Here is a 230,686-nt window from a genome sequence, read left to right on the forward strand (position 1 = left end):
GCAACAGCGATCTCTTCGAGGTTGATAACGGAAACGGCGCCGTCCGCGAGATCACCTATCCCAATCCCACCCTTGCCTTCGGCAGTGTAGTGGTCGGCCAAAGCTCCTTCGTTATTCAGCAAACCCTGAGCAACTTTGGCTCGGCTCCTTTCACCCTCAATGGTGCCATTACATCCTCCGACCCGCACTTCACCATCGATTCCGGAACGACCACCTGCGGTACCACTATCATCGCGGGTTCCACCTGTGACCTGGGCTTCGTCTTTACCCCTACAGTCATGGGCTCGCTGACCGCCTCCGTCAGTATTATTTCCAACGCCTACAACAGCCCGCTCACTCTTACTCTCACCGGTACCGGAAAGGTAATAGCGCCGCTTCAGTTCACATTGCCTGCCGAAACGGAGATCTACGGCCAGTCCTTTTCTCAGACCGTCAACGTAACCAACGGCAGTCCCTCTCCAAGCGGCACCATCACCTTTAGTCTCGGCGCGCGAGTCCTGTGCACCGTCACCGCGACATTGGGAGTCGGTTCCACGTGCAACGCACTCAATACCGGCCTTGCAGTCGGCACCTACTCGCTCACCTTCACCTACTCCGGGGATACCAACTACTTGCCAGCCACTGGCAACACAACTCTGACGGTCACCCCCGCCCCACTCACCGTCACAGTCAATAGCGTCAGTCGTCTTTACGGAGCGTCGAACCCCACTTTCACCGGCTCCATCACCGGAGTTGCCTCTGGCGACACCGTCCTCGTCGCCTACTCCAGCGTCGCCACTGCCACTTCTGCGGTCGGCACCTACCCCATCATTGCTACCCTTACCACGGCCGGGACCACAAGCCTCTCCAACTACATCGTCATCAACACGCCCGGAACCCTGACCGTCACTCCGATTCTCATCACCGTCACAGTTCTCAACGTAAGCCGTCAGTACGGCCAGGCCAATCCTCCATTCAACAGCACAACCCTCGGCGTCCTGAACGGCAATACCGTCAGTGGCGGCACCATCAACGGCGACATTCTGACCATCGCCTACTCCTCGCCAGCCACGGTCACCTCATCAGCCGGAACCTATCCCATCAACGCGACCATCGCCGGAGCAAACGCCGGCAACTACGCCGTCACCGTCACTCCCGGAACGCTCACTGTCACGCAGGCGATACTCACCATCACTGTCAGCAACGCAAGTCGAACCTACGGCACAGCCAATCCCGTCTTTACCAGCACCGTCAGTGGCGCTCTCAACGGCGACACCTTCACGAACTCTTACTCGACCACAGCCACCGTTGCATCGCCAGTCGGTTCCTATCCTATTAGCGACACCATCGGCGGCCCCGCAGCCTCCAATTACACCGTTCAGGTCACCCCCGGAACTCTCGCGATCACTCAAGCTTCCGTCACTGTGAACGTAGCGGCTAACAATGCGACACGCACCTACGGCGCAGCCGATCCCACCTTTACCAGCACAGTCACTGGCGCACTCAACGGCGACACCTTCATCATTACCTATGCAACCGTCGACACTCCGACCTCGCCGGTTGGCACTTACACTATCATCCCCACAGTCTCCGGCCCCGCCGCCGCCAACTACAGCACTATCACAACAACCAACGGAACCCTCACCATCAGCCCGGCCACACTTACGGTAACCGCGAACAACGCCACCCGCGTCTACGACACAACGAACCCAGTCTTTACCGGCACGACGACCGGCCTCCTCAAGGGCGACGCGGTCGCCACAACCTACAGCAGCCCCGCAGTCCTCAACTCCCCTGTCGGCACCTACCCGATCATTCCCTCGGTCTCCGGGGCCGCCCTTTCCAACTACTCCGTGAACCTCGTCAACGGCTCACTCGCCATCACGCAGAATCAGGCCGCTCTCGTCATCAACGTCAACAGCGCCAGCCGTCTTTACGGAGCACCAAACCCTGCCTTCTCCGGAACAGTCACCGGCGTTGTCCCCGGAGACGATGTAGTCGTCAGCTACACCACCACGGCCACTCCCGCTTCGCCTGCCGGCCAATACTCCATCGGCGCCAACGTCTCGGGAACCTCCGCCGGCAACTACATCGCGACCATCCACCCGGGCACGCTCGACGTCAGCCCCATCAATACCGTCACCACGGTCACGAGCTCCGGCTCGCCCGCAGCCGCTGGCGCCAACGTCACCTTCACCGCGACCGTTACCAGCACAACCGGTGCGCCCACCGGCACCGTCAACTTCTCTGATGGCGGCAACCTCCTGGGTACCGGGATCATAAACAGCAGCGGTGTCGCCACCTTCTCCACCAGCGCGCTGACCTCAGGCAGTCACACCATTACTGCCAGCTTCCAGGCCAACACCAACTTCGCCACCAGTTCGGCTACCCTCACCCAGATCATCAATGCTCCCGTCGGCAGCTTCACGATCTCCGCCACCCCTCCCACTCAGCTCATTCGCGGTCCCGGTACGACGACCTATCAAGTCCTCCTCACCTCAGTCGGAGGCTTCGCTGGTCAGATCAATCTCTCCTGCTCTGGTCTTCCTGCTGACGCCACCTGTAACTTCGCCAGCAATCCGACACTCACCGCCGGAGGCACTGCCACCGTTGCGCTGACCATCAACACCACCGCAGCCGATGCCAGACTTCGCGATCCATCCATCCCCAGCCTCAATCCAGGGGATCTCGCGCCGATCACCGCTGCCGCAGTCTTCCCAGTCGAGCTCACCGGCCTTGGCATCTTCTTCGCTGGCCTCCGACGCCGCAGGAAGCCAGGTACTCAAGAGATTCGTCTTCTCGCAGTGATCCTCCTCTCCTTCGGTATCCTCGGCCTGGCAGGTTGCTGCTTCAACACCACATTCCAGACCTATACCGTCAGTATCACCGGCACCAGCGCCAGCTCCACGACCCTGGCTCAATCCACCTCGGTCTTTCTGTCCGTCGGAAATTAGCAGCAGTGTCCCGTAATGTCCTGCCAATCTCACAGGGTATACGGAAGAGAAAAATCAGGAAGCACCGCAGTTGGAGGTTTCATCCTTATGCATCTCCGCCCCGTGAGCCCCGATAGATTGAGCTCCCACGCCGTGCGACTCGCCGGCGGCGCCCTTCTCCATTCCGGGATCAGGCTCCTCGTCGCCCTTTGCATCGCAGCTACGCCATTGCCCGCACTAGCGCAGGCTGTCAAAACCGCCTCCACACCGCCTCCCGATTTTTCCCGCTTCGACCTCTACGGCGGCTACGCCTACTTCCATCCCTTCAATAGCGAAATCACCCCTTTTGTCTATCAGCCCATCAACCCCGGCGCCGTTGCAAGCGCCACCGCCTACTTCAATCGCTATCTAGGCCTTCAGGCCGAGGGCAGCTTCTTCCCCGAAGGCCCTAACGATTGCTATTACACCGCCCAGGCCGGCCCTGTACTCCGTTACCAAAAAGGACGCCTGATTCCTTTCGTCCACGCCCTCGGCGGCGGTGCCAGAGCGGGCGGCCCCGCCTTCCAACCCTGCACTTGGGGCTGGGGAGTCACCGCCGGCGGAGGTCTCGATCTCGTCCTGCCAGTCTTCAACAATCACGTAGCCCTTCGCGTAGTCCAGGCTGACTTCAACTACTCCCACGTCGACTACGGTCCAGTCGATCCTGCCCAGGTCACCGGAGGCATTGGCGACATCACCGCTTACCGACTCTCCGCTGGCGTAGTTTTGCGGCTTGGCCAGCAGGCGCCGCCCCCACCCGTCCAGCTCGGTTGCACCGTTCAACCAACGAATGTCTTCCCTGGCGACCCGGTGACCGCCACCGCTACCGCAACAAATCTGGAGCCGAAGAAGAAGCTCTCCTACACCTGGACCGCCAGCGGTGGTGAACTCACCAACAACGAAGCCACCGCCAGCATCAACACCGCGGGCCTCGCTCCCGGCGACTACACTGTCTCCGGTCATGTCAGCGAAGGCAAGCGCCCAGGCGAGAGCGCCAACTGCACGGCCGGCTTCCGCATCCACAATCCCGCACCACCCACCATCGCCTGCTCCGCCAATCCCAGCACTGTCATGCCGGGCGATCCTTCGACCATCACAGCCGTTGCCAGCAGTCTCGAAGGCCTGACACTGAGCTACTCCTACTCTTCAACCGCCGGACAAATCTCCGGAACCACTCCCACCGCCACACTCGTTACAAGCGGTGCTCCTTCAGGCGTCGTCACCGTCACCTGCAACGTCGTCGACGATCTCGGCAAACATGCCTCCGCCGACACCACCGTCACCATTGTCACTCCTCCGCCTCCTCCAGTCCCGAAGGTACGCCCCCTGTGCAGCATCTCGTTTGAGCGCGACCTAAAGCGTCCCGTACGCGTCGACAACGAAGGCAAAGCCTGCCTCGACGACATCGCTCTAACCCTCAACCGCGACACTACCTCCAAGCTTGTAATCGTTGGCAGACACTCCGACGACGAGACACCTGATGCCGCAGCCCAGCGCGACCTCAACGTAGAGCAGTACCTCACCGACGAGAAAGGAATCGACCCGGCACGCATCTCGATGCGCACAAGCGGCCAGCCTGGCCGTATCCTCGACAGCACCCTGGTTCCCGACGGAGCCTCATTCACCCCCGGCGACACCGCGACCTTCGATGCGAGTTCCGTGAAGCGGCAGGGCCAGCCTTACGCTAAGCCAAAGAACACTACGAACCACTAACCAGACGCGATTCGATCGACGTCCTCTCACAAATAAAGGGGAGTTCCAAGGGCTCCCCTTTTCCCTCCCTGAACACGAAACATCCGAGGACAGTCGAACATCATCCTCTCGACCGAAGTAGATCGATACATATCGCGCAACCGTACAGTCGCCGCCCCGCAAGTCGTCTCTCTCCCTCCGGCATTCCAAATTTATTCCGCACGTCAAAGCTGCGGCGAACCCGGTAAGCCAAATCCCCCCGCTTCCCCACTACCTTCGCCAACCGCCACGAGATCTGCTAAACTACCTGAGTCGATACAGCGATCCACCAAGCCCACCCGCGCGCTTGAGCCTTACGGAACGCACTCCTCATCGGCACTCATCGCAGCACATTCGGGGCGTAGCGCAGTCTGGTAGCGCACCTGGTTCGGGACCAGGGGGTCGGAGGTTCGAATCCTCTCGCCCCGACCATTTAAATCAATTACTTAGCTCGCAAATCATTGTGCCAGGTGGCCAAATGACTAGAGCCTTCGTAAAGGGATTCAAATCAATCATCTGCGGATCGATCTTCTCGCCTGGGGGGACACCAATTGGAACTCCAGTTTATTCGACCGAAGGCTTTGAGCCTTCTCGCTTCACGTCAGCATAAATCCTCATAGACGGGTGTGTATTAGATACGTCTATACTCCATTGGCTGTTGTTTATTCTCAAGAATCCACCCGTACGACGAATCGCTGAAACCACTCATCTGTTGCCTTGGATCGCTCGCGTGCACGACGCACTCCGAAACAAATGCGCAGTATCCCGTCCGCGAAGCGAATGTCGAGGCCGGTCTTGTCTTCGCCTTCGCGCTCCAAGCCGTGATCTTCATCTTCGTGATCGTAGAGAGGGGTGCGAGTTGCCGACGAGCACTAGCTTGATACCGAGAGTGTCTTTTAGTTTTTGCAGACTGTTCAAGGCAAGGCAGTGCACTCTTCTCTACGCGGGCTGGCCGTTGGAGTCCTTGTTGAAGTCGATCGAGCAGAAATAGGGAGGTTGCGAAACCGGCACCGCTTAGAAAACATCCGGCATGGACTTAGTCTAAGTATGCCATAAACTATCAACCATAGTTAACTATCTATTCGCTTGCTTTTAGGGTGCAGCATCGAGCAAACCGCCTGTGGTGAATCCGCAATCATATGATGACCATCCGCAAGTTCACCTCGCATGATTTCACGGATGCAAGACCTGATCCTCAGAATACTCTCTGCGGAGCAAGGCGCAACGGCTCACAGAAGCAATTTGCCGCGTGACAATCTGTTGATCTCTGGCGGAACTGGAACAAGCAAGACAACACCACCGACGTCATCGCGGAATTCATTCCCGATTCAGAGCGCATCCTGATCCTCGAATCGCATTATTGTCGGCGAGATTCGTGGTCCGGAAGCGCGCGTCGTCCTTAACAAGCTCAACACCGGCTATCGAAAAGTGCCAGAGCGCCCAAACGTCTTTGTTGTTCACTTCGAGGCCTGATGGGGACAACCCTCTTATCGTTTACTCCCAATTTTTGGGAGTGTCATCATTTATGTTTAGTTTCGATTTGGATTCAACATGCAGTCATTAACGCTATAAAGGAAGCCGGTGATATCGCTCCAAGTCTTGCCGATTGCCTGAAGGGGGGTTGGGTCGGACTGAAACTTCCTCACAGGGTAGCCCCGCGAGCCAACCGACAGTAAATTCAATAATATTACGTTGAATTTCTTTTAATCTTGACATCCTCGTCATATCTGTTACTGTTCCTCTCTATAAACCACAAATCGTAACAAAATGGAATATAAGAAAATACCGACCTGCGGTAACAATCAAGTCCAGCCTATCCCAGGTATATGCAGTACCTAAATGGAGGAACTATCCAATGAAAGCCGAATTCGCGGAGCGGAATGCTAGTAGCGTCAGCCATCATGGTCTATGTCGGCGACTGTGGCAATCGTCGTGCCTCGTTACGATTGCCATCCTTCTGCTTTGTTCGCCGTTGCTGGGCCAGGGAACGGAAGGGACTATTACCGGAACCATAACTACGGCGGACGGAGCCACCTTGCCCGATGCTCGGGTGACGGTCACGAACGACGGCACCAATATAAGTCGAAGCGTTATTGCAAATTCGAAGGGGGACTACGTTGTTGCGGGCTTGAATCCCGGCAACTACACCGTCAAGGTTGAATCTCCCGGTTTTGCTGAGATCAGAAATGCAGGAGTCGTCCTGGCCTCCCAGCAAACCCTGCGGGTTGATGTGGCCATGAAGGTGGGTAGCACCAGTTCGACCGTAACGGTAACTGCCGGAGAGTCTGTCATCGAGACAGAGATGCCTTCGATTTCAAGCACCGTGTCGGCTCAGACGCTAACGAACTCCTCGTCAAATCTGCTGAGCACTTCGGATGCGACGGGTGACAGCGGCTTACTCTTCTACACCTCACTCTTACCTGGCGGATCCCAGGCTGGAGGTTCCTTTGACTGGTCTATGTATGGATCGCGCGGCAGCGAGGCCTATTACAACGTCGATGGAATCAGTTCAAATTCGGCCCTCTACGGGAATATGGTTGGACCGTCGCTCCCTCCCTTTGGAATGATCCAGGAGGTTGAGTACACTGCGGTCAACAACAAGGCTGAACTCGGACAACTCCTAAACATAAGCGTCATCACAAAATCCGGCACAAATACGATCCATGGAGACCTCTTCGACAACTACGCAAGTAACGTCCTTCAGGCGAGGAACTATTTTGCGAACAGCGTAGGCCGCCTTGTCCAGAACGATTTTGGCGCCAATATCGGCGGCCCGATTATTAAGGACAAGCTATTTCTCTTCGCCTCGGGCGAATTCCTAAGAGAGGCGCAACCGAAATCGATCAACCCAAGTGTGCCCACTCTCGCGATGCGCCGCGGCGACTTTAGTTCATTGCTTCTGGGGGCAAATCCGATTGTCATCAACAATCCGTATACCGAAACTCCATTTCAGAACAACACAATTCCCACATCTATGCTCAATACAGGGGCGCTGACATGGCAAAATCTGTTCTATCCGTTGCCAAACTATGGAGTGGCAACGAACTATATCTCTAACTTCAGAGGGACATATCCTCAGCATATCTACACTAATCGGTACTACGTGAGAAGCGACTATTCGCTCTCACAACACAACACACTCTTTGCCCGTGTCGGATACGTCAGGTCTTCCCCCGAGGTCCTCGATAGTGGACTTCCTCCTTCGCTAACTGGATATCGCGTTCAAAAGCGACACACATGGCAAGGTGTACTCTCTGACACCTGGATTCTCACTCCCCATATGATCAACGTCGCCAAGTTTGGTCTGACGCACACGGCAAATGATTTTGGTGGAGACATTCAGGGGCAACCGCTGGTAGATGCCCTTGGAATCAAAGGTCTGCAGGTCGCACCAGATGACAAAACCGGTATTCCTTCTGTTTACCTAAATAATTTCACGTCCCCCTACCAGTTGCCAGAAAGTCAGCCAACAGAGCAGACTGTTCAGTTTGTGGATCAAATGACGTACGAACGCGGCTCTCATACATTCAAAGCCGGAGCAGAATACAGGCCAATGCAGGCCGAGCAGTACTTCAATCCGACCTTTGGAAGCTATAGCTTCACCGGATCTTTTTCGAACTTCGATTATGCCGATTTTCTGCTCGGTTTACCTCAAACAACTGGTTACACCTATCCGCGCACTGCTCAATACTCACGGCTCTGGTATCTCAACGCCTTTGTCCAGGACGATTGGAAGATCAAGCGAAATCTGACTCTATTTCTCGGGGTTCGTTACGAGTACAACAGCCCGGCAGTTGATAAGTACAACGTAATTGCGTCATTCGATCCCAACACCGGAGCAATCGTCGTACCCAATCTCACCATCGCACAACAAAACATCAACCCCGTCTTTCCTTCTCAGATTCCGATCGAAACTGCTCAGACAGCAGGATTTCCTGACCGCAGTATGAGGAACTCGTTCAAACTGGCCGCCTATCCAAGAGTTGGCTTCGCCTATCGGCCATTCAAGGATGAAAACACTGTTATCCGTGGCGGTTACGGAATCTTCAATGATGAGATCAGCGCTTCCCTATTCTCTTATCTCTACGGGGGGCCGTATGGAGTCAGCGTTGGCTACACTAACGGTATTGTAGACGGCGCCGCGCTCGTCGACTTTCAGCATCCTATCAACAGCGCTGCGGGAGGTATTGGAGCAGGTGCGGTTAGCATTCAGACCTTCGACCACAACTACCGAAACCCTTACGTGCAGCAGTTCAACCTAACGCTCGAACAGAATCTCGGCTTCAATACCGGCCTGCGCTTGTCATACATCGGTACCAGAGGTGTAAAGCTGGGATATGCGACTAATATCAACCAGGTTCCCGCCAGCACGACGCCATTCTCCCAGAGTGCGACTCCTTATCCTCTCTTCTACTCTACGTATCTCTTCCGAAACGGCGGATACGAAAACTATAACGCGTTCTCGGCAGAGGTGAACCGGGGTTTCCGACATGGTCTCAGCTATGAGGCTGGCTTCACCTGGGCAAAAAATCTTACCGACGATGACGACACTCTGGGAAATGGCATTGATGGCGGCGTCACGGCTGAGAACAGTTATAACCTCTCGCGTCAAAAGGGAAATGCAAAATACACACCTCGACTAAGCTTCGTATCCAACCTGATATGGGAACTCCCCATCGGTAGAGGTGAGCGACTGCTGAATGGCGACAACTACGCATCGAGTTTGATTGGCGGCTGGCGGGTAAGCGCAGCATACTTGTCGCAAAGCGGTGATTTCCTTTCTCCCGGCTTTAGTGGCCCCGATCCTTCAAACACGAATCAGTTCTCCGGCGCGGCTCAGCGTGTGGGTGGCTCTCTCGCTCCCCAAGGTAAGCGATCTATCACCAACTGGTTTAATGCGGCAGCTTTCGCTGTCCCTCAAAACGGAACGTTCGGCAGCGGATCTTTCGGTACGGTCGAGGGGCCAAATCTGAATGCGCTCAATGCTGCTCTGTTCAAGACCTTCCGAGGATTCAGGGAGACTAGCTTCGAATTGAAAGGCAGCTTCACTAACGTACTCAATCACACAAACTACGGGGATCCAAACGTAACGATCACTGATAGCAGTGTCGGACAGATCACCAGCACTACCAGCAAGAGCTTTGGTGGTCCCAGATCTGGGTTGGTAAGCGGAAGATTTGTCTTCTAATAGTGAAATACTCGGCTGACTATGGTGAAACCACAACCCTGCCCAGACGACGATGGGCAGGGTTGTATTTAGGTTCGCAAGAGCGTGTATATCTCGACCGTGAGCGGCAGGGCAAATGAGACTAATGAGCAGAAGTCCTACTGGCCTCCTCCAATTCTGCCTAAACCAATTCCGATCACATAGGTCACGACGCCCTCAACCGCTCCTACGATTGTCATCTCAAGTCCACTGCTCCACCATGAGCGAATTGTGATGAACGACTTTGCAGCCCCGACGGCGAAGTGCGCAATCAGAGACACAATGGCTGCTGCAATTACCGCTCTAATCCCATTCATAAAGAAGAACGGAATAATCGGAATGAGTGCTCCCACTGCAGTCGAAAGAGCTCCAGATACAGCAGAGACGAGAGGTTTGCGCAGTGCTTCCTCAGACGTGTTCAGGCGCTCACGAGCAAGCGCCTTGACCAGTTGCTCCTTGTCTCTGGCTATGTGCTCGACGAAGTGTTCTGCATCTTCTTCTGGCAACCCCCGGATCTGATAGCTGAGGGAGAGCACCTCACGGGCTTCAGCTTCGTTGTCCTCGACGGCCTCCCGCTCCCTCGCAAACTCTGCTTCGAAGATCTCCCGCTCGCTCTTCGAGGCAAGATAGGCGCCAGATCCCATGGAGAGCGCACTGGCCGCCATGCCGGCCAAACCAGCAATAAGAACAAAGTGGCTGTTGCCCAGAGTCGCCCCAGAGACGCCAGAGACAATGCCGAAGATAGAGCCAAGCCCATCGTTGATGCCGTAGATGGCGTCGCCCACCCAGCCTGCCGCTTGCGGATGGCCTTCCTTGCGTGCGTTCAGCAGACTATCAAGTGCTTCCTGCGACTGCTCAGGAGTCATTGCAGGTAGTGGACGTCGCGAGCGGATGAGATTTCCCAGGGTTTGATAGTGCTCTCGTTCATCGGCGATCACTTCTTTGAGAATCGCGATGCTTGGTTTGTCTCCGAGCGCCTTCAACTGCTTCCCATACTTGGCAATGTCGCGTCCCTCGTCGATCTCCAGTCGGCGCAGGCCAAGGTCCGCTCCTCCTATCTGCGTTGCCAGGGAGTCGGCCTGTCCTGATTCACTACCCGTGTACCGGGGCGCTTGTCCACCGAGTTCCAAAATGCGTCCAGCCCAGAGGTCTGCATGGTGCTTTTCCGCCGCAGCCAGACCACGTAAAGCGTTTCGCCGTTGTGGATCATCCTCTCTTTTGGCCAGCGCCGAGTAGGTGTAGTGGCCGTCCATCTCTGCCTGCCAGTTGGCCGCGAGCGCTGCGAGTAGTCTCTTATTGTCCGATTCTGTCATCGAATCTCCTTATTGATTGAGCAAACATCAGCGAGCAACAGCCTACTCAACCGCAGACTTTCTTCCCCAGTCGAAGCGTCTGCCGAGGATTCCCTTTACGATCAAGTGGTCGGTTCCTGCGGTGGGTCCTACACCGACGCCGATGTTGATCTCCCACTTCGGCGAGACGTTGAGGTCAGTAACCGCAAAGATCTGTTGCTGTTGATTATGCAGCGTATCGAAGGCTCCAATGCGTCCGTAATCCGCGTAGTATTCGAGGCCGCCGCTGATCTGACGAGTGAAGTCGTAACTAACCTTGACGCCAGGCGAGAAGCCGAGTCCCTGTTTTACATCAGGCCCGTGCAAGGTACGTTCAAGAGCCGGGTTGAAGGCGAGGTACCAGCGCCCCAAGGTTTTATCGATGATCGGGCGGATCTCCCATGTCCAGGTGTCTGGAGAATAGACGGCTCTTTGATAGCCGACCTCGGTCGAAAGACTGAGTCCCACCGGGAGATGCCAGCTATCCGGCGCCCTCACGCGCGGCCGGATGTGATCTCCGACCCATTGGACTCCGTGCCCATCCTGCTCACTGGTGAAGACGTAGAAACCGACCTCCGACCAGTTGTTAATCCCCTTGGTCAGCTCGAGGGTCTCGTGCTCCTGGTGGTTGGTGGGGTACACGCCATTGATCGTTTTGGTCTGGCCGGAAACAGTGTAGTTTGAGTGCAACTCCACCATAAGGCTCTTTGCCGGGACTGTGTCCGCACCGTAGACCTGAATCTCGTAGTTTCCCTGGCCGTGTGCAACTCCTGCATCTGAGAACAAGCAGACAGCCAGAATCAACAAGAGGCTGAACGTGTGAGACATCTTCTGAACGCCCCGCGAATAGCTAGGCATATCGAAACACCATCATGAAACCTCGATCCATGTGATCCTGCTGGTGACAATGGAAGAGTGTCCTTCCGGGATTGTCTGCGACAAACTCAACCTCTGCTGTGGTCTTCGAGGGGACGAGCACGACATCCTTTCTCAAGCCGTGCATCTCGGAGGCCCCGTCTAACTTGCGCACCTCGAAGGTGTGGCGGTGCAGATGCATCGGATGATCGTCTGCGCTCAAGTTCTTCAGCACAAGTCGATAGCGTTGACCCGTTTTTAGGATCGGCTCGTCGGTCTGCGGATAGGATTTTCCATTGATCCGCCAGAGCTCCTCCTTGCCGTGTCCCTGGAACTTTGAATCGAAGGCGAGATCTATGCGAACGACCTCGTCTCCGCTTGGGTTTGTCTCGCCCGAAGCCGCGAACTGGCGATAGTCCCAGACAAGATCGTTCGGCTGTGTCCAGACTGGCTCGTCGGCAGCACCTGCGTACTCGATCACAACTCCCATACCTGCTGCCTGAACATGCTTGCGCACCTCCCCAAGCACCCAAACACCCGGAGCATTCATCTCAACCACCGTAGTCACTCTTTCGGCGGGCGCGAGACGCAGCATTGGAACGGTCCGAGGTTGCGGTACGAGATTGCCATCCAAAGCGATGACGTGGAAGCTGTGTCCCGCGAGCGCAATCCAGTGAACCTCGGTGGGACTTGAGTTAAGAACGTGCATAAGGACCCGTTCGCCCTGCTTGACGCGCACCGGATCACCAGCCCCCAGCATCTTGCCATTGATAGTCGAGATGTCATACACGGGATTCATAGAGCCATCATCCCCGCCGAACATATGACCGCCCCAATCATGGAGTCCGAGAAACACCTCGCGGTCGTAGTGTCCCGCGTTCTCGCGTGGCTCGATCATGAGAAAGCCATGCTGGCCGCCGTACTGCGCTTTGCCCAGGTCCTTTCCCGCGAAGGTGTGGGTATGGAACCAACGAAATCCAGGCGGATCGGGCTTGAAGGTGTATCGGGCCGTCGTTCCTGGAGCAATCATCGGGGTGCCCTCTTCCATCGCTCCATCGATCTCTGACGGAAGAAACAGACCGTGCCAGTGGACCACCTCGGGATCGGAGGTGAGGTTGCGCACCTCGACTGTTTGTTCCCGCCCCTGGCGCATGCGAAGAAGCGGACCAGGGACCTGGCCGTTGTAGGCGACCGTGCGAATGTGGTGTTTAGGGGAGGCCTCGAGCGTGTACGGAGCGATCTCCAGCGCGACGTCCGGAGGGGTGGCCGCTCCAGACGCTGCGCCCAAAAGAGCCGATCCCGCAGCCATGCCTGAAAGCTGCGTGAAGCGCCGGCGAGTCAACAACGTCGAATATCCTTGGTTGGTCATAACGTCAATATCTGGATGCGAACGGAGTGGAAAAAGACTCGGCCCGGAAGGGCAGAAGATCGCCTTCGTGTGCCTGCGCAAGACAACAAACAGGGACAAGAGATACTTGTCACGCCGACTTCGTTAGAGGTATTTCATCCACTGAAAATCTCGCTATTTTCCAGTGTAGGTTACGCGCCAGATGCTACGAGAACCATCGTCCGTAACGTAGAGAGCGCCATCGTGACCTACGGCTACTCCTACCGGTCGACCCCAGACCTGTCCATCTGGGGTAACAAATCCGGTAAGAAAATCTTCGTATTCGCCGGTGGCTTTGCCGTTCTTCATTGGAATCCGGATAACCTCATAGCCCCCGCGATTCGCACGGTTCCAGGACCCATGTTCCGCTGCGAATCCGTCACCGTCATATTGGGATGGGAAAGCAGATTTGCTAGCCAGGTAAAAGGTCATTCCGAGCGAAGCCATATGGGGTTGAACCAGGACGTCGGGGGTAATGACCTTGGATTTGAGTTCTGGATGTGTGCCCATGAGTCGCGGGTCCTGATGCCCCCCCATATAGAACCAGGGCCAACCATAGAAGCCACCTTCCTTAACTGACGTCACATAATCAGGAACGAGATTGTTCCCCAGGGCGTCGCGCTCGTTGGTGGAGCACCACAGCTGTCCCGTAACCGAGTTGATAGCCTCGCCGACGCAGTTACGAATACCGTAAGCGTATACCTCAACGAACTTACCCTCCGGGGTGTACTCCAGCACATCCGCCCGATGGAACTCTCGGGGATGGGTGTCAGGATCGTCAGCATTCGATCCACTTCCAACCGACACGAGCATATGCTTGCCATCGGCAGAGAAGACCACATCCCGCGTCCAGTGACCGCCGCCACGAAGTTGAGCATAGCCGGGGAGATCGGGCACGATTGTCTCGGGCGCGCCTGCAGCTTTTAGGTCCCCGGACTTGTAGGCGAATCTAACGACGGTCGTGGCGTTTCCGACATAGACCCATTGAGGATTTGCGCCAGCAGGATAAAATGCGATACCAAAGGGATGATCGAGGCCAGTAGCGTAGTTGGTGATGGTGGCTGCCTTCCCGGCAGCGGTGACGCCACGCAGCACAAATATAGAGCCAGCCTGCGAGTCTGCTACAAAGAGATCGCCATTGGGTGCGGTGTGGATGATGCGAGGCATCACGAAGGTTCCAGAGGTAGGCGCGTGTATCTCTTTCTTGTTTTCGGAGCGCTGCATAGGAGTGGCTGCATCCCCGCCCGCATAGAGCTGGACCTTAAAGCCGGCGGGCGCCATGGGCCACGCGCTTTCAGGCCTTGGGATCACAGTGGGACCATTGTCTACCGATTCAGACGGGTTCGGCTCCGGCAAATCTGCCACCGCTATCTTTCGCCGAACGCCCGGCTTCTGCTGCGCATAACCGGCGAACGCGGCCTCACCGGTGATGGTCTGCTGGGCGTAGAGCCCCGAAGGAAGAAACGTGGCAACAATCAGAGCGGCTAATATCTCGAACTTTGCAGAGGGTAAAAGTCTCATAGTTCTAATCTCCCGATCCATAATTTGGCAGAACCGTTGATCATGCCTGGTTACGTAAGAATCAATGACGCGAAGCTTGGCACCAGCTTAACCACGCAGACTTGCAGGAGGATGGCTTACAGCCGATAGCCGGTCGTACGCAGCCTGAGGAAGTTCAAGGCCGGCAGCAGCGATATTCTCCTCCAGGTGCTTGACCGAAGATGTTCCTGGGATAGGCAGGATTACTTTGGAACGCTCAAGCAGCCAGGCCAAGGCGACCTGCAAAGGAGTTGCATCAAGATCGTTTGCGACTTTCTTAATAGCATCATGTGCCTCCTTCGCTTGACCGAGCGGAGCCCACGGAAGGAAAGCAATATTATTCTGCTCGCAATAATCGACGATGAAGTCCGATTCCCGGTCGGCGAAGCTGTAGCGGTTCTGCACAGAGACAATCGGCACGATCGTGCGTGCCCTCTCAACGTGTTCGCGAGTCACATTCGAGAGCGCGACATGACGAATCTTACCCTGCTCGCGCAGTCTTGCCAGTGCTTCTATCGAAGCCTCGAACGACACAGCGTTATCTGGAGCGTGCAGCTGATAGACGTCGATGCGGCCCAGTCGCAGACGCTTCAGACTTCCCTCGAGTGCTTCGGTTAGATGTTTTGGGCTGGCATTATGCGTCCATTGACCGGGGCCGGGACGCTCCCATCCACCCTTCGTTGCGATCACTAATCCGACTGGATATGGGTACAGTCCTTCTGCGATCAACTCTTCAGAGGTGCTAGGGCCGTAGGAATCGGCAGTGTCGATCAGATTCACTCCGAGTTCAATTGCCCGCCGCAGGGTTACAAGTGCAGCAGTTTTGTCCGCGGGAGGTCCCCACACGCCTGGGCCAGTAATGCGCATCGCTCCATAACCCATCCGATTGACCGTAAGATCGCCACCGATGGTAAACGTCCCGGCAGCTGCGGCTGAAAGAATCTGTTCCTGATTCATAAGATTGCTCCTTTTCGTGTTGGGGATTTTGGAAATGCGAGCTGGGTTTCGCTGCTCAGTTCAGCGGGATGCACGACGCTGATTGTTGAATTCGATCCCGGTTGAGATACCGTCCGAAGGGCTGAAAGAGCGAATTTTTGGGTTTGCTTTCCCATGTGATCTCCAAGTGGTTCGTGATTGCCAAGTGAACCAATTGTACTGTACAGTACATTACATTAAAATGCACTGCATCTCATTAAGTTGCAATCGACGGCAAATTCCAGGCATTGGCAATCCAGGATGGCCCGAAGAGTGGGACGCATAAAATGCTGTTAATACAAGGAGATTCAAGCGGTGAATACCTTTTGAATATTTCTTTGCTGCACTCGGGACGGGAGAGAGGAATGTCTAACAAGCGGTCGCGAGGAGAGGTTCGAAACGGCAAGCTCCAAAAGGTCGCAGCAGACTTGTTTTTGAAGCGCGGCTATGAGGGCGTTACCATCGACAAGATCGTCGAACTGGCTGGCGGTTCGAAGAGTACGGTCTACAGCAAATTTGGCGGGAAGTGTGGGCTGTTCATCAGCAGTATTGAGAACCTGTGCCGCGAGTCGAACGAACCGCTTACGAAGATCGATTACACAGGATTGAACCTTGAAGAGAGTCTCAAGAAGCTCTCTTTTCACATCCTGAAGCTCATCACCGCAAAACGGTCCGTGGAGCTTCACCGTCTCGCCATCGGCGAGGCCGTGAACTGCCCCGAAGTAGGCGAGGCATGGTACACGCACGGTCCCGCCAGAACGGCTTCGATCATACGATCTCTGTTGGAAAGTCGTCGAGACGAGCTGCGAAAGACAACGATACCAATTGAACGGATGGCGGTGGTTCTCCACGACTCATTGACGGGAGACGTCCTCTACCGTCTGTTGGCAGGAGTCGGGAAGCATAAGAATGACGCCGAACTCGAGCGATTGGCTTGCGCTGCCGTCGATCTCATTCTCGGGAATGTTTGCAATGATGTGCGCCCTAAGAAGGCTTACCTCGCTCACTCCATCGAGTCAATGTAGATCGGCCGTCTCCAAGGTTCGGATTCTCGATCATAAAGGTCGCCACTTCACTCCAATGCAATCCGATGTGATTGGTCTCCATAAACGCTCTTATGGTCCGCTCCCCTAAACTACCCAAATGAGGAAAATAGTCATCATCGGACCGCCTCCCGTTCAGATACTCGACGTAACTGGCCCGTTAGAGGTGTTTCCTATGCGCCCGATTATGAGATTCAACTTGCAAACCCGGGCCTTGAACAAACTCTTCAGACCAATCGCGGCGTCGTGCTCGCCGACGCAACTCCCATCGCCGACGTACGCGGTCCCATCGACACCCTTGTAATCGTCGGAGGTCCCGGCGCAGAGAGTGGCAGTTACGATCCTAACTTCATCGCCTGGATCGCGAAAGCCGCAAGGCAGTCACGTCGCGTCGCATCCATCTGTACCGGCGCATTCCTTCTCGCAGAAGCCCCTCAGTACATGCATCCGGTCGTTGCCCTCGTGACAGCAGGCGTCGAAATGGATGTGCTCGGAATCGACTACGCCAGCTTCACAGAGTCCGACCGCAACGCGGTTGTGCAAGCGTTCCCGCGTCCAGCCCACTTCAAAGAGGATATTTTGCAGGCCTTCTACGACGGCATCAAACATAAGTTTGAGACTACCTTCGGAAACGTTAAAGCGGACGTTCTCGCGGCCAAAGATCCCGACTTTCACCATGGCAACTTCTGCAGTGTGATCCGTAACTCTCCCTGGTTCGGCTGATTAAGCGAAAGGCCCGTCTTCCAAAAGACAGGTTTGACCCACATCTCTCCTGCAGAGATGTGGGTTCACGCAACTCGTGCAGTACTAATGGTTGCCATGAAGAGATTAGCGCCGATAAACGCGCCCAATCTGGGTCCATTGGTACCCCCATCCCCCGCCGAAAATGCGCCAAAGTATTCAAGATAGGAGGCTTAAGCTTGGACTTTGATGTGACCTTGTGAGGGTTAGAGTGGTCCAGGGCATTGTAACCATATTTCTCCACCCTCTTTCGCGGGGGCAATTTGTCAAGCAACCAGATGCTGGCTGAACCGTACGAAACGGCCCAGCCAGCATGGATTGCCTTGCTGATTAGAAGACAAATTTTCCAGCGAATTGGAGGATGCGCGCGTTGTGCGCTGCGGTCGCCGTCAGGAAGGGATCGGTCGAACAGCCCCCTGGAACGGTGTAGCAACTTGTGGACGAATTGATCGTCATCCACTGGGTATGGTTGAAGACGTTGAACGCCTCCGTGCGGAACTCGAAGTGCATCCCTTCGCGAATGGCGAAGTTCTTGAAGAGACCCATATCGAAGTTCGTGCGCGCAGGAAGGTTGAGAACGTTGCGGCCGGCGTTGCCATAGGTGAGCCCTTGAGGAGCGGCAAAGGCATCGCTGTTATAGAGCCGCGGCCCCGGCCCAGAGGGATACTTGGTCGCGACTTTGCCGTGTATCTTCCCAACGATATCCGGATAGGATTGCACTTGACCGTTCGGAGTCGAGGCGAAGGCATTTCCTGTTCCGGCATTATCCGCGTTGGCCTGGTTGGTCAGGCTGAAGGGCGTGCCGGTCTGAAAGATGGTGAGGTCTGAGACCTGCCATCCCCCAAGAACCGAGTGCAAAAGTCCGGGTTGGGTGAAGAGGGGAATGTCATAGACCAGACTGACTGCAAGGCTGTGCCGTTCGTCGAAGTTTGAGCTTGCCCTGCTCTGGCTGAGCTTGTAGCTGTTGATTACTTCGGTATTCCCATACGCGCCGTTCGAACCTTCGTCGATGGAGTGACCGTAGGTGTACGCCAGGCTGCCGTTCAAGCCACCAAAGTATCGGCTGACTCCGATCTGCAGCGCGTTGTAGGTCGAATTCACAGAGTTGGTTGAGTTATTGATTCCACTGATGCCTGTAAAAGGCCGGAACAAATCAGCAGAGGTACCGCAAGCAACTTCCAAGCGGATCAATGGATCTCCGGTTAGCGGCTGCCCATTTACAGTGTTTGTGAGGCAGTCGTTAGTAGAGATTGCCTGACCTGGGCCGTAAGGGTTTTCCGTTGCGGTCAGTGGCCTGAGCTGGTTCAAGTCAGACCAAGTGGGTAGATGCCTGCCTACGCTGCCAACGTAAGCGACCTGCAGTACGGTATGGCTTGGCAACTCACCCTGGACCGCCAAGTTATATTGCTGGACGTACGGCCAGACAGCGTGGGTTGGGATTGCGAAAAACGCCAGTGGAAACTGCAGGCCGGCTCCGCCTGCGTTGGTGTAGCCGGTGAAGTTGTACTTATTCGGGGTCTGTACGATTGGAGCGGAACCCTCCAGAGACTCGGAGTTGCTCTCGTTGCCATTGGTGTGTTCGAAGAAGATGCCATAGCCGCCGCGCACCGCAAGCTTCCCGTTGCCGAAGACGTCGTAAGCAAACCCTACTCGCGGCGCAGGATTGAAGAGGTGCCCGCTCATACAGCCGGAATACACGCCATTCTTGCCACAGGAGACCACGCCGTTGAAGACATTTCCGGTACCGGGCACAAGGGCTCCTGCCTGACCTGTGATCGACCCGTCTGCGTCAATCGTTGGTGCACTCGTAGCCTTCCATGCCGAAGGCTCAAAGTTGCCGGACTGGTTGCTGATGTCGTGATAGGTACCGAAGAGGCTCAACCGAAGGCCGAGGTTAAGGGTCAGTTTCGGAGTTACGCGCCAGTTGTCCTGGAAGTAGGGCTCAACAATCTTGTACCGGTTGTAGTACTTCGGCTGGGCGGAGGTTTGTGAGAACTTGTAGACCTGCCCTGTCAGTAAATCGGCGAAGGAATTTCCCGTGGTTACCAACGACGATGTGCTGAAGTTAAAGGTCCCCTGGTTGTTTCCCGTAGAGGGCTCGTTCTTTTGCCCAGCAATCAGGCTGACGCCGAAGATGAGAGTATGGCGGTTGAGGGTTTTGGTGAGGTCGTCGCGGTAGCTATAGGTGGGATTTGAGTTCTGCCAGGGGAAGTAACCAGTATTGACAGTAAAGCCACCGGCATATGCCGAGTTACCAGTAAGGATGATCGAAGGGAGGACCCCGCCGTAGCCGTTATTGAAGAACCCGTTGCCGGAGAAGCCGCTACGATCGATACCCTTGCTGGTATTGGTGAGGGTAATGTGATCCGTTGTGTAGTCGGCCACAAACTCGTTGACCAGCGACGGAGAGGCAGCGTAAGTGAGGTTGGCCACCATATCGATGCCGGGGCCGGCGAAGCTGTTTTGGACGGTGGGAAAGGCGTTCGTCTGAAAGGTCGGAGAGGAGCTCACCGTGGACCAGGAGTCGTAGATGAAACGATAGAAACCGCGTAGTTTTTCGCTAAAGACCTGATCGATGCGGAAGAGCTCTTCGCGGTTAGTGGTCAATTGCGAAGGAGACGCGACATAATACGGAGTTCCCTGGACTGATGTGTTTGCCGCGGGAATGAGCGCGAGCAACGCCTGTCCATTGGGATCGACGGGGACCTGATTATTCGTGAAGTACGAGCCGGTGGAGGGATTGACCGGGCAATCAGGAAAATTCGCCGTATCTACAGGGCTGCCTGCGGCTGGACAGAGGTCAGAGAAGTTTCCAGTGCGCTGCGCATCAGAAGGTACCGGCTGATTGTAGTTGGTGCCAGGCACATTCTCGTGGCGCCACTCCTGCGAGTAGAAGAAGAAGGTCTTCCTCACGCCTGGAGTGTAGAGGTGCGGTATATAGACCGGGCCGCCGATGGTAAAGCCATAGTCGTGCTTTTTATAGGTTGGAACCGTCGTTGCAAAGTAGTTTCGCGCATTGAAGGCATCGTTGCGGAGAAACTCGAATAGCTCGCCATGGAGACGGTCGGTGCCCGACTTTGTCTGGGACTGCACAGTGCCGGATGCGTTGCGACCGTACTGAGCGCCGTAGTTTGAGGTGAGCACCTGCGTCTCCGCGATGGCGTCGACGTTGGGGTAGACGTTGAGGGTGCCGTTGCTGCCGTTGTCCATGACGCTCGCGCCGTCGATCTCCCAGTTGTTGTACTGGGGGCGCCCGCCATTGACGGCGTATTCGACGCTGCCGGCAACGCCGGTCTCGCCCTCGTCCTGGTTGGTCTGGCTGACGACACCGGGGGACAGGGTGACGAGCTGTGCGAAGTTACGGCCGTTCAAGACGAGCTGCGTAATCTGCTTGCCCGTGATGGTGAAGGAGATCTCAGGCGACTCCGTCTGGACGGCACCCAAATCGCTGCCGCTTACCTGCACCTCAGCGGTGACGGCTCCAACTGTAAGTTCGGCGTCCACCCGCTCCTTACGTGCAACGCGGACGATGATGCCGTTGGCGGAAAACTTCTCGAACCCCGGAGAGGTGACTTGCAGATTATAGGTACCGGCCACAAGACCGGGCAGAGAGTACTCGCCAGCCGCGTTGGTGGTGGCATCGATGGCAGTATTTTGGGCCACATTGATGAGTGTCACCTTGGCATTCTGGATGGCCCCACCGCTCTTGTCCGTGACGGTTCCGTCGATGGAACTTGATTGCTGCGCAATCAGTGAGGCCGGCAAGAGAAGACAAAACGCGAAGAGCACATAGCAAAAGACTTTCCAGGAAGAAGTCTTCCCCCACTTCCCGGCGGCGTCGAACGGAGCGTGAGAAAGAGCGGATTGCGCGGTTGGATCAGAGGAAAGAGAACATCGGGACCACATGACTTAATGCCTCCGTGAGCACTCAGGAAATGAAAAACAATAGCAGTTCTAAAAATAGGTTCCCTTTGCGATGCGTTGGCAGAAGTGGAATGTGCCTATATTAGAACGATTGAATATCTTGTCAAGAAAAAGTTTTCTGTTTATTTATCTGCGCCTGGATTTGCATGTGCTCCTAAGCAGGTTTTCAGTACACTGCCCCCAGAAGGCTGAAACCACTTGAATCACTACAAAGGATTTCGATCTCTACTGTTACTCGGCTTACTCTATGCAGCTCAGGCCCTTGCTCGCACAGAACAGGCCACCTTCTCGGCAACACCAGAAGCTGTGTCGGCCTCCATACAAAACTCCGCCGGCACCACTGCAGATCCTGCATCGCTCTTCCGCCAGGGCATGCAGGCCATGCAAAACGGCCAACTTGGCGCCGCTGAAGAGGACTTTCGACGAGTTATTGCTCTGGACCCTCAATCGAGTGCGGCCCACGTCAATCTAGGCGTCGCCTATATGCGGGAGCGGCGGTGGGATGATGCTCTGGTCGAACTACATCAAGCGGAATTGCTCGCACCTAATGTGCCCGGTATTCCACTGAACATCGGCCTTGCCCACTATCGCAAGAACGACTTCGACGGGGCCATCGAACCGTTTTCCGAAGCCTTGCAGCGTGCGCCCGATTCGCTTCAGGCACGGTATTTGCTGGGGCTCTGCTATTTCTTTACGAATAAGTACAAGGAAGCCAGCGATACCCTCACGCCGTTGTGGGAGCAAGAGTCCACGAATCTGAACTACCTCTATGTTCTGAGCATAGCGGCCAGTAAATCGTCCAACCCTCTGCTTCAAAAGAAAGCCTTCGATCAGATGCTGGCGATTGGCCAGAACACGCCGGAGTTCCATTTATATGTTGGGAAGGCATGGTTGGCCGAAGACAATACCGAAAAAGCCCTGGAAGAGTTCCGCGCCGCTGCAGCCGCGCGCTCCGACCTTCCTCTGGTGCACTATTTTTTGGGGCGCACCTACCTGGAGCAGCATGCTTATCCTCAAGCTGAGACGGAATTACAAAAAGACGCAGCCCTCGAACCGGACTTCGCCTATGACTACGAAGACCTCGGCATTTTGTACGCCCAACTCCATCAGCCCGAAAAAGCTGAACGCAGTTTCCGCCAAGCTATCGAACATAACAGCACGCTCGTAAACTCTTACTTCGGTCTCGCCAAGTTATACCGGGATGCCGCCCGCTACCCAGAAGCATTGGAGATGCTGGATCATGCCGAAGCCCTGGCCCCGCAAAGCGCAAGCGTGCATTACGCCCGAGGCAAAGTTTTGACCCGCCTAGGCCAGTCCGCGAAGGCCCATCAGGAATTCGACACGGCTGCGCAGTTGCTGAAATCGTTCAACGATCGCCTGCAACAAGACCCCTCTGGTGACCGGTCCGCTGACGCGCAGGATGCTGCGCAACAGTAGCTGCTGTAGAGTATGCATCGCAGAAGGATTTCTATCGTGTCACGAAGATCGACTCGCCAATCAACAAGTAGCAAAACGGTGCGCCGATTCTTCCATACGCAACTTCTACAGAGCGCGCTCCAACAACTTGCTTTACACTCGGCAACAGCTATCGCAGATTTTATAATCGTAAGGGGTCGCGTCGTTTGCTCACTCAAAACCACTACACGAAGCGCATCACCCTCGCCGATATTGCACGCGTCAGCGGCTTCTCTATCTCCACCGTTTCCCTCGTGCTCAACGAAGCGCCGCTCTCCCGTTATGTTGCCGCCAGCACCAAAGAGCATATCCGCGCTGTCGCCAGCAAACTTGGCTACCGTCCAGACGCGGCTGCCCGCTCACTGCGCAGCCGCCGAAGCCACACCATCGGCATCATGGTCTCCGACATCTCCGATCCGTTCTGCACGCTCATCCTGCAAGGCATCGAGAAGGCGCTCCATCCGACGACCTACCTGCCAATCATCATGATCGCCCACAACCAGCGCAAGCAGTTTGGGCGCCATCTTGAGATGTTAATGGAGCGCCGGGTCGAGGGGCTGATCCTTGTCGCCAACTGGCTCTTCGGCGAATTCGACCAGCTCGCCGACTTTCGGAAGAGCCAAATCCCCATGGTAGGTGTGGGCCGCGACCTCACCGCAAGCCGTGTCCGCTCCCTACAGGTAGACAACGAGGCTGGAGGATACGCCGCTGCGCAGCATCTTTATGATCTTGGCCATCGTAAGATCGCTGTTCTCATTGGCCCTTCCGAACTAGCCGACAGTGATCGCCGCTGGAACGGAATCCTGCGCTTCGCGGCTGAAGTCGGGCTACCGATCGCGCCTGAACTCGTCGGACGACTTTCGGCAGCCGACGATCCAACCTCCGAGTTCGAGGAAGGTTATCGTCTCATCTCGGCGATGATTGAACAGGGATTCGAGTTCACTGCCGTCATCGCCTTCGACGATCTCACGGGCCTGGGCGCAATTCGTGCGCTGCGCCAGGCGGGACGGTACATACCCGAGGACTGTTCCGTCATCGGGTTCGACGATATTCCCCACGCCGCCGTGAATACACCTGGCCTCACCACGATCCGCCAACCGATGGAGCAAATGGGAAGCATGGCCGCCAAGTGGGTGCTCGACTCGCTCGCTGATACAAAGCCGTCCCATACCGCGGTGGGGCCTTCTTCCCTCTCCGGCACTCTCCACTTGTTGCCTCCAGAGCTGGTCATCCGCCAATCGACGGCGAGACGCCCTGTGGATATGCGGGCTGCTCCAGTTCCGCGCTTGTCTGTTGCGGCTCAAGGGCGTACACGAAGAAAAAAGTGATAACGCAGCTTTCTGTTTCGACGTCTGGTCGAGATAATTTATCTGATTGCAATTTATATTCAAACGTTCTAATATTCGTTCGTCGTCCATATCAATAGCTGAAAATGCGACTTCCCCAGTCGTCCATTTGCATTCGATATCTTGCTCGTACCTCGCCGAATTGAATCGCAAATGCAGACACAGGAAAGATCTCTGGAGGTACTGAAGAGCATGACTCTGCGAACGCGCACAACGAACTGCCTTATCCATCGGAGCCGTCTAATCATTCTGGGTGTCTGGCTTGCCGCATCCCATGGGCCAGCACGCGCCGCGGCAAGCAATCCGCTCTCTGAGGTCCTGCTCAAATCGGGTTGGGCGGTTCAGTCAGATTGCAAGGTCCACGGCGTGGGTGCAGAGCTCTCCATGCCGAATGCGCGAACCGAGGGTTGGTATCCCGCAAGCGTTCCTGCAACGGTGCTCGCCGTACAGGTTGCGGCAGGCGAATTCAGAGATCCTTTTGTAGGTACAAATCTGCGTTCGATTCCGGGAACGTCTTACCCTCTGGGAGAAAACTTCTCGAACCTTGACATGCCAGCAGACAGCCCCTACCGCTGTGGCTGGTGGTATCGCAAGACTTTCCACGTTGCTGCCACCGAACGAGGAAAGACGATCTGGCTGCACTTCGGCGGCATCAACTACCGTGCCGACATCTGGCTGAACGGCCGGAAGATCGCAGACTCCGATCAGGTGCAAGGGGCCTATCGTACGTACGAGTTCGACGTCACCAAAGCCATAAAGCCAGGTGAAGAAAATGTGCTGGCCGTGGAGACATTTGCACCCACTCCGACCGATCTGGGCATCAACTGGGTCGACTGGAATCCGTGCCCTCCCGATAAAGACATGGGTCTCTGGGGGGCCCTCTCTCTGAGGACAAGCGGTCCTGTTGCGGTACGTTCCCCAATGGCAACGACCCACTTCAAGGATGCCTCCTTGCAGACGGCGGAGCTTACCGTCCGCGCCGAAGTTAACAACGCGACGGACCATCCGGTTGAAGGTCGTCTCGAAGGAACGGTCGCTGGCATACCCATCTCGCAGCCCGTGCGTCTGGCTGCGGGAGAAGAGAGGACGATCTCGTTTGCCCCTAGCGACTTTCCACAACTACGAATCGAACACCCTCAGGTATGGTGGCCCGTCGACCAGGGGGCGCATCCGCTCCAGACCCTGACCCTCCGCTTCGTTCTGAATGGCTCGGTTTCCGATGAGCAGACTAGCCGCTTCGGCATCCGCGAGGTTAACTCCGAGCTGACTGCAAAGGGGTACCGCTTGTTTCGCGTCAACCAGCGGCCCATTCTCATTCGTGGTGCAGGCTGGTCGCAGGATATGTTGCTGCGTCAACAGCCCGAGCGTCTGGCCGAAGAGTTTCGCATGGTGCATGACATGCACCTGAATACGATCCGACTGGAAGGCAAGATGGAGACCGACGAGTTCTTTCACCTGGCCGATGAGCAAGGTTTTCTGGTGATCGCGGGCTGGTGTTGCTGCGATCATTGGGAGCACTGGGACAAGTGGACCCCCGATACCTTGAACGTCGCTACGGCTTCGCTGACGTCTCAGATCCTGCGCATCCGCAGCCATCCCAGCTTGATTGCGTGGTTCAACGGAAGCGACAATCCCCCGCCCGCGAACGTCGAGACAGCCTACCTGAAAGTTCTCGAGCAGACGAATTGGCCAAATGCCATCGTGTCGTCGGCCAGCGCAGCACCAACTACCGTGAGCGGACCGAGTGGCGTCAAGATGACTGGCCCGTACGATTTTGTCGCGCCTTCCTACTGGCTCGTCGATACCAAGTATGGCGGGGCCTATGGGTTCAACACCGAGACCAGCCCCGGACCGGCAATTCCCTCCCTGCAGAGTCTGAAGAAGATGTTGCCGCCTGATCATCAGTGGCCGCAGGACGCAGTGTGGGGGTATCACGCGGGCGGCGAAGGCTTCCAGGATATTCACGTCTTCAACGACGCCATGTCCGCAACTTATGGCGAAGCAAAGACTGCCGCGCGCTATAACCAGGTTGCCCAGTCGATGGCCTTCGATGGCGAGCGCGCCATGTTCGAGGCCTATGGCCGCAACAAGTACAACGCAACCGGCGTTATTCAATGGATGCTCAACAATGCATGGCCTTCAAGCATCTGGCATCTCTATGACTACTACCTCGATGCTGCGGGGGGATACTACGGGACGAAGAAGGCATGCGAGTTTTTGCATGTGCAGTACTCCTATGATGATCACAGCGTCTATGTCGTCAACAGCATTTATAAGGCTGCGCCAGGTCTAACCGCGGTTGCTCATGTGTATGACATCAACTTGAAGGAGCTATTCAACAAATCCACCCCTCTGGATGTCGGCCCCGATAGCTCGACCAAAGCATTCGACATCCCGCAGGAGGTCTTCCAGACTTCCTCCACCGTGTACTTTGTTCAACTCGAGTTGAAGAACGCGAAGGATATGGTTGAGAGCAGAAACTTCTACTGGGTGCCGGCTAAGTTGACGGAGTTCGACTGGGCAAAGACTACCTACACGCACACCCCGGCGAAGATATCGGAAGACATGACAGCTCTGCAGAGCCTGGCTCCTTCGCGCATCATAGCGACCGCTCGAAGCGCAGGGACGATGGTTCATCTGCACGTCTCGAATCCGTCGAAGGCGCTGGCCTTTCAAGTCGCGGCTGAGCTTGATGATGCTCAAGGGGCGAAGCTGCCACGTATTACCTGGAGCGATAACTACATCGAACTGATGCCCGGCGAAGAGCGTGACTTGACTGCACTGTTGCCGTCCGACATCCTCTCCCGTGTCGAGTCAGGATTGAAGGTGAAGATAGAAGGGTGGAATGTGGAGCCGGTAACCATCAGCTCTAAGGTTACTCCCGAGAAGTCCGGATCGCCTTTGTTGGTCACAAAGGCGACGCAAGATCAATAAAGGGTAAAGAGCATGATGCCAACGGAGCTGCACCATGATGGACAGACGGTCACCTTGAAGCGGAGTCTGCGCTATCGCGACCTCATCCTCTACGGCATCATCCTGATTCAACCGACGGCGCCGATGCCGGTCTTTGGTGTCATCTATCAGGAGTCGCGCGGTCACGTTGTGATGGCAATTCTGTTCGCGCTGATTGCCATGCTGTTCACAGCGTACAGCTACGGCCGCATGGCGCGCGCCTATCCCAAGGGCGGTTCTGCGTTCACCTACGTAGGCGAAGAGTTGCATCCGGCTCTCGGCTATATGACCGGCTGGTGCATGGCCATGGACTACATCCTCAACCCATTGATCTGCACGATCTGGAGCAGTAAAGCCGCAATCAACTTCATCCCAGAAGTTCCTTACATCCTCTGGGTGCTTTTCTTCGCTGGACTTTTCACCATCCTCAACCTACGAGGCGTCGAAACCTCGGCGCGCATCAACTCTGCTGTTGCAGCGGGGTTAGGCGTTGTGATCATTCTCTTCGTGGTCGCTGCCGTGCGATACATCTTCCATCTGCATACGTCGTCAGTCGCGTTTTATACAAACCCTGTCTACGATAGAAGCACCTTCTCTGCTCACGCTGTCTTTCGTGGCACCTCGATCGCAGTGCTCACTTACATTGGCTTCGACGGCATCTCTACCCTGAGCGATGAGGCGCACGATCCAGGCCGGACTATTCCGCGCGCCATCATTCTCACCTGCCTCATCACCGGTGTTCTGGCCTCCATCGAGGTCTATCTGGCACAACTGGTGTGGCCACGCGGCGTCGCCTTCCCTGATCTTGACACCGCCTATGTAGCGATCGCGCAGCGCGCCGGAGGCCCTTTTCTATTCGCGTTGATGAACGGTGCGCTACTGATCGCTACCATCGGTTCCGGCATGGCGTCACAATTAGGAGCGGCACGGCTCTTGTTCGCAATGGGGCAAGACGGAGCTTTGCCGCGCAGATTCTTCGGAGCGCTCAACCCGGTCCGTCGCATCCCGCAGAACAATGTCCTGCTGATCGGCGCGATCGTCTTGGTAGGCGCGCTCGCTATGAGCTACCAACTAGGGACCGAGCTGCTGAACTACGGCGCTCTCCTGGCCTTCATGGGGGTGAACGTCGCATCTGCGGTACTAGCCTATCGCGCCTATCGTGCCGATGGTACGAACCCATTGTTCCCCATTGTGCTTTCTCTCTCCGGTTTCGTAGTGTGCTTCTTTTTGTGGCTTAATCTCGGCGCAACGGCGCGATGGGCAGGAACCGTCTGGGCTACGCTGGGTGTCGCTTTATGGCTACTTCGCAGACAGCAGATGACCGGAGGCACGCAGCTCCGCACGCGCTCATGAGCGATCGGATCTCAAAATCGGCAGGACGAAATAGCCTGGGAGGCAAGTTGGCACAGTTCGATATAACCTTGGCCGGCGAGATCACAATGGACTTGCTGATGTACGGTTTGCCTGAAGAGCTTTCCGTCGAGCGAGAGTTTCTAGCCACCAGCATGGCTCTGACATTAGGCGGTTCCTCCGCCATCACCGCACACAATCTCGCTATCCTGGGCAGTCGCATCGGCTTCATCCCACAGCTTGGTGCCGATCCCTTCACGGATCTTTGTCTGCAACCTCTTCTCCGTGCAGGCGTAGACCTGTCGCGTGCCGTCGCTCCGAAAGCAGAGATCGGCACCGGCCTGACCGTGCTGCTACAACATGAACACAGCCGCCGCGCCCTTACCTACTCGGGCACAATCTCCGGTCTCCGCTATGAGGATCTCGACCTCGCCTATCTTGCCTCTGGCAGACACTTTCACCTGTCCTCGTTCTTCCTCCAACGCGGACTACGCGACGATGTGCCAAAGCTTCTGGCCACAATGCGCCAGGCTGGCCTGACTACCTCGCTCGATACCAATGACGATCCGGAGAACTCCTGGGAGGGTCCGATCGCAGAGACCCTCGCCCATCTCGATATCCTGATGCCCAACGAACGAGAGGCGTGCCGACTGGCAAATGAGTCCAATCTGGAAGACGCGATTGACAAGCTGTCCGAGATGATTCCTATGCTGGTCATTAAACGTGGAGCCGCAGGTGCATTGGTTAGCCATCGAGGACTACGTTATGAAGCCCCCGGGCATATCACAGGGGTCGTCGATGTCATAGGCGCCGGCGACAGTTTTAACGCCGGGTTTCTACACGCGTTCGTCCACGGCGCCGGGGTAAGGGACTGCCTAGCGCTGGGCAATGCGTGCGGGGCCTACTCCACAACAGCAATCGGAGGGACCCAGGCGTTTTCCGTGCCACATCGCATGCAACGATTTCTTGAAGGCCTCGGCGTTGCGACCGAGATCGTTTCACGATGAAAGACGGACGATCGCAATAGCAGATGAATATTGAAGTGTCTTAGGCGACGGCCGGATGCACAAAATAGCGCCAGCTATTGTCGCGATTCTGCAAGCAATACAGTCTCCTTGTCTCGTCAGATGAGATCATTCTTTTCACCTCGCCTGACGCTTCCGTTACGCGCTCCATTCGCTGAAAATCAGGCTGCCGCTGCGCAAGTTGGACGACGGAAGAGGGTGAGTGTAATCTTTTGCCAGCAGAAGGAGATCCCATGTTGCGTCGTGAATTCGTGCGCGCTGTCGTCTCGGTAGGACTTCTACCGAAGGCACTGCTTGCTCAGCAGACAGCGAATCCTGAACCGCCACCCCCCGCTCCCGTACCGTGGTCACTGGGGCTGAATCCCAAGACGCCACTGCCTGTCACTGAAACTGCCGAAGGGATTGCGGAGATTGAGGCGAACTTTTTTACTCCTGCTCAACTTGCGACATTTACACGGCTATGTGACTTCCTGCTGCCGCCGCTCGGCGATAAGCCGGGCGCGCTCCAGGCAGGGACACCCCTGTTCCTCGACTTCCTGATCGGTAGCTCCCCCGAAGCCCGCAAGCAGGTATACAGCGGCGGCCTGAACTGGCTCGACGCAGAGGCAAAGACCAGGTACAAGCTTCCTTTCGCGCAGTTGAACGCGACTCAGGCGGATGCTCTCATCAAGCCCTGGCTGCGTACCTGGATGACGGACCATCCACCGACTGAACTGCACGCGGACTTCATCAACATCGCACACGAAGACATCCGGACTGCGACGATGAACTCGAAGGCCTGGGACGACGTCAGCGCGGCAGCCGGGCAAGACTGGGTGACGGGTGGACTCTACTGGTCTCCTGTCGAGCCGGATATGGCCGGCCTAGGCGCAACTTCCACGCACCTGCCTCCACACGTGATGGCTGTCCCCAAAGCCGCACACACGATGCCTTCCTATCCGCGTTAGTAGTGAGTAACTCAAAGACAATGACAGACACAACCTTCGATGTACTAATTATCGGGTCGGGGCACTCTGGCGGCATGGCGGCCAAGATCCTTACCGAAAAGGGCATCCGATGCCTGATGCTGAACGCGGGCCCGGTGGCCGACGTAGCCAGAGATGCACAGCGCAAGCCCGCGTACGATCTTCCGTATCGCGGCTTCAAACCACCGGGGCGGCTGGAGCATGTCTTCCAGGCGAACGAGTTCAACGCAAATGTCTGGGTGGACGAAGAGGAGGTTCCATACACATTCGATCCCGCGAATCCGTACAACTGGGTGCGGGTGCGGCTATTCGGCGGACGGTCGCTCTTCTGGTCGCGCCAGTCGTTCCGATTGAGCGACTACGAGTTCAAGGGCAAGTCGCATGATGGCTTTGGCGAAGATTGGCCTATCAGCCTCGCCGACCTGTCACCGTACTATTCGCGCGTGGAAGAGATCTTCCAGGTGGCGGGTGCGCAGGATGGTCCGCCGCAGATGCCAAATGGCAACTTTATTCCTGTCGACGACACATGGTCAGGGTCGATGCAGAGATTTATCAAGGCTTCGCAGGCGTACAACATGCCGGTCTGCAAGCAACGCAGGGCGCAAGGCCGCGATGGCCTGGCGAGCTCGGTGAATCTTCTGCTGCCGGATGCGGAGCGAACCGGCAAGCTGACCTCAATCGCCAATGCGGTAGTGAGGCAGATTACGGTCGATAAGAATACCGGCCAACCGAATGGGTGCTACTTTGTTGATCGACTCTCGCGCCGGGAGATGCATGTGAAGGCCCGCGTGATTGTGTTGGCCACGGGGACGCTTGAGAGCACGCGCCTGCTGTTGACCTCAAATCTCGGCAACTCGAGCGGCGTTATGGGGCACTACCTGATGGACCAGATCTACGGACCAGGAGTGACCTGCTCGGTACCTGAAGCGCGCAATGGTAATGCAACGCAACAACTGATGAGTGGCTCAGCAATCGTGCCGCGCTTCCGCAACATTACAACGAAGTATGACAAGTTCTTACGCGGCTACGCGTTGAATCTAACCAGCCACATGGGTGGGGTCGACCCGCGCAACTTCGCGGCGTATGGCGCGGAGCTGCAGCAGAAGCTGCACGAATACAACGGCAGTGCCTTCTATATCACCGTCATGGGAGAGGTGCTCGGACGTTATGAGAACCACGTCCGCATCGATAAGGAGAAGGTGGACGCGTGGGGTATTCCCGTGCTTCGTATCGAGACCAAGTACACCGACAACGAGTTCAACATGGCGAAGGATGCGGTCGAAGTTAGCTGCTCGGTGGCAGATGCGGCTGGATTCGAAGTGCTCTCGAAGAATATCGTTCCCAACCCGCCGGGGTATAGTATCCATGAAGTCGGTACCTGTCGCATGGGCGACGATCCGAAGAAGAGCGTGCTGAACAAGTGGTGCCAGAGCCACGAGCATAAGAATCTATTCGTTGTCGATGGAGCGAGCTTTGTGAGTGCCGGTTGGCAGAACCCGACGATGACTATCCTGGCGCTCTCGATGCGCGCCTCAGAGTATCTCGCCGGCGAGATGAACACGCGAAATATTTAGAAGGAGACACATCGCGCTTTTCGCGAATGCAGTCGCGGCGGTTTCCGTCGGACTTAACACGTTTCTGCCATCTTCGAAGTGAGCCTCTGGATCAACAGGTCAACACAAGCGCATCTGTGTGTGCTAATCCGACCTTCCATTCGCGGGCTGTAGAGGTTGAGGCCAGGATCAAAATAAATCCTGGCCTCAACCTCTACGCCCTACTTCCACTCCCAGACTTTGGAGGTTGTGTTGCCGGAGGCATCGACATCGTATTCAAAGGCCCCGCAGCTATTGTTGATCTGCGCGAGCTTCTGTGATGTCGTCTGGAAGAACAACATACCGCGGTAGCTGACGGAGCCACCTGGCCCAAATTTTCCCAGGCCCGTTCCTGTCCAGGTGATAGCCTCACCATCCTGCGTCATGCTGAGCCCTTGGCCATGACCATAGATGGAGCCGTCAGCACGGACGATCGACGTATAGCTTCCCATGCCGGTGGTGGGAACACCGAGCATCTGGCCGCTATCTTCGAATGACACTTCTGCGGTTGGCGGGTCGATGGAAAGCACTCGTCTGACAAGTCTCTTGCCCTTTGTTTCGCCTATTTGTTGTCCAATCATGATAGATCTCCTCTTTACTTGACTTTGAATTGCCTGTCGCTGGGGAGGGCGCAATTGTAGTCCCCGAAACAGCTAACCGCCGAAAGAGTATGCCGATGATCGGATACCGCTGCTCAGTTATGGTCACCTTACCCGTCTCCTCTTTGCACTAGACTGATCGGGGAGCCTGAACGAAAGTTGATTGAGCAAATACAAGTACAGTTAGCTTCGGCGCATCGTAAGGTGTTTCTCTATCTTGCGATTGCAAGCGTGGGCGCATCCTTATCCTCAGCTGCCGTGTCGGCACAGGAAGTCTCGAGCGTCGCCGTAACTCGCATGCAGCATCTAAGCCACGGCATCAACACCAGTCGGTGGTTCGCGCAGTCGCCCGACAACTACACGGTCGAACGTCTACGGAGCTTTACGACGACCGACGACATCGTTCTGATCAGGAAGCTGGGGTTTGACCACATCCGAATTAGCATCGATGCAGAGCCCCTGCTCGACTGGCAGCACAACCTTCCCCAGGCTACGCCGTTCATGGCGGAGCTGGACCATGTCGTGCAGGTGGCACTTGAACAGAAGTTGGCGGTCATCATCGATCTACATCCGGAGAGCCACTACAAACAGCAACTTCTCCAAGCAACCGAACCAGTAGAGCGCTTCGGCATGCTCTGGCAGAACGTTGCAAAGCACTTCAGCTCCATGGATCCGAACCTTGTCTTCTTTGAGATCATGAACGAGCCCGAGCAGTCCGATCCGTATCGGTGGCAGGGGATCGAGAGCTTCGTCGCCGGCCAGATCCGCACAGTTGCACCGCAGCATACGATCATCGCAAGCGGAGCGAGATGGTCGGGACTGGAAGATTTGATGATGCTCGAGCCAATTCCGTATGACAACGTCATCTATACCTTCCACGACTACGAGCCATTTGCCTTCACCCACCAGGGCGCGACCTGGACCGATCCTGCCGTGCAACCGTTGCGCAGGGTTCCGTACCCTTCCACGCCGGAAAACGTAGAAAAAAACGTGCAGCAGGAGCCCACATTGGCGGGCCAGCTCTTTGTAAAGCAATATGGCCTGGCGCGATGGGGCGCGCAGCGTGTGGATGCCACGATCGACTTCGCCGAGCGTTGGTCGAAGCTGCACCATGCTCCCGTGTACTGTGGCGAGTTCGGCGTGCATCGTCCATTCGCTGATGAAGCCATGCGCGCGCACTGGCTACGTGACATGCGTACCGCACTCGAAAAGCATCACATCGGCTGGGCCATGTGGGACTATCAGGACAACTTCGGCGTCGTGACGAAAAAGAACGGAACCACCATACCCGACCCTCTAATCCTCGACGCGCTCGGCCTCAGCCCTGCAAAGTAAACTCCCCCTAACCCTTCTGCAACGACCTCGCCGGCATGATTCGCGCAGTAGAGTTCCGTGACATCGATGCCGGACTCACCTGTATCGCCGCTTTCGGATCGGATGCCTGGGATCGCTTCTCCCAGAGCCTACGGTATCACCGGCAGCCTAGTGGAAAGGAGCGTATTGTTGCGTAACTCTCAGGCTCCGGCTTCACGGTGAGGACAAGAAAGAACCAGCCAAGGACGCCGCCAGAAAGATCGCCTTCGCCGAAGACCGCGCCATCTTTAGTGGCTATCGCGAAGCGAACATCCAGGGCGTTCGCGAAGGCACCAGCAATCCAGTCATGACTCTTCCTGCCGACGTCCGAAACTACCCTGATGCCGTTGCTCAGGCACTGAGCCAACTACGTCTGGTAGGTGTAAACGGTCCCTACTCCATTCTGCTTGGAGCCAACGCCTATACAGAACTCGCGGAGACCCGCGATCAAGGGCATCCCGTTCTCGAACACGTCAAACGCCTCGTCGACGGCAATATTATCTGGGCGCCAGCCATAGAGGGCGCCTTTGTGTTGACCACACGCGGCGGCGACTTCGAGCTCAACATCGGACAGGATGTCTCTATTGGCTATCTCAGTCACACCACGCTGCCGTTCGGCTCTACCTCCAGGAGACCTTTACGTTCCGTCTCCTGAACGAGCGAGGCATCGGTCGTCCTCGCACCTTCCGAGAAGCCTTAGGCAAGCGCCTGTGGCACTGCCTCTTCCCATCTTCCCTGCGCCTTCAAGATAAGCTCCACCACTTCACGCGCGGTGCCACGTCCTGCATGTCGGCGCGTCGTGAAGTGACAGATCGCCCTCAACTCAGGCGCTCCATCGGCCACGCACACAGCCAACCCGGCTCGCTGCGCCAGCGGAATGTCCGGCAGATCGTCGCCCATATAGGCAACTTCCTCTTCGGTCACGCCCGCCTTTCGCATGCACTCCTCAAACGCCTCGGTCTTCTTCGCCTGTCCCAGATAGACAAAAGTGACCTTCAATTCTTTGGCGCGCCGGGCAACGGCAGGTGAAGACCGACCGGTGATGAACCCTGTCTGAATCCCCATCGTGTGCGCGAGCGACAGGCCTTGCCCGTCTTGCGCATTGAACACCTTCATCTCAGAGACGACAGGATCTCCTGACCCATCAGAGGCAGTCGTCGAGATCAGACAGACGCCGCCATCGGTCAGAGTACCATCAACATCCATCAGAAACAGTTTGATCTTACGGGCACGGGCCAGCACGTCTGGAGAAGCAAGGAAAGCCAGGGCGGTGTCAGACATAAAATGATTCTAATGCAGTCCCCAAAGCCAAACTGAGTCCCTAATGGACTCTCTACGAGAGTGTTCCGTACTGAAGCCGCCTGTAACACCCGATCAACAGAGAGCTTGGTAATCTGTCACAATGACAACCCGACACCATGCTGCTCACTTCCTGGCAGTGGCACTCATTCTGAAAACCGCTTCTATGACGGCACAATCTGGCTCGACAAGTGTTGATCTTCCCACGAGCAAGGAGATGCTACAGCCGGTCCCGGGCAATCCGCAGAGGCTCAATGGACTTCCGCTCTCGATGGCTATCTCGCCGGATCGACGATTTGTCATCACAGTCAACGCGGGATATGGAACCTTCGAGTCCGGGTACAAACAGTCGCTCGCGGTAATGGATACTCAGACCGGAGTGGTGGAAGACTTTCCAGACGATAGAACCCCGATAAAGGCCAGACAGACGCTCTATTCAGGTCTGGCCTTCAGCCGAGATGGCAGACACGTGTACGCGAGCATGGGGTCCGAAACCGATCCCCTCGGCACCGGGAAAGATGACACCGGTAGCGGCATCGCAGTCTATGGTTTCAACGCAGGAAAAATCTCACAGGAACGAATGATCAAGATCCCTCTGCAGCAACTGGCCGCGGGCCGGAGGACGCTGCTGACCGGCAGCACCGCCGCGGATAAAGGCATACCGTTTCCTGCCGCAATCGCGGTAATAGGTCCCTCTGGCTCAGAAAAACTTTTAGTGGCGGATAATCTGTCAGACGACGTACTACTGATGGACCCAGCTTCGGGTACTATCCTTACTCGGTTCGATCTCGCGGAAAATGATGCAGTCCCTTCGACCTACCCTGTCGCACTCAGCGTCTCAAAAGATGAAACCCGAGCGTTTGTGGCACTGTGGAATGCAAGCGAGATTGTAGAACTGGATTTGAAGAATGGGACCGTTGGCCGAAAGCTTGCGCTGCTAAAGCCAGACGGTACGACCGCAGCCGGAACTCATCCCTGTGCGCTCGAGATGTCCGCCGATGGCCGAACCATGTACGTTGCGTTAGCGAACCGCGATGCAGTTGCCGCAGTCAATATAGATGGCCGCCAATTCTCGATAAAAGGTTACTTCGACACTCGACTGCCGCACCAGACCTACTTCGGGGCAGAGCCCGAGGCGCTGGCTTTGTCTTCCGATGGTTCAAGGCTCTACGTAGCGAACGCGATCACCGACGCCATCGCAGTGTTTGACACCAGAAAACTGTCGGCCAAGGCAGCGAAGGTTGGGATGGTCGAACCTTTAGGCTTTGTACCAACGGAGTGGATGCCGATGTCAATCGGGCTCATCGACGAAAAGCTCTACGTTGCAACTGCCAAAGGCAAAGGAACGGGACCAAACAACTTCCCGCAGCGACAACTCGACGGGACACAAACAAAGGCGGCATCTTCCAGCTACATCGCAACGCTCCTTTATGGATCTCTTGCAGTGTTGGACACGCAGTCCATGGAGAGAGAACTTCCTAAGTGGACGGCCAAAGTAGTTGAGTCGAATCGGATGAAGGCGGCCGAAGAAAAGATCCAGTTTGCAGGCAGCCGGCAGGATCGCATCAAACATGTCATTTACATCATTAAAGAAAATCGCACCTACGATCAGATCTTTGGAGATCTCAGACAAAACGGGAAGGCCGTCGGCAACGGGGACTCAAGACTGACGATGTACGGCTCAGAGATCACGCCGAATCAGCACAAACTCGCTCTACAGTTTGGAGTGCTGGATAACTTCTACGACTCCGGCGAAGTGTCGGGCGACGGCCACGTGTGGTCAACCGCCGGCATCGGCACAGACTATCTCGAGAAGACATGGCAGCAGAGCTACCGAGGAGATGAGCGGACCTACGACTTTGAAGGCGTAGTTGCCGAGGGTTATCCTCTCCTGCAAAAAATTCCCGATATCAATGAACCCAAAAGCGGATATCTGTGGGGAAACCTCGCGCGTCAAAACAAAACTTACTACCACTTTGGCGAATACATCTCGTCCACATTCTGTGATGCCAAAAAAACAGTAAGCCCTCAGGAAGGACCGCAACTGGAGGGAGCGAAGTGCCAAAAGCCCTCGGTTATGTCTGGAGAGACGCTGCCGGCTGAGTGGGGTGGCTGCGTGAATAAGTGGCCATGGCCCATCCCGCTCCTGGCGACAAACATCGCAACCAAGCCGGAGTTAGTCGGGCACTTTGCGGTCGAGCAACCAGATTTCAATCTAAGGATCCCAGATCAGATCCGGGTTAATGTCTTCATGAAGCATTTTGAAAGATGGGTCGCCGACCGCGAAGCAGGCAACGACGACATGCCGAACTTCATCCTGCTTCGACTTGGAAATGACCACACAGCAGGAACAACGCCCGGTGGACCCACCCCTAAGTCTTCGATCGCCGATAACGATCTGGCCGTAGGCCGCGCAGTCGACGCGGTATCCCATTCTGCCTATTGGGACGACACGGCATTTTTCATTCTGGAAGACGACGCGCAGGCCGGTGCGGATCATGTGGATGCGCACCGCAGTCTGGCTCTGGTTGTCAGCAAATACTCCCCGAAGGCGGCGAATGGACAAGCCTTCGTTGACAGTCGCTTCTACTCGACGGTCAGCGTTCTGCGTACAATGGAGATCCTCCTGGGCCTTCCGCCGATGAACAACAACGATGCGTTCAGCTCCATGATGGGGTCATTGTTCACCGGAGATGGGAGTCAGCCGCCATTCTCCGCCGATTACAGAAATCGCGATAATGCCCTCATCTACACCGCAAATACGAAGACCGCACCAGGAGCGAAGGCGTCTCAGAGAATGGACTTCCGTCACGCAGATCATGCAGATACACAAAAGCTAAATGTGATCCTCTGGAAGGACGCCATGGGAGACGCCCCGATACCGGCACTCCTGAACGCCCGCCCCAAGAAGCAGAAGAATGACGATGACGACTAATAGCAAGTTATTTGGCCTGATCACGAAGGTGCAAGTATCCTTCTCGAGCACAAAGAACAGTGAAATTCCGAAGTTGTGATCACTTTCAAATTCGTTTTTGGAAGCTCCTAAGCTTGTCGCGAGCCATCTATTTACTTCTTGCAGTTCGTCGCGCAGCCTTTGATTTAGCCGCTCTCGTCTGCCGCTCTCCGTCGGCCAACTGAACCTTATGCGCCGTAACAATGGCTCCAATCAACCCTGGAAAGCGCTTGTCAATCTCCGCGCAACGAGACGTGTTGTGCATCTCAACCCCTTGGCGCTCCCCCCGAATCAACCCAGCTTCGCGAAGTATCTTGAAGTGCTGTGAAAGCGTCGACTTCGGTATTGGTTTCTCGCTGATATTCGAAAACGCCACGCAATTATGCGAGCAATTCTGTCCAACAATATCGGCATAGATCGCCACACGCACAGGGTCAGACAAAGCATGAAGGATCGCTTCAACCGTCACGTCCTGGACCGAGGGGTGGAATAAAGGCCTCATGTACACCACCATAGTCCCTTAAAAGGAATTGTTCAATAGTACATAAATCCCGAACTAATGAATCCTTCAGCTACCGAACCCCATCTACTCACCAGCAGTCGGAACCTGCGACCGCAGGCAGTGCAAATCTCAAGTTTCTAAAGCAACTCAAAGAGGAACCAGTCATGAGCAAGCTAAAGGGTAAAGTCGCAGTCGTCACCGGCGCATCCAAGGGTATCGGAGCCGCCATCGCCAAGTCGCTCGCCTCCGAAGGTGCATCCGTGGTCGTCAACTACGCCTCCAGCAAGTCTGGTGCAGACACCGTCGTATCCGCCATCACCGCAGCCGGAGGCAAAGCCGTCGCCGTCGGTGGTGATGTCTCCAAGGCCACAGAAGCGCAGGGCATCATCGACGCAGCCGTCAAGAACTACGGACGCCTCGACATCCTCGTCAATAACTCCGGTGTCTACGAGTTCTCCCCCCTCGAAGCAGTAACCGAAGAGCAGTTCCACAAGATCTTCAACATCAACGTACTCGGCGTTCTACTCACCACGCAAGCAGCGGTCAAGCATCTCGGCGAAGGGGCCAGCATCATCAACATCGGCTCTGGCGTCAGCAGCATCACCCCTCCCAACAGCGCCGTCTACACGGGCACCAAGGGCGCTCTCGACGCCATCACCGGCGTCCTCGCAAAGGAACTTGGCCCACGTAAGATCCGCGTCAACTCCGTCAACCCCGGCATCGTCGATACCGAAGGCACGCAATCCGCAGGCTTCATCGGATCCGACTTCGAGAAAGCACTCGTCGCGCAAACTCCCCTCGGTCGCGCGGGCCGCGTCGACGACATCGCCTCCGTCGTAACCTTCTTTGCATCCGACGACGCAAAGTGGATCACCGGCGAGCGCGTCATCACCGGCGGCGGCCTCCGCTAACCTCACACAAAGCCCACTCAACGCTAGCGTCATCATGAGTTTTGAGTGGGCTCGCATCCCGACTTTAGCGAACGCCAGCAGCAAAAATGCGAAAGGAAGAATTTACATGGGCAAACTCGATGGAAAAGTAGCAGTCATCACCGCCGCAACGTCAGGCATGGCACTCGCCACCGCTAAGCTGTTCGTAAAAGAAGGCGCATATGTCTTCATCACCGGCCGTCGCCAGGACAAACTCGATGAAGCCGTCAAGGCAATCGGCAAGAATGTGACAGGCGTGCAGGGCGACGCCGCAAACCTCGCTGACCTCGATCGCTTGTACGAAACCGTAAAAAAAGAAAAAGGAAAGATCGATGTCCTCTTCGCGAGTGCGGGCCAGGGCGAGTTCGCCAAGATCGGCGAGGTCACCGAAGAACACTTTGACAAAACATTCAACCTCAATGTACGCGGCACGCTCTTCACCGTGCAGAAGGCACTCCCGCTCTTCAACGACGGCGGCTCCATCTTCATGAACGGTTCCATCGCCAGCATTAAGGGCTTCCCTGCCTTCGGCGTCTACAGCGCCAGCAAAGCCGCGGTACGATCCTTTGCGCGCACGTGGCTCAACGACCTCAAGGACCGCAAGATCCGCGTCAACGTCCTCAGCCCAGGAACCATCGACACTCCCATTCTCGATCCGCTCGGTCCTGACGCGAAGGAATACTTCAAGACCCTCATCCCGCGTGGTGAGATCGGTCGCCCCGAAGAGATCGCAACCGTTGCGCTCTTTCTCGCCTCTGACGATTCCAGTTTCGTCAATGGCATCGAGCTATTCGTAGATGGCGGAACTGCACAGATCTAACGCAACAACACATAGCTGAAGACGAACTGAGTTCGCCACGCTGCCGACGCATAAAGCGGCGTGGCACCCTCGGTTCAGGCACAGAAGTAGAGATCATCCATGATTGAATGCATCGTTATTTTGGCTTTTTCCATAAGAGAGGTACTACAGCATGAACACAGAAGCTTCGCTCATCGACTCGGCCCTCCGCGGGTGGAAGGCAAACGTTGACCGTACAACGAAACTTTTCAGCGCTCTAACAGAGATGCAGCTTCTCGATCAGGTGGCTCCCGGAAAGAACAGGCATATCTATCTCTGGGGTCATCTGACGGCCAGCAGCGACGCGCTCTTTCCTCTGTTGGGGTTAGGCGAGAGACTGCATCCGGAACTCGATTCGATCTTTATCTTCAATCCCGACGGGCACTCCCAGAATCTTCCCTCGGGAGCAGACCTGAAGCGAATCTGGAATGAAGTCAACGATGCCCTATGGACAGCGTTCTCGAACTTGTCAGCCTCAGACTGGGCACAAAGACACACCGCCATCTCCGAAGAAGACTTCAAGCTCGAACCTCATCGCAACCGCTTCACCATCCTGCTCGGCAGAACAGCACATCTCGCATATCACTTCGGCCAGGCAAAGCTAGCGCAGCAAGATAACTCCAAACGATAGGCCCAAACGAACACTCAATGCGCAGCGAAACTACCTTCATCCATGGTGAAGCGGAGACGTCCAGCGTTGACGCTCACCCGCAGATGACGATACTTCGCTAGGTAGTAGACGCCGACAATTGCTGCAGCAAACCCTGAAGCATCGCCAATGCCAAGCGCCCAACGCGGCCCAAATCTATCAGCGACCCAGCCGACCATCGGCGCGCCGATGGGTGTGCCCCCGAAGACCACAGCGAGAAAGATGGCCAACACACGTCCACGCATCGCGGGCTCGGTTGAGAGTTGCACCAAGCTGTTCGTCGAGGTAGTGAAAGTTTGCGCAGACACCCCGATAACGATAAGGGCGGGGCCAAAGAGCCAGAAGTTAGGCATGATCGCCGCCAGTGCCAAGCCGACCCCGAAGACCGCCGCACCTGCTAGCAATGGAGTCATGTTAGGTCTTTCTCGTCTCGCGGCGAGAAGCGCGCCGGCAACCGATCCAATCGCCATAGTCGACGTCAAGAGCCCGTACAGGCTCGCTTCAGCATGGAAGACGGTGACGGCATGGTTGAGATAAAGATCGGGAAGTTGATTCCGAACGTACCAATCAAAAAGAGCATAAGAAAAATAGCCTTTAGATCGGGCCGCTTCCAAACGTAACGAAACCCTTCGATGAGGCTCCCACGTTTGCGGACGGCTCTCGCCTCGCGATGAAGTTCCCCCACGCGAAGAAGGCTCAGCGAGCAAAGCACGGCGACAAAAGAAGCCGCATTGATAAGGAACACCCACCCGGAGCCCACGGCTGCGATAAGAATGCCTGCGATGGCAGGACCGATCGTCCGCGCAGCATTAAATGAGGTCGAATTTAGCCCCACTGCATTCGGCAAATCAGCCTCTCCCACCAACTCCGAGACGAAGCTCTGGCGCGTCGGCGAATCGAACGCAGTCACCCAACCCAGCAGAAACGCAAATACATATACATGCCACAACTGAATGATCCCAGCAACAGTGAGAATCCCCAGTCCCAGGGCCAGCGTTCCCATCGTCGCCTGAGTCGCGATCAGGAGCTTTCGCCGGTCGAGATGATCCGCGGCAAAACCAGTCAGCGGCAATAAGAGCACCTGCGGTCCGAACTGGAGCGCCATGACCACACCGACAGCGGTCGCATAGTGGTGGGTCAACTGCGTGAGGACGATCCAATCCTGCGCGGTGCGCTGCATCCACGTTCCCACGTTAGAGATCAGCGCCCCGCCAGCCCACACTCGATAGTTGAAGCTATCCAGCGAACGGAAGGTGCCTTTCACCGGACTGCTCATGAGTTCCCAGGAGAGTTGCCGCCGTGGAACCGTCCGAAGCTGCGCGCCATGATCATGCTCATCAGAAGAACGCCCGATCCCAACGAAACAACATGATCAGTAGATCGCAAACTGAAGCTGCCGACACGGCATATCAGAACATAACTAACCACCAGGTTTAAAAACCCCCAAAGCACGTTCACGGTAGAAGAAGAAAGCCCTTGACCAGGCGGTTTAGCAAATGGGCTCTGAAAGGGACGCCCCATCACACCGCTCACAAAATGCGGAATAGCGTTTGTGAGAAAAACACCACCAAACATGTACGCTGCTGGGTGACTCCATTCCATCCGTCAAGCCCTCCTCTTTCGTTAAAAACCCACGGTCACGCGCGGATGCTGTCGAGGCATCCAAGAAGCTCCTGAGTCGTGCCCGTTTCGCCAAGACGTGGGAAGATTCGCATGATGCTGTTGGTATGAGCATCGAGGTTCATATCTGTCATAGCGTCAACGGCGACGGTGACATTAAAGCCGCACTCGTGCGCCTGGCGAGCAGTTGACTCAACACCAGAGCTGGTTGCGATGCCGACGATGACAACCTGCGGACGCCCTGCTTCTTCAGGTGTTCCTCAAGGCCAGTACCCGTAAACGCTTCCCACGTTGGCTTCGTTACGGCATGTTCCTCAGGCTGCTGATCCAACTCAGGAACCAGATCGGTCCATACGGCAGGAAACTCACGAACCCTCGGAGCCTGTTCCGTGCGACGAGGTGCTCCGGCAGAGACGTTGACGAGCACTACCGGCAGATCATACCGACGGAAGGCGCCTGCTAACGCGCTGGCTTGCTTCACGACCTCTCCCACCGGATGCGCGGTAGGCATCGCAACGATGCCGTTCTGCAGGTCGATGATAACTGGAGCAGTCTTCGGGTCAAGCGACGTTATTGCCATCTTGTTCTCCTTCTGTTGATTCAGATTACCGTTAGGATCAACCAGCATGAGTGCTCGATCGAGGACTGAGAGGAGATCGATATATACCTAAAACATGAGGATACCCTCAATTTCTTCTCAGAGTTAGAATATGAGCATGTCCTCAACAATGTCAAGCCCAAGGCGGGCTCCCCAGCAGGAGCGGGGCGAACGGCGCGTCGCACAATTGCTCGATGCCGCTGCGTCTTTGTTGGCTGAAGTTGGCTACGACGCCGCCACCATGACAGAGATCGCCGACCGAGCCAATGCATCCATCGGAACGGTCTATCAGTACTTTCCCAACCTGCCTGCCATAGTCCTGGCACTTCGGAGCCAATACGTCGCAGAGATGGAAGAGCGCTGGGCGCACCTCAATGAGGAGACTGTGGCGGAGATGTCGGCCGAGCAAATAGCCCATCGGTTTGTTGAGCTGACGACAGGTTTCGTAGAGGACCACCCGGCCTACTTCGCAATCCTCGACGCTCCTGTGAAATACAAACGTAGCCAGGAGGCAAGAAACCGGTTACGGGAGCGAATCGCTAAGGTATTCCGAAGCAAAAAACCTGCCATTTCGCAGGAAGTGGCATTCCGAATGGCGAACGTCGCTCTAGGCATCATCAAGAGCATGAACAAGCTCTATGCAGAAACCAACTCGAAAGAGCGAGAAGAATTGGTCAAGGAATACAAGGTCGCTCTCGCAGCCTATTTAAATTCGCGCCTGGCCCCATCTCATAAAGATCGAATGCGGAAGTGAATTCCCAGGAAGTGAATCCCGAGACTCAACCAGCTATTGCATCTTCGCGGCTCGATGACGAGTTTGAGTGACCCACGCCCCTCAAATTAGGCCCCATACTCGTAATCAGGTGGAACCTCCCGTTTATTCGACGTGCGCTTGGAGCCCTAGCTGAATCGCGTCCGCCGCCAAAGACTCAATCCCCCAACAAGAAGACTAACCAGCAGCACCGCGCTCAGAATCACAACCCAGCCAAGGTTCATCCTCAGCGGTGGAACCATCGCGCGAACCCCCAGCGTGACAAAAACTGCAGTGGCCGTCAGCACGATGAGGTAATCCCACCACCGACGCCGCCCGCCTCTCCCGCCAAACTCATCTCCCGCCTGCGCCATCATCGTTCGCTGATAGTCCAAGCCGTATCGATTGCACTCTCGCAGAACCGCCTCATTCGTTGAGCTTTGCTCCTTCGCTGAAGCAACCGCCGTGCTGATCGCAAGTGCACCAAGGATCATAAGGACGGACCCTCCAATGACCATCCACCGTGTGTGCCGATCAACCTTCGCCAACTCGCCAAACACCAGCGCACCCCACGCAAGTCCCCAAAGCTGATTCGTATTCGAGAGCGGGATCCCGCGCCCAATCCCCAGATACTTCGCCGCAAACTGCTGGAACAGATCGCCCACCACCCAGACGAACCCTCCCAGAAAAAGCCAGAACAAAACCCCCGGCATATGGAACAGTTGAAACGCAGACGAGTGCACCCCGCCGTCCAGAGCCAGCGTCAACGCCAACACCGTCCCCAGTTCTCCTACCGTAAACACCGTCACAAACGACAGCGGATTCATCCCACTCAGATAAGCCTTGCGATACGGAACATACATCGTCCCCCACATCAAACTCGCGCCCAACGCCGCAACAATTCCGCGAAGAGCATGACTCCCCACTGCCCCGCCGTGGATCGTGCTGAAGCCCAGCATCACTGCAGCAATCACGATCGCAATCGCGCCCAGCACCACCTTTGTAGTATTCCTGCCGCTCGCCCCCTCCAACTCACGAAACAGAACTCGTCCCCAGAACAATCCAATCAGCGAGTTCGCATTCCACATCGGAAACGCCACTGCCAACCCAACATCCCGAATCGCAAAGACGGTCAGAGTATTGGCAACCGCCCACAGCGCGCCTGCCAGCAGCGCCCAGACAATCAGATGCTTCCTCTCCGAAAGATCCTCGAAGACATAGCCCGTCCCCTTCAGCAGCGTAGGAAAGGTCCACCGCGCCGTGAACACCCCAGCGACCATACACAGCGAGATGGCAAACGGCGAGAACCCTGCATTCACAAGCTTCGTGGGAGCCTCCGCGGCCCCCAGCCAAACACCCGCCGTCAATCCGCAGACGACGCCCAAACCATGCAGAGACAATCCCTTTCGTCTTACCCCCTCTAAAGCAAGTGCCATTCCACTCCCTCGATACTTTCTTTCAACCCTGCCGCGCTTGCCGTCTAGTGCAACGCCGCCAGCAAAGCAATCCCCAGCACAAGCACACAGAGCGGCACCAGGAAGTGGCTATCCGTAGCAATCATCCTTATCCTTTTTCCGAAATCCAAATCACCCTCCACGATCTTGTCCATACTAAGTGGTTTCGTCCTCCATTAAACTTCGCTACATTGGAGTGCATGCTTCTGAGGCAGATCCTCGCAATCCCGCTACTCCCCGTCGCTCTCATCCTCGCCGGTTTCACGATGCCGCCCGCATTCGCATCTGTCGAATCCTCCACAGCACCCGCCGAAGGTGTGCTTCAGCGTCTCATGCCTCACCTCGCGCCACAGCTTCAACTGGCTCTCGTCCCGAAACCCGATCACAAAGACTACTTCCGCATCACCGGCACACGAGGCCACATTCGCGTCGAAGCCGCCACGCAACCAACCCTGCTCTACGGCGTCAACTGGTATCTGAAGTATGTGGCCCACCTGCAGATTTCGCCAAACGGCTCTCAACTCGGCTCTCCCAACCTCACTCTCCCCGCACCCGACGCACCCATCGAGAGACCCGCACTCTACCCCTGGCGCTACGCCCTGAACGAAAACGTCGACGGCTACTCCGCTCCCTACTGGGACCAGCAGCGTTGGCAACATGAGATCGACCTCCTCGCCCTCAGCGGCACCAACGCCATCCTCATCGAGCGCGGCATGGATCTCGTCCTCTACCAGACCTTCCGCGACGCCGGCTACTCCGACGAGGCCATCCGCAATTGGATCGTCCAGCCAGCCCACCAGAACTGGCAGCTCATGGGCAACATGTGCTGTTTCCAGGGCCCGATCTCAAAGGAGCTTCTCGAGAAGCGATCGCATTCCGCACAACAACTTATCGCAACCCTCCGCAGCCTCGACATCACGCCCGTCCTGCCCGGCTACTACGGCATCGTCCCCGCAGACTTCGCCACACTTCACCCCGGCGCACACGTCATCACGCAAGGCGACTGGAACGGATTCACTCGTCCCGGCTGGCTCGATCCCCGCGATCCAAACTTCGACAAACTAGCGACATCTTTCTACCGCCATCAGCACGCCCTCTATGGCGATTCAGCGATCTACGACATGGAGATATTCCAGGAGGGTGGAGCAGCCGGCGACGTCCCTATCCCCGCAGCCGCAAAAAAAGTACAGCAAGCCCTGCTGCGCGACCACCCCGACGCACTGTGGATGCTGCTTGGATGGCAGCAGAACCCAACCCAGGAGCTCCTCTCCTCCCTCGACACCAGCCACGTCCTCATAGCCGAGATCGAGCAGGGCCGCATCCCCCGAGACGACCGTGACCGCGAGTTTCGCAGCGCATCCTGGCTCTACGGCGGCCTGTGGGAGTTCGGCGGACGCACCACCATGGGAGCGCCCGTCTACGACTACGCAGTTCGCCTCCCGAAGATGGCCGCGCTCCCCGGCAGCCGCATCGTCGGCACCGCCGTCTTCACCGAAGGCATGGACACCAACCCCTTCGCCTTCGACCTCTACACCGAGATGGCCTGGCACGCTGATCCAGTCGATTTGACCCAATGGACCAACGCCTACGCCACCCGTCGATACGGCGCAGATGACCCACACGCTCGTCAAGCCTGGCAGATCCTCTTGAAAACGGCCTACGGCTATCGAGCCGACGGCAATACACAGCACGGAGAACGCGACGCCTCACAAGACTCCGTCTTCAACTCTCAACCATCCCTGACCGCAACCCGCGCCGCAACCTGGTCCCCCGACGTCCTGCGCTACAACCCAGCCGACTTCGCGCCCACCCTCACCGAACTTCTCGAAGTCGACCCCGCACTACGCTCCACCGAAACCTACCGCTACGACCTGGTCGACGTGGCCCGGCAGACCATGGCCAACGAAAGCCGCCGTCTTTTGCCGTTGATAAAACAGGCCTACGACTCCAAAGACAAAATCGCCTTCGCCACTCTCACGAAGGAGTGGCTTCGCGACATGGAGCTACAAGACCAGCTCCTCCAGACCAGCCCATTCTTCCTCCTCGGCAGATGGCTCTCCTACGTCCCAGCCTGGGCCTCCTCACCCACAGAGCTCAACCGTCTCAACTACGACGCCCGCTCCATCCTCACCACCTGGGGCGACCGCAAAGCCAGCGAGTACGGCCTTCACGAGTACGGCAACCGCGACTGGGCCGGCCTAACCCGCGACTACTACATGGTCCGCTGGCAGATGTACTTCGACTCGATCTCCACCGCGCTCGACACCGGCGAAGCTCCAAAAGCCATCGATTGGTATGCCTTTGGCGACCAGTGGAATCACAGCCAGAAAGCTTACGACGCCACACCGCACGGCGACTCATACGATGCTGCCCTGGCCATCGCACATACACTTCACCTAGCTCCCAATCAACAATCCGAGGCACACCAGTAAACTATGACCGGTAAACTATGACAACGATGAGCGCACCCTCCCAAACCCCCTGGCCCTCTCTCACCGGCACCCGCCCAGCACGCCTCCTCTCGCTCGACTTCCTGCGAGGTCTCACCATCGCCTTTATGATCCTCGTCAACAACAACGGCGATGAACAGCTGGCCTACTGGCCACTCAAGCACGCGGCCTGGAATGGCTTCACCCCAACCGACCTCGTATTTCCCACCTTTCTCTTCCTCGTCGGCATCTCGACCGTCTTCTCCACTGCTTCGAGGCTCGCACAAGGCGCCACAAAACAGACACTCTTCCTACACGTCCTGCGCCGCTCCATCACGCTGTACTTAGTCGGCCTCGTGATCCACAGCTTTCCCTTCTTCAACCCCCACACGATGCGCTTTTACGGTGTGCTTCCCCGCATCGCCATCTGTTACTTCGTCATCGCCTCGCTCTACATCCTCAGTCCCGGCTGGCGCAGCAAAGCAGTTCTAGCCGTCTCCGCACTCGCCATCTATTGGATCCTCATGCGCTTCGTTCCTGTCCCTGGATACGGCGTCCCCACCCACGACATTCCCCTACTCGATCGCGACGCGAACCTCACCGCATGGCTCGACCGCCAGTTATTTTCAGCTTCTCATCTTTACGAGCACACCCGCGACCCCGAAGGTCTTCTCAGTACGATCCCTGCGCTAGCTACCGCTCTCTTCGGCGTTCTCACCGGCATCTGGCTGCGCACCCAGCGCACGCTCAACCAGAAGATAACCGGCATCGCCATCGCTGGCCTCAGCGGCATTCTCCTGGGCGGCCTCTGGAACCTCTCCTTCCCCATCAACAAAAAACTCTGGACCAGCTCCTTCGTCCTCTTCGCCGGCGGTCTCAGCCTCTCACTCCTCGCCCTCAGCCTCTTCCTCGTCGATCTCCCCGGGAAAAAACCCGCCAAACAAGATCACTCCGGCGTCCTCAAACCCTTCTTCATCTTTGGAACCAACGCCATCGTCGCCTACGCCTTCTCGGAGCTGTTCGCAGCCGCCATCGCCAGCATTCATGTGCATTCCGGCGTCAACCTGCAGCAATCCATCTTTCGCACGATCCTCCAAGCCGTTCCGAATATACCCTTCGCCTCTCTGCTCTACGGCCTCGCGTTCGTGGCCGTCTGCTGGCTCTTCGTAGCAGTCCTCTACCGCCGCAAAATCTTCATCAAAATCTAAATCCCTTCAACCATCGTGCGTCCAGCCGATATCGCAGGACGCACGATTCCATTACATTTAAATGATGACGAAACTGTCGAAGGTCGATCTGGTCGGCGTCGGGCTCAACGCCACAGACACCGTCATCCCACTGGTCACTTACCCACCACGCGGCTCCAAGGTCGAGTATCAAACCGCCACCGTGCTACCAGGAGGACAAGTCGCATCGACCGTCGTAGCCTGCCAGCGCTGGGGAATTAAAACGCGCTACGTCGGCAAGCTGGGCGACGACGCAGCCGCCGCTCTTCATCGCGAAGCCTTCGCGCACGCAGGTGTCGAGACGCAGATCATCACAGCCGCAGGCGCCGCCAGCCCACAATCTTTAATCCTCGTCGACGCCGGCGGCGAACGAACCGTCCTCTGCCGCCGAGACGAGCGGCTCATCCTCCAGCCCACCGACCTCAATCGCGAATGGATTGTCAACGCCCGAGCCCTTCACGTCGACGGCCACGACACCGCCGCAGCAACCCTCGCAGCCATCTGGGCCCGCGCCGCCGGCATACCGGTCATCGCCGATCTCGACGAGCTCTATCCCGGCGTAGAAGAGCTCATCGAAAACATCGACTACCTCATCGTGAGCCGAGACTTCCCCCCCTGTCTCACCTCGGAGCCCAACCTAGAAAAAGCGTTACAGCAAATCCAACGCCGCTACGGATGCACTCTCGTAGCCGCAACGCTAGGCGAAGAAGGCGTAGTCGCCTGGGATGGCAAACAGCTCCATCACACTCCCGCCTACTGCGTCTCCGTAGTCGACACCACCGGCGCCGGCGATATCTTCCACGCAGGATTCATCTACGGCCTGCTGCAAGACTGGCCCCTGTCGCGCCAACTCAACTTCGCGTGTGCCGCCGCTGCTCTAAACTGCACCGCAGTCGGAGCCAGAGGCGGAATCCAACCCCTCGAAACCATCGAAGATCTAATAAAAACCGGCTCACGGCATCACGCACCTCACTACGTCTAAGCCCGTTCCCTAATCCACCGCCAGGTCTTCCGAAGGACTCACACGCTCATGAAGAGCTCCCATCCCACTCAGAATCCCCGAACGAATGCAGAGCTGAGCCGAGCCACCCACACCGTCTCCATCGAAAAAATTCTCGGCCTCAGCTCGCATCACGCCCAGGACGCCCTCGCCGTCGAGGAACCCCTCGAGATTCAACTAGCCCACGGCCCTCTCGACGCAAGATCCGTAAAGTCCATCTCCATCACCATGCGCACACCCGGCCACGACTTCGATCTTGCCGCTGGCTTCCTCATGACCGAAGGAGTCGTGCGCGACCCCAACGACATCGACCAGATCGTCTACCTCGCCAACAGAGCCGAACTCCCGGCAACAGATCTCCAAACCGAAACCGCGCTCCCCTATCGTCCAGAAAAAAACGTCGTCCGTGTAGACCTCGTACCCAAAGTAGCCGTAAGCCTCGCCAACCTCGAGCGCAACTTCTACACCACCTCCAGCTGCGGCATCTGCGGCAAAGCCTCTCTGCTCGCACTCCAAACCGTCTGTCCCCCGCGCAGAAAAAACGTCTTCCAAATCGAAGCCGAAGTTCTCTACCAGCTGCCGAATCGTCTGCGCCAGGCCCAAACCCTCTTCAATCAAACTGGCGGAATCCACGGCGCAGCTCTCTTCAACGCCGCAGGCGAACTCCTCTCCGTCCGCGAAGACGTAGGCCGTCACAACGCAGTCGACAAGCTCCTCGGCGCAGAGTTTCTCGCCGATCGCACTCCCCTCCGCGACACTCTGCTCCTACTCTCCGGCCGCGCCAGCTTCGAGCTCCTGCAGAAAGCCCTCATGGGTGGAGTCTCCATGGTCGCCTCTGTCGGCGCTCCCTCCAGCCTCGCCGTACAAGTCGCAAAGGACTTCGACATCGCCCTCGTCGGTTTCCTTCGCGAAGGCCACTTCAACATCTACCACGGCGCAGAGCACATCCTAGGCCACACCTCCGACTAGGCACCACGCCAAAAAAGAAAGGCCGCCGCGATCTCCCGCAGCGGCCCAAGGTACATCAGCTCTTACATCCCGCTCTGGTTCCCTGCATCAGGATGAACCACTCGATAGCTCGCTCCACCCTGCGACCACACCAGCAGCAACAGATCCTTCCCTGCCGCATTCGCGTGCGCCGCATTTACAAACTGCTCCGCCGAAGTCACCGGATGCCGATCCACTTCAAGAATCACATCCCCGGGAGCAAGGCTCGCATCATCAGCCGGGCTTCCCGGACGAACGCTCTGAATCGCAACGCCCTGCACCTGCGAAGGAATATGCAACTGCTGCCGCACCTCAGCCGTCAGCTCAGCGACAGCCAATCCCAGCTTGCCCTTCTGCGGACCAGCGCTGTCACCATTGCTCGCCACCTCAGCATCCTTGTGGTACTCGCCGACCTTTACATTCACAGTCTGCGAAGAGCCATTGCGAATGATGCCCAAAGCAATCTGCGTCCCCGGAGAATCTTCGCTCACCGCAACCTGAAGCGCGCCTCCGTTGATCACCTTCTGCCCATTCAGCTCATCGATCACGTCGCCGTTCTTCAGCCCTGCCTGCGCAGCCGGAGAATCCGGCGTCACCTGCGTCACAATCGCTCCCGTCGCCTCCTTCAGGTTGAAGAAGCTCGCATTCTCAGGCGTCACATCGTTCATGCTGATCCCGAGATAGCCATGATGCACCGCACCCGTCTTGATCAGCTGCTCCGCCGTCGCCCGCACCATCTGCGAAGGAATTGCAAACCCTGCGCCCGCAAACGACCCACCATTCGAGATGATGAACGTACTGATCCCAACCAGCTCTCCACGCGCATTCACCAGCGGCCCACCCGAATTTCCCGGATTGATCGCCGCATCGGTCTGAATATAGCCACCAGGCTTCCGCGCATCATCACGATAAGGATTCTGCCGATCCACCGCACTCACAATGCCCCGCGTCACAGAAAACTGAAAATATCCAAACGGGCTACCGAACGCCAGCACCGTCTGTCCCGGCTTCAGCTTCGTCGAATCACCCCACGCAATGCTCGGCAGATCATGCGCCTCCACCTTAATCACCGCAATGTCAGTCAGCGGATCACGCCCCACCAGCTTCGCCTTCAGCACACGCCGGTCATGCAGCGTTACCCGCATCTCCACCGCACCATCGACCACGTGATTATTCGTAACGATATATCCATCCGGCGAGATGATGATTCCGCTGCCAATCCCATGCTCCAGCTGAGGCTGCTGCGGCCTCTGCTGCATCATCCCCGGCGGCAGTTGTCCAAAGAACTGCTGAAGCCCCGGCGGCAGACTCTGTCCCTGCTGTGAACCATCTTCCTGATCGTTGCCGGTCTCATGTTCCGATTCCGCCGATCCACGCGACGTAACCGCCACATTCACCACCGCAGGCGTAACCCGCGCCGCAACCGCCTCTACAGCGTTGTCCAGCGCCACCAGCGACGAGACACTGTTGTCATCCATCGGCGCAGGCGACGCGATCGGCGAAGAGATCACCGCCGCATGCACCCCATTGTGATGAACGAACATTCCAGCTGCCAGCACCAGAGCCGCGGCAGCACCTGCAGGAACGGCAACCCGCCCCGCTTTACCTACTAATTTATTAGTTTCAAACGACATGATCGATCCTCACAACGGTTCGTACAGCTTTGTTTAAAGTTGAATGACCAGCCAGCCGCCCGCGGTAGGCACAGCTGCAAACGAAGAAGAAAACACCCGCTCACTCGACACCGTGAGCACCATCCTTGGCTGCGAAGACTCCTCCCACGAGGTCATCACCACCCATCCCTGCATCCGCTGCGCCCGCTGCATCGCTCGATCCTGCTTCGCTCGCAGCAACGCAGCCGAATGCACAGCATGGCGACGCTTGGCAGCCACAACACTCTGCTGGGGCGAAACCTGCCGGACCGAATTCATCGGCATAGAAGCCTTCAGCAGCGTCTCATGCGCGGCTCCCATCGCAGCGCTTGTCCTCGAAACAGGAAATGAAGCATGAAACCCAACCGCCTGATATTCCACGCCAGCCGCAGCAAAACTCCGCGCGTCCGCATGCAAAGGAGCCGCACCACCGGAGAACGAAACCACCTCCGGACAGCGCGCAAGCTCAGCCGCTCCTCCAACAAGTCCGAGCACCAGCACACTCATCATCACGCGAGCCTGCGTCCTGCCCATCCCTTCGCTGCGCCGCAGAATACTATGCACCCTCTGTGCCAGCTCCGACCGCCCCTCCCACGCACCCAGCGAGAGCGTGGCCGCTCGCCGCCCCAGCCGCTGCTCCGCCAGCCCAGTCAGGCAAGCCGCATACGCCTTCGGAGCCTTCGTCAATCGCAGCACTGCGTCGTCACATGCCAGCTCCCGCTCGAAGCACAGCCTCCGCTCGATCCACAGCAAAACCGGATTCAGTGGCACCAGCACCAACCCGATCTTCTGCACCAGATTCATCCAGTCATCGGCCCGCCGCAGATGCCCCATCTCATGCAGCACAATCTGCTCCAGCTCCACCGGACTAAGCCGCTCAAACACCTCAAGCGGAATCAAGATCCGCGGCGAAAAAAATCCAATCACACTCGGCCGGTCCACATCCATCGACGTACAAAGCGTCACCCCGCGCCATCCCGCCGCCGCCAGCGAAGAACCCCAACCTGCGCCCATCTTCACCGGAGTCGCGCGCTTCCATATCCCATGCAGTTGCACCGCACTGATCGCCAGCCTCACTCCGCGCACCAACGAAACCGCAAGCCACAGCCCAGCAATCGCAAAGCTCCATCGCACATCCACATGCACCAATGCGCCAGACGCCTCACCCCCAGCGCGCATTCCATACGCATGCAGCAGCGGCAGCAACGCCAGAACCGCAAACACCGCCGTCCACACTGCAAACCGGATCGCCGCAGTCATCTTCGGCATCAGCCGCAAACAGATCCCCACACAAGCCGCCAGCACCACACCCTGCCACAACCCCGACACGACCGACCCAGCCGCCACTCGCGACAGCCCCTCGACACCATGCAGAAAGTTGACCATCACAGCTCGTCTCCCGCGCGGTCATCCGCAGCCGCCGCAATCGCCTCTTTCAGCCGCTGCAACTCCTCCGCCGTCACCTCGTCATCGCCCAGCAGCGAGAGCAGCAACTTCTCTCTCGAGTTGCCAAAGAACCGCTGCATCATATGACGAACCTCCGACCGGCTGGCCTCCTGTTCCGCAACGCACGGACTATACAGAAATGCCCTGCCCTCCTGCCGATGCCGCACATACCCCTTCTGCTCCAGGATCCGAATCGTCGTCAGCACCGAGTTATAAGCCAGCGCCTCCCCCTCAGGCATCGCAGCCACCAGCTCCCCCACAGCCGACTCGCCACGCGCCCACAAAATCTTCATGAGCCGTAACTCAGCCTCTGTCAACGTGATGGATTTCTTAGGCGGCATACTCTCTCAACTTCCAAACCCCTTCAAACCAGAAGAAGTAAGAACTTACTCAGAGGAGAGACGACCAACTAATCCATTAGTTAGCACAACTAAAAAATAATCTCCTCTCCTACGCGCTCCATTCGAAAGCAGCGTCACATTTACTCTTGCTGGAGAGGGAAACCCCAACGATGTTCAACATCAAGGAGATCACAACCATTGCAGCCCCCATCGAGCGCTGCTTCGATCTCTCCCGCAGCGTCGAGGTCCATCTCCTCCGCAACATCCACGGCGGCGAGCAAGCCCTCGCAGTAGGCGGCCTGACCTCCGGCCTCACCAACCTCTCCGACCAGGTCACCTGGCGCGCCAAACACTTTGGCACCTGGCAAAACCTCACCAACGAAGTCACGGCCTTCGAACCACCAACCTACTTCCAGGTCACCATGACGAAGGGAATCTTCCGTTTCATGCAGGCCGATCACATCTTCCACACCCTTCCCTCCGGCGCAACCGAGATGCAGGATCTCCTCCGCATCTCCGCTCCCCTTCCCATCCTCGGGCCTCTTGCCGAAGTGCTCTTTCTTCGCAACTACATGCTGTCACTCGTCCGCGAACGAAACGCAGTCATCAAGCAGCTCGCCGAATCCTCCGACTGGCAGCGTTATCTGCCACCCCAGACCGAGCCGCTAACCCAGACCACGACCGCAGCGACGAACCAGCCAGCCCAGAGGCAAACGCGCTCATGAAGATAGTCATCCCCGGCGGCACCGGCCAGGTAGGCCACATCCTCGCCCGTCATTTTCACAATCAAGGCCACACAGTCATCGTCTTTAGCCGCACTCCACACACCGCTCCCTGGCGCATCGTCCCATGGAACGGCCTCACCACCGGCCCATGGGTCGCCGAACTCGAACGGAGCGACGTCTGCATCAACCTCGCCGGCCGCAGCGTCAACTGCCGTTACACTCCCGCCAACCGCCGCGCCATCTTCGACTCCCGCGTCCTCTCCACAAAGATCCTCGACGAAGCAATCGCCTCCCTCGAGCACCCACCCGCCCTCTGGCTCAACGCAAGCACCGCCACCATCTATCGCCACTCCCTCGATCGCCCCATGGACGAGGCCTCCGGAGAACTCGGCGGCAACGAGCCCGGCGCACCCGACACATGGAACTTCTCCATCGAAGTTGCCAAAGCCTGGGAGTCCGCCTTCTTCTCGACCCCGCTCCCACGCACCCGCAAAGTCGCCTTACGCAGCGCCATGACCTTCAGCCCAGACCCCGGAGGAGTGTTCGACGTCTTTCTCAGTCTCGTCCGCCACGGCCTCGGCGGCACCAACGCACCCGGCACTCAATTCGTCTCCTGGATTCACGAGACCGACTTCCTCCGTGCCGTCGAGTTCCTCATCGCCACCCCAGCCATCACCGGCCCAATCAACCTCGCGTCGCCAAATCCCCTCCCAAATCGCGACTTCCTCCGCATCCTCCGCCAAGCCTGGGGCACTCGCATCGGCCTACCCACTGCGCCGTGGATGCTCGAGATCGGCACCTTCCTCCTGCGCACCGAATCCGAGCTCATCCTCAAAAGCCGCCAGGTCATTCCCGGCCGACTCCTCACCGCCGGCTTCCAGTTCACCTACCCCGACTGGCCCTCCGCCGCCCGTGATCTCGTCGCTCAATGGCGATCTCGAAAATTCCCTGTATAACTTGCATCCGGGCCGTAGTATCGTCGTTGCCATGGCTGCGGAAGACGCGAACGATCTGCGTAGAGCGCTTGAGAAGAACGAAATCATTCCGTACTTTCAACCGCTCGTTGAGCTGCGCACGGGCCTGCTCAGCGGATTCGAAGTCCTCGCGCGCTGGCAGCATCCCAACCGCGGCCTCATCACTCCCAACGAATTCATCCCCCTCGCCGAAGACGCCGGCCTCAACGGTCTACTCACCGGCACTCTCCTCCGAGCCGTCTTCGCCGCCGCCAAAGACATCCCCGGACACCTCACCCTCTCGGTCAACATCTCTCTCACCCAGCTCACCGACTTCTCCCTCCCCAAACACATCCGCACCGCCGCCGAGCAAGCCAGCTTCCCCCTCAACCGCCTCATCCTCGAGATCACCGAGAGCGCCCTCGTCGCCAACACCGAGCAAGCCTACCGCATCGCCACCGAACTCAAAGAGCAAGGCTCCCGTCTCGCCCTCGACGACTTCGGCACCGGTTACTCCAGCCTCCGCCACCTCCAGTCCCTCCCCTTCGACGAGCTCAAAATCGACGCCAGCTTCGTCCGCTCCATGGGCCACACCCGCGAGAGCCGCAAGATCGCCGCCGCCATCGTCGGCCTCGGAAACAGTCTCAGTCTCACCACCGTAGCCGAAGGCGTCGAAAGCCAAACCACAGCCGATATGCTCCTCTGGCTCGGCTGCGACCTCGGCCAGGGCTGGCTCTACGGTCGCCCCGTCCCACCCGAGCAACTCCCCGAAGTCCTCGCCGCCAGGCTCGACCCCGTCCCTCCAGTCCCCGAGCCGCGCTCCCCCGCAGCCGACTCCACCCTTCCCCTCCGTCTCGAAGCTCTTCCCACCCAACGCCTCGCCCAGCTCAACGCCATCTACGACGGCGTCCCCGTCGGCCTCTGCTTCATCGATCGCAACTTGCGCTACGTCAGCGTCAACAAGCGCCTCGCCGAGATGCATCACCTCCCCGTAGCCGCCCACCTCGGCCGCTACATCTCCGAGGTCATGCCCTCCGTCTACCCCCTCTGCGAACCCTACCTCATGCGCGCCCTCAACGGCGAAGCCAGCAGCAACCTCGAAATCTGCTACCCCGACCCCAACCCCCTCAACGAAAAACGCACCCACCTCATCTCCTTCCACCCCGCCTGCGACGAGGCCAGCGAGGTCATCGGCATCTCCGTCTCGGTCGTCGATATCACCCACCGCAAGCAGGCCGAGCAAGCCCTCGCCGAAAGCGAAGACCACTTCCGTCACACAGTCGAACTCAACCCCCAGGTCCCCTGGACCGCCGACCCCAACGGCATGATCCTCGACGCCAGCCAGCGATGGGAGAGCCTCACCGGCCTCTCCATCCCCGAGTCCCTCGGTACCGGTTGGATTCGCGCCCTCCATCCCGAAGACGTCAGACCAACATCCCGCACCTGGTCTGAATCCCTCCGCACCGGCCGCCCGCTCGACGTTCAGTACCGCATCCGCCGCATCGATGGCAGCTGGCGCTGGATGCGCGCCCGCGCCACCGCACGCCGCAAGAACGGAGAGATCATCCGCTGGTATGGCACCGTCGAGGACATCAACGCCCAGAGGAGTGCCGAAGAGGCTCTCCGTCGCAGCGAAGCCCGTCTCCAGGCAATCTTCGACGCCGTCCCCGTAGGCCTTGTCATCGCCGAAGCACCCGACGGCCGCGTCGTAAAGAGCAACCCGCGCGCCGAGGAGATCCTTCGCAGCTCCGCCACCCTTCCCACTGTCATCGACGACTACTGCAGGGAGTCCATCTCCTTCTCCCCCGACGCACCCTCCACGCCGGGTGCCACCGACAATCGGGACCACCCGCTCGCCAACGCCATCCTGGGCGGACAGTCCATCGGCCCAACCGAGTACCTGCGCTTCCACAGCGACGGGTCCAGCGCCTGGATCAGCCTCACCGCAGCTCCCGTCCGTGACCCCGACGGAAAGGTCTCCGGCGGCGTAGTCGCCATCCGGGATATCGACGAAGAGAAGCGCGAGATGCAACGCCTCGCCGACCTCAATACCGTCCTAAAAGTAAAACTAGAAACCCACCACTAAGCCAAGCAAGCTCCACCGCATCGCATCGTGCCATCCCAATAAAATCGTCATCTCGACCGGAGTCGCGCAGTCACATCGCGCGACTCCGTGGAGAGACCCCCGCATTTGCCGTTGCCTGTTCTTAGCCACTCAGCCGCAATCCATCGGGTGCCCCATCCATCGCGCACTTTGCGATAGGTGGGAATGTAAACTCTTCCCCCTGCATCTTTGCACATGCACTTGCTCTTATCTCTGTCGTTGCTTGTTCTTTGTTTGTCATCCCTCAGGCATCTGCTCTTGCCTTTGCGTTTTGCTCGTTCGTTCCCCCAAAAAAATCGTCATCTCGACCGGGGTCGCGCAGTCTCATCGCGCGGCGCAGTGGAGAGACCCCCGCATTTATCCTTTGTATTTGTCTTTGCAGTTGTAGCAGCAAAACAAACGCAACATCCGCTCTAACACCACCGCCAACCTGCTAGCGTAGTACCCAATGGCCCACGCCCACACCATAGCGAGCGTCCGCTACACCTTCGAGTCCCTAGCCGACCTCCTCGCCAAAGCCACCCCCGCCCGCTCCGGCGACGAGCTCGCAAGCCTCGCCGCCACCTCCGCCCAGCAACGCGTAGCCGCACAGCACGCCCTCGCCGATCTCCCCCTCACCCACCTCCTCAACGAAGCCATCATCCCCTACGAGACCGACGAAGTCACCCGCCTCATCCTCGACACCAGCCGCACCCCCGCCGCCACCACCGCCTTCGCCACAATCTCCAGCCTCACCGTAGGCGAACTCCGCGACCATCTCCTCTCCGACGCCGCAACCCCCGTCAGCCTCGCCGCCCTCGCTCCTGGCCTCACCCCGGAGATGGCCGCCGCCGTCTCCAAACTCATGCGCCTGCAGGACCTCATCCTCGTCGCCCGCAAAATCTCCGTAGTAACAAAGTTCCGCACCACCGTAGGCCTCCCCGGCCGCCTCTCCACCCGCCTCCAACCCAACCACCCCACCGACGACCCAGCCGGAATCGCCGCCTCCATCCTCGACGGCCTCCTCCTCGGCTCAGGCGACGCTGTCATCGGCATCAACCCCGTCTCCGACAACGTCGCCACCCTCACCAATCTCCTCCATCTCATCGACCACATTCGCCGCCGCTACGAGATCCCCACCCAATCCTGCGTCCTTGCCCACCTCACCACGCAGATGCAGGCCATGCAGCAGGGCGCCCCACTCGACCTCCTCTTCCAATCCATCGGTGGCACCGAAGCCACCAATACCAGCTTCGGCATCAACCTCGCCCTCCTCGAAGAGGCCCACCAGCAGGCCCGCAGCCTCAACCGCGCGCCGGAAAATCCCAACCCCAACATCATGTACTTCGAAACCGGCCAGGGCAGCAGCCTGAGCGCGGGCGCGCATCATAATGTAGACCAGCAGACCCTCGAAGCCCGAGCCTACGCCGTAGCCCGCCATTTCAACCCCATGCTCGTCAACACCGTCGTAGGCTTCATCGGCCCCGAGTACCTCTACGACGGCAAGCAGATCCTCCGCGCCGGCCTCGAAGACCACCTCTGCGGCAAACTCCTCGGCCTCCCCATGGGCTGCGACATCTGCTACACCAACCACGCCGAAGCCGACCAGGACGACATGGACGCCCTCCTCACCATGCTCGGCGCCGCAGGCGTCAGCTACATCATGGGCGTTCCCGGAGCCGACGACATCATGCTCAACTACCAGAGCACCTCCTTCCACGACGCCCTCTACCTCCGCCGCCTCCTCAACCTCCGCCCAGCCCCCGAGTTCGAAGCCTGGCTCAACACCACCGCCCCCCACCGCCTTACGCTACCCGCCATGCTCCCCTAGACACACTCCATACGCTTGTCACTGTCACTAGCTGAAGCTATGGCAACTCAGACGGAACGCGCTCCCAAACTAAACTCCGCTCGTGAACTTCTCCCATCTCATGAATCCCTTTTGCGACTAATATCAGCCGACTACCATCCAGAGAAAAGTTCCGGACACCCTCCGTGCCCCGCTCGGCTGGATATAGCGATTGTTTGATGTGGTGGGTCACTGTGGAGTTTGACTTGTCTATAGTCCAGGTACCGCAATACGCATAGTAGCCGTCAACCAGACTAGCCTTTTCAGACGGCGTCGCCGCCAGCAGGCCCTCTCGAGAGCTACTGCTCGACGAAGTTGGTTTCGGGTCCGAAACAATCTGCACGCTCATCCAACCGCTGCGGTCGTAGATCAACACTCCTTCCGGATGTCGGCCGTAGAACGGATAGATGACTTCACCGTTCGCGCGAATCGTCTCCACGCTGACGAGCCGCCACGTGCCAACTAATTTGTCCGTTACGGCGGTGACGCCTTGCTCCTCTGTGGCCCGATGGGTCGATTGGGCGTAACTCGTTAGACTGGCGGCCAGCGCGAAACAGCAACCGATTGAGGCAAGAAACGATCGCATAAGTTTCCTCCGTTGAAGAGTACTGCGGAACCCCAACATCTGCATTTGATGTTGCGGTTGCCTGTTCTTTTATTTGTCATTCCGCAGCGCAGCGAAGGAATCTGCTCTTGTTCTTTCCTTTGCGTGCACCTGCCTCGACCGCCCTGCGCAGAGCCATCCTCTCAAGCGAACCAAGGGCCAGCCTCACGTCAGAAGCGTCTTAAACACGGCACATTCAACACTTCTTCCCACCCTTGTGCGTCTCCAGCCCCAGATCCTCCGCAACATTCGGATCGTACTGCTCCAGCTCCGCCAGAAGCCCCTCATCGCTCAAATCCAACTTCTTCGAGTTCTCCCAGTCATACCGGACGGTCTTGAGTAAACGATCAAGGATGTGATCGTCTCTCACCTCGATCGCCAGCTCCCGACGGCTGTCGAAACTCCCCGGAGCAAGATTGATCGACCCAATAATCGCCCGCGCATCATCGGCCAGCAGCAGCTTCGCATGCAGCTTGATGTGCTTCAGCTTGTGAATCTTCACGCCAATATCTTCGAGCACCCTCAGCCCGCTCACGCCCTCAATTAACTTGTCTTTCTTCAGCTTATGCGGAGGCCGCGCCATAATATGAATCTTCACCCCCCGCTGATTCGCCCTCACCAGATGCTCAATGATCGTCGGATCCTGATATCGCTCATTCTGCAGCCACAGCGACTCCCTCGCCTCATCGATCAGCTGCCCCAACCGCTGCCGCCCATTGCCGATACACCAGATCAGATGCGAGTGATCCCCCGCCTTGAACTCCTCCCGCTTCCAGTCCGCGTCGAAGCACTCCATCACCTCTTCGACCTCGTGCTTGTGCGTCGTCACAATCGCATAGTCCCGCGTCACGGTAAGATTCTTCGTCTCCCAGTTCAGCGACTCGACAAACGCCATCCTGTCATCGATCACCATCGACTTCTCATGCGTCAAATCAAAGCACGGATTGCTATCCAGCACCTCGATCCCCGCGTCCGTCAACGCAATCCGCGACTCGCCATTCTCCTTCTCCCCATCCCGCCGCTCCGGGTTCAGCATCACCCGCACGTTCACCCCACGCTGATGCGCGGCAGTCACAGCCTGCAGCAAAGTCGGATCCGAAAAGACAAACATCTTTACCCGGATGGACTCCTTCGCCCCATGAATAGCGTCCAGAATCGGCTGAGCAGAATCATCAGGTAAAACAATCACTGAGCGCGACATAGTCTCTTCCCTCAACTGCTGATTTCAGGAACCGGCTCTGAAGAACCGGCATTGACCTTTTTCTACAGCCTTTCCCTACCAAGCACAACTGTCCGCCTAAGCCATCACCTTGTCCAGCCCGGCGTCGAACTGCGTCCGATGCAGCGCTGCATAGATTCCATTCCGCGCCATCAACTCTTCATGCGTTCCATTCTCCGCCACCACGCCCCCGTCGATCACAATAATCTGATTCGCATCCCGAATCGTACTCAACCGATGAGCGATCGCAATCACCGTCCGCCCCTCCATCAACTTTTCCAGCGCATCGATCACCAGCTTCTCCGACTCGCTATCGAGCGCAGCCGTCGGCTCATCCAGCAGCAGAATCGGGCTGTTCCGAACCATCACCCGCGCAATCCCGATCCTCTGCCTCTGCCCACCCGACAGCGTCGATCCCCGCTCCCCCACCATCGTCTCGTACCCCAGCGGCATCTTCGAAATGAACTCATCCGCATTCGCCAGCTTGGCCGCCGCAATCACCTCTTCTTTCGTGGCCGAAGGCCGTCCAAACGCAATATTCTCCAAAATCGTTCCGCGAAACAGCACCGTATCCTGCAGCACATATCCAATCTTCTCGCGCAGCGACTTCAGCTTGTACCCCCGCACATCTTCGCCATCGATCTTCACCGTCCCCAACTGCACATCGTAAAACCGCGGAATCAAACTCACCACCGTCGACTTCCCGCTCCCCGTCGGCCCCACAATCCCTACAAACTGCCCAGCCTGAACTTTAAAACTCACATCCGTCAAAATCGGAGTCGCCGGATCATACCCAAACGCCGCATGCTCAAACTCGATCGCCCCAGCAACCGTCTCCGGCGCAAGCCCATCCGCGCTCTCCGGCATAATCGTATCCGTCTCCAGAATCTCGCGAACCCGCTCCGCCCCCACCGCCGCCTGCGCCACCGCATTGGTCGTCGTCGCCAGATCCTTCACCGGCTTGAAGAACTTCGCCAGGTAAGCCAGATACACCGTCAGCTCTCCCACCGTCATCGTCTTCGCCAGAATCAGCCCCGCCCCGCGCCACAGCACCACCGCCGTACACAGCGCCACCGTAATCGTCACCACCGGAGACAACAGCGCCTTCACGCTCCTCGCCTTCAATGCCGCACTCACCGTCGCCTCACTCACCAGCTGCAACTGCGCCTGCTCCGTCTCCTCCTGCCCAAACGCCTTCACCGCCTGGATCGACTCCAGCCCCTGCTGCACCACCGCAACAATCTCGCTCTGCTCCTTCCGGACCTCGCGCGTCGCCTTCTTCACTGCCTTCTTGAACCGCGAAACAAACAGCAGAAGAAACGGCGTCACCCCTACCGCGATCAACGTAAAGTCCCAGTTCAACCAGAACATCAACCCCAGCATGCAGACAATCGTCAGCAGATCCACCAGAATGTTCAACGTCGAAGACGAAGCAAATCCTTCGATCGTCTGAATATCCGCCGTAATCGTGCTCAGAATTGTCCCCGTAGCATGCGTGTTGTAATACCCCAGCGAAAGCCGCTGCAGATGCTCGTACATCTTCATCCGCAGGTCGTGCGCCACCCACTGCCCCACGCTCTCTGTGTAGTAGTTATCAATATAAGAAGCCACCGCACCCAGCAGTGAGATCATCACAAACGCCAACGCCGCCAACGCCGCCACATGCAGCCGCGATCCGCTCTCGAGCAATGGCCCAATCAACCGATGCAGCCACGGAGCCATCCTGTGATCGCCCACCACATTATCCAGAATGATCTTCAACGGCCACGGCGTCGCAAGGCTCATCACCGTCTCCACCAGCATCGCCAGAAAGATCCCCACCAGCGTGCCGCGATAAGGCCGGATTAGACTGCCAATAAACCGCAACATAAGGAGGCCCTGTTTCAATCAAAATCAATAAAGATTTCGTACCGCCATCCGTCACTCGATCCTTCCAGTAGAAATCAACCGCATCTCTCCAACAAGCTTTGTTTAGCAGCGATCGAGGCCGACCAACATCCTACCCGAACAACAACCTGAACGACTCCCTTCACTCCGTACACGGTCTATCATCGATCCTTAGACCATTGGCCCCTAGCCCTTAGCCCCTTGGCAACGACACCAACCATGACCAGCGACGAAACGACCAACGACGAAACGAAGCTAGAGCATCCTGAAATCCCGGCCACCACCCCAGCCGCGTCTCTACGCAACTACACCCCCGCCCGAGTCGCCCTCCACCGCACCGGCGTAAGCCTCACCACTCCAGAGATCCTCGACTTCCAGCTAGCCCACGCCCAGGCCCGCGACGCCGTCCACGCCGCACTCGACCCCGAACACCTCGCCCACCGCCTGCGCACCGAACTCCCCTCCCTGACCACTCCAATCCTCACCCTGGCCAGCGCCGCCCCCAACCGCGTCTCCTACCTCCGCCGCCCCGACCTCGGCCGCACTCTCGCCCCCGCCTCCGCCGCCCTCCTCCACCCCTCCCCCTGCGACATCGTCATCGTCCTCGCCGACGGCCTCTCCGCCACCGCAGTCGAGCACCACGCCATCCCCCTCCTCGCCGCGCTCCTCCCCGCCCTTCCGCAAAACCAACCCCTCGGCCCCCTCTGCATCGCCACGCAGGCCCGCGTAGCCATCGCCGACCACATCGGCTCCCTCCTCCAGGCCCGTCTCTCCGTCATCCTCATCGGCGAGCGCCCCGGCCTCAGCTCCCCCGACTCCCTCGGCGTCTACCTCACCTGGAACCCCGTCCCCGGCCGCACCGACGCCGATCGCAACTGCATCTCCAACATCCGCACCGCCGGCCTCGACTACGCCACCGCCGCCACCCGCATCGCCTTCTACTGCGCCGAAGCCCATCGCCTGCAACTCACCGGCACCACCCTAAAAGAGAGCACCCAACCCATGCAGCTATCCTCCCATCATCCCGACCAACGGGAGGACCGAAGCAGCTAGCCTCGCCCAAACAAGGTATACAAGTCACGAAGTGACCGCCCCACGCGAAGTGGGCCCGTCCGGCAGGACATCTCTTCGCAAACCCAAAGTCAGAACAAAAACCGCAACGCCATCTGTATCTGTCGCGGACTCCCGATCGTATGAGTCACCGTACCAAGCCCAGCAGGACAGTTATAAAAGCCCGTGTTGGACGCATCACAAGAGGTAGGCAGCACCTGCGTAGGAGCCTGCGGAGTCGAACCGATCGCCGCTGGAAACCCGTTGTAGTTCTGATTCTGCGCTACCTCGTTCCCAGGCACATCGAAGCTGCTCGTATTCGTCAGGTTATACACATCGAACGAGTAAACCAGACTGTATCGCTCAGTAAACTTCGTCGTCTTCATCAGCGAGGCGTCCGCACGCTTCTGGAACGCCTGGCGGAAGATGTTGCGCTGGCCCGTCGTGAAGCTGTTCTCAAAGGGATCAGACGTAGGAACCGCACCGCCCAGCCCACCAGCCTGCAGCAAAGGAATCGTGAAGCACGACGCCTTCAGCGCATTCAGATTCGGGTCGCCGTTCGGATTGAATGCCCCCGAGTGGCCCGTCTTTGCGTTCTTCGCATTGCAGCCCGCGGCCAGGGGAACAATCGGATTCGTAATACCGTTGCTGACCCCGTAGTAGATGCTTCCCACCGAACCACTGAAGTCGATCACGCTATAGGGCTGACCACTCTGCAGAATCGTAAGCCCCACCAGCGACCAGCCATTCGTAAAGTAGCTCTCGACATTGTGGTTGTGAACGAAGTCAGGCAGCCTGTAAACATAGTTGAAGTTGATGACATGCGTGCGGTCGAAGTCGGACGAAGCATACCCATCGCGCAGGTTCAGCGGATTGTTGCCGTTATAAAACAAACCCAGCCCGCTCTGCTCATCAAGCGCATGCGAGTACGTATACGAGGCCGCAATCTGCACCCCGTGGCTCATGCGCTTTTCAATATGTGCCGTCAGCGCGTTGTAGGCATCCACCCCGGCAGCCTTGAAGTCAATCGACTCGGCAGCATAGCCGATATAAGGTACCCGATGATCGATGTTGCCGCCCTCGTAATCAAAGTCATAGCCGGACCCGTCCGGCAAACTCGCCCCCCCAACGTTATAGCCATACGAGTAATGCTCCCCATGAATCGGCGCAGCAGGAGAAGCAATTCCAGGCTGGTTGAACGGAACCGGAATCACCTGATGCCGCCCCAGATTCCCCACATACCCAAGCTCAATCGCCAGGTCGTTGCGCGGCTGCCACTGAATATCCAGAGTGTAGTTGAACGTGTAAGGAAGCTTGTTCGTCCGGTCGTAGACGCCCAGCGAGATCGGCTGCCCGCCGTTATTGATGCTCGTAATATTCGGCAAATAGTTGCTCAGGTCCGAAGACTTCGGATTCGTAGGCGGAGCATTTTGAATGTTTGTATAAGGATTAGCAAGATTGCCGGTTGCAGCCGTCGGTGCTGTGATCGGCGGAGCAAAACCGCCCCCGCCGCCACACGTCGGAATGTAGTAGTTGTACAGACTCTGTACTGGGCAGGTCTGCGCCGTCACAAACGGAAGTTGCTGATTCACGCCGAAAGGACCGCCGGTGACTGTACCGATCGCATAACCCGGCGATAGGTAGCTGAACAGTTCGCCGCGGTCGTAGTACATCCCAAAGCCCGAACGCACCACCACCTTGCCCCCAAACTTCTGCGGCTGCCACGCCGCCCCCAACCGCGGCCCAATGCCCCACTGACGCCCCGTCAAAGTCGTAGGGCTCACACCGCCAGTCCCATTCTTGTTGTTCCCCGCAATAATGAAACCCGGATTGACGATCGTGTCCGAAGCCGTGCTGTAACTATAAAGAGTCGGATCGAAGTTGAAGATGCGCCCGTTCTTCTCCGTCAGGCCGCCGTCCCAGTCATAGCGCACTCCGGCCGTAAGCGAAAGTGTCGGCGTAATTTGAAACTTATCCTGCACATAACTCCCCACCTGGTTCGCCCGATAGTATCGGTTCGCATCGCCCTGAAGGAACGAACTGACATAGAACGCAGTCGAAGAGCTGCCCGGCGTCACATAGCCCTGCGCATAGGCGCTCAGATCGTCCGTGGCAACCGTACCCGCGTTCGTGCGATGGTCGATCGTGTTCAGTTGCGTATAGCTGTAGCTGGTCCCGAAGGTGACCGTGTGCCTGCCCAGCGTCCAGATGGCGTTGCCCGAAGGCTGCCAGCGATTCTGGAACGCCCCGGTGTTCGGAGCCTGTCCCTCCGCGTTCGGGCCGATGTTCAGAATCCCCGTGCTCACCAGGCCCGCACCCGCACTCCCCAGCACATTCACAATCGACACACCCGGAAAATAGTTTGACCCAAACTCATTGATCGACACCGTGCCCAGCGAACCACCCGGAATCGCGTTCGGCCCGAACGGCTGCTCGTTATCCACCCACGTCTTCTCGCGAATAAAACCCATCGTCTGCGTCGTGCTCAGATTCGGCTTCACCAGGTACGTATTGCTGATCGCGAAGACCTGCGCTCCCGAGTCCAGATGCTCAGTAAACCCCGGAACGCTGGAGTAAGCATACGGCGCCAACGTGGGATCGTGCTGGTAGTAGTACTTCAACGAGAGCGTGTCCTTCGAGTTGATGTTGTAATCAAGATCGGCCACCGCCATGTCCGCCTTGAACTTGCCGGTCCCAGGAATAAACGCATTGAAAGGATGAGAAGTGGTAGGCGCAAACCCGCTATCGTTGGGAACAAGCCACTTTCCCGGCTGGCCCGGAAGCGATGGCGAGTTAAACAGAGCCAGCGCCGTATTGTCGATAGCCGCAGCAGTCAGCTGCGTGCAGTCTCCCTTCGCCGCCTGCGGGGCAGTACAAAAGTCATTGTTCACAATCCCGGCAAATCCCGCCGCCGTTCGCGTACTGTCAGACAACCCCACCGGCACATCCAGAAACGAATCCCCAATCTCCTGGTCAGACACCTGCAGATGCTGATAAGACACAAACCCAAACAGCTTGTTCTTGATAATCGGTCCGCCGAACGTACCCCCAGCCACATAACGATGCAATTCAGGATTCACCAGCTTCGGGTCACTGGCAATGATCGGATCGTTCTTGAAGAAGAACGGCGCCGCGTTGATCCAGTTGGTCCCGCGCCGCCCATACGCCGTACCGTGATACTGATTCGTCCCCGACGTAGTGCTCAAATCAATATGCGCGCCCGACGTAGAACCCTGCTGCGCGTCGTACAGCGACGCATTCACGCGAAGCTCCTCAACCGTCTCCGGAGCCGGAGTAGGAATCGCATTGCCGATCGACAGATAAACCGAAGCCACCGACTGAATCACACCGCCACCGCCGTTGCTCGTCGAAGCGCCGGTGCTATTAATCACACGCGCCGACCCCACCTGGCTCGTGCTCTTGCCGTTGAACAAGTTACTCGCGTCCACGCCGTTCAACGAGAAGCTGTTGCTCGTATCCCGCTGCCCATTCGCCCATATCGGCGGATTCCCCAACCCCGACAGCGCGCCCGTCCCCCCTGACAACTCCGCGCTCACCCCAGGCGACAGCACCGCCGCCGCATACGGGCTCCCCGTAGGCAGCGGAATCGACTGAATCTGCGCATTGTCCAACACATATCCATTCGTCGTATCCACCGCGTTCATCAGCGGAGCCGCATCCACGCTCACCACCGTATTCACCGCGCCCACGCTCAACTGCGCATTCACCGTCCCCGTCCGGTCGCCCTGCACCGGAATCGTGTTCATCTTCTGCGTCTGAAAGCCGTCCTTGGTAAACGTCAGCGTATATGTCCCCACCGGCAGATTCGCAAAGTCATAAAAACCATTGCTCCCCGCCGTCTGGGTCCGCGTCAACCCCGTCTGATCGCCCACCGCGGTCACCACCGTGCCCTGCAGGATCCCACCCTGGGAGTCGGTCACCACACCCGTCAGGCCGCCAAGCGTCTGCTGCCCAAACACAGGACCAACCAGAAGCACACACATCATCTGGCAAACAAGGACGAGGAAGGAAAGACGCAACCGCTTAGTCATAATCTGGCTCCTGAAGTAGTGCAGCTTGAACCGAAACAAGTTTCTTTTGTCTGAAAAGTAGCCAATCCGAAAGACACGAATGCAGCGATGCAGCACGGCGGACCCGTGGTGACGACGCCCAGGCAACTGTGTGAACTTAAACTTCGCGACAGGTGAAATTCAGTTTGCTATGTGAACTTGGAATGAAAACGAGCATATCTGAAGTTGTCAAATTTGCGAAGAAAAATCGTCGCATGGCCTTCCCATGGCCGGCGAAAGAATATCTCCTCGCGACCAACGGGAGCGCCAACCGAAGGGGTATACCCGTCACGAAGTGACCGTCGCCCGCGCAGGGCGCCCGTCCGGCAGGACAGTTTCTAAGTCATCAAAAAGTTTTTACTTCACCGCCGCCTTCTCCAACCCGCGATACTTCAGCATCGGCTCCACCTTCGGCGCGCTCCCCAGCCACGCCTCATACATCTTCGCCAGATCCTCGGTATTCCCCCGCGACAGCACCATCTTCCGGAACCGGTCCCCATTCGCCCGCGTCAATCCGCCATGATCCTGAAACCACTGGAACGCATCATCATCCAGCATCTCGCTCCACAGATACGCGTAGTACCCCGCCGCATATCCCCCGCCCCAGATGTGCGAAAAATAGCTCGACCGATAACGCGGCGGCACATAGCCCAGCGTGAACCCCTTCTTCGCGAGCGCAGCCCTCTCAAACGCATCCGGATCCTGCAACCCCTCGCCCACCGGCAGCGAGTGCCACTGCATATCCAGCTCCGCCGCCGCCACCAGCTCCGTCAGCAGATACCCCTGGTTGAAGTCCACGGCCTTCTTGATCTTCCCCGCCAGCTCCTCCGGCATCGCCGCGCCCGTCTTGTAGTGCTTCGCATAGTGCGCAAACACCGCCGGATACGTCGCCCAATGCTCATTGAACTGCGACGGAAACTCCACAAAATCCCGCGCCACCGACGTCCCCGACAAGCTCGGATACTCACTATCCGCCAGCATCCCGTGCAGCGCATGCCCAAACTCATGGAACATCGTCACCACATCGCTGAAGCTGATCAGCGCCGGCTCTCCCGTCGCAGGTTTCGGCAGATTCGCAACGTTATAGACCACCGGCAACCTGCCCAGCAGCTTCGACTGATCGACGAAGTTCGACATCCACGCCCCGCCGTTCTTGTTATCCCGCTTGTAGTAGTCGCAGTAAAACAACGCCAGCGGCTTCGCATCCGCGTCGAACACCTCGAACACGCGCACATCCGCGTTCCAAACCGGAATATCCTTCCGCTCCTTGAAGCTCAACCCATACAGCTGTCCCGCCGCATAGAACACGCCATTCTCCAGCACATTATTCAGCTCGAAGTAAGGCCGCACCTGCGCCTCATCAATATCGAACTTCGCCTTCCTAACCTGCTCCGAATAAAACTCCCAATCCCAGGGCTCAACCGAAAAGCCACCCTTCTGCGTATCAATCACCCCCTGAATATCCTTCGCCTCCTCCGCCGCATTCGCCACAGACGGAGCCACCAGCGCATCCATAAACTTCAACGCGTTCTCCGGCGTCTTCGCCATCTGGTCTTCCAGCTTCCATCCCGCATAGCTGTCATGCCCCAGCAGCTTGCCCTTCTCCGCGCGCAACTGCGCCAGCCGCGCAATCGTCGCCCGCGTATCGTTCGCATCGCCCCGCTCGGTCCGCGTCCACGAGGCATCAAACACCGCCTGCCGCGTCGCCCGCACACTCAGCGACGAGAGCACCGGCTGCTGCGTCGTATTCTGCAGCGGAAGCACATAGCCCTCCTTCTTCCGCTCCTTCGCCGCCGCCTCCGCGCCGCTCAAATCCGCCGCCGTCAAACCCGCAAGCGCTGCCTTGTCCGTCGTCGCATAAGCCGCATCTTTAGTGGCCGCCAGCACCTTGCTCCGAAACCCATTCGAAAGCGTCGACTCCTCTTCATTCAGCTTCTTCAGCTTCTCCTTATCCGCGTCAGACAGGTTCGCCCCCGCATGCACAAAGTCCCTGTACCTCACCTCCACCAGCCGCAATCCCTCCGGGCTCAGCTTCAGCGCCGCCCTCTGCTCATACACCACCGCCACGCGATGAAACAACTTCTCATTCAAATAAATCGCATCCCTGTGCGCCGCCAGCTTAGGAGCCAGCTCCTTCTGCACCCTCTCCAGCTCAGGATTCGTATTCGCCCCCGTCACTCCGTCGAACGCAGCCATCGCCCGTTGAAACAGCGCACCCGTCTTCTCCATCGCAACAACCGTGTTCTCAAACGTAGGCGCAGCAGAGTTATCCGCAATCGCGTCGATCTCCTTCAGCTCCTCCGCCATGCCAGCCTCAATCGCCGGCTCATAGTCTCCATCCTTAATCTTGTCGAACGGCGGAGCCTCAAACGGCAGAGCACTCTTCGCATAAAACGGGTTCGACGGCCCAAACGCCGCACTCTTCTCCTCGACCACAGCACCCGACGCACGACTCACACTCACCCCCGCAAACACTCCCAACACCATCACCAAACTCGCACGCCGTACCGAAGCCAGCGCAGTCACCAACATCTCTCTATCTCTCAATGGCATCTCCCAATCCCGAATTGTAGAAGATACCCAAGCACTTTGCCGTCACAACTGGGAGAGCCCCGCATTTGCCGTTGCCACCCGCCCAGCCACAAAGAATCGGTTGCCCGTTCTCAACCACCCAGCCACAACCAACAGGGTGCCCCATCCATCGCGCACTTTGCGATGGGTGGGAATGTAAACTTTTCACCCGGTTGCATTTGCCTTTGCGGTTGCCTTTGCTCTCCGCTCCCAGCCGAGTTCACCGCTTGTCCCTCAACCCAACCCTCAAGCGCAAAGCAAAAACTAATTCCCCACCCGCCACGGCGAAGTAGTCCCCCAACCCCTCAACTCCTTCGTAGCCCAGGCCGTCGACTTATCCGTATGACAAGAAGTACAAGGATTAGGAATCCCCGACAACTCCGTCTCCTTCGACGTAATAAACCGAAACGTATGCGCACTCACATAGTTGTCCTTGATCGTCTGCTCAATCTTCGGCATATGGCAAGCCACGCACTCACTCCCCTTACTCCGCGCCGCATGATGCGTATGCTCACTCACCGTCCCCTTCAGCCCCGCAGGGTTGTCCTTCGTATGGCACGTCAGGCAAACCGCATTCCCTTTCGCAATCAGGTCCGATTCGTTCTCATTACTGTGCACCTGATGGCAGTCAAAGCATCTGATCTGCCGGTGATACATATTGCTCTGCACAAAATCATTCCCCTGCATCCTGTTCTTATGCGCCGTCAGGTCCGCATACTGGAAAAAGTTCGTCACCCCCGGCTTCAGCTCCTCCAGCGTCCAGAAGTCCGCCAGCCGCTCCCCCGGCACAAAACCCACCGGCCAGTCGAAGTACTTCCCTTCAATCGGATTCCCAAGCGGCCGCCCCTGACTGTGGCACTGAATGCAGGTGTCATTGCCCCGCACATAATCAAGAGCGCCCGGATTCACAATGTTCTGCTTCGTCGGATGCGCCACATGCAGACTCCCCGGCCCATGGCACTTCTCGCACCCCACATTCCACTCCGTCACCTGCTTCGTCTCCACGTTATAGTTCACCGAGTGGCACCCATCGCACGTCGGCCCCGTCGGACGATCGAAGTTACTCGGCCCATAGAACGGAAGCCACCAGTCCGTCCCCGTCTCCGCGTGATACGGCAGCCATCGCCCCTTCTTCACATCCCACTGCGCCGGCTCCGGATAGTAGTCGTCCCCGCGTTTGGTAAAAAACCTCTGCTTCCATCTGCTCCCGTACACAAACGCCACATCGTCAAGCCCAAACGTCACCAACGGATTCGGATGCGTAAAGTCCGCGAGCACCGCCTCCGGATGAATCTTCGGATCCCTCACCACATTCGCCATGCGCGTCTGCTTCCACCCCTTGTACGCCGCAGCATGACACGTCTTGCAACTCTCCGAGCCGACAAACTCAGCCCTGACCGTACCCAGGCCCGTACCCGCCCGCGCCCACCCCGTGATCAAACCCAGGAACACCAGTACGAAGAAGACCTGCCACCAATTGGCCTCCCGCTTTCGCCCCATCCATCCCCCATGCCCCATCATGGTCTCCGACTATAAGCGAACGCCGTCACAGAATTGTCAGCGCAGTGTCAACACGTCCTAAGCGTTGTCAGCCACCAAAGCGTTGTGCGCGTCCCGAGCATTGTGCGCGTACAGACTGTTGTGCTCGTACAGACCGCTGTCAGCCCATCCAGAGGCAAGAAACCTCCCTGCCAACCGAGCTTCGACCACCGCGTACTCAGTCCCTCCCAACGCAAACCTCGTCATCTCGACCGAAGTCGCGCGGTCTCATCGCGCGACGCAGTGGAGAAACCCCCGTATTTGCATTTGCATTTGTCGTTGCATTCGCCTTTGCCGTTCTTGTTGTCATCCCCGAAGGGGATCTGCGGTTGCGGTTGCGGTTGCGGTTGCGGTTGCGTCATCCCGAACGAAGTGAAGGATCCCGACACCTTCCACCCGCCCATACCGTCCGAACCTTCCAACCCAAACGCTCCAACTATGGCCTTCATGTCCGCGGATGAGGCGATTGGGACGACACCAGCTACGGTCAATCTGACCGTGGGCTACCTCGACGATAAAATCAGCGGATTGTCAGCGTACGGTCTTCAGCGCAGCTTTGTCTCTTTCTCCAGCATTGACAGAATTTGGGCCATGCGTTTCGCCCGCGTTTCCGGTTTTTTGGCAGAGTGAAGCCGGTAATAAATCGAGAACAGATTTTGCCTGTTCAGGGTGGCAAAGAATTTCTTTGCCCTTGGAAGCTTGTTCAAAGCCGTTAGGAAATCTTCGGGAATTTCCATATCTGCGGAGCCGGCATAAGCCTTCTCCCAGCGCCCATCTTTTTGGGCCGCTTCAACATGCGCCAGTCCCGCTGGGGCCATACGCCCCTCTTGAATCAGCTTCTTAGCATGTTCGCGGTTCTTGCTAGACCAGTTGGATCCGGGCTTGCGTGGCGATAACCTCTGCAAAAATGAGCTGTCGTCCAGTGGTTTCTTCTGGCCATCGATCCACCCGTAGCGGATTGCTTCGACAACACAATCGGCCCAGGTCACTGAGGGCTTGCCTGAAGCAGATTTATAAACTCTAACCCAAAGCTCCTTTGCGCTGGCGTGATTGTCAGCCATCCACTCGCCAAGCGCCTGCGAATTTGGAAAAGACTTGGGAGAAACTGGCTTCATAAAGAATGGAGCAGCTGCAAAATAGGACAGTCCATCGATTCACCTTCCCGGTAATATAACCCGTCCCCCTCCTTGCCGACATACATCCTTGTGCGCGGCCTTCCGGTTTCATCTGCCGCGAGACTAGATCATCCCCTCGAGGCGCACATAGCTCGCCTCCATCCCATGCTCCATGCCTGTCGCCAGCATCATCGCTCGCGTCTTCTCATCAGGCAGTGTCATCCGGATCTTCATCAAGCTTCCTTCCCCGTCTCGCTCGAAGGTGGTTTCAACGTGGTTGTCTGGCGTTCGATCCGGCAGGAACATCCGTTCGACGTGCACGATTCTGCTGAAAGGGCTCACTTCAAGATACTCACCAGTTATGTGAAATCCGGCGCCTTTGCCGTTGGTCCACTCGTAGCGGAACTTCCCTCCGGGTTTTGCGTCGTTGATGCAGACAGGCATGGTCCAGCCTTCAGGGCCGAGCAGCCACTTCTGTATCAACTCCGGATCGGTATGCGCTCGATACAGCGCCTCTGGCGGCGCAGCAAAGCGCCTTGTCACAATCACATGCGTATCGCCTTCGATCTTCAACGTCATCTTGCTCATCGCATCTCTCCTTTCTTCTGTGTGTCGATATTGGCCAGAACTCCATCCAGCCGGTCGTAGTTCTTCTCAAGTGCAGTGCGGAGCATTCCAAGCCACTGATCCATCGCTTCGATACCCTCCTTTGCCAGGCGACGGGGTCGCTTTGTGCCCTCCACCCGGCGCAGGATCAGCCCAGCATCTTCAAGCACCTTCAGATGTTGCGAGATCGCCGGTTGCGACATCTCGAAGGGACGTGCCAGCTCATTGACCGTGGCCTCGCCCAGTGAGAGCCGCGCCAGAATCGCCCGACGCGTGGGATCAGCTAGGGCCGAGAACTTTGTATCTAAACCATCCATAGGTGATAACTTATATAATAAATTACTTATCGTCAAGTAATTTATTGTTCCCTTCCCACGGCCTGCGACAACGCCGCAAAGACCACCAGAAACATCCACAAACCCACCATAAAGCCACCACGATCCGCATCTTGAAACACCCGCGGAGACCACGCCGGTCCGGAGCCTTACAATCCCACCATGCCAACTCTGCAGCCCCCGCCCGCCGAGCAGGACCCCCGCGTCTACTTCGCCGCCGAGCGAACCTTCCTCGCCTGGATCCGCACCGGCCTCGGCCTTATGGGCATCGGCTTTGCCGTAAGCCGCTTCGGCCTCTTCCTCCGCCAGATCACCGCCGCTCAGTCTCATCTGCCCGCTAACACCACAGGTTTCTCCCTCTGGTCCGGAGTCGCCCTGGTAGCCCTCGGAGTCATCGTCAATCTCAGCTCCGTCTACCGCCACTTCCAGCTGGTTCACGAGCTAAGCTCCGGCAGTTGGCGCCCCGGCCACGTCTCCCGCGACGCCGTTATCCTCGGCCTCCTCCTGGCCGCCGCAGGAGTAGCCATGACCATCTACCTGATCCTCGTCCACTAATCAGAAAAATCAGGGGGTACTTGACAAAAACAACCACCCAAACAACGCCCAGAGATGGTAACCCTTCAACCACCAGACATAACCCATGTATTTTCTATATTTTGCAAGCAACCCATTTAGTTGGAATACTTTACAGCCACACACCCCCTGCAGGTAAAACAAAATAAAAGACTTACTCCAAAATATCCATAGGGGGGGGAGGGGACAACCATCATGCCCATAGCCAAACTCACCATCGAACTCGAAATCCCCCACGCCCAGTCCCTCAAAGACCGCCGCCAGGTCCTCCGCTCAATGAAAGATAAACTCCGCCACAGCTTCAACTTAGCCATAGCCGAGCTCGACGACGGCATGGTCTGGAACCGCGCCACCCTCGGCATCGCCGCCATCTCCTCCTCCACCAGCTACCTCACCGGCCAGCTCCGCCACATCGACCAGGCAGCCCACCGCATCGCCGCCAACCTCAGCGCCGAAATCACCGACTCCTACGCCGAAATCCTGCCCGAATGACCCAAAAAGACCCCGCAATCCACAGGAAATCCGCCGGTATCGCTCCCGGGCACTAGGTGGAATGGCCCAACTTTGATATCCTCAACCGTTCTACCTAGTCAAAACTCTATGCCCGAGCAGCGCGCCAGAACCTACCACCGCAACCGTGTCGCCAACACCTTCTCCGAGGAGATTGGAGCCATGCTCGAAGGCGAGCTCTCCGATCCCCGCATCGCGCCCAGCTACGTCACCGAGGTCGTCCTCGCCCCCGGCGGCAAATCCGCCCGCATCTTCGTAGCCGTCCACGGCAACGAGGAGGAGGAAGCCTCTACCCTCGAAGGCCTCACCACCGCCCGCGCCTACATCCGCTCCCAGCTCCGCGATCGCATGGGTGTACGCCACGTCCCCGAGCTCACCTTCGCCATCGACCGCTCTGAGAGGATGACCGGCCGCATGGACGAGCTTCTCGCCCGCACCCGCAAGCGCGAGCAGAGGCGCACCGCAGCCGAACCGACCCCAGGGGCCCCCTGCAAACCATGACCCCCCAAGCCCTTCTCCTCGAGACCAAGCCTCACGCAACTCAGATTGACGACCTATTGGCGGCCTTCCGGTCCCATCCCAGCTTTCTCCTCGCCTCCCACACCCGTCCCGACGGCGACGCCATCGGCTCCGTCCTCGCTCTCGCCGAAGTGCTCGACCAGCTCGGTTGCCAGGCCGACGTCGTCTTCGCCGACCCCATCCCCTCCTCCTACAGCACCCTCCCCAACATCGGCCGCATCCACCACACCCCATCCGCCAACGACGTAGACCCCACCGGCACCACCCCGGCCATCCTCCTCGAATGCGACGGCATCGTCCGCACCGGCCTCCTCGGTCTCGAGGGCCGCACCCTCATCAACATCGACCACCACGCTAGCGGCCGCCCCTTCGCCTCGGTCAATTGGATCGACGAGCACGCCTGCGCCGTCGCCGCCATGGTCTATCACATCGCTCTCGCTGCGAACGTCGAGATCACACCCTCCATGGCCACCTGCCTCTACGCCGGCATCCTCTCCGACACCGGCACCTTTACCTACTCCAGCACCACCGCCGATACCTTCGCGATGGTCCACCACCTCGCCGCCTGCGGAGCCAATCCCAGCCGGATAGCACGCGACATCTACCTCTCCAACCCGGCCAGCAAGATCCGCCTGCTCGGCATCGCTCTCTCTAACCTCCAGTGCGACGACGATCTTGCCTGGACCTGGGTCACCAGCGAAGATATGGACCGCATCGGCGCCATCGCCGAGGACTGCGAAGGAGTCGTCAACTACCTCATCAGCATCGCCGGCGTCGAATCAGCCGTCTTTCTCCGCGAGGTCGCCAACGCCGACCAGTTTCGCCTCAGCATTCGCAGCAAAGGCGTGACCGACGTGGCCCGGATCGCCGAACGCTTCGGCGGGGGCGGCCATCGCAACGCCAGCGGATGCACCCTCGATGGCCCCCTCCCGGTCGCTCTCGAGCGCATCCTCACCCAGCTACGGACAGGACTCTGATAGCCTTGTCTCGCTCCACTTAGAAAAATGAACGATATTCAACATCCCGCCGTCACCGGCGCACGGAATGGCAGCGCACCCGTGATGTGGCTCCAGCAGTATCTAAAGCCGCCCTCCATCACAACCATCCGCGAGTTTGTCATCCTCTTCGTGGTCACCATCTTTCTTCTGCTCTATGGCCTGGTCCCGGTCTTCGGCGGCGATCAGCTCGGCCTGGTCGGTGCCGACGAGCCGCGCTACGCCCAGATCGCCCGCGAGATGCTCACCGCGCACTCCCAGGCTTGCCACGATGTCGATGCCAAGATGATTCCGCGCAGCCCGCGCCCGGAAGACATCCGCAACTCCTTCCACTGCATCGCCAGCGGCACCGTCACCCCTATCCTCTACGGTAAGCCCTGGCTCGAAAAGCCCGCCCTCTACTACTGGCGCGCCATGAGTTTCTTCAAGGAGTTCGGCGTCTCCGACTGGACCGCCCGTCTCCCGTCCTCGTCTGCAACCCTGGCCCTCGTCGTCCTGATCTTCCTCCACATGCGGCGTTTCCGCCCTGGCGGCCACCTCGACGCAGCCTTGATCACCGTCTCCTGCGTGGCCATTGTCAGCTTCGCCCGCGGCGCCTCCACCGACATGCAGCTCGCCGCGCCCTTCTGCATCGGGATGCTCGGCTGGTACGCCTGGTACGAGACCGGAAAAAAGTTCTGGCTCTTCGATCTCTACTTCTTCGGAGCAGCCGCCACGCTCGCAAAGGGTCCCGTGGCTCCCTTCCTCGCGCTGGCCATCATCCTCCTCTTCGCTGGCCTCCGTCGCGAGTGGTCCCTTCTCCGCCGCACCATCTGGATTCCCGGAGTCATCCTCTATCTGATCATGGTGCTGCCCTGGTACATCGCCGTTCAAAAGCGCAACCCAACCTTCTACCGCCTCTTCTTTCTCGAACACAATCTCGAGCGCTTCGCCACCAACCGCTACCAACACCATCAACCCTTCTGGTACTACCTCGCCGTCCTCCTAATCGGCCTCATGCCCTGGACCGTCATAGCCATCCGCGCCCTGGTCGACTCCATCGAAGTCTCCATCGCCGAGTGGAAGGTCCGTCACAATCCACAGCGTTACCTCGGCCACACCCGCGCCGGCGATGCCTTCCCCGAGTTCCTCGTCCTCTGGGCACTCTTCCCCATCGTCTTCTTCTCCTTCTCCGGCTCCAAGCTCCCCGGCTACATTCTTCCCTCCATTCCTCCGCTGACCATCCTCACCGCCGACTATCTCAACCGCAGCCGCCGCCAGGGCCTTCCACAATGGCTCATCTGGGCGCACGCCGCCACCTGCGGCCTCCTTGTCTTCGTCCTCGCTCTAGCCCCTCAGCACATGAAGTACGAGACCTTCGTACCCTCCGCGCAATGGCTGCTGGTCGCAGGCGCCGCCGCACTCGCCTTCGGAGCCGTCGTCTTCCTCACTATCCGTCGTTGGGGCATCTCGCAGATCTGCAACGTAACCCTGCTGCCAGTCCTCGCAACTCTCGTCTTCCTCCTCGGCTTCTACGGCAAAGAGCTCGACATGAACTACTCTGCCCGCCCCCTCGCCCACGAGATCCAGCAACAGGCACCCGACGTGAAGCTTGTAGCCACCGACATCAAGCGCGACATGGACTACGGCCTCGCCTTCTATCGCAACGAGCCCATGATCCATTACGGCACCGACGGCGTCCCCGACGCAGAGCACATCCTCGTCATCCGTGCCAGCGATGCCGGCGATCTCGACCGCTGGCTCGCCGGGCGCGTCTACAAACCCCTATTCCTCTACGAATCGCAAGGGATCGAAGTCTACCGTGTCTACGCTCGCCCACCGGCCTCCCCTGACATCACCCCTCCCAATCAGCCGGAGAACCATCCCCACCATCCAGCCAAGCCCCGGAGACACATCACCGGCTAACCACACTCCGCACAGAGGGTTGATCCGGCATAACACCCGGGTGCCCGCACTAACACTCACCCATCCCACCAAAATTCCTATAAGCTCGACGAAAGACCTCCCAAAGGTATGGCCGTCGCGACCCAACTCGAGATACTGGACCTTCGCCACTTTTCGGCGCGCCAGCTTCGTCCTCTGCTCGAAACCGAGTCGCGCGTCTGGGAGCAACGTCTTCGCTGGAACTATCAAAGCTCAACCGAACTCCTCCTCCAGTACCTCGACTCCCGCATCCTACCCGGCTTCGTCGCTCTCGACCGGGGACGCATCTGTGGCTTCACCTTCTGCGTCTACGAGGGCCAGAAAGCAGTCGTCGGAGACGCCTTCGCCATCGCCAACGACACGGCGCAGATGCTTCAAACCACACACACCCTGCTCCACCAGCTGCTGCAGCTCCTGCAAAACTCCCCCGGCATTCAACGCATCGAGTCTCAGCTCCTGCTCTACGACGCTGGCTCCATCAACGAGGTCTTCCTGGCATCCGGCTTCACCATGTATCCCCGCCTCTTCATGGAGTGCGACCTCAGCGTCCCGGCAGACGTCCCCCACGCTCCCCCCCAGCTGAATCTTCCCCCCACCGTTGAGCTGGTGCGCTGGTCCAGCGATCATTATCAGGCTGCCGCCGAGCTGATCCACGAGTGCTACCTGGGCCACATCGACGCCCGCATCAACGATCAGTACTGCTCCCTCCACGGCTCCCTTCGCTTCCTCCACAACATCGTCCGCTTCCCCGGCTGCGGCGTCTTTGAGCCCAACGCCTCCTGGGTCCTTCGCGACCGCCACAACGGCTCCATCGTCGGAATGTTGCTATGTTCCCGCGTAGCCAGTGACGTCGCCCATATCACCCAGCTCTGCATCGCCCCCGCCTGGAGAGGCCACGGCCTAGGACGAGCTCTCCTCAACCATTGCATCGATCATCTGACCCACGCCAGCTTCGCGGCCATCACCCTGACCGTCACCGAAGCCAACCAGCAGGCCGTCAAGCTCTATGAGAACCACGGCTTCTTCACCCGCCATCGCTTCGACGCCATGGTTCTAGACCGCACGAATCAGGCATCCTGAAGAGAACAGAGTCTTATTCCCGACCAACGGGAGGGAGCGACAATGACGGCGCCCCCCCAAACAAGGTATGCAAGTCACGAAGTGACCGCCCTCCGCGCAGGAGGCCCGTCCGGCAGGACACCTCCCCAAGATCAAACCGCAAATCTCTCCGCCGACCGAGCCTTCTTCTTCGCAGCCTCTTCCTCTCGATCCTTAGGGGGCGCATTGGTCTCAAGTGACGCCAGCAGGCGACCGGAGATCAGCGATATCTCCCCCACCGCAGACTGAAAAGCATCTTCGTTAGCCTTCGATGGCTTCGTAAAACCGCTGATCTTCCTCACAAACTGAAGCGACGCATCTCGAATCTCATCGTCCGTGACGGGAGGATCGAAGTTGAACAGAGTTTTGATATTCCTGCACATTGCTTCACCTCAACGCATAGGCAAATTCACGACAGAATTCTATTCCACGTGATAGTTAGGTGCCTCACGCGTAATGATCACGTCATGAACGTGGCTCTCTCGCAGCCCGGCGTTCGAGATCCGAATAAACCGAGCATTCGCCTGCAACTCCGCGATCGTCCCGCATCCCAAATATCCCATCCCCGAACGCAGACCGCCGACCAGCTGATACACCATGCCCTCAAGCGGCCCACGATGCGGCACACGCCCTTCAATCCCTTCCGGCACAAACTTCGCCAGCCGGTTCGAGCCGCCGTTCTCCCTTGCCGTCAGCGACGGCCTCTCGGTGCTTGCAGCGTCTTCCATATCGCTCTTGCCCTGGAAGTAACGCTCGCCCGAACCCTGCGCCATAGCCGACAGCGAACCCATCCCGCGATAAGCCTTGAACGAGCGCCCCTGATACAAAATCGTCTCCCCAGGACTCTCATCCACGCCAGCGAATAGCGACCCCATCATCACCACGCTCGCCCCAGCCGCAATCGCCTTGGTCACATCGCCCGAGTATTTGATCCCACCATCCGCAATAATCGGAATCCCCCGCTCCTGCCCCGCGCGATAGGCCTCTGAGATAGCCGTGATCTGCGGCATGCCCGCACCGGTCACCATGCGCGTCGTACAGATCGAACCCGGCCCGATCCCCACCTTCACCGCATCGGCTCCCGCATCCATCAGTGCAATCGCACCTTCATAGGTAGCGATATTTCCCGCCAGCAAATCAATCTGCGGAAACCGCTTCTTCACCTCACGCACCGCCTCCAGCACTCGCGACGAGTGTCCATGCGCCGAATCAATCGCCAACGCATCCACCCGAGCCGCAACCAGAGCCTCCGCCCGTTCCAGAAAATCCCCCGTAGCGCCAATCGCACCCGCCACCCGCAACCGCCCCTGCGAATCCTTCGAAGCATTCGGATACTTCAACTTCTTCTGAATGTCCTTGACCGTAATCAGTCCCTTCAGCTCATAGTCGTCATTGACCACCAGCAGCTTCTCCACGCGATGCTGATGCAGAATCTGCTCCGCCTGCTCCAGCGTCGTACCCACCGGCACCGTAATCAGATTCGCCTTCGTCATCACAGAATCGATCGACAAATCGGTCCGCGAGACAAACCGCAGGTCGCGATTCGTCAAAATTCCCACCAGCTTCTTGTTCTTCGTCACCGGCACACCCGAGATCTTGTACCGCCGCATCACATCGAGCGCATCCGCGATCGTCTGATCGGGCACCACTGTCACCGGATCCACGATCATCCCGCTCTCCGACCGCTTCACCTTGTCGATCTCTCCTGCCTGCTGCTCGATCGTCAGATTGCGATGCACCACCCCCAGCCCACCCTGCTGCGCCATCGCAATCGCCAGCCGCGCCTCGGTCACCGTATCCATCGCAGCCGACATCAGCGGCGTGCTCAGCGTGATATTTCGGGTCAGCTGGGTCTGCGTGCTCACCTGGGTTGGAACAACGTCGCTGTAGGCAGGCACAAGAAGAACGTCATCAAACGTAAGGGCTTCGGGTACGGGGGAGCTAATCATAATTTTTATAGGTTCCAGTTGTAATGGTTGAAAAGCGATAGGCCATGCGGCAGCAAGCCTGTATTTCGCGGGATTTCATCGATTGTAGAGTCGCCTACCGCCCATAGCAAATTGGATGGCCCAATTTCCGCAAAGTTTCACACGCGACGGTGTTGGCCGCTAGACTCAACCCATCAACTATATAGCTTTGTTGTCAGTAGTTCCTTGGACGGTAGAATCAATCGACGTTATTACGTCTGCCCGTTTCTAAGGTGTCAAACACATGCAAAAATGGCGGAAAATAATCGGCACTTTCCTCATCTTGATGCCCCTGCTTATCTTTGTAGGTTTCGCTCTCGTAGGCATCATGTTCAGATCGCTGGGGATGGATATCCATTGGAATGGATCAAGGGAACGGCTCTATGTCACGGCGTTTTGTGCCCTACTTTCGCTATGTGCTTGCTTTATGGCTGGGTTTACCTGCGAAGAGTCGGAAAGAAATTGGGCTGATACTACACCGGAGGCTGTCAAACCAAGAACAGCGCCCCCATTGAATTCCGTGAAAAGTAGATGTATCATTTGAATTGCAGACGATTTTGTTCCGTCGTACCAATGAGAGCCGTGACCGCACCGGTGATTTGACGGAAGAGATGAGTGGGCTAAAGCCCACTTTTTATTTGCTCTAAAAACGTTTGTGCACGCGGGACCACTGAACCGGAAACAAAACGCTTATGGCAGTCCAGCTAGACCAAATTCGAGCAACCGCGGAACGTGTCGCTGCCTCCCACAACCTGGAACTCGTCGATCTTGAGTTTCAGGGCGGAGTCAAATTCCGCACCTTGCGCGTCTTTGTAGAAAAAAATGCAGCAGAACGAGCCAAACTTGCCGAACTCGCCGCAAATGAGGCCGTTGCAGATCTTCCGAAAGGTGTCCCGGTGGAAAGGCTCTCCGGCGTCACCCATGAGGATTGCGCTGTATTTGCACAGGATTTTGGCACCGTCCTCGATGTAGAAGATCTCATCCCGGGCGCTGAGTACACCCTCGAGGTCTCCTCACCGGGCCTCGAACGCAAGCTGTTTCGGCCTGAAGACTTCACCCGGTTTCAAGGCAGTCTGGTCAAACTCCAGACCTTCACCCCGGTGAATAAAAACAGGCAGTGGCAAGGCCGTCTCGCCAAATTTTCAGACGGTGTGCTGACGATCGACCTCTCTGCCGTCAAACAGAAGGGCAAGGCAAAGAAGGCTGTGACAGAATCGACCGTCGACATCGCCCTGGCGAACGTCGAAAAGGCAAATCTAGTCGCAGAGATTTAGAGAGCTGCTCGAACGAAAGCAGTCCTCTCTGAATCGGCAAAACCAACAGAGACAAATCCGGATACGCTTCGGACAAGAGCAAGGACGAGTGAACAATGGCAAGTGTTCTGTATCAATCGATTGAGACGTTGAGCCGAGACAAAGGTATCGAGCCCGCAGTGGTCGTAGGCGCCGTGGAAGACGCCATCGCGCTCGCCACGCGCAAGTACTACAAGACCCAGGAGAATATGCGCGCCGAGATGGACCGCGAGACCGGCGAGATCCGCGCCTATGTCTTCAAGACCGTCGTCGAAACCCCGGAACAGATCGAAGACGACATCAACCAGATGAGCCTCGAGCAGGCCCGCGAGCTCGCCCCCGAGGTCGAAGTCGGCGGCGAACTGCGCTTCTACAAGGACACCACCCCCCTCGGCCGCATCGCCGCCCAGATGGCCAAGCAGGTCATCTTCCAGAAGGTCCGCGAAGCCGAGCGTGACACCGTCTTCAACGAGTACAACCACCGCGCCGGCGAGGTCCTCAACGCCACCGTCAAGCGCCTCGAGCCCATGGACGTCATCTTCGACCTCGGCAAGGCCGAAGCTCGCATGCCCAAACGCGAGCAGTCGCGCCTCGAGCAGTTTGCCGTCGGAGAGCGTGTCCGCGTCGTCCTCCTTCGTGTCGATCGCGCCGCCAAAGGCCCGCAGGTCATCGTCTCCCGCGCCGCCCCAGCTCTCGTCCAGAACCTCTTCCAGTCCGAGGTTCCCGAGATCTACGACGGTACCGTGACCATCCGCGCCATCGCCCGCGAAGCCGGCGAGCGCACCAAGATCGCCGTCATGAGCCGCGACAAGGACGTCGACCCCGTCGGCGCCTGCGTCGGCATGAAGGGCATGCGCGTCCAGTCCATCATCCGCGAGCTGCGCGGCGAAAAGATCGATATCATCGAGTTCTCCGAAGAGATCACCACCTTCGCCGAGAAGGCCCTGCAGCCCGCCAAGGTGAGCCGCGTCTCCATCACCGATCTCGCCGACAAGCAGATCGAGGTCATCGTCGACGACACCCAGCTCTCCCTCGCCATCGGCAAGAAGGGCCAGAACGTCCGCCTCGCCGCCAAGCTCCTCCAGTGGAAGATCGACATCAAGAGCGAAGAGGAGAAGCGTCAGGAGGTCGAGAGCCAGATGCAGGCCATGAGCGGCGGCCCCACGACCCCGATCGAACAGGTCTCCGAGCTCGGTGAAACCATCCTCGAAAAGCTCATCGCGGCCGGCATCACCACCGTCGAAGCCCTCGCCGACATGACCCCCGAGCAGCTCGAAGAGGTTCCCGGCATCGGCGAAAAGACCGTCGAAAAGATCTCCGTCGCCGTTCGCCACTACTTCGGCCAGTACGAAGAAGGCGAAGAGCGTCCTGTCCCTGCCATCTCCGCCGCATCAGAGACGGCGGCAACTGAATTCGAGGAGGGTTCTATGGAAAAGACGCCCGAAGCAATTCTTGCCGCAGAAGCCGGCATCGGCACCGCTTACGAGGTCAACAACCTCTCCTCAGAAGATATCGCCGACGCCGAAGAGGCCGAATCCGCCAGCGATGCCTTTAGCGACAACGATGCACGAGAAGAACGGATCGAATTGGATAACGACAGCGTAGACACCCTGGTCGACGAAGCCCAGGAGAACTCCGATGAAGGTATCGACGATGGAAACGATCGTGGTTAGCCAGTTCAACCACGCGCCACAGCACTCCCTGGATCACGAACTCTCGAAATCCAGTGAGAGCACTTACAATAAAGATTCCTGCAACGATGAGGCTGCTATGAACAGCTAACCGCGCAGGGCAAGCGAAAAGGGACGGATGAGCAAAGTTCGAATTAACGATCTGGCACGAGAACTGGAAGTAAAGAGCAGGCCAATCCTGGACGCGCTCGAAGCCATTGGCGTGTCTGGAAAGACCCACTCCAGCTCGATTGAAGCCGATCAGGCCGAAAGAGTTCGGGACTACTTCAAGAACGGCGGAAGAAGCGGGGCCAGCCGGCAGCAGCAGGCCGACAACAAGCCCAGGTTCGACCTCTCCAAGGTCTCCAAACCTGGCGATGCCCTCAAGGCCATCCTCGAGCGCAAACAGGCCGAGGCAACCGCCAAAGCCGCGCCGCCGCCGCGCCCAACCGCCGTCGTTGCGCCGCCTCCCGCCTCAGCCGCGGTTGCAGCCGCACCACCGCGCGTCGTCGCAGCACCACCTACCGCGGCCCCGGTCTCCTCTGCCACTCCTGCCCAGGCTGGACCCGCAGCGCCTCGCCGCATCGTTCCTCTGCCTCGCCAGGGCGCAAATATCGTCGCTCCCGCCCCAGGCCCGGCCATCGCGACCAGGCCGCCCGTCGGCCCTGTCATCGCGCGCCCGCCAGTCGCCGCTGCTCCAGTCGCCGTCTCTCCAGCCACCGCGCCGCCATCGGCTGACCGCCCCGCGGTCGCATCCACTCCAGTAGTGGCTGCCCCACCGGCAGCAAAGCCCGCACCTCCGTCCGCCCTAGCCGCGGAAGCAGCGGAGCCAAAGCCCGCAACTCCGGCAGCCCCGCCAGTCGAAGCCGCTCCCGCCGCACCGATCGCCGAAGCTCCAGCGCCCGTAGCCGAAGCTGAGACCGAAGCCGCTCCAGAAGCTCCAGCCCCGACTCCCGGCCCCCCAGCCCGTCGCGTCATCATGCCGCAGACCGGGCCCCGCCCCATCTACACCGCGCCTCCAGTGGCTCCCGGCACGCCGCAGCGCGGCCGACCCATCTTTGAGCGCCCACGTCCCCAGTCGCCCGGCGCTCCCGGTTCCCGTCCCATGTCCTCGACGGCTCCCGGCGCACGCCGTCCGATGCACCCCACCCGCACCTTCCCCGGAGGCCCAGGAGGCCCCGGCGGCGCACCAGGCCGTCCCGGCTTCACTCCAGGCGCTCGCCCCGGCTTCCCTGCACGTCCAGGCTTCGGTGCACGTCCCGGTGGAGCTCCAGGCGGCGCACCTGGCGTAATGCCAGGCCCTGGCGAAAAGCCAGGAATGCGCCCCGCAGCACGCCCAGCCTCACGCCGCGGCGGACAGCGTTACGAGAAGACCAAGGAAGGGCCGATGAAGGGCTTCCAGCCGCCACCACGCTTCGGCGGCCAGCAGGTCTCCCGCGAGCCCGTGCCAATCACCCGCACCATCACCGTCACCGAAGGCATCAGCGTCAAGGACCTCGCCGAGAAGCTCGACGTCCGCGGCAAGGACCTCATCGCAACCCTCCTCATGAAGGGCGTCTTCGTCACCGTCAACCAGTCCCTCGAAGGCGAGCTGGTCAAGGATGTCGCCCGCCAGTTCGGCGCCGACGCCACCATCATCTCCGTCGAAGAGCAGCTCGAGAACGAGGCCATCGAAGGCTTCCTCGAAGACACCACCGGAATGGTCGAAGTCGTCCGTTCGCCAGTCGTCACAGTCATGGGTCACGTCGACCACGGCAAAACCTCGCTCCTCGACGCCATCCGCTCCACCGACGTCGCAGGCGGCGAAGCCGGCGGCATCACCCAGCACATCGGCGCCTACAAGGTCAAAATTACCAAGCCCGACTCCCCCGCCTTTGGTCGCGAGATCGTCTTCCTCGACACCCCGGGTCACGAAGCCTTCACCCGCATGCGTGCCCGCGGAGCCAAGGTCACCGACATCGTCGTCATCGTCGTTGCAGCCGACGACGGCGTCATGCCCCAGACCCTCGAAGCCATCGATCATGCCCGCGCCGCCAACGTGCCGATCATCGTCGCGGTCAACAAGATCGACAAGCCCGAAGCCAACCCCTCGAAGGTCATCCAGCAGCTCGCCACGCGCGGCCTGCAACCGGCCAACCAGGGCGGCGACACCGAGTTCGTCGAAGTCTCCGCGAAGAAGCATCTCAACCTGGACAAGCTCGAGGAGATGATCTGCCTCGTCGCCGACGTCAACGAACAAAAAGCCCAGCCCGACCGTCCCGCCGTCGGAACCGTCATCGAAGCCAAACTCGATCGCGGCCGCGGCGCCGTCGCCAGCATCCTCGTGCAGAACGGTACCCTCCGCACCGGAGACAGCTACATCGTCGGCAACACCTTCGGCAAGATCCGAGCCATGTTCGACGATCGCGGTCGCTCCATCACCGAAGCTGGCCCCTCCACCCCGGTCGAGATCCTTGGCCTCGAAGGCATGCCCGACGCAGGCGACACCTTCCTCGTCATGGCAGACCGCGACAAAGCCAAGGGCATCGCGCAGTATCGCAAGATGAAGGAGCGCGAGGCACAACTCGCCAAGAGCTCCCGCGTCTCGCTCGAAGGCCTCGCCGAGCAAATCAAGCAAGCCGGCATGAAGGATCTCAACCTCATCCTCAAGGGCGACGTGCAAGGCTCGGTCGAGGTCCTCGCAGACTCGCTCCAGCGCATGTCCACCGAGAAGGTTCGCGTTCGCGTCCTCCACTCCGGCGTCGGTGCAATCACCGAGTCCGACGTCCTCCTGGCCTCCGCATCGAACGCCGTCGTCATCGGCTTCAACGTCCGGCCCGACCGCAAGGCCGCCGAAGTTGCCGAGCGCGAAAACGTTGAGATTCGTCTGCACTCCATCATCTACGAGCTGCAGGATGAGATCACCAAGGCGATGTACGGCCTCCTCGAGCCAGTCTTCAAGGAGAACTACGCCGGCCGCGCCGAGGTCCTCAATGTCTTCAAGATCACCAAGGTCGGCCAGATCGCCGGCTGCCGCGTCACCGACGGCCTCATCAAACGCGATCAGCAGGTCCGCCTGCTCCGCGAAGGCGCCGAGGTCTGGAAGGGCAAGATTGCCTCGCTCAAGCGCTTCAAAGACGACGTCTCCGAAGTCCGTCAGGGCGTCGAGTGCGGTATCGATCTCGCAGGACACAAGGACATCCGTGTCGGCGACGTCATCGAGTCCTTCACCACCGAAACCCTCGCCGCCGAACTCGGCCAGAACTCTGCCGCAGCCAGAAAAGCAGAGAAGGCCGAGAAGGAACGCGAGGCCGCCGCGGCCGCAGCAGCAGCCAACGCCGAAAACTCAGTCAACGCCTAACCAACCCAAACACGCAGCACACAAAAGGCCGGGAGCGATCCCGGCCTTTTGCATTGCTCATCCTGCAGCCAACCGACATCTCACGTTAGCGATCGTCTTGTACTATGGAGCCACACATGGCCCAACAACTCAGACGCCTCGCCGACGACGTAATTCAAACCTGGCACACCATGCCCAAATCTCAGGCGCTGCGCTGGTATGGCGCACTTCTGCAGAACGCCCCCACCGTTCTGCGCGAGCGCAAATTCTACTCCGCAGACCACGCCATGCGCGGCGTCCTGCGCTTTCACCTGCTCGGGCACGACCTCGAAGTAGATGTAAACGCAATCAACACCACGGCCGGAAACGGCTACGCCTTCCTGCGAGAGTTCTTCGTTCGTCGCATCTACTTCCGGGAGTTCAAACAGCTCAACTTCGACAACTGCCTCGATCTTGGCTGCAACACCGGCGTCGTCACCAGCCTCTTGAAGCAGTTGGCAGGCCCCGGCGGTAAGGTCGTCGGCATCGATCCCCTCACATACCCGGACAACACCTTTCGCACCAAGCTGGAGACCGTACCCGGGCTGACGATTCATCAAGGCGTCCTCTGCGGAGAGTCCCTCCGCCACGACTCCGCCGCACTCCACGCCATGTGCGACCCCTATGACTTCGACGCCAACCTCGCAATCACAGTCGAAGAGCTGATGAAGACCTACGGCATCCAACACGTCGACTTCCTGAAGATGGACATCGAAGGCGCCGAGTTCGCCATCTTTCGCGACTCCGTGCGATGGCTCGACGTGGTCGACAATCTCGCGATGGAGGTCCACAACACCGTCGGCAACCCAACCGAGATCATCCACCGCCTCCAGCAAAAAGGCTTCTGCGTAAAGTGGCTCGACGATGCCGGCTACCCCGCAGATCAACGCAACGCAGGCTACATCTACGCCTCCAAGATCGGCTCACTCAAAGACTAGAACTCTCCAGCCTCAACTTCTCCCAACTTTCTTTCGCTTCTAAGCAGCCAAAGGCTTTACCCTTGAGCCCTTCTTTGCTTCTAGGTAACCCAAGGCTTTAGTCTTGGCCCTCACAAGCAGCCGCGCAGCGGTTTCCTCTCTGCCGAAGGCCGGAGCGAAGGCGTAGCCGCAGCGACTGATTCATTGCCGTTGCTTTTTGCCTTTATCTTTTGCTCTCGCCGACTAGCAAACTAGCTAACTCGCCGCTTTCCACAGCAAAAACCTTGACACGCCTGATAACCTTAAAGCTGAAGAACAAGCCCGGCCAACAGCCGGGCCTTTGCGTTTAAACCGCGAAGACTTGACCAATAAGTCCAGACTCATGTCTCCTAGTTTGAAGACTTTGCGCACTTTTCACCCAGGAGGGGGAGGTACCATGTCAGACGCCGTCACCGAGACACCGAGTGAGACGAAATTCGACCTCGCCAGGATCCAGCAAGCCCTCCGCGAAAACAAAATCGACGGCTGGCTCTTCTACGATCACCACCACCGCGACCCCCTCGCCTACAGCATCCTCTGCCTCGATCCCAACGCCCACGTCACCCGCCGCTGGTTCTACCTCATCCCCGCCCACGGCGAGCCGAAGAAGCTGGTTCACCGCATCGAAGCCGGACGGCTCGACTCCCTCCCCGGCACAAAATCGGTCTACTCGTCGTGGCAGGAGCTCGAAACGCAGATCGAAGCTCTCCTCGCAGGCCAGACCAGGCTCGCCATGCAGTACTCCCCGCGCAACGCCATCATGTACGTATCCATGGTCGACGCCGGCACCATCGAGCTCCTTCGCAGTCTGGGCAAAGAGATCGTCAGCTCAGCTGACCTCGTAAGCCACTTCGAAGCCGTCCTCACCGACGCACAACTCGCCACCCACTATGTCGCGCAGAAGCACACCGACGAGATCCTCGCCGCAGCGTGGAATGAGATCGGCACCCGTGCACGATCCGGCAGCGGCCGCTCCGATGGAACCGACGAGCACGCCATGGTGCAGTATCTGCAAGAAGCTATGGCGCGCGCCGGACTCGACTGGGAGCATGGCCCAAACGTCAGCGCAGGCCCCAACTCCGCCGACTCTCACTACGAACCCACCGCCGCCAGCTCCCGCCCCATCCGCAAAGGCGACTTCGTCCTCATCGACATCTGGGCCAAACTCAAAGACGACCCCTCCGCCGTCTGGTACGACATCACCTGGACCGGCGTCGTCGGCCGCGAGCCCACCGAACGCGAGCACCTCATCTTCTCGACCGTCCGCGATGCCCGCGATGCCTCTATCAAAGTCGTGCAGGACGCCTTTACCGCCAACCAGCCCATCGCGGGCTGGCAGGCCGACGACGCCTCACGCAACGTCATCCGCAAAGCCGGGTTTGGCGAATGGTTCACTCATCGCACCGGCCACAACATCGGCACTGTCCTCCACGGCAACGGCGCGCACCTCGACAACCTCGAAACTCACGATGAGCGCCTGATCCTCCCCAACACCTGCTTCTCCGTCGAGCCGGGCCTCTACTTCCCCGGCCCCGCCAGCGACCCCAACGCATTCGGCATCCGCAGCGAGATCGACATGATCGCCCGCAAAGGCAAAGCCGAAGTCACCGGCCGCGTCCAGACCGAACTCGTCAGAATCTAGCCGCAGAGTCTTCACGAATTCGCCACACAAGAAGCCACTCGTTGGTGGCTCGGTGGAACCACGAATTAGTAGCCCGCAACTGGTATCATCAGGATTGAAATGACGACGAACGTACAAGCTCCGGCGCAGGTCGCTGGCAAATCTTCTTCGATGCCAGCGATGGCCCTCATCGCCGGCTGGCTCATTCCCGGCGCAGGTCATCTTCTACAGCGCAAATGGATCCGCGGCGGCCTGCTCATGGTCTCGATCGTCGCGATGTTCACCATCGGCCTCGCTCTCAAGGGCAAGATCTACTCGCCCAACACCGGCGACCTGCTCGATATCCTCAACTTCGCAGGCGACCTCGGCAACGGCCTGCTCTACGTCCTCGCCCGCATCTTCGATCTCGGCCAGGTTACCGTGCAGGTAGCCACCGCCGACTACGGAACCAAATTCATGGTGGTGGCCGGCCTCCTCAACATCATCTCCGCCGTCGACGCACACTCGCTGGCCACCGGGAGGAAGCGCTCGTGACCATCTCGCACTTCGGAGCAGTCCTGCTCTTCGCTCTCTTCACGTCCGTCGTCTTCGGCATCACGCAGCGCTCCGAACCCCGCACCATGATCCGCTTCGGAGCCTTCTGCTTCGTGCTCTTCGTCGGCGGCACGATCGCGGCCAGCTGGATCATGTGGCTCATCAAGCATTGATCAGGCACTGATCGCCTCTCTTCCCGCCGATAACGTTGCAAACAACATCCCTTTGCCATAGGCTGGTGGTGGCACTCAAGTTCTTCGCACACCACCACAGTGTCGCCCACGAAGAATGCGGGAGTGGCGAAATGGCAGACGCACTTGGTTTAGGTCCAAGCGGAGAAATCCGTGGGGGTTCGAGTCCCTTCTCCCGCACCAATATCTGAATCTGAAAAGCAACCCCAACCCCGAAAGAGATTCGATGAGCCCGCAGAACCCCAATCAGCCCCAGGACAAACAGCCCCAGCTCAAGCTCACCAGCACTGCAGACTATCGCGACGGCTACGCCAACAGCGTGCAGGTCCGCATGAGCGTCTGGGACTTCTTCCTCGTCTTCGGCACCATGAGCCAGGACAATCCCGAAGAGTTGAACGTCAAGAACTTTCAAGGTATCTATCTCAGCCCACAGCAGGCAAAGGCCCTCTGGAACGTGCTCGGCCACAATCTCGCCCAGTACGAGCAGACCTTCGGCTCCATCACGCTAGAGCAACTCCCCCAGACCGAAGGTCCCATCAACTAAAGCGTGCGACCCCAACGCATCACTGACGAAGACGGGCAGCAGTCATTCGAGAACATCCCTCTCTGGATGCTCTATCCGCTCTTCTTCGTCGCCGTCTACCTCTCACACTTTCGCCTCCTTCGCCTCCCTTACTTCTGGGACGAAGGAGGCTACTACATTCCGGCCGCGTGGGACTTCTTTCGCACCGGTACCCTCATCCCGCAGAGCACCGTCACCAACGCTCACCCGCCGCTTCCTTCGATCCTCCTCGCCGCCTGGTGGCACCTCTCCGGATACGTCGTCAGCGGCACCCGCACTCTGGTCTCGATGGTCGCCGCAGCCGCCCTGCTCGGTGTCTTCAAACTAGCCAGAACGCTGACGACCACCGGCGTCGCCGCAGTCGCTGTCGTACTCACCGCGATCTATCCCATCTGGTTTGCACAGAGCACACTCGCTCACGCTGACATCTTTGCCGCAGCCTTCACGCTCTGGGGGCTGGCCTTCTACTTCAACCAGGACTCCGCAGAGACGCCGTCGAGACTCGCCCTAAATCCGATCTACCCAATCTACGCCGCAGGAATGTTCTCTTTCGCTGCGCTGTCGAAAGAGACATCCATCGTCACGCCCGTAGCGCTTGCCCTGTGGGAGACAATCCTCCTTCTGCAAAATCGCCGCGAGCCACCCTCACGCAGACTCCACTCCTCCTGGATCGTCGCGTTACTAGCTCCCATCCTGCCGCTCGCCGCCTGGTATGCGTATCACTATCACCGCACCGGCTACGTCTTCGGCAATCCGGAGTTCCTTCGCTACAACGCCACAGCAAACCTCGACGCCTATCGCATCGCCCTCTGCCTCTGGCATCGCCTCCTCCACCTCTTCGCACACATGAACATGTTCGTTCCCGTCGTGTGCATGATCGCCGCGATCTTCCTCCCTGTCGCCGCAACCAATAAGCGACTCCCCATCTCTCGCCCAGCACTCAAGGCCATTGGCGTGATCCTCCTTGCCAACTGGATCGCCTTCTCCATCCTCGGCGGCGCTCTCCTCACACGCTATCTGCTCCCGATGTACCCGCTCACCCTGCTGGTCTGCGTCAACACCTGGCGCCGCCGAATCCCCGAGCGATGGCTCCTCCTCGCAGCGCTGAGCGCAGTAGCGTTCCTGGCCGGCATCTGGATCAACCCGCCCTATGCCTTTGCCCCCGAGGACAATCTCACCTACCGCGACTTCATCGTCCTCCATCAGCAGGCGGTTCGCTTCATCGACCTGAAATACCCTCAAGCCACCGTCCTCACCGCGTGGCCCGCAACCTCAGAGCTCAACCGTCCAGAGCTCGGCTACACCAATCATCCCGTCAAGACCACGCCTATCCTGAACTTCTCGCTAGACCAAATCGAAAAAGCAGCCGCCGATCCAGGGAGTTACGATGTAGCTTTCGTCTTCTCGACCAAGTGGGCACCGCTGGCCAATCGCATCAGTCTCAGCCGACAGCATGAGTCCACGGACACGAAGTACTTCGACTTCCATCGCGATCTCTCTCCCTCCGAAGTCGCGACAATTCTCCACGGCGAAGTCGTCTGGCAGGCGCACCGCAGAGGGGAGTGGGCCGCTGTACTCCACTTCCCCCGTATCGTTGAAGCGTCCCTCCTTCCGCCAAAAAAACCCTGACCCTCTATACTCATATCTGTGACGAAGCGCCTTCAAGTTCGCTCGATCCTCCCATGGTCCTGGCTCCTCTCGCTGCTTCTGCTGTGCAGTCTTCCCGCAGTCTCCCAATCTGCGGAAACATCTGATGCCGGTGGCCGCGTCGTTCTTGTTCTTCCCTTCGACAATCGCTCCGGACAGGCAGCCCTGGCGTGGGTCGGTGATTCGTTTCCCGACACATTGAATCAGCGCCTCTCCTCCGCGGGCTTCCTCACCATTACTCGCGAAGACCGCCAGTACGCGCTCGACCATCTCGGCCTGCCCATCGACTTCAGGCCGTCGCGCGCGACCACCATTCGCATCGCGCAAAATCTCGACGCCGACTTCGTCATCGTAGGCAGCTACAACGTCATTAACGGCCGCATCGCCGTGCAGGCGCAGGTGCTCGAAGTCAAAAACCTCAGACTCTCCGCGCCCTTGCAGGATTCTAGCGAACTCAATCGTCTCTTCGACGTCGAAAACGCCATCGCGTGGAAGGTCGCGCGCCAGATCGATCCTCACTTCAACGTAGCCCAGCAGACCTTTCTTGCGGCATCAGGCGGAGTCCAGCTAAGCGCCTTTGAGAACTACATTCGCGGCACCGACGCGCCAACCTCTCAGGAGAGGATCAAGCGCCTTCAGGCAGCCATCTCGGCGAACCCGAACTATCCCGCAGCCCTTCTCGCTCTCGGCAAGGCCCAGTACGCGGAGCGAGAGTACGATCAGGCCGCGGCTACGTTTGCGAAGATCCCCCTGACCGATCGGCGCGCTCTTGAAGCAGGGTTCTATATCGGCCTCTCCCGCTTCAACACCGCCAAGTACGCTGAGGCTGAATCAGCCTTCTCCTTCGTCGCCAGCCGGCTTCCGCTCCCCGAAGTCGTCAACAATCAGGCTGTCGCCTCCAGCCGTCAGGGCCACAACGCCGTTCCTCTCTTTCAACGCGCTTCGATGGCCGATCCCAACGACCCGGACTACCACTACAACCTCGCCGTCGCCCTATTTCGCCAGGGCGACTTCGCAGGAGCCAAGCGCGAAGTGGACCTGACCCTCAAGCTGCGACCAGCAGACACCGAAGCCGCACAGCTCAAAACAAGCATCAGCGCCGGCAAGAAACCACCGGCTCCCACCGCAGCCGCCACCGACGCTACAGCGTCGACGTCCGACTTCGATCCGCTCGAGCGTATCCGGCGCACCTACTCGGAGGCCTCCTTCCGACAGGCTGCCTTTCAACTTGATCAGATGCGCGCCATGCGTCTGGCCACCTTGCCGCCAGCGGAACAGGCCGCAGAATACACTCGCCAGGGCCACGAGTATCTCTCGCAAGGCCTCGTCCCCGAAGCCGAGCAGGAGTTCCAGACCGCCATCGCAGCATACCCTTCCAGTGCGGAAGCTCACGCAGGCCTCGCCCAGGTACGGGAGCGCAGCGGCAATGCAGCCGACGCCCGCGCCGAGGCTCAAAGCTCCATCATGCTGCGCCCAAACGTCCCGGCCTATCTCGTTCTCGCACGTCTTGATCTCCAGACCAACGATCCGTCAGCGTCAGCGGGCAACGTCAGCAAGGCGCTACAACTCGACCCGAAGAACTCTGCCGCGCAAGGCATGCGTCAGGCCCTGCAGGCGCGCGGACAGAGCCTGCCATGAACTCCCTCGCGAGATTCGCCCTCCTCCTTTTGACGGCGTTCTCCTGCGTTCTGCCTGGCAGGCTCTTTGCCGCATCTGGCACCCCCGGCACCATTGTCAAACTCACCATCCACGACACCATCCAGCCCATCACCGCAGACTATCTCCAGCGCGGCCTCCACGAAGCGGCCAGCCAACACGCCGAAGCAGTCCTGATCTCCATGGGCACGCCCGGCGGCCTGCTCGAGTCCACCCGCGTCATGGTGCAAGCCATCGAAAATTCGGCAGTCCCCGTAATCATCTTCATCTCACCCACGGGCAGCAGAGCAGGCTCGGCCGGCTTCTTCCTCCTCGAATCAGCCGACATCGCCGCAATGGCACCCGGAACCAACGCAGGCGCGGCTCACCCCATCGTCGAAGGCCGCCAGCTCGATCCCATCCTCAAAGAAAAGATCGAGAATGACGCCGCCGCCTTCCTGCGCTCGTACACCTCCCGCCGCGGCCGCAACATCGCTGCCGCCGAGGACGCCGTTCGCAACTCAAAATCCTACAGCGACGAAGAAGCGCTCAAACTCAACCTGATCGATCTGGTCTCCGCCGACGACGCCTCCCTGCTCAAAGCCCTCGACGGCCGCACGATCCATCGCTTCGACGGCACCACCCAGACCCTGCATCTCCTGGGCGCACAGATCATCTCCACTGCTCCCTCCCAGCGCGAGCGGCTGCTCAGCAAACTCACCAACCCTGACATCGCGGTGCTCCTGCTCGTCCTCGGCGCGCTTCTCATTTATCTCGAGTTCAACGTCCCCGGCACCGTGGTCCCGGGGTCCATCGGCACTCTCTTTGTGCTCCTCGGTCTCTTCGGCCTAAACCTTCTCCCCGTCCGCCACACAGCCATCGTCTTACTCCTCGCGGCCGTGGTGATGATGCTCCTCGAAGCCAAGTTCAGCAGTCACGGCGTGTTAGCAGCAGTCGGCATCGCCGCGCTCATCTTCGGCCTCGCCACCCTGGTCGACGGCCCCATCCCCGAGCTCCGCGTCCATCTCGCGACCGCCCTGGGCGCGGGCCTCGGCTTCGGCACCATCTCCTTTGGCCTCGCCTGGATAGCGCTTCGTGCCCGTCGCGGCAAGGTCCTCACCGGCCCGCAAGCCATGATCGGCGGCACTGCCGTCGTCCGCACCCCGCTCTGCCCCACCGGCCAGGTAGAGATCCGCGGCGAACTCTGGCAGGCCTCCCTCCGGGGCCAGGACGCTCTCGCCGTAGGCTCTCTGGTCTCGGTGCGCGACCTCGACGGCCTGACCCTGATCGTCGAACCCGCCAATAAGCCCGTCTGACGCATCGTCGAAGCCCCCATCAGCCTCCGCGCCAGAGTAGACTGAAAGAACAGTAGTTTTTGGATAAGGGAGTCTTTTCTTGATGTTGAATGTGTCTCGCCCGACCTGGGTTCGGAACGTTGTACTTTGCCTGCTGCTCCCCGCGGCCGGATTAACCGCCAACGCACAGGCCACCCCACAATCGGGCCTGGACCGTCAACTCTCCCGCCTCGACATCGGCGTGGTCGCCTCCGCCATCCTCAACAGAGACTCTAACGGCACCGTAGTCATCAACACTGTTCCGACGGCGGTTAATCTCCACCCCGGCAATACCGTGGGTCCTCTGGTAACGATCCGCTACACAGTCAAGCCATACCTCGGGTTTGAGTTCAACTATGGCTACGCTCGCTACACCCAGACCTTCACGCCCTTTGGGGCGCTTCCGGTAGGCGGCGTCCAGCAAAACGCCTCGGAGTATACCTTCGGCTACGTCGCCCACCCCCGACGTCAGTTTCACGGAATCGCACCCTTCATCGGTGTCGGCGCCGGAACAATCGCCTTCCGCCCCACGCCCGGCGGCGGCGAAGGCCTGGGGCCTCAGGCACGCGCCACCTACTACTACAATGTCGGCGGCGACTACATGCTGAACAAACACTTCGGCGCCCGCGCTGAGTTCCGCCAGCAGTTCTTCAAGGCTCCAGACTTCGAAACCAACTACCTCACCATTCAGAAGCGCACCACCGAGCTCCAACCCGGATTCGGCTTTTTCTTTCGCTTCTAGCCAATAGCACCGGGCCGCTGCTGCGTCTGCTTTACAATCGCAGCGGCGGCAGCAGTCTGGCCGACAGAGGTCTTACCCAATGATGTCTCTCCCGCTCCTCTTTGCCATCGTCATCGTAGTTCTCTACCTCGTCAACTCTCTCAACATCCTCAAAGAGTACGAGCGAGGCGTCATCTTCCGTCTCGGCCGAGTCAAGCAGGCAGCCGCGGGCCCGGGCCTCATCTGGATCTTCCGTCCCCTCGATCAGATCGTCCGCGTCAGTCTCCGTCAGGAGGCGATGGAGGTCCCCCCTCAGGACGTCATCACCCGCGACAACGTTACTCTGAAGGTCAACGCCGTCATCACCCTCCGCGTCGTCGACCCCACCAAGGCCGTCATCGAAGTGGCCAACTATATTTATCAGACCTCCCAATTCGCCCAGACCACCCTGCGCTCGGTCCTCGGCGAAGTTGACCTCGACGGCCTCCTTGCCCACCGCGAGGCCCTCAACATCCGCATCCAGACCATCATCGACGGCCACACCGCCCCCTTCGGCGTCAAAGTGGTCTCCGTCGAGGTCAAGCAGGTCGACATGCCCGAATCCATGCTCCGCGCCATGGCCAAGCAGGCCGAAGCCGAGCGCGAACGCAGGGCGAAGATCATCCACGCCGAGGGCGAGTTCAACGCCGCAGCCAAGCTCGTCGAGGCCGCCCAGCTCATGGCCACCCAGCCTATGACCCTCCAGCTGCGCTACCTCCAGACCCTCACCGAGATAGGTGTCGAGAAAAATACCACCATCGTATTTCCCCTTCCAATGGAGCTGATGAACCTGTTCAATAAGACATTCACGCCCGACACGGCGTTGGAGAAGAAGGTCTGACCTTGAACAGCCGCTACCAAACAGATGACGACTTGCAGGATCTTCACGACTTTCGCGGACAGGATCGCGAGATCTCGCTTGGCACTACCACTATCCTTGGCATCTTCTTCGCACTCACTCTACTCTGCGCGGTCTTCTTCGGCTTCGGGTACTCGCTGGGCAGACGTTCGGCCCCGCCTGTAGCCAGCGCGGCGGAGAACACCACCACAAGCTCCGAGCCCGGCGCCTCAAAACCCTCTCCCGTAAGCCTCGCAGCTCACGCAGCATCCAGCTCGCCAGTGATCGTTGCTGAGGACGCGAGTCAAAGCTCCAGCCTTCCGGACGCTTCAGCAACAGAACCCCGGGACGCAACCCAGCCAGCCCCCGCACTCACCAGGGTCAAGGCCGTCGCCGCAGACTTCCGCCCCGAACCCGCAATCAAGCCGGCCGCCAGGCCCGCAGCGGTGACTCCCATCACACCCGCCGCACAGGGCGGAGCGATCGTCCAGGTAGCCGCCGTGTCACACCAGGAGGATGCCGACGTTCTCGTCAATGCCTTGAAGCATCGCGGCTATAGTGTAGTCATCCACAAGGAGCCGCAGGACAAGCTGCTCCACGTTCAGATCGGGCCCTTCTCCACCAAGAAAGATGCCGACGCCATGCGGCAGCGTCTTCAGACAGACGGTTACAACGCCATCGTCAAGTAGTCCGCCGGCTGCATCTCCGGTGGCAGCGCCGCTGCGATCGCGTTTCTTACCGCACGCATCAGCTCTTCGCGCGTGTGATAGTCCGAAGGCTCGATAGCCGGAAGCAGTTGAACCCGCGCCAATCCAGGCGTGATCGCGTTACTTCCCTTTCGCATCATCGTCTGCGTTCCCGAGATAGCGATCGGAACAATAAGGGCCTTCGTCTCCTGCGCCAGAAAAAATGGCCCCTTCTTGAAGGTTGAGAGTCGCCCGTCCGGCGAGCGCGTTCCCTCCGGATATACCAGGATGTGCAGACCGGAGCGAAGCGCATCCCCGGCAGCGGCCACACTGGCCTGGGCGGCATCGCGGCGGCTACCCCGCTCTACCGGCACAAACTTCGCCAGCCGCATCGCCTTCCCCAGGATGGGGATATTCATCAGCTCCTGCTTCAGCAGCACTGAGCTGCGCCCCGGCAGAAGCGGAATCGTGACCGGCGGATCAAGATTCGAGACGTGATTGCTCATAAAGATACAGCTGCGCCCAGCGGGAATATTTTCAAACCCGCTGATGTCGATCTTAATTCCTGCAGCGCGCACCCCCGCATTCGTGATCCACATCGCAACGCGATAGAGCCTGCTGACGTCTCCGACCAGCAGCGTGTAAGGAATGCCGATGATCCCGGTGATTGGGCCGAGGGCGAGATAAACAAAGACGAGCTTCAGGGTTGCGAACATTCCATCATCAAGAATAACAGCCGCAGCGGGCCTCTACCGCGGCGTTACCTGCTTGTAGTCCGGCCCGCAATCGCCGCCGGTAGCTTCCCGTAGATATTCCCGAATCCCCCGTTGGAGAGAATCGCAACTACGTCTCCCTCACGCAACTCCGGCACCACCGCTTTCACAATCGCGTCTGCATCCGCCAGCAGACTAGCAGGCACTCCACGTGCATTCAAAGCACTCACCACATGCTCAGGATGCAGTCGCTCGTCTGCCGGAATACTCTCCGATTTGAACACCGAAGCCAGCACAACGCGGTCCGCCAGCGCGAGGCTATCCACCAGATCAAGCTCAAAGACATTCCGCCGCAACGTATTCGATCGCGGCTCCAGCACCGCCCACAGACGTCGGTTCGGATACGACTCCCGCAGCGCCCGCAACGTCTCCCGAATCGCCGTCGGATGATGCGCAAAGTCGTCAATCACAGTGACGCCCCCAACCACCGAGCGAACCTCCAGCCTGCGCTTCACACTCTTGAACGTGGCCAGCGCCTCGACGATCGCCTCCGTCGGAACACCCTGCCCCGCCGCCAGCGCCGCAGCAGCAGTAGCATTGAGCGCATTATGCGCTCCCGCCATCGGCAGGCTCAGTTTGGCGAACGGAGCACCCGCACGGGTCACCGTCCAGCGAGTCAACGTCCCCTCATGCCGCAGATCCGCGAGACGCCAGTGCGACAGAGGATCGAAGCCATAACGCTCCACCGCGCAAAAGGCCCTCTCAATGCACTCGCTCACGTTCTCACTGCCATCGAACGCAACAATCCGCCCCCGCCCCGGCACAAGATTGACCAGCCGCTTGAATGCAGTCTTCACCGCAGCCAGATCAGCATAGATGTCCGCATGATCAAACTCGACGTGAGTCAAAATCAATGCATCGGGAAAGTAATGAAGAAACTTCGGCCCCTTATCGAAGAAGGCAGTGTCGTACTCGTCTCCCTCCAGCAAAAACGGTCTGGTTGAACGAACCATAAAGCTCGTCCCAAAGTTCTCCGCAACGCCACCAATCAGAAACGACGGCGCCAGCGCGGGGTTTCGTCGTGACGCAACCTCATAGATCCACGCCAGCATACTGGTGGTCGTTGTCTTGCCATGGGTCCCGGCAACGACCAGCGACTCCCGCCCCGGCAAAAACTCATCATGCATAATCGAGGCCATCGAACAAAATGGGATACGCGTATCCAGAACATATTCCAGCTCGACGTTTCCCCGGGAGATAGCGTTCCCCACCACCACCAGGTCCGGCCTCGGTTCCAGATTGCTCTCCGAAAAGGGCTCACGAATCGGAATCTTAAGCGACGCAAGCAGATCGCTCATCGGCGGATAGGCCGCCGTATCCGACCCTGTCACACGGTGCCCCTGCAACTGCAGCATTCCAGCCAGCGAAGCCATCGCCGTACCGCAAATGCCGATCAGATGAATGTGTTTGGAATTTTGCATGTCGCGAGACTCCAGCCTAACCGCTGACCGCTGCTTCGAGAAGGTGCATCCGCGGATTCCTCGCATCGGAGAGATCCAGTCTGGCGGCAACGCCCAACGGAAGCGTGACGTTATACGTGCTCACATGCCCGCATCGCAGCCCGACGGCGATCGGGCCATCAAACTCACCAAGCGCATGAAGAATCGCCCGCTCCAGATAGTCCTGTTCGTCCGGCGAAGCGCACTGCCGCATATCCCCGAAGACAATCCCAGTCACCTTCTCAAGTACCCCCGCATAGCGAAGATGAAGCAGCATCCTGTCCCACTGATACGGCTTCGTCCCAATGTCCTCGAGAAAAAGAATGCTGTCCCTCTCCATACGCGGAGTATACGGTGTGCCCAGCGCCTCCGCGAAGATGGAAAGACATCCACCCGCGACCAAGCCCTCAGCCTGCCCCGCACGCAAGACGCGAAGCCCCTCCGCGTCACCAAGCGACCATGCACTATCGCCTGTCAGACTATGCTGCCAACTCGCGAGGTCCACACCATCCTCTCGTGAAAAATCAGCCGCCACCATCGGCCCATAGAACGTAGCAAGATTCGCCTCGCTGTGAAGCCAGCAATGAAGCGAGGTATGGTCGCTGTACCCGATAAACGGCTTCGGATTCGAGCCAATCAGCTTCGCATCAAGATGAGGCAGCAACTCCGCCGATCCCCACCCGCCCCGCGTGCAGACGATCCCATCGATCTCCGGATTCGCAAACGCCGCATGAAGGTCCCGCAGTCGATCTTCCAATTTGCCCGCGTAGTACAGCGGCCCGCTATCCAGCGCATGCGGACTGAGTACGGTTTTGTACCCAAGCCGCTGCAGGTGCGCCATGCCCCGCTCCACCAACTCCGGCTTCGGAGTACTCGCCGGCGACAAGACCGCAAGGGTAGCGCCTGAACGCAGCGCACGAGGCTTGAAAAGGGACGTCGTCACAGGGCCGCGACCTCGCCGCGGCAGATAATCTCCGCCGGTCCTGTCAACCGCATCACCGCATCGTTCGAAGGCCATACCGTTCGCTGCGGACCGCCCTCTGCAATCGCAGTCAACTCGCGCGCCACATCACGAAGCACTACCGCCGCAGCCGAAGAGGCGCATGTGCCTGTGCCGGAAGAGGTCGTAGGCCCGCAGCCTCTCTCAAAGATGCGAAACGCAATCTCGGAAGACGACAGAATCCGAACGAACTCAACGTTGGTGCCATACCGGAACACTGGACTCCCACTGATCCGCGCCCCAAGCTCCTGCCAATTCAAGCCATGCGCGCTGAAATCATCATTCTCGACAAAGAGAACGAAGTGAGGATTGCCAACATTCACCATCGCGCCTGGCACCTCACCAACCCCGGGCAGCACGATCGTGCGCTGCATCACCCGCGGAACCCCCATCTCGCTCTCGATCAGATAGAGCGGATCGTTCGACTCAATCACATGACAAATGCGCAAGCCCCCATGAGTGCCCAGCGCAACCTCCTGCCTCCCCTCGCTGCTCGCCAGCCATGCCGCCACACAGCGCGTCCCATTGCCGGAGAGCTCCGCCTCGCTGCCATCCGCATTGAAGAGTCGCAAAAAAAACTCGTCGTTCGCCCTTCGATCAAGAAATTCAATCCCATCCGCGCCAACACTGGTGTTCCGCGCACACAGCTTACGGGCAAGCTCAGCATGGCGGCGCTGCGCCAGCGGCTCCTCGATGATCAGGAAATCATTACCGCAGGCATGCGCTTTGACGAAGGGAATCATGTGCTCCTATTCTGCCTCAATGCTATCTGCAAGTCGGCCGTTCTACTGCGGCGACGCGACACTGAAGCGGTCAGACTTATAAATACGTGCGCAGGGCTGGCCGCTCGTGCACAGGATCGTCAACTCATTAAGCCCCTGAGGATGCATCGCAACGGCCGCCGCCACAGGATCACCGGTGATCGCAACGACATAGCCCGCATGCTCTGCAGGCGCAGCCAGCGCCGCCTGAAAGCTGTCGTAGTCTCCTTCATTGACGGTCTGCCGCAGAGGGATTCCAGCATCCTGGAGCGCTCCAACGTGATCGGAGTTGTACATCAAAATCGTCGAGCCATAAGGAAACTCGCCCAGCTGACGAGCCAGCGCCGTCTCAAACGCAACGCGAGTCGTTGAATTCACCAGTGCCTCTTTAAGCACCAGCGGCGTGCAGTACATCATCCCAACCGTATTCAGAGCGATCAACAGAAGCGTCACCGGCTGCATTAACCTCTTAGCAAGCGGCTGCGTCTCACTCCACCCCCGCTCCATCCACTGCACCGCCACAAACGTAAAGATCGCCAGCGCCGGCAGCAACTCCATCCCATAGCGTGAGTTGTAGTAGGAGTGCGGCCAGAGCTGCGGAATAAAGATCGGCACCGAACCGTAAGCCACCGAATAAACATAGAAAGGCAGCGGCATCCAGAGCAACAGCGACGACAGCACTAGGCGGCGACGTACTGCCAGAATCAACCCACCCACGGCCGCCGCCATCAGTAAAAACCCAGTCTCCCAGAAAGCTGCATCGACCTGCGCCGTGCGCATATAAAACACCAACGCCCATACAGGGTTATGCCATCCACGATGGTGATGGCCGTCAGGCGGCATGGTCTTCTTTTCAATCGCCGCCGCCGAATAAGGCCCACGCAGGAAGTCCAGCGGATCATGAAAGAAGTGCTGGTTATAGGCGAGCCAGCTGACCGGCCCTGCAATTACCAGCACCGTGAAGACAACAAAAAACGAAGCGACCTTGCGCCACATCTCGCGATTGCGCGCCAGCGAGACCATCACAACACACCAGACCGCGGCACCCAGAATCCAGCCGTCGTATCGCGTAAACACAGCCGCCAGGATGAAGACCGCAAGCAGCATCAGACGGCGCTGAACCGCACTCACCCGCGAGTCTTTGATTGCAGCAACGCATTCAACGGTAAGCAGAGTCGTCCAGATAAGAAGCATCAGGAACAACGGCTCCGTCATCGCGGTCGTCGCAAGGTAGAGCAGATTCGGGTTGAGCGCATAGAGCGCCGTCGCCGCCAGAGCCCAGCGAGGAATCATCATCCACCGCGCCAGCCGGTAGATACCGGCAACACTCGCTATATAGCAGATCAGCGAAGGCCACGCGCCAGCCAACCCGTTCTGCCACCACTCCACCTTCTGCACAAAAGGAAGCATCAGCAGATGCGGCAGCGGCAACCAGACCCCGCCAAGCTGGACAAGCCCCGGATTGCGTGAGTCGAGAATGCGGCGAGCAATGCCAAGATGCGCCACAGCATCACCGTACAGCAGGAGATATCCGCGCGAGTACGACAAAAGCAGCGCGATAAAAGACAGCAGCACCGCAGCCAACGCGACTGGAAAGGTCTCCTGCCGCGTCGCCGGCCTCACCTCTTCCGGATCGAACTCCGCAGCACCCGCGCCAGCAGCACGGCCCGCGACGGTCGATGCCGTCGGCCTGTTGAGCCGGGAAGTCCGAGACGATTTAGACCCCCGCATGTTCAAGGTGGGAGATCTCCAGAAAGAGCTTGAATCGTTCATCTATCTCTTCACGAGACACATTCTGCAGCCGCTCGGTCCCGAAGCGTTCCACCGCAAACGAACCCATCACGCCGCCATAAAACATCGCGGTGCGAAGAACTGCGGGCGTCAGCTTTGGCTGCGACGCGAGGTATCCGTAGAAACCTCCGGCAAACGAATCCCCCGCACCCGTAGGATCAACCACCTCCGCAAGCGGAAGCGCCGGCGCACGAAACGGACGCAATGCCTTGCTGCCGCCAGGGAACGAGCGATCGCTGAAGAAGGCGGTCGCACCATACTCTCCATGTTTGACCACTAGCGTCTTCGGTCCCATCGCGAGAACCTTCTCCGCGGCGACAACCAGATTGCGCTCCCCGGCCAGCATGCGCGCCTCACCGTCATTGATCAGCAACACATCAAGCTGGCGCAGCACCTTCGCAAGATTCGCCGAGTGATCGGCAATCCAGTAGTTCATCGTATCTCCGCAAACCATGCGGACGTTCGGCATCTGGCTCCGCACGCGCGACTGCAGCACAGGATCGATGTTCGCAAGGAACAGATACTCGCTGTCCTTATACGCATTCGGAATCTTCGGCTCGAACGTCTCGAAGACATTCAGGTCTGTGCCGAGAGTCTTGGCCTCATCCATATTGCCCGAGTAGGAACCCGTCCAGTGAAAGCTGAGCCCCTCCGACCGCTCGATACCCTTCGTATCGATGCCGCGGCGGGTAAAGATCGTCTCATGCTCTGCAGTAAAGTCTTTTCCGACGACGGCAATAACGCGTACCGGCGTAAAGTAACTGGCCGCAAGCGAAAAATGAGTTGCCGCGCCGCCCAGGCAATCCTTCACAGAGCCATGAGGGGTTTCAATGTTATCGAACGCTACCGAACCTACAACGAGAATTGCCATAAACTCCTTCTGCACTGCAATAATTAATATTAGCAACTAATTCAGTTACAAAAATTGAATGCGAAAACGATTAGCCTCAGAGATATCTATCAAGAAGCAAAGAAAGCTTCTGCCTGGTCTCCTTTGGAATCGCCTTGCGATCAGTAAGAATGGCGTACTTCAAAGCATCGACACACGCGCAGCCTTTTGTCATATCCACTGGCATCGCCGCAACAGCCGCACGTACTACCCTTGAGGCGTTGTCCGCGTTCTGATGCATGACAGCAACAATCTGATCCACCGTAACGTCGTCGTGGCCTTCGCGCCAGCAGTCGTAGTCGGTGACCATCGCCACGGTGGTATAGCAGAGCTCCGCCTCACGAGCGAGCTTCGCCTCCTGCAGGTTCGTCATCCCAATCACATCAGCGCCCCAGCTTCGATATAGATTCGACTCCGCGCGAGTCGAGAACTGCGGCCCCTCCATGCAGACGTACGTTCCACCAAGCTTGCCAACCACGCCCACCGTATCGCAAGCCTTCTTCAGCACCTCGGCCAGCGGCGCGCAGATCGGATCGCCGAAGGCGACGTGAGCAACAATCCCCTCGCCAAAAAACGTAGAAGCGCGAGCAAAGGTGCGGTCGATAAATTGATCCGGAATCACGAAGTCCGTCGGCTTGTGTTCTTCTTTCAGCGAGCCCACCGCCGAAACCGAAAGAATCGTATCGACTCCAAGCATCTTCATCGCAAAGATGTTGGCGCGGAAGTTCAACTCGCTCGGCAGAATGCGATGACCGCGTCCATGACGAGCAAGAAAAGCGACATTTCGGCCTTCGAGCTCACCAAGAACAAAAGCGTCCGACGGATCGCCGAACGGAGTCGTCACGCGCTCCTCGCGCACATTGGTCAGTCCTGGCATGGCATACAGGCCGCTGCCCCCGATAATTCCAATCTCTGCCTTCTTCAAAATACTGTCGCTCCCTTTGGCGGACACGGTCCGGCTGGCTACTTCGCCCCTCTGGAAGTATACCGTTGCAGAGCGCTCTCATTGACCGCGCCGAAAGACGCCAGAACTCGCGACATCGAGAGCGCTGGCTCCGCGACTGGCACAACTGCCTGTTGCATCGGCCCCTCAGGCTGTATGCTCGCAATCACGTCGCGCAGCTTTCGTGCCAGCGCCAGGTTGAAACCTTCGCCAATAAAGACGGAGTCTCCCGATCGAGAGATTAGAACATCTCCCTCATTGGTGGAGTACACCAGTTCCGCATCGCCGGACTCATCGTTCTTGCGCTCCACAACGTTTGAGTATTTTCTCGGAATCTGTGCCGCGTAGATACGCAGAAAAGACCGCGCCGAATCAGCGTTCTTCCATCTCGAGTAGTAGAGCAGTCCAATAAAAGCCGTCGACTCCTTCTCCGCCTCGGTCACAGCCGACTTGCGTTGTGCAGCATAGTAGACCCCGCCATTCCACTCCGGCGCCAACGCACTTGCCTGCTCCCGCCCGCCGAACAGCTCCGCAAGAATGCGAACGTCCAACTCCCCCATCACGCCGATATCGTAGGGCGTGTACTCCGGATCGAGCAGCGGATGAATATCCGGCAGTCGAACCAGCGGCACCGGCGCATGTGCCATATAAGCCTGCGGATTCATGATCTCGAAGCTCGAAGACGGTGGATTCGCAAGCACGCCATGGAACGCCGCCTCTTTGCCGGCCTTGATCAGAATCGCCTGCTCGAAGCCAAGCCCTTCGCCATACGGAAACAGCAGAGACTCCTGGAGCAGCAGCGGAGCACGCGCCATCACCGGCGATCCGCCTGTGTCCGTCGCCTGGTCCTTCAACTTGTCCGCAAGATCCGGCGCATCGGCAATCGTCTTACCAGAGGACCGCAGCGTGTAGTCGATGAAGACCGCCATCGCCTGTCCCTCCGCCACCGCCGTGCGTGCGGTATCTGCCTCATCCATCTGCAAGTGATGATTGTCCTCCTGCACGTTATGCGAGGTGCTGGACAAACTCACGTCGGACCACTTCGTCAGATCAATGGCCTGGTCCTGCAGGGCGTGAGTCAGTTCATGCGCCAGTACTGGCTTCTGCTCGTCTGGCTCAATCCAGTCCAGCAGATTCACTGTCTTCGTCTTGTTGTCGTAAAAACCGGCAACCTGCTCGGTCAACAGAGACAGCAAAAACGGACGCAGATGAAAGTCGCGATCGAGCAGCCCGAACTTCTTAAGCACAACCTCCGACCGCTCCATGCGCTTGGCGCCCTCATCCTCGTCGAACTTATCTTTGAGGTAGTGGTTCACCTGATCGCGCGAGATAAGTTTTCGCTTCACGGAATGCTCAATCGGCAACTTGGTGTCGCTGCTGACGAAGCTGAGAATCTCATCCACAGAACGAAAGAGCTCCTTCGCCTGTTGCTTGGTCATCGGCTGTTGACTCACAGCAGGCGAAGCAGGCTGAGCAACACCCGGAGTCGCCGTCTGCGCGGCATAGGCTGCAAAACTGGCCGACCACAGCGCAAACGCCGCGACCATCCTCATCGAACTCCCGCTCCCGGCCCAAAGCCTTCCCAGCAACATAACCCTCTCGATCCACCGCTATAATCAAGTGTACGCAAGTTTTTTTGCATCATTCCGTCATGAGTTCACCAGCACAATCCGATATCGCCGTTCCGTCGGCCACAGGCTCCCCCGCACAGCTTGCCGCGCTCCTTCAGGGGGTTGGCCTGTCGCATCTCAACCAAACCGGTTGGATACGAGTCACCGGCGAAGATCGTGTCCGTTGGCTGAACGGGATGGTAACCAACTCCATCCAGCAGTTGGCCCCCGGCGAGGGCACCTATAACTTCCTCCTCAGCGTTCAAGGCCGCATCCAGGGCGACGCCACCATCTTCGCCCGTCCGGACGATCTCCTCATAGAGACAAGCTCGCCCCAGATCCCAACCCTGATAACGCTGCTCGACCGATTCATCATCATGGACGACGTCGAGCTCGCAGACATCAGCAACACCCGCTCAGGCCTGCTGGTCGCCGGTCCCAAAGCCGCCTCGCTCCTGCAACAAATCGGTCTCGCCGCCGGTGATCTCGCCCCGCTCTCGATGCGCTCACTCAGCTGGAACAACGCCGAAGTGGATATCCTGCACGCATACAGCCCCCTCGTGCCACGATACGAGCTGTGGGCCGATCAACCGACCACCCCAAAGCTAGCCAGCGCCCTGCAAAGCCTCGGCGCAACTCCCTGCGAAGAGCAAAGCCTCGAATGGCTCCGCATCCTCGAAGGAACTCCGCAGATCGGAACCGACATCCGCGACCGCGAACTCCCCCAGGAGACCGGCCAGACCCGCGCCCTGCACTTCGCCAAGGGCTGCTACCTCGGCCAGGAGATCGTCGAGCGAATCCGTTCCCGCGGTAACGTCCATCGCACCTTCAGCGGCTTCCGGCTCGACGGCGATCTTCCAACCGCCGGCATATCGCTCGAAGCCGACGGCAAGCAGATCGGCGAACTGACCAGCGTCGCCGCCATCCCGCTACCAGGCGAAGCCCAGGCCCTCCACTTCGGACTAGGCTACATCCGCCGCGAAGCTCTGGACCGCGGCCTCCCAATCCTCTACGCCGGCGGTATCGCACAGCCGGTCTCGCTCCCCTTTTCGCAACCTGCAGCCTCCGCGCCATCGGTTGCATCTGAAACTCCTGAAAGAGTGTGAACATGCGTGAACAGAACAAGCCCTTCGTTGTCACCGACCGCCGCAAGTTCACCATGGACGGTGAGCTGCGCCCCGACGCTGATCCTTCGCCAGAGAGAGAAGAGCGCGCCACCAGTCCGGTCGAATCCGCAACCGTAGTCCCGACAGCCCCGACCCCGCCCGCCACACCCGAGACACCGCAAGACCCCGAACTCCCCCCAGCCCTAACCGCCGAGCAGACCGAGCAGGCCAAGCGCGCCTACGACATGACCGCCGATCGCCTCGACACCGCCATCCGCTCGGCCAACCCCGGCATGGACCACCCGCCCACGATGAGCTTCGATCAGCTCGTCCAGTCCGTCTACATGACCTCTATCCTGCAGCTCGGCGGCACCACGCAGGAGGGCCAGCAGCCCCAGGTCGATATCCTCGGAGCACGTCAGAGCATCGACATGCTCGCCGTCCTCGAAGAGAAGACCAAAGGCAATCTCTCCCCCGAAGAGTCCCGCCTGCTCGAAAGCGCTCTCTTCGAGCTGCGCATGGCCTTCCTCGAAGTCACGCAGGCCCTCGCCCGTTCCGCAGCCTCCAAAGCCCCCGGCGGAGCAGGCCGTCCAGGCCCCGCAGGCCCCAGCATCGTCCGCTAACGATGGAGGCGACCCTCACCTTCCTCGGCACCGGCACCTCCATGGGGGTGCCGACCCTCGGCTGCGACTGCGCCGTCTGCACCTCCGCCGTCTCTCCTCAGGGAGACCCCCGCAATCGCCGCACCCGCCCATCCCTCCGTCTCGACTACAACCACCACACCATCCTCGTCGACACCGGCCCCGACTTCCACGCCCAGGCCATTCGCGAGAACATCCACCGCGTCGACGCCGTCCTCTACACCCACGGCCACGCCGACCACGTCCTCGGCTTCGACGACCTCCGCCCCCTCAGCTTCCGCGGCAACGGCAACCTGCCCATCTACGCCGACGACGCCACCGCAAAGACCCTCGAGCGCATCTTCGAGTACACCTTTCGCAAAGAAGACCGCTACCCCACCAGCGCCCGCGTTGAGATTCATCGCATCGACCCCACGCCCGGCTCAGGAGTCGATCTCTTCGGCGCATGCATACGCCGAGTCCCCGTCACCCACGGCCGCGAGCAGATCACCGGCTACCGCTTCGGAAACGCCGCCTACCTCACCGACATGAGCGACATCCCCGCCGAGAGCATCCCGCTCCTCCAGAATCTCGACGTCCTCATCCTCGACGCCCTCCGCCGCGACCCCCATCCCAGCCACTCGCACCTCGACAAATCCGTCGCCCTCGTCGAACAACTCAAGCCGCGCCGAGCCTTCTTCACCCACATGAGCCACGACCTCGACCACGCCGCCACCGAGGCCGACCTCCCACCCCACATCCGTCTGGCCTACGACGGCCTCAAGCTCACCTTCGAGATCGCCTGATGCAGATATTCCGCCAACTCGCCGACATACCCGCCGACTTCGGCCCATCGATCGCCACCATCGGCAACTTCGACGGCGTCCATCGCGGCCACCAGTGGGTCATCGCCGAGGTCGTAGCGCAAGCCCACGCACAAAATCTCCGCTCCATCGCCATCACCTTCGATCCTCACCCCGCACGAGTCATCCGTCCCGAATCCAGTCAACCGCTCATCACGCCGCTCCCGCAAAAACTCGAGCTGCTCGCAGCCACCGGCATCGACGCCGTCCTCGTTCTCCCATTCACCAGCGAACTCTCCCGCATGACGGCCCGCACCTTCGCCACCGAAGTCCTCCAGCGCGCACTCCACGTCACTCAACTGCACGAGGGCGAAAACTTCCGCTTCGGCTATCAGGCCGAGGCCGGCATCGAAAGTCTCGAAGCCCTCGGCCGCGAACTAGGCTTCACCGTGCGCGTCTACGCGCCGCGCCACCTCCGCGGAGAGACTATCTCCTCAAGCCGCATCCGCCAGATGATCTCCGAAGGCGACGTCACCCACGTTCGCGCCCTGCTCGGCCGCAGCTTCGCCATCTGCGGCACACCAGCCTCAGGCCGCGGCTACGGCACCCGCTACACCGTCCCCACCATCAACCTCGCGCCCTACGCCGAGCTGCTTCCCGCAAACGGCGTCTACATCACCTCGCTCACGGTAGGCACAGGGCCATCAAGCGAAACCTTCGACGGAGTGACCAACGTAGGCAACCGCCCAACCTTCGGCGCGGACTCCTTCACCGTCGAAACCCACCTGCTCAACTTCCACCCAATCGAGCTGAACGAAGCAACGCCGCTCGTCCTGACGTTTCTGCGTCGTCTCCGCGCCGAGATGCGCTGGCCAAATCCCGAAGCGCTGAAAGAGCAGATCGGCCGCGACGTCGCCAAAGCAAAACGCTACTTCAATATATGTCGGGTGGTGGATTCGAAACTCCACTCCGCTCATCCGCAGGCTTAGCCGACATAGGTGCCGGCTTCACACGCGCCGCAACGGCCTGCGGCACCGAAGTAGGCTTCACCGGCACATAGATCGCCTGCGGCGCCACCCCATTCGTCTTCGGCTTTTCCCCCGGAACCGATGGCGCTGGGCCAGCTGGGGGATTAGCAGTGAGAGCACCTTTAGCCTTCTCCCCGCTCGTCGACCCGGAACCTATCGCCCCGGAATCTTCTGCTTGTACCTTCTTCACCTGCGGACGAACCGGACTAGCCTCGCCCACCCCAGTCCCGAGCGGCACGTCCAGCCTCTTCTTCGCCGCACCCGCAGTCGGAAACGCCTCATCCGGCCTGGTCGCAATCGCGGCCCTCATAAAATCCATCCACATCGGAAGCGCCGCGCGTGCCCCCGTCTCTTTTTCTCCAAGCGACTCGCGGTCGTCAAATCCAATCCACGTCCCACACGTAATCGACGGCGAAAATCCGACAAACCACGCATCGGTATAGTCGTTCGTCGTCCCCGTCTTGCCTCCCAGAGGATGCTTCAACTGCGAAGCCGAAGCCCCCGTCCCATACCGCACCACCGCCTGCAGCAACTGCATCATCGTGCGCGCCGTATCCACCGAGACAACTTCCGACACCTGCGACGGAGACGGGTCCAGCGGCAGTCCATCGGCTTGCGTAATCCTCCGAATGTATCGGGGTTCAATCCGGATGCCGTCGTTCGGAAATACGCTGTACGCGCTCACCTGCTCCGCGAGACTAATATCCGCCGAACCAATCGCCACCGGCAGAAACGCCGGGATATTGCTCGTAATCCCGAAGCGATGCGCCGTCTCGATCACCTTGCGGATTCCATACCGGTCCGCCAGCTTCAGCGCGGGAATATTCCTCGACTCGGCGAACGCATTCATCAGCGACATCGCGCCTTTGTAGTCGCCCTCATAGTTGTGCGGCGTATAAGGCCCGTTCGGCGTAGGAAAGGTCGTCGGCCCATCGACGATGATGTCCGTAGGCTTAGCCCCACCCTCAATCGCCGTCGTATAAACATAAGGCTTGAACGACGAACCCACCTGTCGCTGCGACTGCGTGGCGCGATTGAACTGCGACAACGCAAAGTCCCTGCCCCCCACCATCGCCAGCACCTCGCCGGTCGAGTTGTCCACCGCCATTATCGAAGCCTGCGCGCCCGAATCCTGCTGCAGCGACACCTTCAGCGAACCATCCGGCGAACTACCCTCCACCCTCACATAAACAACATCTCCCGTGCGCAGGAAACCATCGCCGTCGACATTCTGCGTCCATCTCCAGTCTTCCGGAGTCAGCACAGCCTGCCACGCACCAAGCTTTACCGTCACCTTCTTCGCAGTAACAACCGTCACCACACCGTGAACGTAGCTTCCGTTCTCAATCGGCTGCACCCAGTCTGGATGGCGATAGCTCTCCACGTCCGCCCCATCCAGCACCACGTTCGGCAGCCTTCCCTTCCACCCACGCCGCCGCTCATACGTCGCTGTGCCATCCAGAATCGCCTTATTCGCCACCTGCTGCAGATCCAGATCAAGCGTCGTATAAACCTTCAGTCCCGCGCCATGCACCTCTTCCACGCCAAACTGCTTCTCCAGCTGCCTTCGCACCTCTTCCACAAAATACGGTGCGATGCTGTTTGCCGGCGCCTCCAGGTGCAGCCCCAGCGGCGCTGCCTCCGCCTCCTCCGCCTGCTTCTTCGTGATCTTGCCATCGGCAAGCATCTCGCTGAGCACAAGATTTCTACGCCTCAACGCGCGGTCAGGATACTTGATCGGCGAGTAAGCCTCAGGCCCCTTCGGCAGCGCAGCCAGAAGCGCAGCCTCCGGCAACGTCAGATCCCGCACCTTCTTGTTGAAGAAGTACTCCGACCCAGCCTCAAACCCATACGTCCCATGCCCCAGGTAGATCTGGTTCGCATACAGCTCGAAGATCTGCTGCTTCGTAAATCGCCGCTCGATCTGCACCGACAGGAAGATCTCCTGCAGCTTGCGGCCATACGTCTTCTCCGACGAGAGAAACAAGTTACGCGCCAGCTGCATCGTCAGCGTCGACGCCCCCTGCGTCTTCCCGCTCGAATGCAGATCCCGGTACGCGGCCCCAACAGCCCGCACCAGGTTCACCCCCCAGTTGCTCTCAAAACTCTTGTCTTCAATCGAGATAATTGCCTGCTTCAGAACCGTCGGAAACTCCGAATACGGCAGCACCACGCGACGCTCCAGCGCAAACGAGCCAAACGGCTTCCCATGCACATCCAGCAACTCCGTCGTAGTGTTCGGACGATACCTCGCCAGGTCATCCATCTGCGGCAGATCAATGGAGTAAACCAGCATCAGCCCGCAAAGCGCGCCAAAGACCGCAGACAGCCCCAGCAGCGCATAAAACGTAACCCGTCTCGCAATTCGCCGGCTGGGATAATCAGGTCCGTTCAGCGTCGCGCGGCGAAGCGCACGTTGCCAATCGGGTATCTCGTCATCAGGCGTTGGCGGCCTTCTCTCGGGGCTGTGTAGGCTCTGCACGAAGTCTCACAATAGCATGGCAGAGTGGGCGTTACTCTCCCACAAAAGGGCCAATCGCGCCCGAAACCACCAGCCTAAGCAGCCTTGCTCTTCAACAGGTCCAGCGCCTTCGTAAGTTGCTCATCCACCGTCACCGCCGGCTTCTGCAGCGGCTGCTGCGACTTCTCCGCCGGAGTCGTCGTATCCTCTTCCGCCACCGCATCCTCTGCGGTCGAAGCCACCAGAACGCCCGGCGTCACGCCATCATCCTGCAGCTTCTTCCCCGAAGGCGACTCATACTTCGCAATCGAAAGAATCAACGCCGCACCATCCGGCAACTCAAACGTCTTCTGTTGAGCACCTTCGCCAAACGTCTTCTCGCCAACCAGGTCCGCCCGCTTGTTATCCAGCAGCGCCGCAGCCACCAGCTCCGCAGGGCCCGCCGTCCCACGATTTACCAGCACCACCACCGGAGCCGTCGTATTGATCGCCTTCGACGCCTCCGCCGTAAACGTCTGCTTCGCTACCTTCTGCCCTTCAAGAATCGTAATCGTGCCGTCCTTCAGGAAGAAGTTCGCCAGCCGAGTCGCCTCCGGCATATCCCCCGCCGCAACGTCGCGCAGATCCAGCAGAATCTTCTTATTCCCCACCTTCGGCATCGCCTTCAGCTTCGTCTCAATCTGCTGCACATGGTCATGATCCAGCACGCCCGGCTTCAGATAAAGGATCGACGAGTTCTCATACATCGTCTCCGCAACCGGCGGCGGCGGCGTCGAAACCCGCGTCATCACAATCTTATCCGGAGCAGCCTTCCGCGGTCGCACCACCGAAACCGTCAGCTCGCTCCCCGGTTGCCCTTCCAGCAACAGCTGAATCATCGCCAGCGAGATATCCCGCGTATCCTGCGGTCCGATCGCCTCAATGATGTCGCCATCAGAGAGATTCGCCTTATCCGCCGGACTCCCCGGCACCACCGAAACCACGGTCGCATACCCAAACCGCTTCGAAACATTGATCCCCACCTGCGCCTTGCCGCCCTTATCCGCCTTGAACGCCTTGTAGTCCTCCGGCGTCAGATAGCTCGAGTCCGCATCGAGCGACTCCAGCAAGCCACGCAGCGCGCCATTGGTCACCGCATTGATATTCGGCTCTTCAACGTAGTCGGTTTGAATATGCCGCAGCACCTCGCTGTACACGTTGATCTGGCGATACGCCCCATCCTGCGGCTCACTCGCAGCGTTCACAGGGTTCGAGTTCACCCCAAGAAACACCGTGACAACCAGAACAACCGACACAGCGAGCAACAGAATCTTCGAGATCTTAGGCATAGTTCGGAGCAACTCCAAGGGGTATTCCTGGCGCAACAAAAGTTAGACGCACCCGCAGGCGAAATGACCCCGCAGGCAAAACAATATAGACAAAATGATACTCTCGATCCATACAGAGTGCGCCAGCAGTCGCTATAACACTTTGGTGGCGGTGGACAGAATCGAACTGTCGACCTACGGGTTATGAGTCCGTCGCTCTAACCATCTGAGCTACACCGCCGATGTGTGTAAGGGGTATGCCGGCGCAAAACTCCTCTGTAGTCAGAGAGAACCATCGCCACGGCACAGCCATCTCCAATCATACTTGATTCCGGCCACAGCGAAAAGCCGCCCAGCGACCGCGAGCAGCAGGCCTGCGACAGCGATCAGCCGACCAGCCAAAGCGGAAAGCCGAGCATCCTCGGCGTCATCCCCGCCCGCCTCGCCTCCACGCGCCTCCCGCGCAAAGTCCTCCGCACCATAGCCGGACGCCCCATGCTCGCCTGGGTCTACGAGGCCGCCAGCGCCTGCCCCCAGCTCGATCGCGTCCTCATCGCCACCGACTCCGACGAGGTCGCCGAGCTCTGCCACCGCAACCACTGGCCCGTCCAGCTCACCTCACCCGACCTCCCCAGCGGCACCGACCGTGTCCACGCCGTCGCCCGCCACCACCACGCCGACATCTACGTCAACATCCAGGGCGACGAGCCCCTCCTCAAACCCCAGCACCTCACCGCCCTTCTCCGCCCCTTCACCCACCACCACGTCGAAGTCTCCACCCTCAAAGTCCTCTGCACCCCCGAAAACATCGCCAACCCAAACGCCGTAAAGGTAGTCACCGCCGCCGACGGCCGCGCCCTCTACTTCTCCCGAGCCACCATCCCATACGACCGCGATGGAGCCGCCCCCGAATACTGGAAGCACATCGGCCTCTACGCCTACCGCAAGGCCACGCTCGAGCGCTTCCCCACCCTACCCCCCAGCCTCCTCGAACAAACCGAACGCCTCGAGCAACTTCGCTTCCTCGAAAACGGCATCAGCATCTACGTCGAACCGACCGAGTTTGACACCATCGGCGTAGACACCGAAGCAGACCTCCAACGCGTAGAGGCCCTCCTCCTGCGCCAATAATCAAATCCGCTCCTATCCTTCCCTCCGCACCTCTCTTCGCTCCATCAACCCATCCGCAACACCACCACCCAAGACACCACCCCCACAACACCGCCATCCCATGACATCGTCATCCTGAGCGAAGTGACTCACGGCACTTTGTGAGTCACGCAGTCGAAGGATCCCTGTATTTCGCCTTCGCGTTCGCCTTTGCAGTTTGCCGGTTCTTGCGTCATTCCGCACCCCGTGCGACGCCGAAGCCGAAGGAATCTGCTGTTGCCTTTGCCTCTAGGTACCCCAAGGCTTCAGCCTTGGGTCTCTATCGAACCAGACAGTCGTGGGGCTTTAGCCCCTGGAGTATGCCGTCCTCTCCAAAAACGTCCCACTTGTAGAGCCCAACCCATACCAAGCCGTCCCCCACCCACAAAAAAACCGCCACCCCACCGAAAGCAGTAGACTAGGTTCCCACCCAAGGGAGCAGAAGCATGTTGCTCGAACTAGCCAAACCCGTAGCCCTTTTCCTCTGCCTTCTCTCCCTCTTCATCATCTTCCACACCGTCTTCTTCCCCCTCGAAGACCCCCACCTCCTCCCCCAGCCCCATCAGGTCCTCAACGACCCCACTCTGGACTCGCTCCTCCTCCTCGCCCTCTCCGCAGCCATCTCCCTCATCGGCGGCCTGGTCTTCCGCGAAGCCGAGCCCCTCCCCCGCCCCTCCCTCTCCTCCACCCTGCCGCTCCAGATCTTCTATTGGGCCACCGGCATCATGCTCCTCCTCTACCCCCTCGCCTCCTTTCTCGAAACCCATTACATCTTCACCCCCACCATCCACTGGTGACGAAAATCGCTGTCAACCCCCTGAATCACATAAAGCAAGCGTATTCAACGATATAAGCGTGGCGCATCACTTAACCACAATCCTCTATAATTGAAGCAAAGGGAACAAAAACTCCGCCAAACCGCGGAGTTTTTGCGTTTAAAGCGAACACTCAGCCGTAACCCCTTTGTTTGCAAGAATCTGCAAGCAAGCCCTTTGTTATCTCGTATTTGCAGGCGAAACAAGGGTCTAAGCCATTGAAAAAAAGGCAGTTTACACACCGGTAATATGGGGGGTACCCCCTGACCCTGGAGACCTGACTCTGGAGAGAGGAGACAAGACGTTGACCGAGACATCCCGCAGGCGACACGCCCAGCAGCCACCAAACTCAGCCCACCGGAGTAAACCGCACCTCAAGCCCATTCGCGCCCGCGCCCATAGAAACCCCCTCAAGCGACCGAACCACCCACTGCGCACCCTTCAGGTCCTCCACAGTATGGGTCCCAGCCACGCCCAACACCTGGCACCCAGCCGCCAGCCCGGCATCAACGCCCGAAGGCGCATCCTCCACCACCAGGCAATCCTCAGGCCGCAGTCCAAGCAGCTCCGCGCCGCGCTGGTAAGGCTCCGGGTCGGGCTTCCCCCGCTCCACCATGTCCGCACTGATAATCCGCTCCGGAACCGGCAGCCCAGCCGCCTTCAGACGCCCCAGCAGCAGCCTGCGCGTCGCCGAGGTCACAATCGCCCACCGCTCCGCCGGCAGACTCTCCAGCAGAGCCTTCACCCCCGGCAGCACCACCAGGTCCGCCACATCGTTCATCTCCAGATCCTCGATATACCGCAGCCCCTCCTCGGGATCGATCTCCGGAACCAGCGACTTCACAATCTCGATCGCGCGCATTCCATGCGGCACCATGAAGATCTCTGCATTGGGAATCCCATAGTGCTCCGCCCACTCCCGCCAGCAGCGCACCACCGACCCAATCGAGCTCACCAGCACCCCATCCATATCGAACAGGATGCCCTTCGCCTTCACGCAGGCCTCTTCGCTCAAGCCTTCTTTGCTCAAGCCCCACGTCCCTGCAGTACAAACGCCTTCGCCGCCGCCAGCACCCGCTCCACCGACTCCACCGAGCAGCTCTCGCAGTACACCCGCAGCAACGGCTCCGTCCCCGAAGCGCGAAGTAGCAGCCACGTCTCCGCCGCCTTGGGCTTGCCGACGCAGTCAGGATTCTCCAGAAAGAACTTGATCCCATCCAGCGTCTCCACCCGAAGCACCTTCAACCCCGCAAAGTCCGCCGTTCCCACCGACTCCTGCAGAGCCTTTGCCCGCGCAATCGCAGACTGCTTCAGCTCCTCGTCAATATGCATATCGATGCGTCCATACTGGTGCTCGCCGAACTCCTCCTGCAGCGCCGCCACCAGCTGGCCGAGCGTCTTCTTCTCATCCGCCATCACATTGGCCAGCAGCAGCGAGTTCAGCAGCCCATCCCGCTCCGGCAGGTGCCGGCTGATGCCAATACCCCCCGACTCTTCGCCGCCGATCAGAATCTCCTGCTCCAGCATCAGGTCGCAGACATACTTGAACCCGATCCCATGCTCATGCAGCCGCCGCCCGTACTTCGCCGAGATCCGGTCCAGCATCTTCGTCGTGTTGAAGGCGCGCGTCACATCCCCCGGCCACTTCTTCCGCTCCAGCAGCCACTTGAGCAGCACAGCAAAGATCTTGTGCGCATCCACCACGTTGCCATGCTCATCCACCGCGCCGATCCGGTCCGCATCCCCATCCGTGATCAGCCCCGCATCGCACTTCTCCGCAACCATAGCAACCTGCGCAGCCTTGATGTGCGGCAGAATCGGCTCAGGATTAATCCCCGGAAACGCCGGATTGATCTCGTTGCGAATCTCGACGAAAGGAACCCCGGCCCTCGTAAAGATCCCAGCAACCACGCCACGGCCCGCCCCATACATGCAATCGATCAAAAACTTATATCCGGAGGCACGAATCGCATCGAGATCGACAAAGCGCGCGATCGCAGCAACGTAATCGGTATTGAAGTCGACCTCCTCGATCGAAGCAGACTTCGCAGCCTTCGCCAGCGGCTTGTCGAGATAGCTCTCAATCGCTGCCATGATCGAAGGCTTGCCCGAACCGCCATAACTGGCCTTGTACTTCACCCCGTTCCACTCGGCCGGATTGTGGCTCGAGGTGATCATCACGCCACCCGCAGCCTTGCGCTCGCGAACCGCATACGACAGCGCAGGCGTAGGCGTAATCTCCGCAGCCATGGCCACCGGAATACCCGCCCCGGCGAGCACCTCGGCAACAACCTTCGCGAAAGAGTGCGAGCCGAACCGCGTGTCGTAAGCGATACACACCCCAGCCGCCGCATTCTCGTGCGCTAAAACGTAGTTCGCAATCGCAGACGCCGCCACCCGAACGTTCGCATAGGTAAAGTCATCCGCAATGATGCCCCGCCAGCCGTCCGTGCCAAACTTTACCACTGTCTCTGCCATAGTTTCTTCGATTTTTCCTGAATGAATTGATGCAGCAACCCGCAACAGCGAAAAGAAAGGAAGACAAGAAAAAAATAAAGACGAAAGGTGAACGAAGAAACAAGCTTCAGATCAGGTCTTCTCGACCAGCACTCTTCAGTTGAGCGACCACCTTGCCTACATCCTGCGATCGCTCCCGAGTCGTAATCAGCAAAGCGTCCTTCGTCTGAACCACAACCAGATTCGTCACACCAACCAGCGCAATCACCTTCCCTGGCGCATGAATGTAGTTCCCGCTCGAGTCGATCGAGATGCAAAGCGGATCTTCGCCCTCAAACACATTCGTCAGCGAGACGCTCTCCGGAGGACAACCAGCCGCATGCTCATGCAACGCAGACCAACAGCCCAGATCGTTCCACTCGAAGTCGCCTGGAAGACTGTAGATCTCAGCGCTTGCTTCGCCCTTGGACGAGCGCGGCTCAAGCACCGCATAGTCGATGCTGACGTTCTCGCACTGCGGATAAACCTCCGCGAACACGCGCTCGAACTCCGCCTTCGAGACGCGATGAGCAGCAGCTATCTTCTCCAGCAGCGGAGCCATCGCAGGACAATGCTCACGAATCGCATTGGCCAGAGTCCGCGCGCTCCAGAGGAAGATCCCTCCGTTCCAGGCGTAGTTCCCCGATGCAACGAACTGCTCCGCAACCTCAGTGTTTGGCTTCTCCGTAAACCGCTTGACGCGCCGAACCGCAACTCCGGAATGAGGAACCTGCGCAGGATCTACAGTCTCCCCCAACTCGATGTAGCCATAACCGGTCTCAGCCCGCGTAGGAGGAACTCCCAGAACGACAATCTTCTCCCCACTCGCAGCAAGCGTAACGCCAGCGCGAATCACCTCCGCGAACCGCGCCCCATTCTTCACCACATGATCCGACGGAAAGATGCCAATCACTGTCTCTGGAGAACTCGATTCCAGCAGAAACGCAGCAAGAGCACACGCAGGCGCGGTATTTCTGGCCGCCGGTTCGCTCAGGATATGTTCGCGAGGTACTTCAGGAAGCTGCTCGGCGATCAGGTCATCAAGAAGGCTGTTCGTGATCACCCAGACTTCGCCCGGGTCGACCAGCGGAGTCAACCTCTCCACCGTCTGCTGAATCATGGTCCGCTCGCCATCCAGAGCCAGCACTTGCTTCGCCCGAGCCTTTCGGCTTCGAGGCCAGAACCGTGTTCCGCTCCCGCCTGCAAGAATCACCGGAGCGAACTTCTGCTCCGTCTTACCGCCTTCAATGGACATAAGCCTCCGTCTTAGTGAAAAGACCGCACTGTAAAAGCAGCAGTGCGGTCCAGACGCAAGATCAACAGCTAACTCAGTGTTGCAAAGTAGTCCCGCATTCGCTTCACGCCTTCATCCACGACGTCGTGCGAGACGGCGTAAGACAGCCGAATATGTTCCGAGGTCCCGAAGGCCTCCCCGGGAACGACCACAACATGCGCCTCACTCAGGAGCTTCGCTGCCAAATCCGATGCGGACTCGATACCGCCCTTGCCGATGAACCGGCTGATATTCGGATACACATAGAAGGCTCCCTGCGGCACAGTGCACGTCAGACCCGGAATGGTCTTGAACCCCGCCAGAATCTGATCGCGCAGCTTGATGTAGTCAGCGCGCATCTCCGTGACACACTCCTGCGAACCGGTCAATGCCGCAATCGAGGCTCGCTGCACCATGCTGGCCGTGTTCGAGGTGCTCTGCGACTGAAGCTTGCTCATCGCTGCAATGATCGGCTTTGGCCCCAGCGCAAAGCCGGCTCGCCAGCCAGTCATCGCATACGTCTTCGAGAGTGAGCCCAGTACTACGATATGTTCCTTGCAATCGGTGAAGGAGCCACCGCTGACGACTTCTCCGGTGAAGGTCAGGTAGACGTAGCACTCGTCGAGCAGCACGTAAATGCCATGCTTGTGAGCGAGGCGAACGATCGCTTCGAGATCCTCCGGAGCGACCACAGCACCAGAAGGATTCGACGGAGTGTTGAGGATGATCGCCTTGGTCTTCGGGGTGATCGCCGCTTCAATCATCTTCGCGGTGATGCGGAAGTTCTCTTCCTCTTTGCTCTCGACCAGAACGACTTTTCCGCCTGCGTACTGGATGATGTCCTTGAAGGAGACCCAGTAGGGAACGGGGAGGATCACCTCATCCCCGTGGTCAACCAGCACCTGAATCGCATTGAAAAGCGCCAGCTTGCCGCCGGTAGTAAAGACGCACTCTTCGGGTGTGTAGTTCGAGCCGAAGTCGCAGGCGTGCCGATCGACGATGGCCTTGCGCACCTCCGGAATACCAGCCACGTTTGTATAGCGGGTGAAGTTCTTCTCGATTGCTTCTATGGCCGCGTCCTTGATGTGGCGCGGCGTAGAAAAGTGAGGTTCGCCGGCGCCGAAGTCCGCAAGATTCACGCCTTCAGACTTGAGCTTCAGCGCTGCGGCTGTGATCGCCATGGTTGCGGAAACTTCGATGCGGCCGATACGGTCCGCGAATATCTTCGTCGCTGTCGCTGTGGTCATATCTCTAGTTTGGCAGATTTAGCCAGCGAGATAAAGGAGCAAGTCTTCTCAGGCCCTCAGAGCCGGTTCGGAACCTTCGCCTTGAGGCGCTCAACAACCAGCGGAGGCACCAGAGCCGTAACGTCGCCGCCGAGCTGGAAGACGCCTTTTATCAGTCTTGAACTGACGTAAGTGTACTTTTCTGCCGGCATCATGAAGAGGGTTTCAAGCTCAGGATCGAGCTTCCGGTTCATCATCGCCATCTGGAATTCATACTCATAGTCGCTGATCGCACGGATGCCCCGAAGAACAGCCTTAGCACCCTGCTGCCGGGCAAAGTCGACCAGGAGACCATTGAAGGTGGTTACCGAGACATTCCCAAAGCTGCGGGTCGCTTCGGTGATCATCTCTTCACGCTCCGGAACGGTGAACAGAGGCGTACCCTTTTCCGAGTTGCGCAGGATCGCTACGACCAACTCATCCACGATCTTCGACCCGCGGGCTATCAGATCGAGGTGTCCGTTCGTCAGTGGATCGAAGGTTCCAGGATAAATTGCTTTTACCGTATGCATGCATGAGCAGCATACCTTGCTTTACCGGTAAAAAATAAATCTCCACGATTCTGTAGTCTTGCGGGGCCGCTCGGGCGTCTCTTTCAACAGCAAAACAATGCCGCAGCAGCCTGAATACGGTTCCCAAATGCCATCACAAGCTCTCAGCTCCGATAGTCTCTCCATCACGCGGCAGACGGTCATCGCGCAAGCGCAGGCCACTGCTCTCGACGATATGGACTCGATTGTGGCCACCTATGAGCAGCGGATCTTCCGCTTCCATCTGGTCTCGATCCGCGACCGCGATGTGGCGCAGACGTTGACCCAGGACACCTTCGTTCGAGCCTGGTCGGCGCGCAGCAGCTTCCGCGGCGACTGCTCGATCCTGACCTGGCTGATGCGGATTGCGCTGAACCTGGTTCGCGATCACACCCGCACCGACCGTTTCCGCTTCTGGAAGCGGGTCTCGGACACCGCCGTCGATGTATCCGACATCTCGTCCTACGTTCCGCATCGCGACAGCTCCCTCGAGTCACGCCTGATCGCGAGCGAGCAGATGACGCTGGTGTGGCAGAGCGTTGCAGAACTCTCGGAGCGCCAGCGAAGCGTCTTCCTGCTGCGGTTCCTCGAGGAGCTTGAACTCTCCGAGATCGCCAGCATCACAGGTCTACCGATCAGCACCGTCAAGACACATCTTTACCGAGCCCTCGCGACCATTCGGGCTCGCCACACCGCCTCTCTCAAGGACTCCTTATGAACCTCCACCTCACTCACGAGCAACTCTGCGACGTTCTCCTCGCTGACTCGTCCCTTCCGTCTGCTGGCGCCGATCATGAGACCGATGTTGTCGATCAGCACCTTCAGGCCTGCCTGATCTGCGCCGCGGAGCTGAAGAGCCTGCGCGATTCGCTCTCTCACTTCCGCGATGCCTCGGTCGCCTACTCGCGGCAGGAGTTCGCGCACAGCTACGCGCGGCGCTCGTCCATTGCGCCTCCGCACAGCGTGCTCTCGCAGCCACTTTATTGGGCAGCAGCGGCGGTAGTCTTCGTCGCAGCCCTTTTCCCGATCAGCTTGCACCAGCAATCTGCCGCTCGTTCCGCAGCGAAGACCGCTGCTGCGGTGTCTTCGCAGACGGCGGAGTCGGATGAGGCTTTGCTCTCGGATATCGACCGGAAGGTCTCGGCTGATGTGCCTTCTCCAATGGAGCCGCTGGCCGATCCGACCGACAGCACAACATCACTCACTTCTACTTCAGATCAAAGGACGAACTAACATGCGTTTGAAACCTGTATTTTCGATTGTTCTATTCGCGACTCTCTCTGGAAGTTTTTTGACGGCGCAGCCACCCGCGGGTTCGCCACCTCAGGCCGGTGGGGGGATGGATCGGGACCGCGGCGGATGGGGTGAAGGAGTGGGGATTCGCGGGGCCTTTCGCATCGGGCCCCCAGGAATCTGGTGGCATAATCCCGACCTGATCCAGAAGCTGACCCTGACGCCGGACCAGCAGAAGAGGATGGATGACATCCTGCAGCAGAGCAAGCTGCAACTGATCGACCTGCGAGCCAACGTGGAGAAGCAGGAGGTTCTGATGGAGCCGATGCTCGCGGCGAATCCTCCGGACACGAACAAGATCCTGGCACAGATCGACCACACGGCGCAGGCGCGCGCAGAGCTTGAAAAGGCGAACGCCAAGATGCTGTTGGGAATTCGCAATGTGCTGACACCGGACCAGTGGACCAAACTGCAGGCCGAGGGGCGTGAGCGTCGCCGCATGCGGATGCTGGATGGCCCGGGGGGACGTGGAGGACCGGGTTCAGATGGCCAGACACCACCTCCTCCAGGCGCCCCGGGCGGCGGCGAGGGAATGCTCTAGCCTACCGACACGCATCTTCCCGGTTTGCTTTCCCGCAAACGGTCAGTAAGATGGGGGCGCATCCAAAGGCAGCTTAAGCTGTTCGCTTCCGGGAACGGGAGCTGCGCAAAATGAGGAGACCTCCAGCACGATGGGACAAGAGACCGTTCTTACTGCGTCTAAAATCGCAAACCCCGGCCCTCTCGGTCTGGCCGGTTTTGGCCTAACCACTGTAGTTCTCAGCTGCGTCAATGCGGGCCTTCTTCCACCGGAGGCCGTCGCTGCCGTCGTTCCCCTCGCCTTCGCCTATGGTGGAATCGCGCAGCTGATCGCCGGAGTGCTGGAGTTCAAGGCCGGCAACACATTTGGCATGGTCGCCTTTACCTCCTACGGCCTCTTCTGGTGGTGGTTTGCCCTGATGAAGTGGACCGTCGGAGCAGGTTGGTTGAAGGCCCCTCCCGCCATTGGCGTAGCGGTTGTTTTGCTGATGTGGGGAGCTCTGACCTTCCTGCTCTGGATCGTCACCTTTCGCCTCAGCAAAGCTGTCTGGAGTATCTTCCTCCTGCTCTGGATCACATTCTTCTTCCTGGCCTGTGGCGACTTCGGCTACCTCATCGGCAGCCTGAGCTGCACCAGAATCGGAGGATATCTCGGCCTGATCACCGGAATCGACGCTATCCTTGTCGCCTTCATCGAAGTTCTCAACGCAACCGCTGGCCGCATCGTCCTCTCACCTGGTAAACCCTTCCTGCGCAACTAAAAAGGAAGCGCCGGAATCAAGGCACCCAGCGCTTCCTTTGAACCATCGCTTTGCTTGAAGCTACTTCTTGGCTCGGACAGCTTCCTTCGCCTGAACGGGGCCGTCAGCGGGGACTGGCGGTACATCGGCTGAGGCTACGCCGGAGATGCCGAGCTTTTTGCGCAGTTCGGCGTCGACGCGGGCGAAGACGTCCTTGTTTTCCTTCATGAAAGCGCGGACGTTTTCGCGGCCCTGGCCGATGCGCTCGCCCTGGTAGCTGTACCAGGCTCCACTCTTGTCGACGATGTTGTGCAGGACGGCGAGGTCGAGCACGTCGCCCTCGCGCGAGATGCCTTCGCCGTAGAGGATATCGAACTCAGCGTCGCGAAAGGGTGCGGCGACCTTGTTCTTGACGATCTTGACCTTGGTGCGGGAGCCGACGACTGAGTCACCGTCCTTGACGGCGCCGATGCGGCGGATGTCGATGCGGACGGACGAGTAGAACTTGAGCGCCTTGCCGCCGGTGGTGGTCTCAGGGTTGCCGAACATGACGCCGATCTTCTCGCGTATTTGATTGATAAAGATGAGGCAGGTGCGCGACTTCGAGACGGTGCCGGTGAGTTTTCTCAGAGCCTGCGACATCAGGCGGGCCTGCAGCCCCATGTGGGAGTCGCCCATCTCGCCGTCGAGCTCAGCCTTGGGGACCAGCGCGGCGACCGAGTCCACTACGAGCACATCGATGGCGTTCGAGCGGACGAGGGCTTCGACGATCTCGAGGGCCTGTTCGCCGTAGTCGGGCTGGCTGACGAGAAGGTTGTCGATGTCGACCCCAAGTTTTGCGGCGTAGGCGGGATCGAGAGCGTGTTCTGCGTCGACGAAGGCTGCGAGACCGCCGGCCTTTTGCGCCTCGGCGATGATCTGGAGGGTGATGGTGGTCTTGCCCGAGGACTCAGGGCCAAAGATCTCGATGACGCGGCCACGGGGGACGCCGCCTACGCCGAGGGCTGCGTCGAAGGAGATAGAGCCGGTGGAGATGACCGAGATCGGCACGACGTCTTTCGAGCCGAGCCGCATGATGGAACCTTTGCCAAACTGCTTTTCCAGCCCGGAAAGGGCCAGTTCTATTGCCTTGCTGCGGTCATCTGCCACGTGATTTCTCTCCTAAAGAGTGGGTGAAAGGGAGGTTGATGTTTCAATTTGGGATTCTAGCATTCAAAACGGGAAAGGCAAATAAAAAGCGAACATAACTAAGAGGTGATTTGAGTGATAATGTCCTGCCGGACGGGCCCACTACGCGTGGGGCGGTCACTTCGTGACTCGTATACCTTTTTGCTGTGAGTGAAAGGCACTGGGCCTCCCGTTGGTCGGCGATGATGGTTCCGACCAACGGGAGGAGCTATGCCGCTCATCTTGCCTAGACCGGTATACCCGTCACGAAGTGACCGCCCCACGCGTAGTGGGCCCGTCCGGCAGGACATCTCTTCAGCTTTCGTCAGGTTTAGTGGTGGTCGTCGTGGTCGCCATGATGGCCATGGTCGTCATGATGGCCATGATCGTCGTGGTCGCCATGATCTTCGTGGTCCCAGTGGCCTTCGTGCATGCGCCAGCCTTCCTGGTAGTGGTCGTAGTGGGGATGGGACCAGTAGGCGCCGGCATAGGGTGGGCGATCCCAGCGGCCGGGAACCCAGACGTAACGGCGGTCGTTGATTCCCCAGTAGCCGTCGACCCAGGCATAGCCTTCGCCGGGGAACGGTGGGCGTACTTCATAACGCATGGGGGGCGGGGTTCTGCCGATGTAGATGTCAACCTGACCAAAGGTGGGTATGGTCAAGGTAACTGTTGTGAGTGCGGCAATTAGCCATTTTGTCTTCAAATAGTTCTCCGTTCGAGAGAACCTTACCTTCGCCTGCGGAGGGTGTCAATAACCCGAGGAGCACTTAGCCGGAGCGGGATTGAGCTGCAACTCATGGGATTAAGTCTGAGGTGGGAGTGCTGAGTGTGCATCGTATTCAGGGATGCCGGGGTCAGAGATGCCTGACTCTCCACGGCTTACGCTCCGGCGCGGATTCACCCCCACGGTCGCGGCCAACGCTATCGCCTGCCGTCGCTTCTCCTTGTGGATATCTGGAATCATCAGGTGCGGCGCCTGCATCTGATCAGTGTTGTCAAGACATCGTTCGCGAAATCTCTGCTGTTTTTCGGAGTGACAGAGGTGAAGGAAGTCCTCCAACAAGGTGTCAAAAAGACCTGGCGGCAGGTGACCCTTACGCATCGCCTGTTTTGTCTTCTTGTTATCGTGTGCGTCCCCATCGCAGCGGCCCAGAATAGCTTCCGATCCGCGCAACCAACTGGAACCATTATTGGTACGGTGACCGATATCAATGATGGCACTGTTCCTGGAGCTACCGTCGCTCTTGAAAGTCCTTCGCTCCCCGCGCCCGAACGCGTGAAGACCGGCGATGACGGATTCTTTAAACTCTCCCATCTGAATCCGGAGGTGCCCTACCATGTCACGGTCAGCGCCAAGGGGTTCGCAGATTGGAGTTCGCCCGAGATCACGCTGAAGCCGGGTCAGTATATGGATCTCACGGGCATTCGGCTCCGAATTGCAGTCGCGGTCACCGTAGTCAACGCCGTTAGCCCCGAGGAGATCGCCACCGAGCAGGTGAAGGAAGCGGAGAAGCAGCGCGTCCTGGGATTTTTCCCCAACTTCTATGTCGTCTATGACCACAATCCTGTGCCACTGACGCCGAAGCTGAAGTTCAGGCTGGCTTACAAGACCTCACTTGACCCCGTCACCTTCGCCGGCTCAGCGTTTATCGCGGGCATCGACCAGGCCGCCGGGACGCCCGACTACGGCCAGGGTGCCAAGGGCTACGGCCAGCGGCTGGGTGCCAACTACGCCAACGGGTTGACCGATATCTTCATCGGCGGCGCCATCCTGCCCTCTCTCCTGCATCAGGATCCGCGCTACTTCTACCAGGGCACGGGGACCAAGAAGTCGCGCGCGCTCCACGCCCTCTCTACGCCTTTCATCTGCAGGGGAGATAACGGACGCTTGCAGCCGAACTTCTCGAGCCTGGGTGGATATGTGGTCTCGGGCGCCATCTCCAACGCCTACTATCCTGCGTCGAACCGCGGCGCAGGGCAGGTTCTTTTCGACCACCTTTGTTGACATCGCCGCCGATATGGCCAACGGCTTTATCCAGGAGTTCGTCATGCACAAGTTCACCAAGCACCCGCCTCAGTAGTTCCTGCGGCTAGCGTTCCTGCGACTGGCGTTCCTTCGACTAACGGCGCAAGAGGTCGACTGGCTCGTTGACGTCTTCGATGCGGAAGTACTGGGCGAGCGACGGGTGCTTTTTGGCGACGGCCTTGTACATCTCCCAGGCGACGCGGCGATAGCTGAAGTGGCCGGCGACGCCACTGCGGAGTTCGGAGATGTAGAGGGCCTCGGCGAAGTCCATCTTGAAGAGAGAGCGGCAGCGGGTGGCCAGAGGGAGGAGGTACTGGGCGGATTGCGCGGCCTCGGGGACGGCGGAGTCGCGCAGGCTGCGGTAGGTGGCGTAGGTGGCGGCGAGAGCTTCGCTGTAGAGGGTTTCGAGGCCCGCTTCGGCGAGGGTGGGCTGGCCGGGGCAGATGGGCTCGTCGTAGCCGTGGAGGTCGGTGTAGGGCTGGAGGAGCTGGACGCAGCGGCGATGGCGATGCATGTCGCGGAAGCCGCCGATGTCCATGAGGATGTCGAAGCGGAGGCTGTGGCCGGAGGAGAAGCTGCGCAAGAGCTCGTCGTGGCGGCCGCGATGCTTGGTGCCGAGGGAGACGATCTCGCCGCGCTGGTTGGCGCTGAGGGCGGCGACCTGGTGGCGAAGCTGGCGGTAGGGGTAGTGGCTCTGCGGATAGAGGAGCGAGGTGGCGAGTTCGACCTCGAGAGGTTCGTCGCCGTCGAGGAGGTCGACGACAGGCGCGGGGGCGATGGGCTGGCTGCCCATGAGGAGCTTGGCAGCGTGGGCGAGTTCGCTCCGGGTTTCGCGCTGGTAGTCATTTGGGGAGGCGTATTTGACCAGCGTGGGCGCGGCTTTGACGGGGCGCAGGAAGGCTTCGTGGGCGCGCTCTCCGAGGCTGCCCTCGAGGGAGGCGATCTCTTCGCAGAGAACCTCACCGGCGGCGTGCTGGACGTTCCATGCGGGCTCGGAGGCGGCGTTGCGGAGCTTTTCGCCTAGTTGGCGGATCTCGGCGAAGTCGCTGGTGAGCAGACGCGAGACCTGGGTTTCGAGGGTGCGGGCGTTGACGATCTGGCCGAGCGAGGTGTTGGTCGCAAGCGGGAGGAGGTAGCGGGCGACGTCGAAGGCGCGGGCCTTGAGGGTGCGCTCGTAGGCGTCGGGCTTCATGGCTTCGGGCTGCGGGATGGCGGCCTTGAGCGCGGTGAGCATGCCGGCGCTGATCTTGTCGTAGGTGGTGAAGAGACGCTCGACGGCGGCGGTGAAGGTGGGGGTTTCGGTGCCAAGAGCAGGGGTGAACCAGCCGGAGAGGCGGAAGTTCTGGTAGCGGGTGGAGCGCTCCTGGCCGTCCCAGCGCTGCTCGTCGACGAGCTCGATCGCGGCGAGCAGGGAGAGACGCTCGATGGCGAAGGGGATGTGGGCGAGGTCGGCGATGGAGCGATGGCCGTAGGCGAAGTAGAAGGTGTTGAGGAACTGCTCGGCGCGCTGGGAGCTGATCTCGGCGAGGGACTCCTTCATGGTGAGAGCGGAGCGGGAGTACTTGGCCATCGCGTAGGCGAGGACCTCGGGATCGGCGCCCTGGATGGCGTAGACGTCGGTCTCGGTGGCGGGAGGAGGGAGGGAGGGGCTTTTCTGGCTGTCGGGCATGGTGATGCTCAGAATACTTGATCCTGCCGAAGTGGATTTCCGAAGAGTAATTCGACGACGACTATGCTGGAGCAATGGATGTTCTGAGTTCCCTCGAGCATCGGCCTTACCTGTTGCCCGCCGGGCAGTGGAGGATGGCTCAACGTTGGAACGATTTGCTGTTTGCGCATTGGCCGATTGCGGTGGAGGCGATGGCGCGGCTGCTGCCGGCGGGGCTTGAAGTGGACCGCTTCGACGGAAGGGCCTGGGTAGGAGTGGTGCCTTTCTGGATGGATCAGGTACGGACGCGGGCCGTGGGCGAGAGATGCGTCACGGTTCCGAGTGCGGGGAAGTTCTGCGAGTTGAATCTGCGGACCTATGCGCGTTCGCAGGTCACTGGCTTGCGCGGGGTGTATTTTTTCTCGCTCGATGCGGCGAGTGCGATGGCAGTGATGGGTGCGCGGACACTGTTTCATCTTCCGTACTTTCTGGCCGACATGCGACGAAAAACCGCGCAGGATGGAACGATCGAGTATCGCAGCAGACGACTGCTGACGGGGCGCAGCGTTCGTTTCGAGGCGAGCTATCGCGGCCTGGGCGAGGTTGCGAGGCCGAGTGCTGGCGGCACACTGGAACATTTTTTGACCGAGCGCTATTGCCTGTTCACTCCGCACGGAGGAAGGGTATTGGTAGGACACATTCATCATCTCCCCTGGCCACTGGAACGAGCGGAGGCAGAGATTCGCGTGAATGAGCTACCTGCGGCGCATGGTATTGCGCTGCCGAATCACGCACCGGTACTGCACTTCGCACGAGAGCTGAATGTTTACATCTGGTCGCTGCGGGAAGACCGCTCGGAGAACACCCAGGCGGGTTCGTATAATGAGTGAGTTTGTTGCAAGGAGAGTCATGAGTATTTCGGCAGGTCGTGTTGCGTTGGTGACGGGGGCTTCGCAGGGGATTGGGCGCGCGTGTGCGCTGGAGCTGGCGCGGGCGGGGGCGACGGTGGCGCTGGCGGCGAGGAATCTCGAAAAGCTGGGCGACGTCGCCGCGGAGATTGCGGCTGCCGGTGGAAAGGCGCACGCATTCGCGCTCGATGTTTCGAACGAGGAGTCGATCAAGGAGTGCGCGAAGGCCGTGATCGCGCACTTTGGCGCCGTGCATATTCTGGTGAACAACGCCGGCATCACTCGGGACATCCTGGCGCTGCGCATGAAGCGGAAGGATTGGGACGATGTGCTGACGACCAACCTGACGGGCGCGTTCCTGATGACGCAGGCGGTGATGTCGCAGATGGTGAAGGGCCGCTGGGGGCGGATCGTCAACGTGACTTCAGTGGTGGGGGAGACGGGACAGGCGGGGCAGGCAAACTATGCGGCCTCGAAGGCGGGGTTGATCGGGCTGACCAAGTCGCTGGCCCGGGAGCTGGCGAGCCGGACGATTACGGTGAATGCGGTGGCGCCGGGATTTATCGAGACGGCGATGACCGAAGTTCTGACCGCCGAGCAGAAGGCGATGAATGCGCAGTTCATTCCACTGGGACGAGTTGGAACCGACGTTGAGGTAGCCCATGCGGTTGCGTTCCTCGCATCGGAGGAGGCCAGCTATATTACCGGGCACACGCTGGATGTGAACGGCGGGATGTTCATGGGGTAACCCGCCCTGTGAGTACCATCGGCACGAAGAGATTTTATTCATAGTCTCGTCGTGCACTTGCTGTAAAGTCTTTCTAGCAGGTGATTTATGGTTCGATGTCCTCTTGAATTTCGAGGTAGATTTTTTGCACCCGTCCAGAGTTTCTTGGGTTGCCTCTCTCAGCGCAATAGGGGTAGAAGTTAGGAAACCAGGCCCCGGAATGATTGCAGAGGTTTGAATCAGGGAAGATCCAATCTGATTGATTTGGCGTAAGCTTACCAGCCCCTGTGTGACTTGTTTGCCAGAAGTTATTCCTGATTTGTTTCAGTTGGCCACTTCTGGGACTGGCAAGAACGCATCCTAGTAACCAGACCCTATCTGCCGCATCGCAAAGACCACTGTCTTTTATTAGTTTCCGCGACCTTCGGTTCACCTACGTCACTATGCTGTCGACCAGTCATGAAGCCAAAGACTTATTGGGAAGTGAGCTGGATGCCGCGCACTTTTTCGTTCTGCGCGGACGGGCGGCGATCCTGCGCATTCAGTCTGTGCTGGTCCACCTGAGCGCGCTCTGCCAACAGACCGGAGCGATGGATTACCTGGAGTACTTCCTGACCGGAACCGACAATTTGAAGAAGATTCCCTACCTGGTGCTGATAGGAAAGCGGGGGGACCTAAACGTTGCCGACTTGCGGGCCGAAGACCTGAAGGGTGCCGTACTGGTCTATGAGTACAAGGTGCTGGGGATGCCGTCGCGGGTCTTCACCACAAGCGACTTCAATGGCAGCAGGACCGTGATTGCATTGCCTGCCGAGCGGACCAGGATCTCCGCCAGCGTGGGCCGCTACCTGATGACAAACGGCGCACAGGTGGTCATGCTCAGCTACGCGGGCGAGAGCGAGGAGACGTGGTCGGAGTGCTTCGGCGACTCGGTGGCCGGGGACGAAAAGCGCCTGTGGACGACTCAGACCCGCGAGGTAGGGGCAACCATCGTATTGGAGAAGACTCTCGATGAGACGCTGGCTGCGATGGGCAAACACACTCGCCGCAATCTGAGGTACTACCGCCGCAAGGCCGGAGCAGAGTTGGGATGCACCTTTGAAGGCGATGTTAAAAAGATTCTCAGTAAAGCTTTGCTGAACGAATTGAATCAGGCGTCGACCCATCCTGTCTCCGACCTCGTCCTCGAGCGGCGATACAGCACGATGAAGGCGTTGGATGGACTATTCTGCGTTGGAGTGAAGACGCCGGACGGCCAGTGGATCAGCCTGCTCGGCGGCAGGAGACATCATGGCGTATCCGAGATCGACTGGCAGATGAATCGCAGCGGTCTTGAGAGATACTCGGTGGGAACAATGATTCGTTCGTACCTGATCGAGTATGAGATTGAGATCGGGACATCCAGACTGTTCTTCGAGGGAGGAACCCCGCACTCGATGCGGCACGCGTTCCTCTCCGAGAAGGCAGTCGATATTGTGGTGGCGAAGCAATCGCTGTTTGTCTCGCTGCTGCGCCGGGTGGCCCACTGGTCGCCGCCAAGAAATAACTTTCTGCTGCAGACGCTGGTCGATCCCGCGCTGCGTTGGGAGTTGCACTAAACTTCTGCTAGTTGCACTAGACTTCTGCTAAGAGAGGAAGCGGGCTGGAGCTTCGTTTCGCAGAGACCTTGACACGATAACGAATGACGAGACTCGGCACAGCATGGTCGAAGCTGCGATGGTCGCTCGCGCAACGCGGACTGGCGGGAACGATGCGAACCGCGCTGGGGCGACTGCAGCGACAGGACAGCGCTGTGGGCGCGGAAAAGCCGCCGATGCATCCGTTCGATCAGCGCTACGGCGTCGACACCAGCGGACTGATCGGCGGTGGCGACCTGCGGACTGGTCATAAGAATGACATCTTCAATACCGCCTACTACGGCATGGCTCCCTCGCGGTTTCAGCGTGTAGTCGAGGATTGGATCTCCAACTCAGAACACGCCGCGATCTCTCAGTACAGCTTCGTCGATCTGGGCTGTGGCAAGGGGCGCGCAGTGATGATGGCCTCGGAGTTTTCGTTTCGTCAGGTGATCGGCGTGGAGTTGAACGCGTCGCTTGCCAAGACCGCCGAGTCGAACCTGGCCGCGTGGACGGGTTCAGGACGAGGGGTGTGTCCGGTGCGGATTGTCCACCAGGACGCGACCGAGTTCTCGTTTCCAGAGGGGCCGTGCCTGCTTTATCTCTTCAACCCGTTCGCGGCTCCTGTGGTGAAGCGTCTGATTGAGCGGCTGGAGACTGAGTTTGCAGGCAGGCCGGGGCTGCTGGACGTCATCTACTTCAACCCCGAGGCTGGCGAGTTACTGGAGGCGCATGCCGGCTTCAGGCTTCTGTGGACCGGGACGGTGGAGATGTCGGAGGAGGACACGGCGGCGGACCACGTGGCCTCGCCGGAGGATCTGTGCAGCGTGTACCGGTGGGTGGGAGTGTGATTGCCCTCCCCGAAGACCGTCCCCCGCAGCAAGGACGGGGTTACTCCAGCGCTAGTAACCGATCCAGTAATGCCGGAGGCGGTTCCAGACTCGAGCGGAGTTCAAGTAAGGCTTCAGGGTTTGGCCGGTAACTGCCTCTCGATGAACCTGGGATGGTTCAGAGTTGCCCTGATCCCCAAAGATAGGCATTGACCAACTCGTTGCGGCTGTTTACTTTGTGGCTAATGGCTGACATGCAAACTATACCTGTTGATCTGGCGAACGAGTCGATTGAGGCTCTTTCCATCTCGATGAATATCGGTTCTACGATTCGCGGATATCGGCTGCAAAAAGGCATGTCGCAGGGCGACATCGAGAAGCGCACCGGCCTGCTGCGCTGTTATCTCTCGCGGGTGGAGAATGGGCACACCGTGCCGTCGCTCGAGACACTGCAGAAGATTGCGAGAGCTCTGGACCTGCAGCTCTCGGAGTTCTTCGCCGAAGAGACGATGGCGAAGGAGATGTCGGGGCTGAACCTGGGCGAAGAGGAGATCCGGTTTTTGACCCAGGTGCAGCGTTACTCGGCCCACCTGTCGGAGAGCGACCGAAGACTGCTGCTGGCCATGGTGAGGAAGTTCGCCCAGACGACGCTCAGCTAGAGACCGATCAGCTAAGACGAGGTTCGTCTCACTCTACTCAGACCGAGGTCAACTGGTGCCGAATAGCGAACTTCTGCATACGCTCAGGAACATCACTGCTGAAAAATCAGATCGCTCCACCAGAGCGAAACGAATCGCGGATGCCATTCGCAAGGAAGGCTCCTGGCGTTGGGTGGGGATCTATGATGTCGACTTCGAGCGTGGCCTGGTCGTGAATATCGCGTGGAGTGGATACTCCGCGCCGTCTCATCCCGCTTTTCCAATTACGCAGGGTCTCACCGCGAGAGCGATTGCCGGAATAAGAACGGTCAACGCCGGAAATGTGGCCGATGACTCGGGCTACATGACCACGTTCGACAGCACACGGGCGGAGATTATCGTTCCGGTTCTTGCCCATGGACACGGCGATCGCGTGATCGGGACCCTGGATGTGGAGAGCGAACACCTGAATGCCTTCGATGCAGAGGCGCAGGCGCTGCTCGAAGAGTGTGCCCGCGTGCTCGAAGCGTTTTGGGCTGAGGCCAGACGGTAGCGCCTCTGTTTTACGTGCAGCCGCAAAGGGCGGGGAGCAAGTCAGCGAGTTAGCAAGTCAACAGCGATTCAGTACAACTCCCGCTGACTCGCTGACTTGCTAAACTGGCTGGCCAGTTGACTCGCCTATCGCAGCTTGGCAATGAAGTACGCAAAGAGAATTAGCGCGAACGTGGCGGCAGCGAACGTGAGCTTCTGTCGCGCGAGGTAGCGGGTCCGACCGGAGGTCATGCGTGGCACCAAAGGAACCCCGAGCGCGAGTCCGGTCAGGAAGCCACCGATGTGAGCGTGGTTGTCGATCCGCACAATGCTGGTAAAGTTCGCGCCGAGGCCGATGATGAGGTTCAATATCGCAAACTGAATTACAGAGCGTCGGAGGCGGTTCAACTCAAATGCCGGAATGGGCAATTTCTTATTCGACAGCAACACAATGAGAATCCCAGCGATCCCGAAGACTGCACCCGAAGCTCCCGCACCCACCGAATCATACCCAGAATAGAGCAGTTTGTAGAGCAGGTTTAACAGGCCTCCGGCTGCGCCTGAAGATCCGTATTCGTGAAAAAACACACTGGTAAACAGACCAAGCAGATTACCAGCGACACCGGTAATCACATAGACCGCGATCAGGCCGAAGGGGCCAAGCAGTGGCTCGCCCAGCAGACCGAGGTTCCACAGACACCACATGTTGGTCGCGATGTGCAGCAGACCGACATGAACAAACGTCGCAGTGAGCAAACGATACCACTGGCCGTGCAGGATCAGCTCCGGGCTGGTCGCGCCAAAATAGAGCAGCTGATAAGGCGTCGGGCTACTGGGCGAGACGCCGCGGAAGATCATGTAGCAGAAGACGGTGATGTTGATGCCGAGCAGGATGTAGGTGCCGGGGGTGGCCAAGATATTCCAACCGCGCTCACGGGAGTTGGGACGTGAGGCCTCGCGCTCGTAGTCGGGGATCGGCTGAGCGGGGATACCGTCGGTGTGCGGCGGCAGGACTTCGCCTTCAGGGGTGGGGAAGGACATGATGTTGTACTACGCTATCAAATGCGGAGGAGGCAGTGGTGAATTGTTCGCCGTAATCAGAAGCCGCCGCAGGTGGTCAGCGCGGGGCGGCCAACAAAGAGCCCACAACTCTGTTCAGGCAGCGTCCTTCGTAAAGCGGTCACGGAGGTCCGCGGGGATCCGCTGCTGGACGATACCGCCGATAAAGCCGGGAAGCGGGGTCGCAATCGCAACCAGCACCCAGAGGAGCGTCGAAAAGACAAGGCCGACGATCGCGACTGCCTCAAGCGAGACGGCAACGGCATGGGCCTGGTTCAGATGGACCCGAACGGTGTTGATATGCGTGACAACCTCAACCCGGTGAATGACTACGGCAGCCAGCAGAAACGCAACAATCGAAAGGGAGCTGACGCTGATCAGGAGAACATCGATGGTGCGGGCGATGCGCTGGCGGCGGCGGCAGTGGCTGCAATCGGAGAGGTGCTGGTCATAGTCCGTGCGCATGGCCGGAGACAGACCCGAGATGTCGTAGCGCCAACCGGAGAGGATATCCCCCACCACCTGATCGATGCAACCTCGGCTATGGGTTCTGCGGTTCACTGGAAATGCTAACGCTGTTTTTTTCATCGGTTTATAGTCACCATTCTATCTTGTTTGATAGCTCGATGAAAGGAAAGGATTCATCGAATCGTAACCGTTGGAGTACCCTCACTAAGCGCCTGAAAATGCAGAACTAAAGCGTGATTGGATCGAGCGGAACAGACTGTCCGGCCAGAACAATCCGGTTACCGAGCAGCGTAGGCTGGTTACCCAGTGCCTGTTCGGCAGAAAGTCGCGCCAGCTCAGGGGCGTTATTGGACTCGGAGAGGTGCCCGAGGACGATCCACGATGCGCCGCCGTCATAGTCCTTCTGGAGAAACTCAGCCGTCGCGTTATTGGACAGATGGCCGACCCGCGACAGAACGCGCTGTTTGACCGACCACGGATACGGGCCGTCGCGCAACATCTCGAGATCGTGGTTCGACTCCAGCAGCAGCACGTCGATGCGCTTGAGAGCAGACTTGACGTTGGGGGGCATGTAGCCAAGATCGGTCGCCAGCGCCATGCGGATACCCTCGGCCTCAAAGACAAAGCCGCAGGGGTCGGCCGCATCGTGCGGAATGGTGAAGGGGGTGATGTCGATGTCGCCGATAGAGAATTGCGTGCCGGCGCGGAAGTACTCAACGGCGGGAAGGTGCGTAGGATCTACCTTCTGCTCGGCCCTTTGTGCGGGCTCCGGGCTGCAGAGCTCCTCCTCATCCGGGTCGACGGGCAGCTCGAGGGTAACATTTGGATCGTCGGAACGGTTGAGCGCAGCGACCTCGGCAGAGACACTGGCGATCGCCTCCGACTGCGCGGCAAGCTGGGCAGCCAGGCCCGCAGTCTGGATACAAGTCGAAGTGTTCGCGGCAATAGCGGTGGCGCGGGCTTCCTTCTCGCGCTGCACATGATCGAGCCACTTAGCGTAGGTCATCGTGGTGCGCGGGGTCAGCATGCGAACCCAGGCGCGGTGGGTCGGCTCGGTGAAGAAGACAGGAATCTTCAGGCGGCGCGCGAGGACAGCAAGCCCCGCGATGTGGTCCTGATGCTCGTGCGTGACGAGGATAGCGTCGAGCCGGGCGGGGTCTTCCCCGGCGACGGCCATGCGCCGCAGAAGTTCGCGGCAGCAGAGGCCCGCATCGACCAGAACGCGTGTCCGGGAGCTGGCGATGACGGTGCTGTTGCCTTTGGATCCGGAGGCGAGCACTGTCATACGCATCATCCCGTTAGGATACGCCGATTGGTTGTGAGTATGTCGCCCGGGTAACCAGATTGGTTCGGGCGTTCGCACGCCTTTTTAAAGCTTGGCCCGATCCTCCGATGGTCGGCATAAGATTCTGTTCGCGACCAACGGGAGCGCCAACCGAAGGGGTATATAAGTCACGAAGTGACCGCCGCCCGCGCAGGGCGCCCGTCCGGCAGGACAGCTTCTCAATCCTCCAGACGATGAACCGCAGCGATGTCCGAGAGCAGCGTCGAATAGCCACCGCTTCCCAGCGGAACGAAGTTGCCGTTGGGACCAGGCTCGACCTTCAGGTAAAAGACATCGGGGGTATTCTCAGACTCGAAAACGAAGAGGATCTGAGCGAGGAACCGCTCGCCGTCGGCCATCTCAAGGGTGACGACGAGGTCGATACTCGATTTGAGAAGAGCAAGATCCTCACTGGTCATCGAAAGCTCGTTCTTTACTTGCCGATGGGCCGGACGGGAGCCAGGAAGTTGACGGTCGAGCGCATCACCACTTCGTTGCGCTGGTTGAAGGCAAGCGTGCGCGTGCGGACTACACCGAACTCCTTGCGGGAGTTGGATTGGCGTACCCCGACAACCTCGATCTCAGTACGAAGCGAATCGCCCGGGCGAACCGGCTCGGTCCAGCGCATCTCTTCGACGCCTGCGCCGATCATCCCGCCGGCAACCGTGATCGACTGCACGCGAAGTCGCATGACGATCGCAGCGGTTAGCCAGCCCGAGGCCGCGAGGCCCTTGAAGAAGGAGTTTTCGCCGGCAGCCTCATCCAGGTGAAAGGGCTGCGGGTCGTACTTGCTGCCGAACTCTTTGATCTCTTCGGCAGTCACCTTGGCCTGGCCTAGCGAGTTGAACTTCTGGCCTACGTAAAAGTCTTCGTAATAAAACTCCTTGGGCATTGTCTCTCCTCTTCCTTTGGATGTTGCATCTTGCTTCAGGCTTCAGCTGGTCTCGTTAGTGTAGAACCGCAAGTGCCGATCTTGCTCATGATGTGGGATAGGTGTAAAAGCCGCGTCCCGATTTTCGCCCAAGCCAACCGGCGTCGACCATGCGAACCAGCAGCGGGCAGGGGTTGTACTTCGGACTGCCAAGCCCATCGGCGAGGACGCGCATGATGTCGGCGCAGACGTCGAGGCCTATGAAGTCGGCGAGAGTAAGCGGGCCCATCGGATGCGCCATGCCGAGCACGAAGACCTGATCGACGGCCTCGGCAGTGGCAACGCCCTCCATCACCGAGTAGATCGCCTCGTTGATCAGCGGCATCAGCACGCGGTTTGAGATAAATCCTGCGGCATCGTTCACCTCGACCGGCGTCTTGCCAAGCTGTAGCGAGAGCGCATGGACCGCGTCGAAGGTAGCCTGTGACGTCGCGAGGCCGCGGATGACTTCCACCAGCTGCATCACCGGCACAGGGTTGAAGAAGTGCATCCCGATCACCCGCTCCGGGCGCTTGGTCACTGCGGCAAGTTTGGTGATCGAGATGGAACTGGTGTTCGTCGCGAGGATGGCGTCGGCAGGAAGGATGCGGTCGAGGTCGCGGAAGATCTCCGACTTGATCGCAAACTTCTCCGTCGCGGCCTCGATGGCAAAGCTGCAACTGCCCAGAGCTTCGCGGTCGAGCGCGGGAGTAATGCGCGCTCTGGCCTCATCGGCCTGCTGCTGCGTGAGCTTGTTCTTCGCTACTTCGCGAGCGAGATTCTTCTCGATGGTGGCGAGCCCGCGATCCAGAAACGGCTGCTGCAGATCGTAGAGGACGACGGGAAAGCCGGAGCGGGCGCAGACGTGCGCGATGCCGTTGCCCATGGTGCCGGCGCCGAGGATTGCAATGGTCTCAGTGGTCTTAGTGGTCTTCAAGTCGGACATAGAGGAGTTTCAGACGACTTCGCAGTGTAGCAGCTTGCGAGGGATGTACGGAATCAGAAGGGCCACTGGGCAGTGGGTCAAATTTGAAATTCGGGGCAACCTAGCTACCTATAACACCGTCTTGCCGGAAGGACGGGCGTCCTCACAGTCGTTCTATCAAAGCTGCCCGAATTCGCTGTCCCCAAGAATCATTGCTGACGTTTAGAGCGATCCAATCCGTGCAAAGTGCTTCGAAGCCATGATCTTGCTCTACGCAGTTCGCAAAGAACCATAGAGCTTCAGACAGAGATTCCTTCGAATGCCAAGTAGTCATCACAATCTGTCCCTTAGGCTCATCAGGCATACGTTCAAGATCAAATTGGTCATGCACCCTTTCACAATCAGGTCCCCACACGCAAAGGTATGCAATCCCCCGTTCTAGTAAAAGTTTCGCTGTTTCCCTTATTTCTCCGTCAGTGACGGACGTTGCATCGATAGCGAGAAACAGGCAGAAGTGCTTTGAGACACCATCAAGAGCCGATTTGACATTTTTCAGCGAAGACAACCCGCCAACGCAAAAACGTCGCTTGGGGTGTTCCATGTCTCGCTGCATTTCAAGCATGGGATCCTCCACGGCTGATGGTAGTCAATCAATGCCTTCCCGCAAAGTCACATTTTCGGCAATTTCAGTCATTCATTACAAAACCGACCCACTACCCGGTAGCTAGGGAGCAACAGCGACCAGCAGCACGGTGATGTTGTCGTTGCCGCCGTTGCGATTGGCCGTAGTAATCAGCTCTTCGCAAGCCCTGGTGAGCGCGTCCATGGTCTGCGGCTTGGGGATCGCAGTCAGAATCTCCGCGATCTCTTCGTCGGTCACCTCGTGGGTCAGGCCATCAGACGCAAGCAAATACACGTCGTTCGCCTGCGGACGATGGCTTTGAATCTCGGGCTGCACTGTAGCCTGCGAGCCGATGGCGCGCGTGATGAGGTTGCGCATGGGCGAGTGCGCCGCCTGATCAAGGGTGATCTGCCCGGCGCGAAGCTGCTCCTCGACCAGCGAATGATCGATGGTGAGCTGCTCCAGATTGCCGCGGCGCTGGCGGTAGCAGCGGCTGTCGCCAACGTGGCCCAGCCACAGCGTAGGAGGATCGGTGACGCGGGAGTTCAGATGACTGGCCGGCGAACGACGAGTGGCTGAAGACTTGCAATTCTCCCCCTGGACCACCGGCGTGTGCAGCAGGGCGACCAGCGTCGTACCCATGCCGTTGTACTGCCGCGACTGGCGGGACTGCTGATAGACCGCATGATTGGCCGCCTGAATCGCGGCATTCATGCGCGCCTCCGGCGTCAACGACGCTTCCAGCCCTCGCGGCGAAGAGAGATTTGCCAGGAAGGTATCGGCAGCCAGATTGCTCGCAACCTCTCCGGCGGCCGCTCCGCCCATGCCGTCGCAGACGACAAACGCCCCGATCTCCGGCGCCGCGGCGCAGGTATCTTCATTGCCCTTACGGACGCGTCCGCGGTGACTGAGCATGGCGTAGATGAGGTGAGTCGCGGACATAGTAGAGCGGGGGGCCGTGTGCAGCAGAACCATCCGAAGAGAACAATACACGTCGCAGCCGAAGAGACCAAGGGTACGTTAGTGTTAGGAGCGGAGACCGTTGGCATGAACCGGATCGTGCAGGGAGATAACCTCACCGTTTTGCAGTCGTTGGCAGCCGCATCCGTAGAGCTGATCTACGTCGATCCCCCCTTCAACACCGGCAAACGACAGAGCCGCACCCAGATGAAGACCATCCGCGACGAGGCTGGCGATCGCGTCGGCTTCGGCGGCCGACGCTACCGCACCGAAGTGCTGGAGCAGCAGAGCGGAGGCGCAGGCTACGGCGACCGCTTCGACGACTTCCTCGGCTTCCTGCGGCCGCGCCTGATCGAAGCACACCGCGTCCTCTCGCCCACCGGCTCCCTCTTCTTCCACATCGACTATCGCGAGGTCCACTACTGCAAGGTCATGCTCGACGAGATCTTCGGTCGCGACTGCTTCCAGAACGAGATCATCTGGGCCTACGACTACGGCGCACGCGCCACCAAACGCTGGCCAGCCAAACACGACAACATTCTCTGGTACACCAGGGGTCCCAAGCGCTACACCTTCAACCTCAACGAGAGCGACCGTATCCCCTACATGGCGCCGGGGCTGGTCGGCGCAACGAAGGCAGCCCGCGGCAAGACCCCCACCGATGTCTGGTGGCACACCATCGTCTCGCCCACCGGCAAGGAGAAGACCGGCTACGCCACGCAAAAACCACTCGGCATCCTCGAGCGGATCGTGCGCGTCCACTCCAACCCCGGCGATACGGTGCTCGATTTCTTTGCCGGCAGCGGAACGACTGGCGCCGCCGCAGCCAGACACGATCGCAGCTTCATCCTGGTCGACGAGAGCGCCGCAGCCATCGCCGTGATGGAGAAGCGCCTCGCACCCTACACGCCCCGGAGAGAGAACTTGCCGCTCCCCAGGGCCAGAAGATCTACCCGCGCGCCTGCTTCTCGGCGAAGTCGCCAATGATTGGCAGCTTGTACCACTCGCCCTTGCTTGCCTTGATGATGAGGAACAGCCAGACCAGAAAGAGGCCGAGTCCGATCACCAGATGCACCAGCGAAAACAGTAGAACAATCCCCGGAATAAAGTGCAGGAGTATCTCCCCAAAGGAGATCAGCAGCTGCAGCACAAACGCCGCCACGCAAAGTCCGATCGACTGCCACGAGTGAAATCGCACCAGCGGCATCTTGTTGAAGGGCTCGAGCACTAGGAAGATAATCGCCGGAATAATCGTGAGGTAAGAGATGGCCGCTGCCGCATTCTCCGAGAGCCCTGGGTTGGTCGCGGCCGGCGGAGCCGCAACATAACCAGGTGGCACCGTAGAGTAGGCCGGCGGAACATTCGTATAGTCCGGCGGCGGCGGCACGGTTGAACTTGCAGCAGCGCTACCAGCCGCGGCTAGAGGCGCGCCGCAATGGTTACAAAATGCATTTTGAGGCGCCACTTCGTTGTGGCAGACGGGACACTGCATGGCATCACTCCTGAGAGATGGAATTGGGGCCTAAGTGCAGAACACAAGTCAGCGAGACAGCTCTGAAACTTCGACCTCGTCTGAAGTGCTACCCAGCATACCCCGGAATCGACGCGGTTCAACTTACTTTTTCCAGGTTCCGCACAATTTTCGCCCTGCAAAAATACCTCCAGCGGTGGCCGACCCTGCGTCGTTATCGGATTCACGCAGCGATTACTGCTTCGCCGCCTTCCTCTCCGCGGCGAGACACTCCTCAATCGACCTCTGCCACTCCGGCCCACTCTCCGCGTCTTGCTTCCCCATGGCCAGCACGTCCTCATTCGCCGCTACGTCGAGAGCAGTCCGAACATAAGTCACCTCCACCTTCGTGCTCGATGGCGCGAGAACGGAGAGTCGCACCTCGACGGTAAAGACCAGCGCGTCCGGGATAAACGACACATACTGCATACGGCCTCCCACCCGATCAAAGACTGTATTCACCCACACGCTCTTATGCGGACCATGTTGGACCGTAAAGACGGCACCCTGGACGTCCTCCGCCGGTTGCGGATGAACAAACTCGGGCTTCCAGTGTTTGCCCGCCCAGCACCGCTCCCCCTCCGGACCGAAGAGCGCCGAGGCGCGGCTCAACGGAGTCGGCACGACGAACTGAAAGCTGTTGCTGACGTGAGCCGGCAAGGCCGTTGTTTGCGCCATCGCAATAGGCTGCCCTGCACTCACAACGCCAGTTGCCAATGCGAGAGGAAGTAACGTGGCTGCTTTCATCTGCGCTCCTTCAAGTGATGGCTGTCGGACGCACGCAGCGTCAGGCCATAGATGTTCTTCAACTTCTCAATCTCTTTCAGAGTCTGCGGGGAGAACGCGGACTTGCCCTCAAACGCATGGAGCACAATGCCCTCCAACAGGTCTCCTAGACTCATATCCTTCAACTCGGCCAGTGCTTTCAGCACCTTCAGCAGCCGCTTCTCCATGCGGACCCCTGTCTGAATCCGCTCGATCTCGATGACGTTCTTCGATGCAGTCATATGTACCAATGTACCACGGTAAATCAACAAAGAAACAAAAAGTGGCCCTGGCGGCCACCATGTGTTTTTAAGTATTTTGCGGCGCGACCGACTGGAAGCCGGAAGGCTCGTAGCGCGTGGTGAGCTTATTGTCTGCGACTGTGACGACCGTAAAGCCCTCCGGCGTCCCCAGGCGCGTGCCATGCCACCAGTTGCCGCACACTGCCCCGCTCGTGATGTACGGCACGCCCTTCCACTCAACCAGTTCGTTGACGTGCGTGTGGCCCTGCAGAACGCCCAGCACATTATGTCCGGCGAACAGATCGAGCACCTGGTTGGCGTTCGCGACACTCAGGCCGTGGTGAGCCGGCGCAACAGCCGGTTCGGGCATGTACGCTGCGATCGCTGTCACCAGCGGAATATGAACCGAGACGATGACCGGCGTTCCGGCAGCCAGCGCAGCGAGATCCGCGGCCAGCCACTGCATTTGTGCCGCATCGATACGGCCCTCGTAGGCGCGGTCCGGCGTGATCCCGATCGAGGCCAGCACGATGAAGTGATGGCCCTTGTGATCGAAGGAGTAGTACAGCTTGCCGAAGCGCTGCTCGAAGAGCTTCTTGCCGTAGAGCGGATCGTCCTGTGCGATACCGCTGGCCGGGTAGATGCCAAGTACGTCGTGATTGCCGACGGTGTGGTACACCTTCACGCCCAGATCCTGTTCGGTCTTGTCGTAGAGATCGAAGAGAGTCAGGGCGCGTTGCTTCGGCACGGCAAGCGCATCGAAGACGTGATCGCCTCCGTTGATTGCGAAGTCAGCCCTGACCGCACGAGCCCTCTTGAAGGCCATATCCGTGCCGACAACGCCATTCAACTCAGGCTGGAGATGCGCATCCGTAATGAACAAGAAAGTGAACGGCTCACGGACCTGGCCACCGGCGGTCGCCGATGCTGCAAGAAACGAAGGCGCAGCGGCCGAGAGACCGGTGGCGCCAAGCATCGCGAGAAACTGTCTGCGGCTGGTCGAGTTCACCGCTCCATGATAAATCTGCGGAACGACTCAACGATAAAAGTTTGACATCTCTCCATCGCAGCAGGCAGCGGCTCCCTAAGGCCGCCTACCGGAAGGTTGAGACTTCCGCCGGGCCTGGAAGATCAACTTTTTTTTTGGGCCCCGGGGGCTGAGCTTGGTCGGCTTCTTCGCGGCAGCCTTCTTCGCTGCGGCCTTCTTTGCCGCAACCGTCTTGCCTGTTGTGGCAACGGTCTTACTCGCCGCCGCTTTTTTGGCAGGCACAACTGGTGCGGCCGCTTCGGCCGGTGGAACAGGCGCGGAGACCTCCTCGGCAGCACTTCCCCTCCGTCCGAAGAAGGTGGTAAGCAACCTCTGCATCTTTCCCAGAGCCGCTCCAACTGCGGACTCCGTCGTCATAGCGATTGCGCTCGCGCTCACCGGCTTGTCCCCTTCGGGACGAACCTCAATCAAGCAGCGCTTGTCCGCTTTGCCTGTCTTTTTGTTATCCACGTCAGAAAGATGGACTTCTACCCGCGTAATCCTCTTGGCAAACCGGTCCAAAACACGGCTCACGTCCCCTTCGACAAAACCCGTCAAACTCGCGTCTACGTCAATCGTCTTGTCGCTATTGACCTGAATCTTCATCTGATCCTCCGGTAGAGAGTGCCTCATTGAGTCGGCTCAGTGTACCTCTAGAGAACGCAACCTGCGCGTGAATATCTGAGCTCTGGAAGCGATGCCCTGCCCTCGCCCCTGGAGGATCAGGCGCAGGAACCAAAAATGTTCAACGTTTTCAGGAGGTCATCGGACGATTCAAACTCTGCATCTTCGCCAGACGCAACTCTCCGCGGCTAATCCCTGCGGCGTCCGCCCATCAACTGCAGGACCGCCATAAAGATGTTGATCGCGTCGAGGTAGATCGAGAGAGCAAGGGACACCGCCGACCGGCCATCACCACCTGCGCGAATGCGGGCAAAGTCGCCAACCGTAAGCAGCGTAAAGACCCCCAGCGTCAACCAGGAATAGGTATCCGGCGACATGAAGCGAAAGAAGATGCTGGCGATACCAGCGAGCATCAGCAGCAGCAGCGCTGCGAAACCGATCCCAGCGATGCGCCGATAGTTGATGTTGAACAGATACGCGACGCAACCCATGGCCGCCATGCCCAGGCCTGTGGTCGCAGCGGCGTTGAAGACGACCGCCGAACCAACACTCTGAACGTAGCGATGAATCAGCGGGCCTATCTCCCAACCCATGAAGTAGGTCAGCGTAAGGAACAGCCCCAGCGCCAGCGCCGGACTCGCCTTGCGGGTAAAGGTGATCGCCAGCACGAGGACAAGCACCGCAATCATCCCGGGAAGCGTGCTCCACGCGGGAGCTGTCGCCACGCCGAGAGCCGTGATCAGAAAGCCGAGCGAAGTAATGCCCAGCACCTTGGCCAGCAGCGAGGCCGTCTCCTCACGTGCGCCCTCAATCGTGGTGGGATACCCGTTCATGTTCAAGCGGTTGTCGATCATCTTTTCTCTCCGCGCATCTTTCTCTCTGCGGCATGCCCTGAGGGTGTTATGCCTCTCGCCTGTCCTGCCTGTTCTTATGATACTCGTCCACAACCACGACCGGCCCCGAGTACACGCGATGGATGACCCGACCCCGAACCATAAAGACGACCCTCGTCGCCTCACGTTCTCTCACGAAGTAAAATCCACGCAGTAAAATCGAAGACATGAAGTATCTGATTGCGTTGCTGGCAGTTGCAGGCATTGTCGTTTCAACCATGGCGCTACACGTTCACTACATGGACCCTGCCTTGGCTCCCCCCTGTGCCGTAACCGAGAAGTTCGACTGCGGCGCGGTCAATCACAGCCGGTTTGCCGTCTTTCCTCCCCGCACCTTCGACGAAGACCCCAAGGCGGGATCGCATATTCCCGTAGCGATGCTGGGCATCGTAGGCTATGCCGCGATCGGCGTTCTCGCGCTGATGGGCCGCTGGTGGCTGGTCTTCGAGTTCGCTCAGGTCGGCTTCCTCTTCGCCGCGTTTCTCAGCTATATCGAGGCATACGTCTTGCAGAAGTGGTGCATCTATTGTCTGTGGTCGCAGGGGATCGTTACGGCCATTCTGCTGGTGACGGTCGTCGCGCTCGTCATGAGATGGCGGCAAAAACGCTCAGCGCTCACGCCATAAAGAACCAAAATAAAGATTCGGTATGGACCAGCGAGGGTCGTACCTGGACTAGGATTTAGAAGTTGGTTTGGACTTCTTTTCGCCGCCAGAAACGATAAGAAGAATAACACTTGGAGTAGTGTATGTGGCCAAAGGTATTCATGCAGTTAGTTGAGTTGCTGCCTCACATCACGCGGCTGGTGCCGATGGCGGACAAGTTTTTCAGCTCCAAGGCTGCCGCCGAAAAGGCAAACGAAGCCGCGATGCTGGCCATGGCCGAGGGCGTTCGCGGCGACCTGGGGCAGGTTACCAAAGCGCACCTGGGGCTCTACCGCCAGTTGCAGGACCAGAGCGCGCAGATCACCGAAGTAGGCGAAGTGGTAAAGCGTGCGCAGGTGTCGATGGAGCAGCACGAACACCGAATGGAGGCGCTCGAGAAGCAGGTGGCCTCGTTCAGCATGTGGCTGAAGGCAGGCATTCCTATCCTGATCGCGCTGGTTTCCATGGTCGTCGTCCTGCTGGTCCGCCTGCTCCAGCGGTAAGCGCGTCCTGAATTTGTCTCCCCGGAAAATAAATCTGCAAACCTGGCGTATTTTTTGACCCCGAAAAAGTGACGGCTAAAACACCACATCAGCCACGCATCTCACCACAACTTCACCACGTTTTCACCACAGCAAAACACTCCAAAAACACAAAATACCCCTGAAAAACCACCATTTCCCCATCCCAGAATTTTTTCCGCCAAAAACCGTAGAATTGAAGCATGGGAATTAGCCGGAACGAAGCACTGGACTGCTTTCGCAGCGATGATCTGATTGGAATTGGAATGGAAGCCGACGCCGTACGCCGCCGTCTGCACCCCGAAGGCGTAGTCAGCTATGCCATCGACGGAAGAGTCACCTACACGCAGTCCGCGACTGACGCGGGTTTTGATCAACTCTGCAAACAGATCTCCAACATCCTCGAGAAGGGCGGCCACGGAGTGATGTTGCAGGGTGAGGTAATCCCCGCACTCACAATCTCCTGGTTTGACGGGCTCTTTCGCAGCATCAAGCAACGCTTCCCCGCCCTCTGGCTCCACTCGCTCTCCGCCAGCGAGATCCTCTCCATCGCCGGGCAGACCGGAGCCACCGTGGAGGACACTATCGCGCGCCTGCACGATGCCGGACTGGACTCAATCCCCGGTGATGACGCGGGTATTCTCGACGACGCGGTACAGCAGGGTACCCGCACAAAGTGGACCACAGCTGACTGGCTCGCCGTCCATCGCGCCGCCCACAAGCTCGGGATGCTGACGACCGCGACCATGACCTTCGGCGGCGGCGAGACGATGGAGCATCGCGTCAACCACCTTGAAGCAGTGCGCAGTCTGCAGCAAGAGACGAACGGCTTTGCCTCGTTCACGCCGTGGAGCTTCGCGCCAAAAGCCGCGTCAATGCCGGGGTTTGAGGAGGCAACGGCAGTCGAGTATCTGAAGACACTGGCCATCTCGCGCATGTACCTCGACAACATCGAGAACGTGCAATCGAACCTCGAAACGCAGGGATTCAAAGTGCTGCAGGTCGGTCTGCGCTTCGGCGGCAACGACGTAGGCAGTGTGCTGCACGCCGAAGGCGCCAACGCAGCGACTGAGGAGCAACTCCGCCAGGTGATTCGCGACGCAGGATTCAAGCCGGTGCAACGCGATACGGTCTACCGGACGATGTTCTTGAACTAGGTTTTCGGACGACGAAGATGTCCTGATTTCAAGCGGTGATTCGCGTAGAATCGATAGGGTACCCGAACCTTTCGTGGAGCAACGACCCTGCAATTTTCTCTTCAAACACTGACGTCCCAACTCGGATTGCTGGTCGGTCCAAAGGGCTTCGGTCACTATTGGAAGACGCACTACGCAGACAAGACGTTCGAGCACCTGTATCGATGGAATGCCTTCGATACGGCGATGCTGATTCCCTACTTCATCGTCATGATCGTTCTGGCGTTTTATGGGATTCACCGCTATCAGTTGGTATGGCTCTACTTCAAAAACAAAAAGAACGCCGCGAAGTGGAGTGAGCCGCCGATGCGGTTCGCCGAGGGGCAGCTACCATTCGTCACGATTCAACTGCCGATCTTCAATGAACAGTTTGTGATCGAGCGCCTGATCGAGGCGGTGTGCAGTCTTGACTATCCGCGAGACCGGTTTGAGGTTCAGGTGCTGGACGACTCGACTGATGAGACAACCGGGGTGGCGCGGGAGATCGTCGAACGCTACGCGAGCGGATTTGTCGGTATGGACCCTCAGCCAATTGTGTATCTGCATCGCAGCAACCGGCATGGTTACAAAGCGGGCGCGCTGGACAAGGGTCTCGATGTCGCTCAGGGCGAGTTTGTGGCGATCTTCGATGCGGACTTTGTGCCGCCGCGCCAGTGGGTGATGCAGGTGATTCACCACTTCGCGCAGCCTGAGATCGGTATGGTGCAGACGCGGTGGACGCACCTGAACCGAAACTACAGCTTCCTGACGCAGGTTGAAGCGATTCTGCTGGACGGGCACTTTGTGCTGGAGCACGGAGGACGAAGCCGGGCTGGGGTCTTCTTCAACTTCAACGGCACGGCGGGGATGTGGCGACGGGAGACGATCTCAACCGCAGGCGGCTGGCAGCATGACACGTTGACCGAGGATACTGACCTGAGCTATCGGGCTCAGCTGGTGGGTTGGCAGTTCAAATATCTGCAGGACGTGGAGTGTCCAGCTGAACTGCCTATTGAGATGACCGCCTTCAAGACACAGCAGGCGCGATGGGCGAAGGGCCTCATCCAGACGGGAAAGAAGATTCTGCCGCGGGTGCTGAAGAGCGATGCGCCGTGGCATACGAAGCTCGAGGCGTGGTATCACCTGACCGCGAATATCAGTTATCCGCTGATGATCGTGCTGAGTGTGCTGTTGATGCCAGCGATGATTATTCGCAGCTGGCAGGGCTATATCCAGATGCTGCTGATCGACTTTCCTCTGTTCATTGCAAGCACCATGTCGGTTTCGACGTTCTACATGGTGAGCCAGAAGGAGCTCTATCCGAAGAGCTGGTACAAGTCCATCGTCTATGTGCCGTTCGTCATGGCGCTGGGTGGGGTAGGGTTAACCATCACCAATACCAAGGCAGTACTCGAGGCGCTTTTTGGAGTGAAGAGCGCGTTTGCCAGAACGCCGAAGTATAGCGTGAAGAAGAAGGGTGAGAAGAGCCAGGCAAAAGTGTATCGCAAACGACTGGGCATCATTCCATGGATTGAGATGGCAATCGGATGCTACTTTGCGTGGACGGTCTACTATGCGATTTCGACGGAGAACTTCTTTACGGTACCGTTTCTCGTGCTGTTTGTGTTCGGGTACTGGTACACCGGCTTGTTGAGCCTGCTGCAGGGTCGTTTCGAACGGAGCCGCGACCCCGACCAGGAGATGCACGAGAAGCCGTATCCGGTAGGCATTTAGACGATCGAGGCTGATAGACTGGCTGTCGATGTCTCCTGAAGAACTGCCGGCAAAATCGCAGCGCAGGAGACCAGAATAGGTTCATGATTACTGGCGCTTTTCTTTTACTTGCAATCAGTCTTGGGTATTTGCTGACGGTCGGCCTGTCGATGGCGGCGACCTTTGCCATTACTACGTCCTTGCCTGATATGGTTGCGCGAGACTATCGAATCACGCCGAGATACAAGTTTCTTCAGGATGGAGTGTGGCTGGTGTGCACGACCGTGGGGGGCTATGCGGCAGCGCTCGTCCTTGGCACCGATCACTCTCCGTGGATTGGCGGCATGGCTTTAGTGGTCGCTCTTATGGGAGTGCTGTGGACAAATACGTGGGAGATGCGTCAGCGCGGGGTCGGACATCAGATGCTGATGAGCCTGGCGACCGTGGCCGGCGTGACTGCGGGATTTTTTCTGCGGCTGCGATAGCCCGCGACCGGAAGAGAACCGTCACAAGGCAGAGTCTAAAAATAAAGAAGAGAGGCGGCGTGCCTCTCTTCTTTTGCAACTCGATCCTGCAGGGAAACGCTAGAAGCGGAGTCCAAAGGTGACCGGAATATAGGTCGTCCGCGCGCTGGCCTGCGGAAACGCATTGAAGTAGCTTGTAGTACCGCTGATATCGAACGGGCGAGGCTGATTATCGGTCCAGACATACCGTGCCTCAGCGTAGAACTTCGTCGAGGCAAAGCGCGAGACCTTATAAGTAACGCCAAGGCCTGCGTTCACGCCGAAGGCATTGCTGGTATACCAGTCGATGGGCTGGTTGGCCGAGCATTGATAGTACCCATAGTAGGGGTCGAAGCAGGTTCCCGTGACTGGCGTCGTGAACTGGGTGTATTTGTGATAGAAGCCGATGCCGCCGACGACGTATGCCCCGAAGGTATCGGACGTGTAGTAGTTGATGATTGGATTGAGCGTGAAGGACCAGTCGTGGATGTTGCCGCCAAGTTGGGGGATCAGCGAGCAGTTGCCAGCGGCTTGGGCCGCCGACGTGCACAAACCGTTGTAGATGGCAAGCTGGTTATTGAGCGTACTGGTCTGAAAGCCGAACTTATCGTAGTCGAACTGCGCGATGACTCCGAAAGTCTTGTTGAAGTTGCGCCCAACGCCGGCCTGGATCTTCCAACTTGGCGTCGCGTAGTTGTGGGTTCCGCCAGTAGGTAGAGTGAAGCCCCCACCGACAAGGAAGGTATACTTCGCCGAGCCATCAGGATTGGTATGGCTATCGCTGTAGTTTGGGCGGCTGTAACGACGACGCGGCGGAGGCTGGCTCGCATCGCTGCTGAGGTTGAAGTCCACGGCACTGGCGGTCTCTGCACCTCCCGTGCTGCTGCTGTAGCCGAGATCGTCCGGAGTGGAAAGATTGAGCGGTGAAACCAGACTCGCTTTTATATTAACCGGCGGCAATGGGGATGCAGTGCCGGAAGACTGCTGCGCGTGAAGGCCCAAGGTCCCTGAAGCAGCGAGAAAAGTGACTGCCGCGGTGCGGCCAAGGATACGGTGTAGGCGATTCCCAGTGATCGTGGTGTGCATCTTTGTGTGGCTCCCTTGGTGCTATGAGGTTCTTCATTGGCTTGAACCCAACTGTGACGCGCTTGTTGTGTAAGACGCAGGAAATGTCGTTTAGGATGACAATCCGGTGGAGTTTTTACATTTTGCGTTTGCCAGAAGATGCTGAGGAAAGAATAGTTACGGGCGTCCTGATGAGTTGGACGCCCGTAGTATCTCATGCCCTGGATCGATCTTTTTTCGGAGTCTCGCCACAGGCTGAAGCCCGCGACTCCTCTCCGAAACAGCGGTCTAGTGAATGTCGAACTGCTCAGGGTGCAGGCTGGGATCGGATTTGACGAGGATCGTCTTGCCGACCATCTCCTCCATCTCCTGAAGCCACTTGGTTCCTGGAGCCTTGAGCTGCTTGACGACCTCTGGGTTGACGCGAAGCATCACATCGCCGCGGTCGAGATGCTTCTGCATCTTGCGCATCTCGATGTAGATGTCGTTGCAGACGGTGACGGGCGACTTCACCATGCCAGTGCCGGTGCAGATGTTGCAGGTGGTGGACAGCGTGCGCTCAAGCGACTGCTTGACCCGCTTCCGAGTGATGGCTACCAGGCCAAAGTCGTTGAACTGAAGAACCTTCGAAGGAGCACGATCGGTCTTCAACTCCTCTTCGAGCGCGGCCATAACCTTGTTGCGGTTCTTGCGCTCGTCCATGTCGATGAAGTCGATGATGATGATGCCGCCGAGATCGCGCAGACGAATCTGACGAACGATCTCCGGGATCGCATCGAGGTTGGTCTTGACGATGGTGTCTTCAAGGCGAGCCGTCTTGCCGACGAACTTGCCGGTGTTGATGTCGATCGCGACGAGCGCCTCGGTCTGGTTGATGACGATGGAGCCACCGGACTTGAGCCACACCTTGGAGCGAAGCGCCTTGTTGATCTCTTCGGTGATGCCGAACTGTTCAAAGAGAGGAGTCTCTTTGGTGTAGAGCTTGACGCGACGAATCAGCGATGGCTGAAAGCGCTGCAGGAAGCGCAAAACACGCTCGTACTCGCTCTCGCTGTCGACCCAGATGGCGGAGAAGTTGTCCGTAACCTGATCGCGAAGGATGCGCTCGACGAGATTGAGATCGTGATAGATCAGCGCCGGAGACTTCGAGGACTCGGAGCGCTGCTTGATATCGGCCCAGAGGTTGAGCAGGAAACGCAGGTCCGAGCGAAGCTCCTCTTCGCTGGCTCCCGATGCGGCGGTGCGGACGATGAACCCGCCCGCGGCCTCGCCCTTTTCACTGAGCAGAATCTCCTTCAGACGACGGCGCTCACTATCGGAGTCGATCTTGCGGGAGACGCCGGTGTGATTGACGGTCGGCATGAAGACAAGGAAGCGGCCAGGCAGCGCAATGTGCGAGGTAATACGAGCACCCTTCTTCGCAATGGGCTCCTTGGCGATTTGAACCAGGATCTCCTGGCCGGGCTTGAGCAGTTCGCTGATGGCCGGGAGATTGGTGGACTGCATCGAACTGCGGCCTCCACGGCGATCGCGTCCGCCGCTGGCACGTTCACGATCGCCTGCGCCGCCGGTGTTGCGGGGGCGGTCGCTTCGGTCGCTGCGGCCATAGCGGTCTCCGCGTCGGCCATCACGACGACCATCGCGGCGGCCACGGCCACGGTCCTGATCGCGATTGCGATCTGTCGCCGGAGCCATAGTACCGGCCTGCGCCTGATCGAAGCCATTGGCAGCTACTTCGTCGCCTTCAACGAACTCTTCATGCAGAACATCTTCTTCGGTGTCAGACTCGTCGAGGTCGTCTTCCTCGGTGTCCTCAAGATCGCCGACGAGAGGATCGTAGATCGCGTCCTCTTCTTCGAGGTCGTCCTCCTCTTCGTCCACGTTGCCGGAGCGCGTGATCTGATCGATGGACATCTCGCGAATCATCGTGCCGAGATCGGCTGCGCCTTCGAGGGTCTCTTCTTCCTCAAACTCGTCCATCTCTTCGATGGAGCTGGCGTGAAGGGTGGTGTTGAAGTCCTCCTCGTCAAGCGTCTCCTCCTCGAGTGAGCCGATGCCTGGCGCGAAGTGCTGTGGAGCAACCTGGTCTGCGACGACGTTGTCGGCAGGATTCGCGACGGCAGTCTCGTGTTCAATCGGTGAGACGGTTTCGGTGGCATGCTCGGGCGTAAAGATCGCGACCGGAGCCTCAGAGTGCATCTCCCCCGTTGCGTGAAGCGTGGTCAGCTCGTGCGGCGCGGGAGCCGTCTCGGCGAGGACTGCTGCAGGCTCAACATGGGTTGCGGCCGGGGTCTGCCAGTCAAACGGTTCGTACGCGGCGTGCGCAGGCTCGGTGTGGAGCTGCGCAACATGCTCAGTGTGAAGCTGTGAAACCGGCTCGTCCGGAGCAGGCGTGATGCTGTGGACTGAGCTGTGATCGACGCTGTAATCGTGAACTTGCGGCTCGGCATGAGCCTCTGCGTGAACCTCCTCAGGCGCATCGAGCACTGGCGCGCTCTGGCGATACTCGCTGGGAGCTGCGGGATCGATGCGGTAGGAGGCAGAGGCGTCGGTAGGTTCATACTCGACGGGCTCGGCTACGGTCTCATGCTGGTGCTGTTCGTGCGAGATGAGGTCAGAATGCGCGGCGAAAAGAACCTCGGGCTGCTCCTTCGTCTCGGTGACGATCGGCTCGGCGACGCTGAATCCGTCTGCTTCGCGAATGACTTCGGCGCGAGGCAGTGAAGGCGCAGGGCTGGCATTGCGGTAGTCGGCGCGGGCCTCCTGGCGATGCTCAGCGCGAGGCTCGTTGCGGCTCTCCGTGCGGGCTTCGTTGCGGCGGTGGCGAGAGAGAGACTCTCCCGGAAGAATCGATCCACCATCCCAGCCTTCGGGAAGGCTGAACTCCGGCGCCGACGGAATGATGACATTGGTCTCTGAAGGCTTGGACGCTGCGGCGACAGGCTCCTCCCCACCTTTGCGGTACTTGGAGAGCGACTCACCGGGAAGAACAATGGGCGCGGGCGCGTTGGCGTCGAGCTCCGGAGCCTGATCGTAGGCGGGTGCGTCGTCCACGCCGTAGAGCGCAGTCTTGGGAGCAAAGCCGCGAGGGACGCGCGGTTCGCGGTCACGTCCGCCACGATCTCCTCGGTTGCCGCGGTCGTTGCGGTCGTTGCGGCCTCCGCGATTACGGCCTCCGCGATCGTTACGCTCGCCACGGTCGTTACCCCGGTCGCGATTGCCACGGTCCGCGTTCTCAGGAGAAGAGGTGCTTGTCTCAGGGGCCCCATAGGCGGAGGCGATCGGCGCAGTCGCGCTGCTGGCAGGTGCGATAGGCGCGGCGGCTCCGTCGATGTCGAAAGAGTCTTCGTCATAGGCGACCTCACCGGAGGCATTATCCGGAGTGGCGCTGGCGACGTTCGGCGACTCGTCACGTTGCCCTGGACGGCCACGACGACGGCCACGACGGCCACGCCAGCGGCGGCTGCCATCGGCACCAGGAGCTCCTTCGCCGATCTCGCCCGCGTCGTTTCGGTCGGTGAGATTTTCAGCCGGCTGATCAGCGGAGAAGAAGTCGGCCACGGGGGCGTTGAAGGTTTCGTCCGGCGAAGCAGGCGCGAGCGGATCTGCAACAGGCTGGCGGTCACGGTTGCCGCCGCGGTCCCGACGGCCTCTGCCACCACGGCCACGGTCGCTACGTCCACCTCGGTCATTTCGATCACCGCGGTCTGTGCGCTCGGAGGAGCGAACACCGGAGTCGCTAGTCTGGTCGAGCCGATCGGGAGGGCTGGCTACCGTGCCTTCGATGGTGGCAGGGCTGCCGTTGCGGTCGCCACGGTCGTTGCGGCGGCCATTGGAGCGACGGCCGGAGTCGCCGTTGGTATCGAAGTCAGCCGAGTCGCCGGCCTCTTCCATAAAGTCCGTGATGTAGAGGAAAGCATCGCGCTCGAGGCCGATATCCACGAAGGAGGACTGCATGCCTGGCAGAACGCGCGTGACTTTACCGTTGTAGATGGATCCGGCGAGAGTGTATTCGTTCTCGCGCTCGTAATAGATTTCCGTTAGGGCGTCGTTTTCGACGATGGCGAGACGAGTCTCGTGAGGGGTACTGGAGATGTAAATTTCTTTCGACATTCGCTGTGCTCTTTCTGCCCGACCTCTAGGAGGTTCGAGCGGCAGACGCGACAGAGAACAATCGGGAGTTCGCCTGACCCGGAGGGCAGGTGTGGCTCACCGTGGAGCGGACAGATTACGGGCTGCGGAAGCTCGTGAACAAGACTCGACGACCGGTGCGAGGTAAGAGTACAGCTCTGCCCTAGATGCAGCTGCTGCGCTCAAGGAGAGCGCGGCTAGGGCAATACCGGGTAGATCGGGGACACGGGGGGATGCTTCAAGCAATTCGAGACATGCGGAGTTTGTGACCAAAACAACCTCAAAATCAGAGATTTGAGGCGGGGCCGTTCGCCATCCGGATGCAATCATTCCCTAAAACCTGTCCGGCCAACGGATCGATGTCTCTGGCTGGCCGGCCTTTTCTTCTAAAAAGTCTTTTGTTGCCGCTGACTGGCGACCGTGCGCCCGAGTAGCGGGGTACACTGAGCGGCATCTACAGCCGCGCAGGTGTTGCTAACAGTATTGCACTAAAGCTGCTGCAAAAGCCACATGGCATTCACATTCCTTTATTGTCCGAGTGTTGTCGAGCTGTAACCCCTTGCGATCCGCTAGTTCACGAACCGCCGCATGCGGATGTTCATCACGATCCCAAGCGACAGAAAAGTAAACAGAACCGACGAGCCGCCATAGCTCAGCAACGGCAGAGGAATCCCCGTGACCGGCATCAGGCCCACGACCATGCCAACGTTGACGGCGATCTGAAAGACGATTACTGCGACCACCCCCATGATGATGAAGCTACCGGGAAGATCAGAGGCGGTCTGGGCGTTCTGAATCAAACGCATCAGGATTAGGAAGTAGAGCAGCAGAACCCCGATGGCACCCACGAAGCCGTGCTCTTCGCAGAAGGCCGCGAAGATAAAGTCCGTGTAAGGGATGGGAAGAAAATCGCCCTGGGTCTGGGTTCCCTTGTTCGCGCCCTTCCCCCAGATGCCGCCGGAGCCGACAGCAATCAGAGACTGGCGGATCTGGTACCCGGAGCCGCGCGGATCGGAGTCAGGATCCATGAACGCGTTGATGCGTGCCTGCTGATACGGCTTCAGATGCTTGCCGCTCTTCCACGCGACGCCGCCGATAAGCGCAATCGCCAGCACCACGAGGCCAACCTGCTTGACGCGAATCCCGCCAAGAAACAACCCGCAGATCAGAATCGGGAGATACGTCAACGCAGTTCCAAGGTCCGGCTGCTTGAGCACAAGCGCCATCGGCACCATCACCATCGCTGCGGCCTTGCCGATGTCGCCCCACGTAAGCTCCTTCCCTGCCAGCCCCCAGAAGTAGCGGGCCACCGCGAGGATCAGCACGAGCTTCACCCACTCGGACGGCTGAAAGTGAATGCCGCCCGGAAATTTAATCCAGCGCCGTCCACCCAGAACCTTGGTGCCCACAATCAAGACCGCAATCAGCGAAAGCACGCTAACGCCATAAGCCCAATGGATGATGTCAATCAGCCGGTGATAGTCGATCAGCGAGATAACAAACATCAGGAAGATGCCACCGGCGAGAAACTGGATCTGCTTGTGGTCGAAGCCATGAAACTTGGTGTGCAGCGTAGCCGACTTGATCTCAAGCACCGAGATCAGCGAGAGCAGCAGCACGAATCCGAGAAGGACCCAGTCGAAGTCGCGATAAGAGGAGAGGCGGGGCATGGCTGGTCTGTCCTATTCTGCGCTCGGTACCGTAGGTGCTTCGCTGGCGGGAGTCGCGGGCTTGGCAGGCTCAGGTGTCGCTGCGATGCGGATGTTGTTGTCGCGCTTGCGCTGCTTGTTCACATACGCGTCGATGATCTGGGAAGCAAGTTTGGCCGAGTTATTGCCCCAGTTGCCGTGCTCCCAGAGAACGGCAACCACGATGTCCGGATTGCGTCGCGGAGCCATGCCGACGAACCAGGCGTTCGGCTCGGTGTTATGGCCTTTGTTGGTCTTGGCAAGAGCATCATGACCGATGACCTGAGCAGTCCCGGTCTTACCTGCGAAGTCGACACCTTCAAGATGCGCAGCGTAAGCAGTCCCGATAGGACTGCTGGTCACGTTCGCCATAGCGTCGGTGATCAGCTGCCAGTTCTCTGTGGTCAGCGGAATGGTCGCATCGCCCGAGCCGGGGAAGGACTCCTGAATCGCCTGCTGCATCTCCGGCGGAACTTCATCGGCGAAGATCACGTGGGGACGACGGAAGACTCCACCCGATGCAATGCCACTCAGCGCTCGCGCAAGTTGCATCGGTGTCGCAGTGACGGCACCCTGACCGATACCGACCGAGATGGTCTCGCCCGCGAACCACTTGTCATGCTGCGTCTTCAGCTTCCAAGCCGTAGAAGGCATCGTCCCGGTGACCTCATCGGGCAGATCGATGCCGGTCCTCTGCCCCAGGCCAACGGAGGTCGCATACTTCGCGATCGTATCGATGCCAAGACGATTGGCTAGGGTGTAATAGAAGGTGTCGCAGGAGTACGGAATCGCGTTGTTGATATCGACCGCGCCGTGATGTTTATCGCAGGCATAGAAGTGGCCGTAAAACTCCGCGCCGCCGTTGCAGCTTACATGCATCGTCTGAGCGACATTCTCCTGCAGACCCGCGACCGACATGATGATCTTGAAGGTACTGCCCGGAGCGAGCTGCGCCTGGAGGCTCTTATTAAGCAGCGGGTGATCCGGATTATTGATGATCTCGTTCCAGTAGTTTTTGGTGAGGCGGACGGAGAACTGGTTGGGATCGTAGGTTGGGCGCGACACCATCGCAAGAATCTCACCGGTGTGAGGGTCCATCGCGACGATGGCGCCGTTCTTGCCATCGAGAGCTTTTTCGGCAGCGATCTGGAGGTCGAGATCGATGGTGAGCTTCAGGTCTTTGCCGGGAATGGCGAGCTCTTGCCCGAGGTGTCCAAGTTCTTTGCCGTGGCTGTTCACGATGACGTCGCGGCTGCCGTCTTTCCCGCGAAGCAGTGCGTCATAGGTCTGCTCCACGCCAGAGCGCCCGACGACATCACCGGGAGAATAAAACGCGTAGCGCGGATCATCAAGCATCTGCTCGGAAACTTCACCCACGTACCCGACAAGGTGAGCGGCGAATCCGTCCCGAGGATAGAGACGGCGTTGCTCATCGAGGGTCTCAAGCTCGGGGAGCTCATCGCGATGTGCAGCGATGAAGGCCTGCTCGTCAGGCGAGATATCCTGCTTCAGCGGAATAGGCTGATACTTCGGCGCGATCTGGTAGCGGCGCAGCGTGGCCTGAATCTGCTCAATAGGAATATGGAGGCCCTGCGAGATCAGAGGCAGATCGACATCAAGATCTTTGACCTGCTCGCGCAGCAGGTAGCAGGAGACCGAAGGGTAGTTGTCAACGAGAAGCCTGCCCTCCCGATCAAAGAGTCGGCCACGCGGAGCGAGGATAGGAACCTTGCGAATTCGATTAGCTTCGGCGAGCGCGCGGAAGTTGTCCGCTCCAAGAACCTGCAAGCGCCAGAGACCCGTGATCAGCACAATCAGAATGCCCGCGACAATATATTGGGCCGCATGAAGCTTTCCCGCAGAGACCTTCTCAGCCCTTCCATTGGGGCCGACGTCGTTCGGGTCGATATGGTGGCTCATTTGCATGGCTGATCTCAGTTTACGGCTGCAGTTGACTATCCGTGTCTACCACTGTTGTGTCGTAGGTACCGTTTAGACGGCCGAAAGTAGCGTTCATTCGTTGCGCTTGGTGTTATCCAGCAGAAAAAAGATGGGAATGGCGACAAAGGTGTTGATCGCGGCACGGATAAACTCGTGGCCCCAATAGATGTGAAAGTTGGTCAGTCCAAGCAGACGGCGGTTGATGAGAAAGAGCAGGAAGCTATTGATAAGAAAGAAGCCGAAGTTGATAAGAATACGCGTCGTAAGGTTTTCGACGTCAACCTGAATGCCGATACTGGCCGCGATGTAGCCGATAACGGACTTCGCCATACCGTTGACCCCGATCGGCTGTGCGGTCAGGGCGTCCTGAAGAAGTCCGATGGCAGCACCGGTGAGAGTTCCCGCGACAGGATTACGGCGCGAAACGGCAAAGAAGATGGTCACAATCAGGGGCAGATCGAGGATGGCAAGCCGTGGAAAGGGCCGGGGAAGCAGCGCCTGCAGAAGGATCGCCCCCAGCGGAACCAGCAACGCGACTGCGGAGGGAAAGCTGTGCTGCTCTAGCTCTCGGCGGGATGTAAAGCTGCGGGTAGCCATGGTGTTTTTAGCAGACTGCTACGGCTGAGGGTTAGGGGACTGGGTCGGGGGCTGAGCCGAGTCCGGTGGAGGCTGAGATTTGCGAGGCCTCGGCTGTGCGGGCTTCGGTGTCGCTGGTTGAGTCGTTGCGTCCGGAGTCGGGGTCTGAGGCACAACCGGATTGGCCGCCTCAGGAGCCCCGGGTCTGAGATTGACCGCCGGCGGCGTCGCTCCCGGCGAATAACGATCAGAGTGGAGGGTCGGAAGCGGCTTCGGAACCACGCTGACGGGCGGAGTCTTGGCGGCGGGTGTTGCCGAGGCTCCCGTCTTGGTGGTGTCGTCGTCGCCCTCATGAATGCTGGGCAGCCGGTCGGCCACAATCTGAGCCGCCGACCGCGCAGCAGCTTCAGCGGCCTGCTGGTCTGCGAGCTGTTTGGCAGTGGCCTGGGCCTCGGCGGTCGCGGCTCCCGCGGCCAGATCCTTCTGGGCCGCCGCGGGCAGCGTGGTCTGTGTCCCGGTGATGACCAAAACCTCCTCAAGCTGATTCAAATTTGCCGCGGGGCGAAGCTGGATGAGCGTGTAAGGCTGGTGATCCGGGTCGACCTTGATCGACTCGATGGTGCCGACGGGAAGCCCGCGCGGGTAGACCTGGTCGCCGCCGGAGCTGAGCACCTGCTCGCCGGGCTTGATGCGATCGTCCGGAGTCAGATTGTTGATGAGAATCTGACCGGTCGTGCTGCCGCGAAGAATCGCACGAATCCGAGTGGTAGCCAGCAGCACGCCCGCCCCCGAGGTCTGGTCGTTGATCAGCAGCACCTGCGACGTGTGCGGGAAGACATCGCGGATCTTGCCGACGATGCCGTCCGGAGTAATCACCGCCTGATCCGCCTTCAGACCATCCTTCGCGCCTTTATCTATATAAACCACGCGAGAGAGATCGTTCCCACTCGTCCCGATCACCTGCGCTGCAACCGTAGTCGATACGTAGTGCTGCTGAAAGTCCAGCATGGCCTGTAGCCGATGCCCCTGCATGGCGTCTTCAGCGAAGGAGGCCTGCTCCAGCCGAAGCCGCGCGATCTGCTCCTGAAGGTCGTGATTCTCCTGCCGGGTGTGGCGAAGATCCACGTAGTTCGACCAGCCGTGACGGAAGGTATAACCGATCCCATGAAAAAATCGCTCAAACGGAGTCACGACCGAGACCGCCCAGTAGCGAATAAGCGTAACCTTGCTGCTGTCGGGAGCGCCCGATTCGACAGGGCGGCGAACCTGCACCGCAAGACCGATCGTCTGGGCCAGCAGAATCGCCACCAGCACCAGAACGTTTTTAAAGCGTGTGAAGAAAGATTCCATGCGCTAGCACTGATTATCCGCGAAGTTGAGCGCAGACGGAGGTGGCGTGCTGGATGCGGAGACCAACTTTTTCTCTCTTCCCCTTTCTTTCTTCCCTGTTGAACGAAATTCCCCGCCAGACCGTACTCACGTGAGACCCTGAATCCGATGACGAGGTAATCCATGCTGCGTTCCGCGCTCCTTCTGCTCCTGGTCGCGCTCCTGCCACAACAAGAGAACGTCCGGTCCTACCCTGATACCGCCGAGGGAGTTGGCCTCAGCTACACGACGGACGGCCAGTTCAAGATGCCCGAGCACTATCGCGAGTGGGTCTTCCTCACCTCCGGCGTCGACATGAGCTACAGCCCCAAAGCCTCTATGATGGGCCATTCCATGTTCGACAACGTCTTCGTCAACCCCAGCTCCTATCGAGCCTTCCTCCAGACCGGAACCTGGCCCGACAAGACCACGCTCGTGCTCGAGATTCGCGGCGCCGAGGGTGCCAGTTCGATCAACAAGAACGGCCACACGCAATCCCCGGAGATCATGGGCATCGAGGTCCACGTCAAGGACGCGAGGCTCGAAGGCGGCTGGGGATTCTTCGAGTTCGACGCCCCCAAAGGCACCGCCAAAGTCGTGAAGCGCCCCGCCTCCTGTTACGAATGCCACGAGAGTCACGCCGCCGTAGACACGACATTCGTCCAGTTCTACCCAACGCTCCTGGCACTAGCAAAGACGAAAGGCACGTTGAGCCCGGCCTACCTCAAAGAGATCGACACACCACCAACAGAAAAGTAACCCGAAGCAGCGACGCTACTTCGGCTGAAACAGCAGCGGAGCAAACTGGCTCAAATTATCCCGCCACACCATCCACGTGTGGTAGCCAGGAGTTTCAATCTGCTTGACCGGCATCTTCTTGCTCTTGAGAAACTCCACCAGCCTGCGGTTCGGCTCGATCAGCGAATCCTCCGTCCCGCACGCAACCCACAGCAGGCGAAGATCCGCCGTCTTAGGGTCGAGCGCAGCCAGTCTGTTCTCGTAGTTCAAATTATGAACAGCCGAGCTGAATCCCCCCACCCACGCGAACTTATCCGTATGCGAGAGCCCAATCGAGAGGCTTTCAAGCCCTCCCATGGACAGCCCGACGATAGCGCGGTCATTGCGATCCTTCGAGACGTGATACTCCGCTTCAACACGCGGAAGAACCTCCGTAAGCAGCGCCTTGGTAAAGAGATCCGTGTTGCGATCAATGGCCGCCGGGTCCTCCCACACATGAAACTGGTGCAGGAAGGACATATCACCATAGCCCAGCGGCATCACCACCACCATCGGTTTGATCTTGCCCTGTGCCAGCAGATTGTCGAGCATCAGATCGGCGCGGCCCACCGCAGTCCAGCCCGAATCCGAATCGCTCCATCCGTGCAGCAGATAGAGCACCGGATACGGCTGCGAAGCCTTAGGATCGTAGCCCGGCGGAGTGTACACGTAGTAGCGGCTCTGATTTTGCGGCAGCCCCAGAACAATATTCGTCGTGTAGTTGTAGTGGTGCAGCACGCCGTGCGGAACGTCGGCCACCTCCCACAGCTGCGGCGTATCGCCAGGCACCGTCAGCTCATTCGCAACATCCACCAGGTTGATCGTCGTATCCGGATTGGCAGGGTCCAGCCGGAAGTCGCCGTCCGCCTCGAAGTGATACCCATAGATCTCGGGCGGCAGGGACGGCGTAGTCACCGTCCAGATGCCAGCCTGATCCTTCTTCATCGGCAACTTCTTCGGCAGCCCGCCCACGACCAGCTCCACCTTGCCAGCCGCCGCATCCTTATAGGCGAAGGTCACCGTCCGGTCGGAGTGAATCTCAATCGAAGAGAACGGTTTGAGGGCTTGAGCCGACAGAAAAAGCGGCGCGGTGACAGAAGATAACAGGGCTAGACCTCGAGCGAATCTGCGAGCAGTCCGCAGTTTGGTGACTTTCATACGAGCCAGTTTAGCCGACGTTTGCGAATTACGGCACCGCAACAGCGCATAATAAAGAGAATGGCCTTTCGCTCCGGTTTCGTCTCCATCATCGGCCGCCCCAACGCGGGCAAATCCACCCTGCTCAACGCCCTGCTCGGGCAGAAGCTGGCCATCGTCACGCATAAACCGCAGACGACGCGCACACGCATCCACGGCGTGCTCGAAGTTCCCTTGAAAAAGAAGGCTAAAGGCGAGCCCGGCCATCCAGCCGCGCAGGTGGTTCTGGTTGACACACCCGGCATCCACAAGCCAGACACGCAGCTCGACCGTCGCATGATGCAGGAGGTTCACGATGCGCTGGAGTCGCGCGACGCCGTGCTGTTCATCGTCGACGTGACCCACCGCCTGCCAAAGGTCCCGGGAGAGAAAGACAGCGGAAAAGCTACAGGCCGCATGGGCATGTCTGCCGCCGAAGACGACTTCGCCCTCTCGCTGATCAAGAAATTGGAGTGCCCCGTCATCCTCGTCCTCAACAAGATGGACGCGATCCCCAAGAAAGACCTGCTCCCGCTCATCGCGCACTGGTCCACACTGCATCCGTTCGCCGACGTAATCCCCATCTCAGCCCGCAAGAAGGATGGCCTCGATCTGCTTCTGGAAAAGGTCGTCGGCCAGCTCAAAGAGGGCCAGCGCTACTTCCCCAAGCATCAACTCACCGACCAGCCCGAACGCTTCCTCGTCGCCGAACTCATCCGCGAAAAGATTCTCATGCTCACCGGCGAAGAGGTTCCCTACGCCACCGCGGTCGTCATCGAAAAGTTCGAAGAGCCCGCATCCATGAAGAAGATGAAGGACGGCAAACTGCCCGTGACGAAGATCTCAGCCGCGATCTTCTGCGAGCGCACTGGCCAGAAGGCAATCCTCATCGGCAAGCAGGGCGAGATGCTGAAGCGCATCGGCACCGCAGCCCGCAAAGACATCGAACCACTCCTCGGCACCCGCGTCTTTCTTGAACTCTTCGTCAAGGTGCAGGAAGAATGGCGCTCCAGCCGCGGCTTCGTCGAAGAACTCGACTGGCGCCGTCAGTTGGAGTTGATTGCGGAAAAACAGCAGACGGAAGAGTGAGATGGGAGCCAGACGGCCAGCACTACCCAAGGTATCTGAGGAGATGCAGCGGCGGTCGACTCTGTTGATAGAAGAGGTGCGACGGTGGCCTGAGACAAGGATAGGCCGCATGTTTGGCATGATCAGCATCTATCGGGGCGATACGATCTTTGCCCTGCTTCCCGGCACAAGAGGGTTGGAGCTGCCGAACACAATCGCAACGAAACTGAACGAACCTGGACAGACTGAGCGTGAAAAGTGGCAAAGCTTCGCGGTCGAAGACGATGGCGAACTGGCAGCAGCCCTGAAACACCTGGAGAAAGCGTATCGCAAAGCAAGAAAGTAGCTATTCAAAGTAGCTATTCTTTGACGCTGACGCCCAGCGCTTTCATCTTGCGGTAGAGATGGCTGCGTTCCAATCCAAGCCCCTCGGCAGCGCGACTGACATTGCCATGAAACTCATCTAGCTTTTTCAGAATGTAGTCGCGTTCATACGCCTCACGCGCCTGCAGCAGGCTGGTGAATTCCTCGCGTCCATTGGCCTTGTTGGAGTCCTTGGCCGAATCACGATAGACCAGCATCGGCAGATGCTTGCGCTCGATGCGTTGTGTCTTCGGGTTAAGGATCAAGACGCGCTCAACAAGATTGCGCAGCTCACGCACATTGCCAGGCCAGTGGTATTGCTTCAAAGCAGCAAGCGCATCTTCAGTCATCTCAACGTGAGGACGGCCGTACTCCGCACCAAACTGCTGCAAAAACTCTTTGACGAGCAGAGGAATATCTTCCTTGCGGTCGCGCAGAGGCGGAACAAAAAACGGAATGACATTCAGTCGATAGAACAGATCTTCACGAAAGTTGCCGCGAGCGATCTCCTCTTCAAGGTCCTTATTCGTAGCGGCGATCACGCGCACATCGACATGCACAGGATGCGATGCGCCGACCGGAAGAAAGCGCTGCTCATCGAGCGCCCGCAAAACCTTGGCCTGCGTCTTCAGGCTCATGTCGCCCACCTCATCGAGGAAGAGCGTGCCTCCGTCCGCGCGCTCAAACGTGCCGCGCTTCTCAGTGGGGCCGCCCGGCACGGCACCGTGACGATAGCCGAAGAGTTCGCTCTCGATGTAATCCTCCGGGATCGCGGCGCAGTTGAGTTCCACAAATGGCCGGTCCTTGCGCAGACTCTCCGCATGCATGGCTCTGCCGACAAGCTCCTTCCCTGCCCCGGACTCCCCATAGATCAGCACGCGCCCGTTGGTAGGGGCCATCAGCTTGATCTGTTGGCGCAGCGCCTTCATCGGAACAGAGTTTCCCGTCACCGTTCCCTTCGCAAGCTGACGCGAGAACTCCTGGTTATCCTCACGCATCTGCCGAGCCTTCATCGCATTCTTCAAGACGATCAGCGTGCGATCGAGCGAGAGAGGCTTCTCCAGAAAGTCGTACGCCCCAAGCTTGGTGGCGCGCACCGCAGCTTCAATCGTGCCGTGGCCGCTGATGATGACGACCTCAGGAACGTTGCTCGCCTCCATCTGACGGATCTCCGTCAAAGTATCGAGGCCGTCGCGGTCCGGCAGCCATATATCGAGCAGAACAACATCGTAGGCAGCATCCCGAAGTAGCTCGAGGGCTTCACCCGCAGTAGCGGCAGTGGTGACGAGATAGTCCTCTTCACGAAGGATGCTTTCGAGCGACTCGCGAATCTCGGCTTCGTCGTCAACGATGAGTACGTGGTTCATTGGGGGCCTCTGGGGAGGGTGGAGGCAAAGTCGTCCTCTGCTTTGGTGTTGCTGTGAACTGGAGTGTCCGCGACAGACTCAACCTCACCCGCCGGCTGATGACCGTTCTGCGGCGTGGCGAAGGCACTGAAGGCCACCGGCGCGTCCGGGTCGCTGTCAGGCGAAAGAGCCGGCCGCAGTTCGATGATGAACCTCGCGCCCGCAGGCTCGTTCTTCTCCGCGCGAATCGAGCCCTGATGCTCCTGAATAATCTTCGCGGCAATCGCCAATCCAAGTCCCGTGCCGCGCTGCTTGGTAGAAAAATAAGGCAGAAAGAGGCGCTCGCGCATGTCGTCGGTAAGGCCGGAGCCGCTGTCCGCAATGGCAAGCTCGACCATCCCGTTCTCCAGCAGGCACGTGCTGATCTGCAGCTCACGATAGAGGCTCTGCTGCATCGCCTCCGCGGCGTTATCGATGAGATTGCCAAGCGCGCGTTTCAGCGCCTCAGGGTCCGCCATCACCAGCGGCAGATCGTGGCTCATCTTGCGCACGACGCGAACCGTCTGCATCCGTCCAGCAAACAGCGCAAGCGAGTTCTCAACAATCGTGTTGAGATCCGCAGGCTTGGGGCGAGCTGTCGGAAACTCCGCAAGCGCCGCAAATTGATCGACCAGCGACCGCATGCTCTCGACCGAAGAGGTAATCACCTCCGAACATCGACGAATCACAGCGATCGAAGGCGGCTCAGGGGCGCTGGCAGGCGTGACCTCAGCAAAAGCACGAGCCAGGCGGTCGATGTGGCGGCGAATCTGTTCCGCGCTCAGACTAATCGGAGTAAGCGGATTCTTGATCTCGTGCGCCACACGCCGCGCCACCTCCTTCCAAGCGGATTGCTTCTGCGCACGCAACAACTCAGTCGCATTTTCAAGCACAATCACATAGCCCTGATGCTCGCGCCGCATCCGTTCCGTAGCCGCCGGCATCTCCAGCAGCGCGACCGTAGCCAGCAGGTTCATCGTCCCGCCAAACCTGTCGCCAGAGCTCTGCGGGAAGCCGGGAATCTCGATCTCACTCGACGCCGACCCCATGCGATGGCTGCGTTTAATCAACCGATCAAGCACCTCCGAGACCTCAGGCGGAAAGACCTCCTCCATTACCAGCCCATAGAACGGCCTCTGCCCACCCGGGTCCATCATCTCGCTCAGCGCCCGATTGGCAAGGATGATCCGCCGGTCGGTATCGAGCGTCGCCACCCCATTGGGAATCGTTTCGAGCATCGTCTCAAGCTCGCCGCGCCTGGCCTCAAGCGCCGTATTCGCCGCGCTAAGCTGCACCGTAGACTCTTCCACCGCGCGCCGGCTGCCCTCAAGATCCGCCGCCATATGGTTGAAGCTTCGCACCAGTTCCCCCAGCTCTTCGGTCGCACTCTCCTGCACGCGGTGGCCGTAGTCCCCCTGCGCGATAGCCTCCATCGCATCCGCCAGCGCCTCCACGGGCTTGGTCACCTGCTTCGACAGATGCAGCGCCAGCCAGCACGACGCGAACAGAGCAAGGCTCGTCATCATCAGCAGCAGGAGCATATAAAGATCCCGAATCTGACGCCGCTCGCTATAGAGCACCCAGTACGCATCCGCCGCCTTGCGCAGATTGGTCATCGTCGCCGCCATCCCAAACGGCATCGGCAGGCCAACCACGACAGTCTCGCCCTGTTTCAAAGTCGTTGCGCCGAGTGCAAAGTCCGTGGTGCCAAGAGAAAAAACCGGCTGGTCCATGCGCTGGGCAGCAGCAAGAATCGCAGCATCCACGGGATCGGCAGGCGCCTGAGCGCTCGACTTATCCGTATCGGCGGCCACCTGATCGGGGAGCCACACCTTAACCTTCGCCGTCGCGCCAGCCCCCTGCGGCATATGAAACGAAGCCACCACGCGGCCCTCGCGATACACGATCGCAAAGCCATTCTGCAGCGTAATCTCATGCTGTCGCAAAACCTCATGGATCGCCTCGCGATTCCGAGACGCAGCCGACGGCTCGACCGCATGAGCACTCCCAGGCAACAATCCATGGTTCGAGTGGCGGCCCGAACCCCGGCCCGAAGCAGCTTCGCTCCCACTACCAACCGCCTTGGCCACCGGAGCAACCACCGGCGCGGCCGGCAAACTAGCCGCGATCGAATCCGCCTCAGCGCGAGCGTTCGCCGTCGTATAGTGCGCCAGCTCCAACGCCATATTGTTGCTGTCTTCGCGCATGTCCGTAACCGGCTGCGTAAACCAGCGATCCACCGCGCGGTTCATCAGCTGATAGCTGAACGCAAACATCGAAGCAATCGGAACCAGGCTCACCAGCACCGCGCCCCATAGCATCCGCGTGCGCAGACGAGTGCCCATCACCCGGCTGCGCTGGTCCGCGTACAGCTTCAACACATTGCGGACCAGCATCAGCAGTACTGCGACAAACAGAAGAAACGCCACAATCGACAGCCCCGTAAAGATGACCGTCTGCTGCGTACTCGCAGGCTTTGGCAGCTGCGTATTGAACGCATTCAGCGTCGCCAGAGCCACAAACAGGATGAGCAGGCACGAACCCAGAGCCACGATCCAAATCTTTCGCCGGTTCGCAGTCGTGCCCATCGCCCGCCCTCCCACTCCCCTGATTCAATCCCCCCGATTATATGCGGCCGGGCGCACTTCCTTCGCTCCTTCCGCAACAGCCGCAGCGGCTAAACGAGCTTCGCCACCGCCTGCCACTCACGCTTCTGCGCCTGCGCCACCGCACCATAAGTCAACACACCGTTGAACGTATTCACTCCCTCGGCGATGCCTTTGTCTTCGCTGATCGCCGCATTCGCCCCGAGCCGCGCCAGCTTTAGCACGTAAGGAAACGTCGCATTCGTCAAAGCAAGCGTCGAGGTATTCGGCACTGCGGCAGGCATATTCGTCACGCAGTAGTGCACCACGCCGTTCACCTCATACGAGGGATTCGAGTGCGTCGTCGGGTGCGCCGTCTCGATGCACCCGCCCTGATCGATCGCAACATCCACAATCACCGCGCCCTTCTTCATCTTCGCCACCATCGCCTTGGTCACAATCTTCGGCGCAGCCGCACCCGGAATCAGAACGCCGCCAATCACCAGATCAGCCTCCCGAACCGCATGTTCGATGTTGTAGCTGTTCGACGCAACCGTGTAAATCCGGCCGCCAAAGATATCATCCAGCTCCCGCAGCCGATTCAGGTTCAAATCGATCAGCGTCACCTTCGCGCCCATGCCCAGCGCAATCTTCGCAGCGTTGGTCCCCACAATACCGCCACCAATAATGCACACATTCCCCGGAGGCACACCCGGAACCCCGCCCAGCAAAACTCCACGCCCGCCATGCTCCTTCTCAAGATAAGCCGCGCCAACCTGCACGCTCATCCGTCCCGCAACCTCGCTCATCGGAGTCAGCAGCGGCAACGCTCCCGCGCGATCGCGAACCGTCTCATACGCAATCCCCGTCACCTTCGAGTGAAGCAGCGCATCCGTCAGGTCGTTCAGCGGAGCCAGATGAAGATACGTAAAAAGAACCAGGCCCTCGCGAAAGTTCTTGTACTCCTTCTCGACCGGCTCCTTCACCTTGACCACCATCTCGGCCAACCGCCACACATCATAGGCTGAGCCGACGATCTCGGCGCCCGCAGACTGGTACTCGTCGTCCGGCATAGCCGACAGCGCGCCAGCATCATGCTCCACCAGAACCTTGTGTCCTGCCTCGACCAGTGCTTTTACGCCTGCCGGGGTTACCCCTACGCGGCTCTCGTGATCCTTAACTTCCTTGGGCACACCAATAATCATTCGTCTGTCTCCACTTTGCTTTGACGCTGATTTCGATTGTATCTATTTGCACCCAACCGATGTCACAGGAGAATAAGAAGCCCTTTTGCTCGTCATTCCCGAAGGGAATCTGCGGTTGCCTTCCTGCACACCAGCTGCAAATCCTCTCTAATACTTAGCAACCGGCTCAACTTCGATTAGATTGGGCAGATGCCAGGAATCGTCGCAGACGATTTAAACTCAGGCGATTCAGACCAGACCAGGCCAGACCGTCGCCTGCTACTGGTGCTGCTCCTCGTCCCCGTACTCCTCTCGCTGGCCGCGGTGTGGGCCCTCGATCATACCCGGGCAAACAAATCGCTCTTTTCCGTCACGAATCTGGTGGGACCAACCGCGCGCAGCCTTCTGGCCGGCGGCGGCATTACGGCTTGCACCGAGGAGATGGGAACCCGCGGCAATCCCATCTGCTTCCACGCCGCGCGCATGCCGGCTACAGCAGTCGTCGTCGCCTCGGGCATTCGGCTCCTGGGCGACCGCTACCTTCCGGTCATCTGCTTCAAGACGATTCTTCTCTTGCTTCCCGTCGAGTTTGCCATCTATCTCGCATGGTGCTGTCTGCCGCAACCACCCGGTCGCAGAGCCGTGGCGATCCTGCTGCTTCTCGTTCCGTTTCTGATTCCCGCATTTCTGGCCGACGTAACCAATCTCCAGGTAGATGAGGGGTTCTCCTACAGCTTTCTGGCGCTGGCCGCGGCGATTCTGTTCCTCAGCCGAGCCGTAGTCGGCAGCACTCGATGGACAAGCCTGCGCGGTATTGGCAGGGCTCTGTTGTTCGCCGTAGCGCTCGATGGCCTATACCTCTCGAAGAGCGGGATGCTGCTGGCCGTGCTGGTATTGCTAGCGGGGTTCCTCGCATTGGAGAGCCAGACAGGTCTGCGTTGGCTCGTCCTCCTGCTGGTTGCGGCAGCTCCCCTCGGGTGGGCGCTGCACCAGCATCACGCCAGTGGCCGATACAGCGTGGGAACCAGCTTCGACGGAATCAATCTGCACAAGGGCAACAACGCCGGGTTTCTTCAGAACTACCCGCCTGTACACGGCGACTCGATCGACTGGTACGACTTCGAACTGAATCGTGGAGTAAGCTTCCCGGACGAGTGGAGCTTCAACGACTATCACCGTCGAGCGGCCCTCGAGTATCTGCGAACTCATCCCCGGGAGACGCTGTCAGGAGATCTCCGCAAGCTGAAGATCCTCTTCTTCTCGCTCGAAAAGTATGGTTCTACCGCGAGCTTTGGCCCTCGACGTCTGATCGAAATCGCCGGGATGTTGATCTTCAGGCTGATCTTCTGGACCGCGACGGCCGGTGCAGTCTTCCTGCTGCTTCGACACCGTCGTGCAGCCGACCGATCGTTGCGCGTCGCTGCGGCCACGTTTCTTGCCCTGGTCGCAGCCTCCACACTTCCCTACCTGGCCGGCTTCGCCTACACCCGCCACGTCAGCATCCTCATCTATCCCTCGGCGCTCTTCTGCTGTCGCCTGCTGTGTGAACCAGAACGGGACTAACACAGAAGAGGCATGCTTACTGGTTAGGTTAGGTGCTGAAATACAGCTTGCTAAAGGAATACACTAGTGTGAGTCTCTTTTTAGGATCGATCGCAAACACCTATGTCTTCGAATAGTTTTCAGATGCGTTACTCCCGCATTCACAATATGCGGTCTCTTTTCAGCCTCTTCTCCAGCGACCTTGCTATCGACCTCGGCACGGCGAACACCCTCGTCTTCGCGCACGGCAAAGGCATCATCGTCAACGAGCCCTCCATCATCGCGGTGAACAAGATCACCAACGAGGTTGAGGCCGTCGGCAAAGAAGCCAAGGAGATGCTCGGCCGCACGCCGGGAAACATCGTCGCCATCAAGCCGATGAAGGACGGCGTCATCGCCGACTTCCGCCACACCGAAAAGATGTTGAACTACTTTATCCAGAAGGCGCACAACCGGAAGATGATGGTTCACCCGCGCATCGTCATCGGCGTCCCCTCCGAGATCACCCAGGTAGAAAAACGGGCGGTCATGGACTCGGCCTATCGCGCCAAAGCCTCTGAGGTTCACCTGGTCGAACAGGCCATGGTCGCCGCCATTGGCGCGGGTTTGCCCATCACCGAGCCCGGCGGAAACATGGTAGTCGACATCGGCGGCGGGACTACCGACATCGCAGTCATCTCTCTCGCCGGCATCGTCTACTCGCGCTCCGTGCGCATGGCCGGAAACCAGATGGACGAGGCCGTGATGACCTACCTCAAGCGGAAGTACAACCTGCTCATCGGCGAGCGCACCGCGGAGCAGATCAAGATCTCCCTAGGCTCAGCCTACCCGCTCGACAAGCCCATCTCCATGGAGGTCAAAGGCCGCAACCTCATCGAGGGCGTGCCGAAGACCATCACCATCGAAGACTCCGAGATTCGCGAAGCTCTCAGCGAGTGCATCGCAACCATCATTAACGCCATCCGCGTAGCCCTCGAGCGAACTCCGCCCGAGCTCTCCGCCGACATCTCCGACCGCGGCATCGTGCTCACCGGCGGCGGCGCCCTCATCAAAAACCTCGACAAGCGTATCCGCGAAGAGACCGGGCTTCCCGTCTCCATCGCCGACGATCCCCTCGCCTCGGTCGTCCTCGGAACAGGAAAGATGCTCTCCGACTTCAAACTGCTCCGAAAGATCTCGATCGACTAATCAAGACACTGTTGCGATGGTTTCACTCTGGTTACAGGGAAGGTTTCGGGCTCAATCCGGGGGCCTTTCCCTTTTCAGAGAACTGTCCTGCCGGACAGGCCTCCTGCGCGGAGGGCGGGCGTTCGCACGCCTTTTTAAAGCTTCGCGTGGTCCTCCCGTTGGTCGGAGTCAATCTTCCCTCGCGACCAACGGGAGCGTCAACCGAAGGGGTGTACCCATCACGAAGTGATCGCCCCACGCGCAGTGGGCCCGTCCGGCAGGACAGAGTCTCTCCCAAAAAAAATAAAGTTGAAAACCGTGGCGTATTTTTAGCCCCCAAAACAACGACTGCTTAAACACCATCTCAGCCACGCAAACCACCACACTCACACCACCAAAAAACCACGTCAAAACACCTCTTTTCGCAAAATACCCTTGTTTTTCGCACATTTCACGACCAGAAAAAATATCCAAAATCCGCACTCCAAATTCCCTAGGAGAGGTCAGGAGGATTCGTAAGACTAACGCGAATACGATCGATCCGCCGGTCCGTGCTGGCCAGCACCTCCAGCCGCAATCCATCCTCTTCCACCACCTCACCCGGCAGAGGAATATGCCCCGCAATCTCTGACACCAGCCCCCCAAGTGTCGTAGATTCATAGTGTTCCGGGAGCCGGAGCGCCGTAGGATCATCCCTCGTATCGCGAAGATCGGCCACCTCTCCCCCCTCACCAGACTCCACCGCCAGCTCTTCCGGCTCATGCAGCTCCCCATCCTCAGCAGGCCGCGTAACGCGTTGATTCGGCTCAAACTGATCGGCAAATAGGTCGCGCAGACGCGAAAGCTCAAACGCCCCAGAGACGACGTAAGCACCATTAGACTCGCGAATCGGCTCATCGTCCGCTTCAGGCTCGTCGTGCTCATCCGCAATATTCCCGACGATCGCCTCAAGCAAATCCTCAATGGTGACAAGGCCCGCAACGCTTCCGTACTCGTCGATAACGATGCGCATATGCTGCTTTTCACGCTGCATCTCACGAAGCAGCTCAGCCACTTTCTTGGTCTCGGGAACAAAGGCTGCCGGGCGCTGAATCTGCGCAACCGTGCGGGTGTTGGCCTCGGCGTCAAGCACTTTGAGCAGGTCATGAGCGAAGCCAATGCCTGTGACGTGATCAAGCGAACCGTTGTAGACCGGGACGCGGGAGAAGGCATGTTCGTTGATGGTAGCGGTGAACTCCTGCAGGGTAAGGGTGCCGGGAACGGCGAAGATCTCAGGGCGAGGGGTCATGACCTCGAGAACAACCTTGTCACCAAACTCCACTGCAGAGCGGACCAATTCGCGATCGGACTCTTCGAGAATCCCCTCCTCTTCGCCAGCCTCAAGGAGAGCATCCATGGCCTCGGAGGGATGGTCTTCTTCGGTGGCGTCTTCTGGTTCGGCAAGGGCGGCAATGGAGAGAAGCAGTTGCAGCAGCATGGTGACGGGAAGGATGAGATAGAAGAGCGTCTGCAAAAGGGGAAGGATGCGCGCGATCCAGAGGCCGCGGGTGCGGGAGAAGAGGAGTTGCGGAAGCAGACGGTCGAAGATGAGGATGAGAAGGATAAGTTCGAAGACGGCGCGCAGAACCTCGCCGAGGGTGGGGGTGCGAGCGAGGGTGGGGACCAGGCTGGTATGAGTGTAGAGGCGAAGGCCGGAGAGCAAAGCCAGAGCCGCCAGCGTGAGTTGGCGAAGAACTGAGGCGGACAGGGCGATGGACTCGCGGCCAAGACGCAGACGGGGTTCGACGACACGCTCCCAGGCGTCGATATTGTCTTGGTACTCGCGGGCGAGGAACTTGCCCATCTCCGAGTAGACGCGATCGACATATGCGGCTAACGCGAGGATCCCCAGAAGAAGAATGAGAGCGAGGGAGTAGAAATAAGCGGGGGTCATTTGGAACCTCGCGCCGTCTTCTTGTTTGGCATGCTGGTTTTTTTGATGGTTCGAAGCGAAGGTGATTTTTTCGAAGCTGCTCGCACCTTTTTCCGGCTGGAGGGTTTCTTTTTTGCTGTGTGTGACGACGGCTTTTGCGGCAGCTTCGTGGCCCGTTCGGTGAGCGAGTTTGTCGTAAGGCGGAGCTGGCGGCGAAGCGCGGCTTCGCGGGTAGCCATCTCGCCGTTGTCGGTCTCGTGGTCGAGACCGGAGAGATGAAGCAGGCCGTGGAGGAGAAGGATTTTTACTTCGTCGCGCAAAGAGTGCCCGTAGGTAGCGGCCTGGCGGGCTGCGGTTTCAAGCGAGATGGCGAGGTCTCCGGCGTGGGTCTGTGCGATCTCGGCAGGGGTGGGAAAGCTGAGCACGTCGGTGGATTTGTTTTTGCCACGGAAGGATCGGTTGAGCCGCCGCAGGGTGGGATCGTCGGACAACAAGACCTCGACTTTGCCCCGAAGGCCGACGGCGACACGAGCACGCTTGAGAAAGCTGGTGAGGCCGGAGCGGGACAGCGTCGCTTCAAGACCAGCCGCAGATTCGATGGTGATCATTGGATTGGCTTCGGCGTCGGGGCTGCTGAGGTGGCTGGCTGGTAGACGCGGACGTAGTCGACGAGCATCTTCTGGGGGAAGGTGGTGGTCTCGTCGGGGTTGCCGGGCCAGGCGCCGCCTACGGCCAAGTTGAGGATGAGGAAGAAGGGGTGGTCATAGACCCAATGAGTGCCGGGGGGCAAATCGGCTGGGGTTCGCTCGACAATAAGGTGGTCATCGAAGAAAAATTTGATGTCCTGTGGGGTCCATTCGACGGCGTAGAGGTGGTAGCCGGAGGTGACGGATTCACCTGGAGGGAGCGGGTACTTTGCGGAGATGGGCTTGTCGCCGCTGTAACCGGGGCCGTGGAGCGTGCTGTAGACCGTAGCCGGATCGCCAATGTTTTCCATGATGTCGATCTCGCCGCACTTTGGCCAGGGATTGGTGTCGATGTCGTCGCCCAGGAGCCAGAAGGCGGGCCAGATGCCTTTGCCGGTGTGAAGCTGGATGCGGGCTTCGAAACGTCCGTAGGCCTGGGAGAAGAGGCCTTTGGTGTTGAGGCGGGCAGATGTGTAGTGGCGCGGGATGCCGTCAGGACCGGTGAGGTCTTCTTTTCGGGCGGTGATGACCAGGTGGCCATCTTCCTGATGAGCGTTCACGGCGCGGTTGGTGTACGTCTCGAGTTCATTGTTGCCGAAGCCCTTGCCACCAGTTTCGGAGACCCACTTGGCGGGATCGGGGGAGGAGCCGTTGGGGCTGTTGAACTCGTCGCTCCAGGTGAGGCGCCAGTTGGGGTTTGGAGTTGTTGGGGATTGCGCGACGAACGTCGTTCCAGCCGCTAGAAGAACCAGACAGGCGCGGGTGAGGGTGCGCGTCAGGCCGGAGCGGATGGGCGCGGGAATGGAGGGAGTACTTGGGGGTTCGATGGTGATCATCGTGCGGAACGGTTGCAATATCAACAGGGGGCTGGATTGCCCCCTGTGATCGATTATCGCAGATTGGTTGAATTTATTGGGGTTTCGGTATGGGTTTGGCTGTGGGCGCGAGGTTGGGGTCGGGCATGGCAACTTCGCCGATGGGAAGAGGAAGCTGCTGCTGCGCCTTGCCGTAGCTGTCGTAGGCTCGGACGATGCGTTGGACGAGCTGGTGGCGGACGACGTCGACGTCTTCAAAGTGGCAGAAACGAATGCCTTCGACGCCGTCGAGGACGTGGAGGGCCTCGAGGAGGCCGGACTTCTTGGGGTTGGGCAGGTCGGTCTGGGTGAGGTCGCCGGTGATGACGGCCTTGGAGTTGTTGCCGAGGCGGGTGACGAACATCTTCATCTGTTCCATGGTGGTGTTCTGGGCTTCGTCCATGATGATGAAGGCGTCGGAGAGGGTGCGGCCGCGCATGAAGGCGAGGGGGGCGACCTCAATGACGTTGGATTCAAGGAGCTTGTCGACCTTGATGGGGTCGAGGAGATCATAGAGGGCGTCGTAGAGGGGACGGAGGTAAGGGTCGACCTTTTCCTGGAGGGAGCCCGGGAGGAAGCCGAGGCGTTCGCCGGCTTCGACTGCCGGACGGACCAGGATGATGCGGCTGACCTTTTTGGCCATGAGTGCGGACACAGCCATGGCGACGGCGAGGTAGGTTTTTCCGGTGCCGGCGGGGCCGAGGCCGAAGGTCATGTCCGATTGTTCGATGGCTTCGACGTACTTACGCTGGTTGGGCGAGCGCGGTTGAACCATGCGCTTGACGCCGGCGGAGCGCTGTTTGCCAGTGTCGACGATGGACTTAAGGGTTGCGGCGGGGTCGGCGACGAGGAGCTTAAGCATGCCATTTAGTTCGCCGTTGTGGAGATTGACGCCGGATTTTCGGAGGGTGTCAAAGTCGGTGAAGAGTTGTTCGACGCGGGCAACGTTGGTGGCTTCGCCGGTAACGTGGATAGCGTCGGAGCGGAGATCGATCGTGACGTTGAGTTTGTCCTCGAGGAGGCGGAGGTTTTCGTCGTGGGTCCCGTACAGGGGCTCAATGCCAGGTGTGATTTCCAGGGATTTTTTAATCAAGTAGTGTGCTGACCTCCGTCAGGGGGAGCTGGGTTGAATGCTTGGCCGGTTGACTTGGGAGTTTTTGAGGGGAAGAGCGGGCACTGACTGGTGGCGCATTGTCTGCGCCCTTTGACTGCGACCGGGATGGCGGAAGGTGCCAATCTAGTGTCGAAGATGGGCAAAGAGTAGAACGTCGGGGAGATGGCGTCAAGGGGCAAATGATGAATAGATTTTGGTGCAGAACCGGGATGGGATCGCGGTACGGCATGTTTTCTACGAATTGGATGCTTTTGGGGACTTATACGCCGTATTTTCGGTTGGAAGATGGGTTGACCGAAGGCCCAGGTTTCCGTAAACTTAGATTTGCAGGGAGTGCGGCGGGCTTGTTTAGCGCCGCTGCTTAAGGCTATGGCTGGTACAGAGTCGCCTAGCCGAGGGTCTGCATCCCATTTTCCCCTACAAATGTACGGGTTTAGAGAAGAGAGTTTATGGCAAATCATGTTTCGTCTTTGAAGCGCGCACGTCAGACCGTAGCCAAGACCGCGGTAAACCGTTCGAACAAGAGCAAGCTGCGCGGAACCCTGCGCCAGCTGCGGGAGTCGATCGCCAAGGGCGACCATGCCGCCGCAACCACTCAATACCGCGAGACCGCGTCGATCCTGGACAAGAGCGTTCAGAAGGGCGTTCTGCACAAGAACACCGCCAGCCGCTACAAGAGCCGCTTGAATGCGCGTGTGAAGGCTGTTGCGCCGAAGAAGGCCGCTTAGTTTTCAGTTCGTTGATGGGACGCTGAAGTTTTTTGGCGTAGATATTAGAAACGGCTGTCTACGGGAGACCGTGGTCGGCCTTTTTCGTTTGTCTCATATTTACGTTTCACACCTGCAAGCTTTTCGTGGAGAGAGCTTATTGAGGCGTGTCCTTTGGACGGTCGGAGCTGGAAGGTCTGTCCGATGGTTTGTCGGTGGGGAGGGTGTAGAGAGTGGGTGGTTTGCGATGTTCCTCAGGAGAAGGGTCCCCGGAGGCTTGAACGGCATCGCCGGATGGTTTCGGTGCGGGGGCAGTGTCTGCAGGTGGTGGTGTTTGGGCGGCGTCGGGTGGGGTTGAGTTCCCCGGAGTGGGTGCGACGGCGTTGGCCGGCTGGGCCTCGGGTTGAACGGTAGAATCGGCTTCTTCCGCAGATGGGGAGAGTTGGGTGGCGAAGCGAACCGGCAGATCGTTCTCGGGCGGTGCAGAGGTCTGCGCTAGTTTGACCGCGTTTTCTTCTTTAGGGGTGAGAGGTGGGAGACGATAGATCTCGATAGCGTCGGCGTGGATGAGGGCGAGGGAGAGGCCGTCTGGGGCGAGGGCGAAGTTCTGGCCTGCGCGCTCTACGGGGGTGCAGTCGGCGCGCAGGATCTGCTTGCCGCTGTCGGTTTGGTAGACGACGACGGTTTGCGCTGAGATCTCGTCCGCGCTGATGGGCTGATCGGCTACGGCAGACGAGTGGAGGAGAACCCGGCTGAGCGCAAATCGGCCGCTGGAAGGAGCGTAGACGAGAGACGGAGCGATGAAATCGCCAAAGAGGCCCTGCTCCCACATCTCCTGGCCGCGCATGTTGAAGCCGCCGACGGCACTGATAGTGTGACCGGTACGACAGCCGAAGACGATGAACTCGCTGTGGCTGACAAAGAGGGGAAAAGGAGGGCAGGTGGAGTCGAATGGGGAGAGTTCGTCAACCTTGCCGGCGTAGGAGTGGAAGTCGAAGGCATAGTGTTGATGGCCTTGATCGACAGTGGAGAGATATCCGGCGACAGAGACGGGAATGCTTCCTGCTCCTCTGGAGCGGACAGCCCCGGCAGGGCTTGCTCTGACTTGAGCGCCCGGTTCGGTTGGCACGTGAAGGCGATAGAAGTTGATCTGGACGACCTTCGGCTCCGGAGCCGGTTCAACCGGGGTGGGGCCGAAGAGCGGAGTCTTCCGCTTGGGAGCAGGGGGAGTGCGTTTGATCGTCTCTATGGTGAGCAAGTCGGCATCGGAGGAGAGGATGATGACAGCGATGCGGCGATCGTCTGTGGAGAGAAAAGGGTGCTCTGCGAAAGGCTGGCCGGTCGCCAGGTTGGCGAGTGGAGCGAAGGTGGTGAGAGTGTCGCGGATGCGCAGGAGGAAGTGGCCGTGGCCGAGGCTCCAGAGATATTGGCCGTGGTCGTGAGTCCGCCAGGTGGTGCGGGCCAGAACGTGCCCGGAGGGTAGCTCGAGCAGGACGGCGTCGATGGTACGATCCATGTCGTCCTCGGGCTCGTCGGGCAGGCGCTTGAGGAGGTGACGGGCACTGAAGGTGAGCAGAAGATGCTGGTTATCGACGTAGTGGATCGTCAACATGGAGCTGCCTGCGAGAAGGAACTGCTGAGAGAGTGGTTGGAAACCGAACGGTTCCAGTGGCAGGCGCAACGGAGGTTCGGGGCCGCGGGCTGCAAAGAGGGGGAGAGCGACGGAAAAAAGCAGAACACCCATGAGCGGGAGGCGACGAAACGTCGAAATGAGAGATCTGGGAACCATCATGGGGGTAGACGCGTATCTCTGCTCACTGAGAACGCTCGCCTAATGCTTTCACAGACGCGCGGGCGACGCCAATGTATGCGGGCGGCCGGGTGAAAATAACGGCCGGCGTTCCGTTGGTGATACAAAGGCTGCAGAAATTCTGTAGGAAAAGGATGATGAAATGTTGAATGAGTGGACGTTGGGAGTGCCTGGCACGATGAGACGGCGGGCTGGACTTGGTGCGATGATTGCCTTGACTACGGCGGGTGCCTGGAGTGCGGGGTTGGCACAGCAGACCAGGCTGGTAAGCGACAGCAGCAAGCCGACCGAAACCTACCTGCCGATTCCGGGATTCGATACTACCTCCCTGGATACTTCGGTTGATCCGTGTAATGACTTTTACAAGTTTGCTTGCGGGAAGTTCGCGGCGAACCATCCGATCCCTGCAGACCAGGCGGGCGTGGACCAGTTTTACGCGCTGTATAACGTGAACACCCAGTCGCTGTATGGAATTTTGACCAAGGCGGCTGCCGGTGGCGTAGGGCGTTCGCCGGACGAACAGAAGATTGGTGATTACTACAAGGCTTGTATGGACACGGACCTGATAGAGGCAAAAGGGATTGCCCCTGCCGAGCCCTTGCTCAGTGAAATTGATGCAGTGAAGAGCAAGGATGAACTGCCGGCCTTGGCGGGCAAGCTGCAGCGGATCGGCGTGAATGTGTTCTTCGGCTATGGAGAACAGCAGGACTTCAAGGACGCAACCAAACAGATCGCGTCTGTGCAGCAAGGCGGGCTTGGATTGCCGGAAAAAGACTACTACCTGCGAACGGGAGCGAAAGATGTTGAGCTTCGGGATCAGTATGTCGCACACGTCGCGAAGATGCTGGAGCTGGCGGGAAGCTCGCCGGAGAAGGCTACGAAGGATGCTCATGCGATTCTGACGTTCGAGACAGCACTGGCAAAGGCGTCGATGGGTGTGACCGAGATGCGCGACCCGGAGAAGACTTACCATCTGCAACCGATCGCCAAGTTTGAAGCGACCATGCCGGGGATGAACTTTGGAGAGTTTCAAGATGCGATCCATTCGCCGCGCGTGAGCGAGATCAATAATGCGACGCCGGAGTTCTTCCCTGCTCTTACGAAGGAGATTCATGCGACGGATCTAGAGACATTGAAGGCCTATATGCGCTACCAGGTGCTGACGACGTCGGCTGGCAGACTGCCGAAGAAGTTTGATGCGGAGAACTTCGACTTCTACGGCCGCAAACTTAATGGGCAGCCGGAGCAGGCGGCGCGGTGGAAGCGTTGTTCGAATTCGGTGAATGGCGCGCTGGGCGAGGCGCTGGGCAAGGTATATGTGGAGCAGTACTTCGCCGGAGATAGCAAAACAAAGATGGTGGAGATGGTTGCTGATATTGAGGCGGCAATGGGACGGGACATTGACCAACTGGAGTGGATGTCAGCCACCACCAAGACACGGGCGAAGGAGAAGCTGCACGAAGTCACGAATAAGATCGGCTATCCAGACAAGTGGCGAGACTATTCGAAGCTGGAGATCAAGCCGGATGACGCGTTGGGAAATGCTCGGCGCGCAGATGGGTTCGAAAACGATCGGCAACTGGCGAAGATCGGGCAGCCAGTAAATATCTTTGAGTGGGATCTGACGCCTCCGACGGTTAATGCGAACTACGATCCAAGCATGAATACGATCAACTTCCCTGCCGGCATTTTGCAGCCCTCGTTCTACGATCCGAAGCAGGATGATGCGGTGAACTACGGGCATATTGGCTCAGTAATTGGGCATGAACTGACGCATGGGTTCGACGATGAGGGCAAGAAGTTCGACGGCAAGGGCAACCTGAGCGACTGGTGGACGCCGGACGATACGAAGAACTTCGTAGCTCGGACGGACTGTCTGGCGGATGAGTATGGCAACTTCGTTGCCGTCGATGATGTGAAGGTCAATGGCAGGCTGACGCTGGGCGAGAACACTGCGGACAATGGCGGTTTGCTGCTGGCTTATATGGCTTACCTCGAGCGTGCGAAGAAGGAGGGAGTCGATCTGGCGGCGAAGAAGGATGGTTATACGGCGCCGCAGAGGTTCTATATCGGCTATGCGCAGAACTGGTGCGAGAACCCGCGGCCGGAGCAGGTTCGGACGCAGGTGTTGACCGATCCTCACTCGCCGGACCACTTCCGCGCGAATGGCGCGATTGTGAATCAGCCTGGATTTGCAGCGGCGTTTGGCTGCAAGAAGGGTGCCGCGATGGTACCGGTGAAGAGCTGCCGCGTTTGGTAGGCGAGTTGGCTTAGCGTCGGGGTTCTGGGTGCTGCGGGAGAGAGGCTTAGGCTTTCTCTCCCGTTCGCTTTTAAGTGTGCGAGAGTGGAGGGATGGTGGTTTTGGAGAAGAGACGGGCACTGGGGTTTGCGGCGTGCGCGCTGGCTAGTTCGTTGTGGGGGTGCGGGTTCTTCTTCGGGAAGATTGCACTGGCGGAGATGAGCTTCGCGCATATGGTGCTGTACCGGTTTTTATTTGCGATGGTGGTGCTGCTGCCGCTGCTGGTGACGCATCGGCCGGGGTTGAACCGGCGCGAGTGGGGAGTGCTGCTGGCGGCTTCGTTTCTGGGGGTGCCGCTGCAGTTTTTGATTCAGTTCTATGCGCTGTCGATTACTACGGTGAGCCATGCTGCGCTGATGGTGGGGACGATGCCGGTGATCCTTGCGGTGGGGGCGGCGGTGTTTGCTCATGAGCGGATGGACTGGGTGGGGTGGGTGGCGCTGGCAGGATCTACTTGCGGGGCGGCGCTGATTGCGCTGGGTGGCGGATTGCATGCCAAGGGTGGCGCTACGCTGGCTGGGGATGCGCTGGTGGTGGTGTCGTTGTTGATTGCGCTGTTCTGGATTCTTTTCAATAAACGGTTGATGGGGCGGCACTCGCATATTGTGGTGACGGCGTATGGGTTGCTGCTTGGGACCTTGATGCTGATGGTGTGGGTGCCGGTGCGGTATGGGATGCCGCCGGTGGCGGGGGTGTCGGGGAAGGCTTGGCTGGCGCTGGCTGCGAGCGGGGTGCTTTGTACGGCTGCGACTACCCTGCTTTGGAACTGGGGGATGACGCAGGTTCCGGCCTCGCAGGCGGGAGTGTTGTTGAATATGGAGCCTTTGATTGGGAGTCTGCTGGGGGTGATGGTGCTGGGGGAGCGGCTGGGGCCGAGCGCGTGGGTTGGGGGCGGGTTGATTCTGGCTTCGGCGGTTACTTTGACGACGCGGTCGAAGACCAAGGTGCGGGAGACGATTGAAGTGACTAGCTTTTAGCTCTTAGCCGTTAGCTTTTAGCTAGAGGCTGAGAGCTAACCGCTAAAAGCTGTTTGGTGGTGTGGCGCCAGATGAGGGCGAGGGTGGTGCCGGCTACGATGAGGCCGGCGCAGAGGCCCAGCCAGAGGCCGACGGCTCCGTAGTGGAGGCGGAAGCCGAAGAGGTAGCCGATAGGCAGGCCGATGATCCAGTAGCCGACGATCTGGACGACGAGGCCGGCGTGGGTGTTTCCTGCTCCACGCAGGGAGCCGGTGGCGGTGATCTGGAGGCCGTCGAAGAACTGGAAGATGGCGGCTACGAAGAGCAGGGGGATGGTGGCGGCGATGACGTCGCGGTCGGTGGTGAAGCTGGCGGCGATGGCGTGGGGGAAGAGCAGGAGGACGGCTGAGAAGCAGGCCATGACGCCTGCGCCGAGGAGGATTGCGGCCCACCCTGCTGAGGCGGCTTCGGCGGGGGCTTTGCGGCCGATGGCCTGGCCTACGCGGACCGCCGCGGCGGCGGAGATGGCGAAGGGAACCATGAAGGTGAAGCTGGCGCAGTTGAGGGCGATCTCGTGTCCGGCGAGGGGGAGCCGTCCCATGACTCCGATGAGGAAGGTGACCATGCCGAAGATGGAGATTTCGACGAAGATCTGACCCCCGGCGGGTGCTCCGAGGAGGGCAAGGCGGCGTAGGCGCCGGGGCTCGAAGTGGCGGGCCATGCTGCGGAGGCCGTAGTGGTGGCGACGCTCGATGCGCCAGAGGGCGATGACCATGAAGAGGGCGAGATAGCAGCGGGAGAAGGAGGTGGCGAGGCCCGCGCCGGTGACTCCGAGGGCGGGGATGTGGAGGGGGCCGAAGGAGTGCCCATAGATGAGGAGCCAGTTGCCGACTACGTTGATGAGGTTCGCGGTGACCAGGGCTGCGGCGATGGGGCGGACGTGGTTGAAGGCCTGGAGGTAGCGGCGGAGGGTGAAGTAGAGGAAGAGGGCGGGGGTGCCGTAGTTGAGCGCGCCGAGGAAAGAGACTGAGCCGGTGAGGACGGCGTGGTCGATTGGGAGGCGGAGCATGAGGAACGGTGCGCAGAGGATGATGAGGATGAGCGTGAGGGCTAGTCCTGCGGCGAGGAGGAGGCCGTGGAGGAGCCAGCGGTTGGCCTCGTCGAAGCGGCCTGCGCCGTGGGACTGGGAGAGGTAGGTGTCCAGGCCGAGGAGGACTCCGGCGATGCCGAAGGCGATGGTGTTGTAGAGGACCTGGCCGAGGGCGGCGGCGGAGATGGCCAGCGCCGGGTTGGCCATGTGGCCGACCATGATGGTGTCGACGATGCCCATGGACATCCAGCCGAGTTCGGCGAGGATGAGCGGGAGGGCAAGGGTGAGCACGGGCCGGATCTGCTGGCGGATGGACATCGTGTTGTTGGGTACCCCCCTCCCCCCTCGGGGTATTTTGTACGCAAGTTCAATCGAATCTGCGGTATAGAAGCCTACGGCGCCTGCAAAGTGTTTATTCTAAACGGTTTGTGCCTAAAATACTTATTTTGTGCTATTTAGCGTGTGCGGGATGGATAAAGACAAAACCCCGGAGTGCGCCGGGGTCCTTTTTCCTGTCTGCTACCAGTATAGCTGGTGGAGGGAAACTAATACGCCACGCGAATCTGCTGGTCTGGCGCGGTGATTGGTGAGTTGGGGGGTTGACAGCTTTCGGCTGGAGTTGGCCGGACCGTTTTGGAGATGGGGGAATCAAAACGTTTGTGGCCGTCCGATGGTTGTAGCTAGCTGCTACAAAATTGCTGACAGGGTTGAAAGGACTGAATGCGCGCTTATGTTGTGGAACGTCCCGATGCAGGGTTTACGCAGGTTGAGCTTCCTCGCCCTGCTCCGTTGGCTGGCCAGGTGCTGGTGCGGGTGTGCGCGAGTGGTGTGAATCCGCTGGATACCAAGATTCGGGCTGGGAAGGCGGCTCATGCGAAGCAGCCTTTGCCTGCGGTGCTGGGGCTTGATATGGCCGGTGTGGTGGAGGAGGTTGGCGCGGGCGTGACGGCGCTGCGGCCGGGCGATGAGGTGTATGGCATGGTGGGGGGCGTGGGCGGATTGCAGGGGACGCTGGCGGAGTTTGTTGTTGCTAATGCGGAGTTGGTCGCGCTGAAGCCGAAGTCGCTCTCGATGCGAGAGGCTGCTGCGCTTCCACTGATCACGATTACGGCGTGGGAGGGGATGGTCGATCGCGCGAAGGTGCATGAGGGCCAGAGGGTGCTGGTGCACGCGGGTGCGGGTGGGGTGGGGCATATCGCGGTGCAGCTGGCAAAGGCGTTTGGAGCGGAGGTCTTCGCTACGGTGTCGGCGGAGAAGCAACACGTGGTGGAAGAGTTTGGTGCAGTGCCCATCGACTACCGCACACTTTCGACCGAGCAGTATGTCGCGCAGTATGCCGGTGGGGAGGGGTTCGATGTTGTGTATGACACGGTGGGCGGCGCGACGATCGACGCCTCGTTTGTTGCGGTGAAACGGTACACCGGCCATGTGGTGAGTTGCCTGGGATGGAGTACGCACTCGCTGGCTCCGCTCTCATTTCGTGGTGCGACTTACTCGGGTGTGTTTACGCTGATGCCTCTGCTGACCGGGCGGGGGCAGGCGCATCATGGGGAGATTCTTCGCGAGGCGGCGGGGCTGGTGGATGGCGGCAGGCTTAGGCCCTTGATGAATGAGCGGCGCTTTGCTGCTGCCGATATTGGTGCTGCGCATGCGTTGGTGGAGTCGGGTGCGCTTGGCAAGGTGGTGGTGGAGCTCTAGCGCAGGATTTGCTGCTGGTGTGCTGAAACACAAACCGCAGATTTCCTTCGGGAATGACAAACAAAAAGGACACGGCAGACTCTACGCCAATTTCTACTTTGCTCTAGTTTCTTCTGGCGTAGCGGCGTCGGTGCATTGGGCGGTTGAGAGATCGGCAGGGGGATGCAGGATTTACATATTTGTAATCTTTGGCGTTGCGGGCTTGCTACACTTTCAAGCATGCTCGAGCAACCTTTGACTCATAGCTTTACGGACGGAAAGAGCGAGGGAACGACGATCCTGAAGCTCGTTGGGCCGCTGACTTTGTCGACGATGTTCGGGTTTCAGAACGAGTTTCGCGCGAAGACGCCGCAGGTGATGATTGTGGATCTGAGCGAGTCGCCATATATGGATTCGGCTGGGCTGGGGCTGCTGATGAACTACTACGTCTCGGCCGAGGGCCATGGGCGAAAGCTGCTGCTGGCGGCCGCGAACGAGCGGATTACGGCGGTGATGCAGATGACCAAGGTCGATAAGATCTTGAAGAACTTTCCTACTGTGGATGCGGCTGAGGCTAGTTTGTAGGCCGGATTTTTCTTCCGTGAAATGAAAGTCGATCCTTTTACGACCGGACTGGATCGGTAAAGTTGCCCGCTACGAGCTTCCTCCTTTACGAACCGTGCCAATGGCTTTTTGCATCTCTTGATCCGAGAGATGGAAAGAGGTTGTGATGAGTGACTTTGTACTTGATGCGAAGACGACGACGCTGGTGTTGATCGATCTTGAGGTGGGGATCGCGGCTATGAATCTTGCGCCCCATAGCTCTGCCGAGGTGGTAAGCCGATGCGCGGGGTTGGCGAAGACTTTTCGGCAGAAGGGCGGCGCGGTGGTGTTTGTAAAAGTGCTGATCCCGGAGATGCTACCGTTGCCGGTTGATATGCCGTTGATGCGTGGCACGCCACCACCGAACGCTACAGAGTTCGTTGCGGAGGCTGGGGTGCAGCCGGAGGATTTGATTGTGAAGAAGCGATCGTGGGGTGCGTTTTACGGAACCGATCTGGAACAGCACCTGAGGCGGCGAGGGATCAAGACAATTGTGATTGGAGGCATTGCCACGAACTTCGGGGTGGAGTCGACGGCGCGCGCTGCGTTCGATCAAGGGTACGAGGTGGTGTTCGCAGAGGATGCGATGTCGAGCGTGAGCGCGGAGCTGCACGAGTTCCCGATCAAGAATGTGTTTCCGATGATGGGGCGGGTGCGGAGTGTGGCGGAGATTGTGAAGGCGCTTGGGTAATGACGGGTGTCCTGCCGGACGGGCTCCCTGCGCGGGAAGCGGTCACTTCGTGACTTGTATACCTTGTCTTGATTGGTTAGATGCTTGGTGCCTCGCGTTGCTCGGCGGGGGCTTATTGTGGGGTGATGATTCCTCCTACTGGCATGCTCCTGGGGAGAACGACTTTCTTTTCGCTTGGGCGCTTCAGGTGCATGGCTTCGGCGGTCATGTCGGTGTACTTGAGGCCGGCGCCGGTGTTGAAGAGGACAACCTTGTCGGTGGGCTTGAGTTCGCCGGTGGCAAGGAGCGCGTCGTAGGCTGCGGTGGCGGCGGCGCCTTCGGGGGAGAGGAAGATGCCTTCGTGTTTGGCCCAGTCGAGGATGCTCGCGAGGATTTGTTCGTCAGTGAAGGCTAAGGCTTTGCCTCCGGACTGGCGGACGATGTCGAGGATAATGGCATCGCCATAGGGCTTGGGGACGCGGAGGCCGGCGGCGAAGGTGGCTGCATTCTGGAAGAACTCGCTGGCGGGTTTGTCTTCGGCGAAGGCTTTGGCTACGGGCGCGCAGCCGGAGGCCTGGAGGGCGAACATCTTCGGACGCTTGCTTCCCTTCTCGATCCAGCCTAGCTGCTCCATCTCGTCGAAGGCCTTCCACATGCCGATGAGGCCTACGCCACCGCCGGTGGGATAGAAGACAGCGTCGGGGTACTCCCAGCCGAGTTGTTCGACGAGCTCATAGCCCATGGTCTTTTTGCCTTCAACGCGAAATGGCTCCTTGAGGGTGGAGATGTCGAACCAGACCTGGTGGTCGGGGGTATTGGCTTCGCGCTGGGCCTTGATGTTTTCGGCGACCATGCGGGCGCAGTCGGAGATGAGGCCGTCGACCATGGTGACGTCGGCTCCGTAGATGACGCCTTCGAGGTAGTTCGCGAAGGGGACGTCCTGCGGCATGAAGATGTGGGCTGATATGCCGGCGGTGGCGGCGTAGGCTGCGAGTGCACCGGCGGCGTTGCCTGCGGAGGGGACGGCGAGGTGCTGGAGACCGTAGTGTTTGGCCATGGTGACGGCGAGCGAGAGGCCACGGGCTTTAAAGGTGCCGGTGGGGTTCGCGCCCTCTTCTTTGATGTAGAGGCCGGGGTAGCGCTTGCTGAGGAGCATGGGCGTCCAGCCTTCGCCGAGGGTGACGGGGGTTACGTCGGGCAGGACGCTGGCGTAGCGCCACATGCCGAGACTGGCTGGGGAGGCTGCGGCGCGGGCGGCGATGTCATCGCGGCTGGCGGTCTGGCGGAGTTTGTCCATGTCGTAGCGGACGTAGAGGGAGCCGGCGCAGAGGGGGCAGAGGGTTTGAGGCGTTTCGGCAGAGACGTGGTGGTGACAACGAGAACACTCGAGGAAAGCAATAGCGGCCATATATTAGATGCTAACGGATTGTGGCGACGAAAAAACTCTTGCTCAACAGGGAAAACTGCTGAGGGGCGTTTGGTTTGGGGGAGATGAGACTGCCAAACCGCCCAGGCTCCGCGTTGAAGCTCCGCGGAGGTGGGCGGTCTTGTCAGGTCTTTGTCAGGGATTCTGTTGCGGCGTCAGTGGCGCTGGAGCCAGCGGCGGGAGGTGAACTCCGTGACGATGCTGGCGACCAGAAGCGCGATGCTGATGGCGAAGGCGCTGATGACCCAGTTGAGCTCCATGCGGCCCTTGAGCATGAACCTGTCGAGCAGGGCCAGGACCAGGACGAGGACCGCCGCCTCTGCGAAGAACGAAGAACATCGCGGTGCGGCGATGGCAATCAGGTCGAGGAGCGGGGAGGGTCTCTTGTGGGGCGGAGCTTCGCCTCCGGGTGGAACCAGCGCGATTCGGTTGGTGGGCTGGGGAGAAGCTGGAATTTGCTGCGGTGAGATGCTCCCGAGGGAGTTTAGTACATTTTTGTGAAACATAAACAAGCCTTTGTGGTGCCTGCTTCCAGTGTCTCCCGGGTGGTGCATGAATGTCACGTGAATTTCCGGTAAATCAAAGAAAATGAATGGCTTATGGATATTCATGCGCTGCGGATGAGAGAATATGCACTGAAATCGAGGTTCGAATGCGTTTAATCGCGGTGGATATGGATGGGACGCTGGTGGGGCCGGATGGGCGGGTGAGTGCGCGAAATCTGGCTGCGATGAAGTTGGCTGAGGCGGCTGGGGTGAAGGTGGTGGTGGCGACGGGGCGGCGGCACTCGTATGCGATGAAGGTGCTGCGCGGGCTGGGACTGCGGGAGGAGGATGCGCTGATCAGCTCGAATGGGACGGTGACGCGGACGATCGGGGCGCAGTTGCTGGAGAGGACGCTGCTGCCGGTGGAGACGGCGCGGTGGCTGTGTGGGCATGTGGAGGAGTTTCGCGATGCGCTGGTGTTGACCTTCGATAAGGTGAGGGAGGACGGGGAGGATGTGCGCGGGGCGCTGGTGGTGGAGCATCTGGCGGAGCTGAACGCGAGTATCGGCAGGTGGGTGGCGGCGAATGAGCCTTATATTGAGTGCGTGGTGCCGATCGAGAGGGCGCTGGAGGGAGAGGCGCCGATCCAGATGATGCTGTGCGGGACGGTGGAGAGGATGCGGAGGGCGGAGGCGCGGCTGCTGGAGCATCCGGGGGTGTCGGCTGTGGGAGTGACGCCGCTGAGCAAGGATGAAGTGCGTCGGCTGGAGAATATTGGGTTGACGAAGGGTGGGATTACGCCTCAGGAGAGAGCTGCAGGGGCGGAGGCGGCGCTGCACCGGACGGAGTATCCGGAGGGGGATTTGAGTATTGTGGACATTTTGCCGGCGGGGTGCAGCAAGGGGTCGGCGCTGCTGCGGCTGGCGGAGACGCATGGGGTGAAGGCGGAGGAGATTCTGGCGATTGGGGATAATTGGAATGATGTTTCGATGCTGGAGGTTGCGGGGCAGGCGGTGCTGATGGGGAACGCTCCGGAGGATTTGAAGGCGATGGCGGCGGAGAGAGGGTGGGTGATGGGGCAGCGGCATGACGAGGATGGGGTGGCGCAGGCGATTGAAGCGGTGTTGAACGGCCTGCCAGTGACACGATAGTGGGAGTTTTGGTGGAGTGGATGATGGACTGGGGGTGGTAGGCTTTAGAGGTGGCACTCTGTCTAAAGGCGTTGGCGTTTGGTCTGGCGGTGGCGGCGGTGTGTCCGCTGGCGCGTGCGGCTGAGCATGTGACGCTGAAGAACGGGTTTGAGGTGGATTGCGTTCGGCGGGAGGCGGTTGGGGATAAGGTTCGTCTCTACTTTGTTGAGAAGGGTAAGCCCGCTTCCGATGCGAACTATATGGAGGTTGCGGCAGAGTCGGTGGTTCGGGTTGAGACTGTGGCCGATGTGCCGGAGCCAGTGGCTGAGGTGAAGGCGGCGGAGGTGAAGGCGCCCACCGCAGTGACTCTGATGACCGCGCCGACGAAGGAAGAGATGCACGAGATGTTGTCGCATGCGGGTGCGACGCACAACATTGATGAGGATCTGCTGGCGAGTGTGGTGCGGGCGGAGAGTGGTGGGCAGGTGCGGGCCGTTTCGCGGACGGGCGCGCGGGGATTGATGCAGCTGATGCCGGGGACTGCGAGTGCGATGGGGGTTGAGGATTCGTTTCGTCCGGAGCAGAATATCTCGGGCGGGACGGCGTATCTGGATTTGATGCTGACGCGATACCACGACAATGTGGCGCTGGCGCTGGCGGCGTATAACGCTGGGCCGGGCGCGGTGGATCGGTATCATGGGGTGCCTCCGTTTCGCGAGACGCGGGCATATGTGGCCAGGGTGATTCGCGAGTTCAATCGGCGGAAGCAGATGGCGACGGTCGCGCAGGCCAAGTAAGAACAGCACGATCTACAGACCACGATCTACAAACCAAGAGAGAGATGGATGACCAAGCGTAATGGAGTGGTGTGGGGAGTCGGCGCAGTCGCGCTGGTGTTGCTGGTCTGGTTGTTTCGGACGAGGGTGCAGTTTGATTGGGCCAACTTCTGGCAGCAGCTTCGGTATGTGAGCCTGGGGCACATTGTTGCTGGTATTGTGCTGATTTATGTTACGTATTGCCTGCGCGCGTTGCGGTGGTCGGTGTTTCTGTCGCCGACGAAGAAGGTACCGGCTACTTCCCTGCTGGGTTCGCAGTTCATCGGATTTACGGCGGTGGCGTTGTTTGGGCGGCTGGCGGATCTGACGCGGCCTTTCCTGGTGGCGCGACGGACTGGGTTGTCCTTGAGCTCGCAGGTGGCGGTGTACACGATTGAACGGATGTTCGATCTTGGAGCGGCGGCGCTGATTTTTTCCAGTGCGCTGGCGTTTACTCCGAAAGGACTGCCTCACCATGAGGTGTTTGTGAAGGCGGGCGTGTTGAGTATGGGGGCTACGCTGGCGATTGCGATCTTTGCTGGTGTGGTGCGGGCGGCAGGTGGCGCGGTGGCCTCGTTTGCGCGAGGGACGGTGGGGTTGGTCTCGAAGCCTGCGGGAGAGAGCATTGCGACGAAGATCCTTGGGTTTCGCGATGGGTTGAATGCGTTGTCTTCGGCGCGGGATTTTGGGATTGTGACGGTGCTGTCGCTGACGATGTGGGTGATGATTGGGTTTGCTTATCTGGAGACGGCGCATGCGTTTGTGAATACGCCTGAGTTGGCTGGGGTGACGTTTTCGCGCACGATGCTGCTGATGGCGGCTAGTATTGGCGGGTCGCTGCTGCAGCTTCCGATTATTGGGTGGTTTACGCAGATTGCGATTACGGCCGCGGCGATGCATACGTTCTATGGTGCGCCGATTGAGGCGGCGACGGCTTGTGGGGCTTTGTTGCTGGTGGTGACTTTTCTTTGCATCATTCCTACTGGGTTGATCTACTCGCGAATGGAGCATGTGAGTTTGAAGAAGGTTGCGGAGGAGAGCGAGGCGGCTGGGGCGGCGGTGGATTTGGGGTAGGGACTTTGTCCTGCCGGACGGGCGCCCTGCGCGGGCAGCGATCACTTCGTGACTTGTATACCCCTTCGGTGGGCCCTCCCGTTGGTCGGGAGAGATGATCGTTCCGACCCACGGGAGGAGCTTTGCCCCTCGTCTATCAAGACCGGTATACGCGTCACGAAGTGATCGCTGCCCGCGCAGGGCGCCCGTCCGGCAGGACTTGCGCTGCTAGAATCGAAGTATTCCGATGAAGTGCCCCTACTGTGGTTTTGCCCAGGACCGAGTTGTCGATTCGCGCGAGAGTAAAGACGCAGACTCGATACGCCGGCGACGGGAGTGCGAAGGCTGTAACAAGCGATTTACGACGTATGAGCGGATCGACGAGATCCCCTACATGGTGGTGAAAAAAGATGGACGGCGGGAGAAGTTCGACCGGCAGAAGGTGCTGAGTGGGCTGTTGCATGCGTGCGAGAAGAGGCCGGTTGCGGCGGTGAATCTTGAACGGATTGTGGATGAGACCGAGGCCTATGTAGTCGATTCGCCGGAGCGCGAGCGGACGACGAATGAGGTCGGCGAACTGATTATGTCGCGGCTGAAGGAGATCGATACGGTTGCGTACATTCGGTTCGCGAGTGTGTATCGGGACTTCAAAGATGTTCGCGAGTTTAAGGAAGAGCTGGAAGATTTGTTGAACGGAAAAGACCCAAAGAAAAGGCGGTAACGGATGACGGCAACGAAGAAGACGCACAGGATTACTTTGATTCCGGGAGATGGGATTGGCCCGGAGGTCTCTGGCGCGGTGGTGAAGATTCTTGAGGCTGCGGGTGCGGCGACGGGCGTGGCGTTTGACTGGCATCCGTATGACGCGGGGGCAAATGCGTTCGAGAAGACGGGTGAGTACATTCCGAAGGCGCTGTATGACTCGATCGAGAAGAATCGTGTGGCGCTGAAGGGGCCGGTGACGACGCCGGTTGGCGGAGGGTTCGCTTCGATCAATGTGACGCTGCGAAAGAAGTTCGAGCTGTTTGCGAACTTTCGGCCCGTAAAGAATCTGCCAGGTTTGAAGACGAAGTATCCGGGGCTCGATCTCGTGATTGTGCGCGAGAACATGGAGGATTTGTATGCCGGTCTGGAACATGAGGTGGTGCCGGGGGTGGTGCAGGCGCTGAAGATTATTACTGAGAAGGGTTCGACGCGGATTGCTAAGTTTGCGTTTGACTATGCGCGCAAGCACGGGCGGAAGAAGATTCATGCGATCCATAAAGCGAACATCATGAAGCTGTCGGATGGTTTGTTTCTCCGGTGTTGTCAGACGGTGGGGAAGGATTTTCCGGAGATCGCTTATCACGAGCACATCGTGGATAACACCTGCATGCAGCTGGTGATGAATCCTTACCAGTACGATATTTTGCTGACTGAGAATCTGTATGGAGATATTCTGAGCGACCTTTGCAGCGCGTTTGTGGGTGGGCTTGGGTTGGTTCCAGGGGCGAACCTGGGGACGGAGTGCGCGATCTTTGAGGCGGTGCATGGGTCGGCTCCGGACATTGCTGGGAAGGATATGGCGAACCCCACTGCGCTGCTGCAGAGTGCGGTGCTGATGCTGCATCATATTGATGAGCCGGCGACGGCGGAGCGCGTGCAGGCTGGGTTGGAGCAGGTCTATCGCGAAGGAAAGACGCTGACGAAGGATGTTGGCGGTACCAGCGGGACGAAGGCGTTTGCGGATGCGGTGGTGGCGGCGATGGAAGCTCCGGTGGCTGCGGCTTAGATTCTGCGCGCCAGGTGCGACGCTGAGGTTCTCAACTAATGGTTCGTTGTGTGAGGTGGTATGAGGCGGATTTGTGGTTGGTTGATGGCGGCAGTGGTTGCCGGTGCGGGGTTGAGCGGATGTAAGCCGAGCGATGCGGTGAAGCATAGCGGCGATGCGAGTACGGCGAAGGTGCCGGCGGCTCCTCCGGCTTCGACGGTGCGGCTCGATAAGGCGACTCTGGGGATGGTGACGGGGACGATCCGTTTTGTGGGAAAGGCGCCGGAGCCGGTGAAGATCGATATGTCGATGGATCCGGTCTGTTCGATGACGGCAGGAGACAACTTTGCCGAGCAGTATGCGGTGAAGGATGGCAAGCTTGGGAATGTGTATGTGTATATCAAGAGCGGGCCGCCGGCGGCGATGCTGTCGGGTGGGCCTACGCCTGCTCCGGTGGTGCTGGACCAGGTGGGATGCAAGTACGTGCCGCATGTGATTGCGGTGGTGCGGGGTGGGTCGGTGGAGTTCAGGAACTCGGACTCGACGATGCACAACATTCATACGATGCCGACGGTGGCGGGGAGTCAGCCGATCGATATCTCGCAGGGGCCAAAGGGTGCGGCGCAGGTGAAGCAGTTTAACCAGCCGGAGGTGATGATTCCGGTGCGGTGTAACAACCATCCGTGGATGAATGCGTTTATCAATGTGTCGGCGACGCCGTTTTTTGCGGTAACGGATGCGGATGGACACTTTGGGATCAGCGGATTGCCGGCGGGGACGTATACTTTGGCGGCGGTGCACGAGAAGCTTGGCGAGCAGACGATGACGGTGACCGTCGAGGCGAAGGGAACGTCGAAGGTGGACTTCAGCTTCAGCGTGAAGTGAAGACGATTGAACGGCGGAGGCGAGATGATTGCAGGATTGACGATGTTGCAGCATACGGCGCAGTTCACGGTGGATTTGGCCTTTGTGGTGCATGCGCTGCCGCTTTGGTTTCTGATATTTGCTCTGTTTCTGCCACGGTTGGCGATGGTGGTGGCGTGGTTTCAGGGTTTGCTTGGGCCGTTTCACTTCGATCTGACGCCACCTCACTTTCAGGGCTGGCTGCCGCTGCTCTGCTGGCTGCTGCTGCCGCGGGCGCTGGTGCTGTATCTGATCTATCAGGATCAGGGGATTCACTTCTGGTTTCTGCTTCATCTGCTGGTGGCTTTGCTGGTATGGGCTGGCGGTGGGCACCGGATGACGCGGTCGCGGCGGCGGGATAACTAGAAAGCGTCTTGCCGGACGGGCTTGCTACGCGCGGGGCGGTCACTTCGTGACGCGTACACCTTGTAGTGGTTAGGGAACGATACTGGTCCTCCCGATGGTCGGCGATGAGGGGAGTCGCCTTTTTAGGCACTTCTCGTTTGTCTGGACGTGCGGGTGTTCGGCTGGCGCGTTATTCTTAGTGGATGGAACGACGCAGGGTTGGCATTCTTGGCGCGACCGGAATGGTCGGGCAGCGATTCATTCAACTTTTGAGCAATCACCCTTGGTTCGAGATTGCGTGGCTGGCGGCGAGCGATCGCAGTGCCGGGAAGACGTACGCCGAGGCTTGCAGGTGGAAGCTGGATACTCCGCTGCCGAAGCGGATCGCGGCGATGACGCTGCAGCCGAATGTTCCTGAGGGGTCGGCGATTGAGCTCCCGAAGATTATTTTCGCCGCGCTCGATGCGGACATCGCGCGGGAGTTGGAGCCGAAGTTTGCCGCGGCGGGATGCGCGGTGATCTCGAACTCGAGTGCGTTCCGGATGACGGCGGATGTACCGCTGGTGGTGCCGGAGGTGAATGCCGATCATCTTGCGCTACTGGAGACGCAGAGCTGGCGGAAGCTGCACGGTGGACGTGGGGGGTATATCGTCACGAATCCGAACTGCAGCGCGATTGGGCTGGTGCTGGCGTTGAAGCCGCTCGAGGAGAAGTTCGGGATTGAGAGTCTGTTCGTTTCGACGATGCAGGCGGTGAGCGGCGCTGGTTATCCGGGGGTGGCTTCGCTCGATATTCTGGGCAACGTGGTGCCGTTCATCAAGAATGAAGAGGAGAAGCTGCAGGAGGAGGTCGGCAAGCTGCTCGGCCGCCTTAGCGGCGCGAAGGTCGAGATTTTAGATGCGAAGGTGAGCGCGCATTGCAACCGGGTGGCAGTGGAAGATGGGCATACGGAGTGCGTGAGTATCAAGCTGAAGAAGAAGGCTACGCGCGAGGAGATTCTGGCGGCGTGGAGCGAGTTTCTGCCGTTGCAGGGACAACATCTGCCTACGGCTCCTGAGCATCCGGTGGAGTATGACGAGGGAGTGGACCGGCCGCAGCCTCGTCTGGACAGGATGCGCGGGCATGGGATGGCTGCGACGGTGGGGCGGCTGCGCGAGTGCCCGCTGCTGGACTGGAAGTTTGTCGTGCTGTCGCATAATACGATTCGTGGCGCGGCGGGAGCGGCAGTGTTGAACGCGGAGGTGCTGGCGTTGCTGGGTAAGCTCGATAAGTTGGGTGTGCCCCTGGAGAAGTTTTCGGCCAGGGCCGTGGCGGTGACGGCTTGAGTGTAGCGCGAGACAAGCTGGTGGTGATGAAGTTTGGCGGCACGTCGGTGGAAGATGCGCCGGCGATGAAGCGGACTGCGGCGATCGTTCGCGGGCGACGGGAGAAGGGGCTGGAGGCTGTCGTTGTGGTGTCGGCGATGGCTAAAGTGACGGATCTGTTGTTGTCGGCTGCGGCTGCGGCTGGGCGATGCGATAAGGCTGGGGCGCTGGCGATTGGCGCACGACTGCGGCATCGGCATATCGACACTGCTACGGCGCTGCTTGAGGCGGAGCGATGTGTGCGGGTGCAGCAGGTGTTGCACCAGGAGTTCGATGCGCTGGATGATCTGCTGCGCGGGATTGCTGCGGTGGGTGAGCTGACGCCGCGGACGAACGATCTGGTGGTGAGCTTCGGCGAGAGGCTATCGAGCAGGATGATGGCCGAGGCGCTGGATCAGCACGGTCTGCAGGGCGCGCATGTGGATGCTCGAAGCTGCATCATCACAGATGCGACCTATGGTAAGGCCGTGCCGCAGGATGATGCGATTGAGTCAAAGCTGAAGGCGATTGTGCTGCCGCTGGTTGAAGCTGGGAAGACTCCGGTGATGGGCGGATTTATTGGATCGTCGACGGAGGGCGTGACGACGACGCTGGGGCGCGGTGGAAGCGACTTTACCGCTGCGCTTGTGGGCGGCGGGATGCATGCGGGTGCGATTGAGATCTGGACGGACGTGAATGGGATTATGACAACCGATCCGCGGATCTGCCCGGATGCTCTGCGGGTGAAGACGATCAGCTTTGAAGAGGCGGCGGAGTTGGCTTACTTCGGCGCGAAGGTGCTGCATCCGGCGACGATTTTGCCGGCGGTGCAGAAGAGTATTCCAGTGTGGGTGCTGAACTCGCGCAATGCGGAGAATGAAGGCACGAAGATTACCGCGATGGCGGCGAAGTGTGCGAGTCCGTTCAAGAGCATTGCTGCCAAGAAGCGGCTGACGATTATTGACGTGGTCGCGAGCCGAATGCTGATGTCGCATGGATATCTGAAGGCGGTGTTCGATGTGTTTGATAAGTACAAGTGCGCCATCGATATGGTGTCAACGAGCGAGGTGAGTATCTCGCTGACGGTGGACAGCAATCAGCAACTGCCGGAGATCTGCGCGGAGCTGGCGAAGATTGCCGATGTGAAGATGGAGGGGCACAAGGCTCTGGTGTGCCTGGTGGGCGAGGATATTCGTGGGCACAATGGTATTGCTGGGCAGGTTTTTTCGGCGATCAGCCATGTGAATGTGCGGATGATCTCGCAGGGGGCGAGCGAGATCAATATGAGCTTCATGATTGATGAAGAGGATGTAGAGGAGGCGGTGCGGAGTCTGCACAACCACTTCTTTGCGAACCCGGATGAGACGGTGTTCGATGTTGCGAATCGGGTTCAGCTTGAGAGCAAGGCTGGATAAAAAAGGCGGGGGAAGACATACATGCGGGTTCTGGTTTTGGGGATGGGGAAGACGGGCAAGCTGGTGGCGTCGGTTGCGGCTGAACACGGGCATAGCGTGAATGTGCTGGATGCGAAGGAGAATGCGGGCGCCTCGGCGCTGACGCCGCCGTTTGTTTCGGGGTTCGATGTGGTGATTGATTTCACTACGCCTGAGGCGGCGGTTCAGAATATGCGGGCGTGCCTGGCGACGGGCGCGAAGATGGTGATTGGAACGACGGGATGGTATGACAAGCTCGCAGATATGAAGTCGCTGGCTGAGCGGAAGCAGGCGGGGCTGTTGTATGGGACGAACTTTTCGGTGGGCGTGCAGGTGATGTTGAAGCTTGCCGCGGTGATGGGGAGTGAGTTGAAGAAGGCTGGATATGCGTTTTCGATTGCGGAGACGCACCATGCGAGCAAGCTGGATTCGCCCTCGGGCACGGCGATAAGTCTGGCGAAGGTGGTTGAGGCTGCGACTGGTGTGAGTGCGGTTCCGGTTGAGGCGAAGCGCGAGGGGGATGTGATGGGATTTCATTCGCTGACTGCTGCTAGCGACGCCGACCGACTGGTGCTGACGCATGAGGCGTCTTCGCGGAGAGGGTTTGCCGAGGGCGCGGTGCGGGCGGCGGAGTGGCTGTCGTCGCGGACGGGATGCTACGACTTTCAGAGTGTTTACACCGAGGTTTAGAGGTTGCAAGGAGAGGTTATGAGCGTGATGGAAGCAGTAGCGAAGACGACGTTTGCGGATCTTACGTTTGAAGAGAAGCTGGACCGGCTGGCAGAGGTTGCGGTGAAGGTTGGGCTGGGGCTTCGCGCAGGGCAGGAGCTGATCATGTCCGCTCCAATGGAGGCGCTGCCGCTGGTGCGGCGGATCACGGAGCATGCGTATAAGGCAGGGGCGCTGCTGGTGACTACGTTCTACGCGGATGATCCGAGTGTGCTGGCGCGGTTTGAGTACGGAACGGATGCGAGCTTCGACTATGCGCCGAAGTGGCTGCAGGATGGAGTTGCAGAGGGTTTCCGGAGTGGTGCGGCGCGGCTGGCGATTGCGGGGACCAATCCTGCGCTGCTGGCGAAGCAGGATCCGGCGAAGGTGGCGCGGGCCAATGTTGCGGCGTCGAAGGCGGGCAAGCCGGCGATGGAGTTGATTACTCGACATGAGATCAACTGGACGATTGTGGCATGCGCGACGCCGGAGTGGGCGAAGCTGGTCTTTCCGGGAGAGCTTGAGCATATTGCCGTTGCGAAGTTGTGGGAGGCGATCTTCGTGGCCTCGCGGATTGCGGTGGATGATCCGGTGGCGGAGTGGCAGGAGCATGGGGCACGACTGAAGAAGCGCATGGATATGTTGAATGCGAAGAGGTTTTCTGCGCTGCACTTCAAATCGCAAGATGGCGCGACGGATTTGACCGTTGGGTTAGCTGATGATCATCTGTGGGCTGGGGGTGGGACTACTGCGGGTAATGGGGTTTATTGCCAGCCGAATATTCCGACGGAGGAGTGCTTTACGACCCCGCATAAGGACCGCGTGGATGGAACGGTGAGGGCGTCGAAGCCGCTGTCGCACCAGGGGACGCTGATTGAAAATATTGCGGTGCGGTTTGAAGGCGGGAAGATTGTTGAGGCTACGGCGACGGCTGGAGAGGATGTGCTGAACAGGTTGATCAGCACCGATGATGGCGCGGGGCGGCTGGGGGAGGTGGCGCTGGTGCCGCACTCGTCGCCGATTGCGCAGAGTGGGGTGCTGTTCTGGAATACGCTGTTCGATGAGAATGCGGCGAGCCATATTGCGCTAGGGCAGGCTTACTCGACGTGTTTGATTGGCGGCGAGAAGATGGATGCGGAGCAGCTGGCGGCGCTGGGTGCGAATGCGAGTTTGATCCATGTGGACTGGATGATTGGGTCGGGCGAGATGGATGTGGATGGCGTGGCTGCGGATGGTAGTGCTGAGCCGTTGATGCGCAAGGGCGAGTGGGTTTAGCTGAGATGCGGCCTGGGCGTTGATTTCCATAACACTTCAGGCCGCATTGCGATTAAACGTGGAGGAAAGCAGCATGTTTGCGGGCTTTTTCACCATTTGCGAAAGAATTTATCTGGTATTTGCGGGGGATTCGCTGTAGATTGAAACTCAATCGGACGGTTGTCCGTCTTCATCCCAAAGTTCCCAAAGAATAGTTCCTGCTGTTTTGCAGGAAAGGTGTAGCTGATCCTTAGTATCCTCAGGATCCTCAGTAGGCTTCTTCCTTCTGTTGCCGTGGTGTCGCATCTCTACTAATCGACTTTCGAGGAGAACTTCTATGAACTCCGATATGACGCAAGGCGTTTCCCGCAGGTCGTTTCTGCGCATTGTTGGTGCGGCTTCGGCAGCAGCCACCTCGTTTCCTGCGTTCGCCGCGATGACACCGGCTGCTGCGCCCGCGGGCCAGACAGCACGACGATCGCGTGGGATGCAGGCGCTGTCGGCTGACACCGTGGTGATCAGCTCGAATGAGAATCCGCTGGGACCGGCGCAGTCCGCGTTGACGGCGATATGTAGCATGGGCGTGCAGGGCGGGCGGTATCACTGGGATGAGTATGTGAAGACGATCGATGTCTTCAACGGGGAGTTTGGGCTGAAGAAGGACTATTCGGCTTTGTTCCCTGGGTCGAGCGGGCCGCTGGATCTGGCGCTGATGTCGAACCTTGGCCCGGACAAGCCGCTGGTGTATGGGGACCCCAGCTATGAGCAGGGGCCACGCGCGGCGGAGGTGATGAAGGCTCCGAAGTATCCTGTGCCGCTGACTGGGACCTATGCGCATGACGTGAAGGCGATGTTGAAGGCGCATCCTGCGCCGGGCGCTTACTACATTGTGAATCCGAATAATCCGACGGGAACGATGACTCCGAAGGAAGACATTGTCTGGCTGGTGAATAACAAGCCGAAGGGGTCGGTGGTGATCATCGACGAGGCTTACCATCACTTCTCAAATGACGAGTCGTGCATCGATCTGGTGAACCAGGATAAAGATGTGATCGTGATGCGGACATTCTCGAAGATCTATGGAATGGCCGGCCTGCGTGCGGGGTTTGTGGTGGCGCGGCCGGATCTGATTGAGCGATTCAACAATGTCGGCGGGCCTAGCCAGAGCCTGGCGAGTGTCTCGATTACGAGCGCTGCTGCTGCTCGCGCGAGTCTCCAGGATAAGGATCTGGTGCCTCTGCGCAAGAAGATCAATGGGGATATTCGGACGGAGACGGTGGAGTTTTTGACGAAGCATGGTTACAAGGTCATTCAGGGGTCGCAGGGAAATATGTTCATGGTGGATGTGAAGCGGCCTGGGAAAGAGTTTCAGAATGCCATGCTGAAGGAGAACGTTGCGGTTGGGCGGACGTGGTCGGCGATGCCGAACTATGTGCGCGTGACGGTGGGGACGAAGGCTGAGATGGAGAAGTTCCAGACGGCCTTTGTGAAGTGCATGGATATGCCAGCGGGTGCGGCAAATGGAGCGGCGGAGCTGCATATGCCCGAGTTCCATGTCCCGTCGGAGCTCTATCGAGGTTAGCGAGTAAGTGCTTTTGAGGCCCTGGCGAGAGATCGCTGGGGCTTTTTTTGCTTTGCAGAGCCATGTGGACGGTTGTTCTGAAATCAACACCGCCGGCGCGGTAAACTTGCAGACACTATGGAATTGATGGGTTGTGGAACGGCGCTGGTGACTCCCTTTCGCAGGGACGGCAGCGTTGATGAACCTGCGCTGCATGCGCTGGTGACGTGGCAGATCGAGAGTGGAATCGATTTTCTTGTGCCTTGCGGGACGACCGGCGAAGCTTCGACGCTGACCGAAGTCGAGTGGCTGCGGGCGATTGAGGTCGTGGTTGCTGCGGCGGGGGGGCGGGTGCCGGTGTTTGCGGGGTGCACGCATAACTCGACGCATGAGGCAGTGGCGCGGGTGCAGAAGCTGTCGCAGGTGCATGGGTTGACGGGCGTTCTGTCGGCGAATCCTTACTACAATCGGCCTGGACAGGAGGGGCAGTATCAGCACTTTCGCGCGATCGCCGAGGCGACGGAGCTGCCCGTACTGCTGTACAACATTCCTTCGCGGACGGGTGCGAACCTGGAACCGGCGACGGTGCTTCGGCTGGCGGAGCTGAAGAATGTGATTGGGGTGAAAGAGTCTAGTGGGAACATTGCTCAAATTACCGAGCTGCTGACGACGGCTCCGCGGAGCTTCAAGGTGTTTGCCGGGGACGATGGGCTGGCGTTGCCGGTGCTGGCGCTGGGCGGGGCTGGGTTGGTTTCGGTGGCTTCGAATGTGATTCCGGGACAGATGGCTCGGATGGTGGGGGCGGCGCTGGAGAACGATTGGGTGGATGCGAGGCGGATCAATCGGCAGTTCTTCCGGCTGATGCAGGCGCACTTCTGGGAGGCTAGCCCTGCTCCGGTGAAGGCGGTGCTGCATATGCTGGGGCGTGGGGAGGATGTGCTGCGGCTGCCGATGGTGCCGGTGTCGGATGCGACGCGGAGACGGCTGGAGCGGATGGTGGGAGAGTTGGGAATGCTGGTGGGGGTTGCGCCTAGTGGCGACGATCTGCGGATGTTTTAGTTGTTTTCGGTTCTATTTACGGAAAGGAAAGAGATGAGGACTGAGTTTTGAACGGAGATTTGCAGGAGCGGATTGAGCATTGGTTTGCGCAGGGTGCGGCGGCGGTTGGAAGTGCTGAGGCGGAGGCTTGTTTTCTTGAGCTGCGCGGGAAGCTGGAGGCGGGCGAGTTGCGGGCTGCGGAGCCGGATGCTTCGGTGCCGCTGGGCTGGCGGGTGAATGGGTGGGTGAAACGTGGGATTCTGCTGGGGTTTCGCATTGGAACGATGAGGGAGATGGGTGGGGAGACGCTGCGGTTTATCGATAAACACACTTATCCGGTGCGACGATTTGTGGTGGCGGACGGGGTGCGCGTGGTGCCGGGTGGCGTGAGTGCGCGGACGGGGGCGTATGTGGCGAAGGGGGTTGCGTTGATTCCGCCTTCTTACGTGAATGTTGGGGCGTATGTGGATGAGGGGACGATGGTGGACTCGCATGCGCTGGTGGGGAGTTGCGCGCAGGTGGGCAAGCGGGTGCATCTGAGTGCTGCAGCGCAGATTGGCGGAGTGCTGGAGCCAGTGAATGCTTCGCCTGTGATTATTGAAGATGATTGTTTGATTGGCGGAAATACTGGGGTTTATGAGGGGACCGTGGTGCGGAGACGCGCGGTGCTGGCGGCTGGGACCGTGTTGACGCGGGGGACGCCGGTGTATGACCTGGTGAAGGGCGAGATTTATAAGGCTACGGCGAAGATGCCGCTGGTGATTCCTGAAGGGGCTGTGGTGGTGCCGGGGTCGCGGGCGGTCTCTAAGGGGAAGGGCGCGGAGTGGGGGTTGAGTTTGGCGGCGCCGGTGATTGTTAAATATCGGGATGAGAAAACTGAGCTTTCTTTGGTGTTAGAGGAGATTTTGCGCTGATTTGTGGTGGTAAATCGTGGTGGGTTTGTGGTGTTTTGCGTGGCTGATGTGGTGTTTTAGCAGCTGCTTTTTGGGGGTCGAAAAATACGCCATGGTTTTGAAGTTTATTTTTGAGACCTTGTCCTGCCGGACGGGCCCACTCCGCTCAGTCACCCCGCAAACGAAGACCTGTTTGCGGGGACCCCGATTCGGCGGCCACTTCGTGGCGTGTATATCTTTTCTCGGTGATCGCGATATGTTTGGCCCTCCCGTTGGTCGGGAGGATTGATTCGTTTTGGCTTGGTTTCTATGCCGGGTGCTTTGGGACGGTGTTGAAGAGGTTGAGGAAGCCCTCGGAGAGGGTGGGGTGGGTGAGGATCAGGTTGTGGACGGCGGTGTAGGGCAGGTTGGCGGAGATGGCCAGCTGGATGACAGGGAGGAGTTCGCCTGCTCCGGGACCGAAGGCGGTGAAGCCCAGGATTCGGTCGTCTTCGGATTCGGCTGAGGTGCCGATGAGGACCTTCATGAAGCCGCGGGTTTCGTCGAGCGTGCGGGTGCGTAGGGCGGCGGCCATGGGGATCTTGCCGAGACGGTAGGCTGTTCCCTGCTTCTTTGCTTCGTTTTCGGTGAGGCCTACGTGGGCCAGTTCGGGGTCGGTGAAGGTGACGGAGGGGATCTGGCGGTTCTTGGTGGTGCGGCTGGCTCCGGCGAGGTTGTCGCGCACGATGCGGAAGTCGTCGAAGGAGGCGTGGGTGAAGTGGGGGGAGCCGGCGCAGTCGCCCATGGCCCAGACGCCGGGGGCGGTGGTCTCGAGGCGGTCGTTGACCTGGAAGTGGCCGGAGGGGGTGGTTTTGATGCCGACGAGATCGAGGTTCATATTTTGCGTGTTGGGGGTGCGGCCGGTGGCGACTAAGAGGTGGGTGCCCTCGAGTCTGGCGCCGTCGCTGAGGTGCACGATGACGGATTTGCCTGAGGTGCCTTCGATACGGGTGACGTTGGCCCTGGTGACGATGTCGATGCCCTCGTCCGCGAAGAGCTGGTGGAGAGCTTGGGTGACGTCGGGGTCTTCGCGGTGGACGAGGGTGGGGTTGCGCTCGATGATGGTGACGTTGGAGCCGAAGCGGCGCATGGCCTGGGCCAGCTCGAGACCGATGAAGCCGCCGCCGAGGACGAGGAGATGCTCGGGGAGGGTGGTGAGCTCGAGGAGTTCGATGTGGGTCATGGGAGTGGATTCGGCGAGGCCGAGGATGGGGTCGATGGTGGCACGGGAGCCGGTGTCGAGGAAGATGTAGTCGGAGCGGAGGGTGCGGGTGCCGCCGGCGTTGAGGGCGACTTCGACGGTCTTCTCGGCGACGAAGCGGCCGAAGCCCATGACGATCTCGGCTTTGGATTTGGCGTAGTTGGCGAGGTGCATGTCGCGGAGGCCGTCGATCATGCGCTGGCGGCGGGCGCTGACGGCTTCCATGTCAACGTGCCAGTCGCCGTGGACGATGCCGAACTCGGCTCCGCGTTGGAAGAAGGAGGCTACCTTGGCGGAGTGGATGACATTCTTGCTGGGGAGGCAGGCGATGTTGGGACAGGCTCCGCCTAGCCGCTTGTCTTCGATGTTGGCGACCTTCTTGCCCTGAGAGCCGAGATGCCAGGCGAGATATTTGCCGCCTTCTCCGCTGCCGATGATGATTGCGTCGTACTGTTCGGGCGTGGACATTGGGGTTCTCCTTTGCCAGTGAATTAATCGAAGCCATGTCTCAGATGCCACGACGGGCAAAGATGGCTCACGCTATCGAGCAAGAGCCGCCAGGTTTTCAGCGAAGAGTGCTGGAGGGCGTTGGTAACTGTCGTGGGCCTCAACGGGAGCTCACTGCTGCACAGGCCTTGCCATCGGAAGCATGCTCTCGTATGCCCTAAGGAGATCAGTTGTCGGATTGGATGGCGCTGGCGTGATTGGAATATTGATGGAGAGCGGCGTCCAATGCGAACACCGCCCGAGTAATCAGGCGCAAGACGATTGCGCCGTTAGTTGTTTACTGCGGCAGCTCTTTGCCGGCCTGCTCTGCCACCATGTAGGAGGCGTACCAGTCTGGCCAGTTCTCGTCGTACTTGCCGCCGGTGCGCTTCTCGTGTTCGCCGTGAGCGGCTCCCGCGCGCCGTAGCGCGCTCGCCAGATCGTTTGCTGAAGCGAAGGATGTCGCAGCGGAGTCGATGCGTCCGGGCAGACGGGTGGTGATCTCTTGAAAGAGCCAGCCATTGCCGTCTGGATCATTGAACGAGGCGAAGGTGCGGTAGCTGCGATGATCGGGATCGGGACCACTGACCCGCAGCCTCCCAAAGAGGTAGGGCTGGTCTGGCCCAGCGTACACACCGCCGGCGTCGTGGAACACCTCGCTGATGTCGACGCCTCGACTGAGCAGTTCTTTGCGAGCGGCGGCTATATCGGAAACGATAAGGTAGAGGCCCTGTGCAGAGCCCGGTGGTGCCGCGGTGACATTCCTGCCGAAGATGACTGAGCATCCGGAGCCGGGCGGCGTGAACTGGATTACGCGGAAGTCGCTACCGTTGTCGTAGTCGGCATCGAGTCGCCATCCGAGCCTCCCGTAGAACTCCTTCGCGCGGTCGACATCCGAGACGGGGATGACGACTATTTCCAGCTTCGTGTCAACTTTCGCAACGCTGCTCGGATTAACACTGCGCACTTCCTCTTTCGTGATTGCCATGTGCTTCCTCCTATCCGTTCACCTGAATTGAAATGAGATTAGTTGCATGGCCCATGGTGCTCCTTGTCAGTGGTGCCTCTACTATCTCGCCACTCGCATGGTGGGAGCAAGCGGTCGATGGTTGGATTTGTTGGTTTATGTTTACGAATTGGGCTAAGTCGAAGGGGCGGGCAGATAGACTGAGATGACGGTACTTATGATCACTCGTCGAAGTTTTCTCGGAAATGGTTCGCTGGCTGTATGTGCCTTCGGAACCCGTAGTCTTTTCGCATCTGCAGATGTAGCACCTGCCATCGTTCGTGCACCGAGCGGAGTCTTGCGTGGCGAGAGCAGGGATGGTGTTCGCGTCTTTCGTGGCGTTCCTTTCGCGGAACCACCTGTGGGACAGCTGCGCTTTCTTCCCACAGAAAAAGTGATCCCGTGGAAGGGCGAACGGGATGCAACGCAGTTCCCCGCTGCACCGTTGCAGCATAAATTGGTGGAAGTTCCGCACAGCGAAGATTGCCTTTACCTGAACCTCTGGGCGCCTGAAGGGAACGGGCCCTTTCCGGTCTTTGTCTGGATTCACGGTGGAGGGTTCACCGACGGTTACGCCTTCGAGCCCATGTATGACGGCACGGACTTTGCCCACGAAGGGATCATCAGCATCTCAATGGAGTATCGCCTTGGCGTCTTCGGCTTTCTGGATTACGAACCCTTGCTGGGAGAGCAGTACGCCGGAACTGCGAATAACGCGCTGCGTGATCTGATGACCGCGTTGTCGTGGATACAGGAGAACATCAGTGCGTTTGGCGGCGATCCCGGTCGCGTGACGATTGGTGGTGAGTCGGCGGGTGCGAAGCTGACCGGTATCTTGATGGGTATTCCATCCGCCCAGCCGTTGTTTCAGCAGATGATCTCTGAGAGTGGCGGCGCCGAACGCGTTTGGGATCGTGCTGCGAGCGCAGGCGTTTCGAAGGGCTTTGGCGATCTGTGGCAGAAACAATCGGGGAGCCGAGTCGCGGGCCTGAAGACAGTGGCAGGAGGAGAGCTGATCGAGGCTCAACAACAGTTGCTCGATACGTGGCCGCAACACTTCCCGCTGCGCGCGGAGATCGATGGAACGTTGATTCCGCGGCTTCCTGTGGAGACGATCGCCGGCGGCTCGACCCGTGGCAAGAGGCTGTTGATCGGGACCAACCGGGAAGAGAGCGCTGTCTTTATCGGACCGCATCCGGTGAAAGATGCGACGGCAAATCAGCTTGGGAACACGAGTGTCGCGAAGTTCGATGCTGTCTATCAAAAGTACAAGGCGATTTATCCGCAACTCAGCGTGGAGCGGCGTCGCATTCGCGCGGTCACGGCGGAGGAGTACTGGGTCCCTTCGCTCCGTGTGGCAGAGGCGCATCTGAAGGGCGGGGGGAGCGCGTATGTCTACGAACTGGAGTTTGTGGAGACGAGCGGTAAGTTCAAAGGCGACGCCTATCACTCGCTCGATGTTGGGATGGTCTGGAATCATCCGCACAGGCAGGTTGTGGATGCCGCATCGGAAGCCGCGCTGGGCAAGCAGATGCATGCGGCCTGGGCTGCCTTCATCCGCGGCGAGAAGCCGGCGGCACCGGGGCTTCCGACGTGGCCACTGTATGACGAAAAGAGCCGGTCGACCATGATCTTCGGAGCGAAGGCTAGCTCGGAAAGCCGCGTGGAACATGCGCCGCAAGCCGCTGAACTCGCGCTATGGAACGAAACTCTGTAAGGCTGAATGGCTTGGGAGCCAAAGTGATGAGAACTTATCTCTGATCGCTTGGCGGTGTCGTGCAGATTTTTGGTTCTCGTGATATCAAGGAAGGCATGAGTTCTCCTGAGAGCAATTCGGTCGATGCAGCCAAGCGCCGGGCTGCGGTGTGGGCGGCAGCGCAGATTGAAGATGGAATGGCGGTGGGCCTGGGGTCGGGATCTACTTCGGCGCTGGTGATTGAAGAGGTGGGACGCCGGGTTGCGGAGGGGTTGCGGATCAAGGCGATCGCTACGTCTGAGGCCTCGCAGAAGCTGGCGTTGGAGTGGAAGATTCCGATGAGCGACTTTGCGCATCTGCCGCAGCTGGACATGACGATCGATGGCGCGGATGAAGTGCAGGTGGGGACGCTTTATCTGATCAAGGGGCATGGCGGGGCGCTGCTGCGCGAGAAGATTGTGGCGATGGCGAGTAAGAAGCTGATTATCGCGGTGGACCCGCGGAAGCTGGTGAAGACACTGGGAGCCGTGTTTGCGCTGCCGGTGGAGGTGGTTCCGTTTGGCTATGAGACGACGATCAAGCGACTGCAGGACCTGGGGTTTGAGTCGGAGCTGCGGGTGACGGACGAGGGCAAACCCTACGTAACGGATGGGCAGCACTACATTGTGCATTGCAAGCTGCCGCAGGTTGGGTTCGATGCATGGCAGGCGGCGGCGAAGTTGAAAGGGACGGTTGGGGTGGTGGAGCATGGGCTGTTTCTGGGGATGGCGAGCAAGGTGGTGATTGGTGGGCCGGAGGGGATCGAGGTTCTTGAGGCGGCGCGGTAACGATTGATCGGGCGTTGATGATTGATCGCATGTTTTTCGGGCGGATTGTGGTGAAGATGCCTTGTTTGCCTCGTTGACAGAGCAGTTGGGCTTGCGATGGTAAGCTTAACTATTGATGGCACAAGATAAATTGAAGATTATTCCGCTGGGTGGCCTTGGCGAGTTCGGTATGAACTGCATGGCGATCCGCTGGCAGGATGACATTATTGTCATCGATGCCGGTCTGATGTTTCCTGAAGAAGAGTTGCTGGGTGTGGACATTGTTGTCCCGGATATCAGCTATTTGACTGAAAACCGCGAGAAGGTTCGCGCGATCCTTTTGACCCATGGACACGAAGACCACATTGGCGGCCTGCCGTGGATTCTGTCTGAACTGAATGTTCCGGTGTATGGGACCGAGTTTACGCTGGCGTATGTTGAGGGCAAGCTGGAAGAGCACCGGCTGCTGGATGACGCGGATTTGAACGAGATGATTCCCGGGCATCGGATTACGCTGGGGCCGTTTTCGATCATGCCGATCCGGGTGACGCACTCGCTGGTGGACTGCGTGGCGTTGGCGATTCATACGCCGGTGGGCGTGGTGCTGCATACGGGCGACTTCAAGATCGACCTGTCGCCGCCGGATAACAAACCGTTCGATCTGCATGCGTTTGCGGAGCTGGGCAAGCAGGGCGTGCTGGCGCTGTTGCAGGACTCGACCAACGTGGACCGCAATGGGTATACGCCGAGTGAGCGCGCTGTAAGGCCGAAGCTGGATGAGATCTTTTCGCAGACGAAGAAGAAGCTTTTCTTCAGCTGCTTCTCTTCTTCGATTCATCGGATTCGGCTGGCGATGGAGTTGGCGCATCAGCATGGACGCAAGGTTGCTGTGATTGGACGGTCGCTGGATAACTCGACCGAGATTGCGCAGGATCTTGGGTATCTCGATCTGCCGCAGGGTCTGGTGATCAATCCGGGGCAGATTCGTGATTTTGCTCCAAATAAGTTACTGATCATGATCAGCGGCACGCAGGGTGAGCCGATGAGTGCGCTGAGCCGGGCGGCGGTGAATAATCACAAGTTCGCGCATATCGATGCGGGTGATACGGTGCTGCTGAGTTCGCGGGTGATTCCGGGGAATGAGAAGTCGATCTACCGGATGATCGATCACCTGGAGCGGCGCGATGCGAAGGTGATTCATGATGACGGGCAGTCGGGTCTGATCCACGTGAGCGGACATGGGAGCCAGGAGGAGTTGAGGTTGATGATCAATCTCGTTCGTCCGAAGTTCTTTATTCCGATTCATGGAGACTATCGTCACCTGAAGCGTCATGCGGAGCTGGCGGGGTCGATGGGCGTGGTCGAGAAGACGATTTTGTTGGAGGACGGCGACGTTCTGGAGCTGGATAAGGGCTCGGCTACGAAGACCGGGAAGGTTACGGTTGGACGAGTGTGCATCGATTCTGGCGGGACCTCGACGGACGTGGTGGAAGACATTGTTATTCGCGATCGGAAGCACTTGAGCGAGGATGGCATTGTGCTGCCGATCATTGCGATCAACAAGCAGACGGGTCTGTTGGAGAATCCACCGGAGATTGTGATCCGAGGAATGGCGATCGCTACAGAAGAGGGTTTGATCGCTGAGGCGCGGCAGGTGGTGCAGCGGACGCTGGAGGGATCTTCGGCGGAAGAGAAGGCCGACTATGGCGTGATCAAAGAGAAGATTCGGAACGACCTGAAGCGTTATATCCAGAAGAGCACGAGCCGGCGGCCTTTGATCATGCCGGTGATTCTGGAGATCTGACGAAGAGTTGAAAAATAAGAGAAAGGCGCCGGGGGACTGCGCGCCTTTCTCTTTGAGGAAGAAACTTACAGATCGTTTAGAATCCGCGGCGAGCCTCGTCTGCTTCCTCCGCCAGTTCGAATAAAAGACGCAGGAACTCGGGATTCTTCTGGCCGATGAAGAGCCCGTCATTGATAAAGGCATGGACAGCGGCTACAGCTCCTGAGTTTTTGGTCGAGGTTGGACGAATGATCGAAACAGGGGGGAACTTCTTGCTGAGGAAGTGGGTTGGCTCGGGCATGATCAGGTTGGCCTGCAAGGTGTCGCCTTTGAGGGACTCGGGATCGGTCTCTCCCTGGGCCGCTGAAAGGGTTGTAAACGTTACCGTGGCTCCCGTGCCTCCGGGGCCATTGTCGACGTCGGTGAGCGGGAGTGCGTTGCCTGCCTTGTCTTGCCAGGTTTGGAAGTGCATAGTCTCGGCTGGGCCAATGCTGAGCAGGACGCGCAACACCTCTGCGTTGTGTACCTTCTGGGCGAGGGTGGGATAGAGGCTGGTGCCGCCTGCCTCAATGAAGGCAAAGTGGAATCCAGCGGTGAAGGCGATCGCCTGGAGATGGGGTGTGATGCTTTTGGTGTTGTCACTGCTGAGGAAACTGCCGGCGGTGTCGGCGTCGGTTCTTGGAATGGCGGTATGCCGGCCTACGTTGAGACTGGGAACCGCTTGCAGGAAGGGCGAGTTCTCGTCGACGTCGGGGTTGGTAATGCTGCGATACCTGGACCAGAAGCTGGTGTCGACGGTGAGCTGGGTGAGGTTGGTGAGCCGCCTCTTGCCGGTAGAGCCAGTCGCGGTGCTGCCTGGGATGGTGGCAAACGGACTGAGGTCGACGGCCTCGGCACCCTTCGACTCCAGATAGGCTTTCAGGAAGGCTACGTGGCTGATCTCATCGTCGGTGTTGTCGTGAATGTACTGGGCCATGTCACCATCGAGAATGGAAAGTGCGGCGGTGTAGAGAGGATTTCCCCCGTTGACTCCGGAGACTTCGTTGTCCTGGGTGCCTCCGAGTTCGGAGTATTGAATCCACAGATCGGTCTCGATCTGCTCGATGACGTTGAGGAACCTGAGGATCGCGATGTCGCCTTTGGTGATGTCGTCGCGATCCCTGTCACGATCCTCACCGAACGCGGATCGCCCGCTGCCCGACAGTCCAGCGCCGATTGTCGCTGCACCTGCTGCAGTGATTCCGGTCTTCAGGAACGCGCGCCGATTTGCGGATTTCCCGATCAGATTTTCTAAATTTGTCATATTCACTTCTCCTTTTGCCAAAACTGATTGAGCTAGTAATAAGCTGGCCCCAGTGAGCACACGGTAGGCGTTCTGCCTGGCGCAGTTGTCAGTGCAAGGTGAAAGGATTGTCACTGTTTGGCTAAGCTTGCTTGCCGGAGGGCTTCGTGGATGGAACGTCAGGTGATGCCTGTGATTCTGGAGGGTTGAAGTTCTGAAGATAAACGGAGTATGCCCCGTAGAATGAAGCGACAACCTCCCCTGTTGCACGTTGTTCCTTCTTATGAAGCTTCGTCGACTCCATCCCTGCCCGCAAACAGTTTTGAAGACGATCGTTGCTGCGGCACTGCTTGTGCTGTGGCCCGCGAGTCTGAGGACCTGGGCGCAGAGGCCGACGATTGAGCCGCCGACCCGGCAGAGGATTGGGCTGGTGCTGGAGGGTGGTGGGGCGCTGGGGTTTGCGCACGTGGGCGTGATTGAGTGGATGGAAGATCACCACATTCCAGTAGATGATATTGCCGGAACGAGCATGGGAGGCCTGATCGGTGGACTGTATGCGTCGGGGAACAGTCCGCAGGAGATTGAGGATTTTGTCGGTGGGATTAACTGGCCGGCGGTGTTGAGTGGGCAGCTTCCGTTTCCCGCATTGAGCTATCGCCGAAAGGAAGACAAGCTGGCGTTTCCGAATCGGCTGGAGTTTGGGTTGAAGCATGGCCTGAGTCTGCCGAATGGGTTGAACTCGGGGTCGGCGGTGGGGTTGCTGCTGGACCGGGAGATGCTTCCTTACTACGATTTGAAGAACTTCGACGATCTACCGATTCCCTTTCGCTGCGTGGCGACTGATATTACGACGGGCAAGGAGCATGTGTTCAAGGATGGATCGCTGGCTCAGGCGATGCGATCGACGATGTCGATTCCCGGGGTGTTTGCACCGGTGGCGCATGGGGACCAGATCTACTCGGATGGCGGCGCGGTGAATAATCTGCCGGTTGATGTGGCGCGATCGATGGGCGCGGAGGTTGTGATTGCGGTGTACCTGGATACGGGGCCGGTGGATAAGGCGAGCTTGAACTCGCTGGTCGGGGTGGCGGGAAGGAATGTTGCGATCATGGTTTCGGCGAACGAGCTCGAGAGCATGAAGAACGCCAACATTCTGCTGAAGGCGGATGTGAGCAAGTTCAGCTCGAGCGAGTTTGAGAGGAGCGCGGAGATTATTCCGCAGGGCGTGAAGGTGGCAGAGGAGCATGCGGCGGAGTTGGAGAAGTATGCCTTGAACGACGCGGACTGGCGGGCGTATGTGGCGCAGCGGGATGCACGGCGAAGGACGAAGATTCCGGCCCCGCAGTTTGTGAGTGTGCGTGGGGTGAAGGGCGCGCAGCGTGCGGAGATTGCGAATGGGTTTATGAAGTATGTCGGCAAGCCGGTGGATTCGAAGAAGATTGAAGAGACGATTGCGGATCTGCAGGGTACGGGAACTTACTCGAACATCAGCTACAACCTGGTCGATGAGAAGAACAAGACCGGGTTGCTGGTGCGACCGCAGATCAAAGACTATGGGCCGCCGTTTTTGGACGTGGGACCGACGCTTGCTTCGAATGATTCGAACGATATTCAGCTGGGACTAGGCGGACGGGTGACGTTCTTTGGGCTGACGGGGCCGGGGTCTGAGATACGGCTGGACGCTTCGGTGGGGAAGGTGGCGGGAGTTTCAGGGGAGTTGTATCAGCCGTTGGTGGCGGCGAAGCGGTACTTTGTTGCGCCGCGAGCGTACTACGCTCATACGATTACGTCGCTTTATTCGGGGAGCCAGGAGCTCTCGCAGTACACGGAGGAGCGGAATGGATTGGGGTTGGATCTTGGGTATCGGTTCAGCTCGAAGGCTGAGTTGAGGGTGGGTGAGGACTACCAGTGGTATGGCGAGACGCTGCGCGTGGGGCAGCCGATTGAGCAGATCTTTCACCTGACGCCGTTTGTGAGCAACGTGCGGTTTCAGTACCTGGGGCAGGATAATGTGCAGGTGCCGACGAGGGGGTCGGAGTTGCTGACGAAGTATACGCACTCGACGCAGAGACCGTTTGGCGAAGGTGGCTACTCGCAGTGGGATACTCGCGTGGCGCACTTCCTTCCTGCGCGGCAGAAGGGGATTATCTTTGGCACGATGGAGGGAGGGACGAGCTTTGGAGCGACGAACCTTGGGCTGGCGGGGTTTTCGCTGGGCGGGGCGCTGCGGTTGAGTGCGTATGGTCGCGGAGAGCTGCTGGGGAGTGATTATTTTCTGGGGCAGGTGGGCTATCTTTACCGGCTGACGAAGCTGAATCCGGTGATCGGGGATTCGATCTATGCAGCGGGATTTTATGAGATTGGGAAGGTGTGGAACGCGGCTCCGGGGACGCCGACGTTGCCGAATGATATCTCGGGTGCAGTGGTGGTGAAGACTATTCTTGGGCCGTTTTATGGCGGGGGGAGTGTCGGGGATAGCGGTCATCGGAAGTGGTTCTTTGGGTTGGGGCGTGTGTTTTAATCGACTGCTTAGGAATCAGTAAGCGGTGGTTTTTTTGTTGGATCGCAAACGCACGGGGATAACTACGGATAATCTTGGTAGATGTGGAAGGTCATGTTCGTCGGGGAAGTCATTGTGGTTATTCTGTCGCTCATGAACCTAGGCGTTCCGGGATCCTATCGCCAATTCTGGCAATCTGAATGCATTTACCTAGCAATTGCCGGCTCGCTTGCTCTATTTTCTGTATTTCTTGAAAGACGAGAGACCATCCAAGATGGACGAAAACCTATACGACATCTAGAAAGACCACAGATTTTAGTCCTAACAATACCGCTGGGACTTTGGCTGCTGGGAATCTATTTTCTTCTGATGCATTTCAAATGAGGTGAGGCTATGTCAGACAAATTTGTGACGTTGGAGGAGATTCGGGCGGCGAAGGAGCGGATCGCCGGGGTTGCGGTGAGGACTCCGCTTTATCGCGTGGAACGGGCTCGTTTGCGAATGGGAAAGTTTCCGGAGCCGGAGTTTGATCTCTACATCAAGGCCGAGAGTGAACAGCCGATTGGGAGCTTCAAGCTGCGTGGGGCTTACAACATGGTGGCGCAGTTGTCGCCTGAGGCGCTGCGGCGTGGGGTGATTACGTATTCGAGTGGGAACCATGCGCAGGGTGTGGCGTATGCGGCGCGGGCGCTGGGGGCGAAGGCTGTGATTGTGATGCCTTCGAATGCTCCCGAGGTGAAGAAGGCGGCTACGAGGGGGCTGGGTGCGGAGATTGTGGAGGTGGGGCCGGCTTCGTCGGAGCGGAGGATGAAGGCCGAGGAGCTGGTGGCGGAGTTTGGGTATGCGATGATTCCGCCTTATGACGCTCCGCAGATTATCGCGGGACAGGCGACGTGTGGGTTGGAGATTGTGGAACAGCTGCCGGGGGTGGAGCTGGTGATCTCGCCGGTGAGTGGTGGCGGGTTGCTGAGTGGGACGGCTACGTCGGTGAAGCTGGCGGCACGGGCTGGGTTGGTGAGTGCCGGGGTGCAGGTTTGGGGAGCGGAGCCGGAGCTGGCGGCGGATGCGAAGGAGAGTTTTTATTCGAAGACGCTGGTGGAGTGGCCCGCGGCGAAGACTACGCGGACGCTTGGGGATGGGCTGCGGACGCAGAGTCTGGGCGTGTTGAACTTTGCGCATGTGATGAAGTTTGCGGATGGGATTGTGACGGTGTCGGAGGAGGAGATACTGGCGGCGATGCGGGTGATGTTGCGTGCGACGACGCTAGTGCCTGAGCCGAGTGGCGCGGTGACGCTGGCTGCGGCGCTGTTTCATGCGGAGGAGCTGCCGAAGGTGAAGAAGGTGGCGGTGATTTTGAGTGGGGGGAACCTGGAGCCGGCGCTGCGGGAGCAGTTGGAGGGGGAGTTGGCGGCGAAGGCTTAGTCCTGCCTGACGGGCTCCCTTCGCGGGAGGCGGTCACTTCGTGACTTGTATACCTTGTCTTCGGTGAGCGTGAGGTAATGGCCCTCCCGGTGGTCGGGATCGACTAGTGTTTTTGATAGCGGTTTAGAACATCTTGGAGAGTCACTGTGCCTTCGAGGGAGCCTCGTATGGCTCGGTTGGTGATGGGGAGGAGAGGCCAGCGCTGGAAGTGCGGGAGGGCGCTGGATAGAGGCTGGTCGGGGAATAAGACGGGAGTGCGCTCGGGGCCCAGATGCCCGGCTAGTGTCGCGGCTGGGGGCGTGGTTGTGGTTGCGTCTTGCTCCTCTGGCTGATTCGCTGCGAGGGCTTCGAGCTCTTCTCTTTTTGCGGTGTACCAGAGGCCGTCGCTGCAGTGGACCAGGAAGATGGGGATGGATTTCAGGTCTTCGTATTGGGCGAGTGAGTTGAGCGTGTCGGCGATGGTTTCGCTGCCTTGCAGGACGGGGACGGTGAAGGGCTGCATGGCATCTTCGAGATGGAGATTGCTCTCTTCGCGGAGCTCCTCCATGGAGGGGAGGTTGAGGCCGTCCTGGTGGGTGAACTGCTCGAGGATGGGGATAGGCTGGAGGACGCGGGAGATGAGGTAGGCGATGGTGTTGGCGAGGATGACGGGCAGCACGATGGAGTAGTTGCCGCTGACCTCGAGCACCATGAAGACGGAGGTGAGGGGGGCGCGGAGGAATGCGGCGAAGAGAACGCCCATGCCGACCAGCGCGTAGGAGCCGATGGTGCCGGTGAGGTGGGGGAAGTAGATTTTTTCGAAGGTACCTACGGCGGCGCCGAGCATGGCTCCGATGAAGAGGGTGGGTGCGAACATTCCGCCGGGTGTGCCGCTGGAGAAAGAGAGTGTGGTGGCGATGATCTTGAAGAGAGCGAGGAGGAGGAGCATCTTCCAGGCGAACTGCGCGTGCATGGCCTGGTCGATGGCTTCGTATCCTGCGCCCATGACTTGTACGAGGCCAAAGTAGCCGATGGCTCCTACGAGGAGGCCGGCGACGGCGGGCTGGAGAAGCTGCGACCACTGCGGCTGGCTGCGGAGTTTGGGGCGAAGGTAGCTGAGGCAGCGGGCGAAGAGGAGAGAGGCAAAACCGCCGACGACTCCAAGGGCGGCGTAGGCGAGAAGCTCGCGGGAGTCGCGGAGGTCTATGACGGGGATGCGGAACATCGGCTGGGCTCCCCAGAAGGAGCGGGCGACGACGACGCTGGCGACTGCGGAGAGGACGATGGAGCCGAGGACGGCGGCGCTCCATTGGCCGATGACCTCTTCGATGACGAAGAGGATGGCGGAGATGGGGGCATTGAAGGCTGCGGCGAGGCCGGCGGCGGCTCCGATGGGAGCGAAGATGCGGAGTTTTTCCTTCGACATGCCGAAGCGGCGGGAGATGAGGGAGGCTACGCCGGCGCCGATCTGGAGCGATGGGTCTTCGGGACCGAGAGAGTGGCCGCTGCCGATGGCGAGGGCAGAGAGAAGGAACTTCCCGATGACGGTGCGGAAGGAGATGTAGCCGTTCGAGATGTAGAGGGCGGCCTTGGTCTGGTTGATGCCGCTGCCTCGAACCTTGGGGAAGACGTAGCGAGTGAGGACTGCGATGACTAAGCCGGCTGCGGCGGGGATGTAGAGCAGGCGCGGCTGGTGCGGGTATGGAGAGGAGCCGAGGAGCAGGACGCTGAGCCATTCGATGGCCATGCGGAAGGAGACGACGAGGAGGCCGGAGACGACGCCGATGAAGATGGAGAGGAGGAGGAAGACGCGCTCTTCGCGGCCGGGGGCGATACGGGCGATCATGTCTTCGCGGAGGGTGATGGGTGCGACCGGCTCCGTCTCCGCCATTGCTGTTTGATCTTCCATCTTGGCTTAGGGCTCCATCGCTTTGGGGAATTTGGCGAGTTGCAGGAGGAGGGCGTCGTCGCCGGTGGGAGGACCGCAGATCCTGCTGGTCTGGGTCTCGGTGTCGAAGACGAGTTGCATGGTGGAGTCCTGCTGGGTGGGGTCGTTGAGGAGAGCGGCGCGGCTGGCGGTGGCAGCTTTGCTCGTCCACTTTGCGGCGAGATCCTTGAGTGGAGAAGACAAGCCGCTGGCGACGGAGAGCTGGGTGCTGCAGGTGGCGAAGCGTTTCTTTGCCAGAGCGCGGGCTTGCAGGATGCGCGTGACACGTTCGTTGTTGGGGAGCTTCTTGAGGGGGGCGAGTTCGAGGATGCGCGTGGAGTCTTCGAGCATCTCTTCGTATCTGGGGGTGATTGCTTCGGGCGTGGAGGGGGAGGTTTCCTGTTCACGCATGGTCTGCTCTATGAGCCGGTGGGCTTCGTCGAAGTGGCCGGAGTCGTATTCGAGGCGAGCCGCGGCTTGGAGGGCGATCTGGTTTTTTGGCTCCTGCGCGAGAACTTTGCGGTAGTAGGTCAAGGCGTCGTGAGGAGTTTGGGCCTTCTCGAGGAGCTGCGCGAGGGTGAGGGAGAGGGGGACGTCTTCGGGTGCGTTGCCTCCGGTGATGAGAAGTTCGGTGCGGGCGCTGCTGAGGTCGTGATGCGCGATGAAGTATTGCGAGAGTTCAAGGCGGACCTCGCGGCGGCGGAGGACTCCGTCTCCCTGCCACGTGCCGAAGATGGAGGCGCGGTAGTAGTTGATGGCAGCCTGGATGTCGTTTTTCTTTGCGGCGAGACGGCCGAGGCTGAGGTTGATGAAGCCGTCGCCGGGTTGGGTCTCCCATAGGCCGAGGAAGTAGTTGAAGGACTCCTCGGTGTGGCCGGCGTCGCCGAGGGCCTGGGCGAGGAGGAGCTCGCAGGAGCGCTGGCCGGGGGCGTAGGAGAGGGCCGTGCGAAGGGCGACGATGGCCTGGTCGGGGTGGCCTGCGTTGAGGGCAGCCTGGCCTCGGGCGGACCAGCGTTGGGCCAGTTCCTGGCGGTGGGAGGTGAAGGAGCGAAAGAGGAAAAACGTCATGAGGAACAGAACGATGGTGACGAGCAGCAGACTGAGAAAAGTGAGGGAGTCGCGGAGAATCAACTTCCGCTTGAGGCTCGAATAGTCTTCTGTTTGCAGGGTCATCATGCGATTTTGTGCGTTTTTATCTTGCCGCAGGGTCTTTCTCTAGTCTATGGATTTGATGCGTGTAGAGATAGTGGCGCATATGGGGAGTCGTGGATGATATTGGTTCGTTTGTTGAAGAGCGAAAGTTTAGACTGGACCGTGTTTGGCTTTCCAGAGGACTATGGCGGCGTCTAAGTGAGGTCTATGCGAATTTTTTCTGTGAGATATGCGGCAGTTGGTGTTGGGGCGGTGCTGCTGGTGGCGAATGTTGCTGCGATGGGGCAGAAGAAGGGAAAAGACTACGACAGGACGGCCATTGCGACGGTGCTGCATGATGCGAATGTGTACGTGGCGTCGGATGCAGATGCGCAGAAGATCTCGCTGGTTACGCCGGGCCACGAGATACAGATTGTTGAGCGGAGTGGCGCCTGGGTGAAGGTGTTTGCGAATACCGATATCAACGATGACGCGAATGAGGACGATCGCAACAAGCCTGAGTTTGGCGAGGACGCGAATGTAACTCCGGCTTCGGGGTGGATTCGGGATAAGGGAATTCTTGGGCCGGGGACGGCTGGTGGGGATGTGATTCTGTTTGGGTCGGCGGCGAACTTTGAAGATGAGGCGGAGCGGCCGCATGCACCGAAAGGCGCGGCGGGGGCGGCTCATCTGCTGTATAAGCGCGTGGCGGAGTACTTTCCGGATTCGCCGCTGGCGGGTGAGGCGGCGTGGCGGGCGGCGGATATTCGGTGGCAACTGGATAAGGTCGATGTCAGCACGCTACCGAGTGCGAAGGAGCAGGAGGCATATCTGCGGCCGCAGATTTATGAGGGCGAGCTGAAGAAGGTGATGAAGATATATCCGGGTGAGTTTGCGGCGCGGGCGGCGTTCGATCTTCTGGATAACAAGCTGTGTGGGGATTGGCAGGGGCTGCCGAAGTGTCCGGAGATGGAGACGGGGCTTTATGTGAAGTATGCGCAGCAGTATGGGGATGGGCCTAAGGCTGCGGAGGCGCTTTACAACGCGGTGTATCGTCAGGGCGTGGTAGTGACGATGTACCTGGTGCAGGAAGATAAGAAGCGGTCGGAAGAGGCAGCGAAGAGGACGCAGGCGCTGGCGATGGATTTGAAGGCGCGGTATCCGAAGTCGGAGTTCGCAGCGCGGGGGGCTAGTATTGCGTTTCGGGTTTCGCAGGGGATCGCGATCTATGGGAGTGATCGGGATTAGAGGCGATGTCCTGCCGGACGGGCCACTACGCGTGGAGGGGTCACTTCGTGACTTGTATACCCCTTCGGTTGGCGCTCCCGTTGGTCGCGGGTGGATCTCGTGCCGACCAACGGGAGGACCACGCTTTAAAAAGGCGTGCGAACGCCCGCGCTCCGCAGGAGGCCCGTCCGGCAGGACCTACCTTGTTTACCGTTTACACATACGGACGCTTTAGGATGGATGCATGTCGATTCTTCATGTCATCCTCCTTGCCATCGTGCAGGGTCTTGCTGAGCTGTTGCCTGTCTCGAGCTCCGCTCACGTTGTAGTCGCCGAAAAACTGTTGGGGCTGGACCCGACGACGCCGCAGATGACGCTGCTGCTGGTGATGCTGCACACGGGTACGATGTTCGCCGTGATTGTTTACTTCTGGAATCAGTGGAAGAAGACTTACTTCTCGAGTGGCGACGCGTTCAAACGGTTTTTGATTCGGTTGGTATGGGCTTCGCTGCTGACTGCTGTCATTGGCGAAGTGATCATCAAGGTGATTGAGAAGACTGCATTTAAAGGGGCTTCGAAGGGTGAGATTGAGCTGCTGTTTGGGCGGCTGGATCTGATCGCTCCTGCGCTGTTCGCTGCGGGCTTGTTGATTCTGCTTGCGGGCCTGATGGAGAAGCGGCGGATGGGCGCGCATGAGAAGGTCTACGGCGACAGCGTGACGATGCGGCAGGCGGGTTGGATCGGCGCAATTCAGGGATTGTGTCTGCCGTTCCGCGGATTTTCGCGGTCGGGCGCTACGATCTCGACGGGGATGTTGACGGGCGCGAGCAAGGAGCGGGCGGAGCGGTTCAGCTTTGCGCTGGCTGTGGTGCTGACGCCACCGGCGGTGGGACGCGAGGTGATGCGGCTGGTGAAGGCGTCGCATGCAGCGACGGCGGCGGGTGTGCCCATTGATCTGCATGGGAGCATGATGATGGGGTTGCTTGGTGCGGTGTTTGCGTTTCTGGCGGGACTGCTGGCTTTGAGGTGGTTGAGCAGCTGGCTGGAGGAGGGCCGGTGGTATCTGTTTGGGATCTACTGCCTGGTGGCGTCTGTGGTGGTGTTTGGGCTGTATCACGCGGGGTACTAGATGGCGCAGGTAGCTATCGGCGGGTGTAGAGCCAGGCCCAATAGATAAGCGGAATCTGCAGGGGGACGCGCAGCCACTGCGCCCAGCTTTGCCCCATGATGCCGGGCAGGCGCAGGTGCGACGTTGCCATGTAGATGTTGGCTGGAAGGACGGCTATGAGCAAAACGATCAGCCCCCAGGCTGCGGCTTGGCGCGTGGAAGGGATCAGCAGTCCGATGGCGCCTAGTAGCTCGGCTGCGCCGCTGAGGTAGACCAGGAGTTTGTGCGCGGGTAGATAGGGCGGCATGATGCGGAGGTAGACGCCTGGGGCCAGGAAGTGAAGGCTCCCGGAGATGAGGAAGATTGTGGCGAGAAAGATGCGTCCGATCATGCTGAATCACTTCGCTCTTCTTGCATGCTTCACGCTAACAAAAAAATGCGGGCAGCGAGATCGAACTCTCTGCCCGTCGTCGAATTTGTACGCCCTTGGCTATTCTGACTATTTGGATACGAGGGAGTCGCGGTGGCTCTTCACGTAATCGTGAGAGGTGAGGACGTGGGCCTGCTGCTCTGCGACGAGCTGGCGGACGGGGAGCGGAAGATCCTGATTGAGAGCGTCGGCGTAGGCCTTCTTGGCCTCGTCTTCGCCCTGTTCGGCAGTCTCGAGGAGGGTGTGGTCGCCGCCGCCGAGCTTGGCTTTCAGGTCTCCCCAGACGCGGTGGAGGGTGCCGGCGGTCGTCCCGGACTCTTTGATGTCGTGTACACCGTTCTGATGGAGAATCTCCTCCAGGTCGCCGCGGAAGCTGGCGCGCTTGAGAGATTCGGCGAGGAAGTAACGTTTGAGAGTGTCGTCTTTCAGATGTTCGCCGATGTCGGCAAAGCCTTTCTGGCTGTCGAGAAGGGTGCTGATGAGGGAGTTGAGAGCGCGCTGCATTTCGTTCTGCTTACCTGAATCTGTCGGCATGATGTAGACCTCAATCTTGAGTGAAGGTAGGTGCGGGATGCGGTTGGTGCAGGGTCCGTCGGCTGTGCGCGATTCTCCTCCGCCGACGGCAAGCAAGAGAAATCGCGAAAATCCCGCTCCCCTGCCAACCGGTTCTAAGGACCGCCGAGTGAAATTTGGCTCGGCGGTGAATATGAAGGAGTAGATGCAGGGAGTGCCCGTGGGTTTGTATGTGGATACCCCGAAGTGAGGTTTTTCGACATTTGTGCAGGGGGTTGGGGAGGGTCTGGGATAATCGAAGGTGCTCTGGTGATTTGCGGGCTCGGTTTGGATCGGACGGCGTGAGAGGTTGTGCGCGCCGTGACGGATGAGCCCGCGCGTCCCCCTCACATGAAGGCTCCCCAATGAAAACTCTGAGACTTGTTTCGACCCCCACGCGCAACCGCCGCCTGAATGAGATTCTCGGGATGGTCGTACTGGTGAGCGCGGGGCTGTTGCTGCTGGCTTTGGCGAGTTACACGCCGACTGATCCGTCGTTCGATACGGTGGGGCAATACGTGAAGGGGCGGCCGGCGCACAACTGGACCGGGATGGTTGGGGCGTATCTCGCCGATGGGATGCTGCAGCTGATTGGGGTGGCTGCATTCTTTTTGCCGCTGGTGTTGGGACGATTGGGGATTTGCTGGATGCGGTCGCGGCCGGCTGGATCTCCGCTGGCGAAGACGATTGGGCTTGGGATGTGGGTAGTGTTTGGGCCGGCGGCGATTGCGCTGCTGCCTGGGGAGATGATGTGGCGCGGCTCGCTGCCTATCGAGGGGACAACAGGACGACTGCTGGCAGATCTGCTGGTGCATTATCTGAATCTGCCGGGCGCGGCGATTGTGTTGACGCTGATGGTGGCGGTGTCGCTATACCTGGCGACTACGTTCACGTTCAATACGGCGCGGGAGTGGGCGACGATCCGGTTTGGATTTGTGCAGCGGCTGTGGGAGTGGTGGTCGCAGCGGCGGAGTCGCCGGGCTGGGGCTGAGGTTGATTTTGAGGAGTCGTATGGAAGCAAGCGGGAGCAGGCTGATGCTAAAGCGCGGCGGGCTCGTGAGCTTGCGGAGGCGGCAGAGCGCAGAAGGCTGGAGCCTGAGCCGGAGCCGGCGACGCTACTGGGTGGATTGTTCGGCTGGTTGAGCAGAAAGAAGAAGGTGCAACCGATCTCGATTGTGCCTGAGGAGGTTGCCGTCGGGCATCATGCTTCGATCTTTGGGGCGATGCCGCGGACGCTGGTGGATGCTCCTCCGGTGACGGCGTTTGGCACGGCGGCGGCGGCGGTTGCGCCGTTTGCGGAGGTGTTGGCTAAGGCGGCGGCTCCGGTGCATGCGCTGGATGATGAGTCGAACTTCAGAGAGTTTGCTGGTGCTGAGGAGTGGCGTGAGCCGGCTTCGATGAAGGCTGCGGCTCCGGCACGTGCGCCGAAGAAGGTTGGGGAGGAGCCGAGAGCTTCGTTTGCTGCTCCTGTCGCTGCTGCTTCGCAGCCGCTGCATACGCTGCCGGATAACATCTCGTTTGGCAGGCGTGCGGATGCGGACATCAAGCCGGTGACGATTGTGCCGAAGAGTGTGCGCGGGTACAAGCTTCCGCCTTCGTCGCTGCTTTATCGGAGTGAAGAGCACGCTGTGGTTCGCGAGGATGCGCTGCGCGAAGAGGCGCGGGTGCTGGTGGAGAAGTCGGCTGAGTTTGGCGTCGATGGACAGGTAACCCAGATCAATCCAGGACCGGTGGTGACGACGTTTGAGTTCAAGCCGGAGGCTGGGGTGAAGGTCGCCCGGATCACAGGGCTGGCGGATGATCTTTGTCTTGCCATGGCTGCTGAGTCGATTTTGATTGAGCGGATGCCGGGCAAGAGCACGGTAGGGATTCAGGTGCCGAACCATGAGCGAGAGACGATCTGGCTGCGAGATGTGGTCGAGTGTGAGAGCTTTGCGCAGAGCAAGAGCAGGCTGGCGATTGCGCTGGGCAAGGACATCAATGGCCGCATCGTTACTGCGGATCTGGCGAGTATGCCGCATGTTCTGATCGCGGGTTCGACTGGCTCGGGTAAGTCGGTTGCGATCAACGCGATGATTATGAGTGTGCTTTTCAAGTCGACTCCGGAGCAGGTTCGCATGATTCTTGTGGATCCGAAGCGGGTGGAGCTTGGGATGTATGAGGGGATTCCGCATCTGTTTACGCCGATCATTACGGAGGCGAAGCTGGCGGCGAATGCGCTGCGCAATGCTGTGCGTGAGATGGAGCGAAGGCTGAAACTGCTGGCTGCGAATCATGTGAGGAATATCGACCAGTTCAACAAGCTGTTCGACCATGGCAGCGAGTACTTGTTTGAAGATGTGAACCAGGAGCCGCTGCCTTACATCATCATCATCATCGACGAGTTGGCTGACTTGATGATGCTGGATCGGGCGAATGTTGAAGAGTCGATTACGCGCTTGGCGCAGATGGCTCGTGCGGTGGGCATCCATCTTGTGCTCGCTACGCAGCGGCCTTCGGTCGATGTAATTACTGGGTTGATCAAGGCGAATGTGCCTACTCGTATGAGCTTCCGATTGGCGACGAAGGTGGACTCGCGGACGATCATCGATTCGAATGGTGCGGAGAGCCTGTTGGGACGCGGCGATATGCTCTATCTGCCGCCGGGGACCAGCCGGGTGCAGCGTGTGCACGCTCCATTCGTGACGGAGAAAGAGATCTCGGCTGTGACTGCTTTCTGGAAGGCGCAGGGCGAGGCTGAGTATGTGCATGGCTTCCTGGAGGGACCGAAGGAAGATAACGGCACGGGTAAAGATGGCGATGGCGGGGGCGATGGGGACAACAACGACGAGCTGTATGACGATGCAGTTCGGTTGGTGTTTGAGTTTGGGAAGGCGAGCACTTCCCTGCTGCAGCGTAGGCTGCGGATTGGATATGGGCGCGCTGCTCACCTGATCGACATGATGTACAACGATGGTCTGGTGGGGCCTGCGGATGGATCGAAGCCTCGAGAGATTCTGAAGTCGCCTAACTGGATCAGTGAAGTGGATGCGGCTATTCGGTAAAAGATAATGTCCTGCCGGACGGGCCTCCTTCGCGGAGGGCGGTCACTTCGTGACTTGTATACCTTGTCTCGGTGGGATGGAAATCACGGTCCTCCCGTTGGTCGGAAGATATGCTCTCAGGGCTGACAGCTAGTGGTGGACTGTCTTCGACGAGCGGATGGCGACGATCGCGAGGATGCAGATCACGATGAGAAGCGCGATCCAGAGCAGGTGAGGATGGCGGTCTGTGAGCGGGCGCGCATCGGGGCGATCGCGATAGGCGGAATTGAACTGCTCGGGACCTAAGTTTGCTGCGTGAAACTCGCTCGAAGGGGAGAAGAGGCGCGTGTAGTCGTACTGCGGGGCGGTAAGGGCGGCGTCTCCATAGAAGAGGGTGAGAGGCTGAGCCGCGGGGGCGTCAAAACAGATCTTGCGCTGGCGCATCTCAAGGCGAATGGCGGTGATGGGAAGCGGGGCGTCGTCACCGTTGTTGACTGCGACTTCGACTGTCGCTGCGCTTTGCATGTTGGAGCCGAGGGTGGCGGGGACGCTGAGTTGCTCCTGACGGATCTCGCGGCCGGCCTGCGTGAGATGGACGCGAAGGATGGTGCCGGCGAGGGTTTCGCTGAGTCCGTCGGCTGGGTTGGGCGTGGCGGTGGGGTGGTCCGTGATGCTGATGTCGCGGCTGAAGTTCGCTTTGAAGGCGGGTGAGATGGAGAAGGAGACGCGCTCAATGGGGATGCGTTGCGGCAGGGCGAAGGTTGCGACGGTTTTGGGGCCGCGCTGAGAGACGGCGGTGGTCTGGACTGCTGTGGTGTAGAGGGACTGGGCTTCGCGGCTGGGAGGAACGGTGGCGCTCTGCACCATCTTTTGCAGGGCCTGGGGGGAGACGTCGAGGGTATGGGTGCCAGTAGCTGGGGAGACGGCGAGTTCGATGTGGAGATAGGGGAGGCTGGTCTCCTGCAGGTGGATCGTCGTGCTGCGGGAGAGATGCTGGCTGGTGAGATCGAAAAGAGTGAACTCGCCGAGCTGTGTCTGGTTGGTGTAGCTGGGGTCGCGTGTGCCGGAGACGGTTGCGGTGGCGAGGAAGTCGTGTCCGTCGAGATCGAGTATAAGCTCGGTGTAGGGGCGGTTCGGCATTTCGAGGTCAAAGACGATGTTGCGACCGCGGAGGCCGAGGTTGCGGATGGTGGCGGTGTCGTTGTCAGACTGTTGCGGCTCGCTCAGCGTGATGGCGTAAGGGATCTCGCGGTTGTCCTGGAAGAGGCGGAGATCTTTGAGCGACGGACCGGCGTGAGGAAAGAGGGATGGATCTATGATCGCGCAGCTTTGACCTGCGCCTGACGGCGTGGTGAGGGTTCGTTCGTAGCGGAGGTAGCGTGGGTTGGTGCGCTCCGGAGTTGCGGCTGCCTGCCAGATAAGGAGGGTCAGAAGGATCGCAGACTTCACTGGTCGGCTCCTTCGTGGTTGGGCAGATCGGATGTGGGATTGGGGAGGCGGAGGGCCAGCCAGTCTTTCTGATAGGCGAAGCTGATGGCCATCAGCAGGGCTCCGAGTCCGAGAAAACTTAGAACTCGATAGCCCTGGCTGAGGTTGCGCAGGTCGTAGAGGAAGGCTTTGCCGATGGTGAAGACCAACAGCAGGAGCGCCTGCCAGCGGATGAAGGCTGAGCGCTTCCAGAAGCCAATGGCGAGCAAGCCTGCGCCGTAGAGCATGAGGAAGGCGGAGATGGCGAGGGCCTTTTGCAGGTCGGCTTCGGGATTGCCCGCGGTGACGCTCCATGCGGAGTCAAGCTCGCGGAGGCAGGCGAGGATGGCGATGAAGTTGAACGCGACGATGGAGGACCCCGCGATGGTGAGCCAGTTGGGGAAGGCTTTGTTCTGCTCGTCGGAGTGGCGAAGGGAACCATGTGCGAAGAACGCGGAGAGGCCTAGTGCGGCTAGTCCGAAGAGAGCGGTGGCGAAGCGGAGATTGAGGAATGCGGTGTCGATTCGTTCGTTGAGCCAGAAGGGTTCGACCAGGAGGCCGCAGATGCCGAGGACGAGAGCAGCGGCGGCGAGGCGGCGAAGGATGAGCGGGGCTGGCTCGGGAGTTTTGTCTGGTGCCGGGCTGGACAGACGGGCTGCGATCCATAACAGGGCTGCGCCCTCAGCGAGCCAACCGACGATGATCCAGCGACCGCTGGCCTTGAGGGGAATGGCGATGGTGAGGAAGACGATTGCGAGAGAGAGATGGACGGCGGAGGTGACGCGGGGCTGGGGCAGGCGCATCAGGCCGAGATAGAGCGCGGCGAACAGAACTGCCAGCCAGGGGAGGAGATTGTGATTGCCGGTGTCCTGCAGGATGGAGTAGAACGCGAGTGCCGCGAAGGCCGCGTTCGCTAGTGGGAGGAGGATCTCGGTGATCGCAGTAGATGGGTGTTCTTCGTTTTGCTGAATGCGGATGGAGGGGAGGAGGAATGTTAGGAAGAAGAGGCCGATGAAGATCGCTGTGATGGCGAGGGGCTTCTGGGTGTTGTAGACATCGAACCATTCGACATACCAGCCGATGAAGAAGGCTACGGTGAGGGGGAAGGCTCCGAAGAGAAGGCGCGGCCAAGGCTTGAGACGGACAAGCAAGACCGTTGCTATATCGATTGCGAGGATGTAGGTGAAGAGGAAGACTTCGTGGTTGCCGCCTGTGGAGAGGAGCAGAGGAGTTGCAAAGGCTCCTGCAAGGGCATAGGCGGCGAGGATCTGGCTGTTCTGCGACCAGGCCATGTAGGCGTTCCACGCGGTGACGAGGATCATGGCGGAGAGAGCGACACCGGCGGGTAACAGATGATAGAGCTGGAAGGCGGCCCAGAGAGACAGGTAGAGGGCTCCGCTGCCGATGGCCTTGAGGGAGTAGGAGAAGGCGTTGAAGCCGTGGCGGCGAAAGCGCTCCGACCAGACGACGACTGCGGCTCCTGCGATTAGACCCGCCAGGATGCGGCCAATGGGGCCGATCCAGTGGTTGTCAATGGCCCACTTGAGAAAGAGAGTGGTGGCAATAAGAAGTGCGACGATCCCGATGCGGCTGAAGAGTTGGGAGCCGATGCGGTCTTCGAGGGATCCGCTAGCTTTGGGAAGACTGCGGTTGACTCCGGGGATCGAGACGATGGATGGAGTTCCGGGAGGAGGTGGCGGAGGGGAGGACAGTTTGCGCGCTCGCAGGGATGGGGTCGAGCGCAGTTCTGCCAGTTGCTGCTCGAGACCTTCGACACGGGCGTAGAGGGCTGCGAGGGCCGCAGCCAGTTGGGCTTGCTCATTGGGCTGCTTCGGCCGGTCCTGATTCTGCTCGTCCTGCAGATCCCCTGAAGCCATGGCAACTACTTTACCGCTACGAGCGCCATAGTGGTACAGAAGACTGTCAGTTGATAGTCTTTGCGCTGAGGATGATTGAAATACATGCCGGTTCGGGTTTTGATTGTGGATGACGATGAGTTGAGTCGCGAGGTGCTTACGCTTCTGGCAGAGCGGGCGGGATACGAGGTGGAGGCGGTGGAGTCGGGGGATGCGGCATTGGTGCATGTGCAGCGAGTACGTCCGTTGCCGGACGTGGTGTTGACAGATATGCAGATGCCCGGGACTGCGGGGGATGAGCTTGCTCGGCGGCTGCGCGGACTGTGCGGGGCGGGGACTTTGCTGCTGGCGATG

The 230,686-nt window shown here is 59.1% G+C and carries 193 protein-coding genes, 3 tRNA genes and 2 pseudogenes (2 of these 198 only partly in view); 107 read left to right on the forward strand and 91 right to left on the reverse strand.

Going from position 1 to position 230,686, the window contains the following annotated elements:
* The 4 genes from HDF10_RS16450 to HDF10_RS16465 form a co-directional block, all read left to right on the forward strand.
* Positions 1–2,933: the 3' portion of an MBG domain-containing protein gene (locus HDF10_RS16450; protein ID WP_183815303.1), read on the forward strand. 2,305 nt of this gene lie to the left of the window's left edge; 2,933 of the gene's 5,238 nt are visible here — the last part of the coding sequence; its start codon lies beyond the left edge, outside the window; its stop codon occupies positions 2,931–2,933.
* Between the two features lie 87 nt (positions 2,934–3,020).
* Positions 3,021–4,664: an OmpA family protein gene (locus HDF10_RS16455; RefSeq protein WP_183815305.1), complete on the forward strand. Its 1,644-nt coding sequence runs from the start codon at positions 3,021–3,023 to the stop codon at positions 4,662–4,664.
* A gap of 373 nt (positions 4,665–5,037) precedes the next feature.
* Positions 5,038–5,114: transfer RNA gene (locus HDF10_RS16460), tRNA-Pro, on the forward strand.
* Positions 5,115–6,537: 1,423 nt separating this feature from the next.
* A complete protein-coding gene (locus tag HDF10_RS16465) occupies positions 6,538–9,870 on the forward strand; it encodes a TonB-dependent receptor (RefSeq protein ID WP_183815307.1) in 3,333 nt (1,110 codons plus the stop codon).
* A 137-nt stretch (positions 9,871–10,007) separates the two neighbouring features.
* Here HDF10_RS16465 and HDF10_RS16470 read toward each other — a convergent pair whose 3' ends face one another.
* From HDF10_RS16470 to HDF10_RS16490, 5 genes are all read right to left on the reverse strand, one after another.
* Positions 10,008–11,201, reverse strand: coding sequence for a VIT1/CCC1 transporter family protein (locus tag HDF10_RS16470; RefSeq protein ID WP_183815309.1), 1,194 nt, complete (start codon positions 11,199–11,201; stop codon positions 10,008–10,010).
* Between the two features lie 42 nt (positions 11,202–11,243).
* Complete coding sequence (locus tag HDF10_RS16475) at positions 11,244–12,047, reverse strand: hypothetical protein (RefSeq protein ID WP_183815766.1); 804 nt, start codon at positions 12,045–12,047, stop codon at positions 11,244–11,246.
* A gap of 22 nt (positions 12,048–12,069) precedes the next feature.
* Entirely contained in the window at positions 12,070–13,443 is a 1,374-nt protein-coding gene (locus HDF10_RS16480; protein WP_183815317.1) for a multicopper oxidase family protein, read from the reverse strand.
* Positions 13,444–13,596: 153 nt separating this feature from the next.
* Positions 13,597–14,982: a PQQ-dependent sugar dehydrogenase gene (locus HDF10_RS16485; protein WP_183815319.1), complete on the reverse strand. Its 1,386-nt coding sequence runs from the start codon at positions 14,980–14,982 to the stop codon at positions 13,597–13,599.
* A gap of 87 nt (positions 14,983–15,069) precedes the next feature.
* Entirely contained in the window at positions 15,070–15,957 is an 888-nt protein-coding gene (locus HDF10_RS16490) for an aldo/keto reductase (protein WP_183815321.1), read from the reverse strand.
* Between the two features lie 383 nt (positions 15,958–16,340).
* On the opposite strand from HDF10_RS16490, the gene HDF10_RS16495 reads away from it, so the two are divergent.
* Together HDF10_RS16495 and HDF10_RS21000 are read left to right on the forward strand one after the other, a co-directional pair.
* A complete protein-coding gene (locus HDF10_RS16495; protein ID WP_183815323.1) occupies positions 16,341–17,000 on the forward strand; it encodes a TetR/AcrR family transcriptional regulator in 660 nt (219 codons plus the stop codon).
* 210 nt (positions 17,001–17,210) lie between these two features.
* Positions 17,211–17,741, forward strand: a complete 531-nt coding sequence (locus tag HDF10_RS21000) for a DJ-1/PfpI family protein (RefSeq protein ID WP_311732804.1) — start codon at positions 17,211–17,213, stop codon at positions 17,739–17,741.
* A gap of 348 nt (positions 17,742–18,089) precedes the next feature.
* On the opposite strand, the gene HDF10_RS16505 is transcribed toward HDF10_RS21000, so the two are convergent.
* The gene (locus HDF10_RS16505; RefSeq protein ID WP_183815325.1) at positions 18,090–21,665 is read right to left on the reverse strand and encodes a TonB-dependent receptor; all 3,576 of its coding nucleotides are present in this window, start codon (positions 21,663–21,665) and stop codon (positions 18,090–18,092) included.
* 216 nt (positions 21,666–21,881) lie between these two features.
* Here HDF10_RS16505 and HDF10_RS16510 point away from each other — a divergent pair, with 216 nt between their 5' ends.
* From HDF10_RS16510 to HDF10_RS16540, 7 genes are all read left to right on the forward strand, one after another.
* On the forward strand, positions 21,882–23,120 hold the full coding sequence (locus HDF10_RS16510; protein ID WP_183815327.1) for a tetratricopeptide repeat protein: 1,239 nt from the start codon (positions 21,882–21,884) through the stop codon (positions 23,118–23,120).
* A gap of 185 nt (positions 23,121–23,305) precedes the next feature.
* Positions 23,306–24,466, forward strand: a complete 1,161-nt coding sequence (locus HDF10_RS16515) for a LacI family DNA-binding transcriptional regulator (protein WP_183815329.1) — start codon at positions 23,306–23,308, stop codon at positions 24,464–24,466.
* A 210-nt stretch (positions 24,467–24,676) separates the two neighbouring features.
* Positions 24,677–27,418, forward strand: a complete 2,742-nt coding sequence (locus tag HDF10_RS16520; protein WP_183815331.1) for a glycoside hydrolase family 2 protein — start codon at positions 24,677–24,679, stop codon at positions 27,416–27,418.
* A gap of 12 nt (positions 27,419–27,430) precedes the next feature.
* Positions 27,431–28,789: an APC family permease gene (locus HDF10_RS16525; protein ID WP_260177957.1), complete on the forward strand. Its 1,359-nt coding sequence runs from the start codon at positions 27,431–27,433 to the stop codon at positions 28,787–28,789.
* Between the two features lie 47 nt (positions 28,790–28,836).
* On the forward strand, positions 28,837–29,793 hold the full coding sequence (locus tag HDF10_RS16530; protein ID WP_260177958.1) for a carbohydrate kinase family protein: 957 nt from the start codon (positions 28,837–28,839) through the stop codon (positions 29,791–29,793).
* Positions 29,794–30,044: 251 nt separating this feature from the next.
* The gene (locus tag HDF10_RS16535) at positions 30,045–30,758 is read left to right on the forward strand and encodes a gluconate 2-dehydrogenase subunit 3 family protein (protein ID WP_183815335.1); all 714 of its coding nucleotides are present in this window, start codon (positions 30,045–30,047) and stop codon (positions 30,756–30,758) included.
* A gap of 20 nt (positions 30,759–30,778) precedes the next feature.
* On the forward strand, positions 30,779–32,350 hold the full coding sequence (locus HDF10_RS16540) for a GMC oxidoreductase (RefSeq protein ID WP_183815337.1): 1,572 nt from the start codon (positions 30,779–30,781) through the stop codon (positions 32,348–32,350).
* A 200-nt stretch (positions 32,351–32,550) separates the two neighbouring features.
* Here the strand turns inward: HDF10_RS16540 and HDF10_RS16545 are convergent, their stop codons facing one another.
* On the reverse strand, positions 32,551–32,949 hold the full coding sequence (locus tag HDF10_RS16545) for a hypothetical protein (RefSeq protein WP_183815339.1): 399 nt from the start codon (positions 32,947–32,949) through the stop codon (positions 32,551–32,553).
* A 315-nt stretch (positions 32,950–33,264) separates the two neighbouring features.
* Between HDF10_RS16545 and HDF10_RS16550 the strand changes: the two genes are divergently transcribed.
* The gene (locus HDF10_RS16550; RefSeq protein ID WP_183815341.1) at positions 33,265–34,302 is read left to right on the forward strand and encodes a glycoside hydrolase family 5 protein; all 1,038 of its coding nucleotides are present in this window, start codon (positions 33,265–33,267) and stop codon (positions 34,300–34,302) included.
* Positions 34,303–34,525: 223 nt separating this feature from the next.
* Positions 34,526–34,975 (forward strand): annotated as a pseudogene (locus HDF10_RS16555) (family 1 encapsulin nanocompartment shell protein); the annotation flags it as partial.
* Positions 34,976–35,016: 41 nt separating this feature from the next.
* Here the strand turns inward: HDF10_RS16555 and HDF10_RS16560 are convergent.
* Positions 35,017–35,601, reverse strand: a complete 585-nt coding sequence (locus HDF10_RS16560; protein ID WP_183815342.1) for a KdsC family phosphatase — start codon at positions 35,599–35,601, stop codon at positions 35,017–35,019.
* A gap of 235 nt (positions 35,602–35,836) precedes the next feature.
* Here HDF10_RS16560 and HDF10_RS16565 point away from each other — a divergent pair, with 235 nt between their 5' ends.
* Positions 35,837–38,554 carry a bifunctional YncE family protein/alkaline phosphatase family protein gene (locus HDF10_RS16565; RefSeq protein WP_260177959.1) on the forward strand — a complete coding sequence of 906 codons (2,718 nt, stop codon included), beginning with the start codon at positions 35,837–35,839 and terminating at the stop codon, positions 38,552–38,554.
* Positions 38,555–38,681: 127 nt separating this feature from the next.
* On the opposite strand, the gene HDF10_RS16570 is transcribed toward HDF10_RS16565, so the two are convergent.
* Positions 38,682–39,074, reverse strand: a complete 393-nt coding sequence (locus HDF10_RS16570; RefSeq protein ID WP_183815346.1) for an ArsR/SmtB family transcription factor — start codon at positions 39,072–39,074, stop codon at positions 38,682–38,684.
* A 164-nt stretch (positions 39,075–39,238) separates the two neighbouring features.
* On the opposite strand from HDF10_RS16570, the gene HDF10_RS16575 reads away from it, so the two are divergent.
* The 3 genes from HDF10_RS16575 to HDF10_RS16585 all read left to right on the forward strand — a co-directional run bounded on the left by HDF10_RS16575 (position 39,239) and on the right by HDF10_RS16585 (position 41,472).
* Positions 39,239–39,985: a glucose 1-dehydrogenase gene (locus tag HDF10_RS16575; RefSeq protein WP_183815348.1), complete on the forward strand. Its 747-nt coding sequence runs from the start codon at positions 39,239–39,241 to the stop codon at positions 39,983–39,985.
* Between the two features lie 106 nt (positions 39,986–40,091).
* The gene (locus HDF10_RS16580) at positions 40,092–40,823 is read left to right on the forward strand and encodes an SDR family NAD(P)-dependent oxidoreductase (RefSeq protein ID WP_183815350.1); all 732 of its coding nucleotides are present in this window, start codon (positions 40,092–40,094) and stop codon (positions 40,821–40,823) included.
* Positions 40,824–40,974: 151 nt separating this feature from the next.
* Positions 40,975–41,472, forward strand: coding sequence for a DinB family protein (locus HDF10_RS16585; RefSeq protein WP_183815352.1), 498 nt, complete (start codon positions 40,975–40,977; stop codon positions 41,470–41,472).
* 14 nt (positions 41,473–41,486) lie between these two features.
* On the opposite strand, the gene HDF10_RS21005 is transcribed toward HDF10_RS16585, so the two are convergent.
* The 4 genes and pseudogenes from HDF10_RS21005 to HDF10_RS16600 all read right to left on the reverse strand — a co-directional run bounded on the left by HDF10_RS21005 (position 41,487) and on the right by HDF10_RS16600 (position 43,738).
* Entirely contained in the window at positions 41,487–41,984 is a 498-nt protein-coding gene (locus HDF10_RS21005; protein WP_406706660.1) for an MFS transporter, read from the reverse strand.
* On the reverse strand, positions 41,969–42,766 hold the full coding sequence (locus tag HDF10_RS21010) for an MFS transporter (RefSeq protein ID WP_260177961.1): 798 nt from the start codon (positions 42,764–42,766) through the stop codon (positions 41,969–41,971). Before HDF10_RS21010 ends, HDF10_RS21005 begins: the two co-directional genes overlap by 16 nt.
* On the reverse strand, positions 42,763–43,092 hold the full coding sequence (locus HDF10_RS16595; RefSeq protein ID WP_183815354.1) for a hypothetical protein: 330 nt from the start codon (positions 43,090–43,092) through the stop codon (positions 42,763–42,765). Before HDF10_RS16595 ends, HDF10_RS21010 begins: the two co-directional genes overlap by 4 nt.
* Positions 43,093–43,127: 35 nt before the next feature.
* Positions 43,128–43,738, reverse strand: a pseudogene (locus HDF10_RS16600) (isochorismatase family protein).
* Between the two features lie 88 nt (positions 43,739–43,826).
* On the opposite strand from HDF10_RS16600, the gene HDF10_RS16605 reads away from it, so the two are divergent.
* On the forward strand, positions 43,827–44,462 hold the full coding sequence (locus HDF10_RS16605; protein ID WP_183815356.1) for a TetR/AcrR family transcriptional regulator: 636 nt from the start codon (positions 43,827–43,829) through the stop codon (positions 44,460–44,462).
* A 146-nt stretch (positions 44,463–44,608) separates the two neighbouring features.
* Here the strand turns inward: HDF10_RS16605 and HDF10_RS16610 are convergent, their stop codons facing one another.
* Positions 44,609–45,895 (reverse strand): GRP family sugar transporter, encoded by a 1,287-nt coding sequence (locus tag HDF10_RS16610; protein WP_183815358.1) that lies wholly within the window; start codon positions 45,893–45,895, stop codon positions 44,609–44,611.
* A gap of 44 nt (positions 45,896–45,939) precedes the next feature.
* Positions 45,940–46,068 carry a hypothetical protein gene (locus HDF10_RS21020; RefSeq protein ID WP_260177962.1) on the reverse strand — a complete coding sequence of 43 codons (129 nt, stop codon included), beginning with the start codon at positions 46,066–46,068 and terminating at the stop codon, positions 45,940–45,942.
* 45 nt (positions 46,069–46,113) lie between these two features.
* Between HDF10_RS21020 and HDF10_RS16615 the strand changes: the two genes are divergently transcribed.
* The 4 genes from HDF10_RS16615 to fdhD all read left to right on the forward strand — a co-directional run bounded on the left by HDF10_RS16615 (position 46,114) and on the right by fdhD (position 51,537).
* Positions 46,114–48,345 (forward strand): alpha-N-acetylglucosaminidase, encoded by a 2,232-nt coding sequence (locus HDF10_RS16615; RefSeq protein WP_183815360.1) that lies wholly within the window; start codon positions 46,114–46,116, stop codon positions 48,343–48,345.
* Positions 48,346–48,371: 26 nt separating this feature from the next.
* Positions 48,372–49,550, forward strand: a complete 1,179-nt coding sequence (locus tag HDF10_RS16620) for an acyltransferase family protein (protein ID WP_183815770.1) — start codon at positions 48,372–48,374, stop codon at positions 49,548–49,550.
* 61 nt (positions 49,551–49,611) lie between these two features.
* A complete protein-coding gene (locus HDF10_RS16625) occupies positions 49,612–50,550 on the forward strand; it encodes a carbohydrate kinase family protein (protein WP_260177963.1) in 939 nt (312 codons plus the stop codon).
* A gap of 48 nt (positions 50,551–50,598) precedes the next feature.
* Complete coding sequence (fdhD, locus tag HDF10_RS16630) at positions 50,599–51,537, forward strand: formate dehydrogenase accessory sulfurtransferase FdhD (protein ID WP_183815362.1); 939 nt, start codon at positions 50,599–50,601, stop codon at positions 51,535–51,537.
* Between the two features lie 62 nt (positions 51,538–51,599).
* Here the strand turns inward: fdhD and HDF10_RS16635 are convergent, their stop codons facing one another.
* From HDF10_RS16635 to HDF10_RS16645, 3 genes are read right to left on the reverse strand one after another with little or no spacing between them, the layout of a single operon-like run.
* On the reverse strand, positions 51,600–53,189 hold the full coding sequence (locus tag HDF10_RS16635) for a Do family serine endopeptidase (RefSeq protein WP_183815364.1): 1,590 nt from the start codon (positions 53,187–53,189) through the stop codon (positions 51,600–51,602).
* Between the two features lie 33 nt (positions 53,190–53,222).
* Positions 53,223–54,593 carry a M56 family metallopeptidase gene (locus HDF10_RS16640; protein ID WP_260177976.1) on the reverse strand — a complete coding sequence of 457 codons (1,371 nt, stop codon included), beginning with the start codon at positions 54,591–54,593 and terminating at the stop codon, positions 53,223–53,225.
* A complete protein-coding gene (locus tag HDF10_RS16645; RefSeq protein WP_183815368.1) occupies positions 54,593–54,994 on the reverse strand; it encodes a BlaI/MecI/CopY family transcriptional regulator in 402 nt (133 codons plus the stop codon). Before HDF10_RS16645 ends, HDF10_RS16640 begins: the two co-directional genes overlap by 1 nt.
* Before the next feature lie 170 nt (positions 54,995–55,164).
* Between HDF10_RS16645 and HDF10_RS16650 the strand changes: the two genes are divergently transcribed.
* The 4 genes from HDF10_RS16650 (at position 55,165) to HDF10_RS16665 (ending at position 60,586) form a co-directional block, all read left to right on the forward strand.
* Complete coding sequence (locus tag HDF10_RS16650; RefSeq protein ID WP_260177964.1) at positions 55,165–55,719, forward strand: SRPBCC family protein; 555 nt, start codon at positions 55,165–55,167, stop codon at positions 55,717–55,719.
* Positions 55,716–56,675: a TIGR01777 family oxidoreductase gene (locus tag HDF10_RS16655; RefSeq protein ID WP_183815370.1), complete on the forward strand. Its 960-nt coding sequence runs from the start codon at positions 55,716–55,718 to the stop codon at positions 56,673–56,675. Before HDF10_RS16650 ends, HDF10_RS16655 begins: the two co-directional genes overlap by 4 nt.
* 31 nt (positions 56,676–56,706) lie before the next feature.
* The gene (locus HDF10_RS16660; RefSeq protein WP_183815372.1) at positions 56,707–58,758 is read left to right on the forward strand and encodes an EAL domain-containing protein; all 2,052 of its coding nucleotides are present in this window, start codon (positions 56,707–56,709) and stop codon (positions 58,756–58,758) included.
* 466 nt (positions 58,759–59,224) lie between these two features.
* Positions 59,225–60,586: an ethanolamine ammonia-lyase subunit EutB gene (locus HDF10_RS16665; RefSeq protein ID WP_183815374.1), complete on the forward strand. Its 1,362-nt coding sequence runs from the start codon at positions 59,225–59,227 to the stop codon at positions 60,584–60,586.
* Positions 60,587–60,623: 37 nt separating this feature from the next.
* On the opposite strand, the gene HDF10_RS16670 is transcribed toward HDF10_RS16665, so the two are convergent.
* The 3 genes from HDF10_RS16670 to HDF10_RS16680 form a co-directional block, all read right to left on the reverse strand.
* Positions 60,624–61,190, reverse strand: coding sequence for a lipocalin-like domain-containing protein (locus HDF10_RS16670; protein ID WP_183815381.1), 567 nt, complete (start codon positions 61,188–61,190; stop codon positions 60,624–60,626).
* A 214-nt stretch (positions 61,191–61,404) separates the two neighbouring features.
* Positions 61,405–62,409 carry a phospholipase D-like domain-containing protein gene (locus HDF10_RS16675; RefSeq protein WP_183815383.1) on the reverse strand — a complete coding sequence of 335 codons (1,005 nt, stop codon included), beginning with the start codon at positions 62,407–62,409 and terminating at the stop codon, positions 61,405–61,407.
* A gap of 96 nt (positions 62,410–62,505) precedes the next feature.
* Positions 62,506–64,314 (reverse strand): ABC transporter ATP-binding protein, encoded by a 1,809-nt coding sequence (locus HDF10_RS16680; protein WP_221271822.1) that lies wholly within the window; start codon positions 64,312–64,314, stop codon positions 62,506–62,508.
* Between the two features lie 219 nt (positions 64,315–64,533).
* On the opposite strand from HDF10_RS16680, the gene eutC reads away from it, so the two are divergent.
* Positions 64,534–65,367: an ethanolamine ammonia-lyase subunit EutC gene (eutC, locus tag HDF10_RS16685; RefSeq protein WP_183815385.1), complete on the forward strand. Its 834-nt coding sequence runs from the start codon at positions 64,534–64,536 to the stop codon at positions 65,365–65,367.
* Positions 65,368–65,456: 89 nt separating this feature from the next.
* Here eutC and HDF10_RS16690 read toward each other — a convergent pair whose 3' ends face one another.
* The 6 genes from HDF10_RS16690 to HDF10_RS16715 all read right to left on the reverse strand — a co-directional run bounded on the left by HDF10_RS16690 (position 65,457) and on the right by HDF10_RS16715 (position 75,582).
* The gene (locus tag HDF10_RS16690) at positions 65,457–69,416 is read right to left on the reverse strand and encodes an outer membrane beta-barrel protein (RefSeq protein ID WP_183815387.1); all 3,960 of its coding nucleotides are present in this window, start codon (positions 69,414–69,416) and stop codon (positions 65,457–65,459) included.
* A 375-nt stretch (positions 69,417–69,791) separates the two neighbouring features.
* Positions 69,792–71,987 (reverse strand): M3 family metallopeptidase, encoded by a 2,196-nt coding sequence (locus HDF10_RS16695; protein ID WP_260177965.1) that lies wholly within the window; start codon positions 71,985–71,987, stop codon positions 69,792–69,794.
* 282 nt (positions 71,988–72,269) lie between these two features.
* Positions 72,270–73,526: a cytochrome c3 family protein gene (locus tag HDF10_RS16700; RefSeq protein ID WP_260177966.1), complete on the reverse strand. Its 1,257-nt coding sequence runs from the start codon at positions 73,524–73,526 to the stop codon at positions 72,270–72,272.
* Positions 73,527–74,089: 563 nt separating this feature from the next.
* Positions 74,090–74,659, reverse strand: coding sequence for a YdeI/OmpD-associated family protein (locus tag HDF10_RS16705; RefSeq protein WP_183815389.1), 570 nt, complete (start codon positions 74,657–74,659; stop codon positions 74,090–74,092).
* Between the two features lie 123 nt (positions 74,660–74,782).
* A complete protein-coding gene (locus HDF10_RS16710; protein WP_183815391.1) occupies positions 74,783–75,247 on the reverse strand; it encodes an SRPBCC domain-containing protein in 465 nt (154 codons plus the stop codon).
* Positions 75,244–75,582 carry an ArsR/SmtB family transcription factor gene (locus HDF10_RS16715; protein ID WP_183815393.1) on the reverse strand — a complete coding sequence of 113 codons (339 nt, stop codon included), beginning with the start codon at positions 75,580–75,582 and terminating at the stop codon, positions 75,244–75,246. The genes HDF10_RS16710 and HDF10_RS16715 overlap by 4 nt, the downstream gene beginning before the upstream one ends.
* A gap of 180 nt (positions 75,583–75,762) precedes the next feature.
* Between HDF10_RS16715 and HDF10_RS16720 the strand changes: the two genes are divergently transcribed.
* From HDF10_RS16720 to HDF10_RS16745, 6 genes are all read left to right on the forward strand, one after another.
* Positions 75,763–76,155, forward strand: a complete 393-nt coding sequence (locus HDF10_RS16720; protein WP_183815395.1) for a YidH family protein — start codon at positions 75,763–75,765, stop codon at positions 76,153–76,155.
* Positions 76,156–76,368: 213 nt separating this feature from the next.
* On the forward strand, positions 76,369–76,665 hold the full coding sequence (locus HDF10_RS16725; protein ID WP_183768886.1) for a DUF503 domain-containing protein: 297 nt from the start codon (positions 76,369–76,371) through the stop codon (positions 76,663–76,665).
* 108 nt (positions 76,666–76,773) lie between these two features.
* Positions 76,774–77,184: a 30S ribosome-binding factor RbfA gene (gene rbfA / locus HDF10_RS16730; protein ID WP_183815397.1), complete on the forward strand. Its 411-nt coding sequence runs from the start codon at positions 76,774–76,776 to the stop codon at positions 77,182–77,184.
* On the forward strand, positions 77,181–78,179 hold the full coding sequence (locus HDF10_RS16735) for a DHH family phosphoesterase (RefSeq protein ID WP_183815399.1): 999 nt from the start codon (positions 77,181–77,183) through the stop codon (positions 78,177–78,179). The genes rbfA and HDF10_RS16735 overlap by 4 nt, the downstream gene beginning before the upstream one ends.
* Positions 78,180–78,206: 27 nt before the next feature.
* Entirely contained in the window at positions 78,207–80,102 is a 1,896-nt protein-coding gene (locus HDF10_RS16740) for an ArnT family glycosyltransferase (protein WP_183815401.1), read from the forward strand.
* A 108-nt stretch (positions 80,103–80,210) separates the two neighbouring features.
* Entirely contained in the window at positions 80,211–81,200 is a 990-nt protein-coding gene (locus HDF10_RS16745) for a GNAT family N-acetyltransferase (RefSeq protein WP_183815402.1), read from the forward strand.
* Between the two features lie 131 nt (positions 81,201–81,331).
* Here the strand turns inward: HDF10_RS16745 and HDF10_RS16750 are convergent, their stop codons facing one another.
* The 3 genes from HDF10_RS16750 to HDF10_RS16760 form a co-directional block, all read right to left on the reverse strand.
* Positions 81,332–81,601 carry a DUF2277 domain-containing protein gene (locus HDF10_RS16750; protein ID WP_183815404.1) on the reverse strand — a complete coding sequence of 90 codons (270 nt, stop codon included), beginning with the start codon at positions 81,599–81,601 and terminating at the stop codon, positions 81,332–81,334.
* Positions 81,602–81,640: 39 nt separating this feature from the next.
* Complete coding sequence (gene guaB / locus HDF10_RS16755; RefSeq protein ID WP_183815406.1) at positions 81,641–83,167, reverse strand: IMP dehydrogenase; 1,527 nt, start codon at positions 83,165–83,167, stop codon at positions 81,641–81,643.
* A gap of 217 nt (positions 83,168–83,384) precedes the next feature.
* Positions 83,385–83,543 (reverse strand): hypothetical protein, encoded by a 159-nt coding sequence (locus HDF10_RS16760; protein WP_183815408.1) that lies wholly within the window; start codon positions 83,541–83,543, stop codon positions 83,385–83,387.
* A 334-nt stretch (positions 83,544–83,877) separates the two neighbouring features.
* Between HDF10_RS16760 and HDF10_RS16765 the strand changes: the two genes are divergently transcribed.
* From HDF10_RS16765 to HDF10_RS16835, 15 genes are all read left to right on the forward strand, one after another.
* Positions 83,878–84,459: a ribosome maturation factor RimP gene (locus HDF10_RS16765; protein ID WP_183815410.1), complete on the forward strand. Its 582-nt coding sequence runs from the start codon at positions 83,878–83,880 to the stop codon at positions 84,457–84,459.
* Between the two features lie 95 nt (positions 84,460–84,554).
* The gene (nusA, locus tag HDF10_RS16770) at positions 84,555–86,150 is read left to right on the forward strand and encodes a transcription termination factor NusA (RefSeq protein WP_183815412.1); all 1,596 of its coding nucleotides are present in this window, start codon (positions 84,555–84,557) and stop codon (positions 86,148–86,150) included.
* Between the two features lie 136 nt (positions 86,151–86,286).
* The gene (gene infB / locus HDF10_RS16775; protein WP_183815414.1) at positions 86,287–89,487 is read left to right on the forward strand and encodes a translation initiation factor IF-2; all 3,201 of its coding nucleotides are present in this window, start codon (positions 86,287–86,289) and stop codon (positions 89,485–89,487) included.
* A gap of 116 nt (positions 89,488–89,603) precedes the next feature.
* Positions 89,604–90,443 (forward strand): FkbM family methyltransferase, encoded by an 840-nt coding sequence (locus tag HDF10_RS16780; protein ID WP_183815416.1) that lies wholly within the window; start codon positions 89,604–89,606, stop codon positions 90,441–90,443.
* A gap of 415 nt (positions 90,444–90,858) precedes the next feature.
* Positions 90,859–92,103 carry a M24 family metallopeptidase gene (locus HDF10_RS16785; RefSeq protein ID WP_183815418.1) on the forward strand — a complete coding sequence of 415 codons (1,245 nt, stop codon included), beginning with the start codon at positions 90,859–90,861 and terminating at the stop codon, positions 92,101–92,103.
* 99 nt (positions 92,104–92,202) lie between these two features.
* The gene (locus HDF10_RS16790; RefSeq protein WP_183815420.1) at positions 92,203–92,616 is read left to right on the forward strand and encodes a DUF6677 family protein; all 414 of its coding nucleotides are present in this window, start codon (positions 92,203–92,205) and stop codon (positions 92,614–92,616) included.
* Positions 92,613–92,789 carry a hypothetical protein gene (locus tag HDF10_RS16795; protein WP_183815422.1) on the forward strand — a complete coding sequence of 59 codons (177 nt, stop codon included), beginning with the start codon at positions 92,613–92,615 and terminating at the stop codon, positions 92,787–92,789. Before HDF10_RS16790 ends, HDF10_RS16795 begins: the two co-directional genes overlap by 4 nt.
* Positions 92,790–92,906: 117 nt before the next feature.
* Positions 92,907–92,990 (forward strand) — tRNA-Leu (locus HDF10_RS16800).
* A 43-nt stretch (positions 92,991–93,033) separates the two neighbouring features.
* Positions 93,034–93,351 (forward strand): DUF3467 domain-containing protein, encoded by a 318-nt coding sequence (locus HDF10_RS16805; RefSeq protein WP_183815423.1) that lies wholly within the window; start codon positions 93,034–93,036, stop codon positions 93,349–93,351.
* Positions 93,352–93,354: 3 nt separating this feature from the next.
* The gene (locus HDF10_RS16810) at positions 93,355–94,998 is read left to right on the forward strand and encodes an ArnT family glycosyltransferase (protein ID WP_311732797.1); all 1,644 of its coding nucleotides are present in this window, start codon (positions 93,355–93,357) and stop codon (positions 94,996–94,998) included.
* Between the two features lie 18 nt (positions 94,999–95,016).
* A complete protein-coding gene (locus HDF10_RS16815) occupies positions 95,017–96,654 on the forward strand; it encodes a tetratricopeptide repeat protein (RefSeq protein ID WP_311732798.1) in 1,638 nt (545 codons plus the stop codon).
* Positions 96,651–97,967 carry an NfeD family protein gene (locus tag HDF10_RS16820; protein WP_183815425.1) on the forward strand — a complete coding sequence of 439 codons (1,317 nt, stop codon included), beginning with the start codon at positions 96,651–96,653 and terminating at the stop codon, positions 97,965–97,967. Before HDF10_RS16815 ends, HDF10_RS16820 begins: the two co-directional genes overlap by 4 nt.
* Positions 97,968–98,058: 91 nt before the next feature.
* Complete coding sequence (locus HDF10_RS16825; RefSeq protein ID WP_221271824.1) at positions 98,059–98,727, forward strand: outer membrane beta-barrel protein; 669 nt, start codon at positions 98,059–98,061, stop codon at positions 98,725–98,727.
* A 79-nt stretch (positions 98,728–98,806) separates the two neighbouring features.
* On the forward strand, positions 98,807–99,586 hold the full coding sequence (locus tag HDF10_RS16830) for a slipin family protein (protein WP_179637228.1): 780 nt from the start codon (positions 98,807–98,809) through the stop codon (positions 99,584–99,586).
* Positions 99,587–99,588: 2 nt separating this feature from the next.
* A complete protein-coding gene (locus HDF10_RS16835; RefSeq protein ID WP_183815428.1) occupies positions 99,589–100,272 on the forward strand; it encodes an SPOR domain-containing protein in 684 nt (227 codons plus the stop codon).
* Here the strand turns inward: HDF10_RS16835 and HDF10_RS16840 are convergent.
* The 8 genes from HDF10_RS16840 to HDF10_RS16875 all read right to left on the reverse strand — a co-directional run bounded on the left by HDF10_RS16840 (position 100,251) and on the right by HDF10_RS16875 (position 109,457).
* Positions 100,251–100,985, reverse strand: a complete 735-nt coding sequence (locus tag HDF10_RS16840; RefSeq protein ID WP_183815430.1) for a lysophospholipid acyltransferase family protein — start codon at positions 100,983–100,985, stop codon at positions 100,251–100,253. The genes HDF10_RS16835 and HDF10_RS16840 overlap by 22 nt on opposite strands.
* A gap of 44 nt (positions 100,986–101,029) precedes the next feature.
* On the reverse strand, positions 101,030–102,463 hold the full coding sequence (mpl, locus tag HDF10_RS16845) for a UDP-N-acetylmuramate:L-alanyl-gamma-D-glutamyl-meso-diaminopimelate ligase (RefSeq protein WP_183815432.1): 1,434 nt from the start codon (positions 102,461–102,463) through the stop codon (positions 101,030–101,032).
* Positions 102,464–102,479: 16 nt separating this feature from the next.
* The gene (locus tag HDF10_RS16850; protein ID WP_311732799.1) at positions 102,480–103,424 is read right to left on the reverse strand and encodes a S66 peptidase family protein; all 945 of its coding nucleotides are present in this window, start codon (positions 103,422–103,424) and stop codon (positions 102,480–102,482) included.
* Positions 103,421–104,224 (reverse strand): diaminopimelate epimerase, encoded by an 804-nt coding sequence (gene dapF, locus HDF10_RS16855; RefSeq protein WP_183815436.1) that lies wholly within the window; start codon positions 104,222–104,224, stop codon positions 103,421–103,423. The genes HDF10_RS16850 and dapF overlap by 4 nt, the downstream gene beginning before the upstream one ends.
* Positions 104,225–104,266: 42 nt before the next feature.
* The gene (locus HDF10_RS16860) at positions 104,267–106,015 is read right to left on the reverse strand and encodes a glycosyltransferase family 39 protein (protein ID WP_260177967.1); all 1,749 of its coding nucleotides are present in this window, start codon (positions 106,013–106,015) and stop codon (positions 104,267–104,269) included.
* On the reverse strand, positions 105,960–106,904 hold the full coding sequence (locus tag HDF10_RS16865; RefSeq protein WP_183815438.1) for a PfkB family carbohydrate kinase: 945 nt from the start codon (positions 106,902–106,904) through the stop codon (positions 105,960–105,962). The genes HDF10_RS16860 and HDF10_RS16865 overlap by 56 nt, the downstream gene beginning before the upstream one ends.
* 76 nt (positions 106,905–106,980) lie before the next feature.
* Positions 106,981–107,847, reverse strand: a complete 867-nt coding sequence (gene mtnP, locus HDF10_RS16870; RefSeq protein ID WP_183815445.1) for an S-methyl-5'-thioadenosine phosphorylase — start codon at positions 107,845–107,847, stop codon at positions 106,981–106,983.
* Positions 107,848–107,885: 38 nt separating this feature from the next.
* The gene (locus HDF10_RS16875; protein ID WP_260177968.1) at positions 107,886–109,457 is read right to left on the reverse strand and encodes a hypothetical protein; all 1,572 of its coding nucleotides are present in this window, start codon (positions 109,455–109,457) and stop codon (positions 107,886–107,888) included.
* Positions 109,458–109,516: 59 nt separating this feature from the next.
* On the opposite strand from HDF10_RS16875, the gene ygfZ reads away from it, so the two are divergent.
* The 4 genes from ygfZ to ribF are packed head-to-tail and all read left to right on the forward strand — an operon-like array spanning position 109,517 to position 112,993.
* Positions 109,517–110,581: a CAF17-like 4Fe-4S cluster assembly/insertion protein YgfZ gene (gene ygfZ / locus HDF10_RS16880; RefSeq protein ID WP_183815447.1), complete on the forward strand. Its 1,065-nt coding sequence runs from the start codon at positions 109,517–109,519 to the stop codon at positions 110,579–110,581.
* A gap of 2 nt (positions 110,582–110,583) precedes the next feature.
* Positions 110,584–111,204: a DUF1844 domain-containing protein gene (locus HDF10_RS16885; RefSeq protein WP_183815449.1), complete on the forward strand. Its 621-nt coding sequence runs from the start codon at positions 110,584–110,586 to the stop codon at positions 111,202–111,204.
* A 2-nt stretch (positions 111,205–111,206) separates the two neighbouring features.
* Positions 111,207–112,007 (forward strand): MBL fold metallo-hydrolase, encoded by an 801-nt coding sequence (locus HDF10_RS16890; protein ID WP_183815451.1) that lies wholly within the window; start codon positions 111,207–111,209, stop codon positions 112,005–112,007.
* Positions 112,007–112,993 (forward strand): riboflavin biosynthesis protein RibF, encoded by a 987-nt coding sequence (gene ribF, locus HDF10_RS16895; protein WP_183815453.1) that lies wholly within the window; start codon positions 112,007–112,009, stop codon positions 112,991–112,993. The genes HDF10_RS16890 and ribF overlap by 1 nt, the downstream gene beginning before the upstream one ends.
* Here the strand turns inward: ribF and HDF10_RS16900 are convergent.
* The 3 genes from HDF10_RS16900 to HDF10_RS16910 all read right to left on the reverse strand — a co-directional run bounded on the left by HDF10_RS16900 (position 112,938) and on the right by HDF10_RS16910 (position 117,041).
* Positions 112,938–115,514: a PBP1A family penicillin-binding protein gene (locus tag HDF10_RS16900; RefSeq protein WP_183815455.1), complete on the reverse strand. Its 2,577-nt coding sequence runs from the start codon at positions 115,512–115,514 to the stop codon at positions 112,938–112,940. The genes ribF and HDF10_RS16900 overlap by 56 nt on opposite strands.
* A 74-nt stretch (positions 115,515–115,588) precedes the next feature.
* Positions 115,589–116,821, reverse strand: coding sequence for a S41 family peptidase (locus HDF10_RS16905; protein WP_183815457.1), 1,233 nt, complete (start codon positions 116,819–116,821; stop codon positions 115,589–115,591).
* Between the two features lie 143 nt (positions 116,822–116,964).
* Positions 116,965–117,041 (reverse strand) — tRNA-Met (locus HDF10_RS16910).
* Positions 117,042–117,217: 176 nt separating this feature from the next.
* Between HDF10_RS16910 and kdsB the strand changes: the two genes are divergently transcribed.
* Both kdsB and HDF10_RS16920 read left to right on the forward strand, forming a co-directional pair.
* The gene (gene kdsB, locus HDF10_RS16915) at positions 117,218–117,931 is read left to right on the forward strand and encodes a 3-deoxy-manno-octulosonate cytidylyltransferase (RefSeq protein ID WP_406706663.1); all 714 of its coding nucleotides are present in this window, start codon (positions 117,218–117,220) and stop codon (positions 117,929–117,931) included.
* A gap of 464 nt (positions 117,932–118,395) precedes the next feature.
* Positions 118,396–118,746, forward strand: coding sequence for a hypothetical protein (locus HDF10_RS16920; protein ID WP_183815459.1), 351 nt, complete (start codon positions 118,396–118,398; stop codon positions 118,744–118,746).
* A gap of 367 nt (positions 118,747–119,113) precedes the next feature.
* Here the strand turns inward: HDF10_RS16920 and HDF10_RS16925 are convergent, their stop codons facing one another.
* From HDF10_RS16925 to coaD, 5 genes are all read right to left on the reverse strand, one after another.
* Positions 119,114–119,794, reverse strand: a complete 681-nt coding sequence (locus tag HDF10_RS16925) for an HAD family hydrolase (RefSeq protein WP_260177969.1) — start codon at positions 119,792–119,794, stop codon at positions 119,114–119,116.
* Positions 119,791–121,242: a phosphoglucomutase/phosphomannomutase family protein gene (locus tag HDF10_RS16930; protein WP_183815461.1), complete on the reverse strand. Its 1,452-nt coding sequence runs from the start codon at positions 121,240–121,242 to the stop codon at positions 119,791–119,793. Before HDF10_RS16930 ends, HDF10_RS16925 begins: the two co-directional genes overlap by 4 nt.
* Positions 121,243–121,348: 106 nt before the next feature.
* Positions 121,349–122,515, reverse strand: a complete 1,167-nt coding sequence (locus HDF10_RS16935) for a mannose-1-phosphate guanylyltransferase (RefSeq protein WP_183815463.1) — start codon at positions 122,513–122,515, stop codon at positions 121,349–121,351.
* A gap of 68 nt (positions 122,516–122,583) precedes the next feature.
* Positions 122,584–123,780, reverse strand: a complete 1,197-nt coding sequence (locus HDF10_RS16940) for a pyridoxal phosphate-dependent aminotransferase (protein ID WP_183815465.1) — start codon at positions 123,778–123,780, stop codon at positions 122,584–122,586.
* A gap of 56 nt (positions 123,781–123,836) precedes the next feature.
* On the reverse strand, positions 123,837–124,331 hold the full coding sequence (coaD, locus tag HDF10_RS16945; protein WP_183768851.1) for a pantetheine-phosphate adenylyltransferase: 495 nt from the start codon (positions 124,329–124,331) through the stop codon (positions 123,837–123,839).
* A gap of 127 nt (positions 124,332–124,458) precedes the next feature.
* Here coaD and HDF10_RS16950 point away from each other — a divergent pair, with 127 nt between their 5' ends.
* The 4 genes from HDF10_RS16950 to HDF10_RS16965 all read left to right on the forward strand — a co-directional run bounded on the left by HDF10_RS16950 (position 124,459) and on the right by HDF10_RS16965 (position 126,922).
* Entirely contained in the window at positions 124,459–125,067 is a 609-nt protein-coding gene (locus tag HDF10_RS16950) for an RNA polymerase sigma factor (RefSeq protein ID WP_183815467.1), read from the forward strand.
* Positions 125,064–125,582: a hypothetical protein gene (locus tag HDF10_RS16955; protein WP_183815469.1), complete on the forward strand. Its 519-nt coding sequence runs from the start codon at positions 125,064–125,066 to the stop codon at positions 125,580–125,582. The genes HDF10_RS16950 and HDF10_RS16955 overlap by 4 nt, the downstream gene beginning before the upstream one ends.
* Position 125,583: 1 nt before the next feature.
* Complete coding sequence (locus HDF10_RS16960) at positions 125,584–126,183, forward strand: Spy/CpxP family protein refolding chaperone (RefSeq protein WP_183815471.1); 600 nt, start codon at positions 125,584–125,586, stop codon at positions 126,181–126,183.
* Between the two features lie 130 nt (positions 126,184–126,313).
* Complete coding sequence (locus HDF10_RS16965; RefSeq protein WP_183815473.1) at positions 126,314–126,922, forward strand: acetate uptake transporter; 609 nt, start codon at positions 126,314–126,316, stop codon at positions 126,920–126,922.
* Positions 126,923–126,982: 60 nt separating this feature from the next.
* On the opposite strand, the gene recA is transcribed toward HDF10_RS16965, so the two are convergent.
* The gene (gene recA / locus HDF10_RS16970; protein WP_183815475.1) at positions 126,983–128,050 is read right to left on the reverse strand and encodes a recombinase RecA; all 1,068 of its coding nucleotides are present in this window, start codon (positions 128,048–128,050) and stop codon (positions 126,983–126,985) included.
* Between the two features lie 349 nt (positions 128,051–128,399).
* Positions 128,400–128,774, reverse strand: coding sequence for a YXWGXW repeat-containing protein (locus HDF10_RS16975; RefSeq protein ID WP_183815477.1), 375 nt, complete (start codon positions 128,772–128,774; stop codon positions 128,400–128,402).
* Between the two features lie 339 nt (positions 128,775–129,113).
* Between HDF10_RS16975 and HDF10_RS16980 the strand changes: the two genes are divergently transcribed.
* Positions 129,114–130,076, forward strand: a complete 963-nt coding sequence (locus HDF10_RS16980; RefSeq protein WP_183815479.1) for a carboxypeptidase-like regulatory domain-containing protein — start codon at positions 129,114–129,116, stop codon at positions 130,074–130,076.
* 115 nt (positions 130,077–130,191) lie between these two features.
* On the opposite strand, the gene HDF10_RS16985 is transcribed toward HDF10_RS16980, so the two are convergent.
* The gene (locus HDF10_RS16985) at positions 130,192–131,766 is read right to left on the reverse strand and encodes an FAD-dependent thymidylate synthase (RefSeq protein ID WP_183815487.1); all 1,575 of its coding nucleotides are present in this window, start codon (positions 131,764–131,766) and stop codon (positions 130,192–130,194) included.
* Positions 131,767–131,840: 74 nt separating this feature from the next.
* On the opposite strand from HDF10_RS16985, the gene HDF10_RS16990 reads away from it, so the two are divergent.
* From HDF10_RS16990 to HDF10_RS17015, 6 genes are all read left to right on the forward strand, one after another.
* The gene (locus HDF10_RS16990; RefSeq protein WP_183815489.1) at positions 131,841–132,635 is read left to right on the forward strand and encodes a YqjF family protein; all 795 of its coding nucleotides are present in this window, start codon (positions 131,841–131,843) and stop codon (positions 132,633–132,635) included.
* A 19-nt stretch (positions 132,636–132,654) separates the two neighbouring features.
* Positions 132,655–133,401, forward strand: a complete 747-nt coding sequence (gene fabG, locus HDF10_RS16995; RefSeq protein ID WP_183815491.1) for a 3-oxoacyl-[acyl-carrier-protein] reductase — start codon at positions 132,655–132,657, stop codon at positions 133,399–133,401.
* Between the two features lie 455 nt (positions 133,402–133,856).
* On the forward strand, positions 133,857–134,978 hold the full coding sequence (locus HDF10_RS17000; RefSeq protein WP_183815493.1) for a GNAT family N-acetyltransferase: 1,122 nt from the start codon (positions 133,857–133,859) through the stop codon (positions 134,976–134,978).
* Positions 134,979–135,061: 83 nt separating this feature from the next.
* The gene (locus HDF10_RS17005) at positions 135,062–135,847 is read left to right on the forward strand and encodes a methyltransferase domain-containing protein (RefSeq protein ID WP_183815495.1); all 786 of its coding nucleotides are present in this window, start codon (positions 135,062–135,064) and stop codon (positions 135,845–135,847) included.
* A 233-nt stretch (positions 135,848–136,080) separates the two neighbouring features.
* Positions 136,081–136,485, forward strand: a complete 405-nt coding sequence (locus tag HDF10_RS17010; protein ID WP_179585397.1) for a helix-turn-helix domain-containing protein — start codon at positions 136,081–136,083, stop codon at positions 136,483–136,485.
* A 55-nt stretch (positions 136,486–136,540) separates the two neighbouring features.
* On the forward strand, positions 136,541–137,017 hold the full coding sequence (locus HDF10_RS17015) for a GAF domain-containing protein (protein WP_183815497.1): 477 nt from the start codon (positions 136,541–136,543) through the stop codon (positions 137,015–137,017).
* A 125-nt stretch (positions 137,018–137,142) separates the two neighbouring features.
* Here HDF10_RS17015 and HDF10_RS17020 read toward each other — a convergent pair whose 3' ends face one another.
* The 8 genes from HDF10_RS17020 to HDF10_RS17055 all read right to left on the reverse strand — a co-directional run bounded on the left by HDF10_RS17020 (position 137,143) and on the right by HDF10_RS17055 (position 143,245).
* A complete protein-coding gene (locus HDF10_RS17020) occupies positions 137,143–138,036 on the reverse strand; it encodes a rhomboid family intramembrane serine protease (protein WP_183815504.1) in 894 nt (297 codons plus the stop codon).
* Between the two features lie 114 nt (positions 138,037–138,150).
* A complete protein-coding gene (locus HDF10_RS17025) occupies positions 138,151–138,615 on the reverse strand; it encodes a hypothetical protein (protein ID WP_311732801.1) in 465 nt (154 codons plus the stop codon).
* Positions 138,616–138,748: 133 nt separating this feature from the next.
* Positions 138,749–139,816 (reverse strand): MBL fold metallo-hydrolase, encoded by a 1,068-nt coding sequence (locus tag HDF10_RS17030; RefSeq protein WP_183815508.1) that lies wholly within the window; start codon positions 139,814–139,816, stop codon positions 138,749–138,751.
* Between the two features lie 209 nt (positions 139,817–140,025).
* On the reverse strand, positions 140,026–140,265 hold the full coding sequence (locus HDF10_RS17035) for a hypothetical protein (RefSeq protein ID WP_183815510.1): 240 nt from the start codon (positions 140,263–140,265) through the stop codon (positions 140,026–140,028).
* 14 nt (positions 140,266–140,279) lie between these two features.
* On the reverse strand, positions 140,280–140,777 hold the full coding sequence (locus tag HDF10_RS17040; protein WP_406706665.1) for a MaoC family dehydratase: 498 nt from the start codon (positions 140,775–140,777) through the stop codon (positions 140,280–140,282).
* 46 nt (positions 140,778–140,823) lie between these two features.
* Complete coding sequence (locus tag HDF10_RS17045; RefSeq protein ID WP_183815514.1) at positions 140,824–141,702, reverse strand: 3-hydroxybutyryl-CoA dehydrogenase; 879 nt, start codon at positions 141,700–141,702, stop codon at positions 140,824–140,826.
* Positions 141,703–141,844: 142 nt separating this feature from the next.
* A complete protein-coding gene (locus tag HDF10_RS17050) occupies positions 141,845–142,303 on the reverse strand; it encodes a DUF7684 family protein (RefSeq protein WP_183815516.1) in 459 nt (152 codons plus the stop codon).
* A 102-nt stretch (positions 142,304–142,405) separates the two neighbouring features.
* Complete coding sequence (locus HDF10_RS17055; protein WP_183815517.1) at positions 142,406–143,245, reverse strand: PP2C family protein-serine/threonine phosphatase; 840 nt, start codon at positions 143,243–143,245, stop codon at positions 142,406–142,408.
* 105 nt (positions 143,246–143,350) lie between these two features.
* Here HDF10_RS17055 and HDF10_RS17060 point away from each other — a divergent pair, with 105 nt between their 5' ends.
* Complete coding sequence (locus HDF10_RS17060) at positions 143,351–144,250, forward strand: DNA-methyltransferase (RefSeq protein WP_183815518.1); 900 nt, start codon at positions 143,351–143,353, stop codon at positions 144,248–144,250.
* Here the strand turns inward: HDF10_RS17060 and HDF10_RS17065 are convergent.
* The 6 genes from HDF10_RS17065 to HDF10_RS17090 all read right to left on the reverse strand — a co-directional run bounded on the left by HDF10_RS17065 (position 144,213) and on the right by HDF10_RS17090 (position 148,285).
* Positions 144,213–144,755: a hypothetical protein gene (locus HDF10_RS17065; RefSeq protein ID WP_183815519.1), complete on the reverse strand. Its 543-nt coding sequence runs from the start codon at positions 144,753–144,755 to the stop codon at positions 144,213–144,215. The genes HDF10_RS17060 and HDF10_RS17065 overlap by 38 nt on opposite strands.
* Positions 144,756–144,968: 213 nt before the next feature.
* On the reverse strand, positions 144,969–145,520 hold the full coding sequence (locus tag HDF10_RS17070) for a hypothetical protein (protein ID WP_183815520.1): 552 nt from the start codon (positions 145,518–145,520) through the stop codon (positions 144,969–144,971).
* Positions 145,517–145,780, reverse strand: coding sequence for a hypothetical protein (locus HDF10_RS17075; RefSeq protein WP_183815521.1), 264 nt, complete (start codon positions 145,778–145,780; stop codon positions 145,517–145,519). Before HDF10_RS17075 ends, HDF10_RS17070 begins: the two co-directional genes overlap by 4 nt.
* A gap of 67 nt (positions 145,781–145,847) precedes the next feature.
* On the reverse strand, positions 145,848–146,789 hold the full coding sequence (locus HDF10_RS17080) for a metallophosphoesterase family protein (protein ID WP_311732802.1): 942 nt from the start codon (positions 146,787–146,789) through the stop codon (positions 145,848–145,850).
* A gap of 75 nt (positions 146,790–146,864) precedes the next feature.
* On the reverse strand, positions 146,865–147,413 hold the full coding sequence (locus tag HDF10_RS17085) for an HPF/RaiA family ribosome-associated protein (protein ID WP_221271826.1): 549 nt from the start codon (positions 147,411–147,413) through the stop codon (positions 146,865–146,867).
* 206 nt (positions 147,414–147,619) lie between these two features.
* Entirely contained in the window at positions 147,620–148,285 is a 666-nt protein-coding gene (locus HDF10_RS17090; protein ID WP_183815523.1) for a Bax inhibitor-1/YccA family protein, read from the reverse strand.
* 206 nt (positions 148,286–148,491) lie between these two features.
* On the opposite strand from HDF10_RS17090, the gene HDF10_RS17095 reads away from it, so the two are divergent.
* From HDF10_RS17095 to HDF10_RS17115, 5 genes are all read left to right on the forward strand, one after another.
* Positions 148,492–148,950: a vitamin K epoxide reductase family protein gene (locus HDF10_RS17095; RefSeq protein WP_183815525.1), complete on the forward strand. Its 459-nt coding sequence runs from the start codon at positions 148,492–148,494 to the stop codon at positions 148,948–148,950.
* Between the two features lie 122 nt (positions 148,951–149,072).
* On the forward strand, positions 149,073–149,471 hold the full coding sequence (locus HDF10_RS17100) for a hypothetical protein (protein ID WP_183815527.1): 399 nt from the start codon (positions 149,073–149,075) through the stop codon (positions 149,469–149,471).
* A gap of 221 nt (positions 149,472–149,692) precedes the next feature.
* A complete protein-coding gene (locus HDF10_RS17105) occupies positions 149,693–150,646 on the forward strand; it encodes a radical SAM protein (protein WP_183815529.1) in 954 nt (317 codons plus the stop codon).
* A gap of 249 nt (positions 150,647–150,895) precedes the next feature.
* Entirely contained in the window at positions 150,896–152,398 is a 1,503-nt protein-coding gene (locus HDF10_RS17110) for a glycosyltransferase (protein WP_260177981.1), read from the forward strand.
* Between the two features lie 83 nt (positions 152,399–152,481).
* Positions 152,482–152,862 (forward strand): hypothetical protein, encoded by a 381-nt coding sequence (locus tag HDF10_RS17115; protein WP_183815531.1) that lies wholly within the window; start codon positions 152,482–152,484, stop codon positions 152,860–152,862.
* A 99-nt stretch (positions 152,863–152,961) separates the two neighbouring features.
* Here HDF10_RS17115 and HDF10_RS17120 read toward each other — a convergent pair whose 3' ends face one another.
* The 6 genes from HDF10_RS17120 to mreC all read right to left on the reverse strand — a co-directional run bounded on the left by HDF10_RS17120 (position 152,962) and on the right by mreC (position 163,631).
* Entirely contained in the window at positions 152,962–153,966 is a 1,005-nt protein-coding gene (locus HDF10_RS17120; RefSeq protein WP_183815533.1) for an outer membrane beta-barrel protein, read from the reverse strand.
* A gap of 267 nt (positions 153,967–154,233) precedes the next feature.
* Positions 154,234–158,058, reverse strand: a complete 3,825-nt coding sequence (locus tag HDF10_RS17125; protein WP_183815535.1) for an Rne/Rng family ribonuclease — start codon at positions 158,056–158,058, stop codon at positions 154,234–154,236.
* A 587-nt stretch (positions 158,059–158,645) separates the two neighbouring features.
* Positions 158,646–159,746, reverse strand: a complete 1,101-nt coding sequence (gene rodA, locus HDF10_RS17130; protein WP_179637178.1) for a rod shape-determining protein RodA — start codon at positions 159,744–159,746, stop codon at positions 158,646–158,648.
* A 12-nt stretch (positions 159,747–159,758) separates the two neighbouring features.
* On the reverse strand, positions 159,759–161,690 hold the full coding sequence (gene mrdA, locus HDF10_RS17135) for a penicillin-binding protein 2 (RefSeq protein WP_183815537.1): 1,932 nt from the start codon (positions 161,688–161,690) through the stop codon (positions 159,759–159,761).
* An 87-nt stretch (positions 161,691–161,777) separates the two neighbouring features.
* Complete coding sequence (mreD, locus tag HDF10_RS17140; RefSeq protein WP_183815539.1) at positions 161,778–162,302, reverse strand: rod shape-determining protein MreD; 525 nt, start codon at positions 162,300–162,302, stop codon at positions 161,778–161,780.
* Between the two features lie 18 nt (positions 162,303–162,320).
* Complete coding sequence (gene mreC / locus HDF10_RS17145; RefSeq protein ID WP_183815541.1) at positions 162,321–163,631, reverse strand: rod shape-determining protein MreC; 1,311 nt, start codon at positions 163,629–163,631, stop codon at positions 162,321–162,323.
* A 162-nt stretch (positions 163,632–163,793) separates the two neighbouring features.
* Between mreC and HDF10_RS17150 the strand changes: the two genes are divergently transcribed.
* Complete coding sequence (locus HDF10_RS17150; protein WP_183815543.1) at positions 163,794–164,408, forward strand: cytochrome P460 family protein; 615 nt, start codon at positions 163,794–163,796, stop codon at positions 164,406–164,408.
* A 15-nt stretch (positions 164,409–164,423) separates the two neighbouring features.
* Here HDF10_RS17150 and HDF10_RS17155 read toward each other — a convergent pair whose 3' ends face one another.
* A complete protein-coding gene (locus HDF10_RS17155; RefSeq protein WP_183815545.1) occupies positions 164,424–165,584 on the reverse strand; it encodes an alpha/beta hydrolase in 1,161 nt (386 codons plus the stop codon).
* A gap of 60 nt (positions 165,585–165,644) precedes the next feature.
* Here HDF10_RS17155 and era point away from each other — a divergent pair, with 60 nt between their 5' ends.
* Positions 165,645–166,691: a GTPase Era gene (gene era, locus HDF10_RS17160; protein ID WP_183815547.1), complete on the forward strand. Its 1,047-nt coding sequence runs from the start codon at positions 165,645–165,647 to the stop codon at positions 166,689–166,691.
* A gap of 109 nt (positions 166,692–166,800) precedes the next feature.
* Positions 166,801–167,016 carry a hypothetical protein gene (locus HDF10_RS17165; RefSeq protein WP_183815549.1) on the forward strand — a complete coding sequence of 72 codons (216 nt, stop codon included), beginning with the start codon at positions 166,801–166,803 and terminating at the stop codon, positions 167,014–167,016.
* A 13-nt stretch (positions 167,017–167,029) separates the two neighbouring features.
* On the opposite strand, the gene HDF10_RS17170 is transcribed toward HDF10_RS17165, so the two are convergent.
* The 3 genes from HDF10_RS17170 to ald all read right to left on the reverse strand — a co-directional run bounded on the left by HDF10_RS17170 (position 167,030) and on the right by ald (position 172,208).
* Complete coding sequence (locus HDF10_RS17170) at positions 167,030–168,400, reverse strand: sigma-54-dependent transcriptional regulator (protein WP_183815551.1); 1,371 nt, start codon at positions 168,398–168,400, stop codon at positions 167,030–167,032.
* A complete protein-coding gene (locus HDF10_RS17175; RefSeq protein WP_183815553.1) occupies positions 168,397–171,006 on the reverse strand; it encodes a sensor histidine kinase in 2,610 nt (869 codons plus the stop codon). Before HDF10_RS17175 ends, HDF10_RS17170 begins: the two co-directional genes overlap by 4 nt.
* A gap of 89 nt (positions 171,007–171,095) precedes the next feature.
* Complete coding sequence (gene ald, locus HDF10_RS17180) at positions 171,096–172,208, reverse strand: alanine dehydrogenase (RefSeq protein WP_183815555.1); 1,113 nt, start codon at positions 172,206–172,208, stop codon at positions 171,096–171,098.
* Positions 172,209–172,397: 189 nt separating this feature from the next.
* Here ald and HDF10_RS17185 point away from each other — a divergent pair, with 189 nt between their 5' ends.
* Together HDF10_RS17185 and HDF10_RS17190 are read left to right on the forward strand one after the other, a co-directional pair.
* Positions 172,398–173,750, forward strand: a complete 1,353-nt coding sequence (locus HDF10_RS17185; protein WP_183815557.1) for a hypothetical protein — start codon at positions 172,398–172,400, stop codon at positions 173,748–173,750.
* A gap of 102 nt (positions 173,751–173,852) precedes the next feature.
* The gene (locus tag HDF10_RS17190; protein ID WP_281376834.1) at positions 173,853–174,917 is read left to right on the forward strand and encodes a rod shape-determining protein; all 1,065 of its coding nucleotides are present in this window, start codon (positions 173,853–173,855) and stop codon (positions 174,915–174,917) included.
* Positions 174,918–175,085: 168 nt separating this feature from the next.
* Here HDF10_RS17190 and HDF10_RS20610 read toward each other — a convergent pair whose 3' ends face one another.
* From HDF10_RS20610 to HDF10_RS17210, 5 genes are all read right to left on the reverse strand, one after another.
* On the reverse strand, positions 175,086–175,370 hold the full coding sequence (locus tag HDF10_RS20610) for a hypothetical protein (RefSeq protein ID WP_221271828.1): 285 nt from the start codon (positions 175,368–175,370) through the stop codon (positions 175,086–175,088).
* Positions 175,371–175,389: 19 nt separating this feature from the next.
* Complete coding sequence (locus HDF10_RS17195) at positions 175,390–176,829, reverse strand: hemolysin family protein (RefSeq protein WP_183815559.1); 1,440 nt, start codon at positions 176,827–176,829, stop codon at positions 175,390–175,392.
* The gene (ybeY, locus tag HDF10_RS17200) at positions 176,826–177,416 is read right to left on the reverse strand and encodes an rRNA maturation RNase YbeY (protein WP_183815566.1); all 591 of its coding nucleotides are present in this window, start codon (positions 177,414–177,416) and stop codon (positions 176,826–176,828) included. Before ybeY ends, HDF10_RS17195 begins: the two co-directional genes overlap by 4 nt.
* The gene (locus tag HDF10_RS17205) at positions 177,413–178,330 is read right to left on the reverse strand and encodes a glycoside hydrolase family 16 protein (protein WP_183815568.1); all 918 of its coding nucleotides are present in this window, start codon (positions 178,328–178,330) and stop codon (positions 177,413–177,415) included. The genes ybeY and HDF10_RS17205 overlap by 4 nt, the downstream gene beginning before the upstream one ends.
* 73 nt (positions 178,331–178,403) lie before the next feature.
* Positions 178,404–179,441, reverse strand: a complete 1,038-nt coding sequence (locus HDF10_RS17210; protein ID WP_183768805.1) for a PhoH family protein — start codon at positions 179,439–179,441, stop codon at positions 178,404–178,406.
* 470 nt (positions 179,442–179,911) lie between these two features.
* Between HDF10_RS17210 and rpsT the strand changes: the two genes are divergently transcribed.
* The gene (rpsT, locus tag HDF10_RS17215; RefSeq protein WP_183768804.1) at positions 179,912–180,190 is read left to right on the forward strand and encodes a 30S ribosomal protein S20; all 279 of its coding nucleotides are present in this window, start codon (positions 179,912–179,914) and stop codon (positions 180,188–180,190) included.
* A gap of 136 nt (positions 180,191–180,326) precedes the next feature.
* Here the strand turns inward: rpsT and HDF10_RS17220 are convergent, their stop codons facing one another.
* The gene (locus tag HDF10_RS17220; protein WP_183815570.1) at positions 180,327–181,961 is read right to left on the reverse strand and encodes a hypothetical protein; all 1,635 of its coding nucleotides are present in this window, start codon (positions 181,959–181,961) and stop codon (positions 180,327–180,329) included.
* 160 nt (positions 181,962–182,121) lie between these two features.
* Here HDF10_RS17220 and HDF10_RS17225 point away from each other — a divergent pair, with 160 nt between their 5' ends.
* Together HDF10_RS17225 and HDF10_RS17230 are read left to right on the forward strand one after the other, a co-directional pair.
* Positions 182,122–184,239, forward strand: a complete 2,118-nt coding sequence (locus HDF10_RS17225; protein ID WP_260177970.1) for a M13 family metallopeptidase — start codon at positions 182,122–182,124, stop codon at positions 184,237–184,239.
* Positions 184,240–184,331: 92 nt separating this feature from the next.
* Complete coding sequence (locus tag HDF10_RS17230) at positions 184,332–185,255, forward strand: DMT family transporter (protein WP_183815572.1); 924 nt, start codon at positions 184,332–184,334, stop codon at positions 185,253–185,255.
* Positions 185,256–185,265: 10 nt separating this feature from the next.
* Here HDF10_RS17230 and HDF10_RS17235 read toward each other — a convergent pair whose 3' ends face one another.
* On the reverse strand, positions 185,266–186,615 hold the full coding sequence (locus tag HDF10_RS17235; protein WP_311732803.1) for an MATE family efflux transporter: 1,350 nt from the start codon (positions 186,613–186,615) through the stop codon (positions 185,266–185,268).
* 429 nt (positions 186,616–187,044) lie between these two features.
* Here HDF10_RS17235 and HDF10_RS17240 point away from each other — a divergent pair, with 429 nt between their 5' ends.
* The 3 genes from HDF10_RS17240 to HDF10_RS17250 all read left to right on the forward strand — a co-directional run bounded on the left by HDF10_RS17240 (position 187,045) and on the right by HDF10_RS17250 (position 189,295).
* Positions 187,045–188,022: a zinc-dependent alcohol dehydrogenase family protein gene (locus tag HDF10_RS17240; RefSeq protein WP_183815576.1), complete on the forward strand. Its 978-nt coding sequence runs from the start codon at positions 187,045–187,047 to the stop codon at positions 188,020–188,022.
* A gap of 234 nt (positions 188,023–188,256) precedes the next feature.
* Positions 188,257–188,586 carry an STAS domain-containing protein gene (locus HDF10_RS17245; protein WP_260177971.1) on the forward strand — a complete coding sequence of 110 codons (330 nt, stop codon included), beginning with the start codon at positions 188,257–188,259 and terminating at the stop codon, positions 188,584–188,586.
* Positions 188,587–188,731: 145 nt separating this feature from the next.
* Positions 188,732–189,295: a hydrolase gene (locus HDF10_RS17250; RefSeq protein ID WP_183815581.1), complete on the forward strand. Its 564-nt coding sequence runs from the start codon at positions 188,732–188,734 to the stop codon at positions 189,293–189,295.
* Between the two features lie 112 nt (positions 189,296–189,407).
* Here HDF10_RS17250 and HDF10_RS17255 read toward each other — a convergent pair whose 3' ends face one another.
* Positions 189,408–190,682: a threonine synthase gene (locus tag HDF10_RS17255; RefSeq protein ID WP_183815583.1), complete on the reverse strand. Its 1,275-nt coding sequence runs from the start codon at positions 190,680–190,682 to the stop codon at positions 189,408–189,410.
* 173 nt (positions 190,683–190,855) lie between these two features.
* Complete coding sequence (locus tag HDF10_RS17260; protein WP_183815585.1) at positions 190,856–191,206, reverse strand: hypothetical protein; 351 nt, start codon at positions 191,204–191,206, stop codon at positions 190,856–190,858.
* A 146-nt stretch (positions 191,207–191,352) separates the two neighbouring features.
* Between HDF10_RS17260 and HDF10_RS17265 the strand changes: the two genes are divergently transcribed.
* The 14 genes from HDF10_RS17265 (at position 191,353) to HDF10_RS17330 (ending at position 205,432) form a co-directional block, all read left to right on the forward strand.
* Positions 191,353–192,336, forward strand: coding sequence for an HAD-IIB family hydrolase (locus tag HDF10_RS17265; protein WP_183815587.1), 984 nt, complete (start codon positions 191,353–191,355; stop codon positions 192,334–192,336).
* 50 nt (positions 192,337–192,386) lie between these two features.
* Positions 192,387–193,112 carry a lytic transglycosylase domain-containing protein gene (locus HDF10_RS17270; RefSeq protein WP_183815589.1) on the forward strand — a complete coding sequence of 242 codons (726 nt, stop codon included), beginning with the start codon at positions 192,387–192,389 and terminating at the stop codon, positions 193,110–193,112.
* A 48-nt stretch (positions 193,113–193,160) separates the two neighbouring features.
* Positions 193,161–194,204, forward strand: coding sequence for a lysylphosphatidylglycerol synthase transmembrane domain-containing protein (locus HDF10_RS17275; RefSeq protein ID WP_183815591.1), 1,044 nt, complete (start codon positions 193,161–193,163; stop codon positions 194,202–194,204).
* Between the two features lie 226 nt (positions 194,205–194,430).
* On the forward strand, positions 194,431–194,904 hold the full coding sequence (nrdR, locus tag HDF10_RS17280) for a transcriptional regulator NrdR (RefSeq protein WP_183768793.1): 474 nt from the start codon (positions 194,431–194,433) through the stop codon (positions 194,902–194,904).
* Between the two features lie 3 nt (positions 194,905–194,907).
* Positions 194,908–195,954 carry an isocitrate/isopropylmalate dehydrogenase family protein gene (locus HDF10_RS17285; RefSeq protein WP_183815593.1) on the forward strand — a complete coding sequence of 349 codons (1,047 nt, stop codon included), beginning with the start codon at positions 194,908–194,910 and terminating at the stop codon, positions 195,952–195,954.
* A gap of 84 nt (positions 195,955–196,038) precedes the next feature.
* Positions 196,039–196,818 carry a carboxypeptidase regulatory-like domain-containing protein gene (locus HDF10_RS17290; protein ID WP_260177972.1) on the forward strand — a complete coding sequence of 260 codons (780 nt, stop codon included), beginning with the start codon at positions 196,039–196,041 and terminating at the stop codon, positions 196,816–196,818.
* A 24-nt stretch (positions 196,819–196,842) separates the two neighbouring features.
* On the forward strand, positions 196,843–197,202 hold the full coding sequence (locus HDF10_RS17295; protein ID WP_183815597.1) for a hypothetical protein: 360 nt from the start codon (positions 196,843–196,845) through the stop codon (positions 197,200–197,202).
* A 182-nt stretch (positions 197,203–197,384) separates the two neighbouring features.
* A complete protein-coding gene (asd, locus tag HDF10_RS17300; RefSeq protein WP_183815599.1) occupies positions 197,385–198,506 on the forward strand; it encodes an aspartate-semialdehyde dehydrogenase in 1,122 nt (373 codons plus the stop codon).
* Positions 198,507–198,532: 26 nt separating this feature from the next.
* Positions 198,533–199,939, forward strand: coding sequence for a lysine-sensitive aspartokinase 3 (lysC, locus tag HDF10_RS17305; protein ID WP_183815798.1), 1,407 nt, complete (start codon positions 198,533–198,535; stop codon positions 199,937–199,939).
* 21 nt (positions 199,940–199,960) lie between these two features.
* Complete coding sequence (locus HDF10_RS17310) at positions 199,961–200,647, forward strand: 4-hydroxy-tetrahydrodipicolinate reductase (protein WP_183815601.1); 687 nt, start codon at positions 199,961–199,963, stop codon at positions 200,645–200,647.
* Positions 200,648–200,665: 18 nt separating this feature from the next.
* Positions 200,666–201,940, forward strand: coding sequence for an aminopeptidase (locus HDF10_RS17315; RefSeq protein ID WP_183815603.1), 1,275 nt, complete (start codon positions 200,666–200,668; stop codon positions 201,938–201,940).
* Between the two features lie 316 nt (positions 201,941–202,256).
* On the forward strand, positions 202,257–203,501 hold the full coding sequence (locus HDF10_RS17320; protein ID WP_183815605.1) for an aminotransferase class I/II-fold pyridoxal phosphate-dependent enzyme: 1,245 nt from the start codon (positions 202,257–202,259) through the stop codon (positions 203,499–203,501).
* A 117-nt stretch (positions 203,502–203,618) separates the two neighbouring features.
* Positions 203,619–204,539 (forward strand): 4-hydroxy-tetrahydrodipicolinate synthase, encoded by a 921-nt coding sequence (gene dapA / locus HDF10_RS17325; protein WP_183815607.1) that lies wholly within the window; start codon positions 203,619–203,621, stop codon positions 204,537–204,539.
* A 47-nt stretch (positions 204,540–204,586) separates the two neighbouring features.
* Positions 204,587–205,432: a 2,3,4,5-tetrahydropyridine-2,6-dicarboxylate N-succinyltransferase gene (locus HDF10_RS17330; RefSeq protein WP_183815609.1), complete on the forward strand. Its 846-nt coding sequence runs from the start codon at positions 204,587–204,589 to the stop codon at positions 205,430–205,432.
* A gap of 286 nt (positions 205,433–205,718) precedes the next feature.
* Here HDF10_RS17330 and HDF10_RS17335 read toward each other — a convergent pair whose 3' ends face one another.
* Entirely contained in the window at positions 205,719–207,119 is a 1,401-nt protein-coding gene (locus tag HDF10_RS17335; protein ID WP_183815611.1) for a dihydrolipoyl dehydrogenase family protein, read from the reverse strand.
* A 316-nt stretch (positions 207,120–207,435) separates the two neighbouring features.
* Positions 207,436–208,125: a VOC family protein gene (locus HDF10_RS17340; protein ID WP_183815613.1), complete on the reverse strand. Its 690-nt coding sequence runs from the start codon at positions 208,123–208,125 to the stop codon at positions 207,436–207,438.
* A gap of 196 nt (positions 208,126–208,321) precedes the next feature.
* Here HDF10_RS17340 and HDF10_RS17345 point away from each other — a divergent pair, with 196 nt between their 5' ends.
* The 3 genes from HDF10_RS17345 (at position 208,322) to HDF10_RS17355 (ending at position 212,449) form a co-directional block, all read left to right on the forward strand.
* A complete protein-coding gene (locus HDF10_RS17345; protein WP_183815614.1) occupies positions 208,322–209,860 on the forward strand; it encodes a carboxylesterase/lipase family protein in 1,539 nt (512 codons plus the stop codon).
* A gap of 95 nt (positions 209,861–209,955) precedes the next feature.
* Positions 209,956–210,666 carry a ribose 5-phosphate isomerase A gene (gene rpiA, locus HDF10_RS17350; protein WP_183815616.1) on the forward strand — a complete coding sequence of 237 codons (711 nt, stop codon included), beginning with the start codon at positions 209,956–209,958 and terminating at the stop codon, positions 210,664–210,666.
* Positions 210,667–210,781: 115 nt separating this feature from the next.
* Positions 210,782–212,449, forward strand: a complete 1,668-nt coding sequence (locus HDF10_RS17355) for a ribonuclease J (RefSeq protein ID WP_183815618.1) — start codon at positions 210,782–210,784, stop codon at positions 212,447–212,449.
* 76 nt (positions 212,450–212,525) lie between these two features.
* Here the strand turns inward: HDF10_RS17355 and HDF10_RS17360 are convergent, their stop codons facing one another.
* Entirely contained in the window at positions 212,526–213,731 is a 1,206-nt protein-coding gene (locus HDF10_RS17360) for a hypothetical protein (RefSeq protein ID WP_183815620.1), read from the reverse strand.
* A gap of 301 nt (positions 213,732–214,032) precedes the next feature.
* Between HDF10_RS17360 and HDF10_RS17365 the strand changes: the two genes are divergently transcribed.
* Both HDF10_RS17365 and HDF10_RS17370 read left to right on the forward strand, forming a co-directional pair.
* On the forward strand, positions 214,033–216,231 hold the full coding sequence (locus HDF10_RS17365) for a patatin-like phospholipase family protein (protein ID WP_183815622.1): 2,199 nt from the start codon (positions 214,033–214,035) through the stop codon (positions 216,229–216,231).
* A gap of 372 nt (positions 216,232–216,603) precedes the next feature.
* Positions 216,604–217,632 carry a threonine ammonia-lyase gene (locus HDF10_RS17370; protein WP_183815624.1) on the forward strand — a complete coding sequence of 343 codons (1,029 nt, stop codon included), beginning with the start codon at positions 216,604–216,606 and terminating at the stop codon, positions 217,630–217,632.
* Between the two features lie 103 nt (positions 217,633–217,735).
* On the opposite strand, the gene HDF10_RS17375 is transcribed toward HDF10_RS17370, so the two are convergent.
* Positions 217,736–219,520: a chloride channel protein gene (locus HDF10_RS17375; RefSeq protein ID WP_183815626.1), complete on the reverse strand. Its 1,785-nt coding sequence runs from the start codon at positions 219,518–219,520 to the stop codon at positions 217,736–217,738.
* 6 nt (positions 219,521–219,526) lie between these two features.
* Entirely contained in the window at positions 219,527–220,714 is a 1,188-nt protein-coding gene (locus HDF10_RS17380) for a tetratricopeptide repeat protein (RefSeq protein WP_183815628.1), read from the reverse strand.
* Positions 220,715–220,897: 183 nt separating this feature from the next.
* Here HDF10_RS17380 and HDF10_RS17385 point away from each other — a divergent pair, with 183 nt between their 5' ends.
* Together HDF10_RS17385 and HDF10_RS17390 are read left to right on the forward strand one after the other, a co-directional pair.
* Entirely contained in the window at positions 220,898–221,917 is a 1,020-nt protein-coding gene (locus HDF10_RS17385; RefSeq protein WP_183815630.1) for an SH3 domain-containing protein, read from the forward strand.
* 223 nt (positions 221,918–222,140) lie between these two features.
* The gene (locus HDF10_RS17390) at positions 222,141–223,025 is read left to right on the forward strand and encodes an undecaprenyl-diphosphate phosphatase (RefSeq protein ID WP_183815631.1); all 885 of its coding nucleotides are present in this window, start codon (positions 222,141–222,143) and stop codon (positions 223,023–223,025) included.
* A gap of 13 nt (positions 223,026–223,038) precedes the next feature.
* Here HDF10_RS17390 and HDF10_RS17395 read toward each other — a convergent pair whose 3' ends face one another.
* Positions 223,039–223,395 carry a DoxX family protein gene (locus HDF10_RS17395; RefSeq protein WP_183815633.1) on the reverse strand — a complete coding sequence of 119 codons (357 nt, stop codon included), beginning with the start codon at positions 223,393–223,395 and terminating at the stop codon, positions 223,039–223,041.
* Between the two features lie 108 nt (positions 223,396–223,503).
* Complete coding sequence (locus HDF10_RS17400) at positions 223,504–223,968, reverse strand: PA2169 family four-helix-bundle protein (protein ID WP_183815635.1); 465 nt, start codon at positions 223,966–223,968, stop codon at positions 223,504–223,506.
* Positions 223,969–224,351: 383 nt separating this feature from the next.
* Here HDF10_RS17400 and HDF10_RS17405 point away from each other — a divergent pair, with 383 nt between their 5' ends.
* Positions 224,352–227,030, forward strand: a complete 2,679-nt coding sequence (locus HDF10_RS17405; RefSeq protein WP_183815637.1) for a DNA translocase FtsK — start codon at positions 224,352–224,354, stop codon at positions 227,028–227,030.
* A 129-nt stretch (positions 227,031–227,159) separates the two neighbouring features.
* On the opposite strand, the gene HDF10_RS21225 is transcribed toward HDF10_RS17405, so the two are convergent.
* Positions 227,160–228,458: a DUF3999 family protein gene (locus HDF10_RS21225; protein WP_183815639.1), complete on the reverse strand. Its 1,299-nt coding sequence runs from the start codon at positions 228,456–228,458 to the stop codon at positions 227,160–227,162.
* Positions 228,455–230,353 carry a DUF2339 domain-containing protein gene (locus HDF10_RS17415; RefSeq protein ID WP_183815641.1) on the reverse strand — a complete coding sequence of 633 codons (1,899 nt, stop codon included), beginning with the start codon at positions 230,351–230,353 and terminating at the stop codon, positions 228,455–228,457. The genes HDF10_RS21225 and HDF10_RS17415 overlap by 4 nt, the downstream gene beginning before the upstream one ends.
* An 84-nt stretch (positions 230,354–230,437) precedes the next feature.
* On the opposite strand from HDF10_RS17415, the gene HDF10_RS17420 reads away from it, so the two are divergent.
* Positions 230,438–230,686, forward strand: the beginning of a protein-coding gene (locus tag HDF10_RS17420; RefSeq protein ID WP_183815643.1) for a response regulator. Its footprint extends 468 nt past the window's final position; 249 of the gene's 717 nt are visible here — the first part of the coding sequence; its start codon is at positions 230,438–230,440; the stop codon falls past the right edge of the window.

Origin of the sequence: Tunturiibacter empetritectus, from assembly GCF_014201375.1 — a bacterium.
Classification (GTDB): Bacteria; Acidobacteriota; Terriglobia; order Terriglobales; family Acidobacteriaceae; genus Edaphobacter; species Edaphobacter lichenicola_D.

Excerpts from the sequence above, each read along its gene's own strand:
- mrdA (WP_183815537.1), bottom strand. The coding sequence starts at position 161,690 with ATGCAAATGAGCCACCATATCGACCCGAACGACGTCGGCCCCAATGGA.
- HDF10_RS16475 (WP_183815766.1), bottom strand. The coding sequence starts at position 12,047 with ATGTCTCACACGTTCAGCCTCTTGTTGATTCTGGCTGTCTGCTTGTTC.
- HDF10_RS16750 (WP_183815404.1), bottom strand. The coding sequence starts at position 81,601 with ATGTGCAGGAATATCAAAACTCTGTTCAACTTCGATCCTCCCGTCACG.
- HDF10_RS16650 (WP_260177964.1), top strand. The coding sequence starts at position 55,165 with ATGTTCAACATCAAGGAGATCACAACCATTGCAGCCCCCATCGAGCGC.
- ygfZ (WP_183815447.1), top strand. The coding sequence starts at position 109,517 with ATGAGTTCACCAGCACAATCCGATATCGCCGTTCCGTCGGCCACAGGC.
- HDF10_RS17070 (WP_183815520.1), bottom strand. The coding sequence starts at position 145,520 with ATGAAAGCAGCCACGTTACTTCCTCTCGCATTGGCAACTGGCGTTGTG.
- dapF (WP_183815436.1), bottom strand. The coding sequence starts at position 104,224 with ATGATTCCCTTCGTCAAAGCGCATGCCTGCGGTAATGATTTCCTGATC.
- HDF10_RS16715 (WP_183815393.1), bottom strand. The coding sequence starts at position 75,582 with ATGGATGGTTTAGATACAAAGTTCTCGGCCCTAGCTGATCCCACGCGT.
- HDF10_RS16490 (WP_183815321.1), bottom strand. The coding sequence starts at position 15,957 with ATGAATCAGGAACAGATTCTTTCAGCCGCAGCTGCCGGGACGTTTACC.
- HDF10_RS16840 (WP_183815430.1), bottom strand. The coding sequence starts at position 100,985 with ATGTTCGCAACCCTGAAGCTCGTCTTTGTTTATCTCGCCCTCGGCCCA.
- HDF10_RS16745 (WP_183815402.1), top strand. The coding sequence starts at position 80,211 with ATGGCCGTCGCGACCCAACTCGAGATACTGGACCTTCGCCACTTTTCG.
- HDF10_RS17360 (WP_183815620.1), bottom strand. The coding sequence starts at position 213,731 with ATGACAAATTTAGAAAATCTGATCGGGAAATCCGCAAATCGGCGCGCG.
- HDF10_RS17075 (WP_183815521.1), bottom strand. The coding sequence starts at position 145,780 with ATGACTGCATCGAAGAACGTCATCGAGATCGAGCGGATTCAGACAGGG.
- HDF10_RS16705 (WP_183815389.1), bottom strand. The coding sequence starts at position 74,659 with ATGAAGCCAGTTTCTCCCAAGTCTTTTCCAAATTCGCAGGCGCTTGGC.
- HDF10_RS16805 (WP_183815423.1), top strand. The coding sequence starts at position 93,034 with ATGAGCCCGCAGAACCCCAATCAGCCCCAGGACAAACAGCCCCAGCTC.
- HDF10_RS16875 (WP_260177968.1), bottom strand. The coding sequence starts at position 109,457 with ATGTTGCTGGGAAGGCTTTGGGCCGGGAGCGGGAGTTCGATGAGGATG.
- HDF10_RS16965 (WP_183815473.1), top strand. The coding sequence starts at position 126,314 with ATGGGACAAGAGACCGTTCTTACTGCGTCTAAAATCGCAAACCCCGGC.
- HDF10_RS17115 (WP_183815531.1), top strand. The coding sequence starts at position 152,482 with ATGATTACTGGCGCTTTTCTTTTACTTGCAATCAGTCTTGGGTATTTG.
- HDF10_RS17275 (WP_183815591.1), top strand. The coding sequence starts at position 193,161 with ATGACCAAGCGTAATGGAGTGGTGTGGGGAGTCGGCGCAGTCGCGCTG.
- nusA (WP_183815412.1), top strand. The coding sequence starts at position 84,555 with ATGGCAAGTGTTCTGTATCAATCGATTGAGACGTTGAGCCGAGACAAA.
- HDF10_RS16545 (WP_183815339.1), bottom strand. The coding sequence starts at position 32,949 with ATGATTGGACAACAAATAGGCGAAACAAAGGGCAAGAGACTTGTCAGA.
- HDF10_RS16580 (WP_183815350.1), top strand. The coding sequence starts at position 40,092 with ATGGGCAAACTCGATGGAAAAGTAGCAGTCATCACCGCCGCAACGTCA.
- HDF10_RS16885 (WP_183815449.1), top strand. The coding sequence starts at position 110,584 with ATGCGTGAACAGAACAAGCCCTTCGTTGTCACCGACCGCCGCAAGTTC.
- HDF10_RS17265 (WP_183815587.1), top strand. The coding sequence starts at position 191,353 with ATGCGTTTAATCGCGGTGGATATGGATGGGACGCTGGTGGGGCCGGAT.
- HDF10_RS17310 (WP_183815601.1), top strand. The coding sequence starts at position 199,961 with ATGCGGGTTCTGGTTTTGGGGATGGGGAAGACGGGCAAGCTGGTGGCG.
- HDF10_RS16560 (WP_183815342.1), bottom strand. The coding sequence starts at position 35,601 with ATGTCTGACACCGCCCTGGCTTTCCTTGCTTCTCCAGACGTGCTGGCC.
- mreC (WP_183815541.1), bottom strand. The coding sequence starts at position 163,631 with ATGGAATCTTTCTTCACACGCTTTAAAAACGTTCTGGTGCTGGTGGCG.
- HDF10_RS16670 (WP_183815381.1), bottom strand. The coding sequence starts at position 61,190 with ATGCGATCGTTTCTTGCCTCAATCGGTTGCTGTTTCGCGCTGGCCGCC.
- HDF10_RS16830 (WP_179637228.1), top strand. The coding sequence starts at position 98,807 with ATGATGTCTCTCCCGCTCCTCTTTGCCATCGTCATCGTAGTTCTCTAC.
- lysC (WP_183815798.1), top strand. The coding sequence starts at position 198,533 with ATGAAGTTTGGCGGCACGTCGGTGGAAGATGCGCCGGCGATGAAGCGG.
- HDF10_RS17355 (WP_183815618.1), top strand. The coding sequence starts at position 210,782 with ATGGCACAAGATAAATTGAAGATTATTCCGCTGGGTGGCCTTGGCGAG.
- HDF10_RS17375 (WP_183815626.1), bottom strand. The coding sequence starts at position 219,520 with ATGGAAGATCAAACAGCAATGGCGGAGACGGAGCCGGTCGCACCCATC.
- HDF10_RS17405 (WP_183815637.1), top strand. The coding sequence starts at position 224,352 with ATGAAAACTCTGAGACTTGTTTCGACCCCCACGCGCAACCGCCGCCTG.
- HDF10_RS17290 (WP_260177972.1), top strand. The coding sequence starts at position 196,039 with ATGGCGGCAGTGGTTGCCGGTGCGGGGTTGAGCGGATGTAAGCCGAGC.
- fabG (WP_183815491.1), top strand. The coding sequence starts at position 132,655 with ATGAGTATTTCGGCAGGTCGTGTTGCGTTGGTGACGGGGGCTTCGCAG.
- HDF10_RS16570 (WP_183815346.1), bottom strand. The coding sequence starts at position 39,074 with ATGAGGCCTTTATTCCACCCCTCGGTCCAGGACGTGACGGTTGAAGCG.
- HDF10_RS16890 (WP_183815451.1), top strand. The coding sequence starts at position 111,207 with ATGGAGGCGACCCTCACCTTCCTCGGCACCGGCACCTCCATGGGGGTG.
- HDF10_RS16790 (WP_183815420.1), top strand. The coding sequence starts at position 92,203 with ATGACGACGAACGTACAAGCTCCGGCGCAGGTCGCTGGCAAATCTTCT.
- HDF10_RS17225 (WP_260177970.1), top strand. The coding sequence starts at position 182,122 with ATGTTGAATGAGTGGACGTTGGGAGTGCCTGGCACGATGAGACGGCGG.
- ribF (WP_183815453.1), top strand. The coding sequence starts at position 112,007 with ATGCAGATATTCCGCCAACTCGCCGACATACCCGCCGACTTCGGCCCA.
- HDF10_RS16575 (WP_183815348.1), top strand. The coding sequence starts at position 39,239 with ATGAGCAAGCTAAAGGGTAAAGTCGCAGTCGTCACCGGCGCATCCAAG.
- HDF10_RS16950 (WP_183815467.1), top strand. The coding sequence starts at position 124,459 with ATGCCATCACAAGCTCTCAGCTCCGATAGTCTCTCCATCACGCGGCAG.
- HDF10_RS17170 (WP_183815551.1), bottom strand. The coding sequence starts at position 168,400 with ATGAACCACGTACTCATCGTTGACGACGAAGCCGAGATTCGCGAGTCG.
- rbfA (WP_183815397.1), top strand. The coding sequence starts at position 76,774 with ATGCCCGAGCAGCGCGCCAGAACCTACCACCGCAACCGTGTCGCCAAC.
- HDF10_RS17260 (WP_183815585.1), bottom strand. The coding sequence starts at position 191,206 with ATGTTTCACAAAAATGTACTAAACTCCCTCGGGAGCATCTCACCGCAG.
- HDF10_RS17385 (WP_183815630.1), top strand. The coding sequence starts at position 220,898 with ATGCGAATTTTTTCTGTGAGATATGCGGCAGTTGGTGTTGGGGCGGTG.
- HDF10_RS21010 (WP_260177961.1), bottom strand. The coding sequence starts at position 42,766 with ATGAGCAGTCCGGTGAAAGGCACCTTCCGTTCGCTGGATAGCTTCAAC.
- HDF10_RS16525 (WP_260177957.1), top strand. The coding sequence starts at position 27,431 with ATGATGCCAACGGAGCTGCACCATGATGGACAGACGGTCACCTTGAAG.
- HDF10_RS16740 (WP_183815401.1), top strand. The coding sequence starts at position 78,207 with ATGAACGATATTCAACATCCCGCCGTCACCGGCGCACGGAATGGCAGC.
- HDF10_RS17175 (WP_183815553.1), bottom strand. The coding sequence starts at position 171,006 with ATGGGCACGACTGCGAACCGGCGAAAGATTTGGATCGTGGCTCTGGGT.
- HDF10_RS16605 (WP_183815356.1), top strand. The coding sequence starts at position 43,827 with ATGTCCTCAACAATGTCAAGCCCAAGGCGGGCTCCCCAGCAGGAGCGG.
- HDF10_RS16465 (WP_183815307.1), top strand. The coding sequence starts at position 6,538 with ATGAAAGCCGAATTCGCGGAGCGGAATGCTAGTAGCGTCAGCCATCAT.
- HDF10_RS17165 (WP_183815549.1), top strand. The coding sequence starts at position 166,801 with ATGTTTGGCATGATCAGCATCTATCGGGGCGATACGATCTTTGCCCTG.
- HDF10_RS16660 (WP_183815372.1), top strand. The coding sequence starts at position 56,707 with ATGGCTGCGGAAGACGCGAACGATCTGCGTAGAGCGCTTGAGAAGAAC.
- HDF10_RS16735 (WP_183815399.1), top strand. The coding sequence starts at position 77,181 with ATGACCCCCCAAGCCCTTCTCCTCGAGACCAAGCCTCACGCAACTCAG.
- HDF10_RS17035 (WP_183815510.1), bottom strand. The coding sequence starts at position 140,265 with ATGACCAGTGAGGATCTTGCTCTTCTCAAATCGAGTATCGACCTCGTC.
- eutC (WP_183815385.1), top strand. The coding sequence starts at position 64,534 with ATGACCAGCGACGAAACGACCAACGACGAAACGAAGCTAGAGCATCCT.
- HDF10_RS17255 (WP_183815583.1), bottom strand. The coding sequence starts at position 190,682 with ATGGCCGCTATTGCTTTCCTCGAGTGTTCTCGTTGTCACCACCACGTC.
- HDF10_RS17045 (WP_183815514.1), bottom strand. The coding sequence starts at position 141,702 with ATGTCCGACTTGAAGACCACTAAGACCACTGAGACCATTGCAATCCTC.
- HDF10_RS17345 (WP_183815614.1), top strand. The coding sequence starts at position 208,322 with ATGATCACTCGTCGAAGTTTTCTCGGAAATGGTTCGCTGGCTGTATGT.
- HDF10_RS16675 (WP_183815383.1), bottom strand. The coding sequence starts at position 62,409 with ATGTCGCGCTCAGTGATTGTTTTACCTGATGATTCTGCTCAGCCGATT.
- HDF10_RS17005 (WP_183815495.1), top strand. The coding sequence starts at position 135,062 with ATGACGAGACTCGGCACAGCATGGTCGAAGCTGCGATGGTCGCTCGCG.
- HDF10_RS17230 (WP_183815572.1), top strand. The coding sequence starts at position 184,332 with ATGGTGGTTTTGGAGAAGAGACGGGCACTGGGGTTTGCGGCGTGCGCG.
- HDF10_RS16470 (WP_183815309.1), bottom strand. The coding sequence starts at position 11,201 with ATGACAGAATCGGACAATAAGAGACTACTCGCAGCGCTCGCGGCCAAC.
- HDF10_RS16710 (WP_183815391.1), bottom strand. The coding sequence starts at position 75,247 with ATGAGCAAGATGACGTTGAAGATCGAAGGCGATACGCATGTGATTGTG.
- HDF10_RS16935 (WP_183815463.1), bottom strand. The coding sequence starts at position 122,515 with ATGTCCATTGAAGGCGGTAAGACGGAGCAGAAGTTCGCTCCGGTGATT.
- HDF10_RS16625 (WP_260177963.1), top strand. The coding sequence starts at position 49,612 with ATGATGACGAAACTGTCGAAGGTCGATCTGGTCGGCGTCGGGCTCAAC.
- HDF10_RS21020 (WP_260177962.1), bottom strand. The coding sequence starts at position 46,068 with ATGGACAAGATCGTGGAGGGTGATTTGGATTTCGGAAAAAGGATAAGG.
- HDF10_RS17185 (WP_183815557.1), top strand. The coding sequence starts at position 172,398 with ATGCCAGGAATCGTCGCAGACGATTTAAACTCAGGCGATTCAGACCAG.
- HDF10_RS16505 (WP_183815325.1), bottom strand. The coding sequence starts at position 21,665 with ATGTGGTCCCGATGTTCTCTTTCCTCTGATCCAACCGCGCAATCCGCT.
- HDF10_RS17220 (WP_183815570.1), bottom strand. The coding sequence starts at position 181,961 with ATGATGGTTCCCAGATCTCTCATTTCGACGTTTCGTCGCCTCCCGCTC.
- HDF10_RS17205 (WP_183815568.1), bottom strand. The coding sequence starts at position 178,330 with ATGATCACCATCGAACCCCCAAGTACTCCCTCCATTCCCGCGCCCATC.
- HDF10_RS16480 (WP_183815317.1), bottom strand. The coding sequence starts at position 13,443 with ATGACCAACCAAGGATATTCGACGTTGTTGACTCGCCGGCGCTTCACG.
- HDF10_RS17395 (WP_183815633.1), bottom strand. The coding sequence starts at position 223,395 with ATGATCGGACGCATCTTTCTCGCCACAATCTTCCTCATCTCCGGGAGC.
- fdhD (WP_183815362.1), top strand. The coding sequence starts at position 50,599 with ATGAAGAGCTCCCATCCCACTCAGAATCCCCGAACGAATGCAGAGCTG.
- HDF10_RS16905 (WP_183815457.1), bottom strand. The coding sequence starts at position 116,821 with ATGCCTAAGATCTCGAAGATTCTGTTGCTCGCTGTGTCGGTTGTTCTG.
- HDF10_RS16920 (WP_183815459.1), top strand. The coding sequence starts at position 118,396 with ATGTTGCTCGAACTAGCCAAACCCGTAGCCCTTTTCCTCTGCCTTCTC.
- HDF10_RS16550 (WP_183815341.1), top strand. The coding sequence starts at position 33,265 with ATGCAGCATCTAAGCCACGGCATCAACACCAGTCGGTGGTTCGCGCAG.
- HDF10_RS17285 (WP_183815593.1), top strand. The coding sequence starts at position 194,908 with ATGACGGCAACGAAGAAGACGCACAGGATTACTTTGATTCCGGGAGAT.
- HDF10_RS16585 (WP_183815352.1), top strand. The coding sequence starts at position 40,975 with ATGAACACAGAAGCTTCGCTCATCGACTCGGCCCTCCGCGGGTGGAAG.
- HDF10_RS17010 (WP_179585397.1), top strand. The coding sequence starts at position 136,081 with ATGCAAACTATACCTGTTGATCTGGCGAACGAGTCGATTGAGGCTCTT.
- HDF10_RS16620 (WP_183815770.1), top strand. The coding sequence starts at position 48,372 with ATGAGCGCACCCTCCCAAACCCCCTGGCCCTCTCTCACCGGCACCCGC.
- HDF10_RS16565 (WP_260177959.1), top strand. The coding sequence starts at position 35,837 with ATGCTACAGCCGGTCCCGGGCAATCCGCAGAGGCTCAATGGACTTCCG.
- HDF10_RS17320 (WP_183815605.1), top strand. The coding sequence starts at position 202,257 with ATGAACTCCGATATGACGCAAGGCGTTTCCCGCAGGTCGTTTCTGCGC.
- HDF10_RS17335 (WP_183815611.1), bottom strand. The coding sequence starts at position 207,119 with ATGTCCACGCCCGAACAGTACGACGCAATCATCATCGGCAGCGGAGAA.
- HDF10_RS16645 (WP_183815368.1), bottom strand. The coding sequence starts at position 54,994 with ATGCCGCCTAAGAAATCCATCACGTTGACAGAGGCTGAGTTACGGCTC.
- HDF10_RS17195 (WP_183815559.1), bottom strand. The coding sequence starts at position 176,829 with ATGACCCCCGCTTATTTCTACTCCCTCGCTCTCATTCTTCTTCTGGGG.
- HDF10_RS17085 (WP_221271826.1), bottom strand. The coding sequence starts at position 147,413 with ATGAAGATTCAGGTCAATAGCGACAAGACGATTGACGTAGACGCGAGT.
- HDF10_RS17030 (WP_183815508.1), bottom strand. The coding sequence starts at position 139,816 with ATGATGCGTATGACAGTGCTCGCCTCCGGATCCAAAGGCAACAGCACC.
- asd (WP_183815599.1), top strand. The coding sequence starts at position 197,385 with ATGGAACGACGCAGGGTTGGCATTCTTGGCGCGACCGGAATGGTCGGG.
- HDF10_RS17090 (WP_183815523.1), bottom strand. The coding sequence starts at position 148,285 with ATGATCGACAACCGCTTGAACATGAACGGGTATCCCACCACGATTGAG.
- HDF10_RS16955 (WP_183815469.1), top strand. The coding sequence starts at position 125,064 with ATGAACCTCCACCTCACTCACGAGCAACTCTGCGACGTTCTCCTCGCT.
- HDF10_RS16990 (WP_183815489.1), top strand. The coding sequence starts at position 131,841 with ATGGATGTTCTGAGTTCCCTCGAGCATCGGCCTTACCTGTTGCCCGCC.
- HDF10_RS16615 (WP_183815360.1), top strand. The coding sequence starts at position 46,114 with ATGCTTCTGAGGCAGATCCTCGCAATCCCGCTACTCCCCGTCGCTCTC.
- HDF10_RS16780 (WP_183815416.1), top strand. The coding sequence starts at position 89,604 with ATGGCCCAACAACTCAGACGCCTCGCCGACGACGTAATTCAAACCTGG.
- HDF10_RS16540 (WP_183815337.1), top strand. The coding sequence starts at position 30,779 with ATGACAGACACAACCTTCGATGTACTAATTATCGGGTCGGGGCACTCT.
- nrdR (WP_183768793.1), top strand. The coding sequence starts at position 194,431 with ATGAAGTGCCCCTACTGTGGTTTTGCCCAGGACCGAGTTGTCGATTCG.
- HDF10_RS17370 (WP_183815624.1), top strand. The coding sequence starts at position 216,604 with ATGTCAGACAAATTTGTGACGTTGGAGGAGATTCGGGCGGCGAAGGAG.
- HDF10_RS17110 (WP_260177981.1), top strand. The coding sequence starts at position 150,896 with ATGATCGTTCTGGCGTTTTATGGGATTCACCGCTATCAGTTGGTATGG.
- HDF10_RS17020 (WP_183815504.1), bottom strand. The coding sequence starts at position 138,036 with ATGTCCTTCCCCACCCCTGAAGGCGAAGTCCTGCCGCCGCACACCGAC.
- HDF10_RS17190 (WP_281376834.1), top strand. The coding sequence starts at position 173,853 with ATGTCTTCGAATAGTTTTCAGATGCGTTACTCCCGCATTCACAATATG.
- coaD (WP_183768851.1), bottom strand. The coding sequence starts at position 124,331 with ATGCATACGGTAAAAGCAATTTATCCTGGAACCTTCGATCCACTGACG.
- HDF10_RS17240 (WP_183815576.1), top strand. The coding sequence starts at position 187,045 with ATGCGCGCTTATGTTGTGGAACGTCCCGATGCAGGGTTTACGCAGGTT.
- HDF10_RS16595 (WP_183815354.1), bottom strand. The coding sequence starts at position 43,092 with ATGGAATGGAGTCACCCAGCAGCGTACATGTTTGGTGGTGTTTTTCTC.
- HDF10_RS16610 (WP_183815358.1), bottom strand. The coding sequence starts at position 45,895 with ATGGCACTTGCTTTAGAGGGGGTAAGACGAAAGGGATTGTCTCTGCAT.
- HDF10_RS16655 (WP_183815370.1), top strand. The coding sequence starts at position 55,716 with ATGAAGATAGTCATCCCCGGCGGCACCGGCCAGGTAGGCCACATCCTC.
- HDF10_RS16635 (WP_183815364.1), bottom strand. The coding sequence starts at position 53,189 with ATGTCGTTTGAAACTAATAAATTAGTAGGTAAAGCGGGGCGGGTTGCC.
- mpl (WP_183815432.1), bottom strand. The coding sequence starts at position 102,463 with ATGCAAAATTCCAAACACATTCATCTGATCGGCATTTGCGGTACGGCG.
- rpiA (WP_183815616.1), top strand. The coding sequence starts at position 209,956 with ATGAGTTCTCCTGAGAGCAATTCGGTCGATGCAGCCAAGCGCCGGGCT.
- HDF10_RS17415 (WP_183815641.1), bottom strand. The coding sequence starts at position 230,353 with ATGGCTTCAGGGGATCTGCAGGACGAGCAGAATCAGGACCGGCCGAAG.
- HDF10_RS16690 (WP_183815387.1), bottom strand. The coding sequence starts at position 69,416 with ATGACTAAGCGGTTGCGTCTTTCCTTCCTCGTCCTTGTTTGCCAGATG.
- HDF10_RS17065 (WP_183815519.1), bottom strand. The coding sequence starts at position 144,755 with ATGCAGTGTCCCGTCTGCCACAACGAAGTGGCGCCTCAAAATGCATTT.
- HDF10_RS16485 (WP_183815319.1), bottom strand. The coding sequence starts at position 14,982 with ATGAGACTTTTACCCTCTGCAAAGTTCGAGATATTAGCCGCTCTGATT.
- HDF10_RS16535 (WP_183815335.1), top strand. The coding sequence starts at position 30,045 with ATGTTGCGTCGTGAATTCGTGCGCGCTGTCGTCTCGGTAGGACTTCTA.
- HDF10_RS17390 (WP_183815631.1), top strand. The coding sequence starts at position 222,141 with ATGTCGATTCTTCATGTCATCCTCCTTGCCATCGTGCAGGGTCTTGCT.
- HDF10_RS17340 (WP_183815613.1), bottom strand. The coding sequence starts at position 208,125 with ATGGCAATCACGAAAGAGGAAGTGCGCAGTGTTAATCCGAGCAGCGTT.
- rodA (WP_179637178.1), bottom strand. The coding sequence starts at position 159,746 with ATGCCCCGCCTCTCCTCTTATCGCGACTTCGACTGGGTCCTTCTCGGA.
- HDF10_RS16820 (WP_183815425.1), top strand. The coding sequence starts at position 96,651 with ATGAACTCCCTCGCGAGATTCGCCCTCCTCCTTTTGACGGCGTTCTCC.
- ald (WP_183815555.1), bottom strand. The coding sequence starts at position 172,208 with ATGATTATTGGTGTGCCCAAGGAAGTTAAGGATCACGAGAGCCGCGTA.
- HDF10_RS17250 (WP_183815581.1), top strand. The coding sequence starts at position 188,732 with ATGAGTGACTTTGTACTTGATGCGAAGACGACGACGCTGGTGTTGATC.
- HDF10_RS16640 (WP_260177976.1), bottom strand. The coding sequence starts at position 54,593 with ATGGTCAACTTTCTGCATGGTGTCGAGGGGCTGTCGCGAGTGGCGGCT.
- guaB (WP_183815406.1), bottom strand. The coding sequence starts at position 83,167 with ATGATTAGCTCCCCCGTACCCGAAGCCCTTACGTTTGATGACGTTCTT.
- HDF10_RS16700 (WP_260177966.1), bottom strand. The coding sequence starts at position 73,526 with ATGATGGGGCATGGGGGATGGATGGGGCGAAAGCGGGAGGCCAATTGG.
- HDF10_RS16985 (WP_183815487.1), bottom strand. The coding sequence starts at position 131,766 with ATGCCCGACAGCCAGAAAAGCCCCTCCCTCCCTCCTCCCGCCACCGAG.
- HDF10_RS16725 (WP_183768886.1), top strand. The coding sequence starts at position 76,369 with ATGCCCATAGCCAAACTCACCATCGAACTCGAAATCCCCCACGCCCAG.
- HDF10_RS16860 (WP_260177967.1), bottom strand. The coding sequence starts at position 106,015 with ATGAACGATTCAAGCTCTTTCTGGAGATCTCCCACCTTGAACATGCGG.
- rpsT (WP_183768804.1), top strand. The coding sequence starts at position 179,912 with ATGGCAAATCATGTTTCGTCTTTGAAGCGCGCACGTCAGACCGTAGCC.
- HDF10_RS17050 (WP_183815516.1), bottom strand. The coding sequence starts at position 142,303 with ATGCTTGAAATGCAGCGAGACATGGAACACCCCAAGCGACGTTTTTGC.
- HDF10_RS17125 (WP_183815535.1), bottom strand. The coding sequence starts at position 158,058 with ATGTCGAAAGAAATTTACATCTCCAGTACCCCTCACGAGACTCGTCTC.
- HDF10_RS17150 (WP_183815543.1), top strand. The coding sequence starts at position 163,794 with ATGCTGCGTTCCGCGCTCCTTCTGCTCCTGGTCGCGCTCCTGCCACAA.
- HDF10_RS17100 (WP_183815527.1), top strand. The coding sequence starts at position 149,073 with ATGTGGCCAAAGGTATTCATGCAGTTAGTTGAGTTGCTGCCTCACATC.
- HDF10_RS17315 (WP_183815603.1), top strand. The coding sequence starts at position 200,666 with ATGAGCGTGATGGAAGCAGTAGCGAAGACGACGTTTGCGGATCTTACG.
- HDF10_RS17155 (WP_183815545.1), bottom strand. The coding sequence starts at position 165,584 with ATGAAAGTCACCAAACTGCGGACTGCTCGCAGATTCGCTCGAGGTCTA.
- HDF10_RS16695 (WP_260177965.1), bottom strand. The coding sequence starts at position 71,987 with ATGCCATTGAGAGATAGAGAGATGTTGGTGACTGCGCTGGCTTCGGTA.
- HDF10_RS16765 (WP_183815410.1), top strand. The coding sequence starts at position 83,878 with ATGGCAGTCCAGCTAGACCAAATTCGAGCAACCGCGGAACGTGTCGCT.
- HDF10_RS17400 (WP_183815635.1), bottom strand. The coding sequence starts at position 223,968 with ATGCCGACAGATTCAGGTAAGCAGAACGAAATGCAGCGCGCTCTCAAC.
- HDF10_RS16930 (WP_183815461.1), bottom strand. The coding sequence starts at position 121,242 with ATGGCAGAGACAGTGGTAAAGTTTGGCACGGACGGCTGGCGGGGCATC.
- era (WP_183815547.1), top strand. The coding sequence starts at position 165,645 with ATGGCCTTTCGCTCCGGTTTCGTCTCCATCATCGGCCGCCCCAACGCG.
- HDF10_RS17120 (WP_183815533.1), bottom strand. The coding sequence starts at position 153,966 with ATGCACACCACGATCACTGGGAATCGCCTACACCGTATCCTTGGCCGC.
- HDF10_RS16495 (WP_183815323.1), top strand. The coding sequence starts at position 16,341 with ATGTCTAACAAGCGGTCGCGAGGAGAGGTTCGAAACGGCAAGCTCCAA.
- HDF10_RS17060 (WP_183815518.1), top strand. The coding sequence starts at position 143,351 with ATGAACCGGATCGTGCAGGGAGATAACCTCACCGTTTTGCAGTCGTTG.
- HDF10_RS16940 (WP_183815465.1), bottom strand. The coding sequence starts at position 123,780 with ATGACCACAGCGACAGCGACGAAGATATTCGCGGACCGTATCGGCCGC.
- HDF10_RS16760 (WP_183815408.1), bottom strand. The coding sequence starts at position 83,543 with ATGGATATCCATCCCCAGCGATCTGAACATGATGCCTACGAGAGCGAA.
- HDF10_RS17095 (WP_183815525.1), top strand. The coding sequence starts at position 148,492 with ATGAAGTATCTGATTGCGTTGCTGGCAGTTGCAGGCATTGTCGTTTCA.
- HDF10_RS17055 (WP_183815517.1), bottom strand. The coding sequence starts at position 143,245 with ATGTCCGCGACTCACCTCATCTACGCCATGCTCAGTCACCGCGGACGC.
- HDF10_RS16720 (WP_183815395.1), top strand. The coding sequence starts at position 75,763 with ATGCCAACTCTGCAGCCCCCGCCCGCCGAGCAGGACCCCCGCGTCTAC.
- HDF10_RS17105 (WP_183815529.1), top strand. The coding sequence starts at position 149,693 with ATGGGAATTAGCCGGAACGAAGCACTGGACTGCTTTCGCAGCGATGAT.
- HDF10_RS17295 (WP_183815597.1), top strand. The coding sequence starts at position 196,843 with ATGATTGCAGGATTGACGATGTTGCAGCATACGGCGCAGTTCACGGTG.
- HDF10_RS17380 (WP_183815628.1), bottom strand. The coding sequence starts at position 220,714 with ATGATGACCCTGCAAACAGAAGACTATTCGAGCCTCAAGCGGAAGTTG.
- infB (WP_183815414.1), top strand. The coding sequence starts at position 86,287 with ATGAGCAAAGTTCGAATTAACGATCTGGCACGAGAACTGGAAGTAAAG.
- dapA (WP_183815607.1), top strand. The coding sequence starts at position 203,619 with ATGGAATTGATGGGTTGTGGAACGGCGCTGGTGACTCCCTTTCGCAGG.
- HDF10_RS16520 (WP_183815331.1), top strand. The coding sequence starts at position 24,677 with ATGACTCTGCGAACGCGCACAACGAACTGCCTTATCCATCGGAGCCGT.
- HDF10_RS16665 (WP_183815374.1), top strand. The coding sequence starts at position 59,225 with ATGGCCCACGCCCACACCATAGCGAGCGTCCGCTACACCTTCGAGTCC.
- HDF10_RS16785 (WP_183815418.1), top strand. The coding sequence starts at position 90,859 with ATGTCAGACGCCGTCACCGAGACACCGAGTGAGACGAAATTCGACCTC.
- HDF10_RS16455 (WP_183815305.1), top strand. The coding sequence starts at position 3,021 with ATGCATCTCCGCCCCGTGAGCCCCGATAGATTGAGCTCCCACGCCGTG.
- HDF10_RS16960 (WP_183815471.1), top strand. The coding sequence starts at position 125,584 with ATGCGTTTGAAACCTGTATTTTCGATTGTTCTATTCGCGACTCTCTCT.
- mreD (WP_183815539.1), bottom strand. The coding sequence starts at position 162,302 with ATGGCTACCCGCAGCTTTACATCCCGCCGAGAGCTAGAGCAGCACAGC.
- HDF10_RS16865 (WP_183815438.1), bottom strand. The coding sequence starts at position 106,904 with ATGGCAATTCTCGTTGTAGGTTCGGTAGCGTTCGATAACATTGAAACC.
- ybeY (WP_183815566.1), bottom strand. The coding sequence starts at position 177,416 with ATGATCACCATCGAATCTGCGGCTGGTCTTGAAGCGACGCTGTCCCGC.